Source organism: Methylobacterium sp. WL1 (assembly GCF_008000895.1).
Classification (GTDB): domain Bacteria; phylum Pseudomonadota; class Alphaproteobacteria; order Rhizobiales; family Beijerinckiaceae; genus Methylobacterium.
In genome coordinates this window covers 4,276,110-4,499,106 of record NZ_CP042823.1, presented here as the reverse complement: position 1 = coordinate 4,499,106, position 222,997 = coordinate 4,276,110, and the positions used below count along the sequence as shown (strand labels likewise).

Below are 222,997 nucleotides of genomic sequence, written 5' to 3'. Positions count from 1 at the left end.
ATCATCGTCGACACCTACGGCGGCGCGGCTCCGCACGGCGGCGGCGCCTTCTCGGGCAAGGATCCGACCAAGGTCGACCGCTCGGCGGCCTACGCGGCCCGCTACCTCGCCAAGAACGTGGTCGCGGCCGGGCTGGCGCGGCGCGCCACGATCCAGCTCGCCTACGCGATCGGCGTCTCCAAGCCGCTGTCGATCTACGTCGACCTGCACGGCACCGGCCAGGTCGACGAGGCCAAGCTCGAATCCGTCCTGATGGACGCCATGGACCTGTCGCCCCGCGGCATCCGCACGGCGCTCGGCCTGAACAAGCCGATCTACGCCCGCACCGCGGCCTACGGCCATTTCGGCCGCGCCCCCGAGGCGGATGGCGGCTTCTCCTGGGAGCGCACCGACCTCGCTCAGAAGCTGAAGTCGGCGCTGTCATAAGGCAGCCCGCGCTCCAGCGCCGAACCACCCGCCAGCGCGTCGTCCTCCATCCGGGACGGCGCGCTGGCGTTTTCGTGAGTCCCGGTTTCGAAAGGTCTTGGACCTTTCGCGGGTCCAGGGCAGAGCCCTGCTTCGGGGTCGTGAGCCCCTGGAACCCCGTCCCCGCCCGGTGCGCGGACGACGCGTTGGTAATCGATGTCTGACCTCAACGGACGGCCCGGCCATGAGGCCGACGAGCCGGAGCGCGCCTTCTTCGGGCGGCGCAAGGGCAAGCGCCTGCGCGGCCTGCAGGAGCGGCGCCTCGCCGAGCTTCTGCCGGCGCTCCGCGTCGATCTCCCGGCGGACGACGGCCCGCTCGATCCGCGCACGCTGTTCCCGACCCTCGGCGACGCGCCGGAGGCGGTCTGGCTCGAGATCGGCTTCGGCGGCGGCGAGCACCTCGCCGCCCAGGCCGAGGCGCATCCCGGGATCGGGATCATCGGCGCGGAGCCGTTCGTCAACGGCGTGGTCAAGCTGCTGGCCGCGATCGAGGCGCGGTCCTTGCGCAACGTGCGCATCCGCGACGAGGACGTCACCGCCCTGCTGGCGCGCCTGCCGGACGCCTGCCTGGACCGGGTCTACCTGCTCTATCCCGATCCCTGGCCGAAGCGCCGCCAGCGCAAGCGCCGCTTCGTCTCGGACGCCTCCCTGGCGGAGATCGGCCGCGTCCTGAAGGATGGCGGCCTGTTCCGCTTCGCCAGCGACATCGACGACTACGCCGGCTGGACCCTGGTCCGGGCCGCCCGCTGCCCGGTCCTGACCTGGACGGCATCGGACGCGCGCGACTGGACCCGGCCGTTCCCGGGCTGGCCCGGGACCCGCTACGAGGCGAAGGCGCTGGCGGCGGGGCGGCGCCCGACCTATCTGGAGTTCTCCCGCGGGCCGCGCTGAGCGGACGGGTCGCCGCAGCCGAAGCGGGACGCCTTGCCACGGCCACGCTCGGACGCCATCCTGCGGCGCCTTCGCGGTCGGGACCGCGGCAGGGGGGCATCTCGTGCGGGAGCGCGCCGCGGCGCGTTCGAGGGTTTTTCCGAGTGGGCGAGAGCGTGGGGCAGGACCCGGCGACGGACGACCCGTATCGCGCGGGCTTCGACGATGCCGCGATCGGCCTCGTCGTGCTCTCAGTGGACGCGGCGGCCATCGACGCGGCCAACCCGGTTCTGCATGACCTGCTCGGCTGGCCGCCGGGCAGCCTGGCCGGCCGCGCCACCGCGGATCTGCTCGCGGAGGACGGGCCCGAGGGCCTGGATGACGGCATCCAGGGCTGGCGCCGGGCGGACGGGACCGCGATCGACGTGCGGGTGCGGCGCTCCGGCGGACCCTCGTGGTCGAGGCCGCGGACGCGGACGCGGCCGCGCATTCCGAGGCGAACCGCGAGGCGCTGGCGACCGCCGGCCTCGGCGAATGGCGCTGGGACCGGGCGACCGGCCTGCTGACCCTGTCGCGCCGGGCCGCCCGGATCCTGGGGCGCCAGCCGGGGCGGTCCGTGCCGTGGGACGAACTCAAGAGCGGCCTGTCCGATCCGGAGCTTGCGCGCCTGCGCGCCACCGTCTCGGAGGCGTGCCGGGCCGGTGAATCCTACCATTTCGATACGCCGGTGACCGTGGCCGGGCGCACCGTGATCCTGCGGGTGCGGGGGCAGGCCGTGCCGGGACGCGACGGCGTGGCCCTTCACGGATCTGGCGCGGGTCCCGATCGCGACGCGCTCGAGACCTGGTCCGGCATGGTCGGCGTCGTCCAGGACATCACCACCCGGGTCGAGGCCCGGGACGAGATCCTGTCGCGCGACCAGCGCCTGCGGGTGGCGACCACGATCGCCAAGCTCGGCATCTTCGAGTGGCACATGCTCGAGGACCAGGCGATCTGGGAGAACGAGCACATGTACGAGATCTTCGGGCACGCGCCCGAGGATGGGACCATCGGCAAGAACGAGTTCCTGAGCGACATCCTCCACCCGGACGACCGGGCTCGGGTCCGGCACGCGATCTCGAAGGCGCTGCGCGAGGACGGGATCCTGCAGATCGGCGGCCGGATCCGGCGGAAATCCGACGGGGCGTGGCGCACCATCGACATGGCCGGCCGGTTCGAGCGGGACGCCCCCGAGCGCCTGCCGCGGCGCCTGATCGGCGTGGTCGCCGACGTGACCGACCGGCGGATCGCCGAGGAACGCCAGAGCCTGCTGATCCGCGAGTTGCACCACCGGGTGAAGAACACGCTCGCCACCGTGCAGGCCATCGTGGGCTCCACGGCGCGCACGGCCTCGAGCATCGAGAGCTTCTACGAGGCCTTCGTCGGGCGGATCAAATCGCTCGCCCACACCCATGCGGTGCTCACCGAGGATACCTGGCAGACCGCCTCGCTCACGAACCTGCTGCTCAGCGAGCTGAAGCCCTACGCGGAGGTGACGCCCGACGGCGGGGCCGAGGGGCGGATCAGCCTCGACGGCCCGGCGATCGACCTGCCCTCCGAGATCGCGGTGCCGATCGGCATGGCGATCCACGAGCTCACCACCAACGCGGCCAAGTACGGGGCGCTCTCGAACCGCACCGGGCGGGTCGCGGTGACCTGGACCCTGGAGCCCGGGGGGCCGGCCGGGATCCTGCTGTTCCACTGGCGGGAGACCGGCGGGCCGCCGGTCCAGCCACCGAGCCGCCAGGGTTTCGGCTCGCGCCTGCTGCAGCGGGTGCTGATCACCCAGGTCCAGGCCGAGGTCGAGACCGACTACGACCCGGAGGGCTTCAGCCTGACCATGCGGGCCCCGATCCCGCCCCGCAACGACAGCCTCAACCCGCTGGCCTGACGGGTGCGACCCATCAGGCGGCGCCGCGCGCGCCGGATTCGCCGCCGCCGTCCACGAAGGCCTTCAACTCGTCCAGCGACGCGAAGGTGAAGCGGCCCTGCGGCGTCTCCGCCTCGATCGAGCCGTCCTCGAACATCACGTAGGTGTTCCCGCCCGAGGCGTAGCGCCCCACGACGGTGCGGGTCTCGGGCTTCGCGTCGGGCTCGGGATCCGGCGCCGCGTCGAGGCCCGGGCGCAGGGCCGGGGGCTCCGGGGCCGGCACCGGCTGTTGTGGCGGCGCTTCCGGCGCCGCGAACAGGTCGTCCTCCGGGCTGCGCTCGGCCATCGCGGCCGCGATCGGGTCCGGGGCGGGCCGGTGGGGCGGCTCCGGATCCGTCACCGGAAGGGTGGGGAAGGCCTGGATCGGGAAATCCGATTCGACCGCGGCCGGCCTCTGCGGCTCCGCGATTCTGGGAGCTTCGGCCGGCGCGGGCGGCATGTCCCCGGACAGGCGCAGGCTGGGCTCGATCCGCGGCCGCTCGGGATCGAAGGCCGGCTCGACGATCGGCGGCAAGATGAAGGCGGGGGCGGCCGGCAGCACCGGCGGCAGCCGCGGGGCGCTCTCCACGGCGGGGCCGGAGGGGGCCGAACTCAGGGCCGGCCGCATTCCGATCGTCCGCTCCAGCCGCCGGAACACCAGGGCGAGCACGCCGATCCCGAACAGCACCGCGCCCGACGAGGCCGCGACCGATCCCGCGATCACCATCGCGAGGCCGCTCTCCAGACGCACATAGGGAAAGCCCTGGATCACGGCGGCGCAGCCCCCGATGGCCATGGCGGCGGCGAGCGCAAACAGCGCAGCGATCATGTTACTCTCGAGAAACGGGCCGGCTTACCGCCGACGCTTACGGCGTGGCGCACAGTAAGGCCTTGCGGTCATATTGCAAAACCCGGTGGCGAGATTGCCCGGGAATACCGGTTCTCGGCGCGTGTCGGGCCGGACATCCGAAGCGGTGGGGCACGCATCCGCCGGAACTTCGCGCCAAGCCTGGCCGCAACGGCGTTGCCGTCGCGCGGGCACCGACTTACCTAGCGAGTCGTGACCCGGAAGCCCCCGCCGGGGACGAGGCCGCCCATGGCTGGCGCGGGCTGCTGTTTCCCGTGAAACACAGCCGGCTCCAGCTCCTTGTTATCGCACGGTGAGCGCGGAACGCCGGACCCGGCTCTTCCGCATCGTGCCTCAAGCGGAGACAGACCCTATGACCTTTACGCTGCCGGAACTGCCCTACGCCTACGACGCGCTCGGGCCGTACATGTCGAAGGAAACCCTCGAGTTTCACCACGACAAGCACCACAAGGCCTACGTCGATACCGGCAACAAGCTGCTCGAGGGCACGGATCTCCAGGGCAAGAGCGTCGAGGAGATCGTCAAGGCCGCCTACAACACGAATCAGCCGCTCTTCAACAATGCCGGCCAGCACTACAACCACATCCACTTCTGGCAGTGGATGAAGCCCAATGGCGGCGGCGCGATCCCCGGTGCGATCGCCAAGAAGATCGACGAGGATCTGGGCGGGGCCGAGAAGTTCAAGGCGGACTTCATCCAGGCGGGCGTCAGCCAGTTCGGCTCGGGTTGGGCCTGGCTCGCCGTCAAGGACGGCAAGCTCGCGATCCTGAAGACCCCCAACGGCGAGAACCCGCTGGTCCACGGCGCCAAGCCGATCCTCGGCGTCGACGTGTGGGAGCACTCCTACTACATCGACTACCGCAACCGCCGCCCCGACTATCTCAAGGCGTTCATCGAGAACCTGGTGAACTGGGAGCACGTCGAGAAGATGTACGGCGAGGCGACCGCCTGAGCCCCTTCCGATGAGCCGGCGCCGCGGGCCGATCGTGTCCGCGGCGCCCTTGAGATGGCGGACAAAAGCGGCTCTTGATGCGGCTCCCGGGCTGACCCGGGCTGTACCGGGGTAACAGGTCATTTCCAGCCCAGTCCGTAGGACCGCATCGCGCCGCAGGACGACCTCGACGATTTGTGCGTCCTCACCGTCCCCACTCCGCGGGGGAGGGTGGGCCGGCCGTCAGGCCGGGCCGGATCGTGCCGAAGTCCCGCACGGGGGGGCGCGCGACGATGGGGGATGTGGCTCCCGTCGCGCTCCTTCAAGGCGCGCTGCTCCCCTCTCCCGACCCTCTCCGGGGGCTACCCTCCCCCGCAGGGGGGTGAGGGTGGAGTCTCGTCCATGATCCGCTCCATCCTCTCGGTGGGCGGCTGGACCCTGGTCTCGCGCGTCACCGGCTTTGCCCGGGACGTGGTGATGGCCGCCGTGATGGGCGCGGGGCCGATGGCCGACGCCTTCGTGGTCGCGTTCCGGCTGCCGAACCATTTCCGCGCGATCTTCGGCGAGGGGGCGTTCAACACCGCCTTCGTGCCGGCCTATGCCGGGCTCGCCGAGGCGGGCAGCTCCGGCGAGGCGCATCACTTCGCCGACCGCGTCTTCACCCTGATGCTGATCGTGCAGCTCGTGCTGCTCAACCTCGCCCTGCCGGCGATGCCCTGGGTGGTGCACGCCCTGGCGCCGGGCTTCGCCGAGGACGGCGAGCGCTTCCAGCTCGCGGTGGCGCTGACCCGGATCACCTTCCCGTACCTGCTGTTCATGACGCTGGTTACGCTGCTGTCGGGCATCCTCAACGCCCACCGGCGCTTCGCCGTGGCGGCAGGCGCCCCGGTGCTGCTCAACCTCACGATGCTGGCGGCCCTGTCGCTCAGCTTCCTGTTCCCCAACGCCGCCTACGCGGCCGCCTGGGGCGTCGCGGTCTCGGGGGTGCTGCAGTTCGGCCTGCTGTGGTGGGGCTGCCGCCGCGCCCGGGTGATGCCGGATCTGGCCGTGCCGCGCTCCGACCCGGCGCTGAAGCGGTTCTTCGTGGTGCTCGGGCCCGCCGTGATCGGGTCGGCCGGGTTCCAGATCGCGGCCTTCGCCGACACGATCATCGCCAGCTGGCTGCCCACAGGCGCGGTCTCGGCCCTGTACTACGCCGACCGGCTCTACCAGCTGCCGTTCGGGGTGATCGCGATCGCGGCCGGCACGGTGCTGCTGCCGGAGATGAGCCGGCGGATCGCGGCCGGGGACGTCGCCGGCGCGCACGCGGCGCAGAACCGGGCGGCGGGGTTCTCCTTGGCCCTGTCGGCGCCGTTCATGGTCGCGTTCCTGACCATCCCGGGCCTGATCATGGCGGCGCTGTTCCAGCGCGGCGCCTTCGGGGCCGAGGATGCCGCCCGGGCCGCCTCGGTGCTGGCCGCCTACGGGCTCGCCCTGCCCGCCGTGGTGCTGGTGCGCAGCGCGGTGGCGAGCTTCTACGCCCGCCAGGACACCAGGACCCCGCTCTGGGCGTCGCTGACGGCGATCGGGGTCAACGTCGCGCTCAAGCTCTGGCTCACCGGGCCCTACGGCGTCACCGGCCTGGCGCTCGCCACCGCGGTCAGCCAGTGGGTGAACCTGCTGCTGCTGGTCGTCCTGGCCCGCCGCCGCGGCTGGACGGCGCCCGGCCGCACCCTCGGCCTCACGGTGCTGGGCGTGGGGCTCGCCTGCCTGGCGCTGGCCGGGGTGGCCGTCTACGGCCAGGGGCTGGCCGAGGCGCTGGTGCCGGTCCTGGCGCATGGGCGCGAGATCGCTGTCCTGGCCCTGCTCGGGCTGGCCGGGGCTCTCGTCTACGGCGGCCTGCTGGCGGGGCTGCTGCACCTGTTCGGCCTGCGCCTGCGCCGGGCCTAGGGCATCGTTCCGAAAGCCGGCGGCCCCTTTCGGGACGATGCTGTAGACCATCGTCCGGATATCCGTGTTCGGACGAAATCCGAGAACGATCGGCCGGGCGAGCCGGGCGAGCCGGGCTCGCCGCCGCGCCTTCGAGTCCCAGATCGCCCGTAGGGGCCAGTGAGGAACGCCATGACCGACGCCAAGGACCTGCTCGCGGGCGTGAAGGCCGTCCTGTTCGACGCCTACGGCACGCTGTTCGACGTGAGCGCCGCGGTCCAGCGCTACGCCGACGCGGTCGGGCCGGATGCCGAGCACCTCTCCGAGGTCTGGCGCAACAAGCAGCTCGAATACAGCTGGACGCTGTCGCTGATGGGCCGCTACGCCGCCTTCTGGGACCTCACGGTGCGCGCCCTCGACTACGCGCTGGCGGTCCATCCGGGGGTGGATCCCGGATTGCGCGAGAAGCTCCTCGACGCCTACCGGGACCTCGATGCCTATCCCGAGGTGCCGGGCGTGCTGGCGGCCTTGCGCAAGCGCGGCCTCCGCACGGCGGTCCTGACCAACGGCAACGCCGCGATGGTCGACCGCGCCGTGGCCTCGGCGGGGCTCGCCGACCATCTCGACGCGGTGCTCTCGGTGGACGACGCGCAGGTGTTCAAGACCCACCCGGACGCCTACCGGATCGCGCTGGTCCGGCTCGCGGTCGGGGAGGCGGACGTGCTGTTCTGCTCGTCCAACCGCTGGGATGTGGCGGGCGCCAACGCGTTCGGGTTCCGGACCGCCTGGGTGAACCGCCGGGGGCTGCCCGACGAGTACGCGGATCTCGCGCCCACGGGCGTGATCGGTTCGCTCGACGGGCTGCTCTGAGCAGAGCGGCCCGGGGCGCCTCGCCGCGCCCCGGGGCCCTGCATCTTGGGGGCCCTGCATCTTGGGCCCTGCATCTTGGGCCCCTGCGTCTCAAGCCCCTGCATGTTGGACTAAAGTCGCGCTTGCAACGTGCCGCCCGCGCACTCGGTTCGCCCCTGACTCGGACGCCAGCCTTGTGAGCGTCGAGCGCGAGGGAACGTCTGATGAAGCGCATAGTGTTGGCAGCCGCATGCTGCGTCGGCGTGGCGGGCCCGGCCTGGGCCCTGGACGTGACCAAGTCGGTCGACGTCGCCGCGTCGCCCGAGGCGGTATGGAAGACCATCGGCGGGTTCTGCGGGATCGGCGACTGGCATCCCGCGATCGAGAAATGCGTCCCGTCCAAGAAGGGCGCCAAGGATGTCCGCACCCTCAGCCTGAAGGGCGGCGGCACCATCGTCGAGGAGCAGGAATCCCGCGACGACGCGAAGATGGCCTACACCTACACGATCCTGGAGGGCCCGCTGCCCGTCACGGACTATCATTCGACCCTCATGGTCGCGAAGGCCGGCAACGGCTCCAAGGTGACCTGGACGGGCACGTTCAAGGCCAAGGGCGCCCCCGATCCCAAGGCGCAGGAGGCCATCGCGGGCGTGTACGAGTCCGGGCTGAAGGGCATCGCCGCCAAGGCGCAGTGACGGTGCGGTAAGGTCGCGGCGGCAGCGGGCGGAGGCGCTCCGCTGCCGCCGCCCGCCCGCCGGCGGCACAACGGGTACGCGATCGAATTGCGCAGCTTCGGAGATTTTTAATCGTCCCGGTGTTGGATCATCCTCAACACGGACGGGAGACTTAGCGCGTGGCCACGAACGGTTCCTTCATGACGATCCGCGCCGGGGCCGCAGCCCTCGCCGCTTCCCTGGTGCTCGGGGCCGTCGCCCCGGCCACCGCCCGCGACCAGACCGGCGCGATCCTCGGCGGCCTCGCGGCCGGCGTGGTCGGCGGTGTGGTCGGCGGCGCCCTGGTCAACGGCGCCAACCAGCCCCCGCCGCCCCCGCCGGAGTACCGCCCGCGCCGGGTTCTGGTCGAGGAGCCCGAGACCGTCGTGGTGCGCGAGCGCCGCGGCCCGATCTGCCACTACGAGCGCCGCAAGGAATGGCTCGGCGACGGCGAGTTCACCTACCGCCGCGTTGAAGTCTGCGAGTAATTCTCTTTCCCGTCGTCGCGTCCGCGCCGCGTCCCCCGGGGCGCGGCGCGTCCTATTTCACCACCAGCCAATCCTCGACCACGAGGGCGTCGAGGCCGGTGGTGTAGAACATCAGGATGGCGTCCTCCGCGCTGTCGAGGATCGGCTTGCCCATCACGTTGAAGCTGGTGTTGAGCAGGATCGGCACCCCGGTGATGTCCGCGAAGGCGCGGATCAGCGCCGCGTAGGCGGGGTTGCGCTCCGGCGTGACGCTCTGGAGCCGGCCGGTGCCGTCCTGGTGGACCACCGCCGGCACGCGGGCGCGGACCGGCGCGCGCCAGACCAGCGTGCGCTCCATGTAGGGGCTGTCGGCGTAATCCTCGAACCAGTCCGGCCCGGCCTCCGCCAGGATCGAGGGCGCGAACGGCCGGAACGCCTCGCGGTACTTCACCTTGGCGTTCAGCGCGTCCTTGGCGCCCTCCGGCCGCGGATCGGCCAGGATCGAGCGGTTGCCGAGCGCCCGGGGGCCGAACTCCGCCCGGCCCTGCACCCAGCCGACGAGGCCGCCCGCGGCGAGAATTTCGGCGGCGGCCCGGGTCGCCTCCGCGTGGCCGACGCGTCGGGCCCGCGGCTCCTGCTCGGCCAGCCGCTCCATCGGGGCGGTGGAGACCCGGGAGCCGAGATAGGGCGTCAGCGGGCGCGAGGCCGCGGGCGGGCCGGCCCAGTCCGGATTGTCCTCCGCGTAGGCGAGCCACGCGGCGCCCACGGCGTTGCCGTCGTCGGCCGGCGCCGAGGGGACGTGCAGCCGGGTGAAGCCGGAGCGGCCGAGCACCCGGCCGTTATACGACGAGTTGAGCCCGCAGCCCCCGGCGATCACGAGGTTCTCGGAGGGGCCGAGTGCCGCCGCCTCGGCCACCAGCACATCCATCAAAGTCCCAAAAAAATCCTGGCCGCAGCGGGCGAGGTCGGCCCAGCCCTGCTCCCGGGTGTCCGCGGGGCGGCGCGCGCGGAGTTCGGCGGCGACCGCCTGGATCGTCGCGGCCTCGGCGAAGCGCAGGCGCCCGGCCTCGACCGTGCAGAGGCGGGCCAGCAGGGCGGCCAGCTCCGGGTCGGGGCGTCCGTAGGGGGCGAGCCCCATGATCTTCCATTCCTCGCCCTTCACCTGGTCGAAGCCGGCGAGATCGGTGACGAGCCCGTACAGGAAGCCGAGCGAGCCGCGTCCGCGGTGGCGGCGCAGCTCCGTGAGCCGGCCGTCCCGCAACCGGTAGATCGCGACCGCGCCGGTTTCGCCCATGCCGTCGACCACCAGGGCGGTGGCCTCCGCGAACGGGCTGCCCCACAGCCCGTAGGCGGCGTGGCAGAGATGGTGCGGGTAGCGCCGCTGCCCGGCGATCGTCGCGCGCGGCGTCCCGGTGATCCGCGCCTCCTGGTTGAGGGCCAGCAGGGTGCCGTGGCCGGCCCGCGCCTGCGCGGCGTGGAGGTCGGCGATGAACACCCGCTCGGCCTGCTCGGGCACGAAGGAGCGGTTGAGCGCCGTGGTGTGGGCGGCCAGCGCCATCAGGTCGAACGCGCCGGCCCCGGCCTGCCCGCGCAGGAAGTCGGCGAACTGGCCCCCCCAGGACGAGGCGACCACGATCTCCGATCCGGCCGGCACGTAGTCCTGCACGAGGCCGGTCACCCGGGCCGGGATGTCCGGCTCGCAGTTCGGGGCGCGCTTGTACTGGAGGAAGCGCTCCGTGGCCTCGGCGAACAGCACGGCGCCATCGGGCCCGACGAGGGCGAGCGCTGGATCGTGGAAGGTCGTGGCGAGGCCGAGATAGAACCGCATGGATAGGCGGGTAGCGCATTTTCGCGCGCAACGGAGCCCGGGGGCGGCCGCTACCGGATGGCCGCGGGGCGAGGCACCAGCAGGAGGATCGCCGCCCCGGCGAGTCCCGACAGGGCCGAGCCCGCGAGCACGCCGAGCTTCACCGCGGTCTCGTGCTGCGGATCCGCGAAGGCCAGGCCGCCGATGAACAGGCTCATGGTGAAGCCGATCCCGCACAGGACCGCGACGCCGTAGACCTGGCCCCAGCCGGCCCCGGCCGGGCGCTGCGCCCATCCGAGCGCGACCGCGAGCCGCAGGCTGGCGAACACGCCGGCCTGCTTGCCCAGGAACAGCCCGGCGGCGATGCCGAGCGTCACCGGCTGGAGCAGGGCGTCGAGCGTCAGGCCGGTCAGGTCGACGCCGGCATTGGCGAAGCCGAAGACCGGGACCACCAGGTAGGTGATCCAGGGCGCCAGGGCGTGCTCCAGGCGGTGCAGCGGCGAACTGACGTCCTCCGGCCGGCCGGGGCTCACCCGGATCGGGATCGTGAGCGCCAGCAGCACGCCGGCCACGGTGGCGTGGATCCCGGAGCGCAGCACCAGCACCCACAGCACCAGGCCGAGCAGCAGGTAGACCGGCAGCCAGGTCACGCCCACCCGGTTGAGGCCGTAGAGGCCGGCGAGCACGAGGGCGGCGAGCCCCAGCATCCCGGCATCGAGTCCGGAGCCGTAGAACAGCGCGATCACCACCACGGCGCCGAGGTCGTCGACGATGGCCACGGCGCTCAGGAAGATCTTGAGCGAGACCGGCACCCGCTTGCCGAGCAGCGCCAGGACGCCGAGCGCGAAGGCGATGTCGGTCGCCGCCGGGATCGCCCAGCCGCGCAGGGTCCCGGCGCCGAGATTGGCCGCCGCGTAGACCAGGGCCGGCATCGCCATGCCGCCGAACGCCGCGATGCCGGGCAGCACCCGGTCCGGCCAGGTGCGCAGCCGCCCGTCGAGCGCCTCGCGCTTGATCTCCAGCCCGACCAGCAGGAAGAACCCGGCCATCAGGCCGTCGTTGATCCAGTGCTGCACGCTCATCGGCCCGAGGGCGGCGTGGAGCCCGTGCGCGTAAGCGGCAGCGAACGGGCCGTTGGCGACCACGAGGGCCAGCGCCGCCGCGGCCATGAGGATCAGCCCACCCGCGGCCTCGCTCGCGAGCATGGTGCGGATGGCCGAGAGCGGGCGCGGACCGCGGGCCGATGGGGCACGGCCGGGATTCGGAGGCGGCTTCATCGCGGGCAGGCTTGGCGTGGTTTGCGAGCGGGGGCAAGAGGTGACGGCAAGAGGCGGGGCGGGCCGCCATCTGTCCGTGTATCGGTCCTTGCGCTATCCTGCCGCCGTTCGAGAGGGAGAGGTGCAGGGAATGGCTGTACCGAAAACCACATCCGTGCAGCGGAAGCGGGCGCCGCGGCCATCCGCGCGAATCCATGCCACCGTGCTGGAGGAAGCGCGGCAAGCCGGGCTGCTCGATGGAGAGACGTCCGAGCACGTGAGCTTCCGTGTGCCGCCCGCCCTAGTGGATGCCGCCAAGCGGGAGGCTGGGATCACGTCGACAACCGAACTCGGCATGGTCGCCCTGGCGCTCCTGGCTCAATCCGATCCCGTCGCGGATTTTCTCGGTCGCACGGCGGGACGGCTCGGGGCAGACCACGATCTCGACACCGGCTCCCATTGAGCGTGGACCTGCGTGGCGCGCTTCGGCGGCGCAAGCCGGACAAGCGAAGCGTCCGCCTCGTTCCGCGTCCGTAGAGCGAACGCCCGGATTGGACGACCTTCGACGCGGCGACGCCTGTGGCCCTCGTCCTGGACACGAGTGTCTATATCCATAGCGCTGCCGGCAGGCTGCCCGAGGCGCTGCACCGGCTCATCGAGCGGGCGCTGCTGTTTCACTGTGCCGTCGCTCTCGCCGAACTGTCGGTCGGGGTGGCCGCCGCCGATCCGCACGGACCGAACTGGGCGGCGCTGCGCGATCACTATGCCGAACTCTTCAGCCGCATACCGGAGACGCGCCTGCTGGCGCCCGACGCACAGACCTTCGCGGATGCCGGACTTGTCGCCGGCACCCTCGCGCGCCTCCAGAGCTACCAGAGGCATCAGCGCACGGCCTGCCTCGCCGATGCGCTCATCTTCCTGACCGCCGCGCGGGCTGGCCTTCCCGTTCTGACGGCCAATCGCGAGGATTTCGATCTCATCCAGCAACTGGCGCCGGAGGGGCGGTTCCTCACTTACGAGCGCACCTGAACCCTCGAGCGCATCGTTCCGAAAGCTGGCGGCCACCTTTCGGAACGATGCTTCAGGACGTCCGCCCCAAAACCGCGCGGATCAACCCCAGCCCGTCCGGGCTCGACCAGGCGGCGGGGCCCTTCATCACCCCGATGGTGCAGCCCTGCGGGTCGATCAGCATCGTGGTCGGCAGGCCCGGGGATTGCGTGTCGCGCTGGATCGTGGGCAGCACGCGCCCGCCCGGGTCGGCGTAGAAGGCGAGGGCGTGGATGCCAGCCTGCTTCAACCATTCCGGCGGCTTGTCGAGGTTGCGGGTGTCGACGTTGATCGCCACGACCGTGAAATCGGGGCCGCCGAGTTCCGCCTGGAGGCGGTCGAGCGCCGGCATCTCGGCCTTGCAGGGGGCGCACCAGGTCGCCCAGAGGTTGACCAGCAGCAGCCGGCCCTTGAGGTCGGACAGCGCGGTCTCGGCGCCGTCCGGCCCCTTGAACCGGATCTCCGGCGCGGGCCGCGCCTGCGTCACGGCCTGCATGCCGGCGACCTCGCCCTTGGCGGACGCATCGACCCGGGCGACCGCTTGTGTTGCCCCCGCGCAGGGCTGGGGCGCCCCGGCCATGTTGCCGGGCAGGAGACCGCTCCCGTATAGGGCGGTCCCAAGGACGGCGAGCGCAGCGAGGCCCGCGCCGGCCAGGATGGATGTGCGGCCGGGCATCAGGCTCGGCCCTCGGGACGTTCAGGGCGCGGAAGGATCGACATGAGCAACCGGATGTGGGGCGGCCGCTTTGCCAGCGGCCCGGCGGAGATCATGGAGGAGATCAACGCCTCCATCGGATTCGACAAGCGCCTCGCGCCCCAGGATATCCGCGGCTCGCTGGCGCATGTGGCGATGCTCGGCGCGGCCGGCATCCTCCCGGCAGACGATGTGGCCGCGATCGAGGCCGGGCTCAAGTCCGTCCGCGACGAGATCGAGGCGGGCCGGTTCGTGTTCAAGCGCGAGCTCGAGGACATCCACATGTCGGTGGAGAGCCGGCTCACCGAGATCGTCGGCCCGGCCGCCGGGCGCCTGCACACCGCGCGCTCGCGCAACGACCAGGTCGCCACCGACATGAAGCTGTGGGTGCGCGACACCCTCGACTCCCTCGACCAGCAGGCCGCCGACCTGCAGCGGGCGCTGGCGGACACGGCGCTCAAGCACGCCGGCACGGTGATGCCGGGCTTCACCCATCTCCAGTCGGCCCAGCCGGTCACCTTCGGCCATCATTGCCTGGCCTATGTCGAGATGCTGGCCCGGGACCGCGGCCGGTTCCGCGACGCGCGGGCACGGCTCAACGAGTGCCCGCTCGGCGCCGCGGCGCTCGCCGGCACGTCCTTCCCGATCGACCGGCACGCCACCGCGTCCGCGTTGGGATTCGACCGGCCCACCGCCAACTCCCTGGATTCGGTCGCCGACCGCGACTTCGCCCTGGAATCGCTCGCCGCCGCCTCGATCTGCGCCGTGCATCTCTCGCGCTTCGCCGAGGAGCTGGTGATCTGGACCTCGGCGCAGTTCAACTTCGTCAAGCTGTCGGACGGCTACACCACCGGCTCGTCGATCATGCCGCAGAAGCGCAACCCCGACGCGGCCGAGCTGGTGCGGGCCAAGTCCGGCCGGATCATCGGCGCGCTCACCGGCCTGCTGGTCGTGATGAAGGGCCTGCCGCTCGCCTATTCGAAGGACATGCAAGAGGACAAGGAGGGCACGTTCGACGCCCTCCAGGCGCTCTCCCTGTGCCTGGCCGCCATGACCGGCATGGTGAAGGACCTGGAGCCCAACGCCGCGGTGCTCGCCCGAGCCGCCGGTTCCGGCTACGCCACCGCCACCGATCTCGCCGACTGGCTGGTGCGCGAGCTCGGCCTGCCGTTCCGCCAGGCCCATCACGTCACCGGCCGCCTGGTCGGCGCCGCCTCGGCCAAGGGGGTGGGACTGGAGGACCTGTCGCTGCCCGAGATGCAGGAGGCCGAGCCGCGCATCACCGACGCGGTCTACGCCGTGCTCGGGGTCGAGAACTCGGTGGCCAGCCGGACCAGCTACGGCGGCACCGCGCCGGACAACGTCCGGACGCAGGCGCAGGGCTGGATCGAACGGCTCGGCTGACGGCGCACCCGCAGCGGGGGCGGGAGATCGGGGCTGCGCCGCCGAACCGGTATCCACTTCGGCGGCGAGCGCTCTGGGCCGGTGTCCCGCCGGCTCGGCCGGATCGGCCAGGGGGCCTCAGGACGATGAGGTCTTGAGTTCGGCCTCGCTCCGGTTCGCATGCAGCGAGGCCTGAAAGTTCAGGTGCGCCTGCGACGGCCGGCTGTCGATTGCCTTTCTGGCCTGCTCGTCGCGCTCCAGCTTGGCGTCCCGGACCTTGTTCTCGGCCGCCTGCTTGTCGATCCTGTCGGTCGCGCTGGATTGCTGCGCGCGGTGCGCTTCTGCGGCGTGCTGCTCGGCGGGCCGGGCTGTCGTCGCGTTGACCTTGTCCATGGCGAGAGATCCTGTGGTTTCGGTGCGCGCGTCAGAAGACGCGAGGCCAGATGCCGCTCGGGCGGGCGCCCGAGGCGGCGATATCGGTCTGGATCGCGGGATCGATCCGCGCGGGCGCGGCCGATTGGCGGGCCATGACCCGCCGCATCGTCCGCTTCAGCGCCAGGGCCTCGTCCAGCATCGCGTGCGCGTCGGCCTGGACGCCGCCGTCGTCGATCCGATCGTCCGATTCGTGCCGGAGCAACGCGCCGGGATAAGGTGCGTCCTCCAGCGGGGATCGCGGCAGATCGGACGTGTCGGCGGCGGCCGGATGCGGGGAGGCCGCGCCCGGATCGTCCGCCGCCACGGCGTTCAGGCCCATCGCCGTGTTCAACACGTCCGCGAAAAGGCCCGCCGCAGCCCGCGGCATGTCGGAGCTTCCTGCGTCCCGCTCGGGCGCCGCGCCGACATCGATCGCCGCCGCAGCCTCGGCGAGCGTCGCCTGTGTGAGGGCCCCGTCCCCGCCGGCGGCGGCGTAGTCCCGGGCGGCATCGGCGATCTCCCGGGCCACCTCGGTCAACGCCTCGGCGATGCGGGCCGCCGCCTTGGTGTCCCCGGAGCCCGCGGCCGCCAGGGCCTCCGCCTTGAGCCGCCGGAGCTTCTGGCCGGCCGCCTGAAGCGTGGAGGCGGCGACGTCCCGTCCGCTGGTCCGGGCCGACGCCAGGGACAGGAGGACGCCGCTGATCTGGGACAGCTTGGCGTAGCCCAGCCGTTCCGCGGCGGCCAGCGGCGACCCCGCCTGGGGCTCCGGCCCGGGACCGGTCGCCGGCGCGGCATCGCCGGGATTCCCGACGAGGCCCGGATGCTCCGCCCTGTGCGTCCCCGGCCATTGTGCCCGTTCGGGCGCCGCCACCCTGTTCACAGATCCAACCATGGCCATCCTGCCCTGCGGAACTGTCGTGCGCCGGCGGACTCAAGTCATGCCGGCCCACATCATGTGCGCTTTGTTTGAGGATTTTGCAAACGCGACGCTGATTTTACAGGTGTCGTCTAAAAAAATCTTTTGCGGAGATCTATTTTAGCCTCGATGGTCATCATAACAAACAGAGCGAGGTCTTATTACCTCTCGTCGGGGGATACTGGCAAAAACCGAAACGCTCGGGCTCAGGGACCTCGGATCTGACATCCCCGGCGCCCCCTGGTCTCGCCCGCCGGGATCTGTCAGATGCCGCCCATGACCTTGTCGATTCACCGCGCGGCCGCTGCGATCCGCAGCCGCATTAACGGCCCGGCCTGATCCGTCAGGCCGGGTCTGCCCGCCCGTGAACACTCTGGCGCCCGGTGCGCCGTGCCCAAGGTCGACCGTCATGCCTGCCCAACAAGCGACGCTGCATCTCGTCTGCGGTAAGATCGCCGCCGGCAAATCGACGCTCACCGCCCGCCTCGGCGCGGCGCCCGGCACCATCGTGGTGGCCGAGGATCGCTGGCTCGCCCGGCTGTATCCCGACGAACAGGCCACCCCGGCCGATTATGTCCGCCATTCGACCCGTCTGCGCGGCGTGATGGGCCCGCACGTGGTCGACCTGCTCCGGGCCGGGCTCTCGGTGGTGCTGGATTTCCCCGCCAACACGCGCGCCAGCCGGGACTGGTTGCGCACCCTGTTCGAGGAAGCCGGCGCAGCCCACCGGCTCCACTATCTCGATGTGGCCGATGACGTGTGTAGGGCGCGCCTGCGGACGCGGAATGCGGCCGGCACGCATGAGTTCACCGTTACCGACGCGCAATTCGCGCTGTTTACACAATACTTCGTGGCGCCGACCCAGGACGAGGGCTTCGACCTGGTCGTCCATCGCCCGTGAGCTCGAACGCGAGGCGTGGCGCCGCTGGCTCCGGAGCGGTTGCACGACAGCCGGGGGATCATCCGGTCGGCCCTTCATTGAGCCTCCGATCCCGCGCCCTGTGAACGCTGCGCCGGATCACCGCGCTGTCCGGCCCGCGGTCGGCTCCGGCCTATCCGGGATGATATACGGCACCCGGATCAGGGACTTCTCAGAAGTCCCGCTCGCGCGCCCGGGACGCCCCGTCGCAGCGTTGCCCAGCCTCGGCCGGCGCGCCGTCGTGGGCTACGACGCGACCGTGCTGCGCGTCGGCCATGGCGGGCTTGATGCCGTCGATGATCGCAACCTCGCGCGCGACCTACGCGGACACAGCCTCGGCCGCGAGGCAGGATTGGCTGCGCCGGGTATCGGTCCCTGCGCCTCCCTCCGCCCGCTCCGACCCGGCGGGGGCGATGCTCCACACCAACCCACAGGCCCGGCGGAAATTTGTGCATCGCAACCTTCCGCCGGCCCGCGCGTTCACCCTCTGGCTAAGTGTGGTCCGTTAGAAGCTCGGCTGTGTGGATCGGAGATCGCATGATGCCTGTCGAGAGTTGGCTGAAGCCGGACGAGGTGCCAGACCTCGCGGCACGGGCCACCGCCATGATCGATGCCGCCCTGACGGGCTCGGGCCTGACCCGGGAAACCTACTGGTCGGCCGTCCGCAAGGGCTACAACACCCCCTACAACGATCCGCCCCGCAAGCGCGCCGCGATCACCGCCGCGCGCAGGGCCGCCATCGCTTCGGCCGACCGCGAATCGCGGTGACCGAAGATCCCGGCCGCGATGAAGACCTTGGCCGCCATCTTGCCGACTTCTTACGCGAGCTTCACTATTCCCGATCCCCGGTCCGGCCCCGCGCATGGGGCCGCCCGTCGTCAGGAAGTGAAGATGGTCCGCGTCCCCCGCCTGCTCCCGGTCGGAGCCCTCGCCCTGCTCGCATCCGGTCTCGTCACCGGCCTCGTCGGCGCCGTTGTCGGGAGCGTCGGCCTGTCCGCGTCGGTCGCCCAGGCCCAGGAGGCGCAGCCGGACGGCTTCACGGATGCCGCCCCCGCCCGGCGCGGGCGCCGCTCGCGCCGGGAGCGGACGCCGCGGGCCGAAAAGAAGGCCGCGACCCCACCCGGGATGCAGCAGGCCACCCCGGTGGCGATCTTCGGCGACTGGAACGTGTTCGTGAACGGCGATGGCCGCGCCAAGCTCTGCTACGCCATCGCGCAGCCGCAGGCCCGCTCGCCCAAGACCCTGAAGCGCGACACCGCCTACCTGTTCGTGAGCGTGCGCAAGGGCGAGAACGTCCAGAACGAGGTCGCGGTGATGTTGGGCTTCCCGTCAAAGCCCGCGGCCTCCCAGGTCAAGCCGGGCTCCGCCGCGGCCCCGACGGACCCGAGCCTCAACCTCGGCGCCGGCCGCTACGGCCTCGTCGTGAAGGACGGGAATGCCTGGCTGCAGAACCCCGCCGAGGAGGCCCGGGTGGTCTCCGAGATGAGCGCGCGCAACCCGAAGCTGGTGATCAAGACCACCTCGCTGCGCGGCAACCCGACGAGCGACGAATATGCGCTCGCCGGGTTCGCGGAGGCGATGAAGCGCACCCGGGACGAGTGCGCGCGGTAGAGCGCGCCCCGTCAGGCCCGGCGGCGCCGGAGCTCCGCAGCCGCAGCCTCACCGCCACGGGCGGCTGAGCGGCGGCCTGCAATCCGCTCGCGGGCGGCACGGGCCGCCTGCTCGGCGTTGCGGAACACCGCGCCGTCGAGCCCGTCGAAATCCCGCGCCGACGAGAAGAACCGCACGCCGCGCCCCTCCGGCACGGCGATGCCGGCGGTGATCTCGCCGATCTCGATCACCCGCGGCGGCTCGGTCCGCTCCGGGCGGGCCAGATCGTCAGGCGCAAAGGTGCCGTCAGGTGGAAGCGTGTCGGGGAGGTCGGGACGGTCTGTCGGCGTGAACGCGATGTCGAGACTGGGCATGGGACGGAATCCTGCGATGGCCGGCGCCAGGGCCGTGCCGGAATGCGGGTGATGGTTTGAATCGTCGAAGGGCTCGGGGCTCGCCGATCGGCGCGCGCGCGTCTCTTGCGCCCCCGATGTGACGGATGCGCTGCCGCCGGACCGACGCTCGGTCGGTTCAGGCTCGGGCGCGCATCCCGGGTTTTGCCGTGAGACCCACGCGGCATCGACAGCGCCACCGATGGGCCGGGGCGCCGGATACGGAACGGAGCGGGCGTCGAAGGGAGACGGTTCGGATCGACATCGACTGTCCTCCAGACTGAAGGACCGCGCGGCGCGGGCGCCGTCGCAGTGCTTTAGCGTTTGATGACGCGGCGCAAGCTACGCTTCTCAAATCACCGCGGCCGTCGGAGGTCGCGAAACGTCCGGTTCGGCGACGATCAAGATGGGCGCCGGCCGCCGGTCCGTCAACGGAATGGGGTTCCGATTTTCGGGGCCGGCCTGGCAGGAAGCCGGTCCGGTTCGGGCCTCCGGGAGATGCGATCGGTCAGGCGGCGGCGATCACCGCGGCGAGGTCGGAGAAATCCGAGAAGACCTGGTCGGCGCCGGCCGTCATCAGGTCCGCGCCCGCGGGGTCGTGCCCCCAATGGCCGCCGCCGGTGAAGCCGGCGACCCGCATGCCGGCGCTTCGGGCCGCCGTGACCCCGGGCACGCTGTCCTCGATCACCAGGCAGGCGTCCGGCCCCGCGCCCATGCGGGCGGCCGCGAACAGGAACAGGTCCGGGAAGGGCTTGCCCCGGGCGACCTGCGCCGAGGAGAAGACGCGCTCGCCGAACAGCGGCAGGAGCCCGGTCAGGCTGAGGGAATGGCGCAGCCGCACCGGGTCGCTGCTCGACGCGACACAGGACGGCAGGCCCAGGGCCGCGACCGCCTCGGCGACGCCCCGCATCGCTCGCAGCTCGGCATCGAACAGCGCCAGCGTCTCGGCCTTGACCGCCTCCACGAAGCCCGGGGGCGCGGTGACGCCGTAATCGCGCGCGACGTGGTCCATGATCGACACCATGGAGGTGCCGGTGAAGCGCGCCCGCACCGTCTCGAAGGTGATCGCGACCCCGATCCGGTTCAGGCCGGCGGTGAGGCAGGCGAGGCTCAGGGGCTCGCTGTCCACGAGGACGCCGTCGCAATCGAAGATCACCAGGCCGAGTGTGTTCACGCGCGCATCCAAGGTCGACCGGTCCTCCGGGGGAAATCCTCACGGCAAGCCCCCGCCGGGCGACCCTGTGGCATGGCCCCCCGGGGCCGGCAACCGCTCGCAGGCCGCGCGCAGCATGCCGCCGCTTGCACCCGGCGGCCCGGCCCCATACTCCCGGGGCGGGCGTCCCTCCCGGCGCCAGACATGGCTCAGAAGACCCCGCGATGTTCCGCTTCCTGGCCCGCGTCCTGGGCTTCCTGCTGATGGCCGGCGGCTTCGTCGCCCTGGTCTATGACGGCGCCCGCTCGATCGCCAACAACGGCCTGCGGGTGACGCCGCTCTCGGACGTGATCGCGACCCTGTCCAAGGACAAGGCCGGCACCCTGCAGGGCAGCATCGAGGGGGCGGCGCCCTGGCTCTGGCACCTCCTGGGCCTGCCGCTCACCCTGGCCCCGGCCTCGCTGATCGGCCTGGGGCTCGGCGCGGTGCTGCTCTGGCTCGGCCAGCCGGGCCGGGAGCCGATCGGGTTCCTGACGAAGCCCTGATCGGCGGTCCTACCGCCCCGCGAGCTGGGCCCGCGCCGCGGCGAGCTCCTCCGTCAGCCGCGCGATCTCGGCGGTGAGCGCGTAGTGCTCGCTCACGTCGATCTGGGACGCGAAATAGTAGACGACCGTCCCGGCCGCATCCCGCACCGGCCCGACATACAGCGCGTTCTGGAAGACCGAGCCGTCCTTGCGGTAGTTCAGGAGGTCGATCTTGATGTCGTCCTCCCGCCGGACCGCGGCGCGCAGGCGGTCGATCGCGGCCGGGTCGGTCTCCGGCCCCTGCAGGAAGCGGCAATTGCGCCCGGTCACCTCCAGCCGCGAATAACCGGTGAGCGTCAGGAAGGCGTCGTTCGCGAACACGATCGGGTTGTCGTGTTGCCGGGGATCGGTGACGATCATCGGCATCCGGGTCGCCCGCACGGCCGCGGCGAACGGGTCGCCCCGGTTCGATTCCGCCCTGAGATTGTCCAGCACGTGGCTCGTGGCGGTCCAGCCCGTCTCCATCCGGCTTCAGCCCCTCACGCCGCGACCTGTGCGGGCGGCTCCCTTGCGCCTACAAGCCGGAATTCGCGGGCCCGGTCCAGTCCTCCGGCCGGGATTAGCCACGGTCGCACGGGTTTCCAGCAGGCTGTACGCTCTTGCAGACGGCCAAAGCTGTCATGCCCAGCGTCTCGGCTGCTTTCCCGCCCGCTTCTTTGGCGTCCGGGCCGGCCCCATATTCCGATCGAGCCCTGAGCCCCGGAAGGCGAGAGACAATGTTCCTGTTCCGCAAGCGCCCCGAGATGCCGAGCCCCGCCGCGGCTCTGCCGGGCCGCCCGAATCCCGTCCCGACCACCGAGACCCATTTCGTCAACGGCAACCCGCTCAAGGGCCCCTATCCCCCGGGGATCGAGACGATCGTGCTCGGGCTCGGCTGCTTCTGGGGGGCCGAGCGCCGGTTCTGGCAGCTGCCGAAGGGCGTGTTCGTCACGGCGGTCGGCTATGCCGGGGGCTACACCCCGAACCCGACCTACGAGGAGGTCTGCACCGGCAAGACCGGTCACAACGAGGTCGTGCTGGTGGCCTTCGATCCCGCGGTTCTGCCCCGCGACGCCCTGCTGCGGACGTTCTTCGAGAGCCACAACCCGACGCAGGGCATGCGCCAGGGCAACGATGTCGGCACGCAGTACCGCTCGGGCATCTACACCACCGGCCCGGAGCAGGAGGCGACCGCCAAGGCCGTGCGCGCGGCCTACGCCGAGGCCCTGCGGGCGCGCGACTTCCCCGACATCACCACCGAGATCGTGCCGCTGCAGCACTTCTACTTCGCGGAAGGCTACCACCAGCAATACCTCGCCAAGAACCCGGCGGGCTATTGCGGGCTCGGCGGCACCGGCGTGAGCTGCCCGGTGGGGACCGGGATCGCCGCCTGAGCCGTTACGGGTTGCCGCCCGGCCGCGTCGGCGCAGCCGGCACCGCCGGCGCGGTGACGGCGCCCGCTTCGGGCTGGGGGGTGCTCCGCGGGCTGCGCAGCACGATGAGCACCCCGCCCACGACCGAGAGGGCGAGGGCGGTGACGAGGATGAGGAAAAGCCAGCGGGGCATTTGGTGGCCCTAGCACGTCGCGCCGGGTTCGGCGATCAGCGCGGCACGAACACGCCCGGGACGACCTTGCCGGTGCGGCCGAACATCTCGTCCGCGCGGGCACAGCTGGTCGGCACGTCCTTCTCGTAGACGGCGAGGTAGGCGCGCGCCTGCAGCAGCAGGGTGTCGCGCTCGAGGTCCGCCGGATCGACGCCCATCGCCTGGACCACGCTCTTGAAGCGGTCGCCGTCGGTCCGCAGCGCCTGGCAATGGACGTTCACGAAGCCGGCCAGCCCGGCGAGCTTTGCGGCCTTCAGGGCGTTGGCCGGCGGTTCTGCCGGCGGCTCTTTCGGCGCCTGGCCCAGGGCCGGCGCCGCGAGGACGGCCAACACGAGCGTCGTCGGCAACAGGCTGCGGATTCGCATGCGGGAACACTCCATCAGGGACGCCGGTGCCGTGTGGCGATCCCGACAGCCGATCCGGCGGGCGCGTCCGGCGCGGATCTGGGATCGGGCCTGGATATCACCGGTCGATACAGTTCTCCACGAACATCGCCCGCGCGCGCTCCAGTCTCGTGAAGTCGGCCGCGCTCCCGGGATTGCGCAGTTCGGCGCCCTCCGGCAGCCGCCCGGCGAACCCGGCACCGAGATCGGCTACGAAGGGGCGCGGGCCCGTGTAGGTTCCCATGCGGTTCCTGACCTCGACCGTCCCGCAGATCCCCCCGGCGCGGCCCCGCCGGAGGCCGGCCAGCCGGGCGTCTGTGCTTCGCAGGTCCCGTTCGATGAGGGCGAGCACCGCCTGCGCGTCGTCCGGACCGATCGCCGCGCCGGGGCGGTCGGGCAGGCCCTGGGCGGGCCGCCGGTCGCCGCGGCTGCGAGCAGGGTGAGGCCGAGCGCCGCGCCGGCGATCCGCCTGCCGGCCCGGCGGATCACGCCCGGCACCGGGCGCTCATTCCGGATCCTTCGCGTCCCGGGCGTGCAGCGACAGGCAGGTGCGCACCATGTCGTTCAGCGTCAGGTCCTTGGTGTCGCCGATATTCGCCGTCTCCTCCAGGCAGTGCATGAAGTAGCGGCTGTCGAGATCGGGCGAGAGCGTGCGCATCGCCTTGCCCATCCGGTCGGTGAAATCGACCTTGTCGGCCCTGGAGGCGCGCGGCCAGAGCGACGCCTTGTCGTCCACCCCGAGGCGCGCCCACGCCGGCGCGCTCATCAGCGTGGTGGAGATCATCACGGCCGTCAGCCATCGGGTCACGCTGCGATCTCCTCGTCCGCGCCCGCACGGGCACGCCGCCCGTTCCATACGGGTTCGTCCCGGGAAACAAGTGAGCCGTAAGCCGACAGGAAAAAATAAGACTCCGGCCTCATAGAAGGCGCATATTATTATTGACCGGCGCCGTTATAGCCTGCCGAAACATCCCGTGAGGCTCTGTCGGTGGGCGATGACGTCATGGATAGTGCTGCAATCGGTCCGGAGTGGCTTCGAAATCCGGATCGAACGCTTTCCCGCTGGCCTCGCACCCCGTAGCGTGGCGCGTCTGGAGCCTCGTCCCGAATGTCGGCCGCCGGCTCTCGGAAGAAGACGATGCGCGAGGAGCGCAGGCAGCACCGCATGATCCGAGCCGTATCCGCCCTGCTCTGCCTCGCGATGGCCGCCGCCGCGACGGGAGCCCGCGCCCAGACGGTGGACGACGGCTCCGGCGCCGCCCTGGGACCGGCGGACACCCGCGCGGTCCTCGACCTGATCGGGCGGCACCTGAACAGCCCGGACGCGAAGGTCACCGTGCTGCGCCGCAGCGGCGGGTCGATCATCTGCGGCTCGGTCAACGTGAAGAACCGGGACGGGCTGTACACGGGCGAGCGCGCCTTCGTGGTCGATCTCCCCCGGTCGTTCTTCGGCCGCGTCCCCGACGGCCCGGAGCTCATGACCTTCAGGCCGGGGGAGGCGTATCAGGCCATGGAGCGGATCCGGCAGCTCTACTTCGCGCGCTGCCTGGACTGAGCCGCCGCGATCCCGGTCCCGGCGAGGCTACGGCGCCTTGAGCACCGCCCGGCAGGCGGACGGCAGGGCCGCCATGGTCATGGTGGGCTTGGCCTTCGGCGGCACCTTGGGCGGCTTCGGATGCAGCACCGCGTCCGAGAACCAGTAGCTCAGGTCGTCGCAGCCATCCCCGGCCGGGGGCGCCCCCTGGGGCTGGCAATCGTCCTGGCCGGCCGGGCAGGAGAGCCGGATATGGTAGTGGTAATTGTGCCCGTACATCGGGCGCACCTTCGACATCCAGCGGCTGCCCGCGGCGTCCCGGCACAGGGCCTTCTTGATCGCCGCGTTGACGAAGATGCGCTCCACCTCCGGCTGCTCGGCGGTGAGCTTGATCAGCTGCAGGTGCGTCGGGGTCCAGACCTCGGGGTCGATGTCGAGGCGGTCCCGGCGGACCATGTCGGTGGCCGAGGTCTCCTCGCGCTCCGCCCGGCTCATGCGGTGGTCGGGCATCGGGGTCAGCCAGATGTCGGCGTCGATGCCGATCTGGTGCGAGGCGTGGCCGGTGATCATCGGGCCGCCGCGGGGCTGGGCCATGTCGCCGACGAGCAGCCCCGGCCAGCCGACCCGGGCGGCCTTCTGCGACAGGCGCTCGACGAAATCGATCAGGACCGGCGTGCCCCACATCCGGTTGCGGGACGGGCGCATCACCTGCCAGTTCGGCCCGTCCATCGCCAGCGCCTCGCCGCCGGCGAAGCAGCCCTTGGCGTAGAACCCGTAGATGTGGGCCGGCCCGCCGGAGGCCCGGGTGACGCGGCCGAACAGGGCCTTGGCCGGGGTCGAGGGCGCGTCCGGATGCTCGAGCGGCGGCAGCGGCTTCGGGTTGACGCTGCCGCGGTCCTGGGCGTGCCCGCCGGTCACGGACAGGACCAGGGCGGCGAGCGCGAGGCCGGGCTTCAGGCCGAAGCCCAAGCGAGGGCCGAAACCTGGGGCGGTGAACGGGTTCTGCATGCGGGAGCTGTTCGTCCGTCGGAGGGGGCGGGCGCAGGCCCGGACCGGAACGTCGCGCACGGGCCGGGCGTTTTTCAGGCAACGCATTTTTTCAGGCAACGACCGAAACGCGACGCGCGATCCCGGAGGCGACCATGGCGGACCATCCCCACCCCGCGGAGCGGCAGCCCCACCCGCGCGGCGGCATCCCCGCAGCCTGATCGCCAGCGATCGGGTCATCGGCACCGACGTGCGCCGGCCGGACGGCAGCAAGGTCGGCCGGATCGAGCGGCTGATGCTCGACAAGGTCTCCGGCCGGGTCGCCTACGCGGTGATGAGCTTCGGCGGCTTCCTGGGCCTCGGCGAGGATTTCTACACGCTGCCCTGGACGGTGCTGCGCTTCGCGCCCGAGCAGGACGCCTACATGCTCGACATCACCGAGCAGCAGCTGCGCGCCGCCCCCGCCCGTACCCCGGAGGGCACCGACCCGGCCGAGGACGGCGCCTGGGAGGAGCAGATCCACCGGTATTACGACGCCGCGCCCTACTGGGGGATCTGACGCGCGCCGACCCCGGGCCCCCCGCCCAGGCGGGATCCGCGACACGATCCAGCGCCGTGCGGGGCCGCCGGATCGTGTCGCGGCGGGCCGAGCCTCAGCGCTCCAGGCGCGCCACCAGGCTCGACGTGTCCCAGCGGTTGCCGCCCATGGACTGCACCTCGGCGTAGAACTGGTCGACCAGGGCCGAGACCGGGAGCTTGGCGCCGTTGCGGCGGGCCTCGTCCAGCAGGATGCCCAGGTCCTTGCGCATCCAGTCGACCGCGAAGCCGAACTCGAACTGGCCCTGGTTCATGGTCTTGCCGCGGTTCTCCATCTGCCAGGAGCCGGCGGCGCCCTTGGAGATCACGTCGAGCACGGCCTCCACGTCGAGGCCGGCGCGCTTGGCGAAGTGGACGCCCTCGGACAGCCCCTGGACCAGGCCGGCGATGCAGATCTGGTTGACCATCTTGGTGAGCTGGCCGGAACCCACCGGGCCCATCAGCCGGCAGGCGCGGGCGAAGGACCCGATCGCCGCCTCGACCTTGGCGTAGGTCGCCGGCTCGCCGCCGCACATCACGGTGAGCACGCCGTTCTCGGCGCCGGCCTGGCCGCCGGAGACCGGCGCGTCGATGAAGCCAAGCCCCTTGGCCTGGGCGACCTCGGCGAGTTCCCGGGCGACCTCGGCCGACGCGGTGGTGTGGTCGACGAACACCGCACCGGACGCCATGCCGGCGAGCGCGCCGTCGTCGCCCAGCACGACGCTGCGCAGGTCGTCGTCGTTGCCCACGCAGGCGAACACGATCTCGGCGCCCGCGACGGCCTCCCGGGGCGTCGCCGCGAAGGCGCCGCCATGGGCCTTCACCCAGGCCTCGGCCTTGGGGGTGGTCCGGTTGTAGACGGTGACGTCGTGGCCCTTCTTGGCGAGGTGTCCGGCCATCGGGCCGCCCATCACGCCGAGACCCAGGAATGCGACCTTCGCCATTGTTGTCCGCTCCTCGCGGGGCCGGATCGCGCCGGCGCCCTTCCTTCGCTCACGGCAGGCGGGGACGGGGTTCGGCAGCCGGCCCGTGAAGGCGCTGTCGCCGTGCCGAAGTCCCGATGTGACAGATTGGGCGTCGTGCCGCCGCCAAAGCTGCATCACAGCTCGGATCGCTTGCGTCAACGGCGGACGAATAGGATAAACCGCCCCTGTAGCCCGGGACCCGCGAGTCCCAGCCGGCGGCCCCCGCGGCCCCGAGCGCGAGGCGGTCGGTCAGGGAGCGGGACGGATGGGTACGGCGATCGGCAGGCAGGTTCGCGACCACGGGCCCTGGGCCCTCGTGGGAGCGCTCGGCGCCGCGGCGCTGGCGATCGTGGCCACCCAGCGCGGCGAGACGATCAACGCCCTCTGGATCGTGGTCGCGGCGGTCTGCGTCTACCTGATCGCCTACCGCTACTACTCGAAATTCATCTCCGAGAAGGTGATGCGCCTCGATCCGAAGCGCCTCACGCCCGCGGTCCGGCACAATGACGGGCTCGACTACGTCCCCACCAACCGCAGCGTCCTGTTCGGCCACCATTTCGCGGCGATCGCGGGGGCGGGCCCGCTGGTCGGCCCGGTGCTCGCCGCCCAGATGGGCTACCTGCCCGGCATGCTGTGGATCCTGGCCGGCGTGGTGCTGGCGGGCGCGGTGCAGGACTTCATGGTCCTGTTCGTGTCGATGCGCCGGGACGGCCGGTCGCTCGGCGAGCTGATCCGGGCCGAGCTCGGCACCGTGCCGGGCATCATCGCGCTGTTCGGCACCTTCCTGATCATGGTGATCCTGCTGGCCGTGCTGGCGCTGATCGTGGTCAAGGCCCTGGCCGAGAGCCCGTGGGGCACCTTCACGGTGATGTCGACGATCCCGATCGCCATGCTGATGGGCGTCTACGCGCGCTACATCCGCCCGGGCCGGATCGGCGAGGTCTCGATCCTCGGCTTCGTCCTGCTGATGCTGGCGATCCTGGGCGGCGGCTCGGTGGCCGCCAGCCCGGTCTGGGGCCCGGCCTTCACCTTCACGGGCCCGCAACTGTGCTGGATGCTGATCGGCTACGGCTTCGTGGCCTCGATCCTGCCGGTCTGGCTGCTGCTAGCGCCGCGGGACTACCTCTCGACCTTCCTCAAGATCGGCACCATCGTCGGGCTGGCGCTCGGCATCGCGGTCGTCGCCCCGCACGTCCAGATGCCGGCGGTGACGAAGTTCGTGGACGGGACCGGCCCGGTCTGGGCGGGCAGCCTGTTCCCGTTCCTGTTCATCACCATCGCGTGCGGCGCGGTCTCCGGCTTCCACGCCCTGATCTCGTCGGGCACCACGCCCAAGCTCATCGCCAGCGAGGCGGATGCCCGCTTCATCGGCTACGGCGGCATGCTCATGGAATCGTTCGTGGCGATCATGGCGCTGGTCTCGGCCTGCGTGATCGACCCGGGCGTCTACTTCACCATGAACTCGCCCGCGGCGCTCGTCGGCACCACGCCCGAGACCGCCGCCGCGGCCGTGACCAAGCTCGGCTTCGCGACCACCCCCGAGGTGATCACCCAGACTGCCGCGGATGTCGGCGAGCACACGATCATCTCGCGCGCCGGCGGCGCCCCGACGCTCGCGGTCGGCATGGCCCACATCATCTCCTCGGCCATCGGCGGCAAGGCGATGATGGCCTTCTGGTACCATTTCGCGATCCTGTTCGAGGCCCTGTTCATCCTCACGGCCGTGGACGCGGGCACCCGGGCCTGCCGGTTCATGGTGCAGGACCTCGTCGGGCTGGCGGTGCCGTCGTTCCGGAACACCACGTCCTGGGGGCCGAGCATCGCGGCCACCGCCATCGCGGTCGGCGCCTGGGGCTACTTCCTGTACCAGGGCGTGACCGACCCGCTCGGCGGCATCAACACCCTGTGGCCGCTGTTCGGCATCTCCAACCAGATGCTGGCCGCGGTGGCGCTGACGCTCTGCACGGTGGTGATCTTCAAGATGAAGCGCGAGCGCTACGCGTTCGTGACCATCATCCCGACCGCGTGGCTGTGCCTGTGCACCCTCACGGCCGGCTGGCAGAAGCTGTTCTCCGCCGACCCGAAGATCGGGTTCCTGGCCCATGCCGAGCGCTACGCGACGGCGGCCGCCGAGGGCAAGCTCCTGGCGCCGGCCAAGAACGCCGACCAGATGGCGCAGATCATCCTCAACGACCGGATCGACGCCGTGCTGGCGGCCCTGTTCATCGGCCTCGTGGTCGCCATCGCGGGCTTCGGCATCGCCGCCTGCCTGAAGGCCTGGCGGGCCGACCGCTGGACCGCCCTCGAGACCGAGCCGCACCTGGCGCCGGCGGAGTAGGGACCGTCATGGAACCACAGCAGAGCCTGCGCCGCCGCCTCCAGGTGCTGTCCAAATGCGTCTGCGACGGCGCCCGGCTGATGGTGGGGCAGGGGGATTACACGGCCTACGCCGCGCATATCCGCCGCACCCATCCCGACCAGACCCCGATGACCGAGCTGGAGTTCTTCCGCAACCGCGAGAACGCCCGGTTCGGCGTGGGCAACATCTCGGGGTTCCGCTGCTGCTGAGCGGGGGCGATGCCGTCGTACGGTGCGGGGCTCGTCGTCCCGCACCGTACGACGGCGGGTGCGCGCCTGCCCTCGGAGACCGGATTCGGCGCCTGCGCCGCGCCCGCCCGTGAAACCATAATCCGTGCGCGCGAGATCGGTCCCCGGTGCAAGCGCGGCCGGATCTTGACTCGGCCGCCACAATATCCGCCATCTCCGACCGCACGGGAGCTCGGCATGAGCATTTTCCAGGACGCCATCCTTCGGTTCGGCCGCACGATCATGTCGTATGCGGGCGATGCCGTCTTCCTCCAGGCGGCGGTGTCGGCCGCGGCCAACGTCATCGTGGCCGACGGCGACGTCGCCGAGGAGGAGATCGAGTCGGCGATCGCCGGCATCCGCGCCAACCCGATCCTCGAGAAGTCCTACGACACGCTGCGGGTCGAGCAGGAGCTCTACGAGGCCATCGCCCGAGCCAAGACCCGGGCCGGCCGCCAGGAGAACCTGCGCCTGATGGGCGCCATTGCGGAACGGCCGATCGACCAGCGCCAGGACGTCTTCCTGATCGGCGCCGACGTGGCCGATTTCGGCGGCATCAGCGAAGTCGAGCACAAGGCGCTCGACGAGATCGGCGCGGCGCTCCACGTGGACAAGTCGGCGCTGCTGCGCTGAGGCGGACGCCAAACCTTCCCTCCCGCGAAGGGGGGAAGGCCGTGCCGGTTCGGCCGCCCATCCGTCGATGCCGAAGAGTCATCGCCGTCCGGAGCGACCCGCCCTGCGGCGTCGCGGCCTGCCTCTTGCCTGCCCGGACATGTTAGCGAAACCGAACGGGTATTTGGTACGCCAACACGCGACGTGAACAGGCCGGCCCTGCGCCGGCCGGCGGAGACCGCATGGGACTCGTCCTCTACGCGCTCAAGTTCCGGATCACGACCTACGTGCTCGCCGTGCTGATGATGCTCGGCGGCGTCGGCGCGCTGATCGTCACGCCCAAGGACGTGCTGCCGGTCGTCGACATCCCGGTCGTCGTCGTGGTCTGGACCTATACCGGCCTGTCCACGCCGGAGATGGAACAGCGCATCACGACCTATGCCGAGTACGGCATCTCCAACAACGTCAACAACATCCGCCGGATGGAGTCGACCACGCTGCAGGGCACGGCGGTGCAGCGGATCTACTTCGATCCCGCGGTCAGCATCGACCTGGCCATCGCCCAGGTCGTGTCCTCCACCAACTCGATCCGGGCCGCGATGCCGGCCGGCACCCAGCCGCCGATCATCGTGCGCTACTCGGCCTCCTCGGTGCCGGTGATCCAGCTGGCGCTGACCTCCGCCAAGGACAGCCTCAACCAGGTCTACGACTACGCCCAGTACCGGATCCGGCAGACCCTGGCGCAGGTGCCGGGCTCGACCCTGCCGGCGCCGTTCGGCGGGGCGCCCCGGCAGATCATGGTCGATCTCGACCTCAACGCCCTCCAGGCGCTCGGCCTGACGCCGCTCGACGTCACCAACGCCATGACGGCCCAGAACCTGACGGTGCCGTCCGGCCTCGCCAAGATCGGCGAGCAGCAATACCCGATCCAGCTCAACGCCACGCCGCCCTCGATCGAGACCCTCAACCTCGCGCCGATCAAGGTGGTGGCCGGCCAGCCGGTGCTGATGCGCGACGTCGCCTATGTCCGCGACGGCGGGCCGCCGCAGATCAACGTGGTCCGGGCCGATGGCGGCCAGGCCGTGCTGATGCAGGTGATCAAGAACGGCACCGCCTCGACGCTGAACGTCGTCAACAACGTCAAGGCGGCGATGCCGACGATCCGGGCCGCCGCCCCCGAGGGGCTGACGATCAAGCCGCTGTTCGACCAGTCGGTGTTCGTCTCGAACGCCATCGAGGGCGTGCTGCACGAGGCCGCCATCGCGGCGGCGCTCACGGGACTGGCGATCCTGCTGTTCCTGGGCTCGTGGCGCTCGACCCTGATCGTGCTGATCTCGATCCCGCTCTGCGTGATGACCTCGCTGGCCGTGCTGGCCGCACTCGGCGAGACCATCAATGTGATGACCCTGGGCGGCCTCGCGCTCGCGGTCGGCATCCTGGTGGACGACGCCACGGTGGCGATCGAGAACACCTACCGGCTGTTCGAGGAGGGCGAGGAGTTCCGCGAGAGCGTGGTCCACGGCGCCGCCGGCATCGCCAAGCCGGCGCTGATCTCGACGCTGTCGATCTGCGCAGCGTTCACGGCGGTGTTCGCGCTTGCCGACACGCCGAAATACCTGTTCACCCCGCAGGCGCTCGCGGTCGTGTTCGCGATGCTGACCTCCTACCTGCTGTCGCGCACCCTGGTGCCGCTGCTGATCGACGTGATCGTGGCGCCGGAATACGCCCAGAAGCACGCCAAACACCGGAATGCGGCCGATCCGCCCCGCCGGGGCCGGATTGCCCGGGCGTTCGGCCTCGTCTCGGGACCCGTGTTCCGCCTCGCCGGGCGCGCCCACGGGGCGTTCGAGCGCGGCTTCAGCCGGTTCCACCGGGGCTATATCGGGCTGCTGCACGCGGTGCTGGCCCGCCGGATCGCCACGTTGGCCGTGGTTGGGCTCGTGTTCGGGACGACCGGCGTGCTGTTCGTCTTCGTCGGGCAGGATTACTTCCCGCAGATCGAGGCGAGCCAGATGACCCTGCACCTGCGCACCCGCACGGGTATGCGCATCGAGACCACCCAGCAGGTCTTCGCGGAGGTCGAGGACACGGTCCGGGAGGTGATCCCGCCGGGCGAGATCGAGCAGATCCTCGACAACATCGGCCTGCCCTCGACCAACTACAACTTCGCCTTCTCGGACGGCTCGTTCGTCTCCTACAACGACGGCCAGATGCTGATCAGCCTGAAGGAGGGCCACGGCTCGGTCGCCGGCTACATGAAGCGCCTGCGCGCGGTGCTGATGCAGCGTTTCCCCGACCTGATCGCCTATTTCCAGCCCGCCGACATGATCACCCAGATCCTGAACTTCGGCGTCATCACGCCGATCGACGTGCAGGTCTCCGGCCGGAACAAGGAGAAGGACCTGGAGGTCGCCCAGCGCATCGTCCAGCGGCTCAAGCACACCAAGGGCCTGGTCGACGTCCACCTGCAGCAGATCGTCAACGAGCCGCAATTCTACGTGGACGTCGACCGGCGCCTCGCCTCCGAACTCGGGCTCACCGAGCAGCAGGTGGCGCAGAACATGAACATCTCGCTGTCGGGCAGCTACCAGGTGACGCCGAACTTCTGGCCCGATCCCAAGACCGGCATCCCCTACCAGCTCTGGGTGCAGACGCCGGAATACCGCAACGCGTCGCTGGCCGACCTGCGCAACACGCCGATGTTCGTGCGCGCGGCCGCGACCGCGGGCACCGGCCCCGGCGTGCTGACCCTGCTGTCGAGCCTCGCCGAGCTGCGCCGGGTGCCGACCCAGACGGTGATCAACCACGTCAACATCCAGCCGACCTTCGACGTCTTCGCCTCGGTCCAGGACCGCGACCTCGGCTCCGTCGCCCGCGAGATCGACGCGATCGTCCAGGACGAGCAGAAGAACCTTCAGGCGCCCGACAAGATCGCGGTGCGCGGCCAGATCGAGAACATGCGCAGCGCGTTCTTCCGCCTGGAGATCGGGCTCGGGATCGCGCTGATCGCCGTCTACCTGCTGATGGCGGTGAACTACCAGAGCTGGGGCGACCCGTTCGTGGTGATCGCAGCCCTGCCGATGGCGTTCTGCGGCATCACCTTCGCGCTGTTCATCACCGGCACGACCTTCTCGATCCCGTCGATCTTCGGGGCGATCATGTCGGTGGGCATCGCCTCGGCGAACTCGATCCTGCTCGTCACCTTCGCCAAGGAGCACCGGGAAGCCACCGGCTGCAGCGCCCTCGAGGCGGCGATCACGGCCGGCGAGACCCGGCTCAGGCCCGTGCTGATGACCGCCTCGGCGATGTTCTTCGGCCTCATCCCGATGGCGCTTGGCACCGGCGAGGGCGGCGAGCAGAACGCCGCGCTCGCCCGCGCCGTGATGGGCGGCATCGCCTTCGCCACCCCGGCGACCCTGCTGCTGGTGCCGTTCCTCTACGTGCTGCTGCGCAGCGGGCCCGCGCAGCCGGTTCAGGATTATCTGGGGGCGGAGGGCGCGCAGGCGGCCTGAGGGATCTTGTTATCCGCCGCCGCCTCGGGCGCGTCTCAGGTGCGTCTCGGCCCTGCGATCCCGAGCCCGCGATTTATGCCCGCGATTCCAGGCCTTCCCGCAGCGTGTCTCACCCGCGTCGGCCGGGAAACTCCTTGGCGAGCCTGCGCCGCAGCTGCTCCATGAGGGCGCGCAGCTGTGGCGAACCGGTCCTTGCGATGAGGGCGTTCAGCGCGGCGATCGTCTCGTCGAGCTTCTTGAGGTTTTCGTCGGCCATGTCCGGGCTCGGGAGGAATCGCGCCCGAACACCTACGTAAGAACGGCCCGTTCCGTTTCCCCCGAATGGGGGACGGACGCATGCGACTTTCGTCCCGGGTCACCCGGTCCGGCGCGCACCGGATCTCCGGGCGCCGCCCCTCACCCGGCCGGCGGGACGGCCACGAAGGTGACCACCACGCCCGCGATCGCGCCCGTCTGGACCCGGTAGGGCACGATCCGCACGAGGTGGTGCTGGCTCGGCGTCTCGCCGGAGGGCTCGATCCGGCGCTCGATGTCCTGCCCGGCGGACAGCACGCTCCGCAGGTCCTCGGCGAGGTCCGGATAGGCCGGTCGCAGGGCGAAGTCGGTGAGCGGCCGGCCGCGGTCGCCCTCCTGGATCGGGACGAACTGCGCCACCGCCGGCGTGAACGTCCGGATGACGAGGTTGCGGTCGAGGAACACGGTGGCCAGGCCGCTGGCGTTGAACAGGTTGCGCAGGTCGCCGTTCGCCCGGTCGAGGTCGTCGATCTTGCCGCTCAGCTCGCTGTTGACCGTCTGCAGCTCCTCGTTGAGCGACTGCAGCTCCTCCTTGGACGCTTCGAGCTCCTCGTTGGTCGATTGCAGCTCCTCGTTCACCGAGATCAGCTCCTCGTTGGACGATTTCAGCTCCTCCAGCGCGGTCTCGTATTCCTCGATCATGGTCTGCAGCCGCTCGCGGGTGTCGCGCAGCTCGCGCTCCAGTTGCAGCACATCCGTATCCGGTCGCAGCTGCGTGTCGCGCGCCTCGTCCGCCGCCCGGCTGAGGGATGGGCCCTGGTCGTGGAACAGCACGAGCAGCAGCGGCTCGGCGCCGTCGCCCTGCATCAGCGGCTCCACCGTGACGGAGGCCAGCTGCACGCGCCCCTCCTCGCCCTCGATCGCGAGGTTGTCGCGCCGGGCCGGCCGGCGCGTCTCGATCGCCTCGCGCAGGGCCGAGCGCAGATCCAGGCGCAGCCCCCGCCGCGCCAGCGTCAGAAGCTGACAGCTCGGCAGCCCGACCGGGGCCTCCAGGTACTTGCCGGTCCGCGGCGAGTAGTGGACGATGTCGCCATCCCGGTCGACCACCACGTGCGGCGACGCGAAGCGCTCGATGACGTGGCTCTCGACCAGCTGGCGCAGGGGCGGCCCGGCCTGGTGCATCGGCGAGGCCGACCGGAGGCCGCGGTTGAACGCGGCGGTGCGGCCGAACGGGGCCGGCTGCGTGCCGGTGACGGTCAGCGGCAGCCGCGCGGCGTACCCGTCGGTCTCCCGGGCCTGGAAGATGCGGTGCTTCCGTTCGACCGTCGTGAACAGGTCGGTGAACTGGCTGATGTTCTCCGCCGTGCCCAGGAACAGGTAGCCGCGCGGGCGCAGGGCGTAGTGGAAGATCGGGATGACCTGCGCCTGCACGGCCTGGCCGAAATAGATCAGCAGGTTGCGGCACGAGACGAGGTCGATCCGGGAGAATGGCGGGTCGCGGATCACGCTGTGGGGCGAGAACACGCACAGTTCGCGCACCTCCTTGGTGATCACGTAGGAGCCGCCGTCGCTCGTGAAGAAGCGCTTGCGACGCTCGGGGGAGACGGTGTCGAGCAGCGCCTCCGGGTAGCGGCCGGCTCGGGCCACGCCCAGGGCCAGGTCGTCGATGTCGGTGGCGAAGATCTGCACCCGGGGCACGGAGCGCATCCCATCCATGAGCTCGCGCATCAGCATGGCGAGGGAATAGACCTCCTCGCCGGTGGCGCAGCCGGGCACCCAGGCCCGGATGGTGTCGCCAGCTCCGCGGCCCTCGAACAGGCGCGGCAGCACCTGGGCCTTGAGCACCTCGAACGCGCTGGAATCGCGGAAGAAGTTGGTGACGTTGATCAGCAGGTCGCGGAACAGGGCCGTGACCTCGTCGCCGTCCTGGCGCAGGCGCTCGACATAGTCCTCGACCCGCGCGAGGCGGGCGATCTGCATGCGCCGCTGCACCCTCCGGATGAAGGTCCGGGGCTTGTAGCCGGAGAAGTCGTGGCCGATCTGCTCGCGCAGCAGCCCGTAGATCTCCGCGGTCGCCGCCTTGGCGGCCGCCCCCTGCAGATCCTCGATCACGCCGAAGCTGCGGGCATACTCGAGGAGCTTGGCCGCGATCTCGTCGGCCGGGAGCGCGAAGTCGATCAGGCCGGTGGCGATGGCGCTGGCCGGCATGTCGGGGTGGCGCGGGGCGGTGCCGTCGGCGACCTGGGCGAAGGTCAGGCCGCCACGCTCCTTGATCGCCTTGATACCGAGCGTGCCGTCGGTGCCCCCGCCCGACAGGATGATGCCGATCGCGTACTCGCCGCACGCCTTGGCGAGGTCGCTGAAGAACAGGTCGATCGGGTTGCGCTCGCGCCGGACCGGATCCTGCTCGCGGATCGTCAGGCATCCATCCTGGAGCCCGAGGATGGCGCGGGCGGGCAGCACGTAGATATGCCCGGGCTCGACCCGCATCCCATGTGCCGCCACCATCACCGGCATCGGCGTCAGGCGGGCCAGCACCTCGTGCAGCAGGCTCTCGCGGTCCGCACTGATATGGGTGACGACGACGTAGGCGAGGCCGCCGTCGAGACCGAGGCCGGCGAACAGCGTGTCGAGGGCCTCGATGCCCCCCGCGGAGGCGCCGATGCCGACGATGGGGAAGGGCGCTGCGTCGTCAGCCATCGGCAGGATCCACGGGACCGGGGAGTGGAGCCCGTCGGCGCTGCGGACGGCGTCGGCATGGTCCGGGGCGGCGGGAACGGGGTCTCACGGAGAGATGTCGTGGCCCGCGTCCGTCACCGGGTCAAGCCGCGCCCGTGATGTCCCACCTCACGATGTCCCGCGCGCGCGGGCCAGAATCTCGCGGGACCGCTGCGTGGTCGCCCGCGCCGCGCCGATCGCGTCCGCGATTTCCTGCGACAGCCGGCGCGCCCGGGTGGTCTGCTTCGGCCTGATCTGCCGCTGCGGGTCGCGCAGCCGCTCGGCGAAGGGGATCTCCATCAGGATCTCGCCGGCCTCGTTCGTGATCACGAACGCATACGGCATCGGGCTCAAGCCCTCGCGGATGAGGTCGATCGCCATGTCGGGAATCGACGCGCAGGCTTCGAGATAGGCGGTCTCGATATTCGGCATCGTCAGCCCGTCTTCGTCCGGGTCGAGGCCGGTGGGCGTACGCAAATGAAAGTAGAACAGGGGCACGGGCGCCTCACGAATGCGGCCGCGCCGTTCGGGTGGACCATCGCGTTCATAACGCCGGACGATACAATCCGGTCTCACATGCGTTAAGAGCGATTTGAACTGCGTCCATTGGCGCGGGTTGACCTGTGATGCGGAGGCTGCCGATGCTCAACCCTCTCATCGCAAAGCTCGAGCAGTTCACCCACCTGTCGGACATCGACCGGGCGGGGCTGCAGAACCTGGTCGCCGAACCGTTACGCTGCTACCGGCCGGGCACCGACATCGTGTCCGAGGGTGACGACCCGAAGGTCGTGCGCCTCGTCCTGGCCGGCTGGGCCTACCGCTACAAGCAGTTGCCGGACGGGCGCCGCCAGGTGGTGGCGCTGTTCCTGCCCGGCGACCTGTGCGACCACACCGTCTTCGTGCTGTCCGAGATGGATCATTCCATCGGCGCGCTCAGTGCCGTGACCCTGGTCGAGATCCAGCCCGCGACCTTCGAGACGTTGATGGCCGAGCATCCGCGCGTGACGCGGGCGCTGTGGTGGGAAGGGCTGGTGAGCGCCGCGGTACAGCGCGAGTGGATGCTGAACCTCGGCCGCCGCAGCGCCGGCGAGCGGCTGGCCCACGTGTTCTGCGAGGTGTTCTACCGCCTGCGCGGCATCGGGCTGACCCAGGGCACCACCTGCGACATGCCCCTGACGCAGACCGACCTCGCCGACCTGATCGGCATGACGCCGGTGCACGTCAACCGCGTGTTGCAGATGCTGCGCCGGCAGAGGCTGGTCGAGCTGAAGAGCCGTCGCCTGACCATCCCGGACCTGCCGACCCTGGAGAAGGCCGCGCTGTTCAACCCGAACTACCTGCACCTCGACCATGTCGGCGCCCGCTTCGACGCCGTGGGAGAGCACCCGGCCGCCGTCGCACGGTACGGGGCCTGACCGGCGGGCGGTCTCCGTGCTTGGCGGCCGGTGCGCGCGCTCCGTTGCCTGAGAGCGCTCGCCGCCGACGTGGAGACCGGTTCGGCGGCGAGCGCGCTGGATCACGGACCGGGAGCCGCTCCCGATCGCACTGTGATCGGGAGCGGCTCCGGGATGTGGCGATCTTCGGGAGGGGCGCCGCTCAGCCCTCCTTGAACCCGTATTCCGGCGTGTCGTCGTCGTTGCCGTAATACTTGTACGGCAGGAACTTGCCCGACATCGTCAGCTTCACCCGGTCGCCTTTGTTGTTGGCCTCCCGGGCCATCTCCATGTTGAAGTCGATCGCCGACATGATGCCGTCGCCGAACTCCTCCTGGATCAGCTCCTTGAAGGTCGTGCCGTAGACCATCACCAGCTCGTAGAAGCGGTAGATCAGCGGGTCGGTGGGCGGCATCGCCGGGATCGAGCCCCGGTAGGGCGCTTCGTTGAGCATCCGCTCCTCGGCGACCGTCAGGCCGAACAGCTCGGCCGCCCGCTTGGCCTGGGCCTTGGGCAGCTTCATCTGGCCCATGCAGGCCGCCGTGATCAGGAACGGCGAGAGGCCGCCGATCGCCTCGTGGATATGGGCCCAGCTCCAGCCCTTCTCGCGTTTGATGTCGAGGAGCTTCTCGGTCAGGTCGGCGCGCTTCATGTCGGCTCCGTGTTCATGCGTTTGGCTGGTCCGGGTGAGGCCGCCGGTGAAGTGCGGCCTCACCCCACCCCAAGCGGGGTGCGTACCCAACCCGGAACCGATGAGGGGGGATTCGGTCGGGGTCGGACGCGGGACGCGGTCCGCGGCTTCGGCTGGGCCTGAACGCTGCGGAACCCGCGCAATAGCAAGACATGCGCCAGCCAATTCTTCGCGGATACCGCACAGCGCGGCGCGCCGGATCGCCGGGACGCGACGCGTCGGGCAAGCGTGGTTTCGATGCACCGGCCAGGCCGGAAGCGCGCCACGGGAGCCGGAAACGCTTGCATCCGCGGCCTGTTTTCGGACCATGCGCCCTTGGGTCTCGGAGGCGGGCTTTGGACGGGGACGATCGGGACGGACAGACGGCGGGCGCATCGGCGCCGCCGGCCCCCTGGGAATTCGTGCTGCCGGAGGAGACGGCCACGGAGGATCTCGGCCTGTTCCTGTCCGAGCTGTTGTGCCCCGGCGACGTCGTGGCGCTCTCGGGCGGCCTGGGCGGCGGCAAGACCACCCTGGCCCGGGCGGTGATCCGCGAGCTCGCCGGCGACCCGCGCCTGGAGGTGCCGAGCCCGACCTTCACGCTGATCCAGCCCTACGCCGCCCGCGACGGCCGGGCGATCGTCCACGCCGACCTCTACCGCCTGCGTGACCCCGACGAGCTGGTGGAGCTCGGCTTCGACGAGATGGCCGAGGACGCCATCACGCTGGTCGAGTGGCCCGACCGGATGCCCCCCCGCGACGGGCCGGTGCTCACCGTCGACCTGTCGCTCCGGGCCGAGTTCGGGCCCGAGGCCCGCCTGGCCCGGATCGACGGCAGCGGCGGCATGCGCGCCCGGCTCGACCGGGCCCGGGCGGTGCGCCGGCTCCTCGACCGCAGCGGCTGGGACCTGGCCGAGCGCACCCTGATGCAGGGCGACGCCTCGTCCCGCGCCTACGAGCGCCTGACCAAGCCCGACGGCACCAGCGCCGTGCTGATGATCGCCCCGCCCCGTCCCGACGGCCCCGCGGTGCGCGACGGAAAACCCTACAGCGCGATCGTGCACCTGGCCGAGAGCGTCCACGCCTTCGTGGCCCTCGACCGCGGCCTGCGGGCCCTGGGCTTCTCGGCGCCCAAGATCTACGGCGAGGACCTGGCCGAGGGCCTGCTGATCCTCGAGGATCTCGGCAGCGAGCCGGTGGTCGAGGCCGGGGCGCCGCGGCCCGAGCGCTACGCCGAGGCGGTGCGCCTGCTCGCCAAGCTCCACGCCACGCCGCTGCCGGCGGTGCTGCCGGTGGCGGACGGCATCGAGCACGTCCTGCCGTCCTACGACGAGGCGGCCCTGCTGTTCGAGGCGGAGCTGATGCCCGAATGGTACGTCCCGGCGATCCGGAACGCCGCGCTCTCGGAGGACGCCCGGGCCGAGTTCGTGGCCCTGTGGCGCGCGGCCCTGCAGAACGCGCGACCCGACCGCGCCACCTGGACCCTGCGCGACTACCACTCGCCGAACCTGATCTGGCTGCCCGAGCGCGATGGGCTGGAGCGGGTCGGGCTGATCGACTTCCAGGACGCCGTGATGGGCCATCCGGCCTACGACGTCGCCTCGTTGCTGCAGGATGCCCGGGTCGACACCAGCGCCGAGTTCGAGCTGCGGCTTCTGGGCCTCTACGCCCGCGAGCGCCGGGGCCGCGACCCGGCCTTCGATGTCGGGGCCTTCGCCACGGCGTACGCGCTGCTGGCCGCCCAGCGCGCCACCAAGATCCTCGGGATCTTCGCCCGGCTCGACCGGCGCGACGGCAAGCCCGGCTACCTCGCCCACCTGCCGCGGATCGAGGGCTATCTCACCCGCAACCTCGCCCACCCGGCGCTCGCCGAGTTGCGGGCCTGGCACGCGGCGCACCTGCCAGGCCTGGTCCCATCCGAGGAGGAGGCCTGAGCCCGCAGGGCTCCGCCCCGCACCCGCAAAAGGTCCAAGACCTTTTGAAGCCATGCCTTTTGAAACCATGACTTGCAACGCCTGATCCGGATCCCCGCATGAGCGAGCCCGCCCCCGCCGTCACCCGTGCGTTCGTGCTGGCCGCGGGCCTGGGCAAGCGCATGCGGCCGGTCACCGCCACGGTCCCGAAACCCCTGGTGGCGGTGGCCGGCAAGGCGCTCCTCGACCACGCCCTCGACCGCGCCGCCGAGGCCGGGATCGAGACCGCGATCGTCAACGTCCACTACCTGCCCGACCTGATCGAGGGGCACCTCGCCCGGCGCACCCAAGGGCCCGCCATCCAGGTCTCGGACGAGCGCGCCGCGCTGCTGGAGACCGGCGGCGGCATCCGCAAGGCGCTGCCGCTGCTGGGCGCCGCGCCGTTCGTGGTGCTGAACTCGGATTCGTTCTGGCTCGAGGGTCCGGCGCCCAACCTCCGCCGCCTGATCGACGCCTGGGACCCGCAGCGCATGGATGCCCTGCTGCTGGTCGCCCCCACCGCCACCAGCCTGGGCTACGACGGCGCCGGGGATTTCGTCATGGACGCGGACGACCGCCTGGAGCGCCGCGGCGCGCGCGCGGTCGCCCCGTTCATCTACGCGGGCGTGGCGATCCTGCAGCCCGGTCTCTTCGCCGACACCCCCGAGGGCGCCTTCTCGCTCAACCTGCTGTTCGACCGCGCGATCGCGGCCGGACGCCTGTCCGGCATGCGCCTCGACGGCCAGTGGCTCCATGTCGGCACCCCGGATGCGATCCGCGCCGCCGAGGAGCGCGTCCGGGCGAGCGCCGGCACCCCGTAGCGCCGGCCGTTCCGCATTCGGCAGATCGGTCGCGTTGAACGGTGTCGCCAAACGGTCTTGCCAAACGGTCTTGCCAAGCCCGATCCGAGCCTCTAGAAGCCCCTTCACGCCGGCGGGCCAAGCCCCCGCCGCCGTGACAGGCGCCCGTAGCTCAGCTGGATAGAGCACCAGACTACGAATCTGGGGGTCAGAGGTTCGAATCCTTTCGGGCGCGCCATTCCATCAGCAATCGCAATGAGTTAGCGCCGGGAGGCGACGCGGTATTCTAGTACCGCGGCTCGATATCGTCTCGGGGTACGGCTTCGGGTACGGCATTCGCGACGTTGCTAAGTCTTCTCAACCGTCCCGCCGTTCGCCCCGTGCGACCACGATCAGCGCCCCATCGGCAAGCGGTCGCTGAAGCTCCTTCGCCTTGGGCTACGGCGCCGAAAGCCACGTCGCCCATTCCTTCGGATTCGTGAGGATCACCGGCATCGCCTTCGGGTGAACCGTGCCGACCTCGGCGTTCGCCTCGGTCGTCAGGTCGGTACAAAAGATACTAAAGTTCTTGGGGGCCGAGCAGGACCGCCAGGACGGTGGTCAAGCCTTGGAGGCGGCGAGGGGAGCGGCGGAAGTCTCGCGCCCGTCCTGAGCAGGCTCGGCGGCCGTGCGGGCCTCATACTTGTCGGCGACGCTCACGATCATCCGTAAGGCGTTTAGGTGCGAGGTCGTGTCGAACTTCGTCGATGCAAACGCCGGGGTCTTGTCGGCCTCGAAGAGCTTCCATTGCGACCGAGGGCCGCTCGGCCTTATGTCGATAGCGTAGGCGAGCAGCCGGTCGCCGCGGGTCGCACGAATAACTTGGCCGAGTGGGACTGAAGGTCGTCTTGATCGGGGGCTTGCTCAATGCGGTTTACTCTCTCAAACGCCGGGCGATGACTCAACCCAAAAGTGGGGAAAATACGAGATTTACAACCCACTGGGGCAGGGCGGCGATCGTCAGGCCGACCGGGCTCGCGACGAGCATCATTAGCGCCGCCGGGATCGCGCGAGGGGCGACGAGCGGGAATGCGAGCACGGCCTTGCCGAAGCCGAGCGGCGAGGCGCCAATCGCCCCCAAGACGGCCCGAGAGCCGCCGACGGCCCCGAGAGCGGAACGGCCCGTGGCCATGGCGCGAAGCTGCCCCACGGGGCTCTAATTGACGGCTAAACGTATCCGGCTGTTTGGAGCACGCCCCCGGCGGATAGCGATACCCGAACGCGCCCTGACCCCAGTTCTGCCGGCCCTGAGCCAACCCTTCTGCCGCTCGCCCCACGAGCACGATCGGGGGGGGGCGTCCGCAAGCGGGCGCTGAAGTGTCTTTGCCTCAGGTCATGGCGCCGACAATGGCGCCTCGCGGTCCGCATAGCTCTTCAGGATCACCGGCGTTGCCCTCGGCTCAACTTCCACGGCCTCGGTATCCCGCGACAGGCCGGCACCCAATTGGATCGCGACAGAGTCGCGCGGAAGCCTCAGCCGCCCATAATCGTTCGCGAGAGGGCCGAAGCCCTCTCCTTGGTCGAGCATGCGATCTAAGAGTCTTTTTACGAGGCCTAAGAACCGAGCAAGGGTCCACTGTGGCGACAGCGAGCGAAACCGAAACAGTCATCAAAAAAATCATTCCGTACCTGACGCGGCGCGGTTTCGACGTACAGACGGATTTCACCTTCAAGTACCCAACCGGCGGATCGGTTAGGGCGAACCTAGTGCACTGACGCGGTCAGAGGATTCACGCAGGGGGTGATGCATGCGAGTCTGGGCGATGGCTCAGACCGTCTGCGTGCTCCTCGACGACGCCACCAAGTTGGCGTTGTCCACGATCGCCGGAGACCGATCCCGCCCGCTCAAGCACATCCTGCGGGCGCGCATCGTCCTGCTCTCGTTCGAACGCTTGAGCGTGCAGGACGTGGCTCGGCAGGCCGGCGTCAGCCGGCCCGCAGTCTGGCGCTGGCAGCAGCGCTTTGCCGAGGAGGGCGTCGAGGGCCTGCTGCGGGACAAGACCCGCCCACCCGGCACCCCGCCGCATTCCACCCGCACCGTGGCGACGGTGCTGGCGCTGACGTGTTCGGAACCGCCGGACGAGGTCACGCACTGGACCGGCCGCGCCGTCGCTGCGCGGACCGGCATCTCACTCCGCTCCGTGCAGCGGATCTGGCAGGAGCACCGCCTGCAACCGCATCGGGTGCGGACCTTCAAGCGCTCCCACGACCCGGCCTTCGCCGAGAAGGTCGAGGATGTGGTCGGTCTCTATATGCAACCGCCCGCCCACGCCGTCGTGCTGTCCATCGACGGTCCTTCGACACGCTCAGGATGAGGAGTCCCAGATCCAGGCCCTGGAGCGAACCCGTCCCGACCAGCCGCTCGGGCCCGGGCATCCCGCCGCTCAGACGCACGACGACACCCGCCACGGCACCACGACCTTGTTTGCCGCCCTCGACGTCCTGGAAGGCACGGTGCTCGGCCGCTGCATGCAGCGCCATCGCCACGGTGAGGTCATCCGTTTCCTCAACACCGTCGAGGCGGCAGTCCCAGCGGGCAAGGCGATCCACGTGGTGCTCGACAACTACGGCAGCCACAAGCACCCGAAGGTGCGCGCCTGGCTCACCCGCCACCCGCGATGGACGTTCCACGTCACACCGACTTCGGCTTCCTGGCTCAATGCCGTCGAGGGCTTCTTCTCCACGCTGACGCGCCGTCGCCTCCGGCGAGGCACCTTCACCGGCATCGTCGACCTGCAGGCCGCCATCAAACGCTACATCGGTGAGCACAACCAAAGCCCACGACCCTTCGTCTGGACCAAGCCCGCCGCCGCCATCTTCGACGCCCTCAATCGAGCCCCTGAACCATCCGTCTGAGTCAGTGCACTAGGTATCGTCGATATTCTCGTCCGCCATTCGGGGAAAATCGCTTTCCTCGTTGAGGCGAAACGCATCGCGAAGACCCTTTCCCAAAAAGACCGTGACCAAGCCGTCGCCTACGGCGCTGACGTGAAAGCTCCTTTTGTCGTCCTGACGAATGGCACTCAGTTCGAGAGCTACAATTCCGCGTCCGGGAAGCGCATCCGCTGGAACGGCAAGCTAAGCGATAAAATTCCTAGCAAGAAAGAACTTCCGGACGCCCTGAAGGCGCTTCGAAAAGACCCGACACTTACCGAGGTGCCGCCGGCGAAAGATTCGTCGCTGCCGTTCAGGCCCGGCCTGCCCCTAAAACAGCTTAACGCTCTTTTTGCCCGCTGCCTTAACACCATTCGGAAAATCGAGCGGAACGAAGATCGCGCGTTTACCGACTTCGCGAAGATCATTCTTCTCAAACTGCTCGAAGAAAAAGCGGACAGCGAAGGCGCGACCCTCACGTACACGTATCGCTTTCACGAGTTGGCCGAAAAACCTGACGTCCAAGCCGATCAATTGAAGACGGCGGCGGTCTCGATGCTCGACGACGTCAAGAAAAAGACCCCTTACGGCGACGTTATTCGAGAAGATTTCTATCTAAAGAATGCCAAGACCTTCCAGAAGATCGTTCAAGAGCTTGCCGCCGTATCGTTCCGCGACAGCCGTGCTGATACGAAGGGACACCTCGAAGAACCCTATAATTGCGGGGTTTACCCGTCGATTTGACGCCACTCGCAGCTTTGGCGTGATTGGACTGGCGTTCTGGTAATCTGGCGGTGGTCGTGAACGAGCTCAGGGGGCTATCCCGAGCGTCCCTCAGGCCGCCACCGGCCGGGTTTCGATCCAAAGGAAGCGCTTGAGGTTGTAGGCGAGATTGGCGAGCCCGATCTTGGTCCGGGCTCGGGCCAAACCGATCGTGCGTACGAACAGGCCGAAGCGGTGCTTCTGCCCGGCGAACACCGTCTCATCCTGAGCCTGTCGAAGGATCGACGGCCGAGCGGACCTTGGAGCGGGCGCGGTTGGCCTTGCGCTGCGTCGGCGTCAGATCGAGGCCGGGCTGCCGCCGGAAGTGGACCTTCGAGCGCCGGCCATTCTTGGCGAGATGCGCTTCGTTAGTCTTCGAGCGGTCGGCGGTATCGGCCCATACGTCGCTCGCCGTGTTGGTCGCGTCGAGGACGTTGGCTAGTTGTGCCCCGTCGTGGGCGGCCGCGCTGGTCACGGTGAAGCGGCGGACGAACCCGTGCCTGCGGTCGATCGAGACGTGGGTCTTGTAGCCGAACATCGGAACGGCGATCTCAACCTTGGCCTTGGTGCCGTCCGCCTTTGCGGGCCGCGCCTTGGCCCGCTTCAAGGTCCAGCAGGCATCGCGATCTCATCTCGCGCCAGCTTCTTCGGTTTGGCCGCCCACGCGTCAGGGATCTTGCCCTCCCTGAGGGCCGCCTTCTCCGCATCGGTGTTGCGCTGACGCGGAGCCGCGATGATCGAGGCATCGATGATCTGGCCCGACATCGCGAGGTAACCCTTGCCCTTCAACCAGGCGTCGAAGGCTGCAAACAGCTCGTCGATCGCGCCGGCCCGGGTCAGGTGCCTCCGGAACAGCCACACCGTCTTGGCGTCGGGCACGCCATCCTCGAAGCCGAGACCGAGGAAGCGCATGAACGAGAGCCGATCCCGGATCTGGAACTCGGTGGCGTCGTCCGAGAGCGTGTAGAGTGTCTGAAGGACCAGGATCTTGAACATCAGGACCGGGTCGTAGGGCGGGCGGCCCCCCTTCGACCCATCGGACCGCTTCAGTGCGGTGGCCAACTTCGGGCGGAAAGCCTCGAAGTCGATCAAGGCCGCGAGCTTCACCAGCGGGTCGCCGTTCTCCGACAGACGCTGATAGCGCTCATCCAGATCGAAGAACCCTGGCTGACCCATCCGAGCCTCCCCAACGCCGACAGCATCAGGGAATCACGACACCGCACCGTACGGAAGGGGGTATTTCGAGGTGTCCGATCGAAGTCGAGAGACTCTCGCCGATGCGGATCGAAATAAATAACGCAGTCGAGGCTACTGCGGCCTGGTGTGACAACAAGCTGATCGTCGATCAGGTCGTACTGCTCCCAGGGCCGCAGATCACATACATCGTCATTGGACGCTGTATTGCTGCGAAATGCCACAGGGATACCTTTTTGCTTAGGAAATGACTTTACCGGTTTGTCTGCCCAAGGCGGGCTCGAACCGACGCGAGTTCGGTATCGGTCAGCTCCGGATCCGCCGTCCGGTCGGATCGCTCCGAGCGTCGCTGGCCCGGAGGTTCGACGCCTCCGGCCTCTGTCGGCTCAGAAGGCGCCACCGCGGATCGTTCAACGAAGCCCGCGCTCGGAAGACGCCTCGTTGCCCAAACCTGGGCCTCAGCCCTCTCGGCAGGTACCGTTTGAACGCGAAGGCGATGACGAGCAGCCCGCGAATAGCTCGCGCGGAGCTGATCGGCCGAGATGGCACCTCCGTCCGGGCGTCGTGCCCCTGCTTCGGCGAGAAGCCTCGTGAGGCTTGTCCAGCGTAGCCGCGCCGCGCGCGCTTCGCTGAGTAGCGGCAGATGACGCGCGACCACGGCATCGAGCGCGATCGGCTCTCCTGCCAAGTTCAGGTCCGAGGCAAGTCGTGCCAAGCCCGATCGAAGGTGGTCCGTGTCCATGCCCCAGGATCTAAAACGCAGCTATTGTGATCCTCTCACGGAAAACGGAGCATTCCGAAACCGTTCGAAACGCTGCAAAATGCTTCATAAAGATTCATTTTTCATGCACACCTGCACACCTGTGATGCGAGGACCAGTGTCTCTGACATGTCCGCTATCGGGATGCCGTCATAGGCCGCCGAATAGCCGGAATGGGCGCACTGCCGAACGTCGGCTTTCTGGCAGCGACCCAACGGTGACTCACGACCGGGAGCGGACCTTGACGGCTGTCACCGACAGAGGCCCATAAAGGCTTCGCGCCTACGGCCTGAGGGCATCGGCCTTGGAACCACGACTGAGCCTCATCACACTCGGCGTCGCCGATCTCGGTCGAGCGACTGCCTTCTACGAAGGGTTGGGATGGCCCCGGCGCGTGCGGTTGGCGCAGGGTGTCGCCTTCTTTCAAATCGGCGGCTTGGGCCTGTCGCTGTATCCGCGTGCCGACCTCGCCGAGGACACTGGCGTGCCCTTGGAGAACCGGCCCTCTCAGGGCTTCACGCTCGCCTACAACACACGCAGCCGTGACGAGGTGGGCAGGGTGCTCGCGCAGGTGGAAGCTCTCGGTGGACAGATCACGCGACACGCGCAAGATGCAGTCTGGGGCGGCCATCACGGGCATTTCTGCGATCTGGACGGTTTCCTGTGGGAGGTCGCTTGGAACCCGGATTTCATCCTCGCTGACGATGGCTGTCTCGTCCTGCCCGCGTAGTCTCCCTGCGCGCGAAGGCCATGTCCGATTGCAACCCTTCTCCCAAATTCAGAGGGGCCGCTTGCGGATAGCTTGATCCAACTCTGTGATCGATACTGCCTGGCTTGACCACGTCCTCACGATTCTGCCGTGCCCCCGCGTCATCGTTGCCCTAAACCCTCCGAACCGTGCCACTCCGACGACGATCTCTGGCGGGAGCTGCCTCCTCCCATTCACGATCTTGGTCCGCCAGCAATGCGGCACGACGGGCCTCGATGGTCTCCATTTCCGCTGACAGCGCTTCCCGGGCCCCGTCGCCGGGGCAACGAGCGGTCGTTTTGCACGCTCCCAGAAAACGGGCGAGCGTCATGATGAAATGATCTACCTCGATGGGCGTCACAATTCCTGTGCCGAGGAGGTTGAGGCGCGAACGGCCGGCCATATCCGCACAAGAGCCGCCAGCGAACCCGAGCGCTGCGATTGTGTCGGCGTCCAGTGCCAGACGTTCGATTTGCGTTTCGCGCAGCAGCTCGAGCCTGCGTTCCCGGGTAGCCGCGACTGCGTGCGTCTGACGTGCGCTCGGCAGCCAATGTGCAATCTCACCGAGGATGAACGTCCGAATAAGCTCGACCCGGACCGGTCCAAACTTCCTGACTCGAGCAATCTCTTCCGGGGAAGACTGAGCCAAATGAGATAGGTCGCGAAATCCTGCTTTGCGCAGGCGGGCTCGGAGGGAGGCCGTCAGGAAACCGCGACCGAATCCCAAGGCTGAGAGATGCTGAATGTTGTCGACCGAGAGGCCCTCGAACAGCGGGAGCCGCAAGCTGACCTCGTCAAAGAGGCTATCGTACCGGATGGTGCGCGTTGATCGCCTGGGCATCGCCATCGCGCATACGGCGATTTCCGGATGTCCACAACGGTCGGTCGCCGCTGGCATTCGGAAGCTCTGCTTGCCTGCGATCTGATCGCGTTAGAAAGGGCCAGATTGGCCGATTGCGGTCTGTCCGCTTCGGGGCAAGGCTGCCGGGAAAGCAAACGATCTCCTACCGACCCGATCTTGCCGTTCAGACCATTCCACTGCCTGCCGAGAAAGGAAATGTTGGATCAGGGCCACGCGTCATCTTTCGCCGCCGTACAGGGTTCGCCCAAAGAGCGCGAGCATTGCGCTCCAGCCACGCTCGGCAGCGGCATGATCGTAGACTGGAAAGTCCGGCATCATCCAACCGTGCGCGGCTGGATACGTTTGCGATGTATAGCGTACGCAGGCCTCCGTCAGAGATCGCTGCAGCCGCTCGGCCATCGCAGGCGGGTAGCTGCCGTCGTTCTCGGCAGCGCCAATATAGACCTCCGCCCTCAGCTTCGGCGCGAACAGGTGGGGGCTCGTGGGCGCATCGGTCGCGAGATTGCCCCCGTGAAAGCTTGCGGCTGCAGCGAACCGCTCGGGGTAGGTTCCCGCTGTGGCTAAGGCCATGCCGCCGCCCATGCAGAAGCCCACCACCCCGACCGCCCGACCTTTGACGTCGTCGCGCGTGTCGAGATAAGCGAGCATGGCCTCTGCATCTTCCGCGGCCTTGAGGGGACTGGTTGTAGCCATGAGCGGCCCGAGGACGGCGCGAAAGTCACCTGCGAACACCTCCTTGGGCACGAATGGCCCGTAGGGTCCGTAGCGGTAGAAGAGATCCGGCAGCAGGACGATGTAGCCAGAGGCAGCGAGTTGCTGTGCCATGTCGAGCATCGCCGGCCGGATACCGCCGGCGTCCATGTAGACGATCACCGCGGGCCATGGTCCGCCGCTGGCGGGGATCACCACGTGCGAAGGGCAATCGCCATCGCGTGTCCGGATCGTGACTTGTTCGATTGGCATGAGGGGCTCCTCGGCGGGACGTCTGCGATGTCCGCTTTGAACCACTGGCGACCGTCAGCCAATGGACCACAAACCATTTGATCCAGTTACCCTTCTATGACCTGCAATCTGTGGTTGGATAATAAATAGGGTTAGACATAATATACCATAAGTCACATCCCGTTCAAGATTAACGATCTAAAAACGCGTGCATGCCAAGGATAGTATCATTATACCTGCTTGGTTACATCGCATGCTTAAGGTTATTGGCTGTTTCTCGGACTCACATGATTTTTGGCTCGTCGGTCTGGCGGCTGTCATGTGTGCGCTCGCTGCGATCACATGCGTCGAGCTGCTGCGCCACGCTGGCAAAGCAAGCCCGCGGATGCGCGCGATCTGGCTCGGCGTCGCGGCTGTGGCCGGTGGCTCCGGCATCTGGGCGACACACTTCATCGCGATGCTTGCGTTCGAGCCAGGCCTGCCGAGCGCCTATCACGTCGGCCTGACCAGCCTCTCGCTCGTCTACGCCATCGCCATGACCGGGCTTGGCCTTACCATCGCGCTCGCTCGCGCCATCCCGTTCGCAGCCACGCTCGGCGGCGCGATCCTGGGGCTCGGCATTGCGGCCATGCACTACACCGGGATGGCCGCGTTCGAGATCGCTGGTCACATCATATGGGACCCCGCCCTCGTGGCGGCTTCATTGATCCTCGGCGGTGTGCTTGGCAGCGTTGCCCTCCCGGTCGCCCTCGTAGGCGAGAGCCTGCGCGGGCGCACGACTGGCGCGCTGTTGCTCCTGCTCGCGATCTGCAGCCACCACTTCATCGCCATGGGTGCGGTCACGATCGTTCCTGATCCGAGCGTCCTGATCTCAGAGAGTGCCATCCCGGCCCGCTGGCTTGCGGTCGGCATCGCCCTGGCGAACCTCGCCATCCTGTTCCTCGCAAGTGCGGCGCTGGCCCTCGACATCCGCGACCGGCGCCACGTGGCGCTGGAACGGGATCGCCTACACAGCCTCGCCAACGCGGCCGTCGAAGGACTGGTCGTGTGCCGGGGTGACCTCATCATCAGCGCCAACGACAGCTTCGGCAAACTCGTTGGCCTCGCTGCGACTGAACTCACCGGGGCTGCGCTGTCGCGGTTCCTGCCCGAGGCTGCAACCCGCCTCGCGCTGACTGAACCGTCGGATCAGCTGATCGATGCCGAGCTGACGCGCGCGGACGATGGCACGATCCCCGTCGAGTTGATCATGCGTCCGGTCACCTACGGCAACCAGCCGCACTACGCGGTCGCCGTGCGCGACCTGCGCGCTCGGCGACGGGCGGAGGGACAGATCGAGTTCCTCGCCCATCACGACGCGCTCACCGGGCTCGCCAATCGCGCGAGCTTCAATCAACGCCTCGACCAGGAGCTGAAGGTCGCCGAAGCGACCGGCCGAAAGCTCGCGGTTCTCTGCCTCGACCTCGATCGGTTCAAAGAGGTCAACGATCTCTTCGGTCACGCGGCCGGTGACACCATGCTGGTCACCGTCGCCCGCTCCGTCACGACACTCCTCGACGAGACGCAGTTGATGGCCCGTCTTGGCGGCGACGAGTTCGCGATCCTGATCCCCTTCGAGCAAGCGGTCGCAGCCGGGCGCCTGGCCGAGCAGGTCCTAGAAGCGCTGCGCAGCAGCAGCGCCGATGCCACCGGTCCGATGATCGCCACCAGCATCGGTATCGCGCTCTACCCGGACGACGCGGATGAGCGCGCGCTGCTCCTGAGCTACGCCGACACGGCGCTCTACAAAGCCAAGGCCGAGGGTCGAGGCACTTACCGCTTCTTTGAAGCCAAGCTGGGTACGCAGGTTCGAGAGCGGCGCCTCCTCGAACACGACATGCGCCACGCCGTGGCCCGCGGCGAGATGCACCTCGTCTACCAGCCTCAGACCGACGTGCAGACCGGTACCGTACTCGGCTTCGAGGTGCTGCTGCGTTGGCAGCATCCCCAGCGCGGTCCAGTTTCGCCTGGCGTGTTCATCCCGATCGCGGAGGAGAGCAGCGCGATCCTGCAGATCGGCGAGTGGGTGTTGCGGGAAGCTTGTCGTGAGGCGACGAGCTGGCCGAACCCACTCACGATTGCCGTCAACGTCTCCGCCGTGCAGCTACACGCGCCGCACTTCGCCCAGCTCGTTCACGAAGTCCTGTTCCAGACTGGGCTCAAGCCCAATCGCTTGGAGATCGAGATCACCGAGACGGCACTCATCCGTGATCCTGGTCGGGCCCAGTCCACCCTGCGCCAGCTGAAGGCTCTCGGAGTCCGCATCGCAATGGACGATTTCGGGACCGGTTACTCGTCCCTGTCGAACTTGCGCGCCTACCCGTTCGACAAGATCAAGATCGACGGCTCTTTCATCCGGGCGGTCGATGTCAACGAGCAGACGGCCGCGATCGTGCGGTCGGTTCTCGGGCTCGGCCGCGGTCTGGGACTTCCGGTTCTCGCCGAGGGAGTCGAGACGCAGGCGGAGTTGAGCTTCCTGGCAGGCGAGAACTGCCAAGCGGCACAGGGCTACCTGATGGGCCGACCCGCTGCGATCAAGACTTTCAATGAGCACACGCATGGTGCTCGATCTGATAGCGACCGTCACGCCTTGGTAGCCTAGCGCAGTTTCAAATGCGTCGCGGCGGGGAGCGGCACGAGGCCGTCGGTTCTAACCGTGTGAGCTAGAACTCAGAAAGTCGATGTATGGTGAGCCATCTCGCGCTGATCACGGATGCCCCGCGCCGTGGCGAGTGCCCTGTACGCGCCCTCAGCGCGGTCGACGCCTGCCGTATGCACGACCTCGACCAGGCGATAGCTTCGATCTGGAAGGTTTATGCAGCGCTGATCGACCGGCAGCCCTACCGGCAGCTCATGTCTGCGAAAGCACTGGCAGTCTTGAACGATATGGTAGGTCCAATCGCCGGCTCGCTCGGGGGTGCTTACTGTCCTGTCGCTGCGGCGATCGACGCATGAGCGAGCGTCGAGCCGCCGCTCGGCACCCCGTCGTCGTCCCCGCTCTGTGCCTTCGCAGCGACGGATCCGAGTTCCACGCGGTCACTGTGGACATCTCGTCTGAAGGGTTGAGACTGCGATCAGCAACGCTGCCGGTGGTCGACGAGCGTTTAATCTGCAACATCCGTGACATTGGATCCATTCAGGTTCGTGTCGTGTGGGCGGGGAGCTGCGACTTTGCCGTGCGCGTCATCGGCACGACTCCTTCACCCGGCGACGTGGCGCGACGCTTCATCGAGCTGGCGCGCCGGCAAGCGAAGTTGTCCGAGGTCGTGCGGGTTCACCGACGGATCGTTCCAGAGCGCACGGCCGTAGAGGTCGAACTGGCGGATGGTCGGCGCGTGCCGGCGCAGATCCTGAACCTGTCGGCCTCGGGCGTGGCGCTGTCATTGGATACTGCTCCAGCGCTGGGCGAAATAATCCGAGTTGGGCGACGTCAGGCGACAGTCGCGCGTCGAATTGAGCGAGGCGTCGGCGCGGCCTTTCTCGAACCGCTCGAGGACGCGGCGGTCGGCGAGCACACTGTGCTTTGAGGCGCGGTGTTTAGGCCGTCGCGTACGTATCAGCGACCGTGATCCATGACGTCAATGATCAAGATTAAATCCGAGCTTCGCGGGTACTGAAAGTCGCTCTTATGTGAATGGCTCGGCGGCAAGGCCGCGACGCGCAATGTCTGCTTTGAGGGAGCTGCCAAGACCGCTTGAATGACTGGGATGGGCGCAAAACGGAACGTCCGCTTTTGCGCCCATCGGCGATCCGGCATGGCGTAGGCTGGCCGAACGCAGAACGGCTACTTTAGAGCGCCTGGAATCAACAACCGGACATGCCGCAGCCGCGGCGCAAATCCAGGCGCTTACAAAAAATGTCCGCAGCCTCGTGCGAAGCAAAACACAGAGCTGGACGCTGGCTGCGCGAGGCGGTGTCTGCCAAGCGGGCTCGCCGATGCTGGCACCTGTAAAAACTTCGGAACCGAGGCGTCGAAGCCGGTCCGCTTCTTGCTCCTCCTGCGCTCGCTGGATGCACTCATGGCTGCCGAATCCGGAGATTCCGCATGCGTCGATCCCTGCACACGGATCGGGAAATCGCCTTCCTGCTGGACGAGGCCGCGCGGGGCATCCCCATCGCCGACATCTGCGCGAGCGCCCATGTCTCGCTCGGCACCTTCTACCGCTGGCGTCGTCGGCTCGGCGGGCTTGGCCTGCCCCCATTCGGTGGCCCAGGTTCGAAGTTAGTGCATCGTCGGTCGCGTGACGATGGCGGGGTGAGCGAGCGGCCCTGAGCCGCTCGGTTCGGTTGGCCAGATGACGACCTCGGGCGCAGGTGGCTGGTAGCCGAGTGAGGAGTGTGGCCGGATGCTGTTGTAGTGCCTCCGCCATTGCTCGATCACGACGCTGGCCTCTTTGAGGGTGTAGAACACCTCGCCGTTGAGAAGTTCATCCCGCAGCTTCGCGTTGAAGCTCTCGCAATAGCCGTTCTCCCACGGACTGCCCGGCTCGATGTAGGCGGTCGCTGATCCAACCGCCGCGATCCAGTCCTGAACGGCCTTGGCGATGAACTCCGGCCCGTTGTCCGAGCGGATATGCCCTGGCACCCCGCGCAGGCTGAACAGGTCCGAGAGTACATCGATCACGTCCAATGCCTTCAGCTTACGAGATACGCGGATGGCCAGGCACTCGCGTGTGAACTCGTCGATGACGTTCAGCATCCGGTACTTGCGTCCATTGTGCGTGCGGTGCTCGACGAAGTCGTAGGACCAGACGTGGTCGGGACGCTCGGGCCGTAAGCGAAGGCAGGAGCCGTCGTTGAGCCAGAGGCGCGACCGCTTCGGCTGGCGAGCGGGAACCTTGAGGCCCTCGCGGCGCCAGATCCGTTCGACCCGCTTCACGTTCACCGTCCAGCCATCGCGCCGGAGCATCGCGGTGATCCGACGGTAGCCGTAGCGCCCATACTGCAGAGCCAGGGCGACGATAGCAGCCGTCAAAGCAGCCTCGTCCTCGACCATCACGGCGACTTTGCGCTGCGTCGAACGATGCTGACCCAGGACACGGCAAGCGAAGCGTTCGGACACACCGTGCTCGGCAACGACGTAGTCGACACAAGCCCGGCGGCGAGCCGGGCTCAGAAGTTTCCCGAAGCTGCCTCCTTCAAAATGAGCTTCTCCAGCGTCAGGTCCGAGATCGCCCGACGCAGACGCAGGTTCTCCGTCTCCAAGGACTTCAGCCGCTTGACCTGATCACCCTTCAGACCGCCGTACTCGGAACGCCAACGGTAATACGTAACCTCGGTCACCTCGATCGACCGGATTGCTTCAGCAACCTTGCGACCCTGCGAGACCAGGACATCGACCTGCCGCAGCTTAGCGACGATCTCTTCAGCCGTATGCTTCTTCCGTCCCATAAAAACATCCTCCAAATGGCCCAAAGCCATACATCAGGGAGGACCACTTTTCAGGGGGCAGGCCACTTGACCGGGTCGGCTGCGAAGGATGGGCGGATGAGGGCTGGTGCCGCGAGCAGCGCCGCTGCGCCGACGAAGCTGCGCCGCGTGAGATGCGTCATCGATCCCGAAGCTCCCGTGGATTGGCCATCCGATTGTCGGCCGCCGTCCGGTCGACGGGAAGGGGAAAGAGGCCGCAGTCCGGCGAGGACTTTGCGCATATTAGCGGCACTTGCGCGCGTGGATGGCGGTATTCATCGGAGAACGTCAAAATTATCGTATTGAATACGAGCTTCTCCGCCGCCTGAACCGGGACGCGACGTCTTCAACATCACGACGGCGGGCGCATCCCGCCCCATCGCCGACGCGCAGGGATGTCTGGGTCTGCCGAAGCGCGTCTCATCGGACGTATTCGGTCGCGAATGGCACGCTTCTTGTGAGGAGCTCGCTAGCGCAGCGTCGCGTAGAGCGGCGACTACGGGTTGGCGTGCCGTCGATACTGAGAGCTGCCGGGTGACCGGATCTCCTCGACCGCTCTGCCCCCGTCACGACCTCGACATCGTCGCGCGTCCGGCCGGGAGCCGGCGCACCGCCTGAAAGACTCCAACATCCGCCTCCTGAGGAGAGCCGATATGTGCGACCGTCACGGCGATTATCGCGTTCCTGATTTCTCGCAGTTCAAACCCACCCGCAGACGCTTCCTCGGCGGAACCGCCGCGGCGCTCACGCTCGCCGTCGGGCCCGGCACGATCGGCCATGCGATGGCGGCCAACGGTATCCGAGCGACGCACGGGACCGGCTTCTGCAACCTGAACTTCTTCCTGGCCGAGGCGATGCAGCTCGCCAAGGACGACGGTCTCACCATCGACTTCGTGAACACGCCGACCTTCTCCGATCAGGTCACCTTCCTCGGGATGGGTCAGGTCGATGCCGGCGTGATGCCCTACACCAGCTTCATGGCACTCTACGATGCGGGTGCCCCGGTGAAGATCGTGGCGGGCGGCGGCATCGAGGGCTGCGTGCTCGTAGCCCAGCCGGGCCTCGACAGTCCGGAGAAGCTCAAGGGCAAGACGCTCGGCACCTTCCAGCTCGATACGCTCGAAGTGCTGCCCTACGACTGGCTGAAGAAGAATGGCGTCGCCTTCAAGGACATTACGGTCCGCTACATGGGCTCGACCCCGGAGGCCGTGGAGGCGTTCCGCGCCGGCGCCCTCGACATCATCTCCACGATCGAGCCCTACGGCACGGCGCTGTTGACCGACGTGAAGGGCGCCGTAAAGCTCTCCGACGGCACCGACATCTACGGCAAGGGCTATACTGACTGCGTGCTCGCCGTGCGCAATGAGCTGATCTCCAAGAACCCAGCGGCAGTCAAAGCCCTGATCAAAGGCATGATGAAGGCCCAGGCCGTGGCAGAGGGCGACCCTCAGACCGCCCTGAACAAGCTCGTCGGCTCCTACTACAAGACCTCGATGAGCAACGCCCAACTCGCCATGGGCCGGCAGCCCTCGGTGGTGGACGCCCGCAACCAGACGCAGTTCATCCTCGACCGGACCGATTCCGTCGCCGAGATGGGCTACATCAAGAAGAAGCCCGGCCGCGACGCGATCGACTGGACCCTGCTGGAACAGGTCATCGCCGAAAACCCGGAGCTCTACGGCAAGCTCAAGCTGAAGTCGGCCTGAGCGGATGGCCATCGATCTCGCCCGCGCCGCCGCCGTCCCGCACGGCCAGCCGCGTCTCCCGTTCGCACGGCGCCTGGCGCTGCCCGACGGGTTCGTCCCACTGCTGCAACGGATCGGCTGGATGCTGGTCTCGGTCGGATGCTTCGCCGGCCTCTGGGAGCTGCTCTGGGCGTTCGGCATCGCCGATGCCAAGCTGCTGCCGCCACCCCACATCTTCCTCGGCAACCTCGTCGAGCAGGCGCGTTTCTTCAATACCGCGCAGCGCTGGCAGATCGGCACCGGCATGAACGCCGGCCCGAGCCCCGCCATGGCGGTGTTGATCACCGTGCTCGCCTCCACCGGGCGGGTGTTGGCAGGGTTGTTCCTGGCCGCAACCCTGTCGATCCTGGTCGGCGTGGCGATCCGCTACGTCGTGCTGTTCGAGCGGTTGACCCTGCCGACCATCACGCTCCTGGCCCCGGTCTCGCCGATCGCGTGGCTGCCCGTGGCGATCTTCATGTTCGGGATCGGCAACGCTCCGGCGATCTTCATGGTGTTCATCGCCCTGTTCTTCACGATGGTCCTCTCGACCATCCATCAGATCGACGGGGTCAACCGGAACTACATCAACGTCGCCCGGACGATGGGTGCGTCGAAGCGCCAGATCTACGCGCGGGTTATCGTGCCGGCGATCCTGCCGGGGCTGCTCGCGGTGCTGCGCCTCAACCTGTTCGGGGCCTGGATGGTGGTGCTCGTCGCCGAGGCGACCGGCGTCGGCTACGGTCTCGGGCAGGTGATCATGCTGGCGCGCAACACCTTCAACCCGTCGCTGGTCTTCTTCACCATTACGCTGATCGGCTTCCTCGGCTTCGCCTTCGACCTGATGTTCCGGCTGGTTCAGCGGCGGATGCTCTATTGGCTGCCACGCGACGCGGGGTCTTCCCTTGGGCTCTGACCGTCTCTCCGTTGCCGATCGCCCGGCCGTGTCCGGCGAGAGCGACGCCGTGTCCTGCCGCGGCGTTTCCAAGGTCTGGGCCGCTGGCACCGCCCGCGCCCACGAGGCCCTGCGCGACATTGACCTCGACGTGCAGCCCGGCGAGTTCGTGGTGTTCCTCGGCCCGTCCGGCTGCGGGAAGAGCACGCTGCTTTACCTGATTGCCGGGCTCGAGGCCGCCACGGGGGGGCGGATCCAGTCCTTCGGCGAGCCGGTGGCTGGACCATCCCCCGAACGCAGCCTGATCTTCCAGGAGACCTCGCTCTTCCCTTGGCTCAGCGTCTGGCAGAACGTCAGCTTTGGCCTGTCGCTGAAGGGTGTGCCGGAATTGGAGCGCCGGAGCATCGCGCGGGCCGCACTCCAGCGGGTCGGCCTCGCCGAGGCGTTCGACAAGCGGCCCGACGAGTTATCGGGCGGCATGCGTCAGCGCGTAGCAGTCGCCCGGGCGCTCGCCATGCGCCCCAAAGTCCTGCTGATGGACGAGCCCTTCGCGGCGCTCGACGTGCAGACCCGCCAGAAGATGCAGGACTTCCTGCTCGATGTCTGGCGCGACAGCGGCGCCTCGGTGCTGTTCGTGACCCACCACATCGACGAGGCGGTGGCGCTCGCCGATCGCGTGGTGGTGTTCACCGCTCGCCCGGGGCGGATCAAGACGATCGTGGTCAACACCCTGCCGCGCCCCCGCGACCCGTTCTCGCCCGACGCCGAAGCGATGCGGCGGCATCTCACCGAACTCCTGCGCGATGAGGTCGACAGGGCCTTCGCCGAGCAGGAAGCCCTCGCCTGACCAATTCCGACCATAACGGACCGAAGCATGGCCACATCGTTGATTCGCAGCCGGCAGATGATCACCCGCACCCTCGACCGCGAGCGCTGGGAGGAGGTCGCCGACGGAGCTGTGCTCCAGAAGGACGGGGTAATCGAGGCGGTCGGCACCTACGCGGAGTTGCATGCGCGCTATCCCGACGCGCCCGTCATCGGCTCCGGCCGCGAGATCCTGCTGCCGGGCTTTGTCAACGGGCATCATCATGTCGGCCTGACGCCGGTCCAGCTCGGCTCCCCCGACATGCCGCTGGAGCTGTGGTTCGTCACCCGCATGGTGGCGCGCAACCTGAACCTCTACCTCGACACCCTGTACTCGGCCTTCGAGATGGTCGGCTCCGGGATCACCACGGTCCAGCACATCCACGGCTGGATGCCTGGAAGCCTGGAAGAGGTCGAAGCGCGCTCGAACGAGGTGCTGCGCGCCTATCGCGACATCGGCATGCGGGTCTCGTACTGCTTCGCAGTGCGCGACCAGAACCGACTCGTCTACCAGGCGGACATGGATTTCGTGGCGAGCCTGCCGACGTCGCTCCAGGACCCGATGAAGCGCTGGTTCGAACGCTTTCAAATGTCGCTGGAGGACAATTTCGCGCTGTTCCGTAGCTTGCACTCAGGCCAGGCCGGGGCTGCCCGGGCCAAGATCCAGCTTGCTCCCGCCAACCTCCACTGGTGCTCCGACGCGGCGCTCGAGGGCCTGTCCGGGCTCTCCGAATCCTACAATGTGCCGATGCACATGCATCTGGTCGAGACCGCCTACCAGAAGGCCTACGCGGAAAAGCGCAGCGGCGGGACGGCGGTGGAACATCTTGACCGGTTCGGCCTGCTCGGGCCGCGCATGACGCTCGGCCATGGCGTCTGGCTGAACGAGGCCGACATCGACCGCGTGGCCGCGACCGGAACCTGCATCTGCCACAACTGCTCCTCGAACTTCCGGCTGCGTTCGGGCGTGGCGGCGCTCAACCGCTTCGAGGCGAAGGGCATCAACACCGCGATTGGCCTCGACGAAGCAGGCATCAACGACGATCGCGACATGCTCCAAGAGATGCGGCTCGTGCTGCGCGCCCACCGGGTGCCCGGCATGGATGAGGCCGACGTTCCGGGCATGGCCCAGGTGCTGCGCATGGCGACTGTCGGGGGCGCCCGCACCACCGGCTTCGGCGACAGCCTCGGCACGATCGAGGTCGGCAAAGCCGCCGACCTCGTGCTGCTGGACTGGGACCAGATCGCATATCCCTACCTCGACGCCGAGACGCCGCTGCTCGACGCGGTGATCCAGCGCGCCAAGACCGGCGGCGTCACGACGGTGCTGTGCGACGGCGAGGTGCTCTACGCTGATGGCCGTTTCACCCGGGTCGACCGCGACGCCGCCCTGAAGGCCCTGCACGACGACTTGGCACGCGCCCTGTCGGACGATGAGGTCGAGCGTCGTCAGCTCTCAAAGGCCCTCCTTCCCCATGCCCGGCGCTTTTACGCGGACTATATCGACCCCGGTCGGCACGAGCCGTTCTACCGCCCGAGTTCGCGCGTCTGAGGCGTGCGAATCCTCCTCGTCAACCCGAACACCTCGGCGGCCATGACGGCCCGGATGGAGGCTGCCGCCGCCAGCGCGCTGGCCCCGGACGTGCAGCTCACTGCGCTGACGGCGGCGCACGGCCTCCCCTACATCGCGAGCCGAGCGGAGGCGCAGCTCGCCGGCGCAGCGGTGCTGGAGACTCTGGCCGAACATCAATCCGGCTTCGACGCCGCCGTGATCGCAGCTTTTGGCGATCCCGGCCTGATCGCAGCACGCGAGCTGTTCGACCTGCCCGTCGTTGGGATGGCCGAGGCGGCGATGCTCACCGCCTGCATGCTCGGCCAGCGCTTCGGTGTCGTGACGTTCTCGGGCACCCTGCTGCCCTGGTACGAGGATGCGGTGCTGCTGGCCGGACTCTCTGCCCGATGCGCCTGCGTCCGGTCTGTTGCGGCCGGCTTCCGGTCGGTCACGGAGGTGCAGCACGAGCTTGAGGCCGAGATCATCGCCCTCGCGAACCGCGTTGTGACCGAGGATGGTGTCGACGCGGTGATCCTGGCCGGAGCGCCGCTGACTGGCCTGGCCGCTCGGATTGCCGAGGCGGTCCCGGTGCCGCTGATCGATCCGCTCTCTGCCGCGCTCGGGCAGGCGCAGGTCATGGTCCGGCTCGGCGTGAAGCCCCCGCGGGCGGGCCGCTTCGCGCGTCCGCCGGCCAAGCCGGCCACCGGCTTCGCGCCGTCCCTGCGGCGGTGGATCGAGCGCCGCAAAGCCGAGGATGACGCCTGCTGAGGCAGGTCGCTTAGGCGGTCGCGAACACGTCGCCCCATCCAATGAGGGCCTCGGTGCTTGCGCCGGCAAGGTCTATCGCCTTCCACAGGCTGACCGCGACCGAATCGTAGACCGGGATGCCGAGTTCGGCCTCCAGAGCTGCGGCGATCGCGCCGCCCGCGAGGTTGGTGCAGACGATGGCCGCGGCCTGCGCGCCCTCGGCCGCGACGGCGCGCACCATCCCGGCGATCTCGCTTGTGCCGGCCAAAGCGAATTCGAAGTTCTCTGACAGACCGAGATGCCGCTCTGCCGAGCAGTCGAACCCGTCGGAGCGCCAATTCGCCTGGATCCGCGCCTGGACGTCCCCGGTATAGGGGGTCACCAGCCCAATGCGTTCGATGCCGCGTCGCCGAAACAGGTCGCGGAAAGCAAGCGCGGAGGTCGAGGCCGGCACGCCGGTTCGCTCGGTCACTGCCGCTGCGAGCGCCACGTCATTGTCGAAGCCAAGCCAGGCACCCGCAGTCCCGTTCCAAAGGATCGAGGCGACCCGCGCATCGGCGAGCAGGTCGGCGGCCGCGAGCATCGGTTCCTGCGCGAATTGGCCCAGTGCGACGGCTGACAGGCCGATCTGGGTCACACGCACGCGCGAGAAGTGGGCCGTGACCCCGTCCTGCCCGGCCAGAATGCGCGCCGTCATCGGTTCGAGCACGCTGTTCGACGAAGGGGTGAGCATCCCCAGTCTGATCGTCCGTCCGGATTCGCGCATCGTGACCAAGGGCTCCAAGCACGAGCCAGGGACGGCTCGGCCGCAGCTCATGGCAAGGTTCGTTCCGACGCGAACCTCCGGCATCCGGCATCCGGCCGCCGAGATCAAGATTTCCTCTCAGTTTGCTTTTATGCCGTATTCGAGGCTCGGCACAGATCACCCCCGATCAATCGACATGATACCGGGGTGAATCTACCAATCGGGTGGCACGACCGTTGCTGAGGCCCCCTACAGCTTCAGGGGTCCTTCGGCTTGTCTCGCACACCTCACGTGACTGATCTCTCTCGCCGCACCGTTCTGGCGCTCCCGCTCGGCCTCGCCGCGGCCTCGAACGGCGCAAGCGCCGCCGAACCGCGGCGGGGCGGCACGATGGTGATGATCGTGCATCCAGAGCCTTCGACCTTAGCGCATTACGCCGTATCGGCCGGCAACATCCCGCCGATTGCCACGCAGGTCTATGAAGGGCTGTGCACCTACGACTGGGATTTGAACCCACGGCCCAACCTGGCCAAGTCGTGGGATGTCGCAGCGGACGGAAAGACCATCACATTCACGCTCCAGGAGGGCGTGACTTTCCACAACGGCAAACCGTTCACCAGCGCGGACGTGCAATACTCCTTCATGGAGATCTTGAAGAAGTATAATCCGATCGCCCCAGTAATGCTCGCCGAACTGGTAGCAGTCGACACGCCCGATCCGATGACCGCGGTGCTGCGGCTCGCCAACCCGGCTCCGTACATCATGAAAGCGCTCTCGGGGCGCGACCTGCCGATCTTGTGCCGATCGGTGTTCGAGGGAACCGATGTCCTCCAGAACCCGACCGCCAACAAGCCGATCGGAACCGGCCCGTTCAAGTTCGTGAGCTGGGAGCGCGGTCAGTCCGTGCGGCTGGACCGCAACGAGAGTTACTGGAAGCCGGGGCTGCCGTACCTCAACCGTATCGTCGCCCGCTTCATCCCGGATGCCGCAACGCGTTCGGCCGCCATGGAGGCCGGGGAAGCCCATTTCGCCGGCTACAGCGCGGTGAACTATGCCGATCTCGCGCGGATGAAGACCAATCCAGTCCTCGACCTGACCACCAAGGGCTACGAGATGACGCCGGCTCAGAGCGTCCTGGAGCTGAACGGCCGCCATCCGCAGCTTCAGAAGAAGGCGGTGCGCCAAGCCATCGCCTACGCGATCGACCGCAACGTCATCCTCAGGGACGTGATGTTTGGCTACGGCCTGCCCGCCTCGGGTCCACTCAGCCGCAAATTCAAGACGGCCGGCCTCTACACCGACGACGTGCGCCAGTATGACGTGCCGGATCGGCTGGAGATCGCCAACCGGCTGCTCGATGCGGCCGGCGCACCCCGTGGCGCGGGCGGGATGCGCTTCGCCCTCCATCTGGAGGTGAACTCGTTCGGCGAACAGTGGCTGCGGCAGGCCGAATACTTGAAGCAGGCCCTCGTCGCGGTGGGCATCGACGTGACTCTGCGCTCAGAAGACACCGCCACCTGGCTGCGGCGCGTCTACACGAACTACGATTACGACATCAACGAGCCGTTCCTGAGCCAGGGCGTCGATCCGGTCTACGGGTTGAACAAGCAGTTCCTGACCTCGCAGATCCGAAAAGGTGTCACCTTCGTCAACGACACGTTCTACTCGAACCCGGAGGTCGACCGCATGCTCGGCGAGGGCGCGCGCGAGCTGGATCCGGAAAAGCGCGGGGCGATCTATAAGAAGGTCCAGCAGATCCTGGCCGAAGACAGCCCGATGATCTGGCTGATCGACGTGCAATACGTGAGCGTCTTCAACCGGCGCCTCAAGGATCACACCACGGGTCCGCTGGGCACACAACAGGCGTTCGAGCGAGCCTGGATGGACAAGTAATCCGGTGCGGCTTGTGCGCTTTCTCGGTCACCGATTTTTGCTGGCGATCCCGGTGATCCTGGGTATCGTCGTGCTGAACTTCTTCCTGATTCACCTGGCGCCTGGCGACGCCGCGTCGGTTCTTGCTGGCGAAAGCGGCGCGGCCAGTCCGGAATACATGGAGCAGCTGCGCCGCAAGTTCGGCCTCGACCAACCGATGGCGACGCAATTCGGCGTCTACCTGCTCAATATGCTCCACCTCGATCTCGGCTACTCGTTCCGCAACGACAGCCCCGTGGCGAGCCTGATCCTCGACCGGTTGTGGCCGACGAGCCTGCTGATGCTGACCGCCTTCGGGACCGCCCTGGTGATCGGTACGCTCCTCGGCCTCGTGGCGGCCACCGGGCGCAACTCCTGGCGCGACGCGGTGATCTCGCTTGTGAGCCTGGTGGCCTATGCCACGCCGGGGTTCTGGCTCGGGCTGATGATGATCGTGATCTTCGCGATCCGGCTCGGCTGGCTTCCCACCAGTGGCTTCGACACGGTGGGGGCCGACAACGAGGGCTGGGACGAGGTCTGGGACGTCGGGCGTCACTTGGTCATGCCGGCCGTCGCCCTCTCGCTCTTCTACCTCGCGGTCTACGCCCGGGTGATGCGCGCTTCCGTGCTGGAACAGGTCGGCATGGACTACGTCACCACGGCCCGGGCCAAGGGCCAGACCGAGGCCCGGGTGATGACCGGCCACGTCCTGCGCAACGCCCTACTGCCGGTGGTCACCATGGCGGGGGTACAGGCCGGCAACCTGATCGGCGGCTCGATCGTGGTCGAGACGGTGTTCGGCTGGCCGGGGGTCGGCACCCTGGCCTTCAACGCGCTCCAGTCGCGCGACCTCAACCTCCTGCTCGGGATCTTCTTCGTCTCGGCCTGCCTCGTCGTCGTGATCAACCTCGCCGTGGACCTCGTCTACGTCTGCCTCGATCCTCGGATGGAGCTGTAGCGATGCGGGCCGCTCTGGCGCGTTTTGCGCGCAACCGTCTGGCGCTCCTCGGTGCAGCTGTACTGCTCGGGCTGCTCGCCCTGGTGGTGCTGACGCCTCTGCTGTTTCCCGGCGACCCGTTCCGCCTGGTCGGGCCCGCGCTCCAGCCGCCGGGCGGCCGCTTCCTGCTTGGCACCGACACGCTCGGGCGGGATGTGGCCGCGGAGATCGCCTACGGCGCGCGCACTTCGCTGATGATCGGGCTCGGCGCGACGCTTGCCGCGATCCTGTTCGGAACCCTCGTCGGAGGGTTGGCCGGCTATTACCGGGGTGGCGTCGAGCTCGCGCTGATGCGGCTCACGGAGTTCTTCCAGACGATCCCGGCCTTCGTGCTGGCGATCCTCATCGTGGCGATCCTGTCGCCATCGCTCACCAGCGAGATCGTGGCCATCGCGGCGGTGTCCTGGCCGGGGATCGCCCGTCTGGTGCGGGGTGAGTTCGTGGCGCTCGGCGGGCGCGAATTCGTGCTCGCCTGCGACGGCCTCGGGGCAGGCGACGCCCGCATCATCTTCCGCCACATGCTGCCGAACTGCACCTCGGCGATCATCGCCGTGGGGTCGCTGCTGATCGGGACGGCGATCCTGATCGAGGCGGGCCTCGCGTTCCTCGGGCTCGGCGACCCGAACGTGATGAGCTGGGGCCTGATCATCAGTGCGGGACGCGCGGTCCTTCGCTCGGCGTGGTGGATCTGCACCTTCCCGGGCATCGCGATCCTGCTCACCGTCCTCGGCATCAATCTCGTTGGCGATGGCTTGAACGAGGCACTGAACCCGAGGCTCCGCGAGCGATGAGCGACTCCGTCCTCGACATCGAGAAGCTGACGATCGCGTTGCCCCCGGGTGCGGACCGGCCGAACGCGGTCACCGACGTGGACCTTGTGCTGCGGCCGGGCGCCGTCACCTGCCTCATCGGCGAGAGCGGATCGGGCAAGTCGCTGGTGGCGCGGGCGATTCTCGGATTGCTGCCGGGGCCGCACGTGCGCGTCTCCGGCGGGCGCATCGACTTCGAGGGCGAGGACCTCGCGACGATCACGCCGAAGCGGATGCGCCGCATCCGGGGGGCGCGCATCGCGATGATCTTCCAAGAGCCGATGACGGCTCTCAACCCGCTCCACACGATCGGGCGCCAGCTCGACGAGGTCCTGCGCATCCATACGGCGCTCGGCCGCGCCGACCGGCGGGCCCGGGTCGTCGCGCTGCTCGACAGCGTCCACCTGCCTGAGCCCGCTCGGCTCCTGCGCTCCTATCCCCACCAGCTTTCCGGCGGCCAGCGCCAGCGCGCGATGATCGCCATGGCGCTGGCGCTGAACCCACGGCTTCTCATCGCCGACGAGCCGACCACCGCGCTGGACGTGACCACCCAGGCGCAGATCCTTCACCTGATCCGGGAATTGCAGCGCGAGCACGGGACCAGCGTCCTGTTCATCACACACGATTTCGGGGTGGTCGCCGACATCGCCGACACGGTCGCGGTGCTGCAGAAAGGCACACTGGTCGAGCAGGGCCCCGCGGCTTCGGTTCTTGGCGCCCCGAAGCATCCCTATACGCGCGCCTTGATCGCGGCGGTGCCCAGGCTGACGCCGCCGCCGCAACGACCGCCCAGCACGGCCCCTCGGGTGGTCGAAGCCCGGGCGGTCGAGAAAACCTACGGCGCGCGCGGCCTGTTCGGCGGGCGCGTCACCCGTGCGCTCGACGGCGTCGATCTGGAGCTGCGGCGGGGGGAGACCCTGGGGCTCGTCGGCGAGAGCGGCTCGGGCAAGAGCACCTTGGCGCGGGCGATCACCCGGCTGATGCCCGTCGATAGCGGCGAGATCCTTCTCTCCGGGCACAGCGTCGCCGCGCTGAGCCGCCGACAGATGCGTCCGCACCGCAAGCGGGTGCAGATGGTGTTCCAGGACCCCTACGGATCCCTCGACCCGCGCCAGCGCGTCGTCGACATCGTGGCCGAGGGCCCGATCATACACGGCACCATGCCTGAGGTCGCCAAGGCCCAAGCCCGCGAGATGCTGGCGCTCGTCGGCCTCGACCCCGCGGCGGCGCAGCGCTTCCCACACGAATTCAGCGGCGGTCAGCGCCAGCGGATCGGGATCGCCCGAGCTCTGGCCATGCAGCCCGAGGTGCTGGTGGCCGACGAGCCGGTCTCAGCCCTGGACGTCTCCGTGCAGGCCCAGGTTCTGGCGCTGCTCGCCGACATCAAGGCGCGATTGCACCTCAGCATGGTGTTCGTGACCCACGATCTGCGCGTCGCCCTGCAGGTCTGCGACCGGATCGCCGTGATGCGGGCCGGCCAGGTGGTCGAGGTCGCGCCGACATCCGAGATCTTCTTCGCGCCGAAGCACCCCTACACCCGGGCGCTGTTCGCGGCCGTGCCCGGCGCCCAATGGCAGGAACCGATCTCCGCATGATGCAAGAGCAGCCCATCGTATCCACCGATCCATTCCTGCCGGGTCCGCGCACCCGCGTCGCCGGTTCCGCGACGGGGCCGCTCGCCGGGCTCGGTTTCGCCGTCAAGGACCTGATCGACGTCGCCGGGATCCCCACCGGTGGCGGCAACCCGGATTGGCCGCGCATCGACCCGACTCCGGCGCGACACGCCTGGGTGGTGCAGACGCTTCTCGACGCAGGTGCCTCAGTGGTGGGCAAGACGATCACCGACGAGGTCTCGCTGGGGATCCTCGGCGAGAATGCCCATGACGGCACCCCGCTGAATCCAGTCGCGCCGGACCGGGTGCCCGGGGGTTCATCCAGCGGCTCGGCATCAGCCGTCGCCTCGGGAGCCTGCGATTTCGCGCTCGGGACCGACAGCGGCGGCTCCGTGCGTGTGCCGGCGAGCTTCTGCAGCCTCTACGGAATCCGCCCGACCCACGGGCGCATCGATTTCTCCGGGATCTGCGTCCAGGCGCCGAGCGCCGATACCTGCGGCTGGTTCGCCCGCGATGCGGCCACCTTTGCCCGGGTCGGGGAGGTCCTGTTCGGCGCGTCGATGCCGGATCGGCTGCCCGATACGCTGCTGGTGGCCGCGGACGCGCTCGGCTTCGCCGACGAGGCCGTGCAGCAAGCGCTTATGCCGCTCATCGATCGTCTAGCCGCGCTGATCGGCAACCGGCGTGACGTGACGATGGCGCCGCAGGGCCTGTCGGTGTGGCAGCGGGCCCAGCGCGTCCTGCAGAGCAGTGAGGCGTGGCAGACCTTCGAGCCCTGGCTCGACACCTGCAATCCGCGCCTCGCCTTCTCGGTCGCCCGAGCGCTCGTCCAGGGCTCGATGATGACAGAGGGCGAACGCAACGCCGCGATCCTGATGCGCATTGAGGCACGAGCCCGCCTCGCGCGGCTTCTGCCCCCCGGGACCATCCTGTGCCTTCCCACCACGCCGTTCCCGGCTCCCCTGCGCGGGCTGCCGCTCAGCACGCTCAACCCGCTGCGTGAGCGCATAGGCTGCTTGACGAGCCACGGAGGCCTCACCGGCGTCCCGCAGGTGAGTATCCCGGGCGGGCGGGTCGATGGCGCTCCGGTGGGCCTGTCTCTCATCGGCACGCGTGGATCCGACCTCGACCTGATCCGCACCGTTCTCGACTTGGAGGCCTGAATGGACACAACCCTGAACCGCCCCGAGGTCGTGGCTGAAGTCACCGCCCTGTTCGAACGCTACGAGCAGGCGCTGATCGACAAGGATGTCGGGGTGTTGGACGCAACATTCTGGGACAGCCCTCACACGATCCGCTACGCCGTGGGTGAGAATGGCTACGGCTTCGCGGCGATTCATGCCGCGCGCATCGCGGCCGATCCACCGCCTGGAGGCACGAAGGAAGCACGCATCCGGTTGGAGGTCCTGACCGTCGGCTCGGACGTGGCCACCGTGAATCTTGAGTTCAAGCCGCGCGGCAAGACCGGTATCGGGCGCCAGAGCCAGACATGGATGCGCCTCCCCGATCTTGGTTGGAAGGTGATCTCTGCACACGTATCGATCATGGCCGCGCAGGCCTGATGACCCGACCACTGGGTCATGATGGCGAGCCCAACGGGACCGCGTGAAGGCCAGGGGCCATTGCGCGGTCAGGGAGAAACCCATTGGAACACGCAACCGTCACCGCCGTTAGGGAGGCGGTCAGCGCACAGCGAGGCCGGATCGAGCACCTGCTGGCACAACTCGCCCGGTGCGGCCACGACGATCCCGGGTTTACCCGGCCTTCCTACAGCCCGGAGGAAACTGAAGCCCACGCGCGCGCGACGCACTGTGCGGCCGAGCTGGGTCTCCGGGTCCGCCGGGACGCGGCCGCCAACACCTACATGACGCTGCCCGGCCGGGATCGGACCCGGCCGCCGATTTTGATCGGCTCCCATCTCGACACCGTGTCGCACGGTGGCAACTTCGACGGCGCAGCCGGGGTCGTCGCCGGGCTCGCAGCTGTCGCGGCGATCCAAAGCCTCGGACTGATCCCGGAGCGCGATATCACCGTCATGGCGGTGCGCGCCGAGGAGAGCGTCTGGTTCCAGGTGTCCTATCTCGGAAGCCGAGCGGCGCTCGGCACCCTGCCGGAGGGTGCGCTCGCCATGCCCCGGGCCGATACGGGGCGCGACCTCGCCGATCACATCGCGGCCTCCGGCGGCGATCCCGAGGCTTTACGCGGCGATGCGCCGCCGCTTGATCCGTCCGCGATCCACGCCTTCCTCGAGGTGCATATCGAGCAGGCGCCGAGCCTCGTCGAGGCCGGAATTCCGGTCGGTCTCTGCACCGGGATCCCGGGCAACTTCCGTTATCCGGATGCTCGAATCCTCGGCCGCTACGACCATGTCGGCACGCCCCGCCGGTTCCGGCGCGATGCGGCCATGGCGGGCGCGGAGATCGCCCTGGCGCTCGACCAGATCTGGCAGGCCAACGAGGAGGCCGGCCGCCCGATGGCCGTCACGTTCGGCCGGTTCCACACCGACGGTGCAGCCCACGGGCTGACTACAGTCCCGGGCGAGTTCCGGTTCAGCCTGGACGTGCGCGCCTACGCAGCGAACATGCTGGCGGAGATCGAGACGCAGTTCCTGAGGCACGTCGCGACAATCGTGGCACGCCGCAACGTCGAGATCGTGCTCGGCCCGCGCGCCGAGGTGGCGGTCGGAGATGTCTCGCCACGGATCCGCAGCTGTCTGGAGGCCGCGGCCACAGCCCTCGGCATCGCCACCATGCCTCTCGGCAGCCCGGCCTCGCACGATGCCGCGGCCTTCGCCAAAGCCGGTGTTCCAATGGCGATGCTGTTCGTGCGCAACGCCAACGGCAGCCATAACCCCGATGAGGCCATGGAGATCGACGACCTCATGGACGCCGTCGCGATCCTCACCACCTGGCTGGTGGCCGAAACCGGATGCGCTTGATCCGGGCGCCTCGGCTCAGCCGGAGAAGCGCGCCAGGCGCCCGACCGGATCGCCCAAGACCTCGTCATCACGCATGACGGATCTGCCCCGGACAACGGTGGCGACCGGCCATCCGGTCACGCGTAGTCCCGCAAACGGAGTCCAACCGCAGGGCGACGCGATCCAAGAGTCCTCGATTGTGCGACGCGCCTTCAGATCCACCAGGGTAAAATCCGCGTCGTATCCGACTGAGATTCTCCCCTTGCCGAGCAGGCCGTAGACACGAGCCGGACCGGCCGCCATCAGGTCCACGAGGCGCGCCAGCGACAGGCGCCCGGCTGCGACATGATCGAGCATGACCGGGACCAGGGTCTGAACCCCCGTGAGGCCGGCCGGACAATCGGGCCAGGGCTGCTCCTTGGCTGTCCGGGCATGAGGCGCGTGGTCGCTGCCGATCGTATCGACAGTCCCGTTGCGCACGGCAGCCCATGCGGCTGCTCGATGCCGCTCGCCGCGGATCGGTGGGTTCATCACCGCGAGCCCGCCAAGCGTATCGTAGCAGTCGGGCGCCACCTGGGTCAGGTGGTTGACCAGAACCTCGACGGTCGCGACGTCGCGGAAATCGCGCAGGTATTCGAGTTCCTCGGCGGTCGAGACGTGGAGGATGTGCGTCGCCCGGCCGGTCCTGCGGGCCAGGGCCATCAGGCGCTGGGTCCCTAGGAAGGCGCATTCCTCGTCGCGCCATTCCATGTGGGTCCGGTACGGCTGCCCCCGGGCGAATAACGGCTTGCGCGCCTGCAACCGGAACTCGTCCTCGCTGTGGAAGGCCATGCGCCGGTGGCCGGCTCGCATGGCCCGCTCGAGATGGGCGTCGTCCTCAATCATCAGCGCCGCCGTGGAGCTGCCCGCAAACACCTTCACGGCGCAGACCCCTGGCTCGCGTTCCAGCGCCGCCAACCTGTCGATGTTGGTCTTGGCGCCCGCCACGTACAGGCCGATATCGCACCAGCTACGACCCGCCACGTAGCCGCGCTTCCACGTCAAGCGCTCGGTATCGGCGATTGGCGGAACCGTGTTGGGCATGTCGAACAGGGTGGCGATCCCGCCGAGGATCGCGGCCCGCGTGCCGGTCTCGATCGTTTCCACGGCTGGGTCGCCGGGATCACGCAGGTGGACGTGGCTGTCGATCAGGCCGGGCAGGACGTGCAGGCCTACCGCGTCGATCACCGTATCCGCGGTCGCGCCGATCGGCACACCGAGATCCGCGATCCGCCCGGCGCGGACGCCGAGATCGATCCCCTCGGTCCCCCAAGGCGTGACGCAGGTGCCGCCGCGGATCAGGAGGTCGTAGTGCATCGCCGGGTCCTTCCGAAGGAGGCGGTCTCGAGCAGAACGGCCCCGAGGGCTGCCGCCACCGCCTGCTGACAGGGCTCGACGACCGCGCACCCGACCGCGTCCTCGATTGCGCTCTGGTGCGGCGCCATGCCGGCGCAGCCGAGGACGATCACGTCGGCGCCGTCGCGCGCGATCAGCATGCGGGCCGCCGCGACCAGGCGGTCGCGGATCGCCTCGCCGGCCGTCTCGTCCGCCCGCGCCTCCACCGGCCGACTGCCGGCATAGCGTTCGCCGAGGCCCATCTGGCGGACCATCCGGCGCTGGCGCCGCACGCTGCCCTCCGATAGGGCGACGATGCCGAAGCGCTCGCCGAGGGTGAGCGACCGGAGGATGCCCCATTCGGCGATGCCCATCACGGGCCGGCCCCTGGCGACCTCGCGGGCCGTGTGCAGGCCCGGGTCGCTGAAGCAGGCGATCACGAAGGCGTCCGCCCCGTCCGCTGCGATGCGCCGGGCGAGCGGCATCACGACGGAATCGGCGTCCTGCTGGGACGCGATGCTCGCCGGCCCATCGGGCAGGTCCGTCACCGCGATGGCGGGGCCGCCGGCCAAGCGCAGCGGGTCGAGCGCCGCGTCGATGGCGGCGGTCACGGCCTGGGACGAGTTCGGGTTGATGACCAGGATCCGTGCGGGCTACATGGTATCGCGCTGGTGCATGCTGCCGTCCTTCCGAACACCGAATTTCACAGCGCATTCGGGCCTCGCCCCGTCGGCAACGGCGTTGCGCGGGCCAATCCCACTTCCAACCTCACCCTGAGAGGCTGTGAGTTGAACGGCCTCCTGGGGCTATGTGGGCGTCCTGAGGCCGCCTCGTGCTGGTGCGTACAGCTGCCCGGTAGACCGACACGCCGTTGTTCAAGACGGCCTAGCGAAACCCGGGCCGCAAACCCCTCGGTGCAACCGAATAGGCACCGATCTTGCCCGCCCCCTCGACCTGAGGAAGAGGTGATCGATGCACGACGATGCTGCGGACGGGGCTGTGGACGTCACCCTGGTGACGGGGGCCCGGTGGGTCGTCGCCTGGGACCCGGACAGCGGCGGTCACGTCTACCAGACCGGCGCTGATGTTGTCTTCGCGGACGGCGTCCTCACGCATGTCGGCCCGGGCTATACGGGGCCGCCGCCGGACCGAACCATCGACGCTTCCGGCTGCCTGGTCATGCCAGGGCTCGTCGACATCCACACGCACCTGTTCTCGGAGCCGATGAACAAGGGCATGTGGGACGAGGTCGGCAGCCAGCGCCTCTACAACACCTCGCTCTACGAGTATCTGCCGATCCTGCGGCCCGACGCGGAGGGGACGCGGGCCGCCTACGGGGTGGCGCTCGCCGAACTTGCCCTCTCCGGCGTCACCACCGTCTGCGATCTCGCCCTGCCGAGCGACGGCTGGCTCGACCTTCTCGGTGCCTCAGGCCTTCGGGTCTGCATCGCCCCGATGTTCCGGTCCGGCCGCTGGCTGACGAGGAACGGCCACAGCGTGGAGTACGAATGGGATGAGGCCGCGGGCTATCGCGGCCTGGAGCAGGCGCTCGCCGAGATCACCGCGGCGCAACGGCACGCGAGCGGGCGCCTGTTCGGCATGCTCTGTCCGGCTCAGGTCGACACCTGCACGGCGGCGCTGCTTCGAGATGCCCATGACGAGGCGGTCCGGCGCGACCTGCGTTTCCACACCCACGCGGCGCAGTCCCTGTCAGAGTTCCACGAGATCACCCGCCGCACCGGGATGACGCCTATCGAATGGCTCGACGATCTCGGCGTGCTGACTGAGCGCACCATCGTGGGCCACGGGATCTTTCTGGACGACCATCCCTGGACCCACTGGCACAGCCCCGGCACGGACCTGCGGCGCATGGCCCAGCGCGGTGCCACGGTCGCCCATTGTCCGACCGTCTTCGCCCGCCGCGGCATCGCGCTACACGATTTCGGCCGCTATCTGCAGGCCGGCGTCAACATGGGCATCGGCACCGACGTCTACCCGCACAACATGCTCGACGAGATGCGCCTCGTCTCGTATCTCGCCCGGGTCGTAGCCCAGAATCCGCGCGACACCCGGGCGGCAGACGTGTTCCACGCCGCAACCGTGGGAGGCGCCAAGGCGCTCGGACGCGGCGATATTGGCCGGCTCGCGCCGGGCTGCAAGGCCGATTTCGTGCTCGTCGATTGCGCGCATCCCGCCATGCGACCGTGCCGGGACCCCGTGCAGTCCCTGATGTACTCGGCCGGCGATCGCGCGGTCCGGCAGGTCTTTGTCGGCGGCCGCGAGATCGTCCGCGACGGTCGCGCCCTGTTGGTCGATTACGCAGCCTCCGCCGCCGCCCTGGAGGAGGCGCAGGTCCGGGCACTGGCGCAGATCCGGCAGCTCGACTGGGCGGGCCGTGGCGCCGATGCCATCGCGCCACCCACCTTCCCGGGGTTGTAAGGCGTAGCGGCCCGCCCCTCAGGCAGGCCGCACATTCCAGAATGTTGGGAACCCGTCGAGGATGCCGGTGAGGCTGGACCGGTAGGCAGTCGGCTGCAAGTACTGGCCCAGAGGGTAGTAGGGCACGTCCTGCATCGCTTGAAGCTGGATGTCCCGGCAGACCGCGGAGCGGGCCGCCTCGTCCGGTGCGGTGAACCATGCGTCACGCAGGGCCTCGATCCGCGGAGTCGTAGCCCAGCCGGCATAACCGGTCTCGCCGGTGCCGCGCAGGGCGATGTAGCCGGCGGGGTTCAGCCAATCCATCCCCGACCAGTTGGTCACGAAGGCGCTCCAGCCGCCCTCGGAGACCGGCCCCTTGCGGTTGCGCCGCTGTAGCATTGCATTGAACTCGACTGCGTAGACCTCGACATTCATGCCGACGCGCTGGAGCAGGTCGGCTGCGACTTGGCCGAGCGCCAGGAGAGGCGCCGAGTTCGACGGCACCATTAGCAACACGGTCTCTCCGGTATAGCCGGCAGCTTTGAGGTCGACGCGCACCCTGTTCGGATCGCGTGGCTCCGTGAGCGGCCCGAGCCCATCGGTCGAGGCCATCGGTGTGTCCGGACAGAAGAATCCGAGGGGTACGTGGAACAGGCTGGGATCATCCGCGCCCACAACCCCCTGCATGCAGGACGCCTGGTCGATCCCACCCCAGAGGGCCCGCCGGATGGCCGGATTGTTGAACGGCGGCTGCAGGTGGTTGACTCGCAACATCGTCACGAAGCCAGTCGAATCGAGGACGCGGGTGGTCACGCCCCTGGCCGCCTTCAAGAGACCCAGCTGATCGTGAGAGGCGTATTCCTGCCAGTCGGCCTCGCCGGCGATCAGCGCCGAGGTGGCCGTGGAGGTATCGCCGATCATGCGCCACTCAACTCGGTCATAATGGACGACTTTCGGCCCGGAGGTCCAAGTGGGCGCGCCGTCCTTGCGTGGCACGTAGCCCTCAAAGCGGGTGTAGACTGCGCGGTCGCCGGGCACACGCTCGTCCGCCTTGAAACGGAACGGCCCGGAGCCGATCAGCTCCGGCACCTGCTGGAACGGGTCGGTGACAGCAAGGCGCTCCGGCATCATGGCGCAGAGCGGCACGGAAGCCTTGCCCAGAGCGATCGGCAGAAGTGGAAACGCGCGCTTGAGCCGAAACCGGATGGTCCGGTCATCGGCCGCCGACAGTTCGTCGGTGGCCTCCATTAGTGAGCCGCCGAACGGGTCGCGCTTGGCCCAGCGCCGCAGGGAGGCAACGCAGTCGCGAGCGAGAACGGAGGTCCCGTCGTGGAAGCGCAGGCCTTCGCGCAGTGTCAGGTCCCAGCGACGCCCATCCTGCTCGACGCGGTGGCCCTCAACCATTTGCGGCGTGGCGCGGTAGTTTCCGTCCATGCCGTAGAGGGTATCGAAGACCATGTAGCCGTGATTGCGGGTAATGTACGCGAAGGTCGTCACCGGATCGAGTGTGACGAGATCTTGCTGTGGGATGAAGCGTAGGGTCGTGGCGGCCTCGGCACGGACTAGGGCTGGCGCCCCGATCGCATTGGCCACGAAAGCCCCGGCTCCCTGCAACAGTGTACGCCTTTTCATCGGGCAACTCTCACTCTGCTCGGGCGGTCTTCGCTCGACTGCCAGCGCTGATCCGGAACGCACACCGAACCCGTCGCACCCCGGCTTGCAGGAACGAGGCCGCGGCCTAGTCGGGGGAGAAAGCCCTGCGGAGTTCGACTCATCTATCCGCTTCAGCGACCAGTGCCACTCTGCTGAACGACCGAGTTGGATCGGCACAACAAGTCCGCTTCCGGGAAAGAGCTACGATTTTGCGCATGACTGGGAAGGGCGCGAAGCGGCTGGCCAGATCTAGCTGATTTTACGCTGACTGCCTTTGAGCCGGCCGAGCGAGGAGCACCCTCGCGGGCGAGAGTCAGCGCAGACGCGTAGCGTCGATCACCAGGAAGTACTGGCACGCCTCCGCGCCCAAATTGGTGAAGGTGTGCCCGGCATCTGCTTCAAAATACAAACTGTCGCCCTCTTCGACCACGACCGCGCGGTCGCCGATCGTGGCGCGCAGGCGCCCCTTCAGTACGAAGATGTATTCCGACACGCCGCGGCGGTGGGCGACGAACTCTCCCGTGGTTGCGCCTGGCGGGAGCGTGTTGAGCACCCAATCGATCCCTCGCCCGGGCAGCACCGGAGAAAGGCAGCGGCGTAGGAAGCCCGAAGCTTCATCGCGCAGCACAGGCTGGCGGGACGCCGGGATCAGCAGCACCTCAACTTCGGTGGCGGGTGACATCAGCCTGGAGAAGGTTACACCCAGCGCCTCAGCGAGGCGTGAAAGCACCACTGTCGAAGGCGCGGCTTCTCCGCGCTCGATCTTGGAGATCATCGAGCGGCTTACCCCAGACAGGGACGCCAGTGCCTCGAGGGAGAGATCCCGCTCCCTGCGTCTGCGTCGGATCTCGTCAGCAAGCACCTGGATCTGGGAGCGAGCCTCTGCTTCGATCCGGACCCGCCGCACCTCTGTCGTCACCGTCATCTGTGTCTCGTCCTAGTCCCCCGGCCATTCCTCGTCCCTGAGCGCTGGGGGCTGATCGACCGGTGCTTAGCACAGGCGGCGTGGTCGCGCCCGGACCACCGCCCACCAGGATTGGCACGCGGCTTGTATTGCTATGAGTGGAAATTCATCTCTGAAAGTGGATGCCCACCCATGGTCGATGCCACGATGCCGTCGGATGCGATGCGGAACGCCGAGCCCGGCGTGGTCACGATCGCAGAACGGCGCCAAATCGTCTGGTCAAGCGTCATCGGCACCACCGTCGAGTGGTACGATTTCCTGATCTACGGCACAGCCAGCGCTCTCGTCTTTAACAAGCTGTTCTTCCCCAGCATCGACCCGGTAGTCGGCACGATCGCGGCGTTCGGCTCTTACGCCGTCGGGTTCCTAGCCCGTCCACTGGGCGGGGCCGTCTTCGGCCATTTCGGCGACAGGATCGGTCGCAAGGCCATGCTGTCGCTAACCCTGATGATCATGGGTCTCGGCACCTTTCTGATCGGGTGCCTGCCGACCTATGGGCAGATCGGCATCCTCGCGCCTATCCTCTTGGTAGCATTGCGCCTCGTCCAGGGCATCGGAATCGGCGGCGAGTGGGGCGGAGCCGTACTGATGGTGGTAGAAAGCGTGCCGGCGGAACGGCGCGGGTTCTTCGGGAGCATCGTCCAGCTCGGGTACCCGATCGGCGTGATCCTCTCGATCGGCGCGTTCGCGCTGACAGGGCTGATGCCCGAGGCAGCGTTCCTGTCTTGGGGCTGGCGTGTTCCGTTCCTGGCGAGCGCGCTCCTCGTGGGGGTCGGCCTGTTCATCCGCCTGCGGCTTCACGAGACGCCGGCGTTCAGGCGGATCAAAGCGCGCGCGGTGACGGCACGGTTGCCGGTTATGGAGATCCTTACCGAACATCCCGGCATGTTCCTGAAGGCCGTCGGCCTGAAGGTCTCAGAGATCGCGTATGTGAGCGTCGTGACGGTCTTTTCGATCTCGTACGTCACGGGCCAGCTCGGACTGTCACGGAGTGTGATCCTCAACGGCATCCTGGTCGCCGCCGTCATCGAACTCTTCACGATCCCCGTCTTCGGCTGGCTGTCCGACCGCTACGGACGCAAAACGTTGTTCATCGCGGCCTGCCTGTTCTCGGTCGCCTTCGCCTTCCCGATGTTCAAGCTCCTCGACACGCGCGACCCGACGATCATCACGCTGACCGTCGCGGTGGCGCTGAGCTTTGGACAGGGCATCATGTTCGGGACCGGGGCCGCGTGGATGTCCGAACTGTTCGATGCCCGCTTGCGCTACACCGGCGCCTCGCTTGGCTTCCAAGTCGGCGCGGCACTGAGCGGCGGCTTCACGCCACTTATCGCCGCAGCCCTGCTTGCCTGGAGCGGCGGGGCGACGTGGCCGATCTCGGTCTACCTCATCGTGCTCGCATGCATCACCCTCGTGGCGACGTTCGCAGCGCCAGAGACTGCCCGCCGGCAGATAGACTGAACGGCTCCGCGGCGCCTAAATTCAGACCAGGCAGTGGACGAATATCCACTATGATGGAATAGTGATGAAAGCGATCACAAGACGGGGAGACGGACTTGGATAGGACCATCATCGCCACGAAGGATGCGGCCCCGGCCGTCGGCCCCTACGCGCAGGCGACCCGCGTCGGCGACCTCGTGTTCGCTTCCGGGCAGTTACCGATCGACCCGGCCACCGGGGCGTTCCCAGAAGGCATCGAAGCGCAAACTCGCCGCTCACTTTCGAACCTTGCGGCCGTGCTGGAGGCCGGGGGCGCCAGCCTCGGGAGCGTGGCAAAGACCACCGTCTTCCTGAAGGACATGAACGACTTTGCCGCGATGAATGCCGTCTACGCCGAGCACTTCCCCAGCGATGCACCAGCGCGTTCGACCGTCGAGGTTGCGCGTCTGCCCCGCGATGCGCTGGTCGAGGTCGAGGCGATCGCGCTGGCGACGGGACCGGCACGATGAGCGAGACTTCCGCCCCCCGCCACGTCGAGGCCTTCGTGCATGCGGCCGGCTCGTTAGCTATCGGCGTGCCCGGCGGCGCGACCGGTTGGCAGGGCACGCTGCTCAACATTCACATCGCGCCGGCAGCCAGCTACGAGATGGAGGAATTGGACGAGGCCCACTGCGTTGCCGGCCGCGGCATCGAAGGTGACCGCTACTTCCTCGGGACGGGTACCTACTCGCCCAAGCCGGATACCCGCGAGATCACCCTCATTGAGCAGGAGGTGCTCGAAGCCCTCGCGCGGAACGATCCGCCTCTCCAGGGCGGCCCGATCAACCTCGCGCCCATCGATCACCGTAGGAACCTCACGGTGCTTGGCGTACCGCTCAATCACCTTGTGGGACGTCGCTTCCAAGTGGGTGAGGTGATCCTGCGCGGCGGTCGTCTCAATTTTCCTTGCAAGTACCTGGAGGAACTACTCGGATCGCCGGTCTACCTGCCGCTCTACAACCGCTCGGGCCTGAACTGTGGGATCGAGCGTGGCGGGATCATCCGCCCGGGCGACCCGATCTCGCTGGTGGATTGAGCCGGTGTCCGCTCGCATCGTCATGAAGTTGAAGGTCGTAGAGGCAGTCGCCACCACACCGGAGGTGCTGCGCCTGACGCTCGTCCACCCTCAGCGTCCCGAACTTCCGTCATGGGAGCCCGGTGCGCATGTCGACCTGCGCCTACCGGATGGCCGCACGCGCCAGTATTCGCTCTGTGGCGATCCAGCCGACCGTGGCCGATACGTTCTGGCGATCAAGCGTGAGGATGCCGGTCGCGGCGGCTCGCTGTGGACGCATAACAACTTGGTTGCGGGCGCCGTCGCGCACGTCTCGCAGCCGCGCAACAACTTCGGGCTCGCCGCCGACGCGCAGCGTCATCTGCTGATCGGCGGCGGAATCGGCGTGACGCCGCTCGCCGCCATGGCCCGGCGCCTCGCTTCGACCGGTGCAGACTTCACCCTCCACTTTTGCGCACGCTCTGCCGAGCAAGCGCCACTGCTACCCGAGTTGCTGGCCCTCTGCGGCGACCGGCTCCGCTGCTGGTTCTCCGCGGAAGGCTCGCGCTTCGGTCCCGCAATACTCGGATCTCCGGACGAGCGCATCCACGTCTACGCCTGCGGGCCTCAGCGGCTCACCGACGCGGTGCAGACCGGACTCACTGCCGCCGGATGGCCGGCGGAGCGGGTGCATGTCGAGCACTTCGTGCCAATGGCAGACGAGAACTACAAACCCGAACCCTTCGACGCACTGATCGCCTCGACTGGAGCGGTCGTCCACGTCCCGGCCGATGTCTCACTGCTCGACGTGTTGCGCCAGCGCGGCTTCGCGATGCCCTCGTCCTGCGAGATGGGCGTGTGCGGGTCCTGCGAGTGCGGCTACCGGGACGGTACCGTCATCCACCGCGATGTGGTGCTGCCAGTCGCCAAACGTCAGGACCGGATGATGCCTTGCGTCTCCCGCGCCCGCACGAAGGTCACGCTCGAACTCTGACAGGCAGCTGAAGCTCAAGACTTTCCATGTCCGATGCTGGCCGAAAGCAGAATGGCCGCTTTGAAGCAAAGCCGCCGAAAAAGTGGACGGCTTCCTCCTTCGCTTGGGGGCGCCGGTCGTCGATATGGGTGTCGGTGCAGCCCCATTGGGTCACAGCCCCAGCCGCATCCCTGACCGTCTGCGGTTGCGCCAGAAACCAGCGATGGGTGTCATCTGCGCTACGAATGCCCAACTCGACCTCGTATTGCTCGCCGGTCGTGATGGAGCGGTCCCAGCTCATCCGCGCCGCGGCGGATCATCCAGGGCGCCGGGTCGCAGGCGACTTCCTCCGCCATTATGGATGTGCACACGGTGCTCACCGACAACGGCACCCAGTTCACCACGCTCTGCAACGTCGCTCGGGCCAATTCCATCATCATGGCGGCGATCGCAGCCGCCGAGATATTCTGGGCCCATAGCTTCGAACTTGCCTGCGCTCGCAACGGTATCGACCGCGGCTGATCAAACAGCGCCTCGCCTCGACGAACGGTTAGGTAAAGCGGATGAACGGCACGATCGAGTGCTTGCCCTCGCGAAGGCGGGGGACGCAACGGTCAAGCGCTACAACGACGACCGCCACGGGCAACTCCGTGGGCACTTGGCCAACTTCGTCAGCGCCTACAACTTCGTACGCCGCCTGAAGACCTTGCGCGGCCTCCGCTGCCGCCGCTTGGCCTAGAATCTTGCGTTGGCAGCGGGGATCTCCAGCCTCGGACCGACCGCCCGCCCGGCTCGGAGGCCGGACAGGCGACCGACGTGGCGACGAGCACAAGGTCCGCCGCCTGAGCTGGGCTAGAGCCGTCCCCGCTCGCGTTGCAATCGGGAACGGCTCTCAGTTCTTGATGCAACGCGCTCGCCGACGCCGAACCGGTCTCCAATTCGGCGGGCGAGCGCTCTACCGCGCGCCCGACGTCCCCTGCGCATCGCTGCCATTCTGGTCGCTTTGCGCATTGGACTTCGCGGAGTCGCCGGATCCCGCGGCGCTCGTTGCGGCAGAGCCCGCATTCCCAGCTTGGTTGAAGGAGCCGGTCGTCTGTGGGTTCGGATTGCCCGGCGCGTTCGCCTGGGCCGTCATGCCGCCCAGCAACTCGCCCCGCTGCCAGCGTGACATGCCGACCGAGGCTAGCAGGTTGGTGGTCAACGTGCCGGTCGGCTCGAGACCCTGCGCCTGCTGGAAGTGAGTCGCCGCGATCGTCGTGTCGTTGTTCCAGCTGCCGTCGAGATGACCGGCCGCATAGCCCCGCTGGTTCAGCACCTGCTGGATTTGGCGCACTGCGTCGGCATTCATCCAAAGCGGTTCGCCGGGGGTATCGGTGCGCTCCACGGCGATGCGCTGGTTGTCGACCTGCCGGTCGCCGCCCGACCCGCTCGCCTGCGTCGGCTGCGGTCGTGCCACGTTAGCAGCCTGCGGGCCTGTGCCATGCCCGGCCGAGAAGATCGGATCGGTTAGACCGAGTGCGGAGATCAGGCCAACCTCGAGCCGTCCCGACGGCTCGAGCCCATGCACCTGCTGGTAGCTGCGCGCGGCCTGCACGGTCGCGGGTCCCCAGCGTCCATCCACCTGTCCGGTATTCCACCCCTGCTGGTTCAGGGCCTGCTGGATCTGCCTGACGCCCGCGGGGCTGACATAGAGGGGCGTGCCGCGGCTATCCGCGCGCTCGACGACGACGCGCTGGTTGTCGGCCTGCTTCGTCCCCTGGTCGCGCGCTTGGTCCCCGGCCTTTCCGCCGCGATTGCCCGAGATGATGTCCTGCTCGAGACCAAGACCGTAGACCAGCGGGATGGTGAGCGTGCCGGTCGGCTCCATATTCTGCGCCTGCTGGAAGCTGCGCGCCGCCGCCGCAGTCTGCGAGTTCCAGCGGCCGTCCACGTTGCCCGTGCTGTAGCCCTTCTGGGTCAACGCCTGCTGGATCTGCCGCACGCCCGCCGAGCTGACGAAGATCTGAGTGCCTTGCCCGTCCGATTGGTCCTGGGTCACACGCTGGTTGCTGACAGCCGATTGCTGAGCCTGTGCGTAACCACCGGTCAATGCGACGAGCACCGTGCTCGCGAGGAAGATATGCCTCAGTTTCATGAACACCTCCTGTTGGTGACGTAGGGGCGAACCGGCACGGCCAGCACCCGTTTCCTACGGACGATCCCTCAGGACACCTCCTGGTTGCACGGTTTCCGAGGCGTGGAGAGGACTTGCCGCGCGGGCGGACAGGGACCGCGTCCAACCTACGGATATGCCCGGATCACCCTGCGCGATGTGCGGGGCCATTTTCGCGCCCACGCGGGTGTCTCGGCTGCCCGCCGACCCGGAGTGCCGCCGTGACCGATGTCGTTCCGCAGGACGATCGATACGAACCAGACGACCCTGACATCTGTGCGCGCGAAGCCATCGCGGTGATCGAAGCGGTGCTCGATCGCCGGTGTCCCGAGATGAGGATCGCGTTCTGGACCGCCGTCGACCGGCACTATCGGTTGGACACCCAGGCCGCCCACCGGACCGATCGAGCGGCGAGATCGGGCCTGGATGCGCGGCCATCCGTGGAGGAACGATAGGGATCGTCCTACGGACATATCGCAGGAACGGAGGCGGCAACCGCCGGTTCGCGCCGAGAGCGGTGCGAGCGGCGCCGGAAGCCACGTGGAAGCCTGCCCATGCTGTCCACCCTCGAACGCGCGTCCGGTGCCCTGGTCATGGGGATCGTCCTCTCCGACGTGTTCCTCACCGTCCTGTACGCGCGCATCGGGACCGGGCTGCTCGCCGAGCGTGCCGCGCATCTCACCTGGATTGCCTTCCGCCGCGCTGCTGAGGCGGCCGGCTCACGACGCGGTACGGTGCTGTCGTTCTGCGGACCAGTCATCCTTCTGCTCTACGTCCTGCTCTGGGCTGGCGGCCTGACCCTCGGCGCGGCGCTGATCATCCATCCAGGCCTCGGCACGGGCGTGCAGGCGAGCAACGGCCCCACACCCACGGATTTCCTCACCGCGCTCTACGCCGGGGGCAGCAGCATGGCGATCGTCGGTGCCAGCGACTTCAAGCCGACGAACGACGCCTACCGCGTCGTCTACCTGGCGAACTCGCTGATCGGGATGTCCGTGACCTCGCTGGTTCTGACCTACGTCATGCAGGTCTACGGCGCCCTCCTGCGGCGCAACGCACTCGGGCTGCAGCTCCACGTCCTCTCGGGGGAGACGTCCGACGCGGGTGAGTTGCTGGCGCGCCTTGGGCCTTGTGGGCAGTTCAGCGCTGGGTACAGCCATCTGGTCTCGCTGGGCGACGCGATGGCCGAGATGAAGGAAGCGCATCACTTCTACCCGGTGTTGTTCTACTTCCGATTCCAGCAGCCGTACTACTCGGTCTCGGCGCAGGCTCACCTCGCACTCGATACGGCGTCCTTGATCCGCAGCACACTTGCGGGCGAGGAGGCGGCGTTGCTGAGGGAGGCGGCGGCGGTCGAAGCACTCTGGCGGGTGGCTCACAGGCTGGTCGTCACGCTGGAATCGGCCTTCCTGGCGGGGGCTCCGCCGCGGGCGCTGGCGGCCGATCCCGAGGCGCGGCAGCGGTGGCGCGCCCATTGGGACAGGGCCGCATCCCGGCTCGCCGAGGCGGGGATCGCGGTCTTGCGGGATGACGCAGCCGTGCAAGCCTATCTCGACCTGCGCGCGCAATGGTCCCCGCACATCGCGCGGCTCGCCCCCGCGATGGCCTACCGGAGCGAAGATATCGCAGCGGGCGGACCGGAGGGCTCCTAAGGGACCAACCGGATGCCCGCACTCCGCGACGGCGGGAGAATGCGGCAACGATCCCGGAGGAAGCCCGATGGAGACACGCGCCCTGATCACCGTGACGGATGTTTCCGTCGCCGGGGCCGCTCGCGTGCCGCGGCTTTCGGCTCCGGCCCGGGCGGGGGGCGGCGCCGTCTGTGCGCTGGCCCGCAAGCTCGACAGCTTTGCGCCGCTGACGGAGGAGGATCGTGCGGCCCTTCAGGGCTGGACCGACTATGTCCGGCCGGTCGCGCGGCACACGGTTCTGGTGGAACAGGGACGCGTGGCCGACCACGCGCTGATCGTCCTTGCTGGGTTCGCCAACCGTCATAAGTGCCGGATGTCGGGTCGTCGCCAGATCCTGGCCTATCTGGTGCCCGGTGATCTCTGCGACCGCGGCGCCCTCCAGGGCTACCCGCTCGACCACGCGATCGAGGCGCTCACGCCCTGTCGGATCGCCAAGGTCCCGCGCGTCCCCTACATGGACCTGCTCGGCCGGCATCCCCGCATCGCTCTGGCGCTACAGCGCGCAAGGCTCGCGGAGGAGGCGATGGCGCGCGCGTGGCTGGTCAACCTCGGCATGCGCTCGGGCCCTGAACGCATGGCCCATCTCCTGTGCGAGCTGCTGGAACGGCTGGGCGCGATCGGCCAGACCGCGGACGGGCAGTACGATCTGCCGCTGACGCAGGCGGATCTCGCCGACGCGCTCGGCCTGTCGAGCGTGCACGTGAACCGCGTGTTGCAGACCCTGCGGCGCGACGGGTTCATCTCGCTGCGCAAACGCCGCCTGCGCATCCTCGCGCCGCGTCGGCTGCGTCAGCTCGCAGAGTTTGAGGCCGGGTACCTCTCGCGTTCGCCGGCCGTCTCCGGCGACCCCTATTAGAGGGCCGGGCGCCGGCGCCGCGGCCGAGCGCATCGTGCCGGATATCGGAACCGGCACGATGCGCGAGCCCCTTGATCCGCATCCCCTCTTTCCGAAAGCCGGCGGACACCTTTCGGAACGCTGTTCTAGACGCCGTCCTGAACGGCGGGACAGACGCCGGCCGCGGTCGCGATCAGGACCGCCTCCGGCAGGGTGCGAGCCCCAAGGGCTTCCATGACCCGGGCACGGTGGATCTCCACCGTCCGCGGACTTAGGCCCAGCGTGCGCGCGATGGTCTTGTTCGTGCCGCCCGCCAGCAATCCCTCCAGCACCGCACGCTCGCGTGCCGACAGGGCCGCAATCCGGCCGCGCGACTCGTCGTGCGCGCGTGTTTGCTCCGCGACGTCGCGGATCTCGGCCAGGGCAGTCTTGACGGCGAACAGCAGCGCTTCCGGCGTCCAGGGTTCTTCGAGGAAATCGACTGCGCCCGCCTTCATGACGCGGACCCCGAAGCCGACGTCGCCCCTGCTCGCACCGATTGCCACCACGGGCAGGTGCGTACGTGCCGCCTTCAGCTCGCTTGCGACGACCAAGTCGCCGGCCTCCTCGAATTCGAGCACGACGCAGCCCGGCATCAGCGAGCCCGCCACGGCGAGGAAGGCCCGTCCGCTCGCAAAGGCCTGCACTTCGTAACCGGCGGCCTCCAGGGCGCCGACGAGGCCACGCCTGGCGTCGTTTCCCGTCGCGATCACGTAGGCCCGCAGGTCGGTATCGGTGGTGACGTCCTGCGCGATCCCGCCGACCAATCGGATGTGCCCATCGAGCGCGGGGATCGGGAAGAAGGTGTCACGGATGCGGCGTACCGTGTGGTCCGCGGCGCGCAGGATCCGGTACTTCAGGACCAGGGTCTCACCGCCGCCGACCCGCTCAAGCGCCCGCGATGCGGCGTCGCGGTCCTCCGGGTGGACGCTGGCGAGCCAGCCCGCGACATCCGGCATGTCCGCCGGGTCCATACCCCACACCTGCCGGAAGGCCGGGCTGAGGACATCGAGTTGTCCGCTCTCCAGGTCGGCGAGCCAGAGCACGTTCGTCGAATGCTCGGCGAAGCGACGGAAGCGCTCCTCGCTCTCCCGCAGGGCCGCCTCGGCCCGCTTCTCCCGATCGACGTCCTGCACCACCACGATGGCGCCGTTGATCTCGTGGTCGACGTTGTGAAACGGGGCGGCACTCACGCGCGTCCAGCACTCCCGACCGTCGGGATGGGTGAAAATGAAGTCGATGCCCGGGACGACCGTTTCGCCCCGGAGGGCCCGGGCCCCCGGATACTCGGCAGGGGGCAGCCGTCGCCCGTCTGGGTCGTACGCCTGCCAGCGCTGGCTCGACTGCGCCTCCAACGAGGGAATCCGTTCGAGTGCGTAGCGATTGAGCGCCGTGTTCGCCAGCGCGATGCTCCCGTTCGGGTCGGCCAGACCGACCCCGATCGGCAACTGGGCCAGCGTCGCCGAGAGACGATGCTCGCTCTCGCGCAACGCCGCCTCGGCATGCACCTGTGCGGTGATCTCCACGACGACGCCGACGAACGACGCCGGCCGCCCGTCCTCGAACCCGGTTCGGCCGTAGGTCGAGACCCAGCGCTCGATGCCGTCGCGGAGGCCGATCACGCGATACTTGATGTGGTAGACGCCGTCGCCGCTCGGGTCGGCGCAGCGCGCCGCCGCCGCCTCGACGCGCCGGCGATCGTCCGGGTGGATGGCGGAGAGCCACACCTGCTTGTCGACGGGCGCGTCGGGGGGGAGGCCCCACAGGGCCTTCACACGCGCATCCCAATCCAGCGCGCCGGTTTGCGGATCCCAGGAGTAGGGTGACAGGCCGACTAGATCTACGGCGGCCTGCAGCCGGGCCTCGCTCGCGCGGAGCCGGGCCTCGGCGCGCTTGCGGGCCGAGATGTCGGTGCCGATCATCGCCGCGCCGATGAAGCTCTCGTCACCGTCGTAGAGCGCGAATGCGTGCCATCGGACCGTCATTCCGGAGCCGTGGCGGAAATGCCGGAACCGCAACTCGCCTTCCCAACGGCCGCCGCGCAGCAGCGCCGGCAGCGCCACGTCGCGGACGACGGCGCGATCGGCCGGGTGGAAGAAGTCCGAGACCGGGATGATCGCGATGTCGTCGTCGGGCTGAAGTCCGACCATCCTGCGGCCGGCCGCGTTCAGGAACAGGGGCCGGAGTTGCGAGTCAACGAGACCGATGAACATCTGGGCCTGACGGGCAAACGCCGCCAGGAGGGTCTCCAGCCCCGGCACCATCACCGCGTCGGAGCGGTCCCGGGACTCATTTACGGCCATCGCGTCCGAGGCCAACCTGCCGTGATCCCGAGGTGATGCATGATCCAGGGGTGATGTATCCCGGCGCATCGCCGCCTCGCGCTGCTTGGCCGACGACGGGGCGCTTTCCTTGAGAGCCGAACAGGCGCGATAGGACGTGCTGGGTGGCCCTCCGTCGCCCGGCGGCGCGATCCGTCTCCGACATCGGGGACAGGATGGATCGCCTCGGAAACCCGCGTGGCCTCAAGCGGCAGACGTCCGCTTCGAGACTGAAGCGAGGGGCGGCGTGTGCCGCAGGTCAGGCGGTGTCTTGAAGTCCCGGGCCGCACCGCGGGACGCCTGGACACCGCGCGGAAAGCCGCTGCGGTCCCGGTACGATCGCTTCCGGCCCGCCCCGCGGCTGTGCCGCATCGTGGTGGCCTGGGCGTCGATCAGGTCGACCGCCGTGATGCCGAGCAGCAGCGCCAATGCCACGACGGCGTTGTCGCGCTTCGGGTTGTCCGCCCGCAGCGCCGTCATCACGGTCGCGATGTCGAGACCGTCGCCGGCGACCCGGCTCCAGAGCCCGAGCTTCTTGTCGATCGACAGCGAGAGGATGCCGCTGCCGATCTCACGGGCCCCGTAGGCACGCACCAAGGCCTCCTTGCCCTCCATGCCGAGGGCCTGCGTGATGCGCCTCGGCGCCAGGAGTTCGGTGAGGCCCAGGCCGAGGCTGAACCACCCGAGCCCCTTGGCAAGGCTGTCCGGTATGCCGCGCGAACTCGGCCCGGTGCGAATGACCTTCGGATCGCCCTCGGATCGCGTGATGTTCGAGAGGCTCGCGATGCTCGACATGCTCCCTCCGCACTGTGTCAGGGTTTGAGAACGACTTTGATGCAGCTGTCCTGCTTGTCCCGGAACGTCCGGTACATCTCCGCCCCCTTGTCGAGCGGGACCTCGTGCGTGATGACGAAGGAGGGGTCGATCTGCTCCTCCTCGATCCGGCGCAGGAGATCGCCGGTCCAGCGCTGGACGTGGGTCTGCCCCATACGGAACGTCAGGCCTTTGTTCATCGCCGCGCCCATTGGGATCTTGTCGGCCAGCCCGCCGTAGACCCCCGGGATCGAGATCAGGCCTCCGGGGCGGCAGACATGGATCATCTCGCGCAGCACGTGCGGCCGGTCGCTCTCGGCCATGAAGATCTGCTTGGCCCGGTCGTAGACCGTATCCGGCATGGTGGGGCTGACGTGGCTCTCCATGCCGATGCAGTCGATGCACTTCTCGGGACCCTCGCCACCGGTCAGCTCGTTCAGCCGCTCGACGACGTTCTCGTCGTCGAAATTGATCGTGATGGCGCCCCCCGCCTCGGCCATCTCCAATCGTTCCGGCAGGTGATCGATAGCGATGACCTGCTCGGCGCCCAGGAGGACGGCGGAGCGGATCGTCATCTGGCCGACCGGGCCGCACCCCCAGATCGCCACGGTATCGGTGGGCTGGATGTCAGCCTGGACGGCCGCCTGCCAACCGGTCGGGAAGATGTCCGAGAGGAAGAGCAGCTTCTCGTCTGGGATACCCTTCGGCACCTTCTGGACGGTCGCATCGGCGAACGGCACGCGCAGGTACTCGGCTTGGCCGCCCGGGTAGCCGCCGGTGAGGTGGGAATACCCGAATAGGCCCGCGGTCGTGTGGCCGAAGACCTTGTCGGCGAGGTGTTTCTTGCGGTTGCTTTTCTGGCAGACGGAGAAGTAGCCGCGCTTGCACTGGTCGCACTCACCGCAGACGATGGTGAACGGCACCACGACCCGGTCGCCCTTCTTCAGCGTGCCGTTGAGCCCGCGCCCGGTCTCGACGACTTCGCCCATGGCCTCGTGGCCCATGATGTCGCCGGGCAGCATGGCGGGGATGAAGTTGTGGAACAGGTGCAGGTCCGAGCCGCAGATCGCGCAGCTCGTGACCTTGACGATGACATCACGCCCGTCCTCGATCTCCGGATCGGTGACGGTATCGCAGCGGATATCTTCCTTCCCGTGCCAGACCAGGGCTCGCATGCCGTTCTCCCGCCGGTTGGTTGCAGAGGTTCATTGCAGTTCAGAAGGGTCTGGTTGATCTGCGGACTCTGCGGAGATGATGGCTCCGATTTAGATCAGTATGCTTCACGGCCAGAAATTTAGCCTGTCGAACGCGATATCAGTGTATCTGTATTTCTAACTGGATCGACGTCTTAGGGTTTCCTCGGGGCCGCGATTTTCCGTCAGGGAATGAACACGGAGCGAACGCAGCCGTCATTCTTGTGCTTGAACATGGCGTAGCCCCGCGGCGCATCCTCCAGCGAGAAACGGTGCGTCGCCAGGAACGACGGATTCAGCTCACCCTTCTGGGCATGGTCGAGCAGGCGGCCCATGTAGGCCTGGCCGTGTTGCTGCGCCGTGCGCACGGTCAGGCCCTTGTTCATGATCGCGCCGATCGGGAATTTGTCCATCACGCCGTAGACGCCCAGGATCGATAGGGTGCCTCCCTTACGGCATGCCATGATCGCCTCGCGCAGCGCCTGGCCGCGATCGGTGTGCATGTACGCGAGCTGCTTGGCGCGGTCGTAGGCGTATTGCAGCCCGGTCCCGTGCGCCTCCATGCCGACCGCGTCGATGCAGGCGTCGGGGCCCCGACCGCCCGTCATCTCCCTGAGGACTTCGAGGACGCTGTCGACCTCCTCGTAGTTGATGGTCTCCGAGCCGACATGCGCGCGGGCCATCTGCAGGCGCTCCGGCAGGCGATCGATCCCGATCACCCGCTCGGCCCCCATTAGGAAGGCGCTCTTCTGGGCCATCAGGCCGACGCCGCCGCAACCCCACACGGCCACCACGTCGCCGCGCCGGATGTTGCAGAAATCCGCCCCCATGTAGCCGGTCGGCGCGGCGTCCGACAGAAACAGCACCTGCTCGTCCGGCAGGCCGTCCGGCGCCTTGAAGCAATCGTTGTCGGCGAACGGGACCCGCACATACTGGGCGTGCGCGCCGGCATAGCCGCCGAACGCGTGGGTGTAGCCGTAGATGCCTGCGGTCGGATACCCGAAGAGGGGTTCCTGCAGTTCGGGCTTGGGATGGGTGTTGTCGCAGAGCGAATGAAGCTTGTTCTTGCAGTACCAGCACTGGCCGCAGGTGATGAAGGACGGCACGACGACCCGGTCGCCCGCCTTGACCTTCTTCACTTCGGGCCCGACCTCCTCGACCACGCCCATGAACTCGTGGCCGATCACGTCGCCAGCCTTCATGGTCGGGATGTAGCCGTCGATGAAGTGCAGGTCGGAGCCACAGGTGGTCGACATGGTCACCCGCAGGATGCAGTCGTGCGGGTTGACGATCTCGGGATCCTTGACCGTTTCGACACGGAGGTCGTTGACGCCATTCCAGATGAGCGCACGCATAAAGAGCCTCCTCGTCAGCGCGGGTCGGGCCGAGCCGCCGGCTGGCGCTCGGTGGTGGGGATCTCTCCGGTCTGAACGAGAGCCTTGAAGTAGTGCAGCGACTTGCTCGCGAGGGCCGCCGGCACCGTATCGTTCAGCATCCGGGTCGCGACCCGGCCGAGCATGCCGCCGGGCGGATCGAGGCTGGCGCGCAGGACGACCACCGTGCCCCGGTTGCCCGCAGCGGAGCGGAAGCGGACGGACGCCTCCCGGATCAGGGCTCCCTCGTCCAGGGCCTCCCAGCGCATGAACGCGCCGGGCTCGTCGTCGGCCAAGCGCATGTCCCAGGAGCCGAGATCGTGGCCGGCGCTCCAGCGTGTCCGCCCGTCACCCGTGGGCTGGACATCCGCGAACGGCGCCATGATCCGCCGCAAGGTCTCCGGATCGCGCCAGCGACGATAGAGTTCGTCCTTAGGAATACCCTCGATCGTGATCGAGCGCTCGACCTCCGGCTCATGTCCCGCGGCCGACCGTCGGTTCGGCCCTCTTCCGGTTCGGCTACCCGTTGCGCTCATCTGAGCGCCGATCAGACCGATGGCGGCCACGCCGGCGGCGGCCAGGGCAAGCCCGACGAGGCTGGAACTTGGACGGATATCGGGGGCATCCTGCCGGTGCTGCCGGTGGTGGTCCGGCCGGGACCGTACGTCTGCCGTTGTTTGCGTGAGACCCGGTCTATCGCGGCGATCGCGCGCGAGAATTTCACCGTCGTGTCCCGCCATGGCACACCTCAGAAGCGTCGAGGGCCATCCGAGCCTACCTGTGCGTGCGAGGGCCTCACACGATGGAGCGGCTCGGTGCTCTCAAGGGCTGCGAAATGTTGTGCTCGAGCTTTACTTTCGGAGAGCTGCCGGCACTCCGCCTTAGGAGATCCGATTGCGCTCGGTTTCTAACGTCGTTCACGCATCCAAAACAATAACATGCGTGAGACTTTTGACATTCGTTCGAATGGGTGGCCGCTCCAATGCTTCCTGCCTCAGATGCGATCGGGTCCGGTTGCCGACGAACACGGGTTGAACCCGATCGGGCGTCGCCTGCACGAGGGTCAGAACGCGGTGGTGCATCGCCCGGTGGCGGCGCTTGCAGGCGTTCAGTTGGGGCGCGACTTCCGCCGAGGCCGCCATCTGCGATCACGGCTCATGCATCCGTCCCGGACGGAGGGTCTCCTGAGGCGGGCGACGCGTGATGCCCCGCTGGCGGCACCCGCGATGCCTGGACGACGCGTTCTACGAGCCGCCTTCGCCCGGCTCGACCACGATCGGCCTCATCGGAGGCGGCATTCCGTCCCCCATCGATCCCCGTGCGGTCCCAGACGCCACTCTTGACGTCGTCATCGAACACCGATTGCAATTGGATCGGTGTCGATACACGTTGTAATTGCGGGAATGGTACTGCCTCTTTAAGTCGTGCCGCCCGCCGGGATACGTTTGTCGTCGACAATCGATTTTCGAGACAGCCGCAGGTAGCAGGTGCCGAAGCTAAAGACCTCCGATGACCGAATCTGTGCGACGGCGCTTCAGTACGCGCTGGATACCTTAGAGATTGCCGGGCCCTGGGATTGGGATATTGGTTCGGACGTGGTTCGTTCCAACACGTTTGTCGCGTTGCTGTTCGGCGTCGACCCTGACGAGGCCGCTGCCGGACTTCCGTTGTCCGCTTACATTCGCGGCATGCATCGAGACGACCAGGAACACGTCCACACCCTGATTCGCCGCAGCGTCGACGAGGATGTGCCTTTCGTCGCCGAATACCGGGTGCATTCGGCCGATGGCGTCACACGCTGGGTGCTCGACCGAGGGTACATCATGCGCGACTCGTTGGGACGCCCTGCGCGCGGACGCGGGATCATCGTCGACCTGACGCGCTCGCGCACGGGCAAGTTCACCGCCACAGTAGAAGATCCTGCACCTGTCGTGTCACCTCTGGAGCAGGCGGCAGACCACGCGGTGGCCGCGCAGCGCATCATCGCCGAACTCCAAGACCCCGACCTGAAGGCACGCGCAGACGCCCTGCTATTCGAAGTGGGGCGGCGGCTGGCTCAGCACGAAGTTCGAGCGCGACGCAGGTGCATGAACTAAACGCGCGCTGCACATCGGCCTACAAGCCAATCGTGTTGATCCGTAAGCGCTCTGAATTTTTATCTTAGGGCGCTTTAATTTAGGGCTTGCATGCGCCGCCTTTAATTGAATGGCGTGGCGACGCTGTGGTGACATTGAATGTCCGCTGCGGAGGAGCGCTCCAGTCTGTTACAATGACCGGGAAGGGCGCACTGCTGCCCGACCGGTTTTGAAGCCCTTCGACCCTGAAGCCGAGGGGCCGAAGCCTCAAATTTCAGTCACTTCCGCAAGCGTGAACGCATCCTCGACATCGACGCCGAGGTATCTGACGGTGCTCTCGATTTTTGTGTGGCCCAGTAGGATCTGCACGGCGCGCAGGTTGCCGGTCCGCTTGTAAATCAACGATGCCTTCGTTCGCCGCAGGGAATGGGTTCCGTAGTCCTCGCACCGCAGCCCGATGCCCGTCACCCACTCATCGACCAAACGCGCATACTGCCCGGTGCTGATGTGCGCGACGCAATCGATCCTGCTCGGGAAGGCATAGTCATCGAGCGCCCCACCCCGAACTTCCAGCCAAACCAGGATGCTGCTGCGGGCTGGCTCAAGAAGCTCGAACTGTACCGGCCGGCCGGTTTTGTGCTGAGTGACGATCGCTCGTGTGCGGACGCGACCACCGCTGACGAGATCGCCGATTTTAAGCTTGACGATGTCGCAGCCTCGCAGCTTGCTATCGATGGCTAGGTCGAACATCGCGCGGTCACGCACGCGCCGTTCGCGATCAAGCCAGAACCGGATGGCCCAGACCTGCTGAGGTTTGAGGGCACGTTTGGCGCCGAGCTTGCGGCCGGCGTTCCAGGACTGCCGACCTTTCGTGGCCGGATCGTATGCAGAGTGTCCCATCGTCGATCTCCTCGCCGGCCTATGCCGACGAGACGAGAAGACACCCGAATCAAGACCGCTGCGGTGAACGCGGGCAGATGCAAATGTTTCGCATCCGAATAAAATGTACCTGAGCATCTTGGGATTGTCTCGAAGCATCTCATCCGACTATTATACGTCATGTCGGGCCGGAATTGATCTGCGGTCACCCAGGAGGGTCACTCATTAGGACGGGAACCGTCGGCTACCGCTCGCCGCCGACGACCGCCCGCACCGGCGCGCCGGCGAGATCGACCGTCGATCCCAGGGTGTTGCGGAAGCCGGAGCCGACATTCGACAGGTGCTCGCCGTAGGTCTCGCGAGTTTGGGGATCGACCAGGGCGACGGGGGCGGCCACCGCGAGGGCGGCACCGGTGGCGACCGTGGACGCGGCGCCGGCAGCCGTGCTTACCAGCCTGTCGCCGATGCCGATCTGTCCGTCCGAGATCGGTTGCCCGTCCGCAAGACGCTTTCCCAGGAGGGCGACCACGTCGCCGCTGGCAAACTTGCCGTGGTTGAGGGCGTCGCTCGATTTGACTGAGGTCAGGTTCAGGACGGCGACGTTCTCGCGCTCGAGCTCTGACTTGTAGGGCTCGGCGTTCGGATCGATGGCGCCGAGGCGGACGCTGTCGCCCCAGACCAGCCTGGAGACGGCGAGCGCCTGGTCGTCGCCGGACACCATCAGGGTCAGCCGCGGGCGGTCCTTGCCCATGTCGTGGAAGGCGGCGCGGGCGAGGTCCATGTCGACGTCCGGGGCAGCCAGGATGACGTTCCGGATCTTCGGGGCGATCCGCCGATCGCGGATGGCCATCTGGCGCAGGCTCTCCAGGGTCAGCCAGTTGCCCATGGAGTGCGCCAGGATCGTCACCTCGCCGACGTTCGGGTCCCTGGTCAGGTCGCGCAGCAGCGTCTCCAGGCCGTTGCGCGAGAAGTTCGTACTCTCCCGGTCGTAGCCGTAGGCGAGGACGGAGCCCCGGGACGGCCACGTGAACAGCACGGGCGCGACCTCGGCGCCGGAGTCGTGCACGATCTGAGCGAACCGGAAGACGGCGTCCTCGAACTTATTGTTGAAGCCGTGGACGAACACGAGGACGTGGCGCTTGGCCGATCGGCGGACGGTCCGGCCGATCCAGGTCGGGACCTTCGCGCGCTCGATCGGATCGGCGCGCAGCGCGACGAAGTCGGTGGCGGGGTTGCCGGGGATCGATTTCGGCCACTGGACCGAGCCCGGCTGGCGGGCGGCGTCGGGCGGGATCGAGACCACGAGGTCGGTGTAGGTCACGGCGTCGCCGCGCTCGCCGGAGAACAGGATGCCCTTGTCGGTCGCCGACTTGCGGGTCGTGGCGACGAGCATGTCGACCCGGGACGTGCCCGGCACCTGCTCGGCGCCGACGACCGGCAGGAGAACGCCGGCGGGACGGCCCGCGCAGCCCGCCAGGAGGGCGAGCGCCGTCATGCCGACAATGCCGCCGACCGTCCCACGCCCGAACCCAGACAATCCGAACACCCGCATGCACCCCTGAACCGCCTGCAGCCTGGCCGTCCGAGTGGTTCGCGGATCGTGAAGGCATGAACAAGGTGCGGTACGATTGCGGCGCCCGGCAGTCCGGCGCCGCAGATGCGGGGCGGCTGTGGCGAAGGGGACACGCAGCGTTTGGGGCCCGCGCGATGCGGTCGGGTCGAGCCTCCGAGGCAAGGACCACGAGAACGGTCGTCAACCTCGAACATCCGGGCCGACCCCGCCGCCGAGCCTTCCGGTCGAAGGTAGGCCGAACCCCGCCATGAAAGCGCGGTCGGCGAGTCAAAGCCCGGGAGCGTCGGCGACGATGAGGGCCGCGGCCGACGTCAGTTTGCGGGGACCTTCTCCTTGTCCTTGCCCGGGTTCGACGTGTTGACGAGCTCGGGCGACTTCTGCGCGCGGAGCGTCTCCCGCTGGGCGGCAGTATCGATCCGCTTCGAGCGCGTGAACGGCTCCAGCGTCACCGCGGCCTTGGTCTGCAGCGCCTGGACGATCCCCTCCAGCACGCGCACGTCCGCGTAGCCCTCCTCGCCGTCCGGCTCCGGCTCCTTGTCGTTCAGGATGCAGTCGGAGAAGTACTTGAGCTCGCCGCCGAAGTGGTCGGTGTTCTTGAAGCTCTCGTGGGACTTCGTCTCGCCGATGGTGACGACGTGCTCAATCGGCTTGCCGTACATGTAGCCGGGGTTCACCTCGACGCTGCCCTTGGTGCCGACCACCGCGTAGGTGTCGAGCGTGTTGCCCCAGTAGGAGAGCACGAACTGGGCGAGACGATCGCCCGGGAAGCGCAGGGTCACGGCGACCGTGTCGTCGAAGTCGCCCAGACCCGCCTCCGGATGGCGCACGCCGACCGCCGAGACCACCTCGATCGGCTCGTCGCCGAACACGTACCGGGCCGCGTTCACCGGATAGGGACCCATGTCGAAGATCGGGCCGGCTTCGACGCCGTTCTTGGCCCGGTGGTTCTCCGGCGAGACCATCTGCGTGAAGGTCGAGGAGAACGTGAGGAGCTCGCCGAGCTTGCCCGACCGGATCAGGTCGACGGTCGCCAGGGTGCCGGGCTCGAAATGAAGTCGATAAGCCACCATCAGCTTGGCGGAGGAGGTCTTGGCCGCGTCGAGGATCTCCCGGCACTTCGCGGTCGAGATCTCGAGAGGCTTCTCCACCAGGACGTGGATGCCGGCCTTCAGGGCGGGGACGGCGAACTCGGTATGGCGCCAGTTCGGGGTCGCGAGATAGATCGCATCGATCTTGCCGGACGCGAGGAGCTCGTCGAACCGCTCGTAGGAACAGGTGTTGGAGACCCCGTACTTCTCACCGACCAGACGGGCCTTCTCGGAATCGCCCGTGACGAACGCCACCACCTCCGAGTTGCCGGTGTGTTCGACGCCCGGCAGCATCGCCTCCTGGGTGATGTCCCCGAGGGCGACAAAGGCGTAGCGGATCTTCTTGCCCGAGATCAGGCCGAGTGCGGATGCGATGCTCATGGGGCTCTCCGTTCGATGTGGGTCGGGATGGAGCTTCGAGAGGGCGATGGAGGAACATGGGCCGTCGACAGCCGCTGCCTCTCCATCGCCGAAACGGGCGGCGTCGTTCCCGGCCGGTGGCAGGCGGGCCTCGGGCATGAGGTCGCCCTGCGGAAAGGAACGAAGCGTCGTGCGCCGGGTCGGCGCATCACGCTTCAACTGTGCGGTGCAGCAATTGTTCAGGAGCCGATCGAAGCAAGGCGGGTCGACCCCGTCGCGGGCGGGAGGAGCGAATCGTATGATCTCGATCGACGCCATCGCCCCCTCTTCGGAGACCCGGCCCTGAAGACGGAACTGAGCGCGCTCGAAGCTCGGCGCATCGCACTCGCCGCCCAGGGCTTCGTCGCGATTTCCCGAGGCGGCGCCGTTGGCGCGGCGCGGATCCGGGCGGCGATCGGCCGGCTTGGCCTGCTGCAGATCGACAGCGTGAACGTCCTGGCGCGCGCCCACTACCTGCCGCTGTTTTCGCGCCTGGGGCCGTACGATCGCGACCTGCTCGACGCGGTCTCCGTCGCCCGGCCGAAGCGCTTCTTCGAGTACTGGGGGCACGAGGCATCCCTTCTGCCCGTCGACCTCCAGCCCCTGCTGCGCTGGCGCATGGCCCGCGCACTCCGCGGCCAGGGCGTGTGGCAGCGGCTCGAGCCCTTCGCGGGTGAGAAGCGAGCCGAGGCCGACGCTCTCCTCGCTCGGATCGAGAGGGAGGGGCCGCTGGCCGCCTCGGACGTCGCCGGCGGCAGGGCCACGAAGGGCATGTGGGAGTGGAGCGACGCCAAGCACGCGCTCGAATGGCTGTTCTGGTCGGGACAGGTGGCCTCGACGCATCGTCGGAGCAGCTTCGAGCGCGACTACGACTTTCCGGAGCGGGTGCTGCCCCGTGCCGTTCTCGAAATTCCGACGCCGACCGGCGTCGATGCCCGAAGGGCGCTCCTCGCGCGTTCCGCGAAGGCGCTCGGTATCGCGACGGCGCACGATCTGCGCGACTACTACCAGATCCCGCCGGCGGACGCGGTCCCGGCCATCGAGCAGCTGATCAAGGATGGTACGCTCGTCCCCGTGCATGTCCGCGGCTGGCGGCATCAGGCCTATCTGCACCGCGATGCGAAGCCCGGGCGCAGGCTCGGCGCTTCCGCGCTACTCTCGCCCTTCGATCCACTCGTCTGGCACCGCCCGCGGACGGAGAGGCTGTTCGGCTTCCGGTACCGCCTCGAGATTTACACCCCCGCCCACAAGCGCGAGCACGGCTACTACGTGCTACCCTTCCTGATGGACGGTGCGCTCGTCGCCCGCGTGGACCTGAAGGCGGACCGGAAGGTCGGGGCCCTCGTCGTCCAGCGTGCCCACGTCGAGCCGGGTGCGCCGGCCGATACCGCGGAGCGGCTGCTAGGGGAGCTTCGGCTGACGGCTTCGTGGCTCGGCCTGCCCAGCCTCGTCGTCTCGCCGGTCGCCGCTCACCCCGGCCTGGAGGATGTCCGGGACATCGAAGCCCATTCATCAGCTGCCGGATCGCCGGTTTCCACGATCCGATCAGACCTCATCGCTTCGGCATAATCGTTTCGAGGATCATCTCCGAAGGGTGCGCGGCCCAATCAAGACGTCTTTGAGGTCTGTGGTAGTTCCAGAACGTGCTCGTATATTAATCGCCGGGGTGAGGCAGCCGTTGCGCGGAATGTCCGCTATGGAGAAGCGGCCAAAGTTCTCTGAATGACCCATATGGGCGTAAAGCGGCCGGCCGGAGTTGGCCGAAAGCGGCCCGTCCGGTTTTCGGCAATGCACGGCTTGAAGCAGAAATGCACGCCTGACCGAAAGTTCAGTAAGCGTTCGAAAGCCCGACTGTCCGTTGCCGGTCTCATGGGCCCGCTCGCCCGAAGACGTTCTGCCGCGATCAGGCGAGGACGGGTGCTTTGCTGGGTGCGTTGCCCACCAGCCGGCGCAGCATATCTGCAGAGCGGCTCAGCACACGGGAGAGCGGCGAGCGCCATAAGCCGTATCCGTCGTCGCACAGCGGATCGTTTACAACAGGGCTGCCATTGCTCCCGACAAGAACATTGCCGATATTTGGGTCAAGCCCCTGCGGCGACACGGCCCGCAGGTTGGCGACAAAGGCTTCATATTCGGGCCACGAGGCTCTGAACGCCTCGCGGATGCCGTCGAAGCTCGAATGATCGACACGAGGTTCGTGCGCCGGCCATTCGGCTCTGAACCGGTCGCGCACGCCCTCATCCATAGTGATGCCCGGATGATCTGCGATGACGGCGTGGGCGTAAGCCAACCACCAGACGTCGCGTGCAGGATTGGTCAGTCGTGTTCCCACGGTCATCAGCGCGCCACAGCGGCTGACATGCATGTCATGGATCCGCGGCGCATGCGGTCCATCCGATCCTGCGAAACCTTCGCGGAGCAGGGTCACATAATCGCCGAAACCGTCGGCCTTGCGGGCAAAGCGTACGACGACGTCAGGGTGGTCCGGATGGGCGTGGACAGTACCATGGTATCCGAAACCAATTTCGGACCAGCCCATGGCGAGGAGCATGTCATACGCCCTCGTGGCCGACCGTTCCTTGATGCCGAGGGCAACGAGCGAGGGGCTGAACGTTTTCTTCTGGGGCCTAAAACCAAACATCGCACCCACTCCCCCCGCCAGTCGAATATCCGATGCGACACGCGCTCAGCAGCCGCACAAGTGCGGTGTCGAGGATGGACCGGACGGGTAGGTCCGGCGAAGGTCGAAGTGACCCTGTCGATGTCGGGGGCAGCGTGACGCGGATGTCACTCCACTGTCATGGAATGACCCGAGCCTCCAGAAACTTCAATCCATACAGGAGCATAAATTTACATGCGTGGGGTGTGAATTTTCTCCAATCCACGGGTCCTGCGGAGGTCTTCCATCTCGGCCAGCAGGCTCCGAGCTAGAACCCCATCGGCTTCGCTCAAGCCGAACTCCGCCATAGGTCGGACGTGCCGAGCCGCGTGAACGGGACCGACCTCGACGTCGTCGAGGACGAGGTAATCTGTAATGCGGTTACGGGTTGCGTGCTCGTTGATCTCGTTGCCGCGCCCAGCCTGTTCGGCGGGGAGCATGGCGCCGGTCTTGGCATCTCGGCTTGTTGGCAGAATGGCGGTCCGCCAGTCGGAGTGAAAGCAGGTCTCGGGAAGCCCGGCTTCGATCAGGGCCGGACGGCAATCCTCGACGCGCCAAGTTGATGACACGACCACCCTAGCGTCGAACTCTCTTACGAGACTGGCGACGAGTGCGACCTGGGCCGGGTTGAGCCTATCCTTGCCGACACGCCGTTGATAGCCGACGGTCGTCACAACGCCGTCCACGTCGAGATAGACCGTCGGTGGTTCCTCCTGGCTACCGTCGTTCAAGGGATCAACCTCGTCTAGTGCAATAGTTCTGCATTCGCCGCGGATGCCTACAAGGTGACGCTGCCACCGTCCAGCACGCCGATGAAGAGCACCATTGGCATAGGCGGTGTAGCTATGCTTCGAAGCCCGGTACGATGGCTGAGGCTGGCCGATAGCAGCACGTCCGCTTTAAGCGTCTGAATCTAAGGAACCGGACCTTCCATGTGTCTGAGTCCAAAGACTCGGCGCGGTGTGTGCCAAATACTGATAGCCACCTTCTTGAAGATATCTTAAATTCTTAAACTTGAAACACGCTAGGCTTTGACGCAAATTCTTGTCTGAAGCAATCTAACATGTTCCAAAACAAGCTATCAATATTTTGCGGCCGGCAATTTGATATTCAATTTCTGCGGGATGTTATAAATTTGGAGCGTTGATTGTGTTTTAGCGCCCAACGCTTTTCTGGAATGCGTAATAAAAACATCGGATGGCCTGTTTCGGCGGGGCCGCCGCAGAAGTCGATCCCACCATATCAGCGGGGTGATCCCGTCAACATACTGGTCGTTTGCACGACGATGACGACAAGTATTGATAATGCCGCGACCACTACCGCATAGGTTACGGTCTTGGTGAACTTGGTCATGGTTGCATCTCCCTCAGCCGCGCTTCCCGTTCTGCACGGCATCGATGGCGTCCTCGCTCGGCAGCACGAAGACTTGGCCGGGATAGATCAGGTCCGGGTCGCGGATCTGATCCAGGTTCGCGTCGTAGATCGCCGTGTAACGGTCGCCTTCGCCATACGTCCGCCGGCTGATCGCCCAAAGGCTGTCGCCGCGCTCGATCCGGGCTGTCCTCACCTCCGGGACGAAGACGATGGCGGCCTCAGGCACGGATCCGAGTGGATCGCGCGCGGGCCCCGAGGATGTCAGCTCCTGGGGTGGGCCGGGGATGGCATTTCGCGGCCCGTCCGCGGCACCCGCGCCCTGGCTCTGGCTCAACGCCGTCGCCGGCGAGGGAGGTGTCGGATGCTGCGCGTTCGATGCCATCGTCCCGCCGTCCTCCTTGTCGGCGGCCGTCGCGGATGGTGCCACGCGCGAACCGTTCGTACCGGCGCTCCGAGCGACCTCCGGAACGGAGAAAGGCACCTCCGCGCGGCTGCGGACCTTGCCCGACGCAGTATCGACCTGATCGAGACGGACCTTGTAGGCTCCCGGCTTGACGCCTCTGCCGATGGTGAAGGTCACGGTGCCGTCGCGGCCGACCCTGGCGGGGGCGATCAGGGTGTCGTTGAGGTAGAAGCGCACGGTCGCTCCGGCCCCGGCCTGACCGCTGACGTAAAGCCGTCCGCCTTCCTGCACATCGACGCTGACGATCTTGATCGCGGCATCCCCCGATCCTTCCGCGACCGCCTTCCCCGACGGCGGAGACACTGGTGTATCCGAGGAGGCGGGCTTGGCCCCGTCGGACGAGGCTTGCCCCGTGCCCCCCGAACCGGCATCGCCGCCGTCCCCCGTTCGGCTGGATCGGGAGGCATCCTTGGCGACGGCGGCGGTCGAAGCGCCAGCGGCCGAAGGGGCCTCGCGGGAGCCCAGGACGTGTGGGGACGCTGTGCCCGTCATCGTCCGTGGTGGGGACTTGGCGTCGGGAACCGCGCGGGTCGCCGCCTGCGACGAGCCTGGCTGCGACAGCACCACGGTCGGCTTGTCGGGCGATGTCAGGGCCACCAGCGGCTTGGCATCGTGCGACGGGGAAACCGCCACCGCGACGCTGTCCCGCGATTGGCGAACGAAGCCTCTTCCATCGGTCACCCGGAGACCAATTTCGCTGTTGCCGGCCGGGAGCGCCGGGGGGACGACGGCAAACCAACCGTTCGCATCGGCGACCACCTTCGCCGTGGCCTTGCCATCGACCAGCAGTTCTATGGTGGTGTTCGTTGGCGCCTGTCCGGCTACGACGAGTTCCCCGTTGGGCTCGACGCGCACGGTGTCGAAGGTTGGCTCGCCCTGACCCGACGTTCCGGGATCCGTCGCGAAGCCCTGGCCAACGGAACCAACCGGAGCGACCGCATCCGAAGTGTTTCCTCGGCCGATGCCGACATCCGTCGGCGAGAGGGCCGCCACCGGTCGCGGGCCCTCGCCGAGCGACGCCTGAAGCCGCGACACGATCCGCCTGAGGGCGCCGTCGCCATCGCTCACGGCCAGGACCAGCCCGATCCCGAGGACGAGGGCAAGGAGAGCGATCGCCGCTCCGCGACGTCGTACCGGCGGCATCGCCGGCTTCGTAGAAGCCGGAATGGGCGTCGTCGCGCTCGCTCGGGGCACGCCACGCCGACGGAACAGGGCGGCGAGCAGCCCCACGACGACCAAAACGAGGGCGGGGAATACCCGAAGGAAGGCGCGGCTCAGGCGGGTCAGCATACCGTTCTCGTTTTCCTATGCCGCTGCGCCGCCTGTCCCGTTTTTCCGGGCATCGGGCCTTCGTTCGGTCGGAGCGGGTGCCCGGGCACCAGGTTCAGGCGCGAGGAAAACAGGCCTCGGCAACGCCGAAGCGCCCGTTTTCCTCGTCCCGTCGGTCAGTCGTCGGCCTCACCCGACGCCCCGCTCCGGGAGTGCTCGTAGGCGGCGATAGCCTGCGAACAGCCCTTCGACAGGTTCTGGCGATTGCGCTTGAAGCAGGCCTTCACCTCGGGGCCGCCCGGCTTCATGCCGGCGCACAGGCGCAGGTAGTCGCCCCCACAACTGGCTCGCATTGCCTCCATCTCAGGTCCGACCTGCGCCGCGGAGGGCCTGGAAACGACGACGGGGCCCGCGAGGGCGAGTGCCGTCAAGGCAAGGATACGGATGTTCATGATGCGATCTTTACGTGCGATGGCCCCGGGATGGTCGATCCACGCGGGTGGTTGCCCGCGTGGATCGCCGTCGTCTCAGCGAGCCGGCTGGCTCGGCACCGCGGCCGGCGGGGTGGCGAGCTGCTGGCGGGTTTCTGCGAGCTTCGCCTGGGCGGCGGACAAGTCCTGCCGAGCCGCGGCCAGCCGCTCGTCGAGGGCTGCCGCCTCTTTGTTGCGGGTGGCCAGCGTCTCGCTCAGCGTGGCCAGCTCGGCCTGAGCGTCTGTCTGGCGCTCGCGCAGGGCGTCGAGGGCCGCCGTGTCGGCATCGCGGTCGGCGGAGAGCTTCTGTAGCGCCTGCTCTGCCTGGCCTCGCTCGGACACGACGCGGTCGCGCTGCGCCTGGGCCTCGGCGAGTTCCTTGCGGACGTTCGCCAGGGCGTCGCGGGCCTGCTGGGCATCGCGGTTCGCCTGCTCGACCTCGGCGGCGAGCTTGTCCTTGTTGGCGGTCAGGGCTGCGACGGCCTGCTCGGTGTCCGTGCGCTGCTTGGTGGCTTGTTCGGTCGCGGTCCGGGCATCGGCCAGTTCCTTCTGGGCGGCGGCGGCGGCCTCGCGGGCGTTCTGCTGGCGCTCCTCGGCCTTGGCGAGGTCGGCCGTCTTGGCCGTGGCCTCCTGGGTCATGGTCGCGAGATCGGCGCGCAGCTTGGCCTCCTGCACCCGGGCTTCCTCGAGGCGGCGTCCGACCTCGGCGAGATCTTGGGTCCGGTCGACGGCGGCCTTCTCGGCGGTGGCGATGGCCTCGCGCAACGGGGACAGCTTCCCCTCGGCTTGCGTGATCTGGGATTGTAGATCGGTAAGCTTCTGCGTCTCGGCCTCGGCCGCCTTCTTCGCCTCGCTCGCCTTGGCTTCGGCCGCCTGCTGCTCCTGGTTCAGGGTCGCGGCGCGGGACTTCGCCGCCTCGGCCGCCTTGCTCGCCTGTTGGTCCTGCTGTTGGGCGGTGGCGATCTTGGCCTGCAACGCGCTCAAAGTGCCGGCGGTCGAGATCTGCCGGTCCAAGTCGGTCCGGAGCGCCGTCTGTTGGCCCTGCAGGTCCTCGATGCGATGGTCGCGGGCGCTACGCTGGCGCGAGCCGGCGATGGACGCGACGATGAGCCAGATCAGCAGGACGGTGGCCACGACCGCGAGGCTGAACGGCAAGGGTCTGCGCAGTTCGGAGCGATAGTCGATGGCCATGGGGTTCTCGCAAGGTCGGGGATAGGCGGTGGATCGAACCCCGGCGCGGCGTCGCCCGGCGTCTCGTACGGCCGGCGCCCTGAGGCACCGGCCGCGTCGTGGCCTCAAGCCGGGCGGCGGCCGTCGGTGGCGTAGCGGTCGATGGCCGAGGGCAGCTCGCGCGAGAGGCGCGACAGGAGTGCGCTGCGGCTCAGGCCGGTCTGCTGGGTGAGGTGGTCGAGGGTGTCTGGGCCGATGGCGCGTTCGAGGTCGGCCTCGGGGATGTCGCGGTTGACACCCTGGTTGACCCACGAGTTCGCCGTCTCGCCGTGGCCACCCTTGGTGAAGTGGTCGACGAGTTCGCTCAAGCCGCTGGCGATCAGACCGCCGACGCCTGCCGTGCCCAGACCACCAAACAGGTTGCCAAGATTGCCGATGCCACCCGTGGCGCTGGTGTGGGATGCGGTGTTCGGGATCGGCGGGACAGTGCCGTGGCCCGGGTTGAGCGAGGGGGACAATGGGGCGTCAGGGGCCCTCAGCAGCTCGGCGAGCTTGTCGCGGTTCTGGTAGCCGGCCACGGCCAACAGGCCCAGCAGCGCGGTCATCGAGGGATAGCCTTTGCTCATCGGTTTTCCTTGTCGGTTAAGAGGATCGAACGGAGGTCCGCCCGCGGGGACTCAGCCACCGTGCCGGCGACCGGGATCTGACCCGGCATGGGGCCAGGCTGGTTTGGGAGGGAGGGGCTAGAACTCGGTCGGCTTGATACCGGCCTTCTCCATCCGCTGTTCGGTCTCGCCTGCCAGCGCCCTGCAGACCTTGCCGCTCGGGCATCTGGAGAACCGGATCGAGGGCGCGCATCGAGCCGTAGAGGCCGGCGGCTATGGTCGGCCGCGAGCACCGCGCTGCCGCAGCCGCAGCCGCAGCCGCAGAAGACAAGGACGAAGGTGCCGATGAACTCGGCAAGGTACGGGCGCATGGATGGCGAGCTTTCGGATCGAGGTCGGGGATGTCCGCGGGGTGTCGGCAACACGAGACATCCACGGATCCGCGCGGGCGTCCGGGAGCTATGCCGTCATGGACCCGGGCCCGCCGCGCTGGCGGACCCGGTGGTTCGGGTGATCACGGGCAGGGGTGACGGTCGCCATCGTTGCCAAGATAGGTGCCGCTGGCGGCATCGTAGGAGCGGAAGCGACGGGCGCAGGCGGCGACCGCTTCCGGATCGGGTCCGCCCTGCACCACCACCGGGGCGGCCTGAGCCTGCGAATTCGCGATGGCGCCACCGATAATGGCGCCGGCCGCCAGTCCGGCGACGCCGGCGCCGACGGCTGCGCCGACCCCGGGTCCGCGACGGTAGCCGTAGCCCCGACCATAGCCGTAGCCCCGCCCGTAGCCGCGCCCGCCACGCCAGCCGTGACGATGACCGATCCGCCTGTACTGGACGTAGTGGGTCGGCAGATCACCGCGAACCAGCGCTTCGACGGGCGCGGCGGAGGGCGGTGCCGCATAGGCCGGCAGGCCGACCAAGGTGGCGGCGACGGTGGCGGCGAGGGCGAGGGTCAGCTTCATCGTGGATGGTATCCTGGAGGGGGTTCGACAGCGACGGGAAGGTCAGTAGCCCCGACGATTCGTCGGCGCGGAGGACCAACGACCGAGCCGGCGGCTGACGTAGGCGATGACCTTCGGGAGCACGAAGGCGGTGATCAGCTTGCGGATCATGGGACGGGCTCCAGGATTGCGGGTTCAGCGCCGGCGACGGGACAGCCAACCGACCGCGAAGGCGACGGCGGCGAGGCCGAGCAGGGTGGAGGTGCGGTTGTCGTCGGCGTAGCGCACGGCCTGCCGGCCATAGGTGGTGCCGCGCTTACGGGCGTGGCGGGCGAGATCACGGCCGTCCGAGATGAGGTTGCCGGCCCGGTCGCGCGCGTCGTCGACGAGATGACGCCCGTCTTCGATCAGGTCACCGGCGCGTTCCCGAACCTCATGCGCGATGTCACGTCCATCCTCGATGAGGTCCTCAGCCCGGTCGCGTGCGCGGCCGTAGGCATACTGCGCGCCGCCGGCGACTTGGTTCACGGCACCGCGCACCTGACGGGCCGGATCACCGGTGATGCCGCCGACGGCGGTCTGCGCGCGACCCTTGAGGTGTCGGGACGCGCCGCGGAACTGATCTCCGTTCATGGGATACTCCTGGATTCGGTGATGATCGAGGCGGCGGGACCTCGAGAGGAGTTCCCGCCGCCGTTTCGGTTCAGCGCTTGCCGGTGACCTTGTCGACGACCGAGGCGATGCCGTCCTTGGCCTCGCCGACGGTGCGCTGAGCCTCGCCCTTGAGCTCCTGGGCCTTGCCCTCGACGACCAGCTTATCGTTGCCCGTGACCTTGCCGGCGGCCTGCTTGACGTTCCCGGCAGCCTCGTTGGCGAGGCCCTTAAGCTTGTCCGTGGTGCTGCTCATGGGATGGCTCCTTCGATGTGAGAGGGGGGATATTCAGGCTCGGGCCGGTCGTTGAGACCGGCCGGGGTGGTCGATTCAGACGCGACGGGCGTCGTAGCTGGCGGCGAGGGTGTGGAGCTTCGGGGCGCCGAGGCGGCCGCCGAAGAAGCCCGCCAGGGCGCCGAGGATCAGCGCGAGCGCACCGTAGAACGCGCCCTGGGTGGCGGCCGACTTGGCGACGACGGCTGCGGCCTCAGCCTTCTGCTTGGCCGTGGCGACGGCCTCGGTGTACTGCTTCTCGTAGGTCTGGATCTGGGTCTTGGCCTGATCGACCGGGATGCCCTGGGCCTTGGCCAGCGCGTCCGCGGCGCGGTTCTCGGCCTGTGCCTTCTGCGACGCGTCACCCGTGAAGATGGCGCGGATCGCGGCGACGGCAGCCTCCTTGGCGGCCTGCGGATCCTGGCCGGCGGCTTGGTTGCGAACCGACTGCTCGATGCCGTCGAAGGGATTAGAGATCTTCGACAGCGAGGGGGCAGCAGCCTGGGCCGCCGTCTGCACTGTGCCGCCCACGAGGGAGCCGGCGCCGCCGAGCGTGCTGGTCACGCCCGAGAAGGCACCGCCGATGAGGCCACCGGCCGCCGAGGTCAGCAGGTAGAGCACCACCAGGGTCGTTACCGCCCAAGAGACCAGTCCGTGCAAGCCGGCAGCCCCGGTCACCGGCTTGCCCGACAGTCGTCCGGCGAGGAAACCGCCGGCCAGCGAGGCGACGATGCCGGAAGCTACGAACCAGATGCCAGCGCCCATGGACAGGGTCGACGCGGCCGGGTTGTCGGCGGCTGTGGTGCTAACGCTCGACAGGCCGACACCGACGCCGACCATGTTGAGGACGACCTGGGTCACCAGCGCAGTGACGGCACCGGCGAAGATTGCGCCCCAAGACACCTGGTTCAGCAGGACGGTGCGGGTGTCGGCCGAGGCCGCGAGCGCGGTCGAGGGAATGACGGGGGAAGTGGACACGTACAGGTACTCCGGGTCGTCGGTCGTCCGAGAAGTTCGGTCGTTCGAGAGGGTGGGCGGGGGGAACCATCAGGTTCGGCCGCGCAGTCCCCGCGCGGCCGAACCGATCCGTTGCGGCGCGAAGGGGTCAGTCGCGGCCGTGGATGAGCAGGCCGAGGCCGTAGCCGAGCAGGCCAGCGACGAGCAGCGCGGCGATGGGGTGCTCGGCGATCTGGCTGGTGGCCTCACGGCCGCCCTGGCGCAGCGAGCGGCTGCCGTTCTCGTAGGCGTCCCCGGCGCGGTCGTAGACATCGCGACCGGTATTGCGGACGTAGCGTTCGCCGCGCTCGTAGGTGTCGCTCGCAGCACCCTGAGCGCGACGCGCGCGGTCCTCGACGTCGTCGGACCCGATCAGGCTGCCGACCGTGTCGCGGACCCTGCCGCCGAGGTCGCGTGCCGTGTCGGCTACCGTCTCCGCGGCGTCGCGCACGGTGTCCTTGGCCTGGCCGTACAGGTTCTCGGCGGCACCCTGAGCCTCGCGGGCGCGGCCCTCTACCGAGTCCCGCTTCGAACCGGTGAGGTCGCCCACCGTGCCCTGCACCTTGCCACCGAGCTCCTTGGCAGCGCCTGTGATCCGATCCGTATCAACCATAAGATGTGTCCTTTTCCAGTTCGAAGAGTGTTCGTCGGCTGCGACGCTTGACCGAGGCTAGGGCTTAGGGGTGGCCTCCGGTTTCACGGCGGACTTCGGTAATTTCTGCTGGGACTTGCCCTCAGCCTCGACTTTGGGGGCGCCGACCAACTTTCCAATGGCTTCCGCGATCGAGCCTCTGATCTTTTCTGAGCTGTCCGTCGTCTTCTGGGCGTTCACGGTGCTCTCCAAAGCCTGGACGATTGACGCAACCGTCAGGTGGCCCGCCGATCCCGCCGAACAATGATGCAGATGTACCAGTTGGCAGGTTTTTATTTGCCAGGGCCGGAGGCCGGAAAACCGTTGTCGCGGCCCCAGACGATCGCTTCGGAGCGCTTGTGGACGCCGAGTTTCCGGTAGAGCGACGCGGAGTGGTTCCGCACCGTGTTCCTGGAAAGGTGGAGCCGCCCGGCAATGGCGTCGTCTCCGAGCCCCTGGCAGATCAGGTCCAGGATCTGTCGTTCGCGCACCGTGACGTTCGGGACAATGCCGTCTTGGTGGTCGGCTCCGGGCCGGCGCAGGTTGGCGAGCTTCTCGATCAGCCCGCGGCTGAACCACGAGGTGTCGGCCATCACCGCTTCGATGGCCTCGAACAGCTCGCGCTCGCTGCGCTTGCGCTCGGTGATGTCCTGCAGGACCATGAGGGCGAAGGTCTCGGTGCCGATCTCCACGCGCTCGGCCGAGACCAGGCAATCGAAGTTGGTGCCGTCCTCGTGCCTGAGGCAGACCTCCAGGCCGAGGACGTAACCGGTGCGCGCCACCGCCGTCTCGAACTTGATCCGGGCGGCATCGTGGACCCAGAGGCCGAGATCCGCTGGCGAGCGCCCGGAAACCTTGTCCGTTCCGTAGCCGAATACCCGGGTGAAGGCCTCGTTGGTGCTCGTGACAGCGAAACCGTCAGCGCGCGCCAGCAAGGTGGGCACGGGCGTCAGGCGGAACGCCTTGGCGAACCGTTCCTCGCTCTGGCGCAATGCCGTCTCCGCCTTCCGGCGCAGGTCCAGGTCGGCGAAGGTGAACAGCATGCATGGTTCGTCGCCCAACTCCATCGGCTGGCCGGCGACGATGACGTAGCGGGTGCCGCCGTCCGGCAGGTCGAGGCATGCCTCCATCTGCGGGATCGTGGCACCCTGGTTAAGCCGGTTGATCGCCAGGTCCCGGCTCCGGGCGCCGGCCAGCACGTCGACCTCGTAGACGCTGCGCCCGATCACGGCGTCGCGGGTGTATCCGGTCATCTCCAGGAAGCCGAGGTTCACCTTGACGTGGCGCAGGTCCGAGAGCCGGCAGATCACCGCCGGGGCCGGGTTGGCGTTGAAGGTGGCCTCGAAGCGCTCCTCGGCCTCGAACTGGTCCGAGACGTCCTTCAGGATGAGCGCGAGACAGCTCGGATTGCCCTCATGGTCGGTCGCGACGAGGCTGCGCAGGGAATGGACGAAGTCGACGTCGGGCCGGTCGGTCCGCTTCACGTCGACGATGACGTCGTGGAAGCGCTCGCCGGAGACGACGCGCTCCATCGGATACTGGTTCGGGGTGTGGTTGTTGCGGTAGCGAAGCGCGAAACGCTCGCGGTAGGCGTCAACCGTCCCGCCAAGTTCGTCGATAGTCTCAGCGCCATGCATCGCGAGGGCAGCCTCGTTGGCGTAGGCAATGGACTGGTCGGGCTCGACCAGGATCACCCCTTCGGTGAGGCCGGCGATGATCTGCCGAAGCTCATGCCTGTCGACGCCAACCGTCACCTTCGACCACCCTCCCAATGCCTGAATCAAGCCAAGCCGTAACAGGCCACCGCACAGGAGGGTTCCAGTGCAGACTAGCGATCGATTGGTATATTTGGATCATTGACGTGAACGTGATCGATCAGTCAGAACCGTTTTTGTGATCTCCACCGTATAGGGGCGGATACAACCAGTCGTTGCCTGCATGAAGATCGAGTCCCCTGCATGTACTTAAGAACGATCTCTGACGAACCTTCGCCGATCGAGGGATTGCCCCGTCACGTCCAGGATGCAATCGGACGGCAACTGAATGAGCTCATCCCTGAAATAGATGCGGTCGAAGACGATACGCGGCTCGGCCAGGTTTTGCTTCGCCTCCGTGCCGCCTTACTCGACGCCGAGGCGGAACGACAGGTCACAAAATCGTTTGGCGACGAACTCATCGCCCTCGTGCCGCGCCTGCGCCGCTTCGCCCTGGTGCGGACGGCCGCCGCCGCCCAAGCGGACGACTTGGTCCAGGCGACTCTGCTCAAGGCCTGGGAACACCGGTTCCGGTTCGAGGACGGCACGAACCTCATCGCTTGGCTGTTCACGATCCTCCGCAACACGCATCTGAACCAAAGCCAGCGCATGCGGCGCGAGATCGAGGACGTTGACGGGGCCATCGCGGGTACGCTGTCATCGGCACCCGACCAAGAGCATCGGATCGCCCTCTCCGAGTTGCAGGGCGCGCTGGAGACCCTTCCCGAGGACCAACGCGAGACCTTGCTGCTGGTGACGGTGGACGGGCTCCGGCACGAGGAGGCGGCTGCCATCCTCGGCTGCCAGGTCGGCACAGTGAAAAGCCGGGTGAGCCGGGCGCGGGAGCGGTTCGCTACGGCCTTGGGTCTGTCTTGACTGCGCCGACACCCGATGCCGAGGAGGTCGGCCTACCGTTCGATCCCTCCCCCCTCGCCGCACAGGTCCGGGCTGCCCTGAACAGCTACCTGCGGGAACGCGCATCCGACCAGCGCCTGGCCTTCTGGAAGGCTGTCGCCCTCGGCTACGGCGGGGACTTCGAGGAACTCGCCGGATGCCCGGTCCGGGCACCCACCGAGTTCTAAGTCCTGGGCGGGTGCTGCAGGGGCAGGACACTCGGGCGTCGCCATCACGTTCGATTATACCAAATCGTTGCCCTTAAAAATGATGCATCTGCATCATTGAGCGCCGGCATGACGGATATATCTTTCCGCTATCGACGGACTCCCCGAGGCGAGCGGCGAGACGGCTTCGACGGTGTGCCGGGGCCATAAGAATTTCCCCGATCAGGTCCGGCATGGCCGCAGGGCCGGGCGTCGTGCCGCTCCGGGCGCGCGTCTGGCCCGTAGGCGATCCATCACGAATGGCCCTGGAGGATCTCACGAATGGCCAATCCCGGTATGCCTGACCCCAATCCCGGAGGTGACATCTCTCCGGAGACGCCGTCGCGACCGGTTCCGGACGAGCGGCCGCTCGGGCCGGACGAGCCCTCCGTGCCCTATAAGGATACGCCCATTGTGGAGCGGGTCGAACCTGGGATCGACTCCGATCCTCTTCCGGGTGTGCCGACCGACCCGGGCCAACGCGCCTGAGCATATCCTTGGAGGCATACGAGGCGCTTGCCATCCAGGAAGCCGTCGAGTCCGGCATGGCACGTTCCGAACTCATGGCGACCCTCGGGGGTCTGCGCTTGACGGAACTCATCCCGCCCCATGCCGGCGAGCCGATAGCGGACTTCGTGGCCCGGGCCACGGGCGAACTCATGGTCCGCTATCTGTCCCTGGACGACGACGACATCGTGCCGCCCCTGACGGGCCGGTCCTGAAGAGGAGCCCATGTCACCCCACTGGAAGATCTCCGCGCTGGCTTTGACCATTGCGTGCGTCGCCCCAGCTCCAGTCGCTGCTCAGACCAAATTCGATGGGCGATGGTCGGTCTCCGCGACCGTCGATGGCGGCAGCTGCACTGGGCCGTACCGATATCCTATCGTCGTTCGTAACGGCGCCGTCGATGACCCGGGCGGCAGCATGACCAACGCCTCCGGACGGGTCGCGGACGACGGCCGCATCGTCGGTTCGATCAAGAGCGGGCTGGCCAGCATCGCCGTCAAGGGACGACTCCGAGCATCCGCCGGATCAGGGCGCTGGAACCTCGCCGGTCCTGTTTCCTGCAGCGGTCGCTGGACGGCAAGCAAGTTCGGCTGACGTGGCAGGCACCTCGCCATTGACATTGCGAAACAAGATGAGCGTCTCCCGACATAATAGGAAACAAAAATCTCAGAATAATATCGCAACCGCAAATTAGATATGCTTGTTTAGCATCTATCACAATAGAGGAGATGCCAATGCGGATGAAAATCGCTGGGGCGGCCGTTCTCGCTCTTGGTACGATTGCTGCGACCGCCGGGGCTGCCGAGGCACGGGACGGCTGCGGCATCGGAGGGCACCGCGGATTCTACGGATATTACCGCCCGAACATAGTGTACCGCCCAGTCGTCTATCGTCCGGTCTTCTACGGCTACCGCCGGGTTGGCTGGTACGGCCGGCGCTGGCACCGATGGGGTGGGTATCGCCATGTAGGCCTCCATCGTCCCTGGGGATGGCACGGCGGCTACAGGCATGTCGGCTGGCACGGCGGCGGCTGGCATCAGCGCTGGTGACTTGTGACGAGGCGCCCGGTTCGATCCGGGCGCCGTCCTGCGCTGAGAATCCGGATCCCCCCTTGCAGGCGTCGGTCCCCCGCCTTCTCCAGGGTTGGCACAGCGAGGCCCTCGTGAAGTTCGTTCGCGAGGAATGGACTGCGCGCCGGCGCATCGCACCCGCAATGCTTCCAGCCGAACTCAGGGTGTACAGTCCCGACGTGTGATGGTGCATCATGGACGCTGATGCGTCAGGCGGAGGTTGTACTCTGGCAGGAATTCTTCGTGGCAGGAATTTTTCACGGTAGCGCCCGAACGACGCCGCGTGCCTCATCCTGAGCCGGCCTAAGGACGAGCCGAACTCCAAAGGTCGAAGGAAAGTAGCCGCGCCCTTGTCGTGGCGTATGACCTGACCCCGAAGACGGTCGCCAAATGGCGCGGGCGCGGGGTGACGACCGACGCTCCGATTGGGCGGAAGATGCCCAAGAGTGCCGTGCTGACGTCAGCCCAGGAAGCCATCGTGGTCGAGTTCCGGGGTCGGACGCTGCTGCCGCTCGCCGATGTCCTGGGCTGTCTGCGCGACACGATCCCGAACTTGAGCCGCTCGGCCCTGCAACGGCACGGCATCTGCCGTCTTCCGGCAGCCGAGACGGCGCAGGCACGCAAACGCTTCAAGACCTACGAGATCGGCTACGCGCATATCGATAGGTGCGAGTCGCGCCACGCGGACGGCAAACTGATCCTGTTCCTGGCGATCGACCGGGTTTGCGGCCACCGATACCGTCGGGCAATGGGCCTACCTGAACGGGGTCGAGATCGACTTCTCCCGACCGGGCAGGCCGACCGACAACGCCTACATCGAGTCGTTCAACGGCCGCCTCCGAGTGGAGTGCCTGAACGCCTCGTGGTTCCTGTCACTGGCCGATGCCCGCGAGCGCATCGAGGAATGGAGGTGCCACTACAACGAAGATCGACCCCACACGGCCCTGGGCGGCTTGACGCTCTGAGCCTTCGCCAACCAAGCTGTCACAGCCCAAGAACTTGCTTAGACCGTGGACCACAAACGGGGTCAACTCCAACAGCCCGAGAATTTGCATAGGCCGTGGACCACAAACGGGGTCAACTCCATGTCTGGGCGCCGGTCTTCGGCTCGCCTTCCTGGTAGCCCCATGCGCCCGTTCCGCCCTGCCGCTGGGCGGCGCCCTGCGTGCTGCCACGGTCATGGCCTCGCCGATTTCGACGGCCTTGGCGACGAGGTGGATTATGGATGGCACGGCGGAGGCTATCGTGCAGTTCGTTCGCGCTGAATTGGCTGCACGCCAGCGTATCGCAACCGCACTGCTACTGGCTGGGACCTACACCGCCGATCCGCATGCGTTCCACCTCTGGATCACGCTGCCGGCGGGCTGGACGCGCTCGGCCTTCGCCAGCCAAGGCCGGTCGGCAGGGCTCGGCGTGATCGGCAGCGATCCGTTTTGCGTCGCGGGACCGCCACCGGAAGCGGTGCGTCTCTGTCTCGGCGGCCCCTCGACTCGGCAGCAGATTACGCACGGACTGGAGGTGCTCGCCCACGCCCTCAAAGGCTCGCCGGTTCTTGCGTCAGCCTACATCTGAATTGCCCCAGGCAGGCAAGGGTCGGAGCGCTCAGACGGTCCCCTCAATATACGCATGGCAGCCGCACCCTTCGCCCGTAGGATGATAGGGAAACGCGACGCCGCCGATGGTCGTTCGGTCCGACTTTTTAGGTGGCTGGTAGTGTCGAGGACCGCGGTCTGCCGAAGCACCCAACGCGAAAGGCTAACAGCCCCGTGCTAAGGTCTGCTTAGGGGATATACCATTTGGTGGCCGAATGTCCGGAATGGGCGCATTGCGGAACGTCCGGTTTCGGAGGGCGGGTTGCGACTTGGTAAGGTCTCACGCCGATAGTGGCGTACCGGGTAGCCGCTAGGCTTTAAAATTATCGCGCGACCTCAATGACATAAGTGTTCGCATTTTTGTTCAGACTGGCGCGCCATTCCTACGAAGTACAGGACGGATGCAGGGCCTAGCCCTTTCCCGTCGCAGACAACCAACCACTCTCAGGATCTGGCGTAGTGCCTGACAGGGAACGTCAGCGCGATCCCGTGTCCGTGCGATCCTCAGACGCCCAGCCGCGCCGGAGCGGCCGGGCCTATCTGTCGGTCAAGCGACCTGTTGTGCGGGTGACGCCAGACCCAGCTCGGCGCGGAACACGGCTTCCATCTCGCGCCGGATGCGGATGGCCTGATGGCTCGCATCGTAGGCCACGTCGCTCCAGCGGACCGGATGGCCGGCCGGGATGTCGTTGGTCAGGACGAGGTTGTGCGCCAGACCGATCGGCAGGGCGTCCTCCCGTAGGGAATCGGCCGTCGGCATCAGCGTGCCGTAGACCGTGAAGCCGCCCTCGCCGTCGAGGCGCTCGCCGGCCTTCAGGGCGCGCTTGGCGATGGCCGCCACGTCCCCGCGCCAGGCCCCGGTGGCGCCGGTGGCTTCGTCGCGCACCGCGATGGACGCCACCGAGATCCCGAGTTCCAGGCCGATCAGGTGGTAGGGCTTGTAGGTGGCGGCGTAGCGGCCGCTGGCGTCGGTCTTCAGCCCGTATTGCGCGAAGCATTCCTGCACGTAGCGGCTCGGCGCCTCGAACACCGCGAAGACGCCCCAGCGCAGGTCGCGGAACACCGGGCGCCCATCGCGCTCCAGCGACGACACCACCTCGACGGTGCCGCGCTCGGTCAGGATCCCGCCATCGGCCACCGGACGCAGGAGCGTGGGCAGGTCGTCGACCCCGCAGGCCGGGAAGGCCAGGCCGTCGCGGGGCGGGGTCAGCCCGCAGGCATTGGCCACCGCGGCCATCTCCAGGGCCGACTTGGTCCCGTCCAGGAAGGCGTTGAACATCTGCGCGTTGAAATCGCCGCCGGCGACCTGCTCGGCGCTGAAGCCGTAATGCCCCCAGACCGTGTCGGGGGTGGAGGCGTGGTAGGCCGGCAGGTACTTCGTGCCCTTGCCGGCGCAGACCACCTCCAGGCCGATCGTGCGCGCCCAGTCGACCAGCTCGGCGATGAGCGCCGGCTGGTCCCCCGAGGCCATGGAGTAGATCACACCGGCCTCCGCGGCGCGGCGGGCCAGGAGCGGGCCGGCGAGCACGTCGGCCTCGACGTTGACCATCACGATGTGCTTGCGGTGTTCGCAGGCCTTAAGGGCGTGGCGGATGCCGGCGGCCGGGCTGCCGGTGGCGTCGATCACGATGTCCAGGAACGGGCTGGCGATCAGGGCGTCGGCGTCGTCGCCGACGCATGTCGCCCCGGTCCGCGCGGCCTCCTCCAGGGTCGGGGCCGCGAAGCGGGCCTCGTCCCAGCCCACCCGGCGCAGGGCCTGGCGCGCCCTGTCCGGCGACAGGTCGGCCACGGCGATCAGGTGGATGCCGGGCGTCCGGGGCGCCTGGGACAGGTACATCGAGCCGAACTTGCCGGCGCCGATCAGGCCGACGCGGACGGGGCGACCCTCGTCGGCGCGACGCTGCAGCTTGGCGAACAGGGACATGGCGCTCTCCCGGCGTTTCGCGGTCGGTCGGACCTCTCCGCGCGTGCCCGCCGCGTTTGTGGGGTCTTGCCGGTTCGGCATTATCATGCGCTTCCGCACCTGCCCATGCGGTGCACCTGCCCATGCCGCGACCCTGGCCCATGCGGCGACGAAGGGACGTTGCCGCCAGGTGGCACAGCCTAGCCGGCGACGCGGCTCTCGTGCTCCCGCTCGAGGAGCCATCGGCGGAACGCCCGGATCTTCTCCAGATCCCGGTCCCGGGCACGGGTGCAGATGAAGTGGAGGTCCCGGTACAGGCTCTTCAGGCGGCCTTCGCCGAGCCGCACCAGCTGCGCGGCGCCGAGTTCGGCCTGGGCGAACCGCAGGCTCTCCAGCGCCACCCCGAGCCCCTGGACCGCGGCGGAGATCACCAGGGCGCCGCGATCGAACGCCGCCCCGGGCGCCGAGGCCGGCGCCGGCAAGCCGTTGAGGGCGAACCAGTCCGGCCAGCGCACCGGGCTGAACGACGAGTCCAGCCGGGGGATGCGCGCGACCGTCGCGGCCTCGACCGGACCGAGCGCCCGGGCGAGATCCGGCGTGCACAGGGCCGCGATCTCTTCCCGGCCGAGCGCCTCGACCGTCAATCCCGGGCCGGTCGGGGGGCTGCCATAGGCGATCAGGATGTCGATCTCTTCGTGTCGGGCGAGATCGACCGGCTCGGCGCCGCTGGAGAGGCGGATGCCGATGCCGGGATGCGCCGCCACGAAGGAGGGCAGCCGGGGCCCGAGCCACTTCGCCGCGAAGCTCGGCGTGCAATGCACCGCCAGCGACGAGGGCGACGGCGGGCTCAGCTCGGCGCAGAGCGCCTCGATGGAGTCGAAGGCCCGCGCGAGGCCGGCACACAGGCGCTCGCCGTCGGCGGTCAGGATGGCCCGGCGGTTGGCGCGCCGGAACAGGGCGCGCCCGAGAATGCGCTCCAGTGCGCGGACCTGGTGGCTCACCGCCGAGGGCGTCAGGTGCAGTTCCTCGCTCGCCCGGGCGAAGCTGCCGAGACGCGCGGCCGCCTCGAAGGCCCGCAGCGCCGGAAAGCTCGGGATCTGCCGCATGCTGCAATCCGTGAAATGGATTCACGGAAATCGTGAAAAATCGTCGTTTGTCAACGACGGATGGTGGCACGATAGTGCCGATCGGGCTGCGAAGACGGCCGGGACGACAGCCAGACGCGCCGGGGCGGCCGGGGATACCCCGCCGTTCGGCATGGCCCCGCGCCGGGCTGGACGCGGACGGTCCGCATTCCCGCATCACCCGACGAGAGGACACGCCATGCTCGACGACCACGCCCACGACAGCGATGTCGCCATCGACCTGCCCCCCGACAGCGCCGGCCGCAAGCGGACCTCGATCTACCAGCCCGAGCAGGCAGGCCTGATCTTCCCGGAGATCCCCCAGTTCGCCAACCACGCCGAGGCACGGGAATACCGCAAGCAGCACCTCGTGGCGGCCTGCCGGGCCTTCGCGATGCACGGGTTCGATTACGGCTTCGCCGGGCACCTCACGATCCGCGATCCCGAGCGCCCGGACTTGTACTGGACCAACCCGATGTGCGTGCACTTCTCGCAGGTGCGGATGTCGAACCTGATCCTGGCCGACCACAAGGGCGACGTGGTCGAAGGACGCTACGCGATCAACCGCGCCGGCTTCGTGCTCCACGCCGCCGTGCACGACGAGCACCCCGACGTGATGGCGATGTGCCACGCGCACACGACCTACGGCACCGCCTGGTGCGCCACGGGCCGGCCGCTGGACATGATCAGCCAGGATGCGGCTGCCTTCTACGACAGCCACGCGGTGATCGGCGCCTCGGCCGGGGCGGTCGCGGTCGAGAAGGCGAGCGGCCTCTCGGTGGCCCAGCAGATCGGCCGCAACCGTGGGGTGCTGCACCAGAACCACGGCCTGCTCACCTGCAGCCGCCACAGCATCGACGACGCGGCGTTCTGGTTCATCGCCCTGGAGCGGGTCTGCAAGCAGCAACTCCTGATCGAGGCGACCGGGATCAAGCCACAGCTCCTGTCGGAGAAGACCGCCCGCTACAGCCGCGAGCATGTCGGCAGCGACTATATCGGCTGGCTGCACTTCCAGACCCTCTACAGCCACATCGCCGCGACGCAGCCCGACATGTTCGCGTGAGGTCGCGCCGGTACGAAGCCGGCCGCGAACGGGTCGCGGCTTTCCGAAAGGGCCGTCCGCAGGGCCGGCCCCTCCGCCGGCGACGCAAGATTTGCCTGTCGACAACCCATAGGGGCCGCAACCTTTCGGGTTCGGGAGCGGTCGTCTCCGCGGCGCGGTTCGACCGGGAGGCCGGCATGATGGGATTGGGCGTGTTCTGCGTGGCGGCCGGCACGGGCTTGGTCGCCGCGTCCCTGTGGGCGCCGCGATACCGGGCCTTGCTCGAAAGGATGGGCGGCTGCCTGTTCCTGGCCGGGCTGGGCTTCGCCGGGGCGGACCTGGCGCTGGCATCCTGATCCAGGGCGACGAAATGGACCGATGCATGGGGTCTTCAGAGCATGGGCTTTTCAGGGCATGGGGTTGCCAAGCTTGGCCATATAGGCCAGCTTGTACGTAAGTAATGCGTCCCGATTGGAACTGCCCAGGAGTGCCAATGCTGGTCAATCACGAGCGCCGCCTGCTCAATAAGGCCGCCGGTTCCGGCAAATCTCGGATCTCCATTGAGCGAAAGCCGAACGCATCCTGGCCCGGCGATCACAGCCGGCTCACGGCCCTCGAGAGTGTCGGCCACCTGGAGCGGATCGCGGTCAGCGACGGGCTCGCGACCTGGCAGATCACCGCGAGCGGGTTGACGCAGCTTCAGGCGTTCGTCGGCGGAGACGCGTGATGGCGTCGATCAAGATCCGCGCGACCGACGACGGCACCTTCGTGGTCTACCGCAACGGCGCGGCGGTCGCCTCCGGGTTAACCCGCCTCCAGGCCGAGCGCTGCGCGTCGGTCCTCGGCTGGATCGCACCGCATTCCTGAGCGGGCGCGGCGGTAAGGAACCGTTAACCCTGTCGCTCTACGCCCATTGCACCAGCCGATTGCTGGCCTTCCACGCCCATCCGATTTCGCCCCTCAACACGGATGGGCGTGGAAGCCGAATTCCGGTCAGAGCGCGCGCGCGTAGCCCGGGCGCAGGTCGATGGCCTGTGCGGTCGCCTGCGAAAGGCGCACCTCGGTCAGCGTGACCTCGGCCCCATCCTTCACGGCCTCCCGCACGATCTTGACCCCGCTGTCGGGATCGTCCGCGATCACGGCGTAGAACACCGTCAGCAGGCAGTCCGGGGTGTCCTCGTCCCGGCGGGCGACCTTCACGATGAAGGCGGTTTGGTTCGGCTCGATCATGGCAGGCGTTCAGATCCGTCCTGGGCCGCACGTCAGGCGACCGTCGCCGGGGGCGATATCGCGCCTCGGCGAGAGAAGAGGTACCCCGATCGGGGCCTGCCGCCCAGCCCGCATGGGGCAGTGACGGCGGTCGCCGGACCGTCAGGCCGCGGTCAGACGCTTGGTGTTCGAGGCGACGTGCTCGCGGTAGCGTGCGATGACCGTCTCGGGCGAGCCGCCGAGCATGAGCGTCGTCATGGCCTCGCCTGCGGCCTCCACCTTCTCGGTCACCATGGAGTGTGCCTCGGCCATCCCCTCGCTGCCGCCCCAGGCGAGGCGGACGAGGCGCAGTTCGACCACGCGCTGGGCTTCGATCGCCAGCATCATCCACGAGAAGAAAGGATTGTACACGGCTCACTCCGAACCGCGACCGATGCGGCGGGGACTAAACTCGGCTGTTACCTTGAACGATCCACCGGCGGGACGCGGGTCCGACCCGCGTTACGGGCCGGGCCGCACCGCACCATGTTGGATCCGCGTTCAGATCACCCCCGCGCCAGCCGTTCGCGGATGAGGGTGTGGAGCGCGCGCAGGTCGCTGCCGAACTGCCGGATGCCCTCGGCGAGCTTTTCCGTGGCCATGGCGCTCTCGTTCATCTCCCAGCGGAACGAGAATTCGTCCGTCGCCGGCACCTCGGGCGGCTCGCCGTAGGATTCGGGCGACAGGGCGCGGGGGAGATCGCCCTCCGTCGCGGCCAGCTCCTCCAGCAGCTTCGGCGAAATGGTCAGCCGGTCGCAGCCCGCGAGCGCCTGGATCTGGCCGATGGTGCGGAACGAGGCACCCATCACGACGGTCTTGATCCCGCGCGCCTTGTAGGCGGCGTAGATCGCCCGCACCGACTGGACGCCCGGATCCTCCGCGGCCGTGAAGGTCTTCCCCTCGGCCTTGGCGTACCAATCGGTGATCCGCCCGACGAAGGGCGAGATCAGGAACACGCCGGCATCCGCGCAGGCCATGGCCTGGACCAGCGAGAACAGCAGGGTCAGGTTGCAGTCGACGCCCTCGCGCTGGAGCACGCGGGCCGCCTGGATCCCCTCCCAGGTCGAGGCGATCTTGATCAGCACCCGGTCGCGCGAGACGCCGCGCTCGTCGTAGGCGCGGATGATCGCCCGGGCCTTCTCCAGCGTCCGCTCGGTGTTGAACGAGAGGTTGGCGTCGACCTCGGTGGAGACGCGCCCCGGCACCAGCTTGGTCAACGCGACGCCCACCGATACGGCGAGCCGGTCGGCCACCGCTTGGACGACATCCTCGGTCTCGCCGCCCTGCGCCTTGCCCCAGGCCACCGCCTCGTCGACGATCGGGGCGAGGCCCTCCATGCCGGCGGCCTTCAGCAACAGCGACGGGTTGGTGGTGCAATCGATCGGCTTGAGCGTCTCGATGGCGCCGATGTCGCCGGTATCGGCGACCACCACGGTCATGGTGCGGAGTTGATCGAGCAGCGATGTCATCGTTCACCTCGTCGTTTGGCACAGCCGACGGTCGCGGACCGGGGCTCGCGGCCAAAGGCCCCGGCGCGCATCGTCCAGCGGGGTTCGCGTCGCCGCCGCCGGTGCGATACCGCTCCCGTCCCGGCGCGCTTCTTACCACACCGGACCGGGATCAGCCGACCGCCCGCCAGTCGCGCAGTGACAGGGACCACGCCTGTGCCTCGTTGTAGGCCACGGCCATGCGGCCGTGGCTGACGATCTTGGCCAGCATGACCGTGTCGCCCAACGCCGTGATCCGGATCACCGTCGGGCCGTAGCCGGCGTCGCCGATCAGGCAGGTCCCGACGCCCCAACCCTGCTCGCGGCAGATCTCCGCCGCGCACCGGTGGTCGTGCCGGGTCACGGATTGGCGCTGCGGGTCGCCGGCTGGGGATAGGACGGGTTGCCGCCCGGAACCGCGCTGCTGTTGGACGGCGAGGCCGTGCCGCCCGTGCCGTTCTCGCTGCCGGTGATCTGCTTGCGCGAGGCGTCCTGGCTCTTGCTGGCGTAATCGGGCGGGGAACTGGCGCCCTGCCAGGTCATCAGCCCGGCGAGCGCCGCGGCCATGAGCGCCACGCTGACGATCAAGACATACAGCGCAGGTTTGCCGCGCTTGCCCTGCCGGCCGTCCTGACCGGAGAGTTGTTCTGCCATTTCTGAACCTCGTTGACCCGCCGATGCGGCCGGCGGTTAGCAACAGGCCGCCCGCCGGATGGGTCCGCCCCTGTGGCTTTATGCACCGCCCGGGGTGGTCCGGCCTGTTCGGGCCCGGCGGTGACGTCCGGCAGTGGAGGGCCGCGGCACCCCCCATCGGGGGATCGGGCCGGCCTCGGAGCCGATCCGATGCATCGGACTGCAGCACGCCGGACATTGGCCCTGGTCGATAACAACTGCGTCAGTGATGCAGGCATACCAGTGAAAACAACGCAGGTGAGGGAACCTGCTTGTGCGCAACCCGTTTGTGCCCCGCTGCCGATAGGGCAGGGAGACCATGCGGGAGCGGAACGGATCGCGCAACAGGCATCGCCGGTCAACCGATCGTGCTGACGCGCCATTTCGTAGTGCCGGCTCGACCGGCCATCGCAAAAATCAGAGGGAATACTTTCGCAGGAGCGGTATATTTATACCATTGATTGCGCTGTTACGAAGCGCATCTGGTGGTTGGTCCCGGGTCATCTCGAACGCAGCAGGGCGCCCATGGCCAACCGAGCGAAGATACTGTCCCCCGAGCATCTCAAGGCCTCGGTCAAGGAGGCCATCGGCAAGCTCACCGGCGATACCCAGGTCGAGGCAGAGGGCCGCCGGCAGAAGCGTGCGGCCCGGCCTCCGAAACAGGCCGAGCCGGGCACCGACTGACACAGGTTTCCAACCGGCGCTCCTCGCGGGCGCCATCCCCCGAAACACACCAACCCATCACCGGAGAACGACATGGTCGACATCGACAGGATCACGGGCGCCGCCAAGGATCTCGGCGGCAAGGTGCAGAGCGCGGTCGGCGACCTCACCGGCTCGAAGAGCGACTCGGTCGAAGGCCGGTTCCGCGAAGCGAGCGGGCAGGCCGAGAACCTCTACGGCCAGGCCAAGGACACGGTGCGACAGGCTGCCGGCCAAGCCTCCACCTACGCCGACGACGCCGCCGACTACGCCGAGGACGCCTACGAGCGCGGCGGCCACTACCTGCGCCGGGGAACCCGCGAGGTGAGCCATCAGGTCGCCGAGTACCCGCTCGCCTCCCTGCTGGTCGCCGACTTGGTCGGCTTCGGCCTCGGCCTCCTCGTCAGCGCCAGCCGCGACTGAACCGCAGATCTCACTTCAACGACGACCGACGACCCGGAGTAGCAGCGTGACCACGATCCAGACCACCGTTCCACCCCTCGCCAGCCAGGCACAGGCCGATACCCGCGCCGTCCTGCTCAACCAGGTCTCCTGGGGCGCCATCTTCGCCGGCGCCACCACGGCCCTGGTCACCCAGGTGATCCTCAACCTGGTCGGCGCCGGCGTGGGGCTCTCGTCCTTCGGCCCCGTGGCCGCCGACAACCCGGCCGCCTCGACCGCCTCGATCGGCGCGGGCGTCTGGTTCGTCGCCTCGGGCATCGTCGCCTCGCTGATCGGCGGCGCCATCGCCGGGCGCCTGTCCGGCAGGCCGCTCGCGGGGACGGCGGGCCTGCACGGCCTGGTGTCCTGGGCGGTGACCACCCTGGTGGTGCTGTACCTGCTGACCTCGGCGGTCGGCGGCATCGTCGGCGGCGCGTTCAGCGGCGTGACCAGCACCCTGGGCGGGGGCCGGCTCGCTCGTCGGCGGCACCGTGCAGACGGCCGCTCAGGCCGCCGCGCCGTCGCTGTCCAAGATCACGAACCCGCTCGACGGGATCGAGAGCACGGTCCGCCAGCAGGCCGCCGGCCAGGACCCGCAGGCCGCCCGTGACGCCGCCGTCGCCGCCGTGAAGGCGCTGTTCACCGGCGATCCGAGCCAGAAGGCCCAGGCCGAGGCCCGCGCGGCCGACGCCCTGGCCAAGGCCCAGAACATCCCGGTCGACCAGGCCAAGCAGCAGATCCAGGACTACGAGAAGCAGTACGACCAGGCGGTCGCCACCGCCAAGCAGAAGGCCGAGGCGGCGGCCGTGGCGGCCAAGTCCGCCGCCACGCAGGGCGCCTTCTACGCCGCCCTGGCGCTGATCCTCGGCGCGCTGGCCGCCTTCTTCGGCGGTCGCCTCGGCGCCCCGAAGGCCGAGACCCTGGTCGGCGCCTACGACGCCCGCCGCGCCTGATCCCCCCTCGGTCCCCGCCCTCCCGGCGGGGACATCGCCCGACCGGCACGAGCCGGCCACCCGCAGCACCCCGCAAGGAGACCTTCGATGAGCAGCACCACCGACAAGATCAAGGGCCTGGCCAACGAGGCCGTCGGCAACGTCAAGCAGGCCGCCGGCAACGTCACCGGCAACGACAAGCTCGTGGCCGAGGGCAAGGCCCAGGAGCTCAAGGGCGAAGCGCAGAAGACCGTCGGCGACGCCAAGGACGGCGCCAAGAACCTCGCCGACAAGATCACCGGCAAGCACTGAGCCCGAGCGGCGGGGCCGGCCAGCCCGGTCCCGCCCCGATCAACCGCGAAACCAGGAGAGCAGCATGAACCGCGACCAGATCCGTGGCGCGTCCCGGCACGTGAAGGGCCGGGCCCAGTCCACCCTCGGCGGCCTCACCGGCGATCCGGCCCGCCAGGTCCGCGGCGCCGTGAACCAGGTGGCCGGCGGGGCGCAATACGCCTACGGCCGCGCCCGCGACCGCGCCGAGGATCTCGCCGAGGACGGCCGCGACCTGGCCCACGCCGCCTACGAGCGGGCCGACGGCCTGATCGACGACGGTCGCCATCTCGCCCGCGAAGCCCGCCGCCGCGGTGAAGTCTACGGCCGCCAGGCGGTCCGCTACGCCGACGGCAACCGCACCAGCACGTTGCTCGGCCTCGCCGCCCTGGCCTTCGCGGCCGGCTGGCTCACCCGCCGCGGCCGCTGATCGCGCGTCCGATCCGGACACGTCGGACGCGTCTTTCCGCAACCGTCGGGCGGTCGTAGAGCATCGGCGACCGACATCGTCCGGCCTCCCCGGGGGGCCGGGCGCCGTCCTGTTGAGGCCCCGGGAGGGCGCGGCCGATGAGGCGGTTCGGAAAACTCCTCCTGCGTCCGGAGATCGTCTTCCTGGCGCTCGCCATCGGGCTCGGGCTTGCCGCCGCCCTCGCCTACTGGGCCTCGCGCGCCACGGTTCTGACGGTCGCGGTCGCCCCGCGCGACGGCACCGAGCCGGCGGTGATCCAGGCCTACGCGGAGGCCCTGGCGAAGCGGCACAAGGAAATTCGCCTCACGATCCTGCCCTTCGACGACGTGCGCGACAGCGCCGAGGCGCTTCGCGACGGTCGCGCCGACCTGGCGGTGGTCCGTCCCGATGTCGCGTTGCCGGATAACGGCCTGACGCTCGCGATCCTGCGGGATCAGGCCATGATCATCGCGTCGCCCGAGGCGTCCGGCATCACCAAGTTCCCCGACCTCGACCGCAAGCGCCTCGCCATCCTGGCCCACCGGGACGCCGACGAGACGCTGATCCGGTCGATGCTGGCGCATTACGGCCTGACCCTGGCCGGCCGGGACATCACCGGGCCGCTTCCGCCCCGACAGGTCGCCCTCGTGGAAGTCGGCGAGGCCGACCTCACCAACGCCCTGACCGCTAAGCAGGTCGATGCCGTCGTCTCGGTGATCGCCCCCACCGCCCCGACGGCGCAGCGCATCGTGGAGCGCGTCCAGGCGGCGAGCCGCAGCCGCAAGGTCGCGTTCGTGGACGTGGAGAATGCCGACGCCATCGTGGCCCGGATGCCGCGCCTCCAGATGGTCAGCATGCCGGCCGAGACCTTCGGGGGCAGTCCCAAGGTGCCGGAGGCGGACGTCCACACGGTCGGGGCGTCCTACCGGCTCATGGCGCGCTCCAGCCTGCCCCGCTCCGTGGCGGCGGACGTGACCCAGCACCTGTTCGAGCTGCGCAGCGGCATGGCGAACGTCGCCCCGGCGGCCGACTACGTCCAGGCCCCCGCCTACGAGAGCACGGCCGGGGCCACCAGCGCGCGGCTGCCGATCCATCCGGGCGCGGTCGACTATTTCGAGCGCGAGCAGCAGAGCTTCGTGGAGCGCTACGAGACCTGGATCTACCTCGTCGCCTTCCTGGGCGGCGGCATCGGCTCGGCCTTCGCGTGGGTCGGGCAGCGCCTGTCCCGCCTGCGGCGCGAGCGGATCGAGGAGGCGACCGACCGGCTCCTGGCGATCCGGCAGGAGGTCCAGGACACGGAGGGGGGCGGCCGTACCGAGCCCGAGCGCCTCGCCGCTCTGGCCCGCGAGATCGACGACCTCGCCGGCGACATCGCCAAGCACGCCCTGGAGCGGCCGACCGAGGCCAGGACCCTGTCGGCGGCGGCCATCGCGATCGACGCGGCCCGCTCCACGGTCAAGCGCGCCCTCGCGGCCGGCCGCCACGCGGACGACGCCACCGACCTCGCAGGCCAAACCCTCACTTGCCAGACCCTGGCCTCCGGCCCCGGCACGTCGTGATCCGCCGGGCGATTGCGGACTTCAGGGCGCAGTCCGGCGGGCCCGTGCGGCGGCCCATTCCCGGTCGCGCTCGGCCTGCTCGGCGCGTTGAAGGGCGGCGTAGGCCTCCTGCTCGGCCCGTTCCCGTTTCCGCTTGAGTTCGGCCGAGGCGGCCGCCCGCTTCTTCCACGCGTCCGTCTCGGCCTTCTGGCGCCGCAATTCCTCGACCGTGATCGGCTTGACCGGCTCCTTCGGCTGCGCCCACGCGAAGGGCCGCCGCGGGGGAGGGCGGCGGCCGGTGCGGCGGCTCCCGGGCGGCCGAGGGCTGGGACCCGCGCAAGGCCGCGGTCGCCTCGGCCAGCGTCAGGCCGGCGCCGGCCGCGATGCGCTCGGCGGCGGACCGCGCCGCCTCCCGCTCGCCCGCGGTCGCGCCCGGGCCGCCAGGGCGAGGCACTTCTCGAAGCGGTCGCGCTCAGCCGGCGTCATGATGGGTCCCGGATCGGCAGGTTCGTCGGTGTCTTAGATCCTGCCGGCGGTCCTGTCCCGCGCGGTCCCGTCACCGGTTGTTCAGGAGCGCGCGCGCGAGGAGGTGCAGGGTCGCCCCGAGGCCGAGCGCGCAGGTCGAGACCACCAGCACCTGAAGGCCGCTGATGCCGGGCCGCGGGCCGAAGCTGTAGGCCAGCAGCGAGCCGCAGGAGCCGGCCGAGACGACGCCGGACGCGATGGTGTTGAGCCACGTCGCCGACAGGCGGCGCCGTTCATCGTTGATGTCGCCCATGGCCGGCTCCCGTGCGGGCGAATCCGTGTTTATATTCATAACGCAGGAAATATTACCAGAAATTGCATCCGGTTGCAAGACACCGATGCCATGGCGGCTTGGTCCGCGCTCCCCTGTGGTCAACTGCGCGCGCGCTCAGGCGGCCCCCGTCCGGCAGCGGGCATAGCCCCGGGAGATCAGCCGGCCCTGGAGAACCGCCCGTCGTTCGGCCTCGCCGAGATCGGTCAGGGCGTCCGTGATCGCCGCGACCAGAGCGGTCCAGGCGTCACCCCGGGCGGCACGATGATAGGCCAGCGCGATCGCCTCGGCCTCGCTCAGCCGAATCTCCACCGGCGGTTCGTGCGGGTTCGTGTGCATCGCCAATCCGTCCTGTTGAGAACATATAGCGAACAAAGCGCGGAAACCGCGGCGGTTCAACTCTTTCGCGCGCCCCGCCGGCGATTGCGGTGGAGGGCTGTTGATCGATGCCGGAAAGTCCAGCCGCGGCGCGGCCTTACGGCGTCCGCCCCCGGGCGGCTCAGCCGGCCGAGACCGGCAGCAGCAGGGTGACGGTGGTTCCGCGCCCGGGCTCGGACTGGAGCTGCAGGTCGCCCGACCAGCCGAGCACCATGCTTCGGACGATCGCGAGCCCGAGGCCGGTGCCCTGGCCGCTCGCCTTGGTGGTGAAATACGGGTCCAGCGCGCGCGCCGCGACGTCGGCCGACATCCCTTGCCCGTCGTCGATCACCCGGAGCCGCATCCGCGGCCGCGATCCGGCGCCGGCCCAGTCGCCGCCGACCCGGTCGACTTCGACCCGATCGACCGCGACCCGCATGTCCGTCGCGCCGGCCTGCACGGCGTTCTGGAGCAGGTTCAGCAGGATCTGGGTCAACTCGCCCTGGAGGGCCAGGACTTCGGTGTCGCGGTCCCGGATCACGACCGCGAACGGCTCGCGCAGCATCGGCCGGATGAAGGTGCAGGACGTCGCCACGGCGGCCCCGAAGGCGAGGCTCTGGGGCGCGATCGTCTCCCGCCGGACATAGCCCAGGATGCCCTGGATGACGCCGACCGCCTGGATCGCGCAGGCCTCGACGGTCTCGAGGTCGGCGCGCTCGGGCGGCCGCCCCTCGGTCAGGTCGGCCAGCATGAGCTCGGTCATCCCGCGCACCGGCTGGAGCAGGTTGTTCAGCTCGTGCGCCACCGACCCGACGAACTGGCCGAGCGTCTCCAGCCGCTGCCGGTCCCGCTCGGTCCGATCGCGCTCCTGCTGCCGATGCTGCTCGAGCAGGTCGATCTTGGTCCGGTACGCCACCGCGGCCGAGACCATCAAGGCGCTCAGGCAGGCCGACATGCGCCGGATGATCTCCGGCTGGTTGATCGGCACGCCCCGGTCGGACAGCGCCAGCGCCGCGCCCTCATGCAGGCCGGCGATCTCGTCGAGGGAGATGTCGTCGGTGATCGCCAGGCGGCCGAGTTCCTCGATGTCGAGGAGCGGGGCCTCGGCGGCCGTGGCGACGTAGCGCGCCATGCCGTCGGTGTAGCGCCGCAGGAGGTGTTCCATCCGGCCTCACCCCCGGAAGGCGACGCACAGGACGCCGCAATCGTCGCTCGCGCGTCCGTGGCTGGCCATCAGGTCCGCGGCGAGCCGCTCCGGATCGCCGCGCAGGGAGGGCGGATCGGCCTCCAGGTCCACTGGCCGGAGGCCGTCGGTCCACAGAACCAGGATGTCGGCGGGGACGAACGGCACGACGAGGGGTTTGAGCGGGCGCAGGCCAGCCCCGACGATCCCCGGCATGCCGTCGAACCGGAGCGTCCGCTTGGCGAACAGGGCGCCCTGGATGTTGCCGACCGCCGCCGTCGTGATGGTCCCGGCGGCGGGGTCGATCCGCACCAAGGCCGCGGCGGCGCCGCGGGTGTGGCGCATGGCGCGGTCGGCGGTGGCGAGCCGCTGCGTCGGCTCGACGCCCACCTGTCCCTCGACCAGGGCGAGCAGGCTCCGGGCGGCATGGTGGGCGTCCGGCCCGTGGCCCAGGCCGTCGACGATGCAGGCCAGCGTGGCGTCCCCCTCCTGCCACCACGCGACCATGTCGCCGCACGCAGTCTCGCCGGGATAGGTCCGGGTCACCGCGGCGATCACGGGTGTTGGGATCTGCGGACGCGCGCTCATGGCCGCCGCACCAGGCAGACGATCCGGGTTCCTTCCCCGACATGCGACGTGATCGCGAAGGCGTCGACCAGGCGGCGCGTCCCCGGGAGGCCGCAGCCCAGGCCGCCGCGGGTCGAGTAGCCGTCCTCCATGGCCAGCGTCAGGTCGCGGATCCCCGGGCCGTCATCCTCGGCGACCAGCTCGATCACGGCCGCCCCGGTCGCATCCTGCGCGGTCAGCCGGATCAGGCCGCCGCGGTCGGTGTGGAGGACGAGGTTCATCGCGAGTTCGGAGACCGCCGTCGCCAGGCCGTGCGCCCGCACGGTGGTGAAGCCGTGCCGCAGCGCGAGCCGGCGGGCCTCCTGCCGCGCTTCGGCGGCGTCGATCTCGCTCGTCACCCTGACGGTCACCACGTCCGGCTCCGGACTCATCGGCGCCTCGTCATCCCGGTCCGGACCAGCGTGCGGCCCGGACGGGTCTCGATCGTCATGTCGTCCATCAGCTTGTGCACGGCGGCGAGGCCGAGCCCGAGGCCGCCCCCGGTGGAGTATCCGCGCGTCATCGCGCCGGTGATGTCGGCGATCCCGGGGCCCTGATCCTCGACCTCGATCACGATGCTCCGCTCGTGGGCGGTCACCCGGGTCAGCACGCGGCACGCGCCGCCGCCGGCATACGTCAGGGTGTTGCGGGTGAGTTCGGAGACGACCGTGGCCAGGCGGGTCTGGTCGACGGTGCCGAACCCGATCGCCGCCGCGGCCGCGCGGCTCGCCTGGCGGGCCCGCAGGATGTCGTCCTGGCCCCGGATGTCGACGACCGCGCACGTCGCGGTGCCGGACACCTCCGGCTCCGGTCCGTCGCGATCAGGCGGCCGGGACTTCGTCATGGCGACCTCCGCGGGACGCCACCATCCGACCGACCTTGGCCACGCCGCCCTCGAGATCGAAGGCGGTCTCCATGTCGATCATGCCCCGGCCCATCTCCACGAGGGTCAGGGCCACGGCGGGCTGCATCCCGGCCAGGACCGCGACCCCGCCCATGATCTTCACCATCTTGGCCGTCTCCGACAGGATCCGGGCCATGTAGGAATCCACGACGTCCGCGGCCGTGATGTCGATGACGAGACCGTCGGCCTTCCCGGCCTGGATCAGCGCGAGGGCGTCGATCTGGAGGTCCATCACCTGCTGGTCCGTCAGGTCGGCCGGCAGGGAAGTCAGGAGGACGCGGCCGAGCCGGAGAATGGGGACGCGCATCAGAGCATCGTCTCGATCGGGCCCTTGGCATTCTCGCCGAGGAGCCGGAAGGCTTCGGCCAGGCCGGCCCGCAGGGTCCCCCGGGTGATCATGCTCGACAGGTCCACGTCGAGCTTCACGAGGGTCTGCGCCGCGTCCGGACTGATGCCGGTGACGATCACCCGGGAGCCGAGCAGGCGCGCGGCCTCTACGGTCTTGGTCAGGTGCAGGGCGACGCGGCTGTCGATCAGCGGCACGCCGGTCACGTCGAGGATCGCGATATGCGCCTCCTCGCGGGCGAGCGCCTCCAGCAGCCACTCCATCACCTGCCGGGCCCGCTGCGTGTCGATGATCCCGACGAGCGGCATCAGGATGATGTGGCGCCAGATCGGCAGGGCCGGGGTCGCCAGGTCGAGGAGGGCCCGGCCCTGGCGCTTGATGATCTCCTCGCGGGTCTCGACGAAGGTCGCGAAGGTGATGAGGGCCAGCTTGTCCACCGCCGTGTCCAAGGCGACGCGCGCCTGGTCCGGCTCGGCGATCCCGTCGCCGGCCTGGCGGTTGAGCAGCGCGCCTGCGATCGCCTTCAGCGCCAGGATCAGCTCGGCGGTCTCCATCGGCGTCAGGCCGTCCCGGGCGCAGGCGGCGCTGATGGTGGCGGCCTGTTGCTCGACGGTTCTGAAGGCTGCTCCGGCGCCCTCGCCCTCGCTGGCGAGGAAGTAGGCCGTGAGCTTCTCGACCAGCGTGCCCAGTTCGAGCTTGAGCAGCTGCAGCGAGGCCGGCTGGGCCGCCGGGGCGGCGTCGTGCAGGTGCGCGAGCCACGCGTCCAGCACGCCTGCCCGATTCTGGAGGAGGATTTGTCCGAGGCCGTACATAAGTTCGGTCACTCCTTGGCGGCCGATGGCGCGAGGGCGGAGACGGCGGCCAGGAGCTCCTGCATGCCCACCGGCTTCATGAGCACGCGGTCGGCTCCGACGCGCGCGGCCTCCTCCATCGAGAAGAGCTGCGGCGCCCGCGGGGCGCCGCCGGTGATCGCGATGATCGGCAGGCCGGGCCGGTTCGCCTTGACCCAGCCGATCAGCGTCAGGCCGTCCCGGCCGGGCATCCACAGGTCGGTGACGAGGAGGTCGAACGGCCGGCCGGCCAGCAGCGTCTCCGCCTCGGCGGCGGAGCTGCATTCCTCGACCCGGTGCTGACCGCGCTCGAGAAACCGCCGGACCGTCATCCTGACGACCGGAACGTCATCCGTCAGGAGGATCGATGCCATCGATCAATTCTCCTGGCGTGTCTGTGGGAATGGCGCATCGAAAGACCTGATTACAGGACGCATGCGCGTTAGTAATATTGGGATGTCACTAATTCCTAAAACAATTCGATATCGTTCATCGCATTGACATCTCTTTTGGGAGGAGATGGTCCTTCTGAGAGCGCGATGTCTGCAAAATATTTAACGTCGTGCCAAGATTTCGTCAAGGGATTCGATAGATCCAGCGCCTGGAGATGCGTGCGCGCTGCGGCGAAAATACCTTCGAGATGCTGAAGACGCTGCCGCGTGACGTCCTGAAACTGAATCGAGCCGATCAGCCGCACGATCGGCTGCGCGATGCGGGTGCTCTCCTCCTGGACCTTCACCAGCGTGTCGCGCTGATGGGCGACCAGGCGCTCCATGTTCTCGGTCAGGCTGGCGATCGCCGCGGCGATCTTCATCAATTCCCCGCGCTCGTCCTCGACGCGGTCCGTCACCAGGGTGGAGAAATTCTCCCGGATGGATTCGCGTAAGGAGGCGAGGTCCCGGGCGATCCGGGTCGCGGTGTCGGCCGAGGCGCTCGAGAGTTCCTTGACCTCCCTGGCGACCACGGCGAAGCCCGCGCCGGCCGCCTCGGCCCGGGCCGCCTCGATGGTAGCGTTCAGGGCGAGCAGGTTGGTCTGGCGGGCGATGGACTGCACGCCATCGGTGGCCCGGGTCAGCTGCGCGGTGGCGACGTCGAGCTCGTCGAGCCGCTGCCGGCACTCCGCCATGTCCTGATCGCGCCGGACCAGGAAGTCGCCGATCAGCTGGCGGTTCGTGGTGAGCTGCTGGTCGGTCTGGTCCACGATCTCGATCACCCGGGCGTTGGAGCCGGACAGGTCGAGGAAGGACAGCAGCTCGGTCATCGCGCCGTCGACCTCCCGCAGGCTGGTCATGATGTCGTAGGCGGCGGCCTCGGTTTCGACGGTGACCGAGGCGGTGTCGGTGGCGGCGCGTTCGAACAGGCGGTCGTAGACCGCGAGGTGTTCGGCCAGGGTGGCCTGGATCTCCGTGGGGTCCGCCCCGTCCCGCCCGGCGGGCCCATCCCGCCGATCCTCCGGGGGGCGCCGCCGCCGCCGCCGGCATGGTCTCCTGAGACCCGTGCGCCTCCGGGCCGGCCGGCGGGCGTGCCGCAGCCGCGGCCCGGGCCGCGGCCCAACCGGTTCCCCAACTGGCTGCCCAGCTGGCTGCCCATGTCGCCGCGAAGCCGACCGCCGCGATGGCGGCGACACCCGGCACGGGGCCGAACGCGGCCGTGCCGACGGCGGCGAGCGCCACGGCGGCCAGCGCCGCGCAGAGCGGGCCGAGCCATCGGATCGCGCGCGGCGGCATCGCACAGGCCATGGTCAGGCTCCGGGGACGAGCTGGCGGATCACCTTGAGCAGGGCTTCCGGATCCACCGGCTTGACGATCCAGCCCGTGGCGCCCGCCGACTTGGCCTCGTTGCGCTTGTCCTGCTGGGACTCGGTGGTCAGCATCAGGATCGGGATGAACTGCAGGCCCGGGAGCTTGCGCACCCGGCGGATGAGGTCGATGCCGTTCATCGCCCCCATGTTCAGGTCGGTGATCAGCAGGTTCGGCTTGGTGCCCGCCTGCAGGGTCTCCAGGGCCTGTTCGCCGCTGGCAGCCTTCACGACGCCGAGCCCGGCCTTGCCCAGGATGCCCTCGATGCTCATCAGCATCGTGGGGGAATCGTCAACAATCATGATCGTCGTAGCCAACACGGTCTCCTAGGGTGCTGCGTGGGGTGCGGGCGCCGCCTCGGCCTGCCAGAATGCGGTCAGCTCGTCGGCCAGCACGCTGTAATCGGCCGCGCCGCGGCTGGACGGGGCGTAGTCCCGGATCGGTTTGCGGACGGCGAACGCCTCCGCCAGGCGGATGTCAGTCCGGATCCCGGTGAGCACGCGCTCGATTCCGAATTCCCGGGCGATCTCCTGCATGGTCTCGCGGTGGTGATTGGTGTGCACGTTCAGCATCACCGGCAGCAGGCCGACCACCGTCAGGTCACTGTTCACCGTGGTGGCGATGCGGAAGAACAGCCGCGCCAGCTGCCGCACCCCCTCGGCCGACAGGGCGTGCGGAATCATCGGGACGAGCACGCCGTCGGCCGCCGCCAGGGCGTTGACCAGGATCATGTCCAGCGAGGGCGGCGTGTCGACGATCACGAGGTCGAAGCGCGCCCCGATCTCCGGCGCGCGCAGGCAGCGCTGCAGGGCCGAGACGCTGCGGTCCACGGCCGAGGTGCCGTCGAACAGCTGGTCGGCGGGGGCGACCGACACGCCCGCGAAGACGGTCGGCCGGATGGCATCCTGCAGGTCGAAGGCCGGGTCCGTGAAGATGTGGTGGGCGGTCGGGGCATCGCGCTCCGGCACGATGCCGAAGCCGAGGCCGGCATGGCCCTGGGTGTCGAGGTCGACCAGCAGGGTACGCCGGCCGCGGGCGCCGCATTCCGCGGCCAGGTTGACCGAGGTCGTCGACTTGCCACTGCCGCCCTTCCGGTTCGAGATGGCCAGGATCCTGGTCAAGCGGCCGCTCCGGGCGCCGGCGGGACGGCCTCCGCGGCCCCTTGTAGGAACGGCATCACGACCCCGGCCAGCGCCGGGTCGGCGGGCGGCGTGAGGGCGGCCGGCCGCGCTGCGGCCAGGACCTGCAGGATCGCGGCGTGGAGCCCGAGGCACTTGGTCAGCACGACCTTGTGGGGGCCCGGCTTGCGCAGGGCCTCCAGCAGCGGCAGGGCCTCCTCGACGGTGCAGTGCCCTTCGAGATGGACGGTCTTGCGGGCGATCCGGATGCCCATCACAGCAACTCCCTGAGATCGAGGACCAGGAGGACCCGGCCGTCCCCCAGCAGCGTGGTGCCGGCATAGCCGCCGATGCCGGCCAGGACGCCCTCCAGGGGCTTCAGGATCACGTCCATCCCCTCCCGGAAGTTGTCGATGATCAGCCCGACCCGTCGGCCGCTGACGTGGCAGACCAGGACGGCGGCGTCGTCCTCACCCTGGGATTGCTGCTGCTGTTGCTCGGGCAGGTGCAGCAGGCGCGACAGCTGCAGCAGGGGGATGATCGTCTCGCGCAGCACGAAGTTCTCGGCCTTCTTGATCCTGCGGATGCGCGCGCGCGGCACCCGCACGGTCTCGACGATCATGTCCATCGGCACGCCGTAGAGGCTGCCGGCGGCCTCCACGATCATGATCCGGGTGACCGCCATGCTGAGCGGCAGGGCAAGGCGCGTCGCCGTCCCCTCGCCGAGGCGGGAACTCACTGAGACCTGACCGCCGAGCTTCTCCACGGTGGTCAGCACCACGTCCATGCCGACCCCGCGGCCGGACAGGTCCGAGATCTCCGCCGCCGTCGAGAAGCCCGGGCGGTAGATCAGGTTGATCGCCTCCTGGTCGGACAGGCGGTCCGCCTCCTCCTGGCCGACCACGCCCTTGGCGACGGCGGCGCTGCGGATCCGCGCCGGATCGATGCCGCGGCCGTTGTCCTGGACCTCGATGACGACGCTGTCGGCCTCCTGGCGGGCCTTGAGCAGGATCCGGGCGATCGCCGACTTGCCCGCCGCCCGGCGCTCGTCCGGGGTTTCGATGCCGTGATCGAGGGAGTTGCGGACGATGTGCAGCAGCGGGTCGCCCAGCGCCTCGACGATGGTCTTGTCGGCGGCCGTGTCCTCGCCTTCGAGGACGAGGTCGATCCGCTTGCCGAGCTTGCGCGCGAGGTCCCGCACCAGCCGGGGGAAGCGGTCGAAGATCTCGGCCACCGGCAGCATGCGGACCTGCATGATCGCGCTCTGCATCTCCTGGGCGAGCCGGTCGATGACTGCGTACTGCTCCTTGATCTCGCGGGACATCTCGCGCGAGGCGTAGGTCTCCTCCGCCCGCTTGGCGAGGAACGGCAGGGCGTTCTTCGAGACGACGAGTTCGCCGATCAGGTTCATCAGCAGGTCGATCTTGGCCTGATCGACCTTCAGGGATTTCGCGGCGATGCGCCCCTCGGGCTCCTTGCCGGCGGCGGCTGCGACCGGCGCGGCCTCCTCGGCGAAGGTCTGCGGCAGCGTCCCGGCAAGGTCCGGCGCGGCCTCGGCGCGCTGGAGCGGGGCGCCGGCCAGCACAGCCGAGAGGGCGTCGAGCACGGGCGCGACCGAGCGGGACGCCCGGGCCTCCGCCAGGGCCGCCTGGACCGCGGCGCGGTCGGCGTCGCGGCCGAGGCTCAGGAGCACGTTCCCCACCACGGTGCCGACCGAGGCGAGGCGTTCCGCGTCGTAGCCGGTGCGCTCCAGGATCCGATGCTGGCTCGCCAGGACGGAGCGGGCGAGGTCTTGCCGTGGATCGGCGGCTTTGCGCGGACGGCTTTGGCGTCGGCTCGGGTGCCGGCGCGGCCGGCGCGGGAGGGCCGGAGCCGGATCGAGCCGGCCCGAGCCGGCGGCCGCCACGAGGGCCGCCACGAGACCCGCATCGGGCGATCCCGCCGACAGGGCGGCGTCGAGCCAGTCCAGCGCCTGCCGCCGCCACAGCATCGGCCCGGCGACGCTGCGCAGCGCCCCCACGGCCTTGCGCAGGTCGTCGTGGCGCCCGGCGGCCAGGAACCCCGAGGCCGCCTCGCGAAAGTCGTCCCAGATCGGACCGTCGCTGGCCGCGCCGTCGATCCGCACCAGGTCCCGGGGCCGCACGGCCGCGATGGTGACCTGGTCCAGCTCGTAGCGCAGCGCCTGCTCGATCTCGGGCCGGGGCGCCGTACTCAGCAGGGCGAAGTGCAGGTTGCACTGGTAGGGGTCGAGATCTTCCAGCGGACCCCACGGCTCGGTCGCCGCGATGTCGAGGGCGAGCGCGTCCGGCACCTGCTGGATCGTCAGCAGGGGGTCGGTGCCGTTGAAGAAGCAGCCCGGCTCCGGCGTGTAGCGGACCAGATGCACGGCCTGGCCGCCGCAGGCGCGGCGGAACGCGTCCAGGCAGGCGGCGGCCGGCAGGCGGGCGAGAAGCGCCGGCGGCACCGTCGCGACCGCTCCGGCGGGTGCCGGATCGGCCTCCTGCCGCGCGTCCGCCGCCGGCGCCCCCGCGTCGTCCTGCGATCCCAGGCGCTGACGCAGCTGCGTCGCCATCCGGTGCGCCACCCCGTCGGCATCCGCCGGCAAGGCCGCGCGCCGCTCGAGCGCGTCGATCCACTGGCCGACCTGGTCCAGGCTGTCGAGCAGCATGTCGATCAGCGCGGAGTCGATCTGGAGCGCGTCGGACCGGACCTCCCCGAGGAGATCCTCGGCGGCGTGGACCAGCCGGGTCAGGGCCATGGCGTCGAACAGGCCGGACGAACCCTTGATCGTATGGACCGCCCGGAACACCTCGTTGATCGCGGTCTCGTCCGTCGGGTTCCGCTCCAGCTTCAGCAGACCGCTGGCCGAGACCTGCAGCAGCTCGCGCGCCTCCGGGATGAACCGAGCCAGCAGGGGGTTGGTCATGGCTGCGCGCCCGTCAGCAGGCGCGCGGTCTCGACCAGCAGCACGGGATCGGCCGGCTTGACGATGTAGAAGTTGGCGCCGACCTCGTAGGCCCGGCTCGCATCCGCGTCCTGGGCCTCGGTGCTGATCGTGACCACCGGGGTCGCCTGGAGCGACGGCTCGCGCCGGATCCGGGACACCAGCTCGTAGCCGTCCATCTTGGGCATGTTGATGTCGACGATCATCAGGTCGTAGCCGCCGAGCAGCGCCTTCTCCAGGCCCTCGACCCCGTTGGTGGCCTCCTCGACCACGAACCCGGCCCGGCCGAGCACGTCCTGGTAGAACATCCGCATCGTGATGCCGTCTTCGACGACAAGTATTCGTTTCCCGGACATGCCCGTCTCAATCCTGTTCGATCGGTCTTTGGTAGACGATCGTGTCGCCGAACTTGCGCGGCAGGAACATCGACGACATGCGGCTCATGCTCTCCGAATGGCCCAGGCAGATGAACCCGCCCGGGATCAGGCATTCGTAGAGCGCCTCGACCGCGGCGCGTCGGGACGTGTCGTCGAAGTAGATCAGCAGGTTCCGACAGAAGATCACGTCCATCGCGCGATAGCGGTGCATGTGGATCGGGTCGGATAGGTTGGCGATCGAGAACTCGATGGAGCTGCGCAGCTCCTCGTGGATCTCGAACTGGTCGTCGCCGAGACGGCGGAAATACTTCTTGCGCAGCTCCGGCGACAACCGCTGCAGGGAGCGGTTGCCGTAGATCCCCTTGCGGGCATCGGCCAGCACCCGGGAATCGATGTCCGACCCGGTGATCTCGATGGCGAACTCGTCCGCCCGCGACCAGTGTTCGAGGATCTGGATCGCGATCGAGTAGGGCTCCTCCCCGGTCGAGCAGGGCATCGACCAGATCCGCAGCGTCGCGCCGGGCCGGCGCGTCCGGGTGATCTCGGGCAGGATGCCCCGAACCAGGGCATCGAACTGATAGTCCTCGCGGAAGAAGTAGGTCTCGTTGACCGTCATCAGGTTGACGAGATGCTGCAGCTCCTCCCCCGACGCCTGGAAGCGCAGCAGGGTGAAGTAGGCCTTGAAGCTGTCGCTGCCAGTCTTGGCGATCCGCTCCAGGAGTCGCTTCTCGACGAAATACTCCTTCTTGCCGCTGAACGAGATGCCCGTGCGGCGATAGAAATACTCGTAGAACTTCTCGTACTCGTCCTCGCTGATCTGGATCGCCGAGGCGGTCTGCCCGAGGGAACGGGAGGATTGCATCATGCGCCTCCGATCCGGCGGATCGCCGCGGCGGCCGCGAAGCGGATGAACGGCACCTCCGGGAAGCGCGCGGCCAGGGCCTGGAGCGGCGCGACGGCGGCCTCGTTGCCGATCTCCGCGAGGCCGTCCACCGCCGCCGCGCAGACGTTGATGTGGGGATCGTGCGCCACGACCTCGGCCAGCCAGTCCGGCGCCTTCGGGTGCGGCAGCAGGCTCAGCATGTTGACCGTCAGGATGCGGACGTCGCTGTCGGGATCGGCCAGCAGGTCGGCGACGTGCGGCTCGACCTCGGCGGGCATCTCCTGGAGCACCTCGATCGCGGCGTTGCGCAGCCCGCTGTCCTCGCTGCGGAGCAAGGGCAGCAGGCCTTCCACCACCGCGGGGGACTTGAGGCGGATCAGCGTCGTCAGGATCACGGCGCGGACGCTGGCGGCGGGCTCGCGGCCGAGATGCGCGCACAGCAGCGGCCCGGCCTCCGGAAGGCGCCGAGTTCGCGGGCGGCCCGGCGCCGCTCGCCGCTTTCCGGCGAGGCGAGGGCGGCCGTGAGCGCGTCGAGATCCGCGTGCGGCGGCGCCTCGGCGTCGGGCTTCGGCAGGGTCGGTTTCTTAAGGGCCACGGCGGCGTTCCCCGGCTCGAGCGCCGGCTTCCGGGGCACGGAGCCACCCGACGAGCTGCTCTGCGATCGCGTCGCTCGGCAGGACCAGGCTGGCCCCGCCGCGCTTGATGAGTTCGTGCGGCATGCCGAAGACGATGCTGGTGTCCTCGTCCTGCGCGATGGTCATGCCGCCGCCGGCCCGCACCCGGGCCATGGCCTCGGCGCCGTCGTCGCCCATGCCGGTGAGCTGCACGGCGATCAGCCGGTTGGCCGGGAGATGCGCGAGCGCGCTCTCGACCATGCGGGCGACGCTGGGATGCCAGATATGCTCGTTGCTCTGCGGCAGCGGCGTCGCCGAGTAGCCGGTGCCCCGGCGGGTGACGACGAGGTCGGCATCCCCCTTGGCGATGTAGACCGTGCCGGGCTCGATCGGCATCTGCCGGGCGACCTCCACCACCGAGACGGCGCAGAGGTCGTTCAGCCGGCGGGCGAAGACGCCGGTGAAGCTGCTCGGCATGTGTTGCGCGACCAGGACCGGCCAGGGGAAATCCTTCGGCAGGCGGGGCAGGATCTCCTCCAGCACTCCGGGCCCCCCCGTGGACACGCCCACCAGCACCAACCCGGTCGGCCCCGCGCGCGAAGGAGACCGGGGCGGCGGCTCCGGTGTGGCGCGCCGGCGCTGGGCGGCCAGGCGCCCGCGCAGGCCGGTGCTGCGGCGGACCCGGGTGGTCGCGGCGCTGCGGATTTTCATCAGGAGTTCGCGGTGGATCCGGTCGATCGACAGGGAGATCGTGCCGCCGGGCTTCTGCACGAAGTCCACCGCCCCGAGGCTCAGCGCCTGCAGGGTCGTCTCGGCACCTTGCTCGGTCAGCGACGAGACCATCACCACCGGCCGCGGATCCTCGCTCATGATCCGCGACAGGCAGGTGATCCCGTCCATCTCGGGCATGTTGACGTCGAGGGTGATCACGTGCGGATCGAAGGTCCGCAGCGCCTCCAGGACCTCGAGGCCGTTGCGGGCCGTCTGGACCGTGAAGCCGCCCGCCGACTCGAGGAGCTGCGTGAGGTGCCTGCGCATCAACGCGGAATCATCGGCCACGAGGGCTCGGATCATGCGGGGTCTCGCCAGGGTGACGGGATGAGGGGGCGTCGGGCCGAGCCGGGGCCCGGACCCGCGCTCAATGGGTGCTGAGCCGGACGGCGGCGGCTTCCTGGGTGTCCAGGAGCTGCATCGTGTCGAGCAGCAGCACCATGCGCTTCTGGCTCTCCAGGTTGGCGACCCGGCGGATCAGGCGCGTCTGCGTGTCCGAGAGGTTGGGCGCGTCGCCGATCGCCTTGGCCGAGATCCGCATCACCTCCGAGACCGAATCGACGATGAAGCCGGTCTGGACGCCGCGGACGGTGAAGACCATGATCCGCTGGCGGTCGTTGCGCTCCGCCTCGGCGAGGTTGAAGCGGCGGCGCTGGTCCACCACCGGCAGCACGATGCCGCGCAGGTTGATCACCCCCTCCACGAAGGCCGGCGCCTTCGGGATCCGGGTCAGCTCGTCCGGCACGCGGACGATCTCCTGCACGGCCTCGATCGGCACGCCGTATTCCTCGCCCATCAGGCGGAACACCACGAACTGCTCCTCGTCGGCGGCGTCCTGGCGCTCGTCTCCGTCCTGTCGTCCGTCGGCGCTCATGCCCTCGTTCTCCGTGGCAGCCAGCTTGCGCAGCTCGGTGGTGTCGAACATCTTCTCGACCGACAGGACGGAGACCAGCCGCCGACCCTCCTGCAGCCGGCAGATCGCCTGGATCTCGTCCATGCCGCCGTCCTGAGACAGCAGGGCCGGCATCGCCTCGACGAGGTTGCGGCTGACCCGCAGCACCTCCTTGACGCTGTCCATCACGACGCCGACCGACAGGGTCCCGCCCTCGCCCAGCGACACCACCACGACCTTGTTGGTCTCGGTGAATTCCTTGGCCGGGAGGCCGAACATCTCGCGCAGGGACACGAGCGGCAGCAGGCGGTTGCGCAGGGTGATCACCCCGAGCACGTGGGAGGGCGCGTTCGGGACGTGGGTGAGGCGCTCGGGCAGCTGCACGATCTCCTGCACCCGCTCGATCGGGAAGGCGTATTCCTGACCCGCCACCTCGAAGCTCACGAGCTGGTCCTCGTCCGCCTCGACCTCGGCCCGGGCGGACGAAGCCGGGTCGGCGCCCTGCACCTGGCCGGCGGCCCGGCGGACCTTGGTGGCGATCTGGCTGAACTCGCGGCTCACCAGCTGGGCCGCGTCCAGGATCATCACCATGGACCGGCCGTCCTCGCCCTTGATCATCCCGGTCAGGAGGCTGGTGTCGACGCTGCCCTCGATCGCCGAGGTCGGCTCGATCCGCTCGGGATCGACCGTGACCACGTTCGCCATCCGGTCGACCACGAGGCCGATCGGATTGCCCTGGTCGAGCACCACCACCCGGGTGGCGTCGTCGTTGAGCACCGGCGGGAAGGCGAACACGTCCCGCAGGTTGAGCACCGGCAGGACCGTGCCGCGCAGGTTGGCCAGCCCCAGCAGCGAGGCGGGGCTGAACGGCACCCGCACCACCTCGGGGATCCGGATGATCTCCTGCACGTCGGCCAGCGCGACGGCGAACATCTCCGTCTCGACGTGGAAGATCACGAACTGGCGGGCCTCGCTGCGGCCGTCCGCGTGGTCCGGCTGCGCGGCGGCCTCCCCCGGATCGGGCGTGAACCCGGAATCCGGCGCCTGCACCGCCTGAGCTGCTGCGTTTGCCATGGTCGGTCTCTCGCTCCCCGGGCGGTTCGGCTCAGGCGGCCTGGAGCTCGTCGGCGAGCGAGGCGATCTCCTCGATCGCGGCGGCGAGCTGCTCGGCGCCCTTGCCCTGCTCGCTGGCGGCGATCCCGGCCTCCGCGGAGGTGCGGGCGGCCTGCTGGGCCGCGGCGGCGACCTGCTCGATCGCGGTCTGGACTTCCCGGACCATGCGGGTGATGCCGTCGGCGCCGCTCAGGATCTCCCGGTTGCCGCCCAGCACCTCGGCCATGTCCTTGATCACAGTGTCGAAGTTGCGGGAGATGGCGCCGCTCTTCTCGACCTCGCTGGCGGCGCCGTCGGCGATCTCCTGGATATCGCCGCGCACGAACACGATCGTGTCCTGGATGGCCTTGACCGTGTCCTTGATCCGCTCGGCGTTCTCGGCGGAATCCCGGGCGAGGTTTCGGATGTCCGTCGAGACGACGGCGAAGCCCTTGCCGAACTCACCCGCGCGGGCCGCCTCGACCGAGCCGTTGACCGCCAGCATGTTGGTCTGGATCGAGACCGTGGTGATCGCGTCGACGATCTTGTCGATGCGCCGGCTGACCTGCTCCAGCGCGGCGACCTGATCGCGGCTGACGCGGCCCGCCTCGACGGATTGCTGCAGGCCCTCCATCATCGCGTCGACCAGGTTTTTGTTCTCGGCCAGCGACTCCGAGATCACCTGCGCCTTCTCCACGGCGGCGGCCGCCAGGGTCTGGGTCACCTGGGCGCGCCGCTCGATCTGTGCGATCGCCGCCGAGGATTGCTGGGTCGCGGCCGATTGCTGCTGCGCGCCCTTGGTGATCTCGTCGAGGGCGATCGTGACCTGTCCGGCGGCGCGGTTGATCTCCTCGACGGCGCTGGACAGCTCTTCCGCCGCGGAGGCGACCTCCTCGGCGCTCTTGCCGATATTGGTGCTGTTCTTCAGCTCCTCGGCGAGGCCGGACAGCTCCTGGGCGGCATCCTCGCTCTGCGACAGCGCCGTGGTCTGCTGCTCGACCATCTTGCCGGCCTCCTGACAGGCCGCGCTCTGCTCCTCGGCGGCGGCCGCGATGATCTCCGCGCCCTTCTGCGCCTCGGTGGCGGCGGTGGCCGATTCCTCGGCGGCCCGGGCCAGCTCGTTGCAGCCCTCGATGATCTCGGCCATGTCGGTGCGGACCCGCGCGAGCTGGCCGCTGACCGCCCGGCCGGTCTCGACCTGAGAGCGGGCCGAGCTCGCCGACTGGCTGATCCCGTCGGCCGCGACCTTCACGTCGGCCTGGATCTGCGCCACGAGCGCCTGGATGTCGCGGGCGGACTTCTCGCTGGTCTCGGCCAGGGTGCGCACCTCGTCGGCGACCACCGCGAAGCCCTTGCCGTGCTGGCCGGCCCGAGCCGCCTCGATGGCGGCGTTCAGCGCCAGCAGGTTGGTCTGGTCGGCGATCCGGGCCACGGCCTTCACGATCTCGCCGATGGCGCTGGCCTGCCGGTCGAGCTCCTCGACCAGCTTCACCGATGCCTCCTGGCGCTCGGACGCCTTGACGATGGCCGCGACCGACGCGCCGATCTGCGCGGCGGTCTCGACGACGAGACCGGACAGGGCCTCGGTCTTGCGCAGGGAGTTGGTGGCGTTCTCCTTGGCGGCCTGGATCAGGGCCCCGCCCTGGCTCACCGCCTTCATGGTCTCCTGGGCGGCGCCCGCGGCCTCCTCGGCGCCGACGCCGATCTGCTCGGAGGCCTTGCGCAGCTCCTCGGCGGCGGCCGCCGCCTCGGCGATCCCGCTGGACAGCTCGGCGGTGGCCGAGGCGATCCGCTCGGCTGCCTTCTGCTGGCGCGCGAAGGTCCGGGCCTTGCGCTTCTCCGCCTCGGCGACGAGGTGCGATCGACCCGCGGAGGCCGGCACGTTCTCCCGCGGGGCAGTCGCGGCCGGGAAGGAGTGGATGGCGGATTTCTTCGCGAGAGCCATGTGTCGACGCCTTGGTATCGGGGTCAGAGGGTTTCCCGCTCCTCGGAAGAAGCGGGTGTGCTGGTATTCAAGTAGACGCGTGACGGGTGTGCGAGTTTTCGGATGGTTCTGAAGCTAAATTTACCGGTACATAATACATATTGTCGTGAATTACGGTTACGTGAATATAATGTGACACGCATAAACTAATGACCTCATAATCTTTATCAAGAATGCGCTGAGTCACAAGTTTTTTTCTGATTGAAATCTGCTCAGACGGTTCATAAAAATGTTGGTCCCCCCTTGAGATTGATCAGAATCGGCTCACTTAGCCAACGGCACATGTGACCGCTCCGGATCACTGGCGGAGATTGCTGCACCCTGGACGCGATCGGGAACTTTAAGTAGACGGCCCGTCGGCCGGCCTCGGCCGAGCCACCCGCCCGGACCTCATGGGATGGGGCACCCGGGGGCATGCCGGCACCGCAGCGAAGCTTTGCTCAGCTTGCGCTAGCGGAGACGGTCGTGGCTGCGTTACTAGATCCAGGGGAGAAATACTGTTCGGCGGACATCGCTGCGCGCTAAATATAGATCTTTGTACGGCCTGATCTGATCGTTAAATGCTGAGTTTGAGTTATTTTAGATGAAGCATGATCCTGTTTCTGCGTTCGATAACGACAATATCATCGAGGGAATTCCTCTGTCGTCCTACCAGATGCTGAAGCTGGTCAAGGAGCGCGGCGGGGTCGGCTTCTGGTCGCTCGAGATCGCGACCCGGGGGCTGTGGGGCTCCCCCGGCTTCCACCGGGTGACCGGGCTTCCGGCCACGGACGACCTGCGCGGCCTGTTCCGCCGGCTGATCCATCCCGACGACCAGGCCGCCCAAGCGGACCTTTGGGACCTGATCCAGCTCGGCCACGTGGTCGACCGGGAATTCCGGATCATCCGGCCCGACCAGACGGTCCGGTGGGTCGCCCTGAAGACCGGCGTGGTGCTCGGACCGGATGCGCTGCCCGCCCGCACGGACGGCGTCCTGCTCGACACCACGGCCACCCACGAAGCCCGGCAGATCGCGGCCTGGATGCAGGGGCGCCAGACCGGCGTCCTGCGCGCGATCACCGCCGCGACCTGGTCGGCCCATCCCGCCGGGGAGATCGAGATGGCGGCCGGCTGGGAGCGCCTGACCGGGCAGACGGCCACCGAGATGGCGGGGTTCGGCTGGCTCGACGCGCTCCATCCCGACGACCGCCGCGTCGCCCTGGCCGCCTGGCAGGCCGCCCGGACCACCGGCGCGCCCTACCGCGCGGAGTACCGTGTCCGCGGTGCGGACGGGACGTATCGCCGGTTCAGCAGCCGCGGCGCGGCGCAGGCCGGGCCCGACGGAGCGGTGCGTGAATGGTTCGGCCTCGTGCTCGCCGTGCCGGACGACGCGCGCGACGCGGTGCCGGATGCCGCGATCGGGCCGCTGATCCGGGGGGGGCGGGCGGTCCTCGGCTGGTCGATCCAGGACCTCGCCGCGGCCTCTGGGGTCTCGGGCTCCAGCGTCCGGCGGATGGAGGAGTTCGGCGAGGGCCCGCGTCCGAAGATCCGCCAGGCCGTGCGCCAGGCCTTCGAGGGCGCCGGCATCCGGTTCTCCGCGCTCGGCGCCGACCGGGTCGCCATCGAGGTCGATCCCGGGCGCTTCCCGCCAGCTTTGGGCGCGCGCCGCCGAAGTGGGGACCGGCTCTAGCCGCATCCGGCCGCAAAACCGCCCGCCGGATCGAGGCGCTATGCCGGCCCTCGGACCGGGCCGTCGCCCCGCACCCGGGAGCCGGTGTAGGCCATTCGTTAACGTCGGCTCTGCATCCATATCGGCACCGAAACCGTTGCGCGTGTCCAATTCGACCGCCGGGGCAGCTGTCATGACCATCCTGAGCGTGATCTGCCTGGTGACCGGTGCGACCCTCGCGGGCATCGCCCCGAAGCGCTCCGTGCAGCAGGCGGCCCTGGAGAGCGCGGGCGGCAGCCTGATCGTGCTCGGGCTCGTCATCATCGGCGCGGGCCTGCCCCTGTTCGGCTGAGGCGGCGCCGCTCGGTCCGTCAGCGTCCCGGCGCCGCCCCGGCGCCTGCGGCCGCGAATCTCTGTCGAGCCCGCTTGCGCCGCGCCCTGATGGGCCGCGTGCGCCGGAAAAACCGCGGCGGTCCTCGACGCCGGCATCGCCGTATCGACCGACCACGGGACGCGCTTCGCGGCGCGTGGTCCAGTCTTGCGCCGTTCCGGCCCGGACGTACCGCGATGATCGCCGTGAAGATCGGAGAGATGAGACTGATATCCGCGCAAGCTTATCCTGGCCGGGAAGGCTCTGGTATCTGCCGCTGATCGCCCCTATGGTTAGATCTCTGCCATGTCTCTTTGTATTTTGAAGTGTTACAAAGAACGAAGCCGAGGCCTTCCAAAGATGTCCGGTCCGGACGGGGATGACAATCTGGGCGCACGCGTCCCGGGCCGCGGGGATCCGCGGACCGGGGTTCGGGCGTTGGCCACGGGAGCGTTGGCCTTTGAAGCGTTGGCTTTGGACCGGAACGGCGAGATCGTCCCGGCGAGCCTCCTGCAGGGGCGCCGCGAGCTCGTCATCCGCCACGCCGGCCAGCGGTACCGGCTCCGCATCACCGCCAACGACAAGCTGATCCTGACCAAATGACGCCATCCCCCGCCTGGTCGCGCCGCTTCCTCCTGGCCGCCGCCGCCGCGACCGCGCTCGCCCCGCGCGGGGGCGCCGCCAAAGCCGATCCGGCGCCGGCCGGCCGCATCGCCGCCCTCGGGGGCGCCGTCACCGAGATCCTGTATCGCCTCGGCGCCGGCCCGCGGATCGTCGCGGTCGACACCACCAGCCTGTATCCGCCCGAGGCCCTGCGCGAGAAGCCGAATGTCGGCTACCTGCGGGCGCTCTCCGCCGAGGGGCTGCTCGCCTGCGGACCCGACCTCGTGATCGCTGCCGAGGGCGCCGGCCCGCCCGCGGTGCTGGCGCAGCTGCGCGAGGCCGGCCTGCGCGTCGAGACCGTGACCGAGCCGTCGAACCCCGAGGGCGTCCTCGACAAGATCGCCGTCATCGGGCGTCTGGTCGGCCTGGACCGGGAGGCCGGATCCCTCGCCGCCGAGGTCCGCGCCCGCTTTGCCGAGGTCGCGAAAAGGCGCGCGCGGATCGAGACGCCGGCCCGGGCGATCCTCGTCCTCTCCCTCCAGGGCGGCCGCACGGTCGTGGGCGGCACCGGGTCCACGGCCGACGGCATGCTGGCGCTCGCCGGCATCACCAACGCGGCCGCGGGCGTCGCCGGGTTCAAGCCGATTACCGACGAGGCCATCGTGGCCGCCGCCCCCGACGCCGTGGTGATGATGCAGAACGGCCCGGAGCCGCCCAAGCCCGAGACCGTGTTCGCCCCCGATTCGGCCCTGGGCCGGACCCCGGCCGCCGCACAGGGCCGGCTGATCGCCATGGACGGCCTCTATCTCCTCGGCTTCGGCCCGCGCACCCCGCAGGCCGCCACCGAGCTGATGCGCGCGATCTACCCGGGCCTGCCGGGTGAGTGAGGGGGCCGCGCTTGTTTTGCCTGAGAGAGCGGAGCCGATGTCGCGCAAGGCGTCCCGAGTCGTGAGTGGGCCGCTCGGATGCTGAGCCGCCGCGCCGCCCTGCCGTGGGTGTTGGCGGCGCTCGCCGGGCTGATGCTGGCGGTCGCGCTGCTGTCGGTGAGCCTCGGGGCGATCCGGATCCCGCCAGAGCGGGTCTTGGCGGTGCTGACCGGGGGCGGGAGCGATCCGGCGCTGGCGCGCGACGCCCTGGTGGTGCTCAACATCCGGCTGCCCCGGACCCTGCTGGGGCTGATGATCGGCGCGGGGCTCGCGGTCTCGGGGGCGCTGATGCAGGGGCTGTTCCGCAACCCCCTGGCCGACCCGGCGCTCGTCGGGGTCTCGTCGGGGGCGGGATTGGCCGCCGCCTGCATCATCGTGCTGGGCGACCGGCTGCTCGCCCATTTCGGCCTGCCGGGGCCGCTGCCCTACCTGGTCCTGCCGGCCGGGGCCTTCGTGGGGGGCTTGGGCGCGACCCTGATCCTGTACGGGCTGGCGACGCGGTCCGGGCGCACCGCGGTGGCGACGATGCTGCTCGCCGGCATCGCCCTGGGGGCGCTGAGCGGCGCGCTCACCGGCCTGCTGACCTATGCCAGCGACGACCGGCAACTCCGCGATCTCACGTTCTGGTCGTTGGGCAGCCTGGGTGGTGCCACCTGGGGCAAGGTCGCGGCCTCGGCACCGCTGATCCTGCCGGTGCTGCTCGCCGTTCCGTTCCTGGGCCGCGGCCTCAACGCGCTGGTGCTCGGGGAGGCGGAGGCGTTCCATCTCGGGATCCCGGTGGAGCGTCTGAAGCGCACCTGCATCGTTCTGGTCGCCATCGCGGTCGGCGCCAGCGTAGCGGGGGCCGGGGTGATCGGCTTCGTCGGCCTCGTGGTGCCGCACGCCTTGCGGTTGGCGATCGGCCCCGAGCACCGCCTGCTGCTGCCGGCCTCGGCGCTGCTCGGCGGCGCGTTCCTGGTGCTGGCCGACGTCGTCGCCCGGCTGGTCGCGGCACCGGCCGAGCTCCCGATCGGGATCGTCACCGCTCTGGTCGGCGCACCGGTGTTCCTGTGGCTGCTGCTCGGCCGGGCGCGGGTCGCCGCCGATGCCTGAGCCGACCCTGCTCCGTGCCCGCGACCTCACCGTCACGGTGGCCGGTCGCGACCTCGTGCGCGACGTGTCCCTGTCCGTGGCGGCCGGCTCCCTGCAGGTGATCGTTGGCCCGAACGGCGCCGGCAAGTCGACCCTGCTGCGCCTGCTCTGCGGCGAGCTGCACCCGACGAGCGGGCAGGTCGCCTACGGCGGCGAGGCGGTGGAGCGGATCCCGGCCTGGCGGCTCGCCGCGATGCGGGCGGTGCTGCCGCAGGCCACGCGCCTCGCCTTCCCGTTCGCCGCGGCGGACGTGGCCCGGATCGGCCTCGACGGCATCGGGCGGGGCCTCAAGGCCCGCGACCGGGACGCGATCCTGGCCCGGGCCCTCGACCGGGCCGACGTCGCCCATCTCGCGACCCGGGCCTACCCGACTTTGTCGGGCGGCGAGCAGGCCCGGGTGCAGTTCGCCCGGGTGCTGTGCCAGATGGAGGCCGGCCGCACGGTCGCGGACGGCCAAGTGCTGTTCCTCGATGAGCCCACCGCCAGCCTCGACCTGAACCACCAGGGCGCTCTCCTCGAGGCCGCCGCGGCGCTGGCGGCCTCGGGCGTCGCCGTGGTGGCGATCCTGCACGACCTCAACCTCGCGGCTGCCTACGCCGATACGCTGCTGGTGCTCGAAGCCGGCCGGCTGGTCGCCACCGGGCGGCCCGCGGACGTGCTCCGCGACGACCTGATCGCCCGGGTGTTCGGGGTGCGCTGGCCGGTCGGAAAAATCCCCGGCCCGGACCAGCCGTTCATCCTGCCGCACCGGACTGTTGCAGGTCGGCAACAAAACTGATTCGCGATCGGGTGATCTGGAGATGTTTCAAGATATTCCCGAGGAAAGTTGGAATGCATGCAAGCTGATTTGCCGTAGAGACGGTTGCATTAAAATATCGCGTCCGTATACGCCTCAGTTTACCCACTCTGGATCCGTTTCAGGACCGAGGTAAATCTTCAATGCGCCGCCATAGATGGCTGTTTTGACTCGGTGCAAAACGCTGGAGTTTTCGCAAGATCTCGGCCTTCAGCAGCAGGACTGCGTCGCCGGACATTTACAGGTAGTGGGCGGTCGGAGCAGGACTCGGTCCAGGACAAGGCTCACTTGGCGATGCCCATGCGCTCACCTCGCTGTCTGCTCACGCCCTTGATGCTGATTGTGGGGGTGATGAGTGCCCTACAATCGGCCCAGGCCGAGATGGACCCGGAAGTTCTGACGCCTGTGCCAGTCGTGCAAGATGCTCGGCTGGAAGTCAGGGCGCGGCAGGGCGTTGGAGTGGTCCCGCTGCATGTGACGCAAGACTGGACCGTGTCGCAGCCCGGCATCCGGCGCGCAGTGATCGTCATCCATGGGTGGCCACGTCGCGACCTGCGCTCGGGGGAGTATGCTGTCGCTCGAGCCGGGATGGCTGCTGACGATGCACTCGTCATCACGCCACAGTTCCTGATCCAGGCCGATATCGCAGCCCACCATCTCCCGGACACGACCCTGCGTTGGGGGCCCAATGACTGGGCGATCGGACGGGACGCCGCGGCACCGGCCTCGATCAGTTCGTTCGATGTTCTCGATGCGATCCTCGACCGGCTCGCAGATCGGCAGACTTTCCCGAACTTGCGAAAGGTCGTCGTCGCCGGTCATTCGGCCGGTGGCAGGTTCGTTCAACGTTACGCGGCCGTCGGGCATGGGCAGGCCCCACTGCGGACAGCCGGTGTCCACATCCGCTACGTCGTCGCCAATCCTTCCGACTACCTTTATTTTGATGCCGCGCGGCCCTTCGCACCCGCGCCAGGATGCAGCGCCGTCAACCGCTGGGCATACGGACTGGACACTGGCTTGCCGCGCTACGCGACTCAGTTGTCAGATCCAGAGTCTTTATGGACGGAATATTTAGCCAAAGACATCGTTTATCTGCTTGGAACAGACGACAACGATCCAAATCATCCTCAACTAGACCGAAGCTGTGCGGCTGAAGCGCAAGGTCTGAGCCGGCTCCAACGCGGGATCGCGTTTGTGAAGACGATGGCTGCGGCCGGGGCGCTGCGGCAATCCTTGTTGGAGGTGCCGGGCGTCGGCCACCACAGTTCTCAAATCTTTGGCTCGCAATGTGGCGTCTTCGCGCTGTTCGACAACGGCTCCTGCGCTGCGATACCCATCGTCGTTGAGCACGGCGGGCCGATCCATCCGTGAGCCGCAACGCGGACCGCTTCGGCAGGCGCGCCTCATCCTGCCTCCGCTCATGGAAACGGCGGGGCTCTCACCCCGCCGCGGATCCGATGCGTCGTGGCCGGCCGCCCGTGCGGGCTTACAGGCCGAACAGAACTCCGGCCGAACCGGCCACCGTCATGGCGAGACCGCCCGCGAAGGCGCCGATCATCGCGTAAGAGAAACCCTTCAGGACCATAGCGTGCACCCCTTTCATCGTGCGGCGGGCCTCGGATGAGGCCCTGCAAACCATCTGCAACGATGATGCCGGTTCGGCCGGGTGCGTGCGGTGCGATCAAACACGCTGCATTGCGGAACGATTGCGCGCGGGCACGACGCGAGGGGGCACGACGCGAGGGGGCATGACGCGAGGGGCGACGCGAGGGGCGTGACGCGAGGGGCGTGACGCGAGGGGCGTGACGCGAGGGGCGTGACGCGAGGGCGTGACGCGAGGGGCGTGACGCGAGGGCGTGACGCGAGGGACATGGCGCAGGCGGGCATGATGCAGGCGGGATCGGCCGCGTCGGCGTTCGACACCGCCGCGCGCGCCTTCAACGTGCCGCCCCATCACCCCGCCAAAGGGCCGAACCCCTTGGAAGCCCGTACTTACCGGTGCCGGGAGGGATGGTATTCCTGGTAGCTCAGGCCGAGCACGGCGGCGAGCAGCCCGGCGCCCCGGCACAGGGTGTAGAAGCCGCCGACCAGGGTGGCGGGCCGGAGCGACAGCCCGGCGATCCCGAGACGAAGCGCGCCCCGCCGAGGCGGGGCCAGGCCCGGGCCGCGTTGCTGAGCCGCCGCTCACCGTCTCCGGCCGGAGGCGGCCGAGATAGGCCTCGACGCTGCCGCTGCGGTACCAGCGCGCCAGCAGCCAGCGCACCCGCATCCGGTGCGCCGGGATGCTGTCGTACACGATCGCGTCGGGCGCCCAGGCGATCCTGTGCCCGGCAAGCAGAAGCGACCGGAAGAAGATGGTGTCCTCGCCGCCCAGGGTGTTGAAGCGCATGTCGAAGGACAGGCCCAGCGCCGTCACCACCCGGAGGTCCAGCAGCGCGTTCGCCGTGTAGGCGTCCGCCACCAGTCCATCGCGGACCGGCAGGGTCTTGGCGAAGAAGCCCCCGGTCGTCGCCCAGGCCGGGGGGACCCGGTCGAACAGCGGCACCACCGGGCCGACGCAGGCCGGGGCGCCGGTCCGCCGCGCCGTGTCGAGCAGGCTGCGCAGCCAGTCGCGGTCCGGAACCTCGTCGTCGTCGATCAGGGCGATCCAGTCGGCGCCGAGCGTGGCGGCCGCCGTGAGGCTGCGGTTGCGCACCGCCGCCAGGCCCCGACCGCCTCGCGGGCGTAGGTGATCGGGAAGCGGCCGGCGGTGCGGTAGGCCTCCACCACCGGGATGGCGGCGTCGCTGCGGCCGTTATCGACCACCAGGATCCGCAGGGCGGCTTCGGCGAGGTCGCCGAGCCGCTGCCGGTCGATGGCCTTGAGCAGCAGCGTCAGGCCCGCCGGACGCTCGCAGGTGCAGATGCAGAGGCACAGGCGCATGGGGCTCACCGTGGTCCGGCCGGAAGGGCGTCCGGCATCGCGGGGCGCAGGCGACGGCCGGCGCGCTTGCCCGCCGCGGCCATCAGCGAGCTGGTCAGGAACCGCCAGGCCCGGGGCCGGGTCAGCGCCAGGGCGGCGCCCTGAGCCACCGGCCGCCCTGCGCGGCCTCCACCACCCGGGCGATGACCTGCGCGGTGGCGGGCTGTCGCGATAGGCGCGGCTGGCCTGCCGGATCCCGGCGGAGCGCGCCCGGTGCCCGGCCAGGGCGCCGCCCTCGGCATAGGCCGCGAAGGCCGCGTCGAGGTGCTCGATGTCGGCGAGCCGCAGCCGGTGGGACAGCGAGGCCGGGCCCCGCCGATACCCGTAGCCCGCATAGGAACTCACGACGAAGCGGGCGCCTTCCGCGAGGGCCGCCACGCAGAACAGGAAGTCCTCGCCGACCCGGACCGTATCCACGTAGCGCAGGCCGTGCCGGCGCACGAAGTCGGCCCGCAGCATCGGCTTGAGATAGCCGAGCTTCACCCCCGGGGTGAGCATCCGGTTGCAGGTCAGGTACTGCGCGAGTTCGACCGTGAACAGGTAGGGCTCGCGGCCGCGGTCCAGCATGCCGGCCCCGCCCGGATCGAAGGCCCCGGTGAAGGGGATCGGGTTGTCGGCGATGAGGTCGGCATCCGTGGCGGCGGCGAGATCCAGGAGCGTGCGGCTCCGGTCCGTGACGATCAGGTCGTCCGCGTCGAGGATCGCCACCCAGCGTCCCCGTGCGGCGGCCAGGGCGGCGTTCCGGGCGGCCGACGGGCCCCGCGGCGCGTGCGTGCGTGCGGCGTCGATGGGGATCGGGCGGATGCGCGGGTCGGCCGCCGCCAGCCGCGCCAGCACGGAAGCGGTCCCGTCCGTCGACCCGTCGTCCACCACCAGCACCTCGACCGCGACGCCGGCCTGATCGAGGGCCGAGCGGATCGCGGTCTCGATCCACGGGGCGGCATTGTGGGCGGCCATGAGGAACGAGATGTCCACGGGCGCCGTCCGCGCATCGGCCTCGATCTGCTTCGCCATCGCTCGTCCTGCCGCCGCCCCCGGGATTCGCGGTCTCCCGGGCCCAGGCCGACCATGGCGTGAAGCGCGCCCGGCGCACGACACTCAAAGGGCGTAGGCGCGCGCCGCACCGTCCCAGGGCGGCGGATTTATGCGTCCCGGCCGGGATCCCCGTGGCTGACCGGGGGGCCAGGGCGGGCGTAGCGCGGTACCGCCTTTCGCCACACCACCATGATCAAATGGGTAATGATCGATACCTATATTGTTCGAGTGCAGAAAAAATCAGACATTATTGCAACGGACCGGGCGAAATCAGCTTTGATATTTATTAAACTTTATGTCTCCAGATGATTTCCGTCGGGCGCGTCGGGCCGCGCATCCAGGACGGGACGGCCCTCCGAGGGCATCAATCACGGGGGATCGTCTTTGCCCATCCGGTTCTACTTCGACGTCGAGAACGGCAGGGAGACGATCCGCGACCACGAGGGCGTGGACGCCACCGATCTGACCGAGGCCCTGGCCGAGGCGCGCAGCGTCATCCGGGAGATGGCGGACGACGTCTGCGCCCACGACCTCGGTGGCGGCTGGACGCTCGTGGTGCGGGACGCCGCCGGGATTGTGGTGGCGCGGCTGCCGATCAGGTCGTAGGCGAGGCCTGCCGCCACCGTTGCTGCAGCGCGTCCCCGCTACGGGTTCCACAGGGTGGAAGGTTCATCTCCCGAGGGGTAAGCCCCAGACTGGATTATCCGCGCGGTCATTCCAGGCCGCCGCAGGCGAGCCTGAAATCCAGAAACGCCGTTGGCTCGAGAGCTTGACGCGTCGGCGTCTCTGGATCCCGGGCTCCGCTGCGCGGCCCCGGGATGACGGTGCATGGCGGCAAGGGTCAAACCTTCACTTGAAGTAGACTTAGTTCTCCCCCCCCCCTCGGGAGAGGTCGAAAGTCCAACCTGTCCAACCCGTAGGCGCGTCACCCCCGCCGACGGCGAGACGGGACGAGCGCGGCCACACCGCCAGGACGGCCTCGTAGCGGGCCGCTCGGGAGGCGTGTGGCCCGGCGGGCCTTGGCGACATTGCGCTCTGCTACGCCATTCGGAGGAGTTCTGACCCCGCCCGGGTGGCCTGTCGCCGTACAGCGGGGAGGGATCCGGCGCCGGATCCCTCCTTTTGTGTGCTCGGCCCCGTCCCTCGCCTCGGGCCAACCGGTGGCATGGATCGGAGGCGCCGCGCCCCGCTGCGTGTCCGTGCGAGGCTCTCTCATGCGTCAACAGATGCCCCGTCGCGGGCGGACGATCGGAGGGACGCTCGCGGCCGGCGGCGGCTACGGCGCCGGCTTCGATACCCTGCGCCTGGTGCTCGCGCTGCTGGTGATGCTGTTCCATGCCGGCGCCACGGTGGGCAGCACGCTCTGGACCGATACGCTGTCGCCGCTGACCGGCAGCCTCGTGCCGCTGTTCTTCGGCGTCAGCGGTTTCCTGGTCGCGGGCAGCGCGTCGCGGCTCCCGGCCGGACCGTTCCTGATCAACCGCGCCGTGCGGATCCTGCCCGCCCTCACCACCGTGACCCTGGTCACGGCCTTCGTGATCGGCCCGGTGTTTTCCACCGATGCCCCGGCGGCCTACTTCGCGCAGGTGGGGGTCTGGCAGTATTGCGCGAACAGCATCGGCCTGTTCCGCGCACAGCTGCCCGGGGTGTTCACCCAGAACGGGCAGCCCGGCATCGTCAACGCCGCGCTCTGGACCCTCGCGTACGAACTCGCCTGCTACGGGCTGGCGGCGGCCCTGATCGTGGCGGGGCTGTTGCGGCGGCCCCGGGTGCTCCTGGCCGTACTCGTCGCCCTCGCGGTCACGCCCGCCCTGCTGGCCGCGTGCGGGGGGCTGCCCCTGTTCGAGCGGAACGGGCTGTTCCGCCTGTTCTTCCTCGGCCGCGGCGCGATCCTGTTCTCCACCTTCCTGAGCGGCTGCCTGCTGTATGTCTGGCGACACGCCGTGCCGCTCGATGGCCGGCTGTTCGCGGCGGCGGTGGCCGGGTGCGGCCTCGTCTACGGGCTCGGCCCGGACCGGTGGCACCTGGCCGATCCGGCCCTGTCGGGGCTCTGCTTGGCCTATATCGCCGTCGCGATCGGCGTCAGCGATTTCGGCGGGTGGCTCGGGCCGTACAAGGTCGACTACTCGTACGGGCTGTACCTGTCTCACTGCCCGATCCTCAACGCGGTCTATTCCCTGGTCCCCGGGATCGATTCGACGGCCCCGCTGGTCCTGCTGGCCATCGGCCCGACGCTCCTCGCCGCCGCCGCGTCGTGGCACGGCATCGAGAGCCCGGCCTTGCGCGCGCGAAAGCGCCTCGCCCCGGTCGCTGCGGCCCTGGTCGGCCGTCTCGTGAAAGGCGCCGGATCCCACAGGGCGAGCCCTTTGGCAGGGTTCGGGACAGCGTCCCGCTGGAGCGCGGCTTCGCACGACCGCAGGGCTCCGCCCTGCACCCGCAAAAGGTCGAGGACCTTTTGAATCCGTGACGTCTACAGCGGATGGATCAACGCGGGACGCCGGGCCGCCCGGGGCGGGCTCCGCAGGATCCGGCGGGCCGGGGATTCGAGGAGCCGCCACGACGCTTCCGCCAGGAGCAGGGTCAGTGCCAGGTCGAGCGCGAGGGTGACCGAGCGCGGCCCGGCGAGATGCAGGCCGACGGCTGCCAGCACCTGCTCCGCGTGCAGGGGCACGTGGAACAGGTAGGCGGCGTAGCTGATGACGCCGATCCGGCGCAGCCAGGCCGTGTCCAGCAGCGCGACGATGCGGTTGCCCGGGGATTGGACGATCTGGAGCAGGACGAGCGCCGCCAGGATCCCGCTGAGCCGCCCGAGGATCAGCCACCGGCCGGTCTCCCCGGCGAGCAGCGGCAGGGCCAGGAACAGGGCGAGCGCGCCGAGCAGGGCGGCGTCGCCCCGGAGCCAGCCCGGCAGGGGCTGCGTGCGCAGGCCGGCCAGACCCCCCAGGGCGATCAGCCCGAGATTGGCCACCGTGTCGACGTCGAAGCTCACCGGCCAGGCGCCGGCCGACCACAGGGCGACGTGCATCAGCACGCTGGCGCCCACGAGCGCGCCGCACAGCGCCCCGAGACGGCGCCGGGGCAGGAACAGGGCCGCCGGCGCGAACAGCAGGTAGAACTGCTGCTCGACGGCCAGGCTCCAGAGATGGCCCAGCTCCGTCCCCCAGCCGTTCCGCTCGATATAGACGTTGGTCAGGTACAGCCACGTCGAAAGCTTGAACGCGTCGTCGCCGAGGTTCAGCGGGCCGCCCAGTCGGGTGGTGTAGAGCACGAACAGGAAGACGTAATACACTGGCACGATGCGGGCGAGCCGGTTCCGGTAGAACGCAAGCAGGCTGTCCATCGGCGTCGCCGCGCCGGCCTCGATGCGCCCGCGGGCCGCCGCCAGGATGCGGACGATCAGGAAGCCGCTCAGCACGAAGAACAGCCAGACCCCGGCGCTGCCCAGCGCCTCGGTGCGCGGGCTCGGCGCCTTGTGACTGGCGAAGACCATCAGGAAGGCCACCGCCCGCAGGCCGTCGAACCCGATGATGCGGCGCTCTGCCGGGACCATGCACGCCTCGTCCGATGCCGGAGCCCGTCCCGCCGCGCGGGCGCGGTCGAAGCGGATCGAGCGCCCGGTCTAGGCCGGCCGGACGCGGGGGGCGGCCTACCTCGATCGGCGTAGGCCGGGTCGCCTGAACATCTGCCGCATTGCTGTATTCGGCCTTAGACCCTTCGTGTTTAGGGTTGTTTAACAATATCGAAGTGGGGTATGGTCGCGATGGCCCGTCCGATTCCGGGTGGAACACTGATGTGAACGGTCATCGCTCACACGCACCGGTTTGCAGACGACGCGATGCCGTGCAGCGCGATGTCTCGCGCCACGCCATGCCACAGGCCGTCCCGGGGGCCCGCCGCACGCGGCGCGGAGCCGAGGCTCCGCCCGGCCGGGGCGCTCACCGACGCATCCCGAGCAGGACCACGAGGCCCACGCCGATCGCGGCTCCGGCCTGGGCCGCCAGCAACGCGACCAGCCAGCCCTGCAGCAGGCCCACCGCGAAACCGATCGCGCCCCCGATCAGCGCAGCAAAGACCAGAAGGACCAGCAATTACTTATCTCCACTGGTGATTCGGTGGTCCTGCCCCGGCTTTATCTCGCAAGTTTTCCGCTGTGCCAACGGCTCAAGACTTTCGCGTGTCAAATATTGTCCCCGTCCCGGCCGCACCGGCCTGCGGGTTTCGATCGCATCTCGCACTGTCGCATCCACCTTTCGCACCGAGTGAGGAGCCGCCGCCATGCTGCGTCCGGTTGGGACCCCGACCTCCATCACCCCGTCGTCGCCGCACCATATGGTCGAGACGATCAACGAAGCGTTGGTCATGACGCTGCCGACGGCTTCTCCAGCGCGCTTCGGGCTCCGGCTCGGCTGGGCCACCAAGCGCACGCTCGATACCGGGGTGGCGTTGACGGCCCTGTGTCTGCTGCTGCCGCTGCTCCTGTTCATCGCCCTGTTGATCTGGGCCAGCGACGGCCACGCGCCGATCTTCCGGCATCGGCGGCTCGGCCGGAACGGGCGTCCGTTCGGGTGCCTGAAGTTCCGGTCCATGATCGCGAACGGCGACGCGGTCCTGGCCGCGCACCTGGCGGCGCATCCCGAGGCCCGGGCCGAGTGGGAGGCGACCCACAAGCTTACCCGGGATCCCCGGGTGACCGCCCTGGGCCAGGTGCTGCGCAAGACCTCGCTCGACGAACTGCCGCAGCTCTGGAACGTGCTGCGCGGCGAGATGAGCCTGGTCGGCCCGCGCCCGATCGTGCAGGGGGAGGTCGTCCGCTACGGGACGGCGTTCACGCTCTGCTTCTCCGTGCCGCCCGGGGTCACCGGTCTGTGGCAGGTCTCGGGCCGCTCCGACACCAGCTACGCCGAGCGCGTCGCCCTCGACCTGGACTACGCCAGCCGCTGGAGCCTGCGCCGGGATCTCGCGATCATGCTGCGCACCATTCCGGCGGTGCTGGCCCAGCGCGGCAGCAAGTAGCGCCGCGAGCCGACGACGGGACGCCGCGAGAGCGCTCGCCGCCGAGGTGGATCCCGGTTTGGCGTCAGCGAGCGCGTTGCATCAAGAGCTGAAAGCCGTTGGCGATTGCAACGCGATCCGGGACGGCTCTCGGCATCGGGTGTGGGCTGCGTCGGGTCGGGGAGGCCCTCAGGCCGGGTCGTCCTGGTCCAGGGGCGCCACGACGCAGAGGCGCCAGAACTCCACGAAGCCGACCGCATACACAGCGATGAGAAGGCTGAACCCGGACATCAAACTTGGCCCCGCAGTGACCGCAATCGTGAACGTGCGGGGGACAAGGTTAATGTTTCGTTAGGGTTCCGCGATAAGCCGGCGGCGTCGTGCCGCCCTACCGGCAGACGATCGAGCCCTTGAAGCCGCACGGGTCGCCCAGCTTGGTGAAGGCGACGCGCTCGAAGGCGGCCGAGACCGGCTGTCCCGGATAGGTGGCCGGCCCGAGCCACGATTCGAAGTCGCGGCCCTGGCCCGTCCAGATGCTGAGCATGATCTTCCCGGGATGCGACGGGATCGGCCGGTCGGGCGCGGCCCGCACTTCACGCAGCAGCCGGCCGTTGACCGACCAGCGGATCCGGTCGGGTAGCCATTCGAGCGCGTAGTCGGCCATGGTCGTCGCGGCGTCGAAGCCCAGCGCCTCGACGCTCTCGTGCTGGCCGGTACCGCCGGTGAAGTAGTTGAGCTGGACGCCCTTCGTGTCCTTGCCCAAGAATTCGAAATCGATCTCGTCGTTCGTCCGGCGGTCGCCGTCGTCCGGGCCGTTATAGGTGAAGAACGCCGAGACCAGGCCGGAGGCCGCGCCTGGCCGCATCCGGACCTCGTAGGTGCCGTAGCCGTAGCGCTCCTTGGTCTGGATCTCCGCGCAGCTGAAGGCGCGCTCCTTGTAGGGGCTGTCGGCCAGGGTGAGGGTCAGCGCCCCGGGGCTGGGGATCTGCACGCGCTGGCGCGACCACGTGCACTTCTGGAAGTCGCCGTTGACCCAGCCGTCGGCCACGTACCAGCGTCGATCGCCGAGGGTCGCGAAGGTCTCCACGAAGGAGCCGCCGCCCCGGAACGCCGGCGCGTCGCCGGAAGCCGGGGCGGGATCGTCCCCGGCCGCGACCGGCAGGACCGGCAGCAACAGGGCCGCGGCCAGGCAGCCGGTGCGGATCGGGCGGCGCGGTCTCGTCATGCTCATCGTCTCGCTTTGGCCGGTTCACGGAATCCGGCGCAGTATCGGCGCGTCCGGCCGCGGCGGCGGTGATCTTTCGGACGAGCGGATCCGGCGCCCGCGCCCTCCTTTTGGACGATGTCGCGTGCCGCGCGCGGGCCGCCTACGGTGCGGGATGGCCGTCCGGCCCCTGCCGGGCGGGGAGTCTTCGGAGTCGTCCGGTGCGAAGCGTCCAGGCCCAGAGCGACGGAGCGGATGTCTGCGTCATCATCGCGGCGCGCAACGCCGAGGCCACCATCGCGACCGCGGTCGCCTCGGCGTTGCGCCAGCCGGAGGTCGCCGAGGTCATCGTCGTCGACGATGCCTCGACGGACCGGACCAGCGCGGCCGCCGAGGCCGCCGGTGACGGGACCGGCCGGCTGAAGCTGCTCCGGCTGACGCGCAACGCCGGACCGGCCGCTGCCCGCAACGCGGCGCTGGCGGTGGCGACCGCGCGGCTGCTCTGCGTCCTCGATGCCGACGACACTTTCCTGGACGGGCGCCTGGGCCGCCTGCTGTCGGCCCCCCGCAGCTGGGACCTGATCGCCGACGACATCATCCTGGTCCGGGGGAGCGCGGCGGCCGCGGCCGGGAGCCTCGTGACGGGGCCCGGCCGGCCACAATTGCTGTCGCTCGCGGGGTTCGTCTCCGGCAACATCGGACGCGCGGGCGAGCACCGGCGGGAACTCGGGTTCCTCAAGCCGATCATGCGGCGCTCGTTCCTGCAGCGCCACGGCCTGCGCTACGACGCCCGGCTGCGCCTCGGAGAGGATTACGCCCTCTACGTCGAGGCCCTGGCGGCGGGCGCCGTGTTCGCCGTCACGGCGCCATGCGGCTACGTGGCGGTCGAGCGCGCGGATTCGTTGAGTGCGCAGCACCGGACCGAGGACCTCGCGGCGATCATCGCGTTCGACGAGACGATGCTGGCCCGTCCGGACCTCGCGCCGGGCGCCCGCAAGGCCCTGCGGTCCCATCGCGACGCCACGATGCGGAAATGGCAGCACCGGCGCGTCCTCGACCGCCGGCGCTCGCACGGCTACGCGGCGGCCCTGCGCGAACTGCTGTACGCCCCGCGGGCCTGGCGGCACATCGCGTCCGAGACCCTGGAGGCCAAGCTGGCCCGGCTGATCCCGAACCGTGCCGCGACCGGGGATACGGCTCCGCGCCTGCTGCTCGGGCCGAGCGAGCGCCTGCGGCCGGCGCCCTGAGAACGCGCCGCCGCCGGCTTCGTCAGTGATCCCGCTCGCCGCTCCGGGGCCGGACGGCCGACACGTCGCACTGGACGTCGTCCAGCGCGCAGCGGACCCGCTCCAGCGCGGCGCTGAACAACGCGGTGGTGTGCGGATCGCCGGTCCGCGCCGCCTCGGCGTTCCGGAAACTGTCCAGCAGGTACGGCATCATCTTTCCATGAAGTGCCAGGTAGGCGCCGGGGTTCGAGAGTTCATAGACGACTGCCAGGGCATGATAGGCTCGCGCCAAAACCTCGAGTGCAACATCTGCACTACGTGAACCCTGGTCACAATCATCGCTGATCTTCATCGCGCCGATAATATTGTTTCCATCCCTAGTTGTGGACTAACATGATCCGTTAACACTGTCGATGCTTCAAGCTAGGGCCAGTGTCTCCGCCCAAGCGTGGTGAGAGATTTAGTGCGGCCTCATGGCTCAACTGCAACAGTCCGGTATTCGGCCTTCGGATACCCCGTGCGCGGTACGGAGCGGAGGCTCGCCTGGTCCGGGTTGGCGCGGTTCCACCCCACTCCCGTCATCCGGGGGCGAGGGAGCGAAGCGCAGGCCTTTGCGTTCGCGCAGCCGGCCGAAGGGCTTCTTCGAGGCGTCCGCGTGCGGGGAGGGGCGCGGGATCGTCCCCATTCTGTATGACTCTGTCCACACCCGAAGGCAGGCCTTAGCGGGCGCGGTCGATCGGCCCGGTACGATTCGATGGCACCCCGTCGTGTCCCGCGCGCGGCTCAGCCACGCATGTATCGGGTCGGCCGGATCATCGTCGCGATCTTGCTTTCGACCTCGAGCAGGACGCCGTTCACAAGATGAGCCGCGCCTTCGACCGTTCCCGCCGCCAGGGTCTCGCGGCCGCTGGTCTCCTGGATGATACGGAAATTGTCTTCGACGAACGCGCGAATCTTCTGCTGGACGCCATCGAACTCGCCCGGGTGCGCTGTCTCGTAGAGGAGGGCCAGGGCGAGATAGGCGCGACCGACCATGTCGAGCGCGAGGCCGGCGCTCATCTCGCTGTCTGTCGGGGGCACGGCGCGTGAGTTCCTTGTCAAGCTCTATCTTGCAAATCTACCAGGCTGTTCGGGTGTAAACAATCAGCAAAAACACTTGTGCGGGTGCTTTTATTGAATTTTTAGCTGTTGATCGCTCGCAAACTGGCCGGATACTGTTCTTCGTGTGGCCGCTGGATGACGTCGGGCCCAAGTATGCGCGATGCGCAGCCGCCTTGTGCGTGTGTGCCAAGTGGCTGGACCGTCATCATAATATTTAACACCTCAATTTCTCAGCCAGCACGAAATATGGTTCGATCACCCGCACTATTAGAAGTTATGATCCGAAACGATGGACGTTCTTGTGTAAAGTTATATGATCAAGATCTGCCGGTAAATTTTTTTACATACTGGTACGTAACAAATGATCATGTCAACCCACTTGATTAATTTCAGGGCACGTTTTTAAGGTCGGCACAATGCCGGGTTAGAGAATCTTTCCATATGAAAATCTTTGAACGCTTAAGAATACTGCACAAGATGTTTGTGCCGATCTTAATCATGGCGCTCGTGAGCGTTGGAACGATCTATTATACGCTCAGTATGTTGGGGAATATCACCGAGCGTAACCACGTGTTGGTGGATTATTACGTCGCGCGGTTGGAGGCGTTCGCGCGGGTCCGGCAGAACGTGCAGACCGCCGGCCTCATGAACCGCGCGATCATCATCGGTCAGCCGCAGAACGAGATGTCCGACTTCGAGAAGGCGTATCGCGATGCGGTGAAGGGCACGGCGGACGATATCGCGACGCTCGCCGAGGGCGCGCTGAAGAAGGAGGTGCGGGACCTGCTGCTCGAGATCGGTACAATCACGCGCGAGTATTACGATGTCCTCGACAGATCCAACGCGCTCGCGCTGAAGAACGATCAGGCCGCCGCCACGCAGCTGGCCATGGGGACGAGCCAGCAGGTCGCGAAGCGGTTCGACCGGACCGCGCGGGTCTACGAGGGGCGGGTCGATGCCCGCCTCTCCGATGGGAAGAACGCCACCGAGGCCGCGGCCAAGCAGGCGCGGCTGGTCCTGATCGGCTCGGCCGCGGCGGGGCTGCTCGCCGCCCTGGCCCTCTCGGGCGCCATCATCGTGTTCGGTGTGACCCGGCCCCTCGGCAGCCTCGTGGCCGTCCTGCAGCGGATGGCGAAAGGCGAGATCGACGCGGTCATCGCGGAGGCGCGCCGTGGCGACGAGATCGGTGCGGTCGGGCGCGCGGTCGAGCGCATCAAGGAGAGCGTCGCCCGCAGCGCGGCCGAGGAAGCCGAGCACAAGCTGGCCGCCGATGCCGCGGCCTCCGCGGCGCGCCGGCGCGCCCGGCTGGACCTGGCCCAGGGCTTCGAGCAGGCGGTCGCCGGCATCGTCGATCAGGTCGCGTCCTCGGCCACGGAGCTGCAAGTCACCGCCCGGGCGATGACGGACATCGCCCAGGAGGCCGGCACCCAATCCGGCGCGGTGGCGATGGCGGCCGAGGAAGCGGCCGCCAACGTCAACACGGTCGCGGCCGCCACCAAGGAACTCGGTGGTTCCATCCAGGAGATCGGCCGGCAGGTGCAGGGGTCCACCGATCTGGCCCAGCGGGCCGTCGGCGAGGCCGACCAGACCGCCGCCCTGGTTGCCGAGCTGAGTGCGGCGGCCACGCGGATCGGCGACGTGGTGCAGACGATCTCGGCGATCGCCAGCCAGACCAACCTGCTGGCGCTCAACGCCACGATCGAGGCTGCCCGCGCCGGCGAGGCGGGCCGTGGCTTCGCCGTCGTGGCCTCCGAGGTGAAGGAGCTGGCCGGCCAGACCGCCAAGGCGACCGAGGAGATCGCCAGCCAGATCGGCCGGATCCAGGGCGTCACCGGCGAGGCCGTCGGCGCGATCGGCACGATCACCAACCGGATCCGTGAGTTGAACGGGGTGGCGAGCTCGATCGCCGCCGCGGTCGAGCAGCAGGGCGCGGCGACCCAGGAGATCGTGCGCAACATCGCCCAGGCCACCGCCGGGACCCGGGAGGTCACCGGCAACATCGTCGGTGTCGCGGGTGCTTCCGAGCAGACCGGGGAAGCCGCCGCCAAGGTGCTCTCGGCCGCGACCGGCCTGTCACGCCAGTCCGAGCGTCTCACCGCCGAGGTCGACCGCTTGCTGGCCACCATGCGCGCGGCGTGACGGCTCCCGCCGGTTCGAGCGCCGCAGGCCGCCGACGCTGTCCCTCACCCATCGCCCGCCGGGACGCCCTTCCCCCGCAGGGAGGGGCGTCCGGCCCGATCCGTCGTGCGGGAGTGCGGGAGAGCAGTCGTCCGGACGATCGGATCGCCCGGGTTCAGGCGGTACGCGCCAGGCCCATCCAGTCCTGCGCCACGCCCCGCATCGTCCGCAGCTTGAGCGCCGCGACCCGGTTGTGCCGCGCCATCGCGCGCAGGGTCTCGGCGGTCTCGGGATCGCCGCGCTCCGCCAGGGCCTGTGCGGCTTGCGCCAGGCCGGCGGCGGTGGCGTCGGCCAGCGCGGCGACGCGCGGATCGGGCGAGGACGTCGGTCTGGCCATGGTTGTCCCTGATCGAAGGCGTCTCGATCCTCCGAACGAAGGGTTAACAACCGGTAAAGGCCGCGCGTCCGGTCATTTGCGGATCGGAAAGCGCCCGACCAGCCATCCGGCCTCGTCCCGCACCAGCAGGGTCCAGGGCGGCCCCGGATGCGCGTCGGCGATCTCGTCGGCCATCTCGGCGATGACGCTGCGCGCTTCGAACAGGGCTTCCTCGAGGTCGGTGGCCTCGACGCCCGTCGGGTCGTGGAGCGTGATCTCGGCGTTGGCAAGCTCGAAGTAGAAGCGTGCGGCCAAACGGGCTCTCCCCCTGCGAAAATCCCCGAGAGAGTTCGTCCCTGCGATCGTCTCCGTCTAAACCCCATGAGATCCGGCCTAATAGAAGGGAAAAAGACTTAGCTTTTAGGCTGCCTGGTCTCTTGCGTGGCCGGGGAACACCGCGGGAGCGGCCGAACCTAAGCCTAGCGAGGTATCCGGCCGGCCTTGGGGCCGGGCAGCCCCGCGACCGCGCCCGTACCCCGTCCCGCCGACCGGCCCTACGCCTAAGTCATGAGGTGCCGCCCCGCCGCCGCCGCCGTAGACCGGACTCACAGGGCGCGCGGTGCGACGAGGCGAGCATGAACATCACGATGGTCGGGTCGGGCTATGTCGGGCTGGTCTCCGGGGCGTGCCTGGCCGATTTCGGCCACAGCGTCGTGTGCGTCGACACCAACCGCGACCGGATCGATGCACTGAATGCCGGGCAGATCCCGATCTACGAGCCCGAGCTCGGTGCCCTCGTGGCGGAGAACGTCCGCCAGGGCCGGCTGTCCTTCGTCGCCGACCTGGAGCTCGCCGTCGCGGAGGCCGACGCGGTGTTCATCGCGGTGGGGACCCCCTCGCGACGCGGCGACGGCTTCGCCGACCTCTCTTTCGTGTACCAGGCGGCCCGCAGCATCGCCCGGGCGCTGACCCGCTTCACCGTGGTGGTGACGAAGTCGACGGTCCCGGTGGGCACCGGCGACGAGGTCGAGCGCATCATCCGCGAATTGCGGCCGGACGCCGACTTCGCCGTGGTGTCGAACCCGGAATTCCTGCGCGAGGGCGCGGCGATCTCCGACTTCAAGCGCCCGGACCGGATCGTCGTCGGCACCGAGGATCCCCGGGCCGAGGCCGTGATGCGCGAGGTCTACCGGCCGCTCTACCTCAACGAGGCGCCGATCCTGGTGACGTCGCGGCGCACCGCCGAGCTGACGAAATACGCCGCCAACGCGTTCCTGGCCGCCAAGATCACCTTCATCAACGAGATCGCCGACCTGTGCGAGCAGGTCGGCGCCGACGTGCAGCAGGTCGCCCGCGGCATGGGCCTCGACAACCGGATCGGCGGCAAGTTCCTGCATGCGGGGCCGGGCTACGGCGGCTCGTGCTTCCCCAAGGATACGCTGGCTCTGGTCAAGACCGCCCAGGATGCGGGGACGCCGCTGCGGCTGGTCGAGACCGTGGTCGCGGTCAACGACCAGAGGAAGCGCGGCATGGCCCGCAAGGTCATCAAGGCGTGCGGCGGGGTCCGCGGCAAGACGATCGCGGTGCTGGGGCTGACCTTCAAGCCGAACACCGACGACATGCGCGATGCGCCCGCCCTCGCGATCGTGGCCGGCCTGCAGGATGCCGGCGCCCATGTCCGCGCCTACGACCCGGAGGGCATGGAGCAGGCCCGGCCGCTCCTGCCGGGCGTGGACTTCGCGCAGGATGCCTACGCGTGCGCGGAGGGTGCGGACGCCCTGGTGATCGTCACCGAGTGGAACGCGTTCCGGGCGCTGGACCTGCCGCGGCTCCACGCCACGATGCGCATTCCGGTCCTGGTCGATCTGCGCAACGTCTACCGGCCCGAGGAGGCCCGGCTGCACGGGTTCGCCTATACCAGCGTCGGCCGCGCCGAGGAGCCTGCCGCGTCCGGGTCGAGCCCGCGGCCCGGCCGCTGCTGGCCGTCGGCTGAGGCGGCCGCCCTGCGGGCGGTCCGGCTCAAAACAGAGCGCCGTGCCCGATCGCGGATGGATCGGGCACGGCGCTCTGTCGGGGCCGGCGCGGCCGGGCGGCGTTCAGGCCGCCGGGGCCTTCACGGCGGCCAGGCTCGAATCCTCGCGCAGGAAGTACTTGTTGGTCAGGTACGCGACCTCGGTGCGGTTCTTCGCCTTCAGCTTCTTCATGATGTTGCGGACGTGAACCTTCACCGTGCTCTCGCACATGTTCAGCTCGTAGGCGATGATCTTGTTCGGCGTGCCCTTGCGCAGGGCCCGGGCGACGCAGAGCTGGCGCGGGGAGAAGATCTCGTCCTCGCCGGGCTCGACCGGCTCCTCGACCTTGATGCTGGCGAGAAGCGGGAACAGGCATTCCGCCGGGATGTAGACGCCGCCCGCCTGGACGAGCTGGAGCGCCTGCAGGGCGATGTCGACCGAGGTCGTCGTCGGAATGTAGCCCTTCACCCCGAGCTTGATGGTCCGCACGATCTGGTCGAGGTTTTCCCCGTCCGAGATGACCGCGACCGGGGGCGCGTCGACCTCGCCCTGCAGCAGGGCCAGCTCCCGGGTGACCTCGGCCCACTCGGTCTCCGACAGGTTGCCGTCCGGCCGGCACAGCACGACCACGTTGGCGGCCGCGAACGGGGTCTGGCGCTTCCACGACTCGATGTCCGGGAACACCTCGAACACGGTGTCCTTGTCGGCCTCCCGGAGGGATGCGGCCAGGCACCGACCGACGAGTTGCCGGCGATCGATGATCACGATGCGGTTCGTGCGGGCCAGGGTCGGGTCCCGCCGCTCGATGACGTCCGAACCGTCACCGCCCTGCGCTCCCGGAAAGCCGCTGCGGCTCCTGGGACTATCCCGCTCGACGATGACGCGCTCGTCTCGAGTACCAAGACTGGCCATAGGAAATTACCTCCTTTCGCAGGAAGCCCGTTGTCAGGCGAGGGCGTGGAAACCCACGAACTCGCCGTCGACATGACACTAGCGGATGGCGGTCTGTTCGGCGCCTTATTGAAAGGCTCTCGATGACCGTGGATATAATGCTAACTTTCGTAAAATCGGCTGTAAATACCCTATCTGCTCCGGGTTGATTAAATTTCTACGCATATCAAAACAGTCACAAACTACGTACGTAGCTACTGGTGCAGTGACCGCCGATCCGGATCGTAGATCTCGTCCTGCATCCGTGCGATCTTCTGGTGTCTGGTCTGGTTCATTGCGGTCGATCGACCGTATCCAGGCGGTCGATCGCAAGTTTTTGGCAACCAAAGAATTGAAATGTCGCGGCGGCTATTTCCGCCTCGGCGGCCTGCCGGTTCGGGGATCGGATTCCGTCACCGGATGCGGCCTTGGCCAAATTGTTTAGCCTATTCGACTGATGTCTAATTGCCCCGCCTATCTCGCACTCCAGCGCGGTGGCGAATCCAGTTTTCGCCGCTGAAACTGAGTTGCTGGACTGATTTTGTAGATATGATGACGGTTTGGAGGCTCGAACCGCCGGTCCGATGGCGAATCACCCCCGAATCAGGGCTTTCGGTGGCCGGCACGCCGCATCCTGAGCCGATCGATTCGCCCCCGCGCGGGGGCGCCCGTCGGAACTACGTAACCGGCGCCCCCCGATCCGGGCGTGCCCGTCCGCTGCGGGCCCCACAGGCTCGAGGCAGTCTCGCTTTCAGAGCGCGACAGGCCCCATTTCCCGCAACGGGCGAGGATCCGCGCTTCCTCGTGCGGCCGTCGCGCACCACCGGATGTGTGAGTCCGTCAGCGCCCGGTCGCGGGGCGGAGACGATGCGCCCGAATCCGGCCCCAGCCCGCGTCCGGCGGCGCGGCGTAAATCGCCGCGCCGCGCGAGAAAACCAATCAGGCGACCCGGGCCAGCAGGTCGCGCATGCCGTGAACGTCGACGAAGTCCGTGATCGCCCGGGTAGCGAGCCCGCCGTGCATCGCCGCGTAGGTCGCCCCGTCGAGGCCGCGCAGGAACGCGATGACGGCGTCCTCGAGCGGTTCCGGGAAGGCCCACCCGAGCTGCTCGGCCACCGCGTAGCGGCCCGTGGCGGTCTCGGCGCGCGCGAGCGTCAGCGCCCCGCACAGGCCGCCCTCGTAGAGCCGGTTCGGCAGCAGCCAGTCCGAGTTGAGGCCGTCATCCAAGTAATCGACCGCCCAGCTGAAGTGGACGCCGCCGTAGATGTCGGGCAGCTCCTCCGGATTGGCGTAGGGGCCGCGGAACGACATGTTCGGATGCCGGCGCAGCGTCTCCGCGAAGGCCTGCGGGTCGATATCCTCCTCGGAGAGCCGGCCGGCGATCACGACCCGCACCGCGTCGCCCAGCGCCTGCGCCACCGCCGCCAGGATGGTCAGGCTCCGGCGGCAGCGCAGCGTGCCGAACCAGCCGATGACCCAGGGCGGCCCGGCGCTGCGGTCGCGGTCGATCCGGTGCGCCACCTCGGCGAGGCGGTGCGCCATGACCTTGTTCTCGAGGAGGTGCCAGGGGCCCGAAAAACCCTGGACCGGCCCGAAGTAGCGGCCCACGAAGTCCGGCGCGCTAACGACCAGCAGCGCGCTGCGGCCCAGGATCCAGCGCTCCACCGCCCGGGCGACCCGTCCGACCCGGTCCGGCCGCACCATCAGGCGCTGGATGTCGAGCACCTCGTAGACCAGAGGCGCCCGGCTGCCCGCGAGCCGGGTCGAGGCCCAGGCCACCAGCGCCATGTCGAGGTTGCGCACGTAGACCACGTCTGCGGCGCGCAGGTCCCGCCACCGTGCCAGCGCCCGGACGATCCCGAGCGCCAGCATCGGGAGCCGCCGTCCGTACTGCCGATCCACGGTCTGCCCGAGCGGCACGACGTCGCCGGTGGTCCCGGGATCGGCGAGGCCGACCCGCGCCCGCACGAACATGTACTCAACCACCGACCAGCCGGTCTCCCGGATGGCGCCGACCCGCTTCCGGATCGTCGGCTCGATCCGGTCGTGGCCGAAGAAGGCGACACGGCCCACCGGCCCGGCGCCGGGCAACGCGGCATCCGGCGCAATCGGCGTCATGGCGCGCGGCCCATTCAACCTTCCTTGCGACCGCGAACCCGACGCCGCGCGAAACGCCGTCACACGGAGGCTCCTGCATCCGTCGCCTCGGCGCCCGGGCGGCGGCGCCAGGACCGGGCGAGCCGGGGCTGGGCGGTCGGCCGCATCGCGGCGGCGCGGCGGACCAGGGCGTCCACCAGGGTGCCGCGCCGGACCGCCGGCGTGGCGTTGGTCTTGTTAAGCACGACGCCCAGGACGGTGCAGCCGCTCGATTCCAGATCCTGGACGGCCGCGATCACGTCGTCGATGTTGGTCTTGCCCGCCTCGGCCACGAGAATCACCCCGTCCAGCATGTCGAGGAGCGGCCGCAGGGTCGGCAGATCGTCGGCTGGGGGCAGGTCCACCACGATGCGGTCGAGATTGGTGCGCTCGTCGCGGACCAGGCTGGCGATCGCCTCCGGGGTCATCAGGTCGCTGAAATGCGGGTCGCCCGGGTGGAGGCTGCCGCAGGCGAGCAGGCGCACGTCCCCGGGCTGGGGCCGGACGGCCTCCTCGGCGCAGCAGCGGCCGGCGAGGACGTCGAGGAGCCCGCGCTGGTCCGAGGCCTGGCTGAGCCGCGACAGGGTCGCCTGCCGCACGTCGGCGTCGATCAGCAGGATCCGGCTCGCGGAGGCTGCGCGCGACCGGGCCAGCAACTGGCTGAAGTTGCTCGCGAAGGTGGTCTTGCCGGTGCCGGCCCCCACCGAGGTCACCCCGATGGCGAAGACCGGGCCGCGGCGGTCGTTGCCGATCAGGTGCGACTTCAGGCTGTGCAGCCGCTCGACGAAGATCGATTGCGGCATGTACCGCACCGCGCCGGCCTTGAACGCCTCGACGCTGGCCGGCCGCAGGGCCTCGTCGGCGTGGCTCTGCGCCAGCGCCAGGGCGGCCCGGTAGCCCGGCTCGCGCCGCAGCTCGGGGAGGGCGGCCAGGCAGGACAGGCCCTGGCCGGTGATCTGCCCGGGCGACCGCAGGGTCCGGTCGAACCAGTGCCGCGCGAAGGCGCCGCTGACGCCGAGGCCGGCCCCGACCAGCATGCCGAGCATCACGATCAGGCCGCCGCGCGGCGCGCTCGGGCGCTCGGGGACGCTCGCCGGGGTGATCACGTGCGCGGAGGGCTGCGGGTAGGATTGCTGGTTGACCGCGTCGATGTAGCGGCTGAGCAGGTTCGTGTAGATCTGGTCGTAGGTCTCGGCCGCCCGGTCGAGCTCCTTCGCCTTCACCCGCGCCTCGCTGGTCACGAGCGTCTTCGAGATCAGCGCGTCGAAGGACGCCGACATGCTGTCCTCGCGGGCCTTGGCGACCTCGTAGTCCCGGTCCAGGGAGGCGGCAAGGCGCTCCAGCTCGGCCCGCAGGGATTGCTTGGCCGCCAGCACGTCCTTCTGGATCGCCGTGACCGCGTCGTGGTCGGGGCCGAGGCGGCGCTTCAGGTCGTCGGCGCGCTGCACAAGGTCGACGTACTGCTTGCGCAGCTGGATGATCACCGTGTCCTTGAAGGCCTCGGTGATGCCGGGATCGGCGATATCGGAGGCCAGCAGTGCGCGGATCTGGTCGCGGGTCGAGCGGGCGTCCACAGTCCTGGATCGGGCGGAGGCGACCGCGGTGTTGAGTTCCTCCAGCTGCTGCTCGCCCACCAGGCCGCGCTTGCCGAGATCGATGATGGCGTGCTCGGCCTTGTAGGTCTGGGCCTCGCGGGAGGCCGCGCTGGCGCGCTGCTGCATCTCCTTCAGCCGCGGCAGGATCCACTCGCCGGCGACCTTCCAGATCTGCGACCGGTTCTCCAACTGCGTGGCCACGTAGGCGTCCGCCACCGCGTTGGCGACGGCGGCCGCGGTCGTGGGGTTGTCGAGGCTGTAGCCGACCTCGATGACGTAGGCCGCGCCGATGCGGGCGGCTTCCAGGTTCTCCCGCACGGTCGCGGCCTGGCGCTCGTCCGGGCCCGCCGCGACGCCCGGCTTGGGAGCGGGGGAGAGGCCGATCAGGCCGGCGACGAACAGCTTGACCGCGCCGATGCCCTCCCGGACCTTCGCCACCAGCGGGTGCGGCGGCACCGACAGGTCCTGCGTCGGCGCCAGGCCGAGCCGGTGCACCGCGGCCAGGGCGATCTTCTCGGAGCGGATGTACTCGACCTGGCTCTCGACCTCGGGGATCTCCAGGGGGGTCGCGGCGCCGGGCGTGTCGCGGGCCGTGACCGGGCTCGACCGGCTCTCGATGTAGACCCGCGCCCTGGCGGTGTAGATCGACGGCGCGGTGGCGACGTAGATGATCGCGGCGATCAGCCCGACGCCGCTAAGCGCCAGGATCGACCGCCAGTTCCGCCGCATGATCGTCAGGATCGCGACCTGGGAATCGGGATCGGGCGTCCGCGGCGCGTCCCGCCACGGCCTGCCGGCGCCGGTGCCCACGGGGTCGGCCCGCAGGAAGGCCGCGCTGGTCGAGTGTCTGTTCATGGCGTGTCCCTCACCGGGGCGGGGTTTGCGCATCGTCTCGGATCCCGGATCCTGAACGACGGGCTAAGCGTGTGTTCTGGCGTGTCTTGTCCCGAAGGCCGGCGGTCGCCGTCCGGCGCGATGGGCATCCGGTGGCGTCAGTTCTGGCCGGCGCCGTCGCCGATCCCCCGCATGGCGGGGTCCGGCTTGAGCACCACCTCCACGACGTCGCCCGGCTGGAGCTCCATGTCCTCGGCGGCGTCGACCGCGCTCGGGGTGGTGCTGTTGGGGCGGAAGACGGCGATCGACGCCCGGGCGCGGCTGCCGGACAGGAGCTGGCTGCGCAGCGCGCCGGTATAGACCAGCTTGTCGTTGATGCTGTTCAGGCGCGAGCGGAGCGCGGTCAGGTTGTCTTCCGAAACCTGCAGCTTCTCCATGGCATCCATGGCCTGCTGGTCGTCGACCCGTTCGAGCTTGCGGGTCAGCTCACCCTTGTCGCGCTCCAGCTGCGCCACCTGGACGGTGGTCTGGAGCGCCCGGGTCGAGGACAGCAGTACCGCCCGCCGGGCATCCGTCAGCCGCGTCGTCACGACGGCGCCGCGCTGGAACAGTGCCCGCACCGCGTCGTAATCGTCCGCGTCGGCGGTGACGCCTTCCTTCTCCTTGGCCTGCTGCTCGGTCAGGCTGACCAGCTGGTTCTGGGAGCGGGTGAGGGAGCGCTGCAGGTACTCCTTCTCCTTGGCGACGTCGGACATCTGCACGCGCAGCTGCTGCTCGGCGAGCTTCTGCGCGACGCTCGCCCGGACCGGCGGGACGTTCGGGTCCGCCCCGGCCGGCGCCGCCTTGTCGGCCCGCGCCGCCGCGATGACCGCCTTGAGCCGCCAGACGTTGGCGCTCTCCCGGGCGATGCTCGCCCAGACGCTGTCGTACTCGGCGCGCAGGTTGGCGCTCTCGACGACCGGGTTCTCCATCCGGAAGCGCAGGAGGTTGTAGCCGCCCGCCAGCGCCACCGCCTGCCGGACGGTCATGCCGGGATGGAACGGGTGCTCGCCCTGCTTGGTCACGTCGCCGCTCAGGTAGACCGGCTGGTACTTCGCGATCCGCACCCCGATCTCGTCGGGCTCGATCACGGCGATCGATTCCTTGCCCTCCGCGTTGCGCTGCCGCACCGCCTTGGCCGGCAGCGCCTTCTGCAGGGTCTTGCGGAACTCCGACACCGTCAGCCCGACCGCCGGCACCTCGCCGAGCAGCGGCACCATGACGGTGCCGTCGATCCCGACCGTGGCCTCCTGCTTGAACCCGGGAATGCTGAGCGCCGTCACCTCGAGGGAATCGCCCGCCGCGATCCGGTATTCGGCGAAGGCCGGCTGCGCGGCCAGCGTCAGCAGGATCGCCGCGCCGGTTGCGAAGACACTTCGCAGCGACGCCCCCCTGCGGACGGCTCTGGGTCTGTGATTCGACGCGCTCACTGTCGTCGAACCGGTATCCGCTTCGGCGGCGAGCGCACTGGCCGCGAAGATTTCGGGACAGGCCGGATGGGACCAGGTGTTCAACGCGTCGTCCCTTCATGCTCGGGCACAGCTCAGCCGGCATGATGCGCAGCGGCGCAGTTCGCCGGGACTCGTCCAAAAGGAGGCCGGCGTTCCGCTCCGGCGCGGCGCCTTGCGCCTTTCGAGGTAGGCCCCCGGGGGCCGCGCCGCCCCGGGGAAGGGCGGTGCACCTTTCGGGGGAGGGACGGGTATCGAAAGCCTGGGTTCCCGATCGTCCGCAGGTCCGCGCAGTTTTGCCGCACAGAAGTTCGGCAGAAGGAGTTGCGGGGATGCCGATTACCGATGCGGATATTGAGCGAGACGTGGGTATATTCTACCCGGATCTCGTTAATATTTACGGATGTGAAATAAAGACCGGGTCGCTCATCGGGCCCTTCGTCGAGATCCAGCGCAACAGCACCATCGGCCCCCGCTGCAAGATCTCCTCGCACACCTTCATCTGCGAAGGCGTGTCGATCGGCGCGGAAGTCTTCGTCGGGCACGGCGTGGTCTTCACCAACGAGCGCTATCCGGAGGCCACGAACGCGGACGGCAGCCTGAAGCGCGACGGCGACTGGGAGCTCGTCGAGACCCTGGTCGGGGATCGCGCCTCGATCGGCTCCAACGCCACCATCGTGGCCGGCATCACCATCGGGGAGGGCGCCCTCGTCGGCGCAGGCGCGGTCGTGACCCGCGACGTCCCACCCTACGCCATCGTCGCCGGATGCCCCGCCCGGGTCATCGGCGACACGCGCCAGAAGCGCGCGCGGTCCCAACGGCCGTCCCGGCCGGCGGCGGCCGAGCCTCTGCAGATCGCTTGAGGGGACACACGCACATGATCGCCATCGGAATCGTCGGCTACGGCTACTGGGGGCCGAACCTGGCCCGCTGCACTTCGGAGACCGAGCAGTGCCGGCTCGCGGCCATCGCCGACCAGTCGGCCGCGGCGCTCGCCCGGGCGGGCAAGCGGTATCCCGCCGCTCAGCTTCACCAGGATTGGCGCGACCTCGTCGCGGATCCCGAGATCGACGCCGTCATGGTGGCGACCCCGGTGAGCTCGCATTTCGAGATTGCCATCAACGCGCTCCGGGCCGGCAAGCACGTCTTCATCGAGAAGCCGATCACGTCCTCGGCCTTCGAGGCGCGGCTGCTGATCGAGGAGGCGGCCAAGCGCAACCTGACCCTCATGGTCGACCACACCTTCGTCTACACGGGCGCGGTCGAGAAGATCAACGACCTGATCAAGGACGGCGCGCTCGGCGAGGTCTTCTACTACGACTCGACCCGGGTGAACCTCGGCCTGTTCCAGCGCGACGTGAACGTGATCTGGGATCTCGCGGTCCATGATCTCGCGATCCTCGACCATGTCCTGGACCTCGCCCCGGTGGCGATCTCGGCGAGCGGCACCGGCCATTTCAGCGGCCGCCCCGAGAACATGGCCCACCTGACGATCTTCTACCCGCGCGGCGTCGTCGCGCAGATCAACGTCAACTGGCTGGCCCCCGTGAAGGTCCGGCAGACGCTGATCGGCGGCAGCAAGAAGATGATCGTCTACAACGACCTGGACCCGATCGAGAAGGTCAAGGTCTACGACCGCGGCGTCACCGTCGGCGACGGCTCCGGGGACATCACCGAGCTGATGGTCTCCTACCGGACCGGGGACATGTGGTCGCCGCACCTCTCCTTCCGCGAGGCGCTCGTCGTCGAGATCGAGCACTTCGTCGACTGCATCGAGACCGGCAAGGCGCCGAAGACCGACGGCCACAGCGGCTTGCGCGTGGTCGAACTCCTCGAGGCCGCGATGCGCTCCCTGCGCCAGAACGGCCACCCGATCGACCTCATGCCACTTGCGAGGGCCTCGTGATCCCGTTTCTCGACCTCAAGGCGCAATACGCGGCCATCGGCGGCGACGTCGAGACCGCCGTCCTCAACGTCCTGCGCAGCGGCGACTTCGTCCTCGGACCGGCGGTCACCGCGTTCGAGGCGGCCTTCGCCGAGGCCTGCGGCGCCAAGCACGCGGTCGCCGTCAGCAGCGGCACCGCGGCGCTCCATCTCGCGCTGCTGGCCCTGGATATCGGCCCGGGCGACGAGGTGATCACGGTCTCGGCCACCTTCGTGGCCACCGTCGCGGCGGTGCTCTACGCCGGCGCGACGCCGGTCCTCGTCGACATCGACCCGGTGACCTGGACCATGGATCCGGCCCTGGTCGAGGCGGCGATCACGCCCCGCACCAAGGCGATCCTGCCGGTGCACCTCCACGGCCGCATGGCCGATCTGGACGCGCTCGGGGCCATCGCCCGGCGCCACGGCCTCGCCCTGGTGGAGGACGCCGCGCAGGCGCATCTCGCCGAGCACGGCGGCCGGAAAGCCGGCACGATCGGGGATATCGGCTGCTTCAGCTTCTATCCCGGCAAGAACCTGGGCGCGTACGGCGAGGGCGGTGCCATCGTCACCGACCGGGACGACCTCGCCGAGGCGGCGCGGTGCCTGCGCGATTGGGGCCAACAGGGCAAGTACAACCACGTCCGGCACGGCTTCAACCTGCGCATGGACGGGGTCCAGGGCGCGGTCCTGGGCACCAAGCTCCCCTACCTGGAGGGCTGGACCCGGGCCCGGCAGGCGGTCGCGGCCGAGTACGGCGCGCGGCTCGCAGGCCTCGGGCTCGACCTGCCCGGTCCGGCCGGACGCGACCACGCCTTCCACGTCTACGCGGTCAGCACCCCCGACCGCGAGGGCCTGCGCCAGCACTTGGCCGAGGCCGGCGTCGCCACCGGGATCCACTACCCCGTCCCGGTCCACAGGCAGCCCGCCTACCGCCACCTCGACGACGGGACCGGCCGCCTGCCGGTCACCGAGCGCCTGGCCGCCCGGACCCTGTCCCTGCCGATGTTCCCGGAACTGACGTCCAGCCAGATCGACAGCGTCTGCCGGGCCGTCTCGAGCTACTGCGAGGTCGCCGATGCAAAAGCTGCGTGATGTCAGCAAGGGACGCCGCTTCGCCGGCGACCTGCGCGGGACCCGGATCCTCGTCACCGGCGGATCCGGCTTCATCGGATCCCACATCATCGACCTGCTGGTCGAGGCCGGCTGCGACGAGATCGTGGCCGTCGACAACATGGTCCGCGGGCGGCCCGAGAACCTGAAGGACGCCCTCGGCTCGGGCCGTGTCCGGCTGGTGCAGGGCGACATCCGCGACCGGGCCCTGATGGACGGCCTGGTCAAGGGCACCGACGTGGTGTTCCACCAGGCGGCCCTCCGGATCACCCAATGCGCCGCCGAGCCGCGTCAGGCCTTCGAGGTGATGGCGACCGCGACCTTCGACCTGCTGGAGCGCTGCGTCGAGGCCGGCGTCGCCAAGGTGGTGATGGCCTCGTCCGCGTCGGTCTACGGCATGGCCGAGAGCTTCCCGACCACGGAGAAGCACCACCCATACGACAACCGCACCCTCTACGGGGCGGCCAAGTCGTTCGGCGAGGGCCTGCTGCGCTCGTTCAACGACATGTACGGCCTGGACTACGTCGCCCTGCGCTACTTCAACGCCTACGGGCCGCGCATGGACCTGACCGGCCGCTACACCGAGGTGATGGTGCGCTGGATGCAGCGCCTGGCCGAGGGTCAGTCCCCCATCGTGTTCGGTGACGGCCTGCAGACCATGGACCTCGTCCATGTCCGCGACATCGCCCGGGCCAACATCCTGTCGGCGACCGCACCGGCCACCGACGTGGTGCTGAATGTCGGCACCGGCGTGGAGACCTCCCTGGTCGATCTCGCCGGCCATCTCACCCGGATCATGGGCCGGGACGGCACCCCGCTGATCCATGAGGCCGAGCGCGCCGTGAACCCGGTGCCCCGGCGCCTGTGCGACACCAGCCTCGCCCGGGATCTGATCGGCTTCGAGGCCGAGATCGGGGCGGCCGAGGGCCTCGCCGACCTGGTGTCCTGGTGGAGCGACGAGGCCGGTTCGGATCACCTGAGGCGGGCGCTGGCATGATCCCGATCGCGAAACCCGATGTCGGCGAGCCGGAAGCGGAGGCCGCCGCCGCCGTCGTCCGGTCCGGCTGGCTGACCCAGGGGCCGCAGGTCGCGGCCTTCGAGGCGGAGTTCGCCGCGATCGTCGGCGCGCCCCATGCCTGCGCGGTCTCGAACTGCACCACCGCGCTGCATCTCGCGCTCCTCGCCGCCGGGGTCGGACCCGGCGACGAGGTGGTGACGGTGAGCCACAGCTTCATCGCCACCGCCAACGCCATCGCCCAGTGCGGGGCGACGCCGATCTTCGTCGACATCGACCCGGCGACCTTCAACATGGCCCCGGAGGCCGCCGCCGCGGCGGTGACCGAGCGGACCAGGGCGATCGTCTGCGTCCACCAGATGGGCATGCCCTGCGACCTCGAGGCCATCGTGGCGCTCGGGCGCCGGTCCGGCATCCCGGTGATCGAGGACGCGGCCTGCGCGATCGGCTCCGAGCGGCTCCAGGGCGACGTCTGGCGGCCGATCGGCGGACCCGCAGGCGACGTCGCCTGCTTCTCGTTCCACCCGCGCAAGGTCCTGACCACCGGCGACGGCGGCATGATCACGACGGCCAATCCCGAATGGGACCGCAAGTTCAGGCTGTGGCGCCAGCACGGGATGAGCGTGTCCGACGTGGCGCGCCACGGCAGCGCCCGGGTGGTGGCCGAGGAATACACGGTCGCGGGCTTCAATTACCGGATGACCGACGTGCAGGCGGCCATCGGCCGTGCGCAGCTCACCCGGCTGCCCGGCCTGATCGCCCGTCGGCGCGCCCTCGCGGACGGTTACCGGGCGCGGCTCGCGGACCTGCCGGAGGTGACGCCGCCGCCCGAGCCGATGGGCTCGCGCAGCAACTGGCAGAGCTTCTGCATCCGCCTGCCGGAGACGGCCGACCAGGGCGCCGTGATGCAGGCGATGCTCGATCAGGGCATCGCCACCCGCCGGGGCATCATGTGCGCCCACCTGGAGCCGCCCTACGCCGAGGCGCCCCGGCGCTTCGCCCTGGCGGAATCGGAGCGGGCGCGCGACCACGCGATCCTGCTGCCGCTCTACGCCGGCATGGACGACGCGATGCAGGACCAGGTCGTCGCCGGCCTGCGCGACGCCCTGCGATGATCCCCGGACCGGTCAAGAGCCTCGCCCGCACCGTGGGGCTCACCCGTCCGCGGTTCGCGGCCGCCCGGATGGCCTACGAACGCACCACCCTGGCGGTTGCCGGGACGCGCCGTGAGCGGCCGGGCGGGCGCATCCTCTGCTACCACTCGCTCGGGCAGCCCGAATGCGGCGTCAACGACGTCACACCCGAGCGCTTCCGGCACCAGATCGAGCTGGCCCTGCGCCTCGGCTACCGCTTCGTGCCGGCCGCCGCCATCGCGGAGGGAAACGGCGAGCCATGTGACCTCGCGATCACCTTCGACGACGGCTGGCGCAGCGTGCTGGACGCCGCGGAGCCGATCCTGCGGGATCACGGAATTCAGTGGACGCTGTTCGTCGTCTCCGGCTGGCTCGACCGGCCGGGGACCGGCCCGCGCGGAATCCTGGGCTGGCGCGAGGTCGAGGCCCTGGCCTCGGCCGGCGTCGAGATCGGCAGCCATTCCGTCACCCATCCGAATTTCGGGGGCCTCGGCGCCGAGCGGGCGGCCGAGGAGCTCGACGGCTCGCGCCGGGCGATCGCAGCCCGGCTCGGCATCCGGCCCGACAGCTTCGCGATCCCGCTGGGGCAGTCGGCGAACTGGACACCGGCTGCCGCCCGCGCCGCCCAGCAGGCCGGCTACCGGATCGTCTACGCGCAGGCCGTGGAGACGCGGCCGCTCGGGACCATCGGGCGCAGCTTCGTCACGCATTTCGACAACGACCTGGTCTTCGGGGCCCTCCTGAACGGCGTCTACGACGCCTGGGAAGAATGGACATGATGCAGCCCGCGCCCCGCGCCACGGTTTCCGTGGTGGTCCCCACCTGCAACCGGCCCGCCCTGCTGCGCGAGGCCCTGGCGAGCATCCGCGCCCTGGAGGCGCCCGATCTCGCCTTCGAGATCATCGTGGGCGACAACGGTCAGGCGGGTCCGGCCGCCGAGGTCGCCGCCGCGTTCGGCGCCCTCCACGTGCCGGTCGCGCGTGCGGAGCGGGGCCGCCCGCAACGCGGCGCTGCTGCGGGCGAGCGCGCCCTTCGTGGCGTTCCTCGACGACGACGATGTCTGGCTGCCGGGCCACATCCGCCCCCATCTCCGACGGCTCGAAGCGGAGCCCGGTCTCGGCATCGTCTTCGGGCAGGTGATCACCACCTCCCCGGAACTGGAGCCGGTCTACGGTCCCTGGCCGGCGGAGCTCCCGGCCGACGGGGCCGCGCTGCTGCGCCGGATGTTGAGCGGCTACTTCCCGCAGGTCGGCGCGACCGTGGTGCGCCGGAGCCTGGTCGACAGCGTCGGCCTGTTCGACGAGGCGCTGCTCGGCGACCAGGATTGGGATTGGCAGATCCGGGCGGTGCGCCGGCACGGGGCCGCCTTCGTGGCCGTGCCCGGTGTCCACTTCCGGCAACGGCCGGCCGGGACCTTCGACAGCCTGATCGCCCGCCGGATCCGCTTCACGCGGCTGGTCTTCCGGCGGCACGCGCCGGCCCTCGGCGTTTCGCGCCTTCAGGCCCTGCGCCTCTATTTCGCGACCGTGCAGGGGTATTACGACGCCTTCCTGGACGGCGCCCAGGCCCATGCGGCCCGGGGCGACCGGCGCGCCGCCGCCGGCGCGCTGCTCTCCGCCTTCCGGCTGATGCCGCACCGGGCGGTCAAGGACGCGATCCGGCCGACCCATCTGCGCGCGGCCCTGGTGGCCGTCGCCCAGGCAAGCCGCCCCCTCGCGGCGGCCGGGCCGGGGACGCGCTGACGGATCGGGCTTGCCCGTCGCAGGGACGTCCAGGCATCCAACCCGTGATTCCGGGCGCCGCTGCGGGTTCCTGACCTGACGAGGGCATTGGAACGGAGAAGAAAACAGGCCCGGGAAACCGCAGGGTTTCCCGGGCCTGTTTTTGCGTGATCCGATGGATACGCCTTCTCAACCGGCCCGCAGAAGCCCCGGCCGGTCCTTCACGTTGCGCACCAGCCATTCCGGCAGCAGCAGGCGCACCCGCTCCCAGGGGCTGGAGAAGTCGCCGGCGCGGCGCAGGGCCGCCCAGGAGGCGACGCGTTGCCGGAGCGGCAGCATGCCGATGTAGTTCTTGGTCATGCCGGAGATCGGGAAGTCCGAGCCGAACATGTCCTGATGGCGCAGGTCCGGTTCGCCCAGATGAGGCGCCTCGACCGTCACCGGCCCGGCACCCGGCGCGAGACGGGGCAGCGCCTGGGCCTGCGCGTAGACCGCGTCGAGCCCGGCGGCCCAGCTCGCCGGCGCGTAGAGGCGCGCGATGGCGGCGCTGATCTCGGCCCCCGTGGTCCGGCGGTCCTCCGCGTCGGTGATCAGCGCGGTGAGGTGAGCCTCGTATTCCGCTTGGTCGCGGGCGACCCGGGCCGTGGCGTCGAGCCCGGGATGGTTGATCGCGACGATCTCGGCCGCCGCGGGCGCCTCGAACCGCGTCACCAGCGGCAGCCCGTAGGCGGCGGCTTCGAGCATCGAGGTCGACGAGACGAACGGGTAGGAATCGACGTAGATGTCCGCCGCCTCGAAGAAGGCCCGCGGATCCGACTGCTCGGCATAGGCCACGATCCGCCCGTCCGTCGCGGCCTGCGCCCGGGCCCAGTCCGCGCGCTCGCCCGCGCCGACCACGATCAGGCGAGCCTTCGGATGCGCAGCCAGCAGATCGACGTGCCGGTCGGCGTAGGTGACGTCGCCGACGTTGCGGTACTTCGCGCCGCGCGCCACGGAGACCAGCAGGACCTCGTCGTCCGGGATCCCGAGGGCGTGCTTGGCGGCCGTACGGCTGCGCTGGCGCTCGGGCAGCGTGATCAGGGTCGGGAGCAGGAAGCTCCGGGCCGGATCGACGCCGCGCCGCGTGATCGCGAGCCGGCGGGCGGCCTCGCGCAGGTTGATCACCGCGTGGCTGATCCGGGTCCCGATCCAGAACAGGTGATCCGCGTGGTTCAGGAGCAGGACCGGCGGGTGCTTGCCCGGATCCGCGAAGGCGATCAGCGGGACCACGTCCTCGCAATGGATGTGGAGGACGACGACGTCGTAATCCCGCGCGACGCGGCGCAGCTCCCGCGCCCAGGCGAGCTTGCCGCCCTGGCGGTGGTTCAGGTGGTGGATCGCGCCGCCGCTGGCGCGGACCGCCTCGGCGATCCGCCCATCGACCGGGCCGCGATGCTGGGTCAGGGCGAGGCCGTTGGTCCGGTGGGCGTCGGCGCCGATCCACAACGCCAGCATCTTGGTGAGGCCGCCCACCGGGGCGAGCTGCGTGCAGACGTGGAGGACGCGCCGGAACGGGGCCGGCTCCGGGGCCGTGCGAGGGCCGGCCTCCGGCTCGAGCCGCCGGCCGATCTCGGCGGTCAGACGCTCCAGGCGCGGGCTCGCGAAGACGCCGCAATGGCGATGGGCCGCCATCGTCGCCGCAATGGCGGCTTCGACGGCGGCGCCTTCGAGGTCGCCCGCAGCCGCCCGGCGCTCGGCCTCCCGCACCCGGGCATCGAAGGCCGAGAAATTCGCCTGGATCCGCCCGGCGCGCCGGGCGGTCTCGTCGTCGATGTCTCGGCGTCCGTCATGGCGGAGCTCTGACGCAACAATGGCCATCGTGCCCTCCGGGCTTCAGCGATGCGGTGCGGGATCCGCCGTCCAGGTGCCGGGAGTGTGGAAGACACCGAACACGTCGGGGGCGAAGACCGGGTGCTCCACGTGGAAGCGGGCGCCGATCCGCGCGGCGAGCAGGCGCTCGAAGCCCCGCTGCCGGACCACCACGGAGACCTTGTAGGTGTCCGCGGTGAGGGTCAGCGGCGGCGTCAGCAGCTCGATCGTGCCGTCGCCCGACAGGGTCTGCAGCTTGGCGCGATCCGTCATCGTGCTGAAGTTGCAGCAGAGCAGCTCGTCCGATCGCGTGATCGAGAACAGCACATGCGGGTCGGTGATCGGCTCCGAGGCGGTGTAGCGCGCCGTGATCCGCATCCGCTCGCCGTGCCGGAACAGCGTCTTCGGAGCGCCCGATTCGTCGGCGACCGTGACGTCCTGGATCTCCACCGGGTGGTGGCCGCCCTCGGGCCGGAACCAGGGTGCGTCGGCCAGGTAGCTGTCGCGCTCGTAGTGGTGCAGCCCCTCGTCGGTGGGGCCGTCGAAGGCGACGCGGCCGTTCTTGATGTAGATCACCCGCTCGCACATGGTCTTCACGCTGAACATGTTGTGCGAGACGAGCAGGATCGTCGAGCCCTTGCTCTGGAGGCGGCGGGCGAAGTCGATGCACTTCTTCTGGAAGGTGTAGTCGCCGACCGCCAGGACCTCGTCGAGGAGCAGGATGTCGGGCTCGAGATGGGCGGCCACCGAGAAGGCCAGCCGGACATACATGCCGCTGGAATAGCGCTTCACCGGCATGTCGATGAAGTCGCCGATCTCCGAGAACTCGACGATCGCGTCGAACTTCTCGGCGATCTCATGGCGGTGCATGCCCAGGATCGAGCCGTAGAGGAAGATGTTCTCGCGGCCGGTGAGCTCCCGGTGGAAGCCCGTGCCGACTTCGAGCAGGGCGCCGACCCGGCCGACCAGCCGGATGCTGCCGGTGGTCGGGGCGGCGATCCGCGAGATCAGCTTGAGCAGGGTGCTCTTGCCCGCCCCGTTCATCCCGATGATGCCGACGTTCTCGCCGTGCTTGATGCCGAAGCTGACATCCTTCAGCGCCCAGAACCCCTCCTTGGTCGGGCGCGCCTCGGACCGGCGCGTCAGCAGGCCCCGCGCGCCGTCGATGAGCGCCTCGCGCAGGGAGTTGTCGTGCGTGGCCCGCGGGGCACGCCAGTATTGCTTGCCGATATCCTGTACGCTGATCGCCATCGACATCAGATTATATCCGCGAAAGAGCGCTCCATGCGCTGGAAGAAGATCAGTCCGGTGAACAGCAGCAGCGACGACACCGTGACCGAGACCGCGAGGGCGAACAGGTCGGGCGTGGTACCGCCGAGGATCGCGAACCGGAACGCCTCGATCAGCCCGACCATCGGGTTGAGCGCGTAGAGCCAGCGCACCGAGTCGGGGACGATGCTCGCCGCGTAGACGATCGGCGAGGCGTACATCCAGATCTGGATGAGGAACGGCAGCGTGTGCTTGACGTCCCGGAAGCGGACGTTGACCGGCCCGAGCCACAGGCTCACCCCGAGCGCCAGCATCGCGGTGACCGCGAGCGTCGGCACCGCGAGGACGATGTGCCAGCTCGGCATCACCCCGTAGCAGAGCATCAGCACCAGCATCACCGCGAGGGCGATGGCGAAGTCCACCATCGGCGACACCACGGTGGCGAGCGGGATCACCAGGCGCGGGAAGTAGATCTTGCGGATGAGCTCCGCCTCGGTGACGAGGCCGGTGGCGCTCCGGCGTACCGACTCGGCGAAGTAGGTCCACAGGATGATCGCGCTGCCGGCGAACAGCGCATAGGGCGCCCCGTCGGTGGGGATCTTGGCGAAATGGCCGAAGATGACGGTGAAGATCGCCACCGTGAAAAGCGGCTGCGCGATCGCCCAGCAGGCGCCCAGGGCGGTCTGGCGATAGAGCACCTTCAGGTCGCGCAGGATCAGGACCCACAGCAACCCGCGATACTGCCAGACCCCCGCGGCATCGAAGGCGACGAGTTGATTGTCGGGAAGGATTTCGGTGACCGGCATCGCGGTCGGTTCCGATCTGGGCCCGCCAAGGCCATGTTTCGGCGCATCGAGCGCAAGCGCGTCCAAAGAGTCCATCATTCGAAGCGATCCCGCACGACGATCGGTGCTTGCTGGATCCGTTCGCGGCATCAGCTGCCGGATCGGCGATCCCACTGAGCCGGGCTATCACCGCGGTCATCCGGCACGAATTACATCTTTCGTCGTACCGAGCCTCCCGACTGAAGAGGTGGTTGTCGTTGACCACCGTATTGATTGCTTATGAGGACAGAAGAGACCCCGGGCGCGGGACGTCGTCTCTGTCGATGCCGGCTCGGCCGGCCCGGACACGCGTGCCGGGCGAACGAGCCGTCCTCACCGAGGCGCTGGGCTTCCTCCGGAACGGGGCCACCGCGGGGCCGGCGCAAGATCGGGCTCGGGTCTCAGGAGAACCGCCATGAAGGACGCTTCTGTCGACGGCCCGGACGGCGCGGGCATCCCGTTGGTGACGATCGCCATGCCGGCCCTGAACGAGGCCCAGCACATCGCCGAGGCGATCCGCTCGGTGATGCCGGCCCCAGGGGCGCTCGCGTGTGAATTGCTGGTGATGGACGGCGGCAGCAGCGACGCGACCTGCGCCATCGTCCAGGCGCTCAGCGACAAGGATCCGCGAATCCAGCTGATCCACAATGCCCGCCGCATCCAGGCCTCGGCGCTCAACCTAGCGGCTCGCCTCGCACATCCGGGCTCGACCTATCTCGTGCGCGCCGATTGCCACGCGGCCTATCCCGAGAACTGGGTGCAGGACCTGATGCGGACGATTCGCCAGTGGGACGCCGTCTCGGTGGTCGTGCCCCTGCGGACCATCGGGGTGACGCCGCTGCAGCGTGCCATCGCGGCCGCCCAGAACAGCCGGCTCGGCAACGGCGGCTCGGCGCACCGCCTGGGCGGGATCTCGGGCTACGTCGCCCACGGCCACCACGCCATCTTCGACCGGCGCGAGTTCCTGCGGGTCGGCGGATACGACGAGAGTTTCTCGCACAACGAGGACGCCGAACTCGACCGCCGGCTCTGCGCGGCCGGCGGCAAGATCTATCTCGCGGCCGACCTCGTCGTGACCTACTACCCCCGCGCGACCCTGTTCAGCCTGACCCGGCAATATTTCCTGTACGGCCGTGGCTGCGCCCGAACCCTGGAGAAGCACGCCAGCCTGCCGCGGATGCGCCAGATGCTGCCGCCCCTGGTCCTGCTCTACGGCGTTGCCGCCCTGGCCCTCGTCACGGTTGCCCCGATGCTGCTGATCCTGCTGGCGGTCTATGCGGGGGGCTGCGGCCTCAGCGGCCTCGCGCTGGCCCTGAAGGCGCGGGAGCCGGGCCTGGTCATGAGCGGCCCGGCGGCGATCGCGATGCACCTGGCCTGGGCCGCCGGCTTCCTGTCGCATCGTGGTTATCGCCGGACCCTGTTGCGGACCGCCTTGCGCCGGAAGCCGCCCCTGCTCGGCGTCGCACCCGGATCGGATCCGGCGAGCGTCAACTGACCGGGATTCTGCGAACGGGCCCCGCGAATCCCGTGTCAGATACCGGTCGCCGTTCCCCTTCCGTCGCCAATTCCTACCCTGGGCTGTAGTCTCGCGCGGCCAAGCCGATTATCGACACGCGCATCTCTCCGGACCTCGAGGGTCCGGAGTACCCGCGCCGTGCCGTGCAGGCCTTGGAGTGTTGTGACCGTGCCCGACAGGACCCCGCGCCCCGTGATGCTCGTGATCCTCGACGGCTGGGGACTCCGGGACGCGGTCGCCGACAATGCCGTCCACCAGGCCCGCACGCCCGTCTTCGACGGCCTGATGCGCGAGGGTCCCCGGGCGCGGCTGCAGACCTTCGGGGCCGATGTCGGCCTGCCCGAGGGACAGATGGGCAATTCCGAGGTCGGGCACCTGAACATCGGCGCGGGCCGGGTGGTCATGCAGGACCTGCCACGCATCGATACCGCCGTCGCGGACGGCTCGCTCGCCAGCAACCCGGCCCTGACCCGGTTCATCGACGCGCTGCGGGCGAGCGGCGGGACCTGCCACCTCGTCGGCCTGCTGTCGCCCGGGGGCGTCCACGCGCACCAGGACCACGCGGTGGCGCTGGCGCGGGTGCTGGTCGAGGCCGGCGTGCCGGTCCGCCTCCACGCCTTCACGGACGGGCGCGATATGCCGCCGCGCTCCGCGGCCGGCTGCCTGGAGGCCGTCGAGGCCGCGCTCCCCGACGGCGCCCGCATCGCCACCTTGTGCGGCCGCTACTACGCGATGGACCGCGACCGGCGCTGGGAGCGGGTCTCGATCGCCTACGACGCGATGACCGCGGCGCGCGGCGCCCGGTTCGCGAGCGCCCTGGAGGCGATCGCCGCCTCCTATGTGCTCGACCTGTCGGACGAGTTCCTGCGGCCGGCCATCATCGGCGACTATGCCGGCATGCAGGACGGCGACGGCGTGCTGAGCTTCAATTTCCGCGCCGACCGGACCCGGCAGATCCTCGAGGCCCTGCTCGATCCGGCCTTCGCGGGCTTCGCGCGGACCCGGACGGTCCGGTTCGCCGCAGCCCTCGGCATCGTCCAGTACAGCGTCGAGATCGACGCCTTCGCCGACACGCTGTTCGGCCCCCTCGACCTGCCGAACGGCCTCGGCGAGACCGTAGCCCGGGCCGGGCGCACCCAGCTGCGCATGGCCGAGACCGAAAAGTATCCGCACGTCACCTATTTCATGAACGGCGGCCGCGAGGCGCCGTTCGAGGGCCAGGACGCGATCCTGGTGCCGTCCCCGAAGGTGGCGACCTACGACCTGCAGCCGGAGATGTCGGCCGCGGAATTGACCGACCGCGCCGTGGAGGCGATCGGCTCCGGCCGCTACGACATGATCCTGCTGAACTTCGCCAATCCCGACATGGTCGGCCATACCGGCAGCCTCGCCGCCGCCGTGAAGGCGGTGGAGACGGTGGATGCCTGCCTCGGCCGGGTGGTCGACGCGATCAGGTCCAGCGGGGGCGCGCTGCTCGTCACCGCCGACCACGGCAATTGCGAGATGATGCGCGATCCGGAGACCGGCGAGCCGCACACCGCCCACACCCTCAACCCGGTGCCGGCGATGCTGGTCGGCGTCGATGGCGTGACGCTCGCCGACGGCCGCCTGGCCGACGTCGCGCCGACCCTCCTCGACCTGATGGGCCTCGAACAGCCCGCCGAGATGACCGGGCGGTCGCTGATCCGCCGCTGAGCGGGCCGACCACACGGCACCCGCCGGAACGATGCCCTAACGCTTGCGCCCGCATAAGGGATATCGCCGAAGCGGCGACCCGGATGGCGCATGATGCGTAGGACATGATTGCCCGGCACAGCCTGATCTATGTCGGCTCGCGCGGCTTCGCCGCCGCCCTGAACATGGCCTCCGTGGCCGTGTTCACGCGCCTCGCGCCGGTGGAGAGCTACGGGATCTACCTGTACGTCCTGTCCTGGGCGCTGGTGCTCTACGGGGCGACCTGCCAGTGGCCGAAATTCGCGTTCTTCGCCCTCTACGACGAGGCCCGTGAGCCGGCGCAGGTCGGCACCGTGGTGCGGATCCTGGGCGGCACGCTGCTGCTCGCCGGGCTCGGCAGCGCGCTCGCGGCCGGGCTCGGGCTGGTCCCGGCCGATATGGCGGCCGCGATCCTGGCGCTCGCCTTCGGCACCACCCTGTTCGAGGGCTCCACCGAGATCGCCCGCACGCGCCTGAAGGCCGGTGCGGTGGCGGCCTCGGTGATGAGCCGGGCCGTGCTGATGCTCGCACTGGGCAGCCTGGCGCTGCACCTGTCGACCGATCCGCTGCACCTCGCTTTTGCCGTGGCCGCCGCCAACGCCCTGGCGGCGCTGCCGGCCGCGATCACCATCGCCCCGATGATGCCCGGCCGCGGCAGCCGCGCCGAGGCTCTGCGGCTGTTCGCCTATGGCTGGCCGCTGGTGCTGTCCTTCGGGACGGCGGCCCTGGCCCAGAGCCTCGACCGGCTGATCATCGCCAAGACCGTGGGGCCCGCGGGGCTGGGCGCCTACGGGGCGCTGGCCGACTTCCTGAAGCAGAGCTTCATCGTGTTCGGCGAGGCGATCGCCCTGTCGCTGATCTCCATCGCCAAGCGCGAGGCGCGGGTCGGCGGCATCGCGGCGGCCTCCGGGGTGCTGAGCGACGCCGCCCGGGCGATGACCCTGATCGCCGCCTTCGGGGCGGTGTTCTTCCTCTGCTTCGACGACCTCGTCGTCGCGGTGCTGCTCGGGCCGGCCTACCGGGCGGAGGCCCGCGCGCTCGCCCCGGTGCTGATCCTGGCCAGCATCCTGATGATGTTCCGCGCCTATTATTTCGGGCAGGTGATCTACTTCACCCGCACCAGCCGGCTCGAGGCGGGGGCGGCCTTCGCCACCCTGGCGGCGGTGGCGGCACTCTCCCTGCTGCTGATCCCGACGCTCGGCGCCGCCGGGGCGGCTTTGGCCTTCGCGGGCGGGCAGGCTGCGGCCTGCCTGGTGCTGGTGCTCGGCGCCTATCGGGCCGGCACCACGATGCCGCTGCCGCTCGCCGACATGACGGGGATCGCCGGCGCGGCCCTGGTCTGCGGCGCGGTGATGGCCGGGATCGGCCTGATCCCGGGTGGCCTGATGCCGCCCGGCCAGGCCCTGCGGCTGGTCCTGCTCCTCACCGTGGCCGGGGCGACCGCGTGGCGCTACGACGTGCTCGGGTTCGCCGGGGCGATCCGCCACCGGCTCGCGGCCTGAGGGGCGCGCCATGTCGGACACCGCGACCCTTGCCGGCGGCCTCGTGGCGGCGGTCCGTCCCCTCGATCCGGCCGCCGCCTGGATCCCGGCCTGGCGGGCGCTCGGTGCGGGCGCCGCGGTCCGCAACCCGTTCTACGAGGCCGGCTACGCGCTGGCGGCCCGAGCCCCTTCGGCGACGGCGTGCGGCTCCTGATCGTGGCCGACCGTCCCCGAGGCGCCGGGCGCGCGGATCCTGGCCGCCTGGCCGTTCCGCCGGCTGTGGCGCCGTTGGGGCCTGCCGCTGCCCGTGCTGATGGGCTGGACCCACGGATACGGCCCGTTCGGCGCGCCGCTGCTCGACGCCGCCGACCCGGGGCCGCGCTCGCGGGACTGCTCGCCGCGCCGCCGCGGCGGGCGCTCGGCCTGCCGCCGCGTCTGCTGCTGCCGAACGCGCCCGCAACCGGCCCCCTGGCCGACCTGCTGTCCGCGTGCGGGGTGCGACGGGCCGCCTACTGGCCGCACGAACGCGGGTTGCTCGACGTGACCGGCCGGTCGATGCAGGCACGGGCGACGTATCTCGACCACCTATCCGGCAAGCGGCGGCGCAAGCTGCGCCTCGCCCGGCAGCGCCTGGAGGCCGCGGGGCCGGTCGCGCTCGAGATCCTGGACGCCCCCGCGGCGCTCGACCGCGCCCTGGACGACCACGTCGCCCTCGAGGCGGCGGGCTGGAAGGGCCGGGCCGGCACCGGCCTGGGGGAGCGGCCCGACGAGGTGGCGTTCCTGCGCGCCGTGCTGGCCGATCTCGGATCCGAGGGGCGGCTACGCGTGGCGCGGCTGCGCCGGGACGGCCGCGTCCTGGCCTCCGCGATCCTGACGATCACCGGCGCCGAGGCCTGGGTCCTCAAGATCGCCCACGACGAGGCGGACCCGGAGGCCGCCCCCGGGGTGCAACTCGTCCACCGCCTGACCGAGACGGTGCTGGCCCGCGAGGGCATCGACCGGATCGATCGGATCGATTCTTGCGCCCCGCCGGATTTCGCCCTCGGCTCGACATTCTGGACGGAACGGCGCCCGATCGCCCACCTGCTGGTTGAGGCCGGCCGCGACCCGCTGTTCCCCCTGGCCCGCACTCTGGAGCGCGCCCGCGAGCGCGTGGCGCGGGCGCGCCTCACCAGCCGAAGCGGGCGATCTGCGTGAGCCGGGCCTGCACCGCCGCGTCGTCGCGGCCGATGCGTGCGATCCGCTCGGACAGACCGTAGCAGGTCGCGCAGAACGGCAACTGGATCACCGGGATGCCCTCGCTCCGCGCGCGCGCGACCGAGGCGATCAGGCAGGGGACGACCGGCTCGTCCGCGGGCGTTCCGAGGCAGTCGGCCCGCGGGCTTCCGAACGCCGGGCGGTTGGGCCAGGTCAGCTGGAGCGTCGTGCCGCCGCGCCGGTCGGGGGCGGGCGCCAGGGTGTAGCTGCGCAGGAACAGGCCGCAGCTCAGCAGGACGAGCCCGGGCAGGATCAGGGCGGCGCGCATCGGCCCCTCAATCCGCCGCGTCGAAGCGGCTGCGGAAGAACACCTCGCGGCCGGCGCCGTCGATGACCCGCACGGCCTCGGCCGGCTCGCCGGACCGCTGCGGCATCCGGGCGCGGGCGAACAGGCGCAGGGCCCGCTCCTGGGCGGTCTCCAGGCTGCCGACGCGCACCGAGATCCGCGTCTGGACCTCGCCGGATTCCGGACCGAGGACTTCGATATGGAACGTCTCGCGCAACAGCACCTGCCTGATCGTGAGCGCCCGCCGCCGGAGCGGGCCCGGTTCGGCGCAGGGTGAAACCCGTCCCGGGAGACGGCCTCGGAGCCAAGTCCGATTGCAACGCGATCCGGGGCGGCTCTAAGAGGGGCCCGCCCCGACATAGGGGAGATTGTTCGAGGAGTCCCGTGGACCCGCTCAAGGCTGCCGCCGCGACTGCCGTCTGCCTCGTCCTGTTCTGGCTGGCCTTCCGGCTGACCCGGCGCCTCGTCGACATGGCGATCGCGGGCGGCTACGCCGAGGAGCAGCGGCGGCTGGCCGAAGAGGAGGCTCAGGCGGCCGAGGGCGCGGTGCCGCAGGCCTCGGCCATCTGCGCCACCGCGGCGAGCTTGGCCGCAAACAGCGACCAGTCGTCGGCCGCAGCGATCGGGGCCCAGAGCGCCTCGACCTCCTCGATCAACATCGTGCAGGGCTCCCCCGCGAAATAGGGATGGTCGAGCCGCGCGCCCGGAGCCGGGGTGAGCGCGTCGAGCGCCGCCCGCACCGGCGCGAAGGCCTCCGACCGGTAATGACCGGCGCTCGGGCCGGCCTCCGCCCGGCCGGCGCTCGCCGGGCCGCCGTACCAGTCGAAGAAGAAGCGCTCGAACGGCGCGCGGGTCTCGGCCAGGAACCGCCAGACCGCCGAGACCAGCCGGTCGGTCTCGGGCCGGGGCGCCTCAGCCAACCCGAGCCGGCCGAACAGCGCCTGCGCAAACCCGTCCTGCAGGGCGGGGCCGAAGCCGGACAGGGCCGCTTCCAGGCGCGCCTGCGGGCTGAGCGTCAGCAGGCAATCGGCCAGCCGGGCCAGGTTCCAGAACAGCGCCTCGGGCTGGCGGCCGAAGCTGTAGAGCCCGGTCTCGTCGAAATACGCGGCGGTGAAGTCCGGATCGTAATGCGGCAGGAAGCGCCAGGGGCCGTAATCGAAGCTCTCGCCGGTGACGTTGATGTTGTCGGAGTTGAGCACTCCGTGGACGAAGCCCGCGGCCGCCCATTGCGCGCCGAGCCGGGCGACCCGGGCGACCACATCCTCCAGGAAGGCGACGCCCCGGTCCTCCAGGGTTTCGCGCCAGAGGTCCGGCCGGTGGGTCTCGATGGTGTGGTCGAGCAGCCGGGCGATGTTGTCCGGCTCGCCCAGCGCCAGGAAGCGCTGGAAGCTGCCGACGCGAATATGCCCGTGCGAGAGCCGCACCAGCACGCTGGACCGGGCCGGGGAAGGCTCGTCGCCGCGCACCAGATCCTCGCCGGTCTCGATCAGGCTGAAGCTCTTCGACGTGTAGACGCCCTGCGCCTCCAGCAGCGCCGTGGCCAGCACCTCGCGCACGCCGCCCTTGAGGGTGAGCCGCCCGTCGGCCCCGCGGGACCACGGCGTCGTGCCGCTGCCCTTGGTGCCGAGATCGAGCAGCCGCCCGTCCTCCAGGTCGTGCAGCTGCGCGAACAGGAAGCCGCGGCCGTCACCCAGTTCCGGATTGTACGAGCGGAACTGGTGGCCGTGATAGCGCAGCGCCAGGGGCGTCTCGAAGCTACCGGGCAGCGGAGCGAACCGGCCGAAATGGGCGATCCAGTCCTCATCCGACAAGCCGGAGAGGCCGACGCGTGCGGCCCAGGCCTGGTTGCGGTAGCGCAGGATCGTGGCCGGGACGCGCGCGGCCGCCACGGGATCGTAGAAGGCGGATCCGAGATCGGCGTGGCGCCGGGACGGCCGGTAGGGTCTGGGTTCGGTCACGCGGCGCGTCTCCCGGGCTGGCGGCGCGGGTGCTGCCGAGGACCCGCCTCCATGATGCCCCGCCCTATCAAGCCGGTGGGCCGCGATCCGGTTCGAACCCGCCGGTCCGGCGCAGGGCCTCGCCGGCGATCATCGCGGCCGCGACCGCGACGTTGAGCGAGCGCAGGCCCGGCCGGATCGGCACCACGACCCGGGCGTCGGCGGCCGCATGGACGGAATCGGGTACGCCGGCCGATTCGCGCCCGACCATGATGCAATCGTCCGGGCCGAACGCGAAATCCGTATGGGGCCGGGCGCCCGCCGTTGTGGCGAGGACGAGCCGCAGGCCGGCCTCGGCCCGCCACGCCTCGAAGGCCGAAAACGAGCGGTGCCGGGTGATCGCCACGTGGTCGAGGTAATCGAGCCCCGAGCGGCGCAGGTGCCGGTCCGAGACGTCGAAGCCCGCGGGCTCCACGATCTCGACCGCGAGCCCGAGGCAGGCGGCCATCCGCAGCATCGTGCCGGTGTTCTGGGGGATGTCGGGTTGGTAGAGGACGAGGCGCAGCATGGGGCCAGGCTTGTGATGGGCCGGCGCCGTGCCGTCAAAGCGCCGGGCGTCGGACCCACAGCCGGCAAAGGGGCGCGTAATCCGGGGCGCCCGAAGAAAATCGGCGGAACTTACGCTGCGCCAAAGGTTTAAGGCGGCGCCACCTTCGTTTGCGAACGCTGTCCGAAAGTCCTCACCCGATGCGCACTCCGCTCCTGGCCTCGGCCCTTCTGTTGGCCGGTCTCGCAACCGCCGCGGCGCAGAATGCCACCCCGAATGCCGGAGCGCCGGCCGCGCCGGTGGCCGGTCAGCCGGCCACCATGGCCGACAACCTGCGCCCGACCTTCGTGGCCCAGTCCCCGGACGACATGGTCGCCAGCAAGCTGATCGGGGCCAACGTCACCAACGCGGCCAACGACACGATCGGGCAGATCGCCGACTTCGTCCTAGACCAGAAGGGCAGCGTGAAGTCCTGGGTCATCGGCGTCGGCGGCTTCCTCGGGATCGGATCCAAGTACGTGGCCGTCGACCCGTCGGTGATGAAGCTCGACCGGACCGACGACAAGACGCTCCAGGCCCGCATCGACACGACCAAGGATCAGCTGAAGGCCGCGCCGGAATACATCTACCTCGGCAAGGAGCCGCCGAAGGGCGCGGCCGCCGCCCCGGCCGCCGGAGAGCCCGCCGCCAAGCCCTGACATCGGGTCCGAGGCGAGCCGGCGGCATAACGCTGGCTTGCCTTCGCGCGCCGTTCCGTGCTGTGCCAGCCGCTGCACGGAGGTCGGAGTCCGATGAAGATGCGCCGCGCCCTGATCCCGCTTCTGGCCTTCTGCCTGGGTCTCGTCGGCCTGACCGGGGCGGCGGTGTTCGCCTTCATGCCGGACCGGGCGCCTGTGGGCGTGCCCGGGGTCGGCGGCCCGTTCACGCTGGTCGACCAGAACGGGCGCACGGTCACCGAGCGCGATTTCGCCGGCGCGCCGCACCTCGTGTTCTTCGGCTTCACCCACTGCCCGGACGTGTGCCCGACGACGCTCCAGCAGGTTTCGGACGTGCTCGCCGCCCTCGGGCCGAAGGCCGAGCGGATGCGTGTCGCGTTCGTCACCGTCGATCCTGAGCGCGACGACCCGGTGAGCCTGAAGACCTACCTGTCGAGCTTCGATCCGCGCATCACCGGTCTCACCGGCAGCCCCGAGCAGATCGTGGCCACCGAGAAGGCGTATCGGGCCTATGCCCGCAAGGTCCCCGGTAAGGACGGGGACTACACGATGGAGCACACGGCGATCGTCTACGTGATGGACGCGCAGAACCGCTTCCTCGGCGCCCTCGACCTCTCCCGCCCGGCCGAGGAGACCGCGGCGCAGCTGTCCAAGAAGATCTGACGAGACGATCCCAACGCGGTCGGGACGGCTCTAGAGCGTCATCCCGGCGTGGAAGCGGTCGGGGGAGAGCGGCAGCAGGAACTGCACGCCGAAGCCCCCCTCGAAGTAGCGCACCAGCCGCCCGGGCGTGCTGCCCACCGTGACGGCCGCCCCGAGGGGCAGCGTGGCCGTGCTGGAGATCGCCACGCCGGAAATCGAGATGTCGATCAGCCGGGCCTTGATTTCCCGGCCGCTCTCGACGCGCAGGGTCACCGCCGTGTGGGTCGGCACGAGCCGCTCGTGGGAGCGCCCCTCGGGCAGGCCCAGGATCTCCCGGTTGGCGAGCCAGGTCAGCTGAGATGCGATCTTGTCCCGCTTGCGTGGCGTGGCGTTGAGCTGGACCGCGAAGCCGCCCTCGCTGTGGCGAGCGATGACGCCCTCGATCCGGCCGATATGCTCGAGGTAGAGCACCACGCGCTCGCCGACCTCGCCCACCACAGCGCAGGTCAACCGGACGCCGCCCGGCGACATATCCACGGTCTGGCAGGGATATTCGCGGCGGTCGGCCAGCATGTAGCGGCCCAGCACGGCGACCCGGACGCGCTGGTGGCGTCGCTGGTCGGCCGCGTCGCGCCCCCGGCTGGCCGCGCGGCTCACGTCCGTCCCGGCGGTGGCGTCGACCGCGATCATACCGAGATGGGCTCCACGCCGCGACAATCGTCATCGCAAGCTAGACCGGGACTGTTACGAAAGCCTTTTTTCCGATTCGACAATATCCGCCGTGCCGTAGATTTTTCTGTCCTGACCGAGCGCCAGGGCCGGTCTGGCCTGTACAGTTGCCAGTTCGTCCCGATCGGACGCGATCTTCGGTCGAAAAATCGATGTCTAATATTCCAAATGCAGTTCTCGGCGCGTGGTTTTACGCCCGTCCGCCGGCATGAACGAGGAGATGCCCCCGGCGCACCGGGCCGGGAAAGCCGGCAGGACCGCGCAAGGCTGGTCGCGCCGGCGGCGCGGCCTCCATCCTGCGGCCGGGGAGGATGCGCAGGGAGGTGGTCTCGGCTTGGACCAGCGGGCGCAGGCCGATCCAGTGGGGCGTGCTCTCGACGCTGAGGGTGCCGAGCGCCCGGACCTGCATCCGGCCGCGATGGCGCAGCGGCAGGAGCAGGAGCTCCAGATCCACCGCCTCGCCGGCCGTGTTCAGGCCGCGCAGGCCCGCGACCACGCCCAGGGTATCGCTGGCCACGATCTCGACGATGCGCCAGGGATCGGGGGCCTCCGCGCCCCACAGGCCGGCGAAGGTCTCGCCCTTCAACTCGCGGCCGTAGAGGGCGCAGACCCGCGTGCCGGCGAGCCGGACCGTGGCCGCGCGCGTCGCCATGTCGAGTTCCAGGATCAGGCTGTCGGCCAGCAGATGCCGGATCTCGCCCGGCTCGATCTCGGCGCGCTCGGGCGCGGCGCGCTCACCGCGCAAGCGCTCCCAATAGGCATGGAGCATGCGGCTCGTGGGATGTTTCATCGGAGTCCCGGATCGATACGCCTGGTGTCCGTCCCTGGATCAACCTGGCACATCCGCGTGGGACGGGCCGGTGATCCGGGGCGATCTGGATCGTCCGGCGCATACGCCGTGCCGCCCGGTGCGGGACGCTTCCTGGGATCGAGAGCAGGGCAGACCGAGGCTGCCGGCATGAGGCTGATCACGGTCCGGATCTCGTCGTAGGCGGCGCGCACGCCGCCGCCATCGGTTCGATCGAGCCGGCCGGCATTCGTTCTTTCGAACCCCCTGGCAGCCAAACATCACCCGAAAAGGCTTCAATACGTCGCCGGGACTTGCCCGACACCCCGCAGCCCCGACATGGTGCCAGGATGGATGCCTCCCCCGAATTCCCACGCCAGAGCCGCGTGCCCGTGTTCAACATGCCGGGGGTGGTGACGCTCTCGATCGGATTGCTGATGGCGATCCAGGCCCTGCGCGAGTTCGTGCTGCCGGACACGCTCGACATCCGGGTCGTCCTCGACCTCGCCCTGGTGCCCGCCCGCTGGACGGTGTGGTTCGATCCCGGGAAGGCCGCCGACGTGATCCAGGCGGCCGCCGGCCTCGGCGACCCCGACATGGAGGCCGCCCGCGAGGCGTTCGCCCGCTACATCACCTCCGAGCACGCGCTGCTGCCCTGGACGCTGGCGACCTACGCCCTGCTGCACGGCTCCTGGATGCACGTGATCTTCAACAGCGTCTGGCTGGCCGCCTTCGGGTCGCCCGTGGCCCGGCGCTGCGGCGCTTGGCGCTACTTCCTGATTGCGCTGGCCGGAACCGTGGCCGGCGGCCTGCTGCATGTGATGATCGACCCCCTGAGCGCGGGACCGCTGGTCGGCGCCTCGGCGGGAATCTCGGCCCTGATGGCGGCGGCGGCCCGCTTCGTGTTCCAGCCGCCCGCCTCCGGGTATGCCGGCCCGTCCTGGCAATTGCCGCCGCACCGGCCGGCCGAGACGGTTCCCGAACTCCTGCGCAACCGGACCGCGGTGGCCTTCCTGGCGATCTGGCTGGTCACCAACCTGCTGTTCGGGCTCGTCAGCGTGCCGCTCGTTGGCGAGAACGCCGCCATCGCGTGGGACGCGCATCTCGGCGGCTTCATCGCAGGCTTCCTGCTGTTCCCGCTGCTCGATCGGCGCGAGGCGGCCCGGCCCTGAGACGACGTCCCGGCATCTTGCCAACGCGCCGGATCGGTCACACACTCGCCATAATGTGAACGAGCCGGGGCCAACCCGGACGACAGCGTAACGGAGGCGCCGCGGCTGACGGCGCACGCACCGCGTCACAGGGAGAGAGCCATGACCGTCGCACGCATCCTTGCCGAGAAGGGCAGCTCCGTCGTCACCGTGAGCCCCGACAAGACCCTCGAGGAGGTGATCCAGATTCTCGCCGACAAGCGGATCGGCGCACTGGTGGTCGCCCATGCCGACGGGTCGGTGGCCGGGATCATCTCGGAGCGGGACATCATGCGGGCGCTCGCCCGCCACGGCGGCGCGACCTTCGACGCGCCGGTCTCGGACCACATGACGGGCGCGGTCACCACCTGCGGCCGAAGCTCCACCATCGAGGAGGTGATGGGCTTGATGACGGAAGGGCGGTTCCGCCACGTCCCGGTCTGCGAGGACGGCCGACTCGTCGGCCTGATCTCCATCGGCGACGTGGTGGCGCGCCGCATCGCCACGGTCGAGGCCGAGCACCAGGCCCTGCGCGATTACATCACCATGGCGTGAGATCGCGCGCCGGCCGGACGCGGAGTCCGGCGGGCGGCGACGTTGCCTGCGCCTACGCCTTCGCGGGGTCGAGGGTGACGTGCCAGAGGTCGGTGTCGGCCGCGTCCTTGAGGGTCACGGTCATCTGCTCGGTGTCGCCATCCACCGCGACGTGGCCGAAGAACTGGTAGCCCGCGGCCGGTGACAGGTTCACCTGGCCCTTGTCGGGCGCCTTCACGTAGCGCAGTTGCGGGCCGAACGTGTTGTCGAGCGCGTTGGGCCCGAAGGTGCCGGCGTGGAGCGGGCCCGAGACGAACTCCCAGAACGGGTCGAAATCCTGGAACTGCGCCTTGTTCGGGTCGTAGTAGTGGGCGGCCGTGTAGTGCACGTCCGCGGTCAGCCAGACCGTGTTGCGGATCTTGGCCTGCTTGATGAACCGCAGCAGGTCGGCGATCTCCAGCTCGCGCCCGAGCGGCGGCCCGTCACCCTGCGCCACCGCCTCCGAGCCGAAACTGCGGTCCACGTCGTAGGTCACCACGAGGCCGAGCGGCATGTCGGCGGCGATCACCTTCCAGGTCGCGCGGGATTCCGTGAGCGCCCGCTTCAGCCACGCGATCTGTTGCGGCCCCAGGAAATACGCGTCGGGGCCGTATTCCGTCTGCCGGTTCTCGCCGTTCGGGCCCCGGTAGGAGCGCATGTCGAGCATGAACACGTCGACCAGCGGGCCGTAGGCGATCTTGCGGTAGACCCGGCCGGGCTCGGCCGGCTCGAAGCGCATCGGCATGTACTCGTGGAAGGCGCGCGCCGCGCGCAGCTGCATCGCGAGCACGTTCGGGTCCGTGTACTTCTTCTTGAGGTGCTCGGCCCGGGTCAACGGCTCGCCCGGCCACCAATTGTTGGTGACCTCGTGGTCGTCCCACTGCGCCAGGATCGGCACGGCGGCGTTCATCGCCAGCACGTTCCGGTCGGTGAGGTTGTACTTGTGGCGGCCGCGGAACTCGGCGAGCGTCTCGGCGGGCTTGGCGACCTCCTCAGTGACGCGGTTGCGCCAGAGGCTGCCGTCCGGGAGCTTCACCTCGGCCTGGATCGGCCCGTCGGCATAGATCGTGTCGCCGGAATGGATGAAGAAGTCCGGCCGGTTCTTGAGGATCGCCGCGTAGATCGTCATGCCGCCGCGGGCCTCGTCGATGCCCCAGCCCTGGCCGACCGTGTCGCCCGACCAGCAGAACGAGACCGAGCGCTTGTCCGCTGGCGCGGTGCGGAACCGCCCGACCTGCGCGGGTCCGACGATGGTCGGCGCCGCGACGTCCTGCAGGCGGACCCGGTAGAACACGTCCTGCCCCGGCGGCAGGCCAGCCAGCGCCACCTTCACGGTGCCGTCGCTCTCGGGCAGTGCATCCGCGAAGACGCCACCGCGGATCTCGGAGAAGCTCTCGGTGGTGGCCCACTCGATGATCGCCCGGGCCGGGCGGTCGGAGCGGGCCCAGACCACCGCGGAATCGGTCCCGACATCGCCGGACTGGAGGCCGTGGCTTAGGAGCGGCCGGTCGGCGGCCCGGCTCAGGCCGGGGCGGGCCACGCCGGTGGCGATCCCGACGAGGCTTGCGCCTCCGGACAGGAGGATCTGGCGGCGGCTCGTATACATTGGAAGCCCTCTCATTCGATGAGGGGCCATCGCAACCGGTCGTTACAACCGCGTGACGATCCTTCGCGCGAAAGCCGTCAACACGATGCGCGCTCCTTGATCCGCATCGCCTTTTTCCGAAAGCCCGCGGGCCCCTTCGGAACGATGCTCTAGGCCCGCGCTGCGGCGCCGTTCACGACAGCGCGGATCCGGGGCAGGGACGCCCGGGCCGCCCGGTAGCCGATATCGATCCCCTCGGCGGCCTTGTGGAAGTCGAACAGGCCGAAGGCCGCGACATCCGGGCCGATGGCCACGTCCGGCGGGTCGCGCTCCAGCCGCGCCCGGGAGATCCGGTCCTGGGTGATGTTGAAGGCGCCGAGCACGACCCGGGCAATGCCCGGGACCGGGATCTCGGCTTCCTGGGGCTCGAAGCCCGGCAGGCGCGCGCGGATCAGCTGGAGGAAGCTCCGGCGCGCGGCCGGCGCCGGCACCTCGTGCACCACCGGGCCACCGGTATCGCCGTTGAGGTTCACGCAGATCACGAGATCGGCCCCGAGCGCGCGGGCGAGCGCCACCGGGACGGGGTTGACCAGGGTCCCGTCCATCAGCACGCGCCCCTCGTGGGTCACGGGCGGGAACAGGCCGGGGATCGCGTAGGAGGCGCGCACCGCATCGACGGTCGGCCCTTCGGTCAGGTTCACCTCCAGGCCGCTGCCGAACTCGGTGGCGACGCAGCCGAAGCGGATCGGCAGGCTCTCGATCCGGCGCGTGCCGAGATCGGCGAACAGCCGCCGACGGAGGCGGTTGCCGGCGATCAGCCCGGAACCGGGAAAGCGCGGGTCGATCAGCCGGACTACCCGGTGCCGGGTGAGTTCCCGCGCGAAGCTCTCCAGGCGGTCGAGGCGCCCGGCGGCGTAGCAGGCGCCGACCACGGCGCCGATCGAGCAGCCCGCCACCACGGTGGGATGGATGCCGCCCTCCTCGAGGGCGCGGATCACCCCGATATGGGCCCAGCCCCGGGCCGAACCACCGCCGAGCGCCAGGCCGATGCGGGGGCCGGCAGCGGGCAGGGGCCGGATCGGCTCGACGGTTCCGGGGAGGAAATAGGGGACGGCCGGACATTCTTGCCATTGCAAGGCAAGGGACGCGCTCATGCCCCGGCGGCCTCCAGGGTGACGGCGCCATCCGGCCCGCGGACGACCCGGCGATAGAAGCAGGCGCGGCGGCCGGTGTGGCAGCAACCGCCGTCGCCACCGACCTCCACGCGGATCAGCAGCGCGTCCTGGTCGCAATCGACCCGCATCTCGACGACGCGCTGGATCTGCCCGCTGGTCGCGCCCTTGTGCCAGAGTTCCTGCCGGGACCGCGACCAGTACCAGGCTTCCCCGGTGGCGAGGGTCCGGGCCAGCGATTCGGCGTTCATGTAGGCGAGCATCAGCACACGCCCGTCCTGCGCGTCGACCGCGATGCAGGCGACCAGGCCGTCCCGGTCGAAGCGCGGGGTCAGGCCCGTGCCTTCCTCGACCTCGGCCCGGGTGCCGGGGGGATCGAAAGCGATGTCGCTTGCGGTCATGGCGGCGGAAGCGAGTCCGGTGAAGCTTGAGTCGAGGCTATTGGGTGTAGCCCGATCGATGAAGACCGCATGACGGTGGCCGCCCGATCGGGCCATCCGGCCTGCGGTTACTTTGTCCCGCCGCGCACCAGGGTGAGGAAGCGCACCTGCTCGCTGGCATCGTCCTTGAAGACGCCGCGGAACTGGCTGGTGATCGTCGAGACGCCGGCCTTCTGCACGCCGCGCATCGCCATGCAGAGGTGCTCGGCCTCCACCATCACGGCGACGCCCCGGGGCTTGAGGATGCTCTCGATCACGTCGGCGATCTGCGCGGTCATCGTCTCCTGCGTCTGCAGGCGGCGCGCGAAGGTATCGACCACGCGGGCGAGCTTCGAGAGTCCGACGACGCCGCGGGTCGGGTAATAGGCGATGTGGGCGAGCCCCATGAACGGCACCATGTGGTGCTCGCAGTGGGAGTAGAACGGGATGTCGCGCACCAGCACGATGTCCGAATAGCCCTCGACCTCCTCGAAGACGCGGGCCAGCAAGGCCTCGGCATCCATCTCGTAGCCGCCGAACAGCTGCCCGAAGGCCTTGGTGACCCGGGCCGGCGTGTCGCGCAGGCCCTCGCGGGTCGGATCGTCGCCGGCCCAGCGCAGGAGCGTGCGCACCGCGGCCTCGGCCTCGGCGCGGCTCGGGCGGCCGGTCTCGATCCCCTCGGGCACACGGGTTGCGGAGGCGGGCTGCGGCGCGATCTCGACCGCTGCGGGGCGGCCGTCATCGACCGGTCGGTTGTCGTTGCGCATGCCGGTCAGACTCTGTCCCAGATCCCGCCCATCGACGCCGCCCCGGTCCAGACCGTGTCCTTCGCCTCGATAGGACAATGATTTAAGCGCGGCATCCATGGCATCTCCGGCCCGCGCCACACGGGACTTCATCGTGGTGCTGTCAGGCTTGGCATACATCGTCGGATCGCGTCGGGCTTGTGAGGGAGATCCCGGGCTCGAAACGAATTCGAGCCGGCGCCCCGGTTGGACTAGAGCCGTGGGAACTACCTTGGCCGTGGGCGCGACCCTGGTCGACGAACCGCCTCCTCGCGAAGCGACCGTAGGGGGCCTATATCATTGTTCGCGCGGCAACACGCAATGCACGGGTCGCGCGGCAGAATCCCGATGGGCAATAGCTCGATCGGATGACGCACCCGCCCGAGGCCCCGATGCTCGACGACATCTACAACCGCCGTATCCTCGAACTGGCCGCCGACATCCCGCATCTGGGGCGCCTGGAGCGGCCCGATGCCAGCGCCACCGCACATTCCCGCCTGTGCGGTTCGACGGTCACGGTCGACGTCGTCCTCGGCGCGGACGGCCGCGTGGCCGATTTCGCGCAGGAGGTCCGCGCCTGCGCCCTGGGGCAGGCCTCCTCGTCGCTGATGGGCCGCCACGTGGTTGGCGCCACCGAGAACGAGCTGCGCGGCGTCCGCGAGGCCATGCGGGCGATGCTCAAGGCCAACGGCCCCGCGCCCGGCGGGGCCTGGGCGGACCTCGCGGTCCTGGAGCCGGTGCGGGAGTTCAAGGCGCGCCACGCCTCGACCCTGCTGACCTTCGACGCGGTGGTCGACGCCCTCGACCAGATCGCCGCCAAGCGCCGATCCGGCGGAGAACAGGGCACCGGGCAGCAGGCCACCGCGGCGACGGCCGACGCGTAGGGTCCGATGGTTCGCCGCGCCGCGCATTGGGCGATTCGCACCTACCAGCTGACCCTGTCGGGATTGATCGGCCGCCAGTGCCGCCACTGGCCGAGCTGCTCCGAATACGCCGACCAGGCCATCACCCAGCACGGCTTCTGGCCAGGCGCCTGGATGGGCTTCGCGCGGATCTGCCGCTGCGGTCCGTTCGGGACCCACGGCATCGATCTCGTACCCGAGCGGCTACCCGGCGGGAGCGTCTGGTACCGCCCCTGGGCCTATGCCCGCTGGCGCGGCGTCGAGGCCCCGCCGTCGCCCTTCGCCTGCGAGGCGGTTGCGCTCGGGGCCGACCGCCCGGAGGAGCCGGGCCGGGACGGAACGCGGCGTTCCCGCGGCATCTGACGCCCGCGCGTTCCGCATCCACAGGCCGCCGTCGATCGGACGAGGCCTGGCAACCGATCCCGCCGAGTCCGGTTGTCTCTCCAGACGGCTCGGCCTCGCACGGCTGGGCGGCAATCCAGAGCATGCGAACCATGTCCATCGAATTCAGAGGCAAGACGCATATCGACATCTACGACCGGGTCATGCGCGAAGAATGGGCGCAGCGCTTCGGTGTCAGCGAGGAGCGGTTGCGCAAGGCCGTGACCATGGTGGGGAGCCGGATCACCAGCGTCGCCGCCTATCTCGACAAGCCGGCCTCGTGATGAAAGCCGAGTCGTCGGAACCCGGTCGCGACGCACGGCCTGCTCCGGACCCCGCTGCCCCGGAGCCGGCGGTCCCGGAGAGCGGACCGCGGCCGCCCGCGTCACGGACCGAAGACAAATCCGCGCCGGACGCGATCCCGTTCGAGGAGATCCGGGAGCGCGCCTACGAGTTGTGGGAGCGCAACCACCGGCCAGAGGGCTTCGAGATCGAGTTCTGGCTGCTGGCGGAGCGGGAACTGCGCAAGGAGCGCAGCCGCAAGTAGGCCGACGCGGTCCCTGCGCCTTGCTTGGACCGATCCGTCGTCTTGAGCCCCTCGACGGCTGGCGCAGGTTTGCCAGATGGCGCAGGCCTTGCGACAGGTCGCCGCGACAGCCCTCAGCGGCAACCGGCGATGTCGAGGGGACGGAATGGAACCGGCAAACCTGCCAGACCGGCCTTGCCGTCCTCCGTGGACGGCATGCCTCGCCGTTCTGGGACGTCAGGGACAAAGCGATGCCCGGAGCTGCATGTGGGCACCGTGACTCGCCGGGCCTTCGCTGAACTCGGCCTCGGTGGCGCGGCCATGGCGGCTGCCGCGGGCGGATCCCAGGCGGGGCCAGCCCCTCCGGGCGACGGGGGGCGGCGGCCCGGGGCGCTCACCGTGGCCCCGACCTCACAGGCGGGGCTCGGGCCGCGGCTGACCCTGCACGCGCTCGACAATGCCAATGGAACCCCGGCGGCCGGATTGGTCTGCGACCTCTCGATCCGCGAGGACGACGTCTACCGGCCGATCAAGACGGTCACCACGGCGGCCAACGGCCGGCCGGCCGAACCGCTCCTCGTCGACGACGCGCTGAAGGCCGGCCGCTACGAGCTGCTGCTGCATGTCGGGGCGTATTTCGCGGCCCTCGGGGTGACGCTGCCGAGCCCGAATTTCCTGAGCCTCGTGCCGATCCGCTTCCAGATCCGCGACGCGCGCCAGCGCTACCACCTGCCGGTGCTGTTCACGCCCTGGGGTTATTCCTACTATCGGGGCAGCTGAGCCCAACCTTATGGGACCCCCATCCATGGCCGGCATCTCGACGCATGTCCTCGATACCGATCGCGGCCGCCCGGCCGCGGGCGTGCGGATCGACTTCTCGGTCCTGGAGGACGGGACGTGGCGGCTGGTGAAGAGCGTCGTCACCAACGCGGATGGGCGCACCGACGCGCCGATCCTGCCGGCCGGCGAGGCCCGGACCGGGCAGTACGAGCTGGCGTTCCATGTCGCGGATTATTTCCGGGACCGTCCGGGCACCGACCCGGGCGACGTCTTCATCGACGACCCGGTGGTGCGCTTCGCGATCTTCGATGCCGGGCAGCACTACCATGTGCCGATGCTGTGCGCGCCGGCGAGCTTCACCACCTACCGCGGCAGCTGACGCCATGCCAGATCTGGCGGCGATCAACCGGCTGGACGAAGAGGCCTTCGTGGCGCTTCTCGGGGGCGTGTTCGAGCACGCGCCCTGGGTCGCGCAGGCCGCCTGGCCGCATCGGCCCTTCGCGAGCCGCGCCGCATTGCACGACGCGATGATGCAGGCGGTCCGTGCCGCGCCGACGGAACACCGCCGCGCCTTCCTCAACAACCACCCGGAGCTGGCCGGCCCGGAGGCCCGGGCACGCCGCCTCACGGAGGATTCGACGCGCGAGCAGGGTAGCGCCGGCCTCGACCGCATGGATGCACAGGAGGGCGCGGCCTTCGATCGCCTAAACGCGGCCTATCGCGCCCGGTTCGGCTTCCCGTTCATCATCGCGGTGCGCGGGCGCGGGCGGGCCGAGATCCTGTCCGCCTTCGAGGCGCGCCTGTCCCGGGAGCCGGCCGCCGAGGAGGCGATCGCCCTCGAGGAGGTCGCCCTGATCACGCGCATGCGCCTCGACGGGCTGGTCTCGGCCTGACCCGGCTCAAGCCTCGGCCGCCGCCTTCGCTTCGACCAGGGCCGCCTCGAATCCGGTGAAGGCCGTTGTGGCCTCGTCCCAGGCGTGGGCCCGGACGTGGCGGCCCAAGGCCGCGGCGAGCTCCCGGGCCCGGGTGAGGGCCGATTCCACGGCGGCCGGTCGGGCCGGATCGGCGGGGATGCCGACCGGCGGCGTGTCGGCCGGGCGCATCCCCACCAGGGTCGCCGCCATGGCCCGGCGCCAGGCCGCGCAATCCGCCGGGATGCGGGCGAGCCGCATCGCCGTGTCGCTCCCGGCCTGCCGGTCGAGCAGGGTGCGGCCGAGATCCTCGATCCGGTCGAGCTGGCCGAGCGCGTCGCCGATCTCCCGGCGGCCCTTGTCGGTGCCCTCCGCGATCCGGCCGACGCTCCGGGCGATCTCACCGGTGGCCTGGATCTGCTGGCCCATGATCTCGGAGGCCTCGCGCATCTGGGCCGCCACCGTGGCGACGGCGCCGCTCTCCGCCTCGACCCGGACGTTGGCCCGCACCATGGCGGCTGCGCCGGTCTCCACGGCGCTGCGGCTGCGCGTGACCGCCGCCTGCATCGCCGCCATTTCTTCACGAAGTCCGCCGAGCCGGGCGCGGATCTCGTCCGTCGCCTTCGCGGTCTGCGCGGAGAGCATCTTCACTTCCGCGGCCACGACCGCGAAGCCTCGGCCGGCCTCGCCGGCCCGGGCGGCCTCGATGGTGGCGTTGAGCGCCAGCAGGTTGGTCTGGGCCGAGATCGCCGCGATGGTCCCGGCCATCTCCTCGATTCGCAGGGCGGCAGCCGAGAAGCTGTCGAGCCGGCTGCCGATCTCGTCGGTGCCCTGCTCGATCCCGCGCATGCCGTCGCTGGCGCGCTGGAGGTCGTCGACGCAGGTGGCGATGCCGGCGCGGGCGGTCTCGGCGGTCTCGGCCGCCGAGGAGGAGCGCGCCGCGATCTCGCTGGTGCTGGCGGCGAGTTCCTCGCTGGCGGCGGCGATCAGCCGAGCCTGCTCGGCGGTGCCGGAGGCGTCGCGCGTCATCCAGCCGATCGAGGTGCCGGCATCCGAGGCCGCGGCCGACAGGCGCGCCAGGAGCGCCAACAATTCGCGGTCGGGCGCGGCAGCAGCCTGCGGGACGCTTTCCAGGACGGTCGTCGACACGGGCGCGGACGTCTGGGCGTCGGCCGTCACCGCGGTCCCGGCCAGCTCCGGGGCCGGGCGCTTGCGGCGCAAACTCAACATGCGAGGGCTCCTGCGAACGTCGATTCGGGAGCCATATTTGCACGGAACCTTCAACCGAAGATGAAGGATAACCCACCCTTATTGGAATTGGGCGAAGCCGCCCGTTTCCCGGACGGCGCCCCCGGACGAAAACCGTCCGGGGGCGCCGTCATATCTCACTCGCCGGTCAGGGCGGCCTTGGTGCGGGACCACCAGCCGGCGCGCTTGGGCCGGTCCGGATCGCTGGGCTGGGTCAGCACCACCGCAACCGGCTCCGGCGGCGGGGCGGCCTCCGTCGGCGCCGCCTCGGGCGGGGCTTCCGCGGCCTGCGTCTCGAACCGCTCCGCAGCCTGCCTCTCGAACCGTTCCGCGGACTCCGGAGCGGCCGCGACCGGCAACTCGATGGCGACCTCGTCGTGGACGGGGGACGGCGCGGCCTCGACTGCCTCGGCCACCGCCTCGGCGCTCACCGGCTCCTCGGCCGACAGGGCGACCGCGTCGGAATCCACCTCCGCGGAACCCTCCGCGTCGCCACCCTCGCGGGTGCGACCCTCGGCGCGACCACGACCGCCCCGCCGTCCGCGGCGACGGCGGCGCGTGCCGTCCTCCTCGGACCGGGTGGACTCGTCCGCGACGGCCACGGTCTCGTCGGACCCCGCTCCCTCGGCGGCCACGGCCGCGATCGGGGCCTCGGCGGCCTCGTCGGAATCGGACGGGTCCTCGGTGCCGCGCTCCTCGTCCGGGTCGTCGGAATCCTGACGCTCGCCGTCGGCCTGGCCCTCCTCGGACCGACCGTCCTGGCGACCGCCGCGCCGACGACGCCGACGGCGGCGGCGACGGCCGTCGCCTTCGTCGCGGGTCTCGTCCTCGCGGGCGCCGTCCTCGCGCGATGAGCCGTCCTTGCGAGCCTCGGTCCGCACCTCTTCGGCGTCACCCTCGGACTCAGCCTCGGCCAGGTCGGTCTCCTCGACGTCGTCCTCGTCCTCGAACTCCATGGCGGGCGAGATCGCCTGCGCGCGTACGCCCGTCACCGGACCCTCCGCCCGCTGGGCCGGCTCGCCGCGGTCGAGCTGGAACGCGGTGGTCACCGGCAGCCGCTCGTCGGCCGCGATCGTGAGCGTGACGCCGAAGCGTATTTCCAGCTCGCGCAGGTGCCCGCGCTTCTGGTTGAGGATGTACAGCGCCACCTCGGTCTTGGTGCGCAGGATCAGGTTGTGGGAGGCCGACTTGAGCAGCGCCTCCTCGATGGAGCGCAGGATGTGCAGCGCCACGGAGGCGGTGGCCCGCACGTAGCCCGAGCCGCCGCAATGCACGCAGGGGATCGAGGACGATTCGAGCACGCCGGTGCGGATGCGCTGCCGGCTCATCTCCATCAGGCCGAAGGGCGAGATCCGGCCGACCTGGATGCGGGCGCGGTCGTTCTTCAGGCAGTCGTTGAGCTTCTTCTCGACCGCGCGGTTGTTGCGCTTCTCCTCCATGTCGATGAAGTCGATGACGATCAGGCCCGCGAGGTCGCGCAGGCGTAGTTGGCGAGCGACCTCCTCGGCCGCCTCCATGTTGGTCTTGAGGGCCGTGTCCTCGATGTCGTGCTCACGGGTGGCGCGGCCCGAGTTCACGTCGATCGAGACCAGCGCCTCGGTCGGGTTGATGACCAGGTAGCCGCCGGACTTCAGCGAGACGTGGGTCGAGAACATCGCGTCGAGCTGCTGCTCGACGCCGTAGCGGGCGAAGATCGGCGTCGGGTCGCGGTAGGGCTTCACGACCTTGGACTGGCCGGGCATCAGCATCCGCATGAAGTCCTTGGCCTCGGCATAGGCCTCCTCGCCGGAGACCAGAACCTCGTCCAGGTCCTTGTTGTAGAGGTCGCGGATGGCCCGCTTGATCAGCGATCCCTCCTCGTAGACCAGGGCCGGCGCCATCGAGGTCAGGGTCAGCTCGCGGACCGATTCCCAGAGCCGCATCAGGTACTCGAAGTCGCGGGCGATCTCGGGCTTGGAGCGCGAGGCGCCGGCGGTGCGCAGGATCACGCCCATGCCGTCCGGCACCTCCAGGTCGGCCACGACCTCCTTGAGGCGCTTGCGGTCGGCGGCCGAGGTGATCTTGCGGGAGATGCCGCCGCCACGGCCGGTGTTGGGCATCAGGACCGAGTAGCGTCCGGCGAGCGACAGGTAGGTGGTGAGCGCCGCGCCCTTCGTGCCGCGCTCTTCCTTGACCACCTGCACCAGGATGATCTGGCGGCGCTTGATCACCTCCTGAATCTTGTAGTGGCGGCGGTAGTGACGCGGCCGCTCGGGGATCTCGGCGAGCGCGTCGCCGTTGCCGCCGACCTGCGCGATCCGGGGCTCGGCATCGGGGTCGTCGGAATCCTCGTCCGACTCCTCATCCGATTCCTCGTCGGACTCGTCCTCGTCCTCGTCGTCCGAGTCGTCCTCGTCCGAATCGTCTTCGTCGTCCTCGGACTCCTCGTCCTCCAAGTCGGTCTCAAGCTCGGCCTCGTCGTCGGCCTCGCCCGTCGCGGACGCGCCGCGGCCGGACGCCTCGACGGCATCCTCGGCGATCGTCTCGGCCGGCACGTCGGCGACGGTCAGGGCCTCGGCCACGGCGACCACGGTCTCGGGCTCGACAGTGCCGTCATGGTCGGCCGTCTGCCGCTCGCCGGCCTCGGCGTGGGCCTCGACGGCCGGCGCCGCCTCGGCAGAATGCTCGGGGATATCGCCGGCGGCGGTCTCGGAGGTGATCGCCTCCTGCACGGCTTCCGGGTTCTCGGCGAGGGTGTCGGGCGTCCCGTCCGGGGCGGACCCGGCCTCGTGCGCCGCAGTGTGATCCTCGCCCTGCGAAGCGTCCGCGTGCGGGGTCTCGGCGTGCGCGGTCTCGGCGGCCGGCTGGAAGCCCGAATCCTGCTGGGCGTCCAGGCCCAGCGGGGCCTCGGACGCGTCCTCGGCGCTCACCGTCTCGTCGGTGCGCGAGCGCGCCTCGGCGCGGCGTCCGCGGGAGCGGCGGGGCGACCGGCGACGGCGCTCCTCGCGCTCGCGGTGCTCCTCGGCATCGCGCGCCTCGTCCTCCAGCAGCGCCTGCCGGTCGGCCAGCGGGATCTGGTAATAGTCGGGGTGGATCTCGTTGAAGGCGAGGAATCCGTGGCGGTTGCCGCCGTACTCGACGAAGGCCGCCTGGAGCGACGGCTCCACCCGGGTGACCTTGGCGAGGTAGATGTTGCCGCGCAGCTGGCGCCGGTTGGCGGCTTCGAAGTCGAACTCCTCGACCCTAGACCCGTGGACCGTGACGACCCGGGTCTCCTCCGGGTGCATCGCGTCGATCAGCATTTTGTTGGCCATGTCGGACTCTCGGCATGGCGGCCGACGTCGTTCTCCGTGCCCGTGGTCCCGGCGGCGCCTCGCACGACCTCAGAACGGTCGCGCATGGAGCCGGCCTCGTCGCCGAGGCGGCTGGGTTCGAGGGGAAATTGCCGTCAACCGCCGTTCGGCGCCCTGGGCGCCTGGGGTTGAACTTGGCCGGTAGGCTGAACGGGCCGGTGCGACGCAGATCCTGCGCCTCCGGGGCACGCGCAGCGCCATGCTGAGCCGTGCGTCCGTTCATCCTGGTTCCGACCTCGCGAAACAATCTCGGCCGGATGGGACCGGCCGTGAAATCTGGATGCGGCGGAACAGCTCCACCGCGTCGTGCGACACCTGCCCGATCGGGAAAACACCCGTCGCCGCCAGGCGGGCAAACAGGCCCGCCGCGACGCCGCGTCCGTTTTCTCGAAGGAATTCGGCCGCGTCCGCAAGCCGTTACGACGGCCGGCGGGACCGGAGAAGGGTCAGTATCATTACAGACGGGCACGGGGATTTGGCAAGGGTCAAGCGCGGGACGATGTCACGGTATCGTCACGGCGGTGGGTCGCGGTGCTTCGGACCGGTCGGGGGATTTTTTTAGATCGCGTCCGACAGCGGACGCTCGGGTCACGCACGCTCCCGATCCCGCAGAGCTACGATGTTCGCGCGTCGCTGACAGATTGAGGGCAACGGCCGAACCCAGGCGCGTTGCCCTCCCCCCTGCGGGAGGGAGAGGGCCGCCCGCATCCGGCCGCAATCCTACTCCGCCGCCTCCAGCCGCGGCGTGACGCCGTCGAGCGCGGCGGGCCTTGGGCCGCCGGTCGCCCAGTCGAGCAGCTCCACCGTGTGCACGATCGGGATGCCGGTGCCTTTGCCGATCTGCGTGGCGCAGCCGATGTTGCCGGTGGCGATCACGTCGGGGCGGATGCGCTCGATGTTGGCGACCTTGCGGGCGCGCAGCTTGGCGGCGAGCTCGGGCTGCAGGATGTTGTAGGTCCCGGCCGAGCCGCAGCAGATATGGCCCTCCGGCACGTCCTTCACGGTGAAGCCCGCGCGCTTGAGCAGCGTCTTCGGCTCGGTCCGGATGCCCTGGCCGTGCTGCATCGAGCAGGCCGAGTGGTAGGCCACCACGAGGTCGCTCTCCGCGGTCGCCGCCAGATCGAGCTGCGCCACGTACTCGGTCACGTCCTTCGCGAGGCTCGAGACCCGCTTCGCCTTCTCGGCGTAGGCCGGGTCGTCGCGGAACATGAAGCCGTAATCCTTGATCGTCGTGCCGCAGCCCGAGGCCGTGACCAGGATCGCGTCGAGACCCTTGGCGATCTCCGCGTCCCAGATATCGATCGTCCGCTTGGCGTGGGCGTGGGACGAGGCCTCCTTGCCCATGTGGTGGGTCAGCGCCCCGCAGCAGCCCTCCTCGGCATGGACGACCTCGACTCCGTGCCGGTTGAGCAGCCGGATCGCCGCCGCGTTGAAGTCCGGCCGCAGCACGCTCTGGGCGCAGCCGCGCAGCAGGGCGACGCGCCTCGTCGCCTGGCCGCCCGCCGGCGGGAAGCGCCCGACCCGGTTGGTCGGCTCGCGTCCGGGCAGCCGCGCCGGGGCGAGGTCGAGCATCGCGGCGAGCCGGTTGCCCACCCGCGGCAGCCGCGCCACCAGCCCCGGAACGGCGCGCCGAGCTTGGCGGCGACCAGCGCCAGCCGGAACCGGTTCGGATAGGGCAGGACCTGCGCCAGCAGCGCGCGCAGGAACCGATCGTCCGTCGGGCGCGCGAAGGTCGTCTCGATATGCGCCCGGGCGTGGTCGACGAGGTGCATGTAATGCACTCCGGACGGGCAGGTGGTCATGCAGGACAGGCAGGAAAGGCAGCGGTCGATGTGCTTCACCACCTCCTGCGAGGCAGGCTTCCCGCCCTCCAGCATATCCTTGATCAGGTAGATCCGGCCGCGCGGTGAATCGAGCTCGTCACCCAGCAGCAGGTAGGTCGGGCAGGTCGCCGTGCAGAAGCCGCAATGCACGCAGGTCCGCAGGATCTTTTCCGACGCCGCCATGGCGGGATCGGCGAGCTGGGCGAGATTGAAATTGGTCTGCACGATGCCTTCCTGCTGCTCTCCTCTCCGGGCGGAGAGGGGACCGGACTCACACGCCCGCGTACATCCGGCCCGGGTTCAGCACCCCGGCGGGATCGTGCGCCGTCTTGATCCCGGCGGTGATCCGCATCAGCGGCTCCGCCAGGGGCTGGAACACCGGCACGGCGGCCCGGACCGCATCGGGGGCGCGCACCAGCGTCGCATGGCCGCCCTGGGCCCGCACGGCCGCGCGCACGACGGCGGCGCCGGCGTCGCCGGCCGATCCCGTGGCGAGCCAGATCAGGCCGCCGCCCCAATCGTAGAACCAGCGTGCCGCGCGCTCGGCCGCGATCGCCGCCACCAGGGCCGGGCCATGACTGGGCGCGGTCGAGATCCGCCACAGGGCGGCCTCCGGGGCTCGGCGAGCGGGGCGGCATCCCGCACCGCCTGCCACAGGGCGGTGCCGGCCTCGCCCTCCACCAGCTCGGGCGTTCCGAAGCGCTTAAGCAGGCGGCGCAACTCGCCGGTCCGGTAGTCGATCGACTCCGCGAATCCTTCGAGGCGCATCAGCGTCCGCGCCGCCGAGGCGCCGATCCCGGCCGGCAGGTGCGCCGCGCCGGTGAGCTCGAACGGCGAGCCGAGGGCCGCCGCCAGGGCCGCGACCGCGCGGGCATCGTCCAGGCCGGGAAACACCAGGGTGGCGACGCGCTCGCAGGCCGGCAGCACCTTGAAGGTGACTTCGGTGAGCAGCCCGAGCGTGCCGTGGGCGCCGGCCATCAGCTTCACCAGGTCGAGCCCGGTGACGTTCTTCATCACCCGGCCGCCTGACTTGATCGCCTCGCCACGCCCGTTGACGAAGCGCACGCCGATCAGGCTGTCGCGGGCCGCCCCGGCATTGATCCGGCGGGGGCCGGCATTGTTGGTCGCGGCGACCGCGCCCAGGGTCGGCTCACCGCCGGTGCCGTAGAGAGTGCGAAAGTCCATCGGCTCGAACGGCAGCATCTGGCCCCGGGAGGCCAGCAGCGCCTCGACCTCCGCGAGCGGTGTGCCCGCGCGCGCCGACACCACCATCTCGGCGGGCTCATAGAGCGTGACGCCGTCGAGCTTCCGGGCCGAGAGCGTCGCATTGTCCTGCGCCGGGCGGCCGAGCCCCGACGCGGTGCCGCCACCGGCGAGCCGCAGGCGCTCGCCGCGCCCGGCGGCCGCGCGCACGATGTCCTCTGCTTCCGCCTCGCTGCCGGGCTCGTAGCCGCCCATCGTCTCCGCCCCGGTTCTTTTTGGACTCGTTCCAGGCCCGGTTTCGCCGGAACGCGCGGCGGATTCAAGCGGAGGTGGCGTCGCGGGCTTGGCGAAGCGTGGACGTTGAGCATCGGGAGCGGCTACTCCGCCGCGATCGTCCGGTCCGGGCGCAGGCGCGACGCGACCTGCCGGCGCAGGCCGGCGATGTCGAAGATCCAGACCAGCGCCCCGTACAGGACCGCCCCGGCCGGGACCAGAACCGCCAGGGCGGCGGCGGGCGGCAGGTGCCGGAACGGCGCGAGCGCCAGGCCCATCGCCCCGCAGGCGAGGGTCGCCGCACCGATCTGGCCCCAGGGCAGCACGATCCGCTCCGGGCCGGTCAGCGCCCGCCAGCCGAGCCAGAGCGCGGCGGCGGCGAGGCCCAGCGTCTGGGCCAGGGCGACGCCCATCCCGCCCATCCGGTCGGGCAGGAGCAGGAGGCCGGCCCCGTTGACCGCGAGCCCGACCAGGGCCGCCGCGATCACCGGAAAGGTCCGGCGGCGGATCTGGAAGACCGGGTTGAGGGCGTAGAACATCATCGCCAGGCAGAACAGGCCGGGCATCAGCGCGACGCTGTAGCTCTCGAACGGGCCGCGATAGGCATCGGGCACCACCAGCCCCTGGAGCGCCGGCAGCACCGCCCAGAAGCCGACCGCGCAGGGTGCCAGCAGGGCGAACACGGTGCCGGCATTCTCGGCCACCTGCGCCTCGGCCGCCGCGCGGCCGTGCTGCTCCTCGGCCTGCACGGCGAACTGGAACAGCAGCAAGTCCAGCGCGGTGCCCAGCGTCATCAGCGAGCGGGAGGTCACGTCGGCGGCGAGCGCGAAGTAGCCGGCCTCGGCGAAGCCCGCATGGCCGGCGATCGCGCCTCGGTTCACGAAGGCGAGGCATTGGTAGGCGGTGTTGGCGGCGATCAGCGGCAGGCCGTAGCGGGCGAAGACCCGCCAGGTCGCGGTCAGGCGCGGCCGCTCGAACGCACTCCGCGGGTCGCGCAGCGGGTGGCGCAGCAGGACCACGGCGACGAACTGGCTGAGCCCCGCCGCCGCCAGCACCCAGGCCGGTTGTGGCAGCCACCAGGCGGCCGCCGCCATCAGGATGAAGGCCAAGACGTTCTTGACCGCCACGAGACCGAGATAGAGCTTCCCGTCGAACCGCGCCCGCGCCAGGGCCGCGTGGTAGTCGAACACCCCGATGCCGAGCGCGGCCAGGGCGGTGCCGCACAGGACCGCCTCCCGCCCGCTCGCGCCGCCGCCGAAGCCGAACGCCCCGCACAGGGCGGCGGCGCAGAGCAGCACCAGGCCGATGCGCAGGTAGGCCCGGTCGAGCCCATGGCGGATCCAGGGCTCGTCCACCCGCACGCGCCCCGAGTAGAACCGCGTCGCCGACAGGCGCAGCCACTCGAACAGCACCGTGTTGAGCACGATCGCCCCGGTGGTCGCCAGCGCGAACCGACCGAAATCGGCGGGCCCGAGCAGCTGTGCGATCAGCAGCCCGAGGACGAAGTTGAGCCCCGCATTGATCACGAAGGCGGCGATCACGGCCATGGACGGCGCCTCATGCGCGGCGAGGTTTTATAAGGTGCCCCAGGGCTTAGGGTCGGACCCGTAAGACTCTCCTAACAGGGCGGGAACAGGGCGAGGGGCCGCGTGCAGGCCGCAAGCCGCCGCTCGCCTGCCGCGCAGTTTCGACGCGGGCGCGCCATCTCGGAGGCGCGATATACAAAATACGGCAAACAGCAGCTCGATCGTCGATTGATGGTCGAATGACCGAGCTGTAAATAATCTCAAATCCATCAGAGTAGAGAATTAAATTAAGCCATTTTGCGGGCAGTAAGCCGTATAGATGACTCAAATGTTGACATCAATTCGAGCCTGTGAAATTGACTTGCAAGAAATTGGCAGTCATATGGATATTTATAACCGATGTTTGAGATAGATACGAGACATTCGATATCTTTTCGCGTCGGTATATTGGTGACCGTGCTGATCGCATTGTCGATCGCAAGCATTTCCGGCCTGATGCTGACGGAGATGCGTGGCGAACTTCGGGATCGCGCCCAGCTGGCACTCGACAGCAATCTTCGCCTGCTTCGCCAAACCCTCATCGACGAGGGCGGGGCGGGGGCGGCCTTCGCGATCACGGCCGGACAGCTGGTGATCGGGCGGCACGCGATTGCCGCCGACGATCCAGCGGTCGATCGTGTCCGCGACATTCTCGGAGGGACCGCCACCGTGTTCCTCGGCGATACGCGGATCGCCACCAATGTGATAGCGCCGGACGGCCGGCGCGCGATCGGAACGCATCTCGCCGCCGGGGCCGCCCGTGACACGGTCCTGCGTGACGGCCGGGGCTTTCGCGGCGAGGTGGATATTCTCGGCACAGCCTATCTCACCCGGTACGAGCCCATTCAGGACGCCGGCGGCCAGACGATCGGCATCCTCTACGTCGGCGTGAAGAAGGCGGACTTCCTGGCGACCCTGGATGCGTTGTTGCAGCACGCCGTGCTCGTCGGTGTCGCGATCACCCTGGTCAGCGTCGCCCTTCTTTGGGGCGTCCTGAACCGTGCGATGGTGCCGCTCAGAAGACTGACCCATGTCCTCATCGATCTCGGCCGTGGGGATCTCGACCGCGACATCCCCGCCACCCAGCGTCGGGACGAAGTCGGCGCCATGGCGCGCGCCGTGCAGATCCTGCGGATGGACGCTCAGGCGCGCCAGCGTCTCGAACGGGAGGCCGAGATGGCCGCTGTCGAGAAAGCCAGAGCCCTGGATCAGCTCGAGGACACGCTCAGCGGCTTCCAGGGTGCCATGCAGGATGTGGTCACGACCGTTGCCCGCAACACCCGCGAGATGGGCGACATGGCGGAGGCGCTGACGGCGATTTCGACACAGACGGCCCGCGAGGCGGATAGCGCGTCGACGATCTCGACCGACACCGCCGCGCATGTCTCGGCCGTATCCGCCGCCACACAGGAATTGTCGGGGTCGATCCAGGAGATCGCGCAGCAGATCGACCGGATGTCGCAAACGATCCGTCAGGGGAGCGTCACCGCCGGAGAAACGGCCGGGCAAGTGCGGGACCTTGCCGCGACGGGCGAGCGTATCGGACTGGTCGTGGCCTCGGTGCAGGCGATCGCCGAACAGACGAACCTGCTCGCGCTCAACGCCACCATCGAGGCGGCCCGCGCCGGCGAGGCGGGGAAGGGGTTCGCCGTGGTGGCTGCCGAGGTGAAGACGCTCGCGGCCCAGACGGCGAAGGCCACGCAGGACATCGTCGCGCACGTCGCCGAGATCCAAGACGGTACGCGCCGTGCGGTGGTCGCCAACGATCAGGTCTCAGATGTCATGGCCGTCATCTTGGACTCGGCCGCCAGCGTGGCTTTGGCGATTGGGCAACAGGATGCCGCGACACATGAGATCGCCCGCAACGTCCGGAAGGCCGTGGACGGGGCAAGCCAGCTCTCCGGAAGCATCTCGGGCGTTCGCTCGGTCGCCGGCGAAACCGCGGGCGCGGCCGGCGGCGCCCTCGAGGTCGCGCGCGCGATGCGGTCGCAATCGGTACAGATCGATTCTCAGGTCCGCGCCTTCTTGCTGGCGCTGCGGCAGGGGCCGATGGATCGTAGCCAGCGGACGGGCTTGAATAGCTCCGGCCCCGAGCTGGACGCATCGCGCGCCGTCGCTTGACGCATACGGGTCGTGGGTCGGTCTGCGGCGCCAAGCCGGGGTCGCCGCGGCGCTCGAGCGGGCGTCCATCTCGATCGCCGGGTCGAACGCAAACCTAGGCCTGCGCCCGTCGTCGACCGGCTCCCTACAGCCCGCGCTCGTAGCGCCAGGCCTCCATCCCGTCCTCGTAATAGGCGGGCTGCACGGCGAAGCGGGTGTAGCCCCGGCGCTGGTACAGACGGATGCCGGCGCCGTTGTCCGCGCGGACCTCGAGGCGCAGGCGGTCGCAGCCATGGGTGCGGGCCTGGGCCTCCGCGGCGTCGAGGAGTTTGCCGCCGAGCCCGAGGCCGCCGCGGTTGGGCGCCACCGCGATCGAGGCGAGGCGGGCGATCCGGCTCCCGCGTCGCCGCTCCAGCACCGCCGCGCCGACCAGGACCGGATCCCCATCCCCCTCCGGCCCCGCGATCAGCGCCGCCAGGACGTCCATGCTCGGGGACAGGATCGCGTGGCGGATCGCCCGGCGCTCGGCCCGGTCGGTGGCGAAGGCGGCGTGTTCCAGGGCGACGAGGGCGTCGAGGTCGGCGAGCCCGGCCGTGCGGATCTCCGGCTCCGGGAGCCCGTCTCCGCTAGGATCGCGCGCGTTCATGCACAGGGGGGCGTTCACGGGGGCGTTCACGGGGGCGCTCACGCCCGGGCCGTCGTGCCGGCGCCGAAGCCGGTTCGGTCCGTGCGGATGGATGATGAGGACGCCGCGCCGGAGCCGGGCGCGATGGCGAGACGATCCGGCACCGCTCTCGATCTGTTCGGCCCGGCCATCACACGCTCGACTAAGGACATCGCTCCGGCGGTCAGATGCCCGCTTCCGGACCGCTTGGGAAGCCCGCGCGACCCGGCCGCTGGTCCAGGATGCGGCGTTTTTGCAACGGCGGCGGCCGTGGGCGGATCGCGCGGGGGAATACGGCTCGATCGAGCCCGAAACCCCTTGTTGTCGGGGGTCGTTCTCCGTATATGCGCGGTGCCCAATTTCGCACGTGCCTGTGGCCGCGTGCCGGTTGGTGGGCATCCGGTCAACTGCCGGACAGCCGCCAGGGGTCTTAAAGGATCGATGGTCGCAAGGGTGGATCCCTACGGCCGGCATCCAGGTGGCAACACCGGACCCCGACAACAACCGGCAGCCGGAGGCGAAACCGGCGAACCCCGCTCTCCACGGGGGACGCAGCTTAAAGCAACGACGAACGGGCTTTTTTGGTCTCGTCGGCCCTCCAAAGGCCGGCACCGAAGAGGCTTGTTTCTCTTTGCCCGGCGTGCGGTGGGGGTCCTCCCTTCCAATCCACGGCAGCTTCCGGGTGCTCTGCGCCCGCATGGATCGACGCGTCTCCAAAGCGCGTGGGTCCGCGCGACGCATCGCCCCCTGACGCCGACGGCCCGTTGGGCCGTCACATCGACAGCGCGCCCGCAAGTCGGGCGCTCGCGAACCCGTGCCGGGAGACGACCATGACCGATCGCATCCGTGATTTCCTGCGCGTGCGCCGTGACCTCGGTCAGGACGAGGGACCCGTGATGGTCCTCGACCTCGATGTCGTGCGCGACAACTACACCGCCTTCGCGCGCTCCCTGCCGGACACCCGCGTGTTCTACGCCGTGAAGGCCAATCCGGCCCCCGAGGTGCTGCGCCTGCTCGCCGAGATGGGCTCCTGCTTCGACACCGCCTCGGTGGCCGAGATGGAGATGGCGCTGGCCGCCGGCGCCACCCCGGACCGGATCTCCTTCGGCAACACCATCAAGAAGGAGCGCTGCATCGGCCGTGCGCTCAAGCTCGGCATCCGCCTGTTCGCGGTGGATTGCCAGGCCGAGGTCGACAAGATCGCCCGGGCCGCCGAGTCCGTGGAGGTCGCGGCCTCCGACGTGCGCGTGTTCTGCCGCATCCTGTGCGACGGCGCCGGCGCCGACTGGCCGCTGTCGCGCAAGTTCGGCTGCGTGCCCGAGATGGCGACCGACGTGCTCGAGCACGCCCACCGGCACGGTCTGGAGGCCTACGGCATCTCGTTCCACGTCGGCTCGCAGCAGGGCAACACCGAGGCCTGGGACGGCGCGCTGGGCTCCGCGGCGGCGATCTTCCGCGAATGCGCCGAGCGCGGCATCGGCCTGTCGATGGTCAACCTCGGCGGCGGTTTCCCGACCAAGTACCTCAAGGCGGTGCCGGGCGTGGAGAGCTACGGCGAGGCGATCTTCCGCGGCCTCACCAAGCATTTCGGCAACCAGATCCCGGAGACGATCATCGAGCCAGGCCGCGGCATGGTCGGCAATGCCGGCCTGATCGAGGCGGAAGTCGTGCTGGTGTCGAAGAAGTCCGCCGATCCCGACGAGGTGCGCTGGGTCTATCTCGACATCGGCAAGTTCGGCGGGCTCGCCGAGACCATGGACGAGTCGATCCGCTACCCGATCCGCACCACCCGGGACGGGGACCGGACCGAGCCGTGTGTCATCGCCGGCCCGACCTGCGATTCGGTGGACGTGCTCTACGAGCGGCAGCTCTACCCGCTGCCGGTCTCGCTCTCGATCGGCGACAAGGTCCTGATCGAGGGTACCGGCGCCTACACCACGACCTACGCGGCGGTGGCCTTCAACGGCTTCCCGCCCCTCCAGCAGATCGTCATCTGATTTTTTTTCGGATCGTTCCGGCGGCCCACGGCCGCCGGACGTCGATCTCGAAAGCCGCAGGGATGGAGGGCGTTCGGCCCGCCATCCAAAAATAGCTTCTCCCGCTTGTCGGCCCGGGGAGGGCGTTGCCATGATCGAGATCCGCGCGGAGCACCTGCACGACGTCCCGGCGCGCGAGCGCCTGCTGGACGCCTGTTTTGCCGGCAATCGACGCGCCCGGACCTCGGAGCGCCTGCGCGAGGGACGGCGTCCCGCCCGCGGCCTCGCCTTCGCGGCGACCCGGGCCGGCCGCCTCGTCGGCACCCTGCGGTTGTGGCACGTCGAGGCCGGCCTCGCCCGCCCGGCGCTGCTGCTGGGGCCGCTCGCGGTCGATCCGGCGATCCAGGGCCAGGGGCTCGGCTCGGTGATGATGCAGGCCGCCCTCGGGCGGGCGGAATCGCTGGGTCACGGCGCGGTGCTGCTCGTCGGCGACGCGCCCTACTACGCGCGCTTCGGCTTCGACCAGGCGCTTACCGAAGGGCTGACCCTGCCGGGTCCGTTCGAGCGCGCGCGCTTCCTCGGACTGGAACTCCGCAAGGGGGGGCTCGCGGGCGCCGCGGGCATGGTCCGGCCGACGGGCGTCCTCGCCCCGGTCGAGCCCGTGGCGGACGAGGCGGTGGTTGCGCGACGACGCGCCGCCTGATGGCCGCGGCCGGTCCGGGTGAGCCCGGGCCGGCCTCAGTGAACCGTTTCGCCGTCCCCGACGCCGGATGCGTCGGGCGAGACCGCCATCAGCCGCGCGATCTCCTGCGCGACCCGGAACAGGGCCTCCTGCAGGGGCGCCAGCGCGGCCTTGCCGCCATCCTCTTCGATCAGGCCGTGCGCGATCAGCAGATGGTCGGCTACGAGATCGAGGGTCGAGACCGGAGCCGTGGAGGGACTCGGCGGCGGCGGGACGAAGCGCCCGAGGCCGCCCTGCGCCTGCAGGGCCTCGCTGCCGGGGGTGATCTCGGTGATCGAGCCCAGGAATCCCAGAAAGGTTCGACCGGGCGGCCCGTAGGAAGGCACCGCCCCGGCCATCGCCCAGATCGACGCGCCGCCCTCGCTGGACAGGCGGAACTGGACGGTGAACTCGGCCTGCGCCTCCGCGGCCTCCTTGATGACCGCCCGCAGCACTGCGCCGTCCTCGCTGTGGAGCCGCTCGAACCAGCCCTGCCCGACGGCGTCGCGGCTGGCCTGCCCGGTAAGGCCATGCCATTCGGAGCTGACATACGTCAGGGCGCCTGTAGCGTCGGTCATGAAGATCATCGGATGACCTCCGGATGCGGAAGGCGGCTCGACGGATAGAATCCGCCCATCGCGAGCGGGACTCCCTCGGCAATCGTGCGCGGATGCCGCCCGTTCCGGCGCGCGGGCCGAAAGGACGGAGCGGCCTGGGAAATCCACCGCTGCCCGGACATGCCGGCGATGCGCCGGACAGGGGCGGCGTCCACCGCCCTGGCCGCCATCGTGCATTGCGCCGGGCGGCCACGATCCCGCATAGACGGACCGCCGGCTTCCCCAGAAGGCTTTTCGACCGATGCAGATCGCCACGCCCTATCTGATGTTCCTGGGTGACGTGCCCGACACGCTGGCGGCCAAGACCGCCTACGGCATCAAGGATTGGCGCCCGGAATGGTGCGTCGGCCAGATGCGTCTCCCCGGCTGCGCGGCCGATCTGGGGATCCCCGACATGACCCTGCCGGAGGCCCTGGCCAAGGGCTGCCGGACCCTGGTGATCGGCGTGGTCAACGCCGGCGGCACGCTGCCGGACCATTGGATCAAAGAGATCGTGGCGGCGATCGAGGCCGGTCTCGACGTGGCGAGCGGCCTGCATGTCAAGCTCGGTGCGGTCCCGGCGATCGCGGAGGCCGCCGCCCGGCGCGGCCGCCAGCTCCACGACGTCCGCCACACCGATGAGCGCTTCCCCACCGGCAAGGGCACCAAGCGCGCGGGCCGGCGCCTGCTCACCGTCGGCACCGACTGCTCGGTCGGCAAGAAGTACACCGTGCTGGCCTTGGAGCGCGGCATGCGCGAGCGCGGCCTCGACGCGGATTTCTGCGCCACCGGACAGACCGGCGTGTTTATCTCCGGCCGGGGCGTCGCCATCGACGCGGTGGTGGCTGACTTCATCTCCGGTGCGGTCGAGACGATCTCGCCGGAGGCCGCCCCGAATCACTGGGACCTGCTGGAAGGGCAGGGTTCGCTGTTCCACCCGTCCTTCGCGGGGGTCAGCCTGGGCCTCCTGCACGGTGCGCAGGCCGACGCCTTCGTGGTCTGCCATGAGCCGACCCGCACCACGATGCGGGGCGTGAAACACCCGTTGCCGACCCTCCAGCAGGTGATCGACCTCACCGTGCAGCTCGGCAGCCTGACCAACCCGGCGATCCGCCCGGTGGGCATTGCCGTGAACACGCAGGCGCTCAGCGAGGGCGAGGCCAAGGCGCTTCTCGACAAACTCGCCGCCGAGCACGGCCTGCCCGCCACCGACCCGGTGCGCTTCGGCGTCGCCGGGCTGGTCGACCGGATCGTCGCCGACTTCCCGGAGGTCTGACATGGCCCGCCGCCTGACCCTCTCCGTCGAGCGCTTCCCGATCGCCGGCGCGTTCACGATCTCCCGGGGCAGCCGCACCGAGATCGCCGTGGTGGTGGCGACCATCACGGACGCGAACGGGATCGGGCGCGGCGAGTGCGTGCCTTATCCGCGCTACGGCGAGAGCGTCGAGAGCGTCGTCGCGCTGATCGAGGGGCAGGCGGAGGCGATCGCCGCCGGGATCGGCCGAGACGAGCTGACCGCACGGATGAAGGCGGGGGCGGCGCGCAACGCCCTCGACTCGGCCCTGTTCGACCTGGAGGCCAAGCTCCAGGGCCGCCGGGCCTGGGAGATCGCCGGGCTGCCGGCGCCGCAGCCGGCCGTCACCGCCTACACGCTAAGCCTCGGCACGCCCGAGAGCATGGGCGAGGCCGCCCGCACGGCGTCCCACCGGCCGCTGCTCAAGGTGAAGCTCGGCGGCGTCGACGACCCCGAGCGCATTGCAGCGGTGCGGGCGGGCGCCCCGCAAGCCCGGCTGATCGTCGACGCCAACGAGGCGTGGCGCCCGGAGACCGTCGAGGCCAACCTCGCGGCCTGCCTGGCGGCGGGCGTCGCGCTGATCGAGCAGCCCCTGCCGGCCGACGCCGACGCGCTGCTCGCCGAGATCCCGCACCCGGTCCCGGTCTGCGCCGACGAGAGCCTGCACGACCGCGCCGGCCTCGACAGGCTGGCCGGCCGCTACGACGCGATCAACATCAAGCTCGACAAGACCGGCGGCCTGACCGAGGCGGTACTGCTCGCCCGCGAGGCCCGGGCCCGGGGCTTGTCCGTGATGGTCGGCTGCATGCTCGGCACCTCGCTCGGCATGGCGCCCGCCACGCTGCTGGCGTCCCAGGCCGACTTCGTCGACCTCGACGGCCCCCTGCTGCTCGCCCGCGACCGCGCCCCGCCGCTGCACTACGACGGCAGCATCGTGCATCCGCCGGAGCCGGAATTGTGGGGGTAGGGGAGGCGACAGGATCGGGGCGATGGCTCACCGCCCCGCCCTGAATCCGGTGGCGGTATTGAGCTGAATAACACGATTATCATTCACATTATTATTAGCGATATCCCGGGCTGAGAGCGTCTAAACTACTCCGCCAATTCCAAAAAATGCCGTCCCTGTCGATCGTCGATCTCGACGATCCAGAGATCGGAATCGAACCGGATCTCCTTGGTCAGCCGCTCCTCGACGTCGAGCGGCGTGCCGCCCGTGACGAGCGCGGTGAAGCGGCGGTCGCCGCTGTCCTCAGCCTCGAACAGGGCCTGGGGGGCAGGGCCGTAGAGGTCGGCGGTGCCGTCGAGGCGGTCGACCTTGACGAAGATCGCGCCGGCCTCCGGAGAGCCGCCCCGCCGCTGGACCGCCGGGATGCCCTCGATGCCGAGGCGGCGCAGGTGGGCCGAGACCCAGAAATCGGAGCGCAGGCGCATGCGTGTCGGGCCTCCCGGACGAGCGCCCGGGATGCGCGAAAGCGGCCGCTTGAGCAACCGTGGATCGGACCGCTCGCATCGCGCCAGACCCGGCCTTCGCCCGACCGGATGCACAACGATCAAGTCGGCCGAGTAATCCGAGAAAATAATCCGTCAAGATCGGGATTAAAATAAGATCAATCGATGTGTTATTGCGCACATAATCACTGAATTCTGATGATTAACTGAGCATAAGCCGCTCAGATTTGCAGGAGACGGCGCGGAAAGGAGCATCTACATGCCGAGATTCGCTTGGATTGCTGCACTCATCCT

Annotated in this window: 217 protein-coding genes, 1 tRNA gene and 13 pseudogenes (2 of these 231 only partly in view); 116 read left to right on the top strand and 115 right to left on the bottom strand. The window is 69.3% G+C overall.

The features are described 5' to 3' along the window. From metK to FVA80_RS21915, 3 genes and pseudogenes are all read left to right on the top strand, one after another. Positions 1-426, top strand: the end of a protein-coding gene (gene metK, locus FVA80_RS21925; protein ID WP_147909404.1) for a methionine adenosyltransferase. Its footprint begins 753 nt before the window's first position; 426 of the gene's 1,179 nt are visible here — the last part of the coding sequence; the start codon falls outside the window, past its left edge; it ends in the stop codon at positions 424-426. A gap of 195 nt (positions 427-621) precedes the next feature. Next, the gene (locus tag FVA80_RS21920; protein ID WP_147909403.1) at positions 622-1,356 is read left to right on the top strand and encodes a tRNA (guanine(46)-N(7))-methyltransferase TrmB; all 735 of its coding nucleotides are present in this window, start codon (positions 622-624) and stop codon (positions 1,354-1,356) included. Between the two features lie 143 nt (positions 1,357-1,499). After that, positions 1,500-3,265, top strand: a pseudogene (locus FVA80_RS21915) (HWE histidine kinase domain-containing protein). Positions 3,266-3,278: 13 nt separating this feature from the next. Here the strand turns inward: FVA80_RS21915 and FVA80_RS21910 are convergent. Further along, on the bottom strand, positions 3,279-4,112 hold the full coding sequence (locus FVA80_RS21910) for a hypothetical protein (RefSeq protein ID WP_147957872.1): 834 nt from the start codon (positions 4,110-4,112) through the stop codon (positions 3,279-3,281). 391 nt (positions 4,113-4,503) lie between these two features. Between FVA80_RS21910 and FVA80_RS21905 the strand changes: the two genes are divergently transcribed. The 5 genes from FVA80_RS21905 to FVA80_RS21885 all read left to right on the top strand — a co-directional run bounded on the left by FVA80_RS21905 (position 4,504) and on the right by FVA80_RS21885 (position 9,040). Continuing rightward, the gene (locus FVA80_RS21905; protein WP_007567646.1) at positions 4,504-5,103 is read left to right on the top strand and encodes a superoxide dismutase; all 600 of its coding nucleotides are present in this window, start codon (positions 4,504-4,506) and stop codon (positions 5,101-5,103) included. A gap of 381 nt (positions 5,104-5,484) precedes the next feature. Then, on the top strand, positions 5,485-7,011 hold the full coding sequence (murJ, locus tag FVA80_RS21900; RefSeq protein WP_147909400.1) for a murein biosynthesis integral membrane protein MurJ: 1,527 nt from the start codon (positions 5,485-5,487) through the stop codon (positions 7,009-7,011). Positions 7,012-7,182: 171 nt separating this feature from the next. Beyond that, positions 7,183-7,860 (top strand): haloacid dehalogenase type II, encoded by a 678-nt coding sequence (locus tag FVA80_RS21895; protein ID WP_147909399.1) that lies wholly within the window; start codon positions 7,183-7,185, stop codon positions 7,858-7,860. A 203-nt stretch (positions 7,861-8,063) separates the two neighbouring features. Next, a complete protein-coding gene (locus FVA80_RS21890) occupies positions 8,064-8,534 on the top strand; it encodes an SRPBCC family protein (protein WP_147909398.1) in 471 nt (156 codons plus the stop codon). Positions 8,535-8,713: 179 nt separating this feature from the next. Next, entirely contained in the window at positions 8,714-9,040 is a 327-nt protein-coding gene (locus tag FVA80_RS21885) for a hypothetical protein (RefSeq protein WP_147909407.1), read from the top strand. Positions 9,041-9,092: 52 nt separating this feature from the next. Here FVA80_RS21885 and FVA80_RS21880 read toward each other — a convergent pair whose 3' ends face one another. Both FVA80_RS21880 and nhaA read right to left on the bottom strand, forming a co-directional pair. Next, entirely contained in the window at positions 9,093-10,847 is a 1,755-nt protein-coding gene (locus FVA80_RS21880) for a carbamoyltransferase C-terminal domain-containing protein (protein WP_147957871.1), read from the bottom strand. Between the two features lie 50 nt (positions 10,848-10,897). Continuing rightward, positions 10,898-12,103 carry a Na+/H+ antiporter NhaA gene (nhaA, locus tag FVA80_RS21875; protein ID WP_147909396.1) on the bottom strand — a complete coding sequence of 402 codons (1,206 nt, stop codon included), beginning with the start codon at positions 12,101-12,103 and terminating at the stop codon, positions 10,898-10,900. A 130-nt stretch (positions 12,104-12,233) separates the two neighbouring features. Here nhaA and FVA80_RS21870 point away from each other — a divergent pair, with 130 nt between their 5' ends. Further along, positions 12,234-12,545, top strand: a complete 312-nt coding sequence (locus FVA80_RS21870; RefSeq protein WP_147909395.1) for a hypothetical protein — start codon at positions 12,234-12,236, stop codon at positions 12,543-12,545. Between the two features lie 116 nt (positions 12,546-12,661). Then, on the top strand, positions 12,662-13,111 hold the full coding sequence (locus tag FVA80_RS21865; protein ID WP_246692075.1) for a PIN domain-containing protein: 450 nt from the start codon (positions 12,662-12,664) through the stop codon (positions 13,109-13,111). Positions 13,112-13,163: 52 nt separating this feature from the next. Here FVA80_RS21865 and FVA80_RS21860 read toward each other — a convergent pair whose 3' ends face one another. Next, positions 13,164-13,805, bottom strand: a complete 642-nt coding sequence (locus FVA80_RS21860; protein ID WP_147909394.1) for a TlpA disulfide reductase family protein — start codon at positions 13,803-13,805, stop codon at positions 13,164-13,166. 42 nt (positions 13,806-13,847) lie between these two features. On the opposite strand from FVA80_RS21860, the gene argH reads away from it, so the two are divergent. Next, entirely contained in the window at positions 13,848-15,227 is a 1,380-nt protein-coding gene (gene argH, locus FVA80_RS21855) for an argininosuccinate lyase (protein ID WP_147909393.1), read from the top strand. Positions 15,228-15,344: 117 nt separating this feature from the next. Here argH and FVA80_RS21850 read toward each other — a convergent pair whose 3' ends face one another. Next, a complete protein-coding gene (locus tag FVA80_RS21850) occupies positions 15,345-15,599 on the bottom strand; it encodes a hypothetical protein (RefSeq protein WP_147909392.1) in 255 nt (84 codons plus the stop codon). A 31-nt stretch (positions 15,600-15,630) separates the two neighbouring features. Then, positions 15,631-16,512 (bottom strand): hypothetical protein, encoded by an 882-nt coding sequence (locus FVA80_RS21845; RefSeq protein ID WP_147909391.1) that lies wholly within the window; start codon positions 16,510-16,512, stop codon positions 15,631-15,633. Positions 16,513-16,945: 433 nt separating this feature from the next. Here FVA80_RS21845 and FVA80_RS21840 point away from each other — a divergent pair, with 433 nt between their 5' ends. From FVA80_RS21840 to FVA80_RS21825, 3 genes are all read left to right on the top strand, one after another. Then, the gene (locus tag FVA80_RS21840; protein WP_147909390.1) at positions 16,946-17,437 is read left to right on the top strand and encodes an ATP-binding protein; all 492 of its coding nucleotides are present in this window, start codon (positions 16,946-16,948) and stop codon (positions 17,435-17,437) included. Positions 17,438-17,992: 555 nt separating this feature from the next. Beyond that, positions 17,993-18,223, top strand: a complete 231-nt coding sequence (locus FVA80_RS21830; protein ID WP_246692074.1) for a hypothetical protein — start codon at positions 17,993-17,995, stop codon at positions 18,221-18,223. A gap of 123 nt (positions 18,224-18,346) precedes the next feature. After that, positions 18,347-19,066: an invasion associated locus b family protein gene (locus FVA80_RS21825; RefSeq protein WP_147909388.1), complete on the top strand. Its 720-nt coding sequence runs from the start codon at positions 18,347-18,349 to the stop codon at positions 19,064-19,066. 11 nt (positions 19,067-19,077) lie between these two features. Here the strand turns inward: FVA80_RS21825 and FVA80_RS21820 are convergent, their stop codons facing one another. Together FVA80_RS21820 and FVA80_RS21815 are read right to left on the bottom strand one after the other, a co-directional pair. After that, positions 19,078-19,419, bottom strand: coding sequence for a hypothetical protein (locus tag FVA80_RS21820; protein WP_147909387.1), 342 nt, complete (start codon positions 19,417-19,419; stop codon positions 19,078-19,080). A 526-nt stretch (positions 19,420-19,945) separates the two neighbouring features. Further along, positions 19,946-20,623 (bottom strand): HAD family hydrolase, encoded by a 678-nt coding sequence (locus FVA80_RS21815; RefSeq protein ID WP_147909386.1) that lies wholly within the window; start codon positions 20,621-20,623, stop codon positions 19,946-19,948. 191 nt (positions 20,624-20,814) lie between these two features. Here FVA80_RS21815 and FVA80_RS21810 point away from each other — a divergent pair, with 191 nt between their 5' ends. Then, positions 20,815-21,135: a PetM family of cytochrome b6f complex subunit 7 gene (locus FVA80_RS21810; RefSeq protein WP_147909385.1), complete on the top strand. Its 321-nt coding sequence runs from the start codon at positions 20,815-20,817 to the stop codon at positions 21,133-21,135. A gap of 57 nt (positions 21,136-21,192) precedes the next feature. Here the strand turns inward: FVA80_RS21810 and FVA80_RS21805 are convergent. After that, positions 21,193-21,639, bottom strand: a pseudogene (locus tag FVA80_RS21805) (PAS domain-containing protein); the annotation flags it as partial. A gap of 251 nt (positions 21,640-21,890) precedes the next feature. Between FVA80_RS21805 and msrA the strand changes: the two are divergent. Beyond that, entirely contained in the window at positions 21,891-22,547 is a 657-nt protein-coding gene (gene msrA, locus FVA80_RS21800; RefSeq protein ID WP_147909383.1) for a peptide-methionine (S)-S-oxide reductase MsrA, read from the top strand. Positions 22,548-22,551: 4 nt separating this feature from the next. Here msrA and FVA80_RS30685 read toward each other — a convergent pair whose 3' ends face one another. From FVA80_RS30685 to FVA80_RS21785, 4 genes are all read right to left on the bottom strand, one after another. Then, positions 22,552-22,719, bottom strand: coding sequence for a hypothetical protein (locus tag FVA80_RS30685; protein WP_187193464.1), 168 nt, complete (start codon positions 22,717-22,719; stop codon positions 22,552-22,554). Between the two features lie 35 nt (positions 22,720-22,754). Further along, positions 22,755-23,123, bottom strand: coding sequence for a hypothetical protein (locus FVA80_RS21795; protein WP_147909382.1), 369 nt, complete (start codon positions 23,121-23,123; stop codon positions 22,755-22,757). 97 nt (positions 23,124-23,220) lie between these two features. Continuing rightward, a complete protein-coding gene (locus FVA80_RS31505; protein ID WP_246692073.1) occupies positions 23,221-23,385 on the bottom strand; it encodes a hypothetical protein in 165 nt (54 codons plus the stop codon). Between the two features lie 261 nt (positions 23,386-23,646). Next, a complete protein-coding gene (locus FVA80_RS21785; protein WP_246692072.1) occupies positions 23,647-23,949 on the bottom strand; it encodes a hypothetical protein in 303 nt (100 codons plus the stop codon). Positions 23,950-24,306: 357 nt separating this feature from the next. On the opposite strand from FVA80_RS21785, the gene FVA80_RS21780 reads away from it, so the two are divergent. Next, a complete protein-coding gene (locus tag FVA80_RS21780) occupies positions 24,307-24,696 on the top strand; it encodes a hypothetical protein (RefSeq protein ID WP_147909380.1) in 390 nt (129 codons plus the stop codon). A 27-nt stretch (positions 24,697-24,723) separates the two neighbouring features. Here FVA80_RS21780 and mepA read toward each other — a convergent pair whose 3' ends face one another. Continuing rightward, complete coding sequence (gene mepA / locus FVA80_RS21775; RefSeq protein ID WP_147909379.1) at positions 24,724-25,683, bottom strand: penicillin-insensitive murein endopeptidase; 960 nt, start codon at positions 25,681-25,683, stop codon at positions 24,724-24,726. A 196-nt stretch (positions 25,684-25,879) separates the two neighbouring features. On the opposite strand from mepA, the gene FVA80_RS21770 reads away from it, so the two are divergent. Then, positions 25,880-26,221 (top strand): PRC-barrel domain-containing protein, encoded by a 342-nt coding sequence (locus FVA80_RS21770; protein WP_147957926.1) that lies wholly within the window; start codon positions 25,880-25,882, stop codon positions 26,219-26,221. A 94-nt stretch (positions 26,222-26,315) separates the two neighbouring features. Here FVA80_RS21770 and FVA80_RS21765 read toward each other — a convergent pair whose 3' ends face one another. Continuing rightward, a complete protein-coding gene (locus FVA80_RS21765) occupies positions 26,316-27,182 on the bottom strand; it encodes an NAD(P)-dependent oxidoreductase (RefSeq protein WP_147910174.1) in 867 nt (288 codons plus the stop codon). A gap of 286 nt (positions 27,183-27,468) precedes the next feature. Between FVA80_RS21765 and FVA80_RS21760 the strand changes: the two genes are divergently transcribed. The 4 genes from FVA80_RS21760 to FVA80_RS21745 all read left to right on the top strand — a co-directional run bounded on the left by FVA80_RS21760 (position 27,469) and on the right by FVA80_RS21745 (position 33,913). Next, positions 27,469-29,541 (top strand): carbon starvation CstA family protein, encoded by a 2,073-nt coding sequence (locus tag FVA80_RS21760; protein WP_147910173.1) that lies wholly within the window; start codon positions 27,469-27,471, stop codon positions 29,539-29,541. Between the two features lie 8 nt (positions 29,542-29,549). Next, positions 29,550-29,771, top strand: a complete 222-nt coding sequence (locus FVA80_RS21755; protein ID WP_147910172.1) for a YbdD/YjiX family protein — start codon at positions 29,550-29,552, stop codon at positions 29,769-29,771. Between the two features lie 216 nt (positions 29,772-29,987). Next, positions 29,988-30,422 (top strand): tellurite resistance TerB family protein, encoded by a 435-nt coding sequence (locus tag FVA80_RS21750; protein WP_147910171.1) that lies wholly within the window; start codon positions 29,988-29,990, stop codon positions 30,420-30,422. Positions 30,423-30,643: 221 nt separating this feature from the next. Beyond that, the gene (locus tag FVA80_RS21745; protein WP_147910170.1) at positions 30,644-33,913 is read left to right on the top strand and encodes an efflux RND transporter permease subunit; all 3,270 of its coding nucleotides are present in this window, start codon (positions 30,644-30,646) and stop codon (positions 33,911-33,913) included. A 109-nt stretch (positions 33,914-34,022) separates the two neighbouring features. On the opposite strand, the gene FVA80_RS30680 is transcribed toward FVA80_RS21745, so the two are convergent. The 3 genes from FVA80_RS30680 to FVA80_RS21735 all read right to left on the bottom strand — a co-directional run bounded on the left by FVA80_RS30680 (position 34,023) and on the right by FVA80_RS21735 (position 37,246). Beyond that, the gene (locus tag FVA80_RS30680; protein WP_187193463.1) at positions 34,023-34,169 is read right to left on the bottom strand and encodes a hypothetical protein; all 147 of its coding nucleotides are present in this window, start codon (positions 34,167-34,169) and stop codon (positions 34,023-34,025) included. Between the two features lie 140 nt (positions 34,170-34,309). Next, positions 34,310-36,847, bottom strand: a complete 2,538-nt coding sequence (locus FVA80_RS21740; RefSeq protein ID WP_147910169.1) for a CheR family methyltransferase — start codon at positions 36,845-36,847, stop codon at positions 34,310-34,312. Positions 36,848-36,994: 147 nt separating this feature from the next. Then, positions 36,995-37,246, bottom strand: a complete 252-nt coding sequence (locus tag FVA80_RS21735) for a hypothetical protein (protein ID WP_210249465.1) — start codon at positions 37,244-37,246, stop codon at positions 36,995-36,997. Positions 37,247-37,506: 260 nt separating this feature from the next. Here FVA80_RS21735 and FVA80_RS21730 point away from each other — a divergent pair, with 260 nt between their 5' ends. Beyond that, a complete protein-coding gene (locus FVA80_RS21730; protein ID WP_147910167.1) occupies positions 37,507-38,280 on the top strand; it encodes a Crp/Fnr family transcriptional regulator in 774 nt (257 codons plus the stop codon). Positions 38,281-38,461: 181 nt separating this feature from the next. Here the strand turns inward: FVA80_RS21730 and cynS are convergent, their stop codons facing one another. Continuing rightward, a complete protein-coding gene (cynS, locus tag FVA80_RS21725; protein WP_147856983.1) occupies positions 38,462-38,950 on the bottom strand; it encodes a cyanase in 489 nt (162 codons plus the stop codon). Positions 38,951-39,324: 374 nt separating this feature from the next. Here cynS and tsaE point away from each other — a divergent pair, with 374 nt between their 5' ends. The 3 genes from tsaE (at position 39,325) to FVA80_RS21710 (ending at position 41,958) form a co-directional block, all read left to right on the top strand. Beyond that, complete coding sequence (tsaE, locus tag FVA80_RS21720; RefSeq protein ID WP_147910166.1) at positions 39,325-40,902, top strand: tRNA (adenosine(37)-N6)-threonylcarbamoyltransferase complex ATPase subunit type 1 TsaE; 1,578 nt, start codon at positions 39,325-39,327, stop codon at positions 40,900-40,902. A 98-nt stretch (positions 40,903-41,000) separates the two neighbouring features. After that, positions 41,001-41,741 (top strand): nucleotidyltransferase family protein, encoded by a 741-nt coding sequence (locus FVA80_RS21715; protein ID WP_147910165.1) that lies wholly within the window; start codon positions 41,001-41,003, stop codon positions 41,739-41,741. A gap of 140 nt (positions 41,742-41,881) precedes the next feature. Beyond that, positions 41,882-41,958 (top strand) — tRNA-Arg (locus tag FVA80_RS21710). A 119-nt stretch (positions 41,959-42,077) separates the two neighbouring features. Here FVA80_RS21710 and FVA80_RS31500 read toward each other — a convergent pair. Continuing rightward, a pseudogene (locus tag FVA80_RS31500) lies at positions 42,078-42,263 on the bottom strand (SOS response-associated peptidase); the annotation flags it as partial. A 1,259-nt stretch (positions 42,264-43,522) separates the two neighbouring features. On the opposite strand from FVA80_RS31500, the pseudogene FVA80_RS21700 reads away from it, so the two are divergent. Together FVA80_RS21700 and FVA80_RS21695 are read left to right on the top strand one after the other, a co-directional pair. Beyond that, a pseudogene (locus FVA80_RS21700) lies at positions 43,523-44,615 on the top strand (IS630 family transposase). 15 nt (positions 44,616-44,630) lie between these two features. Continuing rightward, positions 44,631-45,377, top strand: a complete 747-nt coding sequence (locus FVA80_RS21695) for a type I restriction enzyme HsdR N-terminal domain-containing protein (protein ID WP_348644649.1) — start codon at positions 44,631-44,633, stop codon at positions 45,375-45,377. A gap of 90 nt (positions 45,378-45,467) precedes the next feature. On the opposite strand, the pseudogene FVA80_RS21690 reads toward FVA80_RS21695, so the two are convergent. After that, positions 45,468-46,571, bottom strand: a pseudogene (locus FVA80_RS21690) (IS5 family transposase). A 1,082-nt stretch (positions 46,572-47,653) separates the two neighbouring features. On the opposite strand from FVA80_RS21690, the gene FVA80_RS21680 reads away from it, so the two are divergent. Beyond that, on the top strand, positions 47,654-48,079 hold the full coding sequence (locus tag FVA80_RS21680) for a VOC family protein (protein WP_147910555.1): 426 nt from the start codon (positions 47,654-47,656) through the stop codon (positions 48,077-48,079). 151 nt (positions 48,080-48,230) lie between these two features. Here the strand turns inward: FVA80_RS21680 and FVA80_RS21675 are convergent, their stop codons facing one another. Beyond that, a complete protein-coding gene (locus tag FVA80_RS21675) occupies positions 48,231-48,995 on the bottom strand; it encodes a hypothetical protein (protein WP_246692071.1) in 765 nt (254 codons plus the stop codon). 180 nt (positions 48,996-49,175) lie between these two features. After that, a complete protein-coding gene (locus FVA80_RS21670; RefSeq protein ID WP_147910556.1) occupies positions 49,176-49,922 on the bottom strand; it encodes a dienelactone hydrolase family protein in 747 nt (248 codons plus the stop codon). Positions 49,923-50,154: 232 nt separating this feature from the next. Here FVA80_RS21670 and FVA80_RS21665 point away from each other — a divergent pair, with 232 nt between their 5' ends. From FVA80_RS21665 to FVA80_RS21660, 3 genes are all read left to right on the top strand, one after another. After that, complete coding sequence (locus FVA80_RS21665; RefSeq protein ID WP_147910560.1) at positions 50,155-52,542, top strand: EAL domain-containing protein; 2,388 nt, start codon at positions 50,155-50,157, stop codon at positions 52,540-52,542. Positions 52,543-52,625: 83 nt separating this feature from the next. Further along, on the top strand, positions 52,626-52,895 hold the full coding sequence (locus FVA80_RS30675) for a hypothetical protein (protein ID WP_187193462.1): 270 nt from the start codon (positions 52,626-52,628) through the stop codon (positions 52,893-52,895). Next, on the top strand, positions 52,892-53,467 hold the full coding sequence (locus FVA80_RS21660) for a PilZ domain-containing protein (RefSeq protein WP_187193461.1): 576 nt from the start codon (positions 52,892-52,894) through the stop codon (positions 53,465-53,467). Before FVA80_RS30675 ends, FVA80_RS21660 begins: the two co-directional genes overlap by 4 nt. A gap of 695 nt (positions 53,468-54,162) precedes the next feature. Here the strand turns inward: FVA80_RS21660 and FVA80_RS21650 are convergent. Continuing rightward, positions 54,163-55,331, bottom strand: a protein-coding gene (locus FVA80_RS21650) for an IS3 family transposase (RefSeq protein ID WP_147911033.1) whose coding sequence is annotated in 2 segments (ribosomal slippage) — positions 54,163-55,067 and positions 55,067-55,331 — 1,170 coding nt in all. Because the reading frame shifts where the segments join, the coding sequence is not laid out codon by codon here. Positions 55,332-56,002: 671 nt separating this feature from the next. Here FVA80_RS21650 and FVA80_RS21645 point away from each other — a divergent pair. Genes FVA80_RS21645 through FVA80_RS21625 form a run of 5 tightly spaced genes read left to right on the top strand, consistent with a single transcriptional unit; the run spans position 56,003 to position 61,152 of the window. Continuing rightward, positions 56,003-57,055, top strand: a complete 1,053-nt coding sequence (locus FVA80_RS21645) for an ABC transporter substrate-binding protein (protein WP_147908351.1) — start codon at positions 56,003-56,005, stop codon at positions 57,053-57,055. 4 nt (positions 57,056-57,059) lie between these two features. Continuing rightward, positions 57,060-57,989, top strand: coding sequence for an ABC transporter permease (locus FVA80_RS21640; RefSeq protein WP_147908352.1), 930 nt, complete (start codon positions 57,060-57,062; stop codon positions 57,987-57,989). A 49-nt stretch (positions 57,990-58,038) separates the two neighbouring features. Continuing rightward, positions 58,039-58,815, top strand: coding sequence for an ABC transporter ATP-binding protein (locus FVA80_RS21635; RefSeq protein WP_244039868.1), 777 nt, complete (start codon positions 58,039-58,041; stop codon positions 58,813-58,815). Positions 58,816-58,842: 27 nt separating this feature from the next. Continuing rightward, entirely contained in the window at positions 58,843-60,384 is a 1,542-nt protein-coding gene (locus FVA80_RS21630; protein WP_147908354.1) for an amidohydrolase family protein, read from the top strand. 3 nt (positions 60,385-60,387) lie between these two features. Beyond that, the gene (locus FVA80_RS21625; protein WP_147908355.1) at positions 60,388-61,152 is read left to right on the top strand and encodes an aspartate/glutamate racemase family protein; all 765 of its coding nucleotides are present in this window, start codon (positions 60,388-60,390) and stop codon (positions 61,150-61,152) included. A gap of 10 nt (positions 61,153-61,162) precedes the next feature. Here the strand turns inward: FVA80_RS21625 and FVA80_RS21620 are convergent, their stop codons facing one another. Continuing rightward, on the bottom strand, positions 61,163-61,864 hold the full coding sequence (locus tag FVA80_RS21620) for an aspartate/glutamate racemase family protein (protein WP_246692070.1): 702 nt from the start codon (positions 61,862-61,864) through the stop codon (positions 61,163-61,165). 303 nt (positions 61,865-62,167) lie between these two features. Between FVA80_RS21620 and FVA80_RS21615 the strand changes: the two genes are divergently transcribed. From FVA80_RS21615 to FVA80_RS21585, 7 genes are all read left to right on the top strand, one after another. Beyond that, on the top strand, positions 62,168-63,769 hold the full coding sequence (locus FVA80_RS21615; protein ID WP_147908357.1) for an ABC transporter substrate-binding protein: 1,602 nt from the start codon (positions 62,168-62,170) through the stop codon (positions 63,767-63,769). Between the two features lie 52 nt (positions 63,770-63,821). After that, positions 63,822-64,745, top strand: a complete 924-nt coding sequence (locus FVA80_RS21610) for an ABC transporter permease (protein WP_246692069.1) — start codon at positions 63,822-63,824, stop codon at positions 64,743-64,745. Between the two features lie 2 nt (positions 64,746-64,747). Then, positions 64,748-65,575: an ABC transporter permease gene (locus FVA80_RS21605; protein WP_147908359.1), complete on the top strand. Its 828-nt coding sequence runs from the start codon at positions 64,748-64,750 to the stop codon at positions 65,573-65,575. Further along, positions 65,572-67,188: an ABC transporter ATP-binding protein gene (locus tag FVA80_RS21600; RefSeq protein ID WP_147908360.1), complete on the top strand. Its 1,617-nt coding sequence runs from the start codon at positions 65,572-65,574 to the stop codon at positions 67,186-67,188. The genes FVA80_RS21605 and FVA80_RS21600 overlap by 4 nt, the downstream gene beginning before the upstream one ends. Further along, positions 67,185-68,369: an amidase gene (locus FVA80_RS21595; protein WP_147908361.1), complete on the top strand. Its 1,185-nt coding sequence runs from the start codon at positions 67,185-67,187 to the stop codon at positions 68,367-68,369. Before FVA80_RS21600 ends, FVA80_RS21595 begins: the two co-directional genes overlap by 4 nt. Next, entirely contained in the window at positions 68,370-68,768 is a 399-nt protein-coding gene (hpxZ, locus tag FVA80_RS21590; protein WP_147908362.1) for an oxalurate catabolism protein HpxZ, read from the top strand. It begins immediately after the preceding gene. An 83-nt stretch (positions 68,769-68,851) separates the two neighbouring features. Beyond that, complete coding sequence (locus FVA80_RS21585; RefSeq protein ID WP_147908363.1) at positions 68,852-70,144, top strand: Zn-dependent hydrolase; 1,293 nt, start codon at positions 68,852-68,854, stop codon at positions 70,142-70,144. 15 nt (positions 70,145-70,159) lie between these two features. On the opposite strand, the gene FVA80_RS21580 is transcribed toward FVA80_RS21585, so the two are convergent. Together FVA80_RS21580 and FVA80_RS21575 are read right to left on the bottom strand one after the other, a co-directional pair. After that, positions 70,160-71,479 (bottom strand): dihydroorotase, encoded by a 1,320-nt coding sequence (locus FVA80_RS21580; RefSeq protein ID WP_147908364.1) that lies wholly within the window; start codon positions 71,477-71,479, stop codon positions 70,160-70,162. Further along, positions 71,461-72,141 (bottom strand): aspartate/glutamate racemase family protein, encoded by a 681-nt coding sequence (locus FVA80_RS21575; protein ID WP_187193736.1) that lies wholly within the window; start codon positions 72,139-72,141, stop codon positions 71,461-71,463. Before FVA80_RS21575 ends, FVA80_RS21580 begins: the two co-directional genes overlap by 19 nt. Before the next feature lie 328 nt (positions 72,142-72,469). Here FVA80_RS21575 and FVA80_RS21570 point away from each other — a divergent pair, with 328 nt between their 5' ends. Then, the gene (locus tag FVA80_RS21570) at positions 72,470-73,936 is read left to right on the top strand and encodes an amidohydrolase family protein (RefSeq protein ID WP_147908365.1); all 1,467 of its coding nucleotides are present in this window, start codon (positions 72,470-72,472) and stop codon (positions 73,934-73,936) included. A gap of 18 nt (positions 73,937-73,954) precedes the next feature. Here FVA80_RS21570 and FVA80_RS21565 read toward each other — a convergent pair whose 3' ends face one another. After that, on the bottom strand, positions 73,955-75,547 hold the full coding sequence (locus FVA80_RS21565) for an ABC transporter substrate-binding protein (RefSeq protein WP_147908366.1): 1,593 nt from the start codon (positions 75,545-75,547) through the stop codon (positions 73,955-73,957). Between the two features lie 334 nt (positions 75,548-75,881). Further along, complete coding sequence (locus FVA80_RS21560) at positions 75,882-76,493, bottom strand: XRE family transcriptional regulator (protein ID WP_147908367.1); 612 nt, start codon at positions 76,491-76,493, stop codon at positions 75,882-75,884. Between the two features lie 201 nt (positions 76,494-76,694). On the opposite strand from FVA80_RS21560, the gene FVA80_RS21555 reads away from it, so the two are divergent. From FVA80_RS21555 to FVA80_RS21540, 4 genes are all read left to right on the top strand, one after another. Beyond that, positions 76,695-77,993: an MFS transporter gene (locus FVA80_RS21555; RefSeq protein WP_187193460.1), complete on the top strand. Its 1,299-nt coding sequence runs from the start codon at positions 76,695-76,697 to the stop codon at positions 77,991-77,993. Positions 77,994-78,088: 95 nt separating this feature from the next. Further along, a complete protein-coding gene (locus tag FVA80_RS21550; protein WP_147908368.1) occupies positions 78,089-78,481 on the top strand; it encodes a RidA family protein in 393 nt (130 codons plus the stop codon). Next, complete coding sequence (locus FVA80_RS21545) at positions 78,478-79,047, top strand: MOSC domain-containing protein (protein WP_147908369.1); 570 nt, start codon at positions 78,478-78,480, stop codon at positions 79,045-79,047. Before FVA80_RS21550 ends, FVA80_RS21545 begins: the two co-directional genes overlap by 4 nt. Before the next feature lie 64 nt (positions 79,048-79,111). Further along, on the top strand, positions 79,112-79,999 hold the full coding sequence (locus FVA80_RS21540; RefSeq protein WP_348642421.1) for a PDR/VanB family oxidoreductase: 888 nt from the start codon (positions 79,112-79,114) through the stop codon (positions 79,997-79,999). Here FVA80_RS21540 and FVA80_RS21535 read toward each other — a convergent pair. Next, entirely contained in the window at positions 79,983-80,279 is a 297-nt protein-coding gene (locus FVA80_RS21535) for a PAS domain-containing protein (protein WP_147908371.1), read from the bottom strand. The two genes, FVA80_RS21540 and FVA80_RS21535, sit on opposite strands and share 17 nt — an antisense overlap. Before the next feature lie 71 nt (positions 80,280-80,350). On the opposite strand from FVA80_RS21535, the gene FVA80_RS30670 reads away from it, so the two are divergent. Both FVA80_RS30670 and FVA80_RS30665 read left to right on the top strand, forming a co-directional pair. Beyond that, complete coding sequence (locus FVA80_RS30670; RefSeq protein WP_187193459.1) at positions 80,351-80,500, top strand: hypothetical protein; 150 nt, start codon at positions 80,351-80,353, stop codon at positions 80,498-80,500. Between the two features lie 58 nt (positions 80,501-80,558). After that, positions 80,559-80,717 carry a hypothetical protein gene (locus FVA80_RS30665; RefSeq protein WP_187193458.1) on the top strand — a complete coding sequence of 53 codons (159 nt, stop codon included), beginning with the start codon at positions 80,559-80,561 and terminating at the stop codon, positions 80,715-80,717. A gap of 216 nt (positions 80,718-80,933) precedes the next feature. Here FVA80_RS30665 and FVA80_RS21530 read toward each other — a convergent pair whose 3' ends face one another. Beyond that, positions 80,934-82,112, bottom strand: coding sequence for a peptidoglycan-binding domain-containing protein (locus FVA80_RS21530; protein ID WP_147908372.1), 1,179 nt, complete (start codon positions 82,110-82,112; stop codon positions 80,934-80,936). Positions 82,113-82,351: 239 nt separating this feature from the next. On the opposite strand from FVA80_RS21530, the gene FVA80_RS21525 reads away from it, so the two are divergent. From FVA80_RS21525 to FVA80_RS21515, 3 genes are all read left to right on the top strand, one after another. Further along, positions 82,352-82,585, top strand: coding sequence for a hypothetical protein (locus FVA80_RS21525; RefSeq protein ID WP_147908373.1), 234 nt, complete (start codon positions 82,352-82,354; stop codon positions 82,583-82,585). Between the two features lie 99 nt (positions 82,586-82,684). Then, complete coding sequence (locus FVA80_RS21520; protein ID WP_147908374.1) at positions 82,685-83,782, top strand: two pore domain potassium channel family protein; 1,098 nt, start codon at positions 82,685-82,687, stop codon at positions 83,780-83,782. A 67-nt stretch (positions 83,783-83,849) separates the two neighbouring features. Then, positions 83,850-84,677, top strand: a complete 828-nt coding sequence (locus FVA80_RS21515) for a Crp/Fnr family transcriptional regulator (RefSeq protein ID WP_147908375.1) — start codon at positions 83,850-83,852, stop codon at positions 84,675-84,677. A gap of 125 nt (positions 84,678-84,802) precedes the next feature. Here FVA80_RS21515 and FVA80_RS21510 read toward each other — a convergent pair whose 3' ends face one another. The 5 genes from FVA80_RS21510 to FVA80_RS21490 all read right to left on the bottom strand — a co-directional run bounded on the left by FVA80_RS21510 (position 84,803) and on the right by FVA80_RS21490 (position 90,931). Next, positions 84,803-87,013 carry a PAS domain S-box protein gene (locus FVA80_RS21510; protein ID WP_187193457.1) on the bottom strand — a complete coding sequence of 737 codons (2,211 nt, stop codon included), beginning with the start codon at positions 87,011-87,013 and terminating at the stop codon, positions 84,803-84,805. A 207-nt stretch (positions 87,014-87,220) separates the two neighbouring features. Beyond that, on the bottom strand, positions 87,221-87,811 hold the full coding sequence (locus FVA80_RS21505) for a hypothetical protein (RefSeq protein ID WP_147908377.1): 591 nt from the start codon (positions 87,809-87,811) through the stop codon (positions 87,221-87,223). Between the two features lie 17 nt (positions 87,812-87,828). Continuing rightward, a complete protein-coding gene (locus tag FVA80_RS21500; RefSeq protein WP_147908378.1) occupies positions 87,829-89,004 on the bottom strand; it encodes a zinc-dependent alcohol dehydrogenase in 1,176 nt (391 codons plus the stop codon). Positions 89,005-89,207: 203 nt separating this feature from the next. Continuing rightward, positions 89,208-90,377 (bottom strand): zinc-dependent alcohol dehydrogenase, encoded by a 1,170-nt coding sequence (locus FVA80_RS21495; protein ID WP_147908379.1) that lies wholly within the window; start codon positions 90,375-90,377, stop codon positions 89,208-89,210. A 14-nt stretch (positions 90,378-90,391) separates the two neighbouring features. Further along, a complete protein-coding gene (locus FVA80_RS21490) occupies positions 90,392-90,931 on the bottom strand; it encodes an SRPBCC family protein (protein WP_246692068.1) in 540 nt (179 codons plus the stop codon). A 951-nt stretch (positions 90,932-91,882) separates the two neighbouring features. Here FVA80_RS21490 and FVA80_RS21485 point away from each other — a divergent pair. After that, positions 91,883-92,491, top strand: a complete 609-nt coding sequence (locus FVA80_RS21485; RefSeq protein ID WP_147908381.1) for a PAS domain-containing protein — start codon at positions 91,883-91,885, stop codon at positions 92,489-92,491. A 246-nt stretch (positions 92,492-92,737) separates the two neighbouring features. Here the strand turns inward: FVA80_RS21485 and FVA80_RS21480 are convergent, their stop codons facing one another. From FVA80_RS21480 to FVA80_RS21470, 3 genes are all read right to left on the bottom strand, one after another. Then, complete coding sequence (locus FVA80_RS21480) at positions 92,738-93,370, bottom strand: tyrosine-type recombinase/integrase (protein WP_147908382.1); 633 nt, start codon at positions 93,368-93,370, stop codon at positions 92,738-92,740. 223 nt (positions 93,371-93,593) lie between these two features. Then, positions 93,594-94,895, bottom strand: a complete 1,302-nt coding sequence (locus FVA80_RS21475) for an alpha/beta hydrolase (protein ID WP_246692067.1) — start codon at positions 94,893-94,895, stop codon at positions 93,594-93,596. A 338-nt stretch (positions 94,896-95,233) separates the two neighbouring features. Beyond that, a complete protein-coding gene (locus tag FVA80_RS21470; protein WP_147908384.1) occupies positions 95,234-96,391 on the bottom strand; it encodes a Gfo/Idh/MocA family oxidoreductase in 1,158 nt (385 codons plus the stop codon). Between the two features lie 15 nt (positions 96,392-96,406). Here FVA80_RS21470 and FVA80_RS21465 point away from each other — a divergent pair, with 15 nt between their 5' ends. Further along, positions 96,407-97,978 (top strand): crosslink repair DNA glycosylase YcaQ family protein, encoded by a 1,572-nt coding sequence (locus FVA80_RS21465; protein WP_147908385.1) that lies wholly within the window; start codon positions 96,407-96,409, stop codon positions 97,976-97,978. A 334-nt stretch (positions 97,979-98,312) separates the two neighbouring features. On the opposite strand, the gene FVA80_RS21460 is transcribed toward FVA80_RS21465, so the two are convergent. The 13 genes from FVA80_RS21460 to FVA80_RS21400 all read right to left on the bottom strand — a co-directional run bounded on the left by FVA80_RS21460 (position 98,313) and on the right by FVA80_RS21400 (position 109,665). Continuing rightward, positions 98,313-98,960 carry a hypothetical protein gene (locus tag FVA80_RS21460; RefSeq protein WP_147908386.1) on the bottom strand — a complete coding sequence of 216 codons (648 nt, stop codon included), beginning with the start codon at positions 98,958-98,960 and terminating at the stop codon, positions 98,313-98,315. Positions 98,961-99,259: 299 nt separating this feature from the next. Continuing rightward, entirely contained in the window at positions 99,260-99,799 is a 540-nt protein-coding gene (locus tag FVA80_RS21455) for an HAD domain-containing protein (protein WP_147908387.1), read from the bottom strand. 635 nt (positions 99,800-100,434) lie between these two features. After that, positions 100,435-101,898 (bottom strand): LysM peptidoglycan-binding domain-containing protein, encoded by a 1,464-nt coding sequence (locus FVA80_RS21450; RefSeq protein ID WP_246692066.1) that lies wholly within the window; start codon positions 101,896-101,898, stop codon positions 100,435-100,437. A 452-nt stretch (positions 101,899-102,350) separates the two neighbouring features. After that, positions 102,351-102,626, bottom strand: coding sequence for a hypothetical protein (locus FVA80_RS21445; RefSeq protein WP_147908388.1), 276 nt, complete (start codon positions 102,624-102,626; stop codon positions 102,351-102,353). A gap of 75 nt (positions 102,627-102,701) precedes the next feature. Beyond that, positions 102,702-103,835: a chromosome partitioning protein ParA gene (locus FVA80_RS21440; RefSeq protein WP_147908389.1), complete on the bottom strand. Its 1,134-nt coding sequence runs from the start codon at positions 103,833-103,835 to the stop codon at positions 102,702-102,704. Between the two features lie 104 nt (positions 103,836-103,939). Next, on the bottom strand, positions 103,940-104,440 hold the full coding sequence (locus FVA80_RS21435) for a YidB family protein (RefSeq protein ID WP_147908390.1): 501 nt from the start codon (positions 104,438-104,440) through the stop codon (positions 103,940-103,942). Positions 104,441-104,933: 493 nt separating this feature from the next. After that, positions 104,934-105,380 (bottom strand): BA14K family protein, encoded by a 447-nt coding sequence (locus FVA80_RS21430; RefSeq protein ID WP_147908391.1) that lies wholly within the window; start codon positions 105,378-105,380, stop codon positions 104,934-104,936. Positions 105,381-105,554: 174 nt separating this feature from the next. Beyond that, on the bottom strand, positions 105,555-105,992 hold the full coding sequence (locus tag FVA80_RS21425; RefSeq protein ID WP_147908392.1) for a CsbD family protein: 438 nt from the start codon (positions 105,990-105,992) through the stop codon (positions 105,555-105,557). A 70-nt stretch (positions 105,993-106,062) separates the two neighbouring features. Continuing rightward, on the bottom strand, positions 106,063-106,266 hold the full coding sequence (locus tag FVA80_RS21420) for a CsbD family protein (protein WP_147908393.1): 204 nt from the start codon (positions 106,264-106,266) through the stop codon (positions 106,063-106,065). Between the two features lie 75 nt (positions 106,267-106,341). Continuing rightward, positions 106,342-107,262, bottom strand: a complete 921-nt coding sequence (locus FVA80_RS21415) for a PhnA-like protein (protein ID WP_147908394.1) — start codon at positions 107,260-107,262, stop codon at positions 106,342-106,344. 127 nt (positions 107,263-107,389) lie between these two features. After that, positions 107,390-107,893 carry a CsbD family protein gene (locus tag FVA80_RS21410; RefSeq protein ID WP_147910237.1) on the bottom strand — a complete coding sequence of 168 codons (504 nt, stop codon included), beginning with the start codon at positions 107,891-107,893 and terminating at the stop codon, positions 107,390-107,392. Between the two features lie 57 nt (positions 107,894-107,950). Further along, entirely contained in the window at positions 107,951-108,112 is a 162-nt protein-coding gene (locus FVA80_RS21405; RefSeq protein WP_147910238.1) for a CsbD family protein, read from the bottom strand. Positions 108,113-108,204: 92 nt separating this feature from the next. Then, entirely contained in the window at positions 108,205-109,665 is a 1,461-nt protein-coding gene (locus FVA80_RS21400) for a helix-turn-helix transcriptional regulator (RefSeq protein WP_147910239.1), read from the bottom strand. Positions 109,666-109,914: 249 nt separating this feature from the next. Here FVA80_RS21400 and FVA80_RS21395 point away from each other — a divergent pair, with 249 nt between their 5' ends. From FVA80_RS21395 to FVA80_RS21360, 7 genes and pseudogenes are all read left to right on the top strand, one after another. Then, entirely contained in the window at positions 109,915-110,541 is a 627-nt protein-coding gene (locus FVA80_RS21395) for a sigma-70 family RNA polymerase sigma factor (RefSeq protein ID WP_147910240.1), read from the top strand. Further along, positions 110,538-110,747: a hypothetical protein gene (locus FVA80_RS21390; RefSeq protein ID WP_147910241.1), complete on the top strand. Its 210-nt coding sequence runs from the start codon at positions 110,538-110,540 to the stop codon at positions 110,745-110,747. The genes FVA80_RS21395 and FVA80_RS21390 overlap by 4 nt, the downstream gene beginning before the upstream one ends. Before the next feature lie 563 nt (positions 110,748-111,310). Then, the gene (locus FVA80_RS30660) at positions 111,311-111,487 is read left to right on the top strand and encodes a hypothetical protein (RefSeq protein WP_187193456.1); all 177 of its coding nucleotides are present in this window, start codon (positions 111,311-111,313) and stop codon (positions 111,485-111,487) included. Positions 111,488-111,497: 10 nt separating this feature from the next. Continuing rightward, positions 111,498-111,866, top strand: a complete 369-nt coding sequence (locus FVA80_RS21380) for a hypothetical protein (protein ID WP_147910243.1) — start codon at positions 111,498-111,500, stop codon at positions 111,864-111,866. A 719-nt stretch (positions 111,867-112,585) separates the two neighbouring features. Next, positions 112,586-113,066: pseudogene (locus FVA80_RS21370) on the top strand (IS481 family transposase); the annotation flags it as partial. 22 nt (positions 113,067-113,088) lie between these two features. Continuing rightward, a pseudogene (locus FVA80_RS21365) lies at positions 113,089-113,307 on the top strand (transposase); the annotation flags it as partial. A 121-nt stretch (positions 113,308-113,428) separates the two neighbouring features. Beyond that, positions 113,429-113,914 (top strand): annotated as a pseudogene (locus FVA80_RS21360) (PLP-dependent aminotransferase family protein); the annotation flags it as partial. A 567-nt stretch (positions 113,915-114,481) separates the two neighbouring features. On the opposite strand, the gene FVA80_RS21355 reads toward FVA80_RS21360, so the two are convergent. Continuing rightward, complete coding sequence (locus tag FVA80_RS21355; RefSeq protein WP_147910244.1) at positions 114,482-115,858, bottom strand: SAF domain-containing protein; 1,377 nt, start codon at positions 115,856-115,858, stop codon at positions 114,482-114,484. Between the two features lie 179 nt (positions 115,859-116,037). Continuing rightward, entirely contained in the window at positions 116,038-116,943 is a 906-nt protein-coding gene (locus FVA80_RS21350) for a LysR substrate-binding domain-containing protein (RefSeq protein WP_147910245.1), read from the bottom strand. 217 nt (positions 116,944-117,160) lie between these two features. Here FVA80_RS21350 and FVA80_RS21345 point away from each other — a divergent pair, with 217 nt between their 5' ends. The 4 genes from FVA80_RS21345 to FVA80_RS30650 all read left to right on the top strand — a co-directional run bounded on the left by FVA80_RS21345 (position 117,161) and on the right by FVA80_RS30650 (position 118,870). Further along, complete coding sequence (locus FVA80_RS21345) at positions 117,161-118,024, top strand: class II aldolase/adducin family protein (protein ID WP_147910246.1); 864 nt, start codon at positions 117,161-117,163, stop codon at positions 118,022-118,024. 176 nt (positions 118,025-118,200) lie between these two features. After that, a complete protein-coding gene (locus FVA80_RS30655; RefSeq protein ID WP_187193455.1) occupies positions 118,201-118,359 on the top strand; it encodes a hypothetical protein in 159 nt (52 codons plus the stop codon). Between the two features lie 137 nt (positions 118,360-118,496). Next, a complete protein-coding gene (locus tag FVA80_RS21340; RefSeq protein WP_147910247.1) occupies positions 118,497-118,730 on the top strand; it encodes a hypothetical protein in 234 nt (77 codons plus the stop codon). Then, on the top strand, positions 118,730-118,870 hold the full coding sequence (locus tag FVA80_RS30650; RefSeq protein ID WP_187193454.1) for a hypothetical protein: 141 nt from the start codon (positions 118,730-118,732) through the stop codon (positions 118,868-118,870). Before FVA80_RS21340 ends, FVA80_RS30650 begins: the two co-directional genes overlap by 1 nt. Before the next feature lie 126 nt (positions 118,871-118,996). Here FVA80_RS30650 and FVA80_RS21335 read toward each other — a convergent pair whose 3' ends face one another. From FVA80_RS21335 to FVA80_RS21315, 5 genes are all read right to left on the bottom strand, one after another. Next, entirely contained in the window at positions 118,997-119,233 is a 237-nt protein-coding gene (locus FVA80_RS21335) for a hypothetical protein (protein WP_147856405.1), read from the bottom strand. Between the two features lie 141 nt (positions 119,234-119,374). Beyond that, complete coding sequence (locus FVA80_RS21330) at positions 119,375-119,623, bottom strand: hypothetical protein (protein ID WP_147910248.1); 249 nt, start codon at positions 119,621-119,623, stop codon at positions 119,375-119,377. Positions 119,624-119,757: 134 nt separating this feature from the next. Continuing rightward, positions 119,758-120,720, bottom strand: a complete 963-nt coding sequence (tal, locus tag FVA80_RS21325; RefSeq protein ID WP_147910249.1) for a transaldolase — start codon at positions 120,718-120,720, stop codon at positions 119,758-119,760. A 151-nt stretch (positions 120,721-120,871) separates the two neighbouring features. Further along, on the bottom strand, positions 120,872-121,102 hold the full coding sequence (locus FVA80_RS21320) for a hypothetical protein (protein ID WP_147910250.1): 231 nt from the start codon (positions 121,100-121,102) through the stop codon (positions 120,872-120,874). Further along, complete coding sequence (locus FVA80_RS21315; RefSeq protein WP_147910251.1) at positions 121,099-121,392, bottom strand: hypothetical protein; 294 nt, start codon at positions 121,390-121,392, stop codon at positions 121,099-121,101. Before FVA80_RS21315 ends, FVA80_RS21320 begins: the two co-directional genes overlap by 4 nt. Before the next feature lie 543 nt (positions 121,393-121,935). Between FVA80_RS21315 and FVA80_RS21310 the strand changes: the two genes are divergently transcribed. The 6 genes and pseudogenes from FVA80_RS21310 (at position 121,936) to FVA80_RS21285 (ending at position 125,822) form a co-directional block, all read left to right on the top strand. Then, on the top strand, positions 121,936-122,094 hold the full coding sequence (locus FVA80_RS21310) for a CsbD family protein (protein WP_147910252.1): 159 nt from the start codon (positions 121,936-121,938) through the stop codon (positions 122,092-122,094). 72 nt (positions 122,095-122,166) lie between these two features. Beyond that, positions 122,167-122,535: a CsbD family protein gene (locus FVA80_RS21305; protein WP_147957870.1), complete on the top strand. Its 369-nt coding sequence runs from the start codon at positions 122,167-122,169 to the stop codon at positions 122,533-122,535. A 46-nt stretch (positions 122,536-122,581) separates the two neighbouring features. Next, positions 122,582-123,506: pseudogene (locus tag FVA80_RS21300) on the top strand (PhnA-like protein). Between the two features lie 87 nt (positions 123,507-123,593). Then, positions 123,594-123,797: a CsbD family protein gene (locus FVA80_RS21295; RefSeq protein ID WP_147957821.1), complete on the top strand. Its 204-nt coding sequence runs from the start codon at positions 123,594-123,596 to the stop codon at positions 123,795-123,797. A gap of 64 nt (positions 123,798-123,861) precedes the next feature. Next, entirely contained in the window at positions 123,862-124,245 is a 384-nt protein-coding gene (locus FVA80_RS21290; RefSeq protein WP_147910978.1) for a CsbD family protein, read from the top strand. 137 nt (positions 124,246-124,382) lie between these two features. Beyond that, positions 124,383-125,822 (top strand): TAXI family TRAP transporter solute-binding subunit, encoded by a 1,440-nt coding sequence (locus tag FVA80_RS21285; protein WP_147910977.1) that lies wholly within the window; start codon positions 124,383-124,385, stop codon positions 125,820-125,822. Positions 125,823-125,843: 21 nt separating this feature from the next. On the opposite strand, the gene FVA80_RS31490 is transcribed toward FVA80_RS21285, so the two are convergent. From FVA80_RS31490 to FVA80_RS21180, 22 genes are all read right to left on the bottom strand, one after another. Continuing rightward, entirely contained in the window at positions 125,844-126,020 is a 177-nt protein-coding gene (locus tag FVA80_RS31490; protein WP_246692065.1) for a hypothetical protein, read from the bottom strand. Positions 126,021-126,357: 337 nt separating this feature from the next. Further along, positions 126,358-126,579 carry a hypothetical protein gene (locus tag FVA80_RS21275; protein WP_092038138.1) on the bottom strand — a complete coding sequence of 74 codons (222 nt, stop codon included), beginning with the start codon at positions 126,577-126,579 and terminating at the stop codon, positions 126,358-126,360. A gap of 135 nt (positions 126,580-126,714) precedes the next feature. Next, complete coding sequence (locus tag FVA80_RS21270; protein ID WP_147910764.1) at positions 126,715-126,936, bottom strand: hypothetical protein; 222 nt, start codon at positions 126,934-126,936, stop codon at positions 126,715-126,717. A 160-nt stretch (positions 126,937-127,096) separates the two neighbouring features. Then, positions 127,097-128,119, bottom strand: coding sequence for an ATP-binding protein (locus FVA80_RS21265; RefSeq protein ID WP_147910765.1), 1,023 nt, complete (start codon positions 128,117-128,119; stop codon positions 127,097-127,099). A 6-nt stretch (positions 128,120-128,125) separates the two neighbouring features. Further along, positions 128,126-128,725 carry a SpoIIE family protein phosphatase gene (locus tag FVA80_RS21260; RefSeq protein ID WP_147910766.1) on the bottom strand — a complete coding sequence of 200 codons (600 nt, stop codon included), beginning with the start codon at positions 128,723-128,725 and terminating at the stop codon, positions 128,126-128,128. After that, on the bottom strand, positions 128,722-129,135 hold the full coding sequence (locus FVA80_RS21255; RefSeq protein WP_147910767.1) for an ATP-binding protein: 414 nt from the start codon (positions 129,133-129,135) through the stop codon (positions 128,722-128,724). Before FVA80_RS21255 ends, FVA80_RS21260 begins: the two co-directional genes overlap by 4 nt. Beyond that, a complete protein-coding gene (locus FVA80_RS21250; protein WP_147910768.1) occupies positions 129,132-129,587 on the bottom strand; it encodes an ATP-binding protein in 456 nt (151 codons plus the stop codon). The genes FVA80_RS21255 and FVA80_RS21250 overlap by 4 nt, the downstream gene beginning before the upstream one ends. Continuing rightward, a complete protein-coding gene (locus FVA80_RS21245; RefSeq protein WP_147910769.1) occupies positions 129,565-129,954 on the bottom strand; it encodes an STAS domain-containing protein in 390 nt (129 codons plus the stop codon). The genes FVA80_RS21250 and FVA80_RS21245 overlap by 23 nt, the downstream gene beginning before the upstream one ends. Then, positions 129,954-130,763, bottom strand: a complete 810-nt coding sequence (locus FVA80_RS21240; protein WP_246692064.1) for an STAS domain-containing protein — start codon at positions 130,761-130,763, stop codon at positions 129,954-129,956. The genes FVA80_RS21245 and FVA80_RS21240 overlap by 1 nt, the downstream gene beginning before the upstream one ends. Positions 130,764-130,813: 50 nt before the next feature. Continuing rightward, positions 130,814-131,197 (bottom strand): response regulator, encoded by a 384-nt coding sequence (locus FVA80_RS21235; protein WP_147910771.1) that lies wholly within the window; start codon positions 131,195-131,197, stop codon positions 130,814-130,816. A gap of 95 nt (positions 131,198-131,292) precedes the next feature. Continuing rightward, complete coding sequence (locus FVA80_RS21230; RefSeq protein ID WP_187193453.1) at positions 131,293-132,114, bottom strand: methyl-accepting chemotaxis protein; 822 nt, start codon at positions 132,112-132,114, stop codon at positions 131,293-131,295. A 450-nt stretch (positions 132,115-132,564) separates the two neighbouring features. Next, on the bottom strand, positions 132,565-132,942 hold the full coding sequence (locus tag FVA80_RS21225) for a response regulator (RefSeq protein WP_348642413.1): 378 nt from the start codon (positions 132,940-132,942) through the stop codon (positions 132,565-132,567). 6 nt (positions 132,943-132,948) lie between these two features. Further along, positions 132,949-133,743: a ParA family protein gene (locus FVA80_RS21220; protein WP_147906538.1), complete on the bottom strand. Its 795-nt coding sequence runs from the start codon at positions 133,741-133,743 to the stop codon at positions 132,949-132,951. Then, on the bottom strand, positions 133,740-134,015 hold the full coding sequence (locus tag FVA80_RS21215) for a hypothetical protein (RefSeq protein ID WP_147906537.1): 276 nt from the start codon (positions 134,013-134,015) through the stop codon (positions 133,740-133,742). Before FVA80_RS21215 ends, FVA80_RS21220 begins: the two co-directional genes overlap by 4 nt. Beyond that, entirely contained in the window at positions 134,015-136,666 is a 2,652-nt protein-coding gene (locus tag FVA80_RS21210; RefSeq protein WP_147957868.1) for a chemotaxis protein CheA, read from the bottom strand. Before FVA80_RS21210 ends, FVA80_RS21215 begins: the two co-directional genes overlap by 1 nt. Then, complete coding sequence (locus FVA80_RS21205; protein WP_147906535.1) at positions 136,663-137,040, bottom strand: response regulator; 378 nt, start codon at positions 137,038-137,040, stop codon at positions 136,663-136,665. Before FVA80_RS21205 ends, FVA80_RS21210 begins: the two co-directional genes overlap by 4 nt. 7 nt (positions 137,041-137,047) lie before the next feature. Further along, entirely contained in the window at positions 137,048-137,926 is an 879-nt protein-coding gene (locus tag FVA80_RS21200) for a protein-glutamate O-methyltransferase CheR (protein WP_306440333.1), read from the bottom strand. Beyond that, a complete protein-coding gene (locus tag FVA80_RS21195; protein ID WP_246692063.1) occupies positions 137,923-138,339 on the bottom strand; it encodes a HEAT repeat domain-containing protein in 417 nt (138 codons plus the stop codon). Before FVA80_RS21195 ends, FVA80_RS21200 begins: the two co-directional genes overlap by 4 nt. After that, positions 138,336-138,539 carry a hypothetical protein gene (locus FVA80_RS30860; RefSeq protein ID WP_210249464.1) on the bottom strand — a complete coding sequence of 68 codons (204 nt, stop codon included), beginning with the start codon at positions 138,537-138,539 and terminating at the stop codon, positions 138,336-138,338. Before FVA80_RS30860 ends, FVA80_RS21195 begins: the two co-directional genes overlap by 4 nt. After that, entirely contained in the window at positions 138,529-139,632 is a 1,104-nt protein-coding gene (cheB, locus tag FVA80_RS21190; protein ID WP_147957867.1) for a chemotaxis-specific protein-glutamate methyltransferase CheB, read from the bottom strand. The genes FVA80_RS30860 and cheB overlap by 11 nt, the downstream gene beginning before the upstream one ends. A 64-nt stretch (positions 139,633-139,696) precedes the next feature. Beyond that, a complete protein-coding gene (locus tag FVA80_RS21185; protein ID WP_147906532.1) occupies positions 139,697-141,295 on the bottom strand; it encodes a chemotaxis protein CheW in 1,599 nt (532 codons plus the stop codon). A 31-nt stretch (positions 141,296-141,326) separates the two neighbouring features. Beyond that, entirely contained in the window at positions 141,327-143,258 is a 1,932-nt protein-coding gene (locus FVA80_RS21180; RefSeq protein ID WP_147906531.1) for a methyl-accepting chemotaxis protein, read from the bottom strand. 694 nt (positions 143,259-143,952) lie between these two features. Between FVA80_RS21180 and FVA80_RS21175 the strand changes: the two genes are divergently transcribed. The 7 genes from FVA80_RS21175 to FVA80_RS21145 all read left to right on the top strand — a co-directional run bounded on the left by FVA80_RS21175 (position 143,953) and on the right by FVA80_RS21145 (position 150,142). Then, on the top strand, positions 143,953-144,966 hold the full coding sequence (locus tag FVA80_RS21175) for a PAS domain-containing protein (RefSeq protein WP_187193452.1): 1,014 nt from the start codon (positions 143,953-143,955) through the stop codon (positions 144,964-144,966). Between the two features lie 142 nt (positions 144,967-145,108). Further along, the gene (locus tag FVA80_RS21170) at positions 145,109-145,297 is read left to right on the top strand and encodes a hypothetical protein (protein WP_147957866.1); all 189 of its coding nucleotides are present in this window, start codon (positions 145,109-145,111) and stop codon (positions 145,295-145,297) included. Between the two features lie 378 nt (positions 145,298-145,675). Next, entirely contained in the window at positions 145,676-145,918 is a 243-nt protein-coding gene (locus FVA80_RS21165; RefSeq protein WP_147906529.1) for a hemin uptake protein HemP, read from the top strand. Further along, positions 145,915-146,805 carry an ABC transporter substrate-binding protein gene (locus tag FVA80_RS21160; RefSeq protein WP_147906528.1) on the top strand — a complete coding sequence of 297 codons (891 nt, stop codon included), beginning with the start codon at positions 145,915-145,917 and terminating at the stop codon, positions 146,803-146,805. Before FVA80_RS21165 ends, FVA80_RS21160 begins: the two co-directional genes overlap by 4 nt. Before the next feature lie 78 nt (positions 146,806-146,883). Continuing rightward, positions 146,884-147,936, top strand: a complete 1,053-nt coding sequence (locus FVA80_RS21155; protein ID WP_187193451.1) for an iron ABC transporter permease — start codon at positions 146,884-146,886, stop codon at positions 147,934-147,936. Then, positions 147,929-148,753: a heme ABC transporter ATP-binding protein gene (locus tag FVA80_RS21150; RefSeq protein ID WP_147906527.1), complete on the top strand. Its 825-nt coding sequence runs from the start codon at positions 147,929-147,931 to the stop codon at positions 148,751-148,753. Before FVA80_RS21155 ends, FVA80_RS21150 begins: the two co-directional genes overlap by 8 nt. A gap of 312 nt (positions 148,754-149,065) precedes the next feature. Next, on the top strand, positions 149,066-150,142 hold the full coding sequence (locus FVA80_RS21145) for an alpha/beta hydrolase (RefSeq protein WP_246692443.1): 1,077 nt from the start codon (positions 149,066-149,068) through the stop codon (positions 150,140-150,142). 310 nt (positions 150,143-150,452) lie between these two features. Here the strand turns inward: FVA80_RS21145 and FVA80_RS21140 are convergent, their stop codons facing one another. Together FVA80_RS21140 and FVA80_RS21135 are read right to left on the bottom strand one after the other, a co-directional pair. Then, complete coding sequence (locus FVA80_RS21140) at positions 150,453-151,466, bottom strand: glycosyltransferase family 2 protein (protein WP_246692062.1); 1,014 nt, start codon at positions 151,464-151,466, stop codon at positions 150,453-150,455. Further along, positions 151,409-152,746, bottom strand: a complete 1,338-nt coding sequence (locus tag FVA80_RS21135; protein WP_246692061.1) for a glycosyltransferase family 2 protein — start codon at positions 152,744-152,746, stop codon at positions 151,409-151,411. Before FVA80_RS21135 ends, FVA80_RS21140 begins: the two co-directional genes overlap by 58 nt. A gap of 405 nt (positions 152,747-153,151) precedes the next feature. On the opposite strand from FVA80_RS21135, the gene FVA80_RS21130 reads away from it, so the two are divergent. Then, positions 153,152-153,373: a hypothetical protein gene (locus tag FVA80_RS21130; RefSeq protein WP_147906523.1), complete on the top strand. Its 222-nt coding sequence runs from the start codon at positions 153,152-153,154 to the stop codon at positions 153,371-153,373. 608 nt (positions 153,374-153,981) lie between these two features. After that, on the top strand, positions 153,982-155,226 hold the full coding sequence (locus tag FVA80_RS21125) for an acyltransferase (protein WP_147906522.1): 1,245 nt from the start codon (positions 153,982-153,984) through the stop codon (positions 155,224-155,226). An 11-nt stretch (positions 155,227-155,237) separates the two neighbouring features. Here the strand turns inward: FVA80_RS21125 and FVA80_RS21120 are convergent, their stop codons facing one another. Both FVA80_RS21120 and FVA80_RS30645 read right to left on the bottom strand, forming a co-directional pair. After that, positions 155,238-156,317 (bottom strand): acyltransferase, encoded by a 1,080-nt coding sequence (locus tag FVA80_RS21120; protein ID WP_147906521.1) that lies wholly within the window; start codon positions 156,315-156,317, stop codon positions 155,238-155,240. A gap of 385 nt (positions 156,318-156,702) precedes the next feature. After that, the gene (locus FVA80_RS30645) at positions 156,703-156,855 is read right to left on the bottom strand and encodes a hypothetical protein (RefSeq protein ID WP_187193450.1); all 153 of its coding nucleotides are present in this window, start codon (positions 156,853-156,855) and stop codon (positions 156,703-156,705) included. Between the two features lie 187 nt (positions 156,856-157,042). Here FVA80_RS30645 and FVA80_RS21115 point away from each other — a divergent pair, with 187 nt between their 5' ends. Then, positions 157,043-157,780, top strand: coding sequence for a sugar transferase (locus FVA80_RS21115; RefSeq protein WP_147906520.1), 738 nt, complete (start codon positions 157,043-157,045; stop codon positions 157,778-157,780). Between the two features lie 367 nt (positions 157,781-158,147). Here the strand turns inward: FVA80_RS21115 and FVA80_RS21110 are convergent, their stop codons facing one another. Continuing rightward, positions 158,148-158,984, bottom strand: coding sequence for a family 16 glycosylhydrolase (locus tag FVA80_RS21110; RefSeq protein WP_147906519.1), 837 nt, complete (start codon positions 158,982-158,984; stop codon positions 158,148-158,150). Positions 158,985-159,184: 200 nt separating this feature from the next. Here FVA80_RS21110 and FVA80_RS21105 point away from each other — a divergent pair, with 200 nt between their 5' ends. Beyond that, on the top strand, positions 159,185-160,210 hold the full coding sequence (locus tag FVA80_RS21105; RefSeq protein WP_147906518.1) for a glycosyltransferase family 2 protein: 1,026 nt from the start codon (positions 159,185-159,187) through the stop codon (positions 160,208-160,210). 22 nt (positions 160,211-160,232) lie between these two features. Here the strand turns inward: FVA80_RS21105 and FVA80_RS21100 are convergent, their stop codons facing one another. Beyond that, positions 160,233-160,541, bottom strand: coding sequence for a hypothetical protein (locus FVA80_RS21100; RefSeq protein ID WP_147906517.1), 309 nt, complete (start codon positions 160,539-160,541; stop codon positions 160,233-160,235). 431 nt (positions 160,542-160,972) lie between these two features. Then, positions 160,973-161,248: a hypothetical protein gene (locus FVA80_RS21095; RefSeq protein ID WP_147906516.1), complete on the bottom strand. Its 276-nt coding sequence runs from the start codon at positions 161,246-161,248 to the stop codon at positions 160,973-160,975. 483 nt (positions 161,249-161,731) lie between these two features. On the opposite strand from FVA80_RS21095, the gene FVA80_RS21090 reads away from it, so the two are divergent. Further along, entirely contained in the window at positions 161,732-163,429 is a 1,698-nt protein-coding gene (locus FVA80_RS21090) for a HAMP domain-containing methyl-accepting chemotaxis protein (RefSeq protein WP_147906515.1), read from the top strand. 154 nt (positions 163,430-163,583) lie between these two features. Here the strand turns inward: FVA80_RS21090 and FVA80_RS21085 are convergent, their stop codons facing one another. Beyond that, a complete protein-coding gene (locus FVA80_RS21085) occupies positions 163,584-163,805 on the bottom strand; it encodes a hypothetical protein (RefSeq protein ID WP_147906514.1) in 222 nt (73 codons plus the stop codon). 72 nt (positions 163,806-163,877) lie between these two features. Continuing rightward, positions 163,878-164,099 carry a hypothetical protein gene (locus FVA80_RS21080; RefSeq protein WP_147906513.1) on the bottom strand — a complete coding sequence of 74 codons (222 nt, stop codon included), beginning with the start codon at positions 164,097-164,099 and terminating at the stop codon, positions 163,878-163,880. Positions 164,100-164,419: 320 nt separating this feature from the next. Between FVA80_RS21080 and FVA80_RS21075 the strand changes: the two are divergent. After that, positions 164,420-165,718: pseudogene (locus tag FVA80_RS21075) on the top strand (UDP-glucose/GDP-mannose dehydrogenase family protein); the annotation flags it as partial. Between the two features lie 162 nt (positions 165,719-165,880). Here FVA80_RS21075 and FVA80_RS21070 read toward each other — a convergent pair. The 4 genes from FVA80_RS21070 to FVA80_RS21055 form a co-directional block, all read right to left on the bottom strand. Beyond that, on the bottom strand, positions 165,881-166,708 hold the full coding sequence (locus FVA80_RS21070; RefSeq protein ID WP_147906511.1) for a response regulator transcription factor: 828 nt from the start codon (positions 166,706-166,708) through the stop codon (positions 165,881-165,883). A gap of 957 nt (positions 166,709-167,665) precedes the next feature. Next, positions 167,666-168,844 carry a glycosyltransferase family 4 protein gene (locus FVA80_RS21065; protein WP_147906510.1) on the bottom strand — a complete coding sequence of 393 codons (1,179 nt, stop codon included), beginning with the start codon at positions 168,842-168,844 and terminating at the stop codon, positions 167,666-167,668. A 59-nt stretch (positions 168,845-168,903) separates the two neighbouring features. Next, on the bottom strand, positions 168,904-171,312 hold the full coding sequence (locus tag FVA80_RS21060) for a polysaccharide biosynthesis tyrosine autokinase (RefSeq protein ID WP_147906509.1): 2,409 nt from the start codon (positions 171,310-171,312) through the stop codon (positions 168,904-168,906). Positions 171,313-171,449: 137 nt separating this feature from the next. Further along, complete coding sequence (locus tag FVA80_RS21055; protein ID WP_246692060.1) at positions 171,450-172,844, bottom strand: polysaccharide biosynthesis/export family protein; 1,395 nt, start codon at positions 172,842-172,844, stop codon at positions 171,450-171,452. A gap of 266 nt (positions 172,845-173,110) precedes the next feature. Here FVA80_RS21055 and FVA80_RS21050 point away from each other — a divergent pair, with 266 nt between their 5' ends. From FVA80_RS21050 to FVA80_RS21020, 8 genes and pseudogenes are all read left to right on the top strand, one after another. Then, positions 173,111-173,641, top strand: coding sequence for an acyltransferase (locus tag FVA80_RS21050; protein WP_147906508.1), 531 nt, complete (start codon positions 173,111-173,113; stop codon positions 173,639-173,641). A gap of 14 nt (positions 173,642-173,655) precedes the next feature. Continuing rightward, entirely contained in the window at positions 173,656-174,684 is a 1,029-nt protein-coding gene (locus FVA80_RS21045; protein ID WP_147906507.1) for a Gfo/Idh/MocA family oxidoreductase, read from the top strand. Further along, complete coding sequence (locus FVA80_RS21040) at positions 174,681-175,796, top strand: DegT/DnrJ/EryC1/StrS family aminotransferase (RefSeq protein ID WP_147906506.1); 1,116 nt, start codon at positions 174,681-174,683, stop codon at positions 175,794-175,796. The genes FVA80_RS21045 and FVA80_RS21040 overlap by 4 nt, the downstream gene beginning before the upstream one ends. A gap of 31 nt (positions 175,797-175,827) precedes the next feature. Then, the gene (locus FVA80_RS21035; protein ID WP_210249184.1) at positions 175,828-176,811 is read left to right on the top strand and encodes an SDR family NAD(P)-dependent oxidoreductase; all 984 of its coding nucleotides are present in this window, start codon (positions 175,828-175,830) and stop codon (positions 176,809-176,811) included. Continuing rightward, a complete protein-coding gene (locus FVA80_RS21030) occupies positions 176,808-177,944 on the top strand; it encodes a DegT/DnrJ/EryC1/StrS family aminotransferase (RefSeq protein ID WP_147906504.1) in 1,137 nt (378 codons plus the stop codon). Before FVA80_RS21035 ends, FVA80_RS21030 begins: the two co-directional genes overlap by 4 nt. Then, positions 177,941-178,741 (top strand): polysaccharide deacetylase family protein, encoded by an 801-nt coding sequence (locus FVA80_RS21025; RefSeq protein ID WP_147906503.1) that lies wholly within the window; start codon positions 177,941-177,943, stop codon positions 178,739-178,741. The genes FVA80_RS21030 and FVA80_RS21025 overlap by 4 nt, the downstream gene beginning before the upstream one ends. Beyond that, positions 178,732-178,878: pseudogene (locus tag FVA80_RS31485) on the top strand (glycosyltransferase); the annotation flags it as partial. The gene FVA80_RS21025 and the pseudogene FVA80_RS31485, both read left to right, overlap by 10 nt. 64 nt (positions 178,879-178,942) lie before the next feature. Next, the gene (locus FVA80_RS21020) at positions 178,943-179,704 is read left to right on the top strand and encodes a glycosyltransferase (RefSeq protein WP_246692059.1); all 762 of its coding nucleotides are present in this window, start codon (positions 178,943-178,945) and stop codon (positions 179,702-179,704) included. A 168-nt stretch (positions 179,705-179,872) separates the two neighbouring features. Here the strand turns inward: FVA80_RS21020 and FVA80_RS21015 are convergent, their stop codons facing one another. The 3 genes from FVA80_RS21015 to FVA80_RS21005 are packed head-to-tail and all read right to left on the bottom strand — an operon-like array spanning position 179,873 to position 183,606. After that, entirely contained in the window at positions 179,873-181,540 is a 1,668-nt protein-coding gene (locus FVA80_RS21015; RefSeq protein ID WP_147906501.1) for a glycosyltransferase, read from the bottom strand. Positions 181,541-181,555: 15 nt separating this feature from the next. Then, positions 181,556-182,788: an ABC transporter ATP-binding protein gene (locus tag FVA80_RS21010; protein ID WP_147906500.1), complete on the bottom strand. Its 1,233-nt coding sequence runs from the start codon at positions 182,786-182,788 to the stop codon at positions 181,556-181,558. Then, positions 182,788-183,606 carry an ABC transporter permease gene (locus FVA80_RS21005; protein ID WP_246692058.1) on the bottom strand — a complete coding sequence of 273 codons (819 nt, stop codon included), beginning with the start codon at positions 183,604-183,606 and terminating at the stop codon, positions 182,788-182,790. The genes FVA80_RS21010 and FVA80_RS21005 overlap by 1 nt, the downstream gene beginning before the upstream one ends. A gap of 433 nt (positions 183,607-184,039) precedes the next feature. On the opposite strand from FVA80_RS21005, the gene FVA80_RS21000 reads away from it, so the two are divergent. The 5 genes from FVA80_RS21000 (at position 184,040) to FVA80_RS31475 (ending at position 189,531) form a co-directional block, all read left to right on the top strand. Further along, positions 184,040-185,119 (top strand): glycosyltransferase family 2 protein, encoded by a 1,080-nt coding sequence (locus FVA80_RS21000; RefSeq protein WP_147906498.1) that lies wholly within the window; start codon positions 184,040-184,042, stop codon positions 185,117-185,119. A 216-nt stretch (positions 185,120-185,335) separates the two neighbouring features. Next, a complete protein-coding gene (gpmI, locus tag FVA80_RS20995; RefSeq protein ID WP_147906548.1) occupies positions 185,336-186,835 on the top strand; it encodes a 2,3-bisphosphoglycerate-independent phosphoglycerate mutase in 1,500 nt (499 codons plus the stop codon). A 104-nt stretch (positions 186,836-186,939) separates the two neighbouring features. After that, on the top strand, positions 186,940-188,355 hold the full coding sequence (locus FVA80_RS20990; protein WP_147906497.1) for an oligosaccharide flippase family protein: 1,416 nt from the start codon (positions 186,940-186,942) through the stop codon (positions 188,353-188,355). A 10-nt stretch (positions 188,356-188,365) separates the two neighbouring features. Beyond that, positions 188,366-188,548: a hypothetical protein gene (locus FVA80_RS31480; protein WP_246692057.1), complete on the top strand. Its 183-nt coding sequence runs from the start codon at positions 188,366-188,368 to the stop codon at positions 188,546-188,548. A gap of 326 nt (positions 188,549-188,874) precedes the next feature. Next, positions 188,875-189,531, top strand: coding sequence for a GNAT family N-acetyltransferase (locus tag FVA80_RS31475; protein ID WP_246692441.1), 657 nt, complete (start codon positions 188,875-188,877; stop codon positions 189,529-189,531). On the opposite strand, the gene FVA80_RS20980 is transcribed toward FVA80_RS31475, so the two are convergent. From FVA80_RS20980 to FVA80_RS20965, 4 genes are all read right to left on the bottom strand, one after another. Then, positions 189,503-189,859, bottom strand: a complete 357-nt coding sequence (locus FVA80_RS20980) for a hypothetical protein (protein WP_147906495.1) — start codon at positions 189,857-189,859, stop codon at positions 189,503-189,505. The genes FVA80_RS31475 and FVA80_RS20980 overlap by 29 nt on opposite strands. Before the next feature lie 7 nt (positions 189,860-189,866). Then, a complete protein-coding gene (locus tag FVA80_RS20975) occupies positions 189,867-190,094 on the bottom strand; it encodes a hypothetical protein (RefSeq protein ID WP_147906547.1) in 228 nt (75 codons plus the stop codon). A gap of 310 nt (positions 190,095-190,404) precedes the next feature. After that, positions 190,405-191,835, bottom strand: coding sequence for a protein adenylyltransferase SelO (locus tag FVA80_RS20970; protein ID WP_147906494.1), 1,431 nt, complete (start codon positions 191,833-191,835; stop codon positions 190,405-190,407). Positions 191,836-191,902: 67 nt separating this feature from the next. After that, positions 191,903-192,382, bottom strand: coding sequence for a tRNA (cytidine(34)-2'-O)-methyltransferase (locus tag FVA80_RS20965; RefSeq protein WP_147906493.1), 480 nt, complete (start codon positions 192,380-192,382; stop codon positions 191,903-191,905). A gap of 179 nt (positions 192,383-192,561) precedes the next feature. Between FVA80_RS20965 and FVA80_RS20960 the strand changes: the two genes are divergently transcribed. Then, a complete protein-coding gene (locus FVA80_RS20960) occupies positions 192,562-193,059 on the top strand; it encodes a PRC-barrel domain-containing protein (RefSeq protein WP_147906492.1) in 498 nt (165 codons plus the stop codon). A gap of 99 nt (positions 193,060-193,158) precedes the next feature. Continuing rightward, positions 193,159-193,740 (top strand): SCO family protein, encoded by a 582-nt coding sequence (locus tag FVA80_RS20955; RefSeq protein ID WP_147906546.1) that lies wholly within the window; start codon positions 193,159-193,161, stop codon positions 193,738-193,740. Positions 193,741-193,770: 30 nt separating this feature from the next. On the opposite strand, the gene FVA80_RS20950 is transcribed toward FVA80_RS20955, so the two are convergent. Both FVA80_RS20950 and FVA80_RS20945 read right to left on the bottom strand, forming a co-directional pair. After that, complete coding sequence (locus tag FVA80_RS20950; protein ID WP_147852858.1) at positions 193,771-194,409, bottom strand: PilZ domain-containing protein; 639 nt, start codon at positions 194,407-194,409, stop codon at positions 193,771-193,773. A 229-nt stretch (positions 194,410-194,638) separates the two neighbouring features. Further along, positions 194,639-195,238 carry a PAS domain-containing protein gene (locus FVA80_RS20945; RefSeq protein WP_147906491.1) on the bottom strand — a complete coding sequence of 200 codons (600 nt, stop codon included), beginning with the start codon at positions 195,236-195,238 and terminating at the stop codon, positions 194,639-194,641. 347 nt (positions 195,239-195,585) lie between these two features. On the opposite strand from FVA80_RS20945, the gene FVA80_RS20940 reads away from it, so the two are divergent. Both FVA80_RS20940 and FVA80_RS20935 read left to right on the top strand, forming a co-directional pair. Further along, positions 195,586-196,407, top strand: coding sequence for a rhomboid family intramembrane serine protease (locus tag FVA80_RS20940; protein WP_147906490.1), 822 nt, complete (start codon positions 195,586-195,588; stop codon positions 196,405-196,407). A 141-nt stretch (positions 196,408-196,548) separates the two neighbouring features. Further along, positions 196,549-196,980 carry a CBS domain-containing protein gene (locus FVA80_RS20935; protein ID WP_147906489.1) on the top strand — a complete coding sequence of 144 codons (432 nt, stop codon included), beginning with the start codon at positions 196,549-196,551 and terminating at the stop codon, positions 196,978-196,980. A gap of 52 nt (positions 196,981-197,032) precedes the next feature. Here FVA80_RS20935 and FVA80_RS20930 read toward each other — a convergent pair whose 3' ends face one another. From FVA80_RS20930 to folE, 4 genes are all read right to left on the bottom strand, one after another. Then, positions 197,033-198,604 carry an alkaline phosphatase D family protein gene (locus FVA80_RS20930; protein ID WP_147906488.1) on the bottom strand — a complete coding sequence of 524 codons (1,572 nt, stop codon included), beginning with the start codon at positions 198,602-198,604 and terminating at the stop codon, positions 197,033-197,035. 149 nt (positions 198,605-198,753) lie between these two features. Beyond that, positions 198,754-199,737: a patatin-like phospholipase family protein gene (locus tag FVA80_RS20925; protein WP_147906487.1), complete on the bottom strand. Its 984-nt coding sequence runs from the start codon at positions 199,735-199,737 to the stop codon at positions 198,754-198,756. Next, positions 199,734-200,156: a phosphoribosyl-AMP cyclohydrolase gene (hisI, locus tag FVA80_RS20920; protein ID WP_147906486.1), complete on the bottom strand. Its 423-nt coding sequence runs from the start codon at positions 200,154-200,156 to the stop codon at positions 199,734-199,736. The genes FVA80_RS20925 and hisI overlap by 4 nt, the downstream gene beginning before the upstream one ends. A gap of 107 nt (positions 200,157-200,263) precedes the next feature. Next, the gene (gene folE / locus FVA80_RS20915; protein ID WP_147906485.1) at positions 200,264-201,100 is read right to left on the bottom strand and encodes a GTP cyclohydrolase I FolE; all 837 of its coding nucleotides are present in this window, start codon (positions 201,098-201,100) and stop codon (positions 200,264-200,266) included. Between the two features lie 251 nt (positions 201,101-201,351). Here folE and FVA80_RS20910 point away from each other — a divergent pair, with 251 nt between their 5' ends. The 7 genes from FVA80_RS20910 (at position 201,352) to uraD (ending at position 204,441) form a co-directional block, all read left to right on the top strand. After that, the gene (locus FVA80_RS20910) at positions 201,352-201,843 is read left to right on the top strand and encodes an iron-sulfur cluster assembly scaffold protein (protein WP_147906484.1); all 492 of its coding nucleotides are present in this window, start codon (positions 201,352-201,354) and stop codon (positions 201,841-201,843) included. Positions 201,844-201,849: 6 nt separating this feature from the next. Then, positions 201,850-202,224, top strand: coding sequence for a membrane protein insertion efficiency factor YidD (gene yidD, locus FVA80_RS20905; protein WP_147906483.1), 375 nt, complete (start codon positions 201,850-201,852; stop codon positions 202,222-202,224). A gap of 131 nt (positions 202,225-202,355) precedes the next feature. Then, positions 202,356-202,526, top strand: a complete 171-nt coding sequence (locus tag FVA80_RS20900; protein ID WP_147906482.1) for a DUF3606 domain-containing protein — start codon at positions 202,356-202,358, stop codon at positions 202,524-202,526. Beyond that, positions 202,526-202,789 carry a DUF2934 domain-containing protein gene (locus tag FVA80_RS32210; protein WP_348642412.1) on the top strand — a complete coding sequence of 88 codons (264 nt, stop codon included), beginning with the start codon at positions 202,526-202,528 and terminating at the stop codon, positions 202,787-202,789. The genes FVA80_RS20900 and FVA80_RS32210 overlap by 1 nt, the downstream gene beginning before the upstream one ends. Positions 202,790-203,035: 246 nt before the next feature. Next, a complete protein-coding gene (gene uraH, locus FVA80_RS20890) occupies positions 203,036-203,548 on the top strand; it encodes a hydroxyisourate hydrolase (protein ID WP_246692056.1) in 513 nt (170 codons plus the stop codon). Positions 203,549-203,573: 25 nt separating this feature from the next. Then, positions 203,574-203,927: a hydroxyisourate hydrolase gene (gene uraH / locus FVA80_RS20885; RefSeq protein WP_147857696.1), complete on the top strand. Its 354-nt coding sequence runs from the start codon at positions 203,574-203,576 to the stop codon at positions 203,925-203,927. Positions 203,928-203,931: 4 nt separating this feature from the next. Next, positions 203,932-204,441, top strand: coding sequence for a 2-oxo-4-hydroxy-4-carboxy-5-ureidoimidazoline decarboxylase (uraD, locus tag FVA80_RS20880; protein ID WP_147906480.1), 510 nt, complete (start codon positions 203,932-203,934; stop codon positions 204,439-204,441). 6 nt (positions 204,442-204,447) lie between these two features. On the opposite strand, the gene FVA80_RS20875 is transcribed toward uraD, so the two are convergent. The 5 genes and pseudogenes from FVA80_RS20875 to FVA80_RS20855 all read right to left on the bottom strand — a co-directional run bounded on the left by FVA80_RS20875 (position 204,448) and on the right by FVA80_RS20855 (position 213,885). Next, a complete protein-coding gene (locus FVA80_RS20875; protein WP_147906479.1) occupies positions 204,448-205,689 on the bottom strand; it encodes a methyl-accepting chemotaxis protein in 1,242 nt (413 codons plus the stop codon). A 155-nt stretch (positions 205,690-205,844) separates the two neighbouring features. After that, complete coding sequence (locus FVA80_RS20870; protein WP_147906478.1) at positions 205,845-209,000, bottom strand: Rne/Rng family ribonuclease; 3,156 nt, start codon at positions 208,998-209,000, stop codon at positions 205,845-205,847. A 759-nt stretch (positions 209,001-209,759) separates the two neighbouring features. After that, positions 209,760-211,087 (bottom strand): annotated as a pseudogene (gene glcF / locus FVA80_RS20865) (glycolate oxidase subunit GlcF). Positions 211,088-211,133: 46 nt separating this feature from the next. Continuing rightward, positions 211,134-212,320 (bottom strand): annotated as a pseudogene (locus FVA80_RS20860) (FAD-binding protein). A gap of 122 nt (positions 212,321-212,442) precedes the next feature. Further along, on the bottom strand, positions 212,443-213,885 hold the full coding sequence (locus tag FVA80_RS20855) for a polysaccharide biosynthesis C-terminal domain-containing protein (protein WP_147906475.1): 1,443 nt from the start codon (positions 213,883-213,885) through the stop codon (positions 212,443-212,445). Positions 213,886-214,314: 429 nt separating this feature from the next. On the opposite strand from FVA80_RS20855, the gene FVA80_RS20850 reads away from it, so the two are divergent. After that, on the top strand, positions 214,315-216,024 hold the full coding sequence (locus tag FVA80_RS20850) for a methyl-accepting chemotaxis protein (protein WP_187193449.1): 1,710 nt from the start codon (positions 214,315-214,317) through the stop codon (positions 216,022-216,024). Between the two features lie 124 nt (positions 216,025-216,148). Here FVA80_RS20850 and FVA80_RS20845 read toward each other — a convergent pair whose 3' ends face one another. Further along, entirely contained in the window at positions 216,149-216,649 is a 501-nt protein-coding gene (locus tag FVA80_RS20845; RefSeq protein WP_147906544.1) for an N-acetyltransferase, read from the bottom strand. 848 nt (positions 216,650-217,497) lie between these two features. Here FVA80_RS20845 and FVA80_RS20840 point away from each other — a divergent pair. Next, positions 217,498-218,664 (top strand): type III PLP-dependent enzyme, encoded by a 1,167-nt coding sequence (locus FVA80_RS20840; RefSeq protein WP_147906473.1) that lies wholly within the window; start codon positions 217,498-217,500, stop codon positions 218,662-218,664. A 130-nt stretch (positions 218,665-218,794) separates the two neighbouring features. Next, a complete protein-coding gene (locus FVA80_RS20835) occupies positions 218,795-219,346 on the top strand; it encodes an N-acetyltransferase (protein ID WP_147906472.1) in 552 nt (183 codons plus the stop codon). Between the two features lie 35 nt (positions 219,347-219,381). On the opposite strand, the gene FVA80_RS20830 is transcribed toward FVA80_RS20835, so the two are convergent. Continuing rightward, a complete protein-coding gene (locus tag FVA80_RS20830) occupies positions 219,382-219,951 on the bottom strand; it encodes a PAS domain-containing protein (protein WP_147906471.1) in 570 nt (189 codons plus the stop codon). Between the two features lie 271 nt (positions 219,952-220,222). On the opposite strand from FVA80_RS20830, the gene dgcN reads away from it, so the two are divergent. Both dgcN and dgcA read left to right on the top strand, forming a co-directional pair. Next, a complete protein-coding gene (gene dgcN / locus FVA80_RS20825; RefSeq protein WP_147906470.1) occupies positions 220,223-221,236 on the top strand; it encodes an N-acetyltransferase DgcN in 1,014 nt (337 codons plus the stop codon). A 1-nt stretch (position 221,237) separates the two neighbouring features. Next, positions 221,238-222,221 (top strand): N-acetyl-D-Glu racemase DgcA, encoded by a 984-nt coding sequence (gene dgcA, locus FVA80_RS20820; protein WP_147906469.1) that lies wholly within the window; start codon positions 221,238-221,240, stop codon positions 222,219-222,221. A gap of 125 nt (positions 222,222-222,346) precedes the next feature. Here dgcA and FVA80_RS20815 read toward each other — a convergent pair whose 3' ends face one another. After that, positions 222,347-222,685 (bottom strand): DUF1491 family protein, encoded by a 339-nt coding sequence (locus FVA80_RS20815; protein WP_147906468.1) that lies wholly within the window; start codon positions 222,683-222,685, stop codon positions 222,347-222,349. A gap of 277 nt (positions 222,686-222,962) precedes the next feature. Here FVA80_RS20815 and FVA80_RS20810 point away from each other — a divergent pair, with 277 nt between their 5' ends. Further along, positions 222,963-222,997, top strand: the 5' portion of a protein-coding gene (locus FVA80_RS20810) for a hypothetical protein (RefSeq protein ID WP_147897041.1). The gene runs 256 nt beyond the window's last position; only the first 35 of its 291 coding nucleotides appear in the window; it begins with the start codon at positions 222,963-222,965; its stop codon lies off the right edge, out of view.

Bases quoted from the DNA above. Each gene is read 5' to 3' on its own strand.
- FVA80_RS21295 (WP_147957821.1), top strand. From the start codon at position 123,594: ATGAGCAGCACCACCGACAAGATCAAGGGCCTGGCCAACGAGGCCGTC.
- FVA80_RS21675 (WP_246692071.1), bottom strand. From the start codon at position 48,995: ATGCCAGCGGCGACCGACCGTTGTGGACATCCGGAAATCGCCGTATGC.
- FVA80_RS21830 (WP_246692074.1), top strand. From the start codon at position 17,993: ATGATGCCTGTCGAGAGTTGGCTGAAGCCGGACGAGGTGCCAGACCTC.
- FVA80_RS21165 (WP_147906529.1), top strand. From the start codon at position 145,676: ATGTCCGGTCCGGACGGGGATGACAATCTGGGCGCACGCGTCCCGGGC.
- FVA80_RS21630 (WP_147908354.1), top strand. From the start codon at position 58,843: ATGGCCACATCGTTGATTCGCAGCCGGCAGATGATCACCCGCACCCTC.
- uraH (WP_147857696.1), top strand. From the start codon at position 203,574: ATGGCCGGCATCTCGACGCATGTCCTCGATACCGATCGCGGCCGCCCG.
- FVA80_RS21860 (WP_147909394.1), bottom strand. From the start codon at position 13,805: ATGCCCGGCCGCACATCCATCCTGGCCGGCGCGGGCCTCGCTGCGCTC.
- FVA80_RS20855 (WP_147906475.1), bottom strand. From the start codon at position 213,885: ATGGCCGTGATCGCCGCCTTCGTGATCAATGCGGGGCTCAACTTCGTC.
- FVA80_RS21780 (WP_147909380.1), top strand. From the start codon at position 24,307: ATGATCCGAGCCGTATCCGCCCTGCTCTGCCTCGCGATGGCCGCCGCC.
- msrA (WP_147909383.1), top strand. From the start codon at position 21,891: ATGTTCCTGTTCCGCAAGCGCCCCGAGATGCCGAGCCCCGCCGCGGCT.
- FVA80_RS21825 (WP_147909388.1), top strand. From the start codon at position 18,347: ATGGTCCGCGTCCCCCGCCTGCTCCCGGTCGGAGCCCTCGCCCTGCTC.
- FVA80_RS20925 (WP_147906487.1), bottom strand. From the start codon at position 199,737: ATGAGCGCGTCCCTTGCCTTGCAATGGCAAGAATGTCCGGCCGTCCCC.
- FVA80_RS21845 (WP_147909391.1), bottom strand. From the start codon at position 16,512: ATGGTTGGATCTGTGAACAGGGTGGCGGCGCCCGAACGGGCACAATGG.
- FVA80_RS21660 (WP_187193461.1), top strand. From the start codon at position 52,892: ATGAGCGAGCGTCGAGCCGCCGCTCGGCACCCCGTCGTCGTCCCCGCT.
- FVA80_RS21470 (WP_147908384.1), bottom strand. From the start codon at position 96,391: ATGAGCATCGCATCCGCACTCGGCCTGATCTCGGGCAAGAAGATCCGC.
- FVA80_RS21735 (WP_210249465.1), bottom strand. From the start codon at position 37,246: ATGGCGATCGACCTCATCCGCGAGGGCTTGAGCCCGATGCCGTATGCG.
- FVA80_RS21740 (WP_147910169.1), bottom strand. From the start codon at position 36,847: ATGGCTGACGACGCAGCGCCCTTCCCCATCGTCGGCATCGGCGCCTCC.
- FVA80_RS20980 (WP_147906495.1), bottom strand. From the start codon at position 189,859: ATGCGCGCCGCCCTGATCCTGCCCGGGCTCGTCCTGCTGAGCTGCGGC.
- FVA80_RS21670 (WP_147910556.1), bottom strand. From the start codon at position 49,922: ATGCCAATCGAACAAGTCACGATCCGGACACGCGATGGCGATTGCCCT.
- FVA80_RS20950 (WP_147852858.1), bottom strand. From the start codon at position 194,409: ATGATCGCGGTCGACGCCACCGCCGGGACGGACGTGAGCCGCGCGGCC.
- FVA80_RS31480 (WP_246692057.1), top strand. From the start codon at position 188,366: ATGTCGGACACCGCGACCCTTGCCGGCGGCCTCGTGGCGGCGGTCCGT.
- FVA80_RS21265 (WP_147910765.1), bottom strand. From the start codon at position 128,119: ATGGAACACCTCCTGCGGCGCTACACCGACGGCATGGCGCGCTACGTC.
- FVA80_RS21120 (WP_147906521.1), bottom strand. From the start codon at position 156,317: ATGGTCCCGGCAGAGCGCCGCATCATCGGGTTCGACGGCCTGCGGGCG.
- FVA80_RS21495 (WP_147908379.1), bottom strand. From the start codon at position 90,377: ATGCGTGCGCTCATCTGGAATGGCGTCAACGACCTCCGTGTCGAAACG.
- FVA80_RS21840 (WP_147909390.1), top strand. From the start codon at position 16,946: ATGCCTGCCCAACAAGCGACGCTGCATCTCGTCTGCGGTAAGATCGCC.
- gpmI (WP_147906548.1), top strand. From the start codon at position 185,336: ATGCTCGTGATCCTCGACGGCTGGGGACTCCGGGACGCGGTCGCCGAC.
- FVA80_RS21870 (WP_147909395.1), top strand. From the start codon at position 12,234: ATGGCTGTACCGAAAACCACATCCGTGCAGCGGAAGCGGGCGCCGCGG.
- FVA80_RS21230 (WP_187193453.1), bottom strand. From the start codon at position 132,114: ATGACCAGCCTGCGGGAGGTCGACGGCGCGATGACCGAGCTGCTGTCC.
- FVA80_RS21520 (WP_147908374.1), top strand. From the start codon at position 82,685: ATGCTGTCCACCCTCGAACGCGCGTCCGGTGCCCTGGTCATGGGGATC.
- FVA80_RS21645 (WP_147908351.1), top strand. From the start codon at position 56,003: ATGTGCGACCGTCACGGCGATTATCGCGTTCCTGATTTCTCGCAGTTC.
- FVA80_RS21340 (WP_147910247.1), top strand. From the start codon at position 118,497: ATGCTGGTCAATCACGAGCGCCGCCTGCTCAATAAGGCCGCCGGTTCC.
- yidD (WP_147906483.1), top strand. From the start codon at position 201,850: ATGGTTCGCCGCGCCGCGCATTGGGCGATTCGCACCTACCAGCTGACC.
- FVA80_RS21880 (WP_147957871.1), bottom strand. From the start codon at position 10,847: ATGCGGTTCTATCTCGGCCTCGCCACGACCTTCCACGATCCAGCGCTC.
- FVA80_RS21060 (WP_147906509.1), bottom strand. From the start codon at position 171,312: ATGAACAGACACTCGACCAGCGCGGCCTTCCTGCGGGCCGACCCCGTG.
- FVA80_RS21250 (WP_147910768.1), bottom strand. From the start codon at position 129,587: ATGACGAAGTCCCGGCCGCCTGATCGCGACGGACCGGAGCCGGAGGTG.
- FVA80_RS21795 (WP_147909382.1), bottom strand. From the start codon at position 23,123: ATGCGAATCCGCAGCCTGTTGCCGACGACGCTCGTGTTGGCCGTCCTC.
- FVA80_RS21535 (WP_147908371.1), bottom strand. From the start codon at position 80,279: ATGAGCTGGGACCGCTCCATCACGACCGGCGAGCAATACGAGGTCGAG.
- FVA80_RS21440 (WP_147908389.1), bottom strand. From the start codon at position 103,835: ATGGCCATCGACTATCGCTCCGAACTGCGCAGACCCTTGCCGTTCAGC.
- FVA80_RS21465 (WP_147908385.1), top strand. From the start codon at position 96,407: ATGTGGGTCGGGATGGAGCTTCGAGAGGGCGATGGAGGAACATGGGCC.
- FVA80_RS20840 (WP_147906473.1), top strand. From the start codon at position 217,498: ATGACCGATCGCATCCGTGATTTCCTGCGCGTGCGCCGTGACCTCGGT.
- FVA80_RS20965 (WP_147906493.1), bottom strand. From the start codon at position 192,382: ATGCTGCGCCTCGTCCTCTACCAACCCGACATCCCCCAGAACACCGGC.
- FVA80_RS21005 (WP_246692058.1), bottom strand. From the start codon at position 183,606: ATGCCGGTCACCGAAATCCTTCCCGACAATCAACTCGTCGCCTTCGAT.
- FVA80_RS21820 (WP_147909387.1), bottom strand. From the start codon at position 19,419: ATGCCCAGTCTCGACATCGCGTTCACGCCGACAGACCGTCCCGACCTC.
- FVA80_RS20900 (WP_147906482.1), top strand. From the start codon at position 202,356: ATGTCCATCGAATTCAGAGGCAAGACGCATATCGACATCTACGACCGG.
- FVA80_RS21045 (WP_147906507.1), top strand. From the start codon at position 173,656: ATGATCGCCATCGGAATCGTCGGCTACGGCTACTGGGGGCCGAACCTG.
- dgcA (WP_147906469.1), top strand. From the start codon at position 221,238: ATGGCCCGCCGCCTGACCCTCTCCGTCGAGCGCTTCCCGATCGCCGGC.
- FVA80_RS21345 (WP_147910246.1), top strand. From the start codon at position 117,161: ATGCTCGACGACCACGCCCACGACAGCGATGTCGCCATCGACCTGCCC.
- FVA80_RS21175 (WP_187193452.1), top strand. From the start codon at position 143,953: ATGCTGAAGCTGGTCAAGGAGCGCGGCGGGGTCGGCTTCTGGTCGCTC.
- FVA80_RS20875 (WP_147906479.1), bottom strand. From the start codon at position 205,689: ATGTTGAGTTTGCGCCGCAAGCGCCCGGCCCCGGAGCTGGCCGGGACC.
- FVA80_RS30680 (WP_187193463.1), bottom strand. From the start codon at position 34,169: ATGGCCGACGAAAACCTCAAGAAGCTCGACGAGACGATCGCCGCGCTG.
- FVA80_RS21260 (WP_147910766.1), bottom strand. From the start codon at position 128,725: ATGAGCGCGCGTCCGCAGATCCCAACACCCGTGATCGCCGCGGTGACC.
- FVA80_RS20955 (WP_147906546.1), top strand. From the start codon at position 193,159: ATGCGCCGCGCCCTGATCCCGCTTCTGGCCTTCTGCCTGGGTCTCGTC.
- FVA80_RS21905 (WP_007567646.1), top strand. From the start codon at position 4,504: ATGACCTTTACGCTGCCGGAACTGCCCTACGCCTACGACGCGCTCGGG.
- FVA80_RS21580 (WP_147908364.1), bottom strand. From the start codon at position 71,479: ATGCACTACGACCTCCTGATCCGCGGCGGCACCTGCGTCACGCCTTGG.
- FVA80_RS21285 (WP_147910977.1), top strand. From the start codon at position 124,383: ATGAGGCGGTTCGGAAAACTCCTCCTGCGTCCGGAGATCGTCTTCCTG.
- FVA80_RS21605 (WP_147908359.1), top strand. From the start codon at position 64,748: ATGCGGGCCGCTCTGGCGCGTTTTGCGCGCAACCGTCTGGCGCTCCTC.
- dgcN (WP_147906470.1), top strand. From the start codon at position 220,223: ATGCAGATCGCCACGCCCTATCTGATGTTCCTGGGTGACGTGCCCGAC.
- FVA80_RS21215 (WP_147906537.1), bottom strand. From the start codon at position 134,015: ATGGGCATCCGGATCGCCCGCAAGACCGTCCATCTCGAAGGGCACTGC.
- FVA80_RS21715 (WP_147910165.1), top strand. From the start codon at position 41,001: ATGAGCGAGCCCGCCCCCGCCGTCACCCGTGCGTTCGTGCTGGCCGCG.
- FVA80_RS21355 (WP_147910244.1), bottom strand. From the start codon at position 115,858: ATGTCCCTGTTCGCCAAGCTGCAGCGTCGCGCCGACGAGGGTCGCCCC.
- FVA80_RS21430 (WP_147908391.1), bottom strand. From the start codon at position 105,380: ATGAAGCTGACCCTCGCCCTCGCCGCCACCGTCGCCGCCACCTTGGTC.
- FVA80_RS21205 (WP_147906535.1), bottom strand. From the start codon at position 137,040: ATGTCCGGGAAACGAATACTTGTCGTCGAAGACGGCATCACGATGCGG.
- FVA80_RS21310 (WP_147910252.1), top strand. From the start codon at position 121,936: ATGGCCAACCGAGCGAAGATACTGTCCCCCGAGCATCTCAAGGCCTCG.
- FVA80_RS21545 (WP_147908369.1), top strand. From the start codon at position 78,478: ATGAGCGAGACTTCCGCCCCCCGCCACGTCGAGGCCTTCGTGCATGCG.
- FVA80_RS21435 (WP_147908390.1), bottom strand. From the start codon at position 104,440: ATGAGCAAAGGCTATCCCTCGATGACCGCGCTGCTGGGCCTGTTGGCC.
- FVA80_RS21090 (WP_147906515.1), top strand. From the start codon at position 161,732: ATGAAAATCTTTGAACGCTTAAGAATACTGCACAAGATGTTTGTGCCG.
- FVA80_RS21730 (WP_147910167.1), top strand. From the start codon at position 37,507: ATGCTCAACCCTCTCATCGCAAAGCTCGAGCAGTTCACCCACCTGTCG.
- FVA80_RS31505 (WP_246692073.1), bottom strand. From the start codon at position 23,385: ATGGGAACCTACACGGGCCCGCGCCCCTTCGTAGCCGATCTCGGTGCC.
- FVA80_RS21085 (WP_147906514.1), bottom strand. From the start codon at position 163,805: ATGGCCAGACCGACGTCCTCGCCCGATCCGCGCGTCGCCGCGCTGGCC.
- uraD (WP_147906480.1), top strand. From the start codon at position 203,932: ATGCCAGATCTGGCGGCGATCAACCGGCTGGACGAAGAGGCCTTCGTG.
- FVA80_RS21050 (WP_147906508.1), top strand. From the start codon at position 173,111: ATGCCGATTACCGATGCGGATATTGAGCGAGACGTGGGTATATTCTAC.
- FVA80_RS32210 (WP_348642412.1), top strand. From the start codon at position 202,526: ATGAAAGCCGAGTCGTCGGAACCCGGTCGCGACGCACGGCCTGCTCCG.
- FVA80_RS30660 (WP_187193456.1), top strand. From the start codon at position 111,311: ATGGCACGTTCCGAACTCATGGCGACCCTCGGGGGTCTGCGCTTGACG.
- FVA80_RS21750 (WP_147910171.1), top strand. From the start codon at position 29,988: ATGAGCATTTTCCAGGACGCCATCCTTCGGTTCGGCCGCACGATCATG.
- FVA80_RS21185 (WP_147906532.1), bottom strand. From the start codon at position 141,295: ATGGCAAACGCAGCAGCTCAGGCGGTGCAGGCGCCGGATTCCGGGTTC.
- FVA80_RS21025 (WP_147906503.1), top strand. From the start codon at position 177,941: ATGATCCCCGGACCGGTCAAGAGCCTCGCCCGCACCGTGGGGCTCACC.
- nhaA (WP_147909396.1), bottom strand. From the start codon at position 12,103: ATGAAGCCGCCTCCGAATCCCGGCCGTGCCCCATCGGCCCGCGGTCCG.
- FVA80_RS21555 (WP_187193460.1), top strand. From the start codon at position 76,695: ATGCGGAACGCCGAGCCCGGCGTGGTCACGATCGCAGAACGGCGCCAA.
- hpxZ (WP_147908362.1), top strand. From the start codon at position 68,370: ATGGACACAACCCTGAACCGCCCCGAGGTCGTGGCTGAAGTCACCGCC.
- FVA80_RS21505 (WP_147908377.1), bottom strand. From the start codon at position 87,811: ATGTCGAGCATCGCGAGCCTCTCGAACATCACGCGATCCGAGGGCGAT.
- FVA80_RS21110 (WP_147906519.1), bottom strand. From the start codon at position 158,984: ATGACGAGACCGCGCCGCCCGATCCGCACCGGCTGCCTGGCCGCGGCC.
- FVA80_RS21445 (WP_147908388.1), bottom strand. From the start codon at position 102,626: ATGAACATCCGTATCCTTGCCTTGACGGCACTCGCCCTCGCGGGCCCC.
- FVA80_RS30655 (WP_187193455.1), top strand. From the start codon at position 118,201: ATGATGGGATTGGGCGTGTTCTGCGTGGCGGCCGGCACGGGCTTGGTC.
- FVA80_RS21270 (WP_147910764.1), bottom strand. From the start codon at position 126,936: ATGCACACGAACCCGCACGAACCGCCGGTGGAGATTCGGCTGAGCGAG.
- FVA80_RS21150 (WP_147906527.1), top strand. From the start codon at position 147,929: ATGCCTGAGCCGACCCTGCTCCGTGCCCGCGACCTCACCGTCACGGTG.
- FVA80_RS21460 (WP_147908386.1), bottom strand. From the start codon at position 98,960: ATGCTCCTCGCCATGGGCTGGTCCGAAATTGGTTTCGGATACCATGGT.
- FVA80_RS20930 (WP_147906488.1), bottom strand. From the start codon at position 198,604: ATGTATACGAGCCGCCGCCAGATCCTCCTGTCCGGAGGCGCAAGCCTC.
- FVA80_RS21665 (WP_147910560.1), top strand. From the start codon at position 50,155: ATGCTTAAGGTTATTGGCTGTTTCTCGGACTCACATGATTTTTGGCTC.
- FVA80_RS21350 (WP_147910245.1), bottom strand. From the start codon at position 116,943: ATGCGGCAGATCCCGAGCTTTCCGGCGCTGCGGGCCTTCGAGGCGGCC.
- FVA80_RS21235 (WP_147910771.1), bottom strand. From the start codon at position 131,197: ATGGCATCGATCCTCCTGACGGATGACGTTCCGGTCGTCAGGATGACG.
- FVA80_RS21135 (WP_246692061.1), bottom strand. From the start codon at position 152,746: ATGGCGAAGCAGATCGAGGCCGATGCGCGGACGGCGCCCGTGGACATC.
- FVA80_RS21920 (WP_147909403.1), top strand. From the start codon at position 622: ATGTCTGACCTCAACGGACGGCCCGGCCATGAGGCCGACGAGCCGGAG.
- FVA80_RS21180 (WP_147906531.1), bottom strand. From the start codon at position 143,258: ATGGCTCTCGCGAAGAAATCCGCCATCCACTCCTTCCCGGCCGCGACT.
- FVA80_RS21760 (WP_147910173.1), top strand. From the start codon at position 27,469: ATGGGTACGGCGATCGGCAGGCAGGTTCGCGACCACGGGCCCTGGGCC.
- FVA80_RS21530 (WP_147908372.1), bottom strand. From the start codon at position 82,112: ATGAAACTGAGGCATATCTTCCTCGCGAGCACGGTGCTCGTCGCATTG.
- FVA80_RS21380 (WP_147910243.1), top strand. From the start codon at position 111,498: ATGTCACCCCACTGGAAGATCTCCGCGCTGGCTTTGACCATTGCGTGC.
- FVA80_RS20815 (WP_147906468.1), bottom strand. From the start codon at position 222,685: ATGCGCCTGCGCTCCGATTTCTGGGTCTCGGCCCACCTGCGCCGCCTC.
- FVA80_RS21755 (WP_147910172.1), top strand. From the start codon at position 29,550: ATGGAACCACAGCAGAGCCTGCGCCGCCGCCTCCAGGTGCTGTCCAAA.
- cynS (WP_147856983.1), bottom strand. From the start codon at position 38,950: ATGAAGCGCGCCGACCTGACCGAGAAGCTCCTCGACATCAAACGCGAG.
- FVA80_RS21620 (WP_246692070.1), bottom strand. From the start codon at position 61,864: ATGCTCACCCCTTCGTCGAACAGCGTGCTCGAACCGATGACGGCGCGC.
- FVA80_RS21335 (WP_147856405.1), bottom strand. From the start codon at position 119,233: ATGATCGAGCCGAACCAAACCGCCTTCATCGTGAAGGTCGCCCGCCGG.
- murJ (WP_147909400.1), top strand. From the start codon at position 5,485: ATGATCCGCTCCATCCTCTCGGTGGGCGGCTGGACCCTGGTCTCGCGC.
- FVA80_RS21885 (WP_147909407.1), top strand. From the start codon at position 8,714: ATGACGATCCGCGCCGGGGCCGCAGCCCTCGCCGCTTCCCTGGTGCTC.
- FVA80_RS21500 (WP_147908378.1), bottom strand. From the start codon at position 89,004: ATGCGAGCCCTGGTCTGGCACGGGAAGGAAGATATCCGCTGCGATACC.
- FVA80_RS21210 (WP_147957868.1), bottom strand. From the start codon at position 136,666: ATGACCAACCCCCTGCTGGCTCGGTTCATCCCGGAGGCGCGCGAGCTG.
- FVA80_RS20835 (WP_147906472.1), top strand. From the start codon at position 218,795: ATGATCGAGATCCGCGCGGAGCACCTGCACGACGTCCCGGCGCGCGAG.
- FVA80_RS21910 (WP_147957872.1), bottom strand. From the start codon at position 4,112: ATGATCGCTGCGCTGTTTGCGCTCGCCGCCGCCATGGCCATCGGGGGC.
- FVA80_RS21070 (WP_147906511.1), bottom strand. From the start codon at position 166,708: ATGGCCAGTCTTGGTACTCGAGACGAGCGCGTCATCGTCGAGCGGGAT.
- FVA80_RS20960 (WP_147906492.1), top strand. From the start codon at position 192,562: ATGCGCACTCCGCTCCTGGCCTCGGCCCTTCTGTTGGCCGGTCTCGCA.
- FVA80_RS20870 (WP_147906478.1), bottom strand. From the start codon at position 209,000: ATGGCCAACAAAATGCTGATCGACGCGATGCACCCGGAGGAGACCCGG.
- FVA80_RS21600 (WP_147908360.1), top strand. From the start codon at position 65,572: ATGAGCGACTCCGTCCTCGACATCGAGAAGCTGACGATCGCGTTGCCC.
- FVA80_RS21065 (WP_147906510.1), bottom strand. From the start codon at position 168,844: ATGACGCCGATTGCGCCGGATGCCGCGTTGCCCGGCGCCGGGCCGGTG.
- FVA80_RS20945 (WP_147906491.1), bottom strand. From the start codon at position 195,238: ATGAAACATCCCACGAGCCGCATGCTCCATGCCTATTGGGAGCGCTTG.
- FVA80_RS21000 (WP_147906498.1), top strand. From the start codon at position 184,040: ATGAAGGACGCTTCTGTCGACGGCCCGGACGGCGCGGGCATCCCGTTG.
- FVA80_RS21560 (WP_147908367.1), bottom strand. From the start codon at position 76,493: ATGACGGTGACGACAGAGGTGCGGCGGGTCCGGATCGAAGCAGAGGCT.
- FVA80_RS21810 (WP_147909385.1), top strand. From the start codon at position 20,815: ATGTTCCGCTTCCTGGCCCGCGTCCTGGGCTTCCTGCTGATGGCCGGC.
- FVA80_RS21745 (WP_147910170.1), top strand. From the start codon at position 30,644: ATGGGACTCGTCCTCTACGCGCTCAAGTTCCGGATCACGACCTACGTG.
- FVA80_RS21275 (WP_092038138.1), bottom strand. From the start codon at position 126,579: ATGGGCGACATCAACGATGAACGGCGCCGCCTGTCGGCGACGTGGCTC.
- argH (WP_147909393.1), top strand. From the start codon at position 13,848: ATGAGCAACCGGATGTGGGGCGGCCGCTTTGCCAGCGGCCCGGCGGAG.
- FVA80_RS30650 (WP_187193454.1), top strand. From the start codon at position 118,730: ATGGCGTCGATCAAGATCCGCGCGACCGACGACGGCACCTTCGTGGTC.
- FVA80_RS21245 (WP_147910769.1), bottom strand. From the start codon at position 129,954: ATGCGCGTCCCCATTCTCCGGCTCGGCCGCGTCCTCCTGACTTCCCTG.
- FVA80_RS21095 (WP_147906516.1), bottom strand. From the start codon at position 161,248: ATGAGCGCCGGCCTCGCGCTCGACATGGTCGGTCGCGCCTATCTCGCC.
- FVA80_RS21570 (WP_147908365.1), top strand. From the start codon at position 72,470: ATGCACGACGATGCTGCGGACGGGGCTGTGGACGTCACCCTGGTGACG.
- tal (WP_147910249.1), bottom strand. From the start codon at position 120,720: ATGACATCGCTGCTCGATCAACTCCGCACCATGACCGTGGTGGTCGCC.
- FVA80_RS21890 (WP_147909398.1), top strand. From the start codon at position 8,064: ATGAAGCGCATAGTGTTGGCAGCCGCATGCTGCGTCGGCGTGGCGGGC.
- FVA80_RS21125 (WP_147906522.1), top strand. From the start codon at position 153,982: ATGCGTCAACAGATGCCCCGTCGCGGGCGGACGATCGGAGGGACGCTC.
- FVA80_RS21565 (WP_147908366.1), bottom strand. From the start codon at position 75,547: ATGAAAAGGCGTACACTGTTGCAGGGAGCCGGGGCTTTCGTGGCCAAT.
- FVA80_RS20830 (WP_147906471.1), bottom strand. From the start codon at position 219,951: ATGATCTTCATGACCGACGCTACAGGCGCCCTGACGTATGTCAGCTCC.
- hisI (WP_147906486.1), bottom strand. From the start codon at position 200,156: ATGACCGCAAGCGACATCGCTTTCGATCCCCCCGGCACCCGGGCCGAG.
- FVA80_RS21420 (WP_147908393.1), bottom strand. From the start codon at position 106,266: ATGAGCAGCACCACGGACAAGCTTAAGGGCCTCGCCAACGAGGCTGCC.
- FVA80_RS20845 (WP_147906544.1), bottom strand. From the start codon at position 216,649: ATGAACGCGCGCGATCCTAGCGGAGACGGGCTCCCGGAGCCGGAGATC.
- FVA80_RS20910 (WP_147906484.1), top strand. From the start codon at position 201,352: ATGCTCGACGACATCTACAACCGCCGTATCCTCGAACTGGCCGCCGAC.
- FVA80_RS21315 (WP_147910251.1), bottom strand. From the start codon at position 121,392: ATGGCAGAACAACTCTCCGGTCAGGACGGCCGGCAGGGCAAGCGCGGC.
- FVA80_RS21410 (WP_147910237.1), bottom strand. From the start codon at position 107,893: ATGGTTGATACGGATCGGATCACAGGCGCTGCCAAGGAGCTCGGTGGC.
- FVA80_RS21115 (WP_147906520.1), top strand. From the start codon at position 157,043: ATGCTGCGTCCGGTTGGGACCCCGACCTCCATCACCCCGTCGTCGCCG.
- FVA80_RS21010 (WP_147906500.1), bottom strand. From the start codon at position 182,788: ATGTCGATGGCGATCAGCGTACAGGATATCGGCAAGCAATACTGGCGT.
- folE (WP_147906485.1), bottom strand. From the start codon at position 201,100: ATGTATGCCAAGCCTGACAGCACCACGATGAAGTCCCGTGTGGCGCGG.
- FVA80_RS30685 (WP_187193464.1), bottom strand. From the start codon at position 22,719: ATGCCCCGCTGGCTTTTCCTCATCCTCGTCACCGCCCTCGCCCTCTCG.
- FVA80_RS21030 (WP_147906504.1), top strand. From the start codon at position 176,808: ATGATCCCGATCGCGAAACCCGATGTCGGCGAGCCGGAAGCGGAGGCC.
- cheB (WP_147957867.1), bottom strand. From the start codon at position 139,632: ATGATCCGAGCCCTCGTGGCCGATGATTCCGCGTTGATGCGCAGGCAC.
- mepA (WP_147909379.1), bottom strand. From the start codon at position 25,683: ATGCAGAACCCGTTCACCGCCCCAGGTTTCGGCCCTCGCTTGGGCTTC.
- FVA80_RS21145 (WP_246692443.1), top strand. From the start codon at position 149,066: ATGCCCATGCGCTCACCTCGCTGTCTGCTCACGCCCTTGATGCTGATT.
- FVA80_RS21305 (WP_147957870.1), top strand. From the start codon at position 122,167: ATGGTCGACATCGACAGGATCACGGGCGCCGCCAAGGATCTCGGCGGC.
- FVA80_RS21425 (WP_147908392.1), bottom strand. From the start codon at position 105,992: ATGAACGGAGATCAGTTCCGCGGCGCGTCCCGACACCTCAAGGGTCGC.
- FVA80_RS21200 (WP_306440333.1), bottom strand. From the start codon at position 137,926: ATGATGCAATCCTCCCGTTCCCTCGGGCAGACCGCCTCGGCGATCCAG.
- FVA80_RS21160 (WP_147906528.1), top strand. From the start codon at position 145,915: ATGACGCCATCCCCCGCCTGGTCGCGCCGCTTCCTCCTGGCCGCCGCC.
- FVA80_RS21480 (WP_147908382.1), bottom strand. From the start codon at position 93,370: ATGGGACACTCTGCATACGATCCGGCCACGAAAGGTCGGCAGTCCTGG.
- FVA80_RS30675 (WP_187193462.1), top strand. From the start codon at position 52,626: ATGGTGAGCCATCTCGCGCTGATCACGGATGCCCCGCGCCGTGGCGAG.
- FVA80_RS21155 (WP_187193451.1), top strand. From the start codon at position 146,884: ATGCTGAGCCGCCGCGCCGCCCTGCCGTGGGTGTTGGCGGCGCTCGCC.
- FVA80_RS21290 (WP_147910978.1), top strand. From the start codon at position 123,862: ATGAACCGCGACCAGATCCGTGGCGCGTCCCGGCACGTGAAGGGCCGG.
- FVA80_RS21255 (WP_147910767.1), bottom strand. From the start codon at position 129,135: ATGAGTCCGGAGCCGGACGTGGTGACCGTCAGGGTGACGAGCGAGATC.
- FVA80_RS21515 (WP_147908375.1), top strand. From the start codon at position 83,850: ATGGAGACACGCGCCCTGATCACCGTGACGGATGTTTCCGTCGCCGGG.
- FVA80_RS20990 (WP_147906497.1), top strand. From the start codon at position 186,940: ATGATTGCCCGGCACAGCCTGATCTATGTCGGCTCGCGCGGCTTCGCC.
- FVA80_RS21595 (WP_147908361.1), top strand. From the start codon at position 67,185: ATGATGCAAGAGCAGCCCATCGTATCCACCGATCCATTCCTGCCGGGT.
- FVA80_RS21015 (WP_147906501.1), bottom strand. From the start codon at position 181,540: ATGGCCATTGTTGCGTCAGAGCTCCGCCATGACGGACGCCGAGACATC.
- FVA80_RS21100 (WP_147906517.1), bottom strand. From the start codon at position 160,541: ATGAAGATCAGCGATGATTGTGACCAGGGTTCACGTAGTGCAGATGTT.
- FVA80_RS21640 (WP_147908352.1), top strand. From the start codon at position 57,060: ATGGCCATCGATCTCGCCCGCGCCGCCGCCGTCCCGCACGGCCAGCCG.
- FVA80_RS20935 (WP_147906489.1), top strand. From the start codon at position 196,549: ATGACCGTCGCACGCATCCTTGCCGAGAAGGGCAGCTCCGTCGTCACC.
- FVA80_RS20940 (WP_147906490.1), top strand. From the start codon at position 195,586: ATGGATGCCTCCCCCGAATTCCCACGCCAGAGCCGCGTGCCCGTGTTC.
- FVA80_RS21490 (WP_246692068.1), bottom strand. From the start codon at position 90,931: ATGAGCGCAACGGGTAGCCGAACCGGAAGAGGGCCGAACCGACGGTCG.
- FVA80_RS21895 (WP_147909399.1), top strand. From the start codon at position 7,183: ATGACCGACGCCAAGGACCTGCTCGCGGGCGTGAAGGCCGTCCTGTTC.
- FVA80_RS21765 (WP_147910174.1), bottom strand. From the start codon at position 27,182: ATGGCGAAGGTCGCATTCCTGGGTCTCGGCGTGATGGGCGGCCCGATG.
- FVA80_RS21850 (WP_147909392.1), bottom strand. From the start codon at position 15,599: ATGGACAAGGTCAACGCGACGACAGCCCGGCCCGCCGAGCAGCACGCC.